Genomic DNA, 228,105 nt, shown 5'->3' with positions numbered 1-228,105 from the left:
ATGCCGGCCAGGGCGGTCGGTGAGGGGTCGCCGTTCATGACATGGGTGCCGCTCGCGCCGTGCAGCCAGCGGTCCCAGACGCCGCCGTTCTGCCGGGCCAGCTCGTACAGCGACTGGGCGACGTCCGAGCCGGTGCCCGGGTCGAGCAGGGTCAGCAGCTGCACCTGGTCGCGGTACTGGTCCCAGCCGGAGAAGGTGCCGTACTGCGCCTGGTGGCCGCGGCCCACGGTGTGCACCTTGTCGTCGCTTCCGCGGTATCTGCGGTCGGCGTCACTGATGACATTGGGGTGCAGCAGGGCGTGGTAGAGCGCGGTGTAGAAGGTGGTGCGCTCCTCGTCGGTGCCGCCGCCGACCCGGATCGCGCCCAGTCGGTCCCGCCAGGCGCGGCGGGCCGCTTCCTTGACCGAGTCGAAGGAGCGCTTGGGCGGGTTCTCCGCGGCCAGGTTCGCCTCGGCGCCGGCCCGGCTGACGTAGGAGATGCCGACCTTGACGCCGACCGGTCCGGTGCCGGGCGCGAACTCCACATATCCGCCGGCTCCCTTGCCCTTCACGGGCCGGCCGCCGTCGGAGAAGCCTCCGGCGCCGCCGGTCGCCGAGGTCGAGCCCGGGCTCAGCTTGTCGTCCTGCCAGGTGCCGGTCGCCTTGAAGGGCCGGTCGAAGCGGGCGGTGAAGTACAGGGTGTAGTAGGCGCGCCGGCCCTCGGGGTCGAGGTAGCCGCAGAAGTTTCCGGAGGTGACGGAGCCGGAGACGGTCCGCGCGGCCGGGTCGATGGTGATCGACGAATCGGTGGAGCCCACCTCGGAGTCGGCGGTGCGGATCAGCAGGGAGGCGGGTGTGCCGCCCGGGTAGGTGAAGCGGGCCGAGCCGGTGCGCGCCGTCGCCGTGAGGTCGGCGGTGACTCCGGAGGCGAGGCCCACCCGGTAGTGGCCGGGCTCGGCGGTCTCGTCGGAGTGCTTGAAGTCGGCGGCGTAGACGGCGTTCTTGGTGTCGGCGGCCGGTGAGGAGGTGACCTCACCGGCGTACGGGAAGAACGGGATGTCGCCGCTGCCGCCCGCGCAGCCGGTGCCGGACATATGGGTGAGGCTGAAGCCGCGGATGCGGGTGGCGTCGTACTGATAGCCGCCGGGCGCGGCCGTCCTCGTGGCGTCGCCGGTGGTGTTCTCCGGGCTGAAGGAGAGCATGCCGGACGGGACGACGGCGCCCGGGAAGACATTGCCGCCGTTCTTGGTGCCGATCAGCGGGTCGACGTACGCGGCCGGGTCCTTGACCAGGACGGGCGGGGGGCTGGGTGGTGCGGCGGTCGCCGCGAGGGCGGGGGTGGCGCCGACCGCGAGCAGGGCGGCCGACAGCAGGGACACGGGACGGAAACGCATGACGCGGCCCCTCCTCCTTCGGACGGGTCGCGCACCACAGGTCGCACAAGCCGCAGGGACAGTAGCGTGCGCCGGTGGTACCACGGAAGAGTGCGTACCGATGCGGGGCGCGCCCGGGTCATCACCCGGCGCGACCTCGGTGCATGCCCATTGACATCGTTGTCGGTTCACGCGGTACAGTCATGTACAGACCAATACGACAACGTTGTCGCGCATCGTAGGGTCGTCACGAGCCAGCATCACCGAATGTCGCGGTCGACGTTGCCTTTTCCGACGTCGCCCAGCCGGACCCCGGCGCCGGGGTCCGGCACGGTCCCGGTCACGCCACGGGCGCGCCGAAAGCCCGTGCGGCGTCGAACATCGCTTCGAGGGCCCGCTCCACGCTGATCTGACTGTTGCCGGCCACGATGTGCAGTCCGTAGGCGTCCTCCAGCGCCACCAGGTTCAGGGCCGCCGTCGAGGTGTCCAGGGCGAGGTGGAAGACTCCGGTGCCGGCGCCGCGTTCCAGTACGGCCCGGTAGGCGGCCAGCTGCCGCTCGTACATCGACTCGACCAGCGTGCTGTGCAGCGGGGAGTTCTCCGCCAGCACGTCGAACTCGTACAGCAGGCGCATCAGTGCGTCGTCGGGCCCCGTGGGGAGCCCGGCGCGGATGGTCTCCCGCAGGAGTAGCGCCGGGTTCTCTATCGTGTCCCGCAGTGCGTCCCGACGGTCACAGAAGCGTTCCATGCCGGCGCGATAGGCCTCCCTCAGCAGCGCGTCGAGGTCGTCGTAGTAGTACAGGACGGCTCCTCGGGTCAGCCCCGCCTTGCGTGCCACATCCGCGAGCGAGAGGGAGCGCAACCCGGTCTCGGCGGTCGTGTCGATGACCGCCTGGATGAGGTGGGCGCGGCGTTCGTCCTGGTTTTTTGGGCGGGCCATGCCTTGACAGTAGCCGAGACGCTCATGACACTCGAACCATTCTTTGACGCCGATGGCAAAGAATGCGCGCACCGTCTCGGCGTCTCCCGGCCGTCCGTTCCCGGCACGGCCCAGAACCGAGGACAACCATGCTGGACACCCTGATCACCGGCGCACGTGTGCGCACCTTCGACGACGCCCGCCCCTGGGCCGGCGCCGTCGGCATCACCGGCGGGCGCATCGCCTTCGTCGGCGAGGAGGCCGAAGCCCCCGCGGCCCGGGAGCACCGCCGCCTGGACGGCGGCCTTCTCACTCCGGGCATCATCGACAGCCACAACCATCTGCTGCTCGGCTTCGACCCCGACGCCGTCAGCCTCGAGGGCGCCGAGACCCTCGAGGAGGTCCGCCGCCGCATCGCGGAACTCGCCGACGCGCGCCCGGACCTGACCTGGATCTGCGCCGAGAACGCCGTGTACTCGGTGGTCCACGGCCGCCGCCCCGCCGCCCGCGACCTGGCCGGCATCACCTCTCGCCCGGTCTTCGTCACCACCTACGACCAGCACTCGGTGTGGCTCAACGACGCCGCGATCCGCGCGCTGCGCCTGGACGACGGCGGAGACATCCCCTGGGGCCGCCCGGAGCGGGACGCAGACGGCCGCGCCACCGGCTGGGTCACCGACTTCTACACCAGCGCCATGACCACGGCGGGCCTGGCCGGCCTGCAGCGCGACATCCCGATGTACTCACCGGAGCGGCGCTACCGCAAGCTGCTGGGCAGCCTGGAGATGGCTACCGCCGCCGGCATCACCACCGTGGTGGAACCGCAGGTCCCGCTCGCCGAGATCGATCTGTTCCGGCGCGCCCGGGACGAGGGGCGGCTCAGCTCCCGTGTCATCGCCGCGCTCTTCCACCCCATGGGGTCCGACGGCGCGTTCCGGAAGCAGCTGCGTGCGGCGGCCGACGCCGCCCCGAGCGGTGACCGTTTGTCGTTCGGTCCCGTCAAGCTCTACGCCGACGATGTGATCGAGCCCCACAACGCCTGGATGCTCGAGGACTACGCCAACCGGCCCGGGCACCGCGGCCACCCCTCCGCGCCGCTGGGTGAACTCACCCGGGTCGTCACCGAACTGGACCGCCTCGGCTTCCAGACCCACACCCATGCGACGGGCGACGGCGGCATCCGCCTGGCCCTGGACGCGATCGAACACGCCGCGCGCACCAACGGCACCCGCGACCGCCGCCACGGGATCGTGCATGTCGAGTGCCTCGCCCCCACGGATCTGCCGCGCTTCGCCGAGCTGGGCGTCACCGCCGCCATGCAGCCGCGGCACTGCTCCCCGGACCTGGTGGCCGGCACCTGGATGGAGAACATCGGCGAGGCCCGCTGGGACCGGGCCTGGCGACTGCGCTCGCTGATGGCCTCCGGAGCGCATGTGGCCCTCTCCAGCGACTGGCAGGTGGGGGAGATGGACCCCCTGATCGGCCTCTACTCCGCCCTGACCCGAGCCGGACTCGACGGGGGGAACGCCTGGACGCCGGCGGAGCGCCTGGGGCTCGACGACGCGTTGCGCGGCTACACCGCCGAGGGCGCCTGGGCCTGGCACCGGGAGGGCGAGTACGGCATCATCCGTGAGGGTGCCGAGGCTGACCTCGTCGCCTGGTCCGAGGACCTCTACGCGCTCGAGCCCGACCCGGCGGCGCTGCTGCAGCAGCGGGCCGAGGTGACCTGGGTGGGTGGCGAGGTGGTCCATGAGGCCGCCACGGCGCGCGCCACCGCCGGCCACTACGGCGCGCTCACCTCCTGTTCAGCCCACGCCGAAGGCGGTCACGCCCATGTCTGAGAGATCTTCCGCCTCCCGCGCCGCCGAGCGCACCGCCCCGTCGCAGGGCCCGGCGGGCGGCGTGCCCGCCACACCGGGCCTCGGGCAGGACACCGTGACCGTCGCCGGCCCCGCCACGGACCGGCCCGAGGACTTCGCGGACGGCGCACGGCTGCGCCGCAGCCTGAAGCTGCGGCACATCGTCTTCCTCGGCCTGGCCTTCATGGCGCCGCTGGCGGTGTTCGACACCTTCGGTCTGGTCTCCGAGGCGACCGACGGCCATGTGCCGCTGGCCTATCTGGCCGTGCTGGTCGCGGTGGGGCTCACGGCGCTCAGCTATGCGCGGATGGCCCGCCGCATCACGTCCGCCGGATCGGTGTACACCTACGCCGGCAAGTCCCTCGGGGCGCCCGTCGGCTTCCTGGTGGGCTGGTCCGCCACGCTGGACTATGTGCTGCTGCCCATGCTCAACGCCCTGCTGGCCGCGATCTACATGGGTGCCGTACTGCCCGGCGTCCCGGCGTGGGTGTGGGTGCTCTCCACCGTGGTGGTCTGCACGGCGCTCAACCTGGTGGGCATACAACTGGCCGCCAAGGTGAACGTGGCGCTGGTGGTCGTCCAGGCCGGCGTGGCCATCGCCTTCCTGGTGTTCGCCGTGCGTGCCATCGCCACCCACGGCGAGTCCTTCGGGACCACCGGCTGGGACCCGGCCTCGGTGTCGCTGCCCGACCTGCTGAGCGGCGCCTCGTTGCTCGCCCTGTCCTTCCTGGGTTTCGACGCCGTCTCCACCCTCTCCGAGGAGGCCGAGCACCCGCGGCGGGACATACCGCGGGCCATCCTGCTCATCGTGGCCGCCGCCGGGGTGTTCTTCCTGGCCATCACCTACGCCATGCAGACGCTCTTCCCGGACGTCTCGGTCGTGGGCAACATCGTGGGCGCCTCGCCGGAGATCGCCAAGTACATCGGTGGTGCGGCGTTCCAGGCGGTGTTCGTGGGCGGCTATCTCACCGCCGTCCTCGGCTGCGGCCTCACCCAGCAGATGAGTGCGGCACGGTTGCTGTTCGCCATGGGCCGTGACGGCATGCTGCCGCGGGCGGTCTTCGGGCGAGTCGATCCACGCACCGGCGTCCCCGCCCTCAATGTGCTCGTGGTGGGCGTCATCGCGGCCTCCGCCGTCTTCCTGGACCTCGGCAGCGCCGCATCACTGATCAACTTCGGTGCCTATGTCGCCTTCGCCGCGGTGAACCTGGCGGTGATCGGGTTCTGGGTGCGCGATCGGCGCGCCGGCCGGCAGCAGGCCCGTGGGCCCCTGGCCCTGGTGCTGCAACTGCTGCTGCCCGCGCTCGGGTTCGTCGTGAACGTGGCCCTGTGGGTCAGTCTGGACACCCCGGCCAAGGTCGTGGGCGTGATCTGGGCACTGGTGGGCGTGGGGATCCTCGCTCTGCACACCGGCGGGTTCCGCCGACCGGTGCGGAGACCTTGACCCGTTCCACACCAAGGTCCCGAGGCGAGAGGGCGCTCGGATGCACAAGGGCGCACCAGGTCGGTCCCACCCCGCTCCACCCGCGCCCCTCTGTGTGACGCCGTCGGCCGCGGTCGGACGAGTGGCTCGTCAGCGCAGTGCGCGGAGTTCGATCGCCGGGCACCGGTCCATGACCATCTCGAGGCCGGCGGCGCGGGTGCGCTCGTACGCGGCCTCGTCCGTCACGCCGAGTTGGAACCAGACGGCCCTGGCGCCCTTGGCCACGGCTTCGTCGGCCACCGCGCCGGCGAGCTCGCTCCGGACGAAGACATCGACGACGTCCACGTCGAAGGGGATGGCGTCGAGGGAGGGGTAGCCCTGTTCCCCGTGCACCGTCTCGGCCCTCGGATGAACGGGGACGATCCGCTTGCCGTGGCGCTGGAGGACACCGGCGACTCCATGGGCGGCGCGGCGCTCGTCGGCGGAGAGGCCGACGATCGCCCAGGTGTCGCCGAGTTCGGTGAGGATCCTGCGGACTGTCTCCGTGTCGCTGTGCATACCGGCCTCCGCTGCGGTGGATGGTTCACCACGGCAACGACCGCCGGCGCTCCGCCATTCCCCCGCGGGCGGCCGTACCCGCCGGTGGTCAGCCGCGGGCGCGCAGGCTGGCCTCCTCCAGGTCGAGCTCGCGCTGGATCCGGCGCCGAGTGGCATTGCTGATCCTGTTCGCCCGGTAGAGGCTCTGCAGTTCGGCCGCCTCGATGGCGATGAGGGTGCGGCGTATCTCGCGGTAGGCGTCGGCGGGACGGGCGTCCGGGTCGTTGTACCGGGCGTCCTCCGTCTGGTGGATACGGGCCTCCAGATGGCGACGGACCTGCTTGAGGGCGGTCTCGGCGGCTGTGCCCAGACCGGCGAGCTGATCGAGGTCGCCGAGCTGTCTGAGCTCCGCGAGGGCCGCCTTGGCGATGTGCCGACGGGTCCGGGCCTCCTCGCGGGCGGTGTGCTCCGGCTCCAGAGCGATCCCGGAGCGGCGGACCACGGGGGCGAGGGTGAAGCCCTGGAAGACCAGGGTGAGCGCGATGGTCCCGGTGGTGAGCGTGAGGATCAGCGACCGGTGCGGCAGTGGCGCCCCTGCCTGGGTGGTCAGCGGGATGGAGAGGGCGGCGGCCAGCGGCATCACGCCCCGGGTGCCGGCCCAGGACAGGACGGCCGGCACACGCCAGGACAGACGGCCGTCGCCTTCCTTGCGCCGGAACTGGATCAGGGCGGACAACGGGAAGATCCACAGCAGCCGGATCGCCAGCACGGTGAAGGTGATCACCGGCACCCAGAGCGGCCAGCCGCGCTCGTCGTGCGCGAGATGACGGACGGCGGAGGGGATCTCCAGGCCGATGAGGGCGAAGACGACGCTCTCCAGGAGGAAGGTCAGGGTGTTGTAGACGGCGTGGACCTGGAGCCGGACGGGGGCGTTGCCGAGCCGGTGACCGGCGCTTCCGAGGACGACCCCGGACACGATGACGGCGGTCACCCCCGAGGTGTGCGACTGCTCCGCGATGACATAGGAGGCGTACGGGGTGACCAGTGCGATGACCGTCTCCAGCGTGGGGTCCTCGGTCCGCCTGCGGATCAGGGCCACCAGCGCGGCGACCACCGCGCCGATGAGGACCCCGCCGCCGGCGAGAACCAGGAACTGCTCGACGGTCCCTGACACGGTGACGACGCTGCCGGTGACCGCGGTGGCCACGGCGACCTTGTAGAGGACCAGGGACGTGGCGTCGTTGAACAGGCTCTCCGCCTGCACCATGGCCTGCACCCGCGCCGGGAGGGAAAGACGCCGGCCGAGCGCGGTCACGGCCACCGGGTCGGTGCTGGCCAGCACGGAACCGAGGATGAACGCGCCCGCGGCGGTGAGCGGGGTGATCGCCCGGGCGACGAAGCCGACGGCGACCGCCGAGGCGAGAACCAGACCGAAGACCAGCGCGGTCACGGGCCGCCACACGGTACGCAGATCGCGGACGGAGATCTCCCCGGCCGAGGCGAAGAGCAACGGTGGCAGCACCAGCACGCTGATCACATGAGGCGGCAGACGGACCTCGGGAACCCAGGGCATCAGCCCGACGATCAGACCGGCCACCACCAGCAGCGAGGGAGCGGGCAGACTCCAGCGCCGGGCACCCGTGGCCACGGCCGTGGCCAGGACCACAAGCAGCAGTATGACGATCAGGCCGGTCATGGAGCGTTCCCGGTGGGCTACGGCTTGTTACCACCCTCTGACCAGGTGCTTCACCAACCGTAACCGACCGGGCGCCCGTACGGCCCCTGGCGCGTCTGCCGCACGCGCCCACTGAATGCCGGGTATGCCGACCCCGTACCTCAGGTCCGGGAGCCGGCCGGCGGCGCGCCGGCCTTGCTCATCACCGGCGACCGGGTGCTCTCCGGCGAGGCGTCCTCGGCGTCGGTCGCGGTGTCGCGGCCGGGCAGCACATGGACGGCATCGGCGTGCTGGGCGAGGGCCTGGTCATGGGTGATCAGGATCGTGGTGCGTCCGGCCATCAGCCGGCGCAGCGGGTCGAAGACGTTCCGTGCCGCCCGGGCATCGAGTCCGGCGGTCGGTTCGTCGAGTATGAGGACCGGGGTCGCCCGCAGGAAGGCCCGGGCGATGGCGATCCGACGGCTCTGTCCTCCGGAGAGCTGAAGCCCGTTCTCACCGATGACGGTCTCGTACCCGTCCGGGAGCGCGGTGATGAACTGGTGGGCGTCGGCCTGCTCGGCCGCCTGGACGATCTCCGCCATGGTGGCCTTCGGGCGGCCGTAGGCGATGTTGTCGCGGACCGTCGCGTGGAAGAGCTGCGTCTGCTGGGACAGAAGGGTCACGGACTGCCGGACCGAGGCCGCGGTGACGTCACGGATGTCGGTGCCGTCGAGACGGAGCGTCCCGGCGGTCGGGTCCATGAACCGCACCATCAGCTTGGCCAGCGTCGACTTGCCCGAGCCGCTCGGGCCCATCACCGCGAGGACCTCACCGGGTGCCACCGCGAACGTCACCCCGCTCAGCACCGTCCGGCCGGGCCGGTTGGGATAGGCCGCGCCGAGGTCCTCGCATTCGACGAGGCCCCGCACCTCGGTGAGGTCCCTCGCGCCCGGCCGGTCACGGACCGGGGACCGCATCCCGAGCAGCTCGATGACACGCTCCGCACCGGCGCTCGCGGCGCCGAGCTCGGTCACCAGACCGGAGAGCTGGTGAATCGGGCCGAAGAGCTGTGCCATGAAGGCGGCGAAGGCGAGAAGGCCGCCCAACGTCAGTGCGTTCCGGGTGAGTTCGTAGGCGCCCAGCCCGATGACCGCGAGGCCGCCCATGACCTCGACGACGTTCAGCAGGGCTGGGTACAGATACGCGACCCGGGCCGTGTGGAGTTCGGCGCGCACCAGCTCCTCGCCCTCGCGGCGGACCCGGGCGACCTCCCGGGCCTGCTGGTTGTAGGCGTGGGTCAGGGAGGAGTTGGCCAGACTCTCCTCGACCACGGCGGTGAGACTGCCCTCCCGGCGGCGCACCTCCCGGGACAGCGTCTGGATCCGATTGCTGAACAGGCGGGCGGCGACGGCGAAGACCGGCGCCGCGGCGAACGCCATCAGCGCGAGCGGCCAGCTCAGATAGAAGGCCGCCGCGGTGAAGAACACCAGCGAGATGGTGGCCGAGGCCGCCTCGATGACGCCGGAGGCGACCAGATGCTCGATCGCCGCGATGTCGGATGTCAGACGGGCCATCACATCGCCGTGTCTGCGGGCGCGCAGCGCGTCGGGCGGGATGGTGTGCAGATGCGCGACGACAGAGGTGCGCAGGCGCTGCAGAAAGCGCTCCGCGACCCAGGTCGCCGTGTATCCGCCCGCGAAGGCGATCAGCGCGGCGACCAGGGCCATCCCCACGATGAGCCCGGCCAGCGGCCAGAACGCCGCGAAGTGCCGCGGCGCCAGCACTTCGTCGATCAGGTTCTTGAAGAGCCACACCGATGCGACTTCGCCGGCCGTGCCGATGATCAGCAGAAAACCGGCGAACAGCAGCCAGCGCGCGTCGGGGCGCACCCAGGGCCAGAAACGGCGGATGGCCGCGGCAGGCGTCACGACAGGCGCCAGCGCCACGGACGAGGTCTCTACGGACAAGCGGTCCGATGCGTACACCTGACAGTCACCTTTGCATGCGGGGGCCGGGTCACGATTCGATCAACGGGGGCCGGCAGATGCCGGCCCCCGCGATGAGGATCCTTAGGAGGTCAGCCGATCAGTAGCCGCCGCCGCCGAAGCCGCTGCCGCCGCCGAAGCCGCCGCCGCCGAAGCCGCCACGACCGCCGCCGAAGCCGCCACGACCACGGCCGCCGAAGCCGCCGAAGCCGAAGCTCACGAAGTGGTAGAAGCGGCGGTAGTGGCCACCGCCACCACGGGAGTAGCCCTCGTTGGAGCGGTCGGTGGTGCCAAGTCCGTTGCCGGAGCCTGCGATAGCGCTCATGATGTTTTTTCCTCTTCCTTCTGTGACTCGGAGTGCCGAGCGGGCGAGGTTCCCGTAGGACACCTCCGCACCGGCACAGGGACCCCTTCATGCAGGGTGGACAGGATCACGACCTGCGTCTGCAATCCGGGTAGATATGGGCAATCCGTGCGGATCGCTTCATCTGTTCCGAAAGTACACATACATCTCCGGCGGGGGCGCGTCGGACTTCTGCGCGGACCCCGGGCTGCCGCTCGGCGAACCCGCCCCGATACGGACGACGGGGCCCCGCCCCCGGTGAGGGCGACACCGCCCGCCGGACGGTCGCCGAGACCCGCCGCCCGGCTCGCCCTCTTCACTTCGCTGAGCCTGAGGAGGAGTCAACCGGCATGAGAGACAAGTGATCTGATGCCTCGTCAGCAGAGTGGACGGATCGATGTCACCTGAGCGTCGCAGCAGGGTGTCCGGCGATCCCCGTGCGGCCGGGTGCCTGCCTCGCGAGCACAGTGGCCAAGATCATCGGCCTCCGGCGCGACTTACTGCATTGGGGTGGGGCGCCGAGCGCGATCGGAGAGCCTCCTTGATTCAGGCGGCTTCCGGGCCCTCTGATCAGTTGCGCACTGGTGATCGATTTCAGTGTCAGCCGAGGCACCGTCAGGTGCCGGCGGCTCGGCGTCCTGCCGGAGTTCACGCCCCTCGGCATCCGCCGTTCGGCCCACATGCTCGGGTACGGCGGCCAGTTCTCCACCGAGCCGCGCCCGGGCCGAGTGCGCTTCGGTGGCTGCCGCGGCACCGGGGACGACTAGGCGATCTCGAGGACCTCGGACACGGGTCGACGCGGCGTCGGGTGGCCCTCGGGTCCGTAGCCCAGGCGGATGACCATCTGCACATGGCCCATGGCCGACGTCGGGTCACGTACCGCCCAGCGGAGTTCGGGCCATTCGAGGGCCTGTGAGGTCAGGGAGGTGACGAGGCCGTCCGCGGTGGCCTGGAGGAGCACCCGCTCCAGCGCCTGGCCCGCCCGGAGCCAGTCCACCCGCCGGTCCTCGGCCGTGCCGAGCAGAGCGATATGGGGGTTCTTCTCGAACGGGGCCCAGCCGCGTCCGGGCACCGAGCGGCCGGCGGCGAAGTCCCGCACGGGGGAGTCGGCCCCCCACCGGCCGGGGCCGAACGCCTCCGCGGGGATCCCGTCGGAGGCCGGGGTCCCGCCGGCGGGCTCGGTACGGGCCCAGCGCGCCGTCTCGCCACGCACGCCCGGGTCCCGTGCCTCGCGGCCCTCCGCGTCCTGCACAAGATCCAGCACAGAGCGCACATGCCAGGCGTCGGGGAAGGCCAGATGCGCGTCTTCCCGGCGGGCCGCACCGCACAGGCCGTCCCGGAGCGCGTCCGGGATCTCCTCCTCCGAGAAGGGGAGACGGCTGGTGTGGCGCCGGCCGATCGCCGGGTGGAGAAGGGCGAGGTCGTCGTCGGCTTCCACGGTCCCGGTGAGATCCACCTCGGCCAGCAGCGCGGGGTCGGCGGGGTCGGGCAGCAGCCGGACGGCGGCCTCCCGGCCCGCCGCGGCGGCGGCCACCCGCAGATTGAACAGTGCGGCACCGCAGCCCAGATACAGATTCCGTCGGTCCGGATCGGTCTGCGGGAGCGCCCGGTCGAGGTCGGCGCGGAGCTGCAGCACGCCGCTCTCGCGCAGGAAGCGGAATCTCCAGGGCTGGACGTTGTGCTGCGACGGAGCCGCGGTGGCGTCCCCGACCAGGGCGGTGACGGCGGTGGTGTCCAGGGGCGGTGCGATCACGGGAAGCTCCCTTCGGGACGGCCCACGGTCTGCCTCGGCCGCCTCGTCGGGACGAGACGGTTGATCACTACCAGGCTGGAGGCGTGCGGCCGGGCGGGGGAAGGGCCGCCCGGACCTCCTTGGGGGCCGAACGGTCCGCCCGGGGTCAGAAGCCGAACGGTCCGCCTGGGGTCAGAAGAGGTCGTCGGGCCCGCCGGGACCCGTCACCCCGAGGTGCTCCGGACGGAACTGCCATTCGAGTTCCCCGCGCACCCGCGACGTCAGATCGTCCAGCGCCCGCGACAGCACCGGGAGCCAGGGCTCCGGGCGGTCGATTCTGCGGGCGCCCGCGGGAAGAGCGGCGACGTCATGGGCGCAGCGTGCCCGCGCGTACTCCCAGCGGTCGTGCGGACCGGTGCGCCGGCCGTCCCGCATGACCGTGCGCAGCAGCCGCTGCGCCGATCCCGGCGGGTCCTCCCCGCGCAGGGCGATGACATCGGGCCGGCCCGGCCGGCGGAAGACCTGTTTGCGGCCCGGGGTCGTCATCTTCGCCGACGACAGCTTCATGACCGGGCGGCCGTCGTACTCCACGAGTTTGTACGCCGCGTCCAGAGCGGGCGCGTCCGCGGCGACGCCCACCTTCGTCCCCACGGCGTACACATCGATCGGGGCCCCGCCGCGGACCAGCCCCGACACGGCGTACTCGTCGAGCCCGCCGCTCGCGACGATGCGTACGTCGGGCAGGCCGGCCGCGTCCAGCAGGGACCGCGCCCGCCGCGCCAGCTTCCCCAGATCGCCGCTGTCCAGACGGATGGCACAGCCCGGCCCCCGCCCGATCTCGCGCAGCACACGCGCGGCGGTCAGGACCCCTCGCTCGGTGTCGTAGGTGTCGACGAGGAAGGTGACCGGCCCGGGATGGGCGCGCGCGAAGGCACGGAACGCCTCCTCCTCACCGGGGAACGCCTCCACATAGGAGTGGGCCATGGTGCCCGAGGCCGGGATGCCCAGCAGCCCCGCCGCGGCCACATTGCTGGTGGCCGCGAAGCCCACCAGCGCCCCGACCCGCGCCGCCTGCCACCCCGCCCAGGGGCCGTGGCTGCGGCGCAGCGCGAAGTCCACCACGGGATGTCCGGCCGCCGCCAGGACACAGCGGGCCGCCTTGGACGCCACCGCCGTCTGGTGGCACAGCTGGTTGAGCAGACAGGTCTCCACGAGCTGGGCCTGCGGCAGCGGAGCGGTCACCTCCAGCAGCGGCTCACCGGCGAGGACCACATGGCCCTCCGGGACGGCGCGCACCTCGCCGTCGAAGGTCAGCCCCCGCAATGGCTCCAGGTCCTCGGGGGGCCGGTGCAGAGCCGCCGCGAAGTCCCGGACGTCCTCGTCCGTCACCCGGTAGCCGGCCAGCAGGTCCAGGGCCGGTTCCAGTCCCGCGGCGACCAGGAAACCCCGGCCGGGCGGCAGATCACGGACGAAGAGACTGAAGGTGGCCGGGGCCCGCATGCCCTCCCGCAGATACGTCAGGGCCATGGTCACTTCATACAGATCCGTGGTGGTGACATCGGACATGGCGACCGCCGCTGGTGGGCTGGGTGGGAGCCGGCGCCGAGGCGCGTCCTCGCCTCCGGTCCCGGCGAACCCTCGCGTGAGGACAGGGGCCGACCGGCCCTGCCGGTGCGGTCCTGCCCTTGTCATTCCCCCCGGGTCGTCACCGGACGCATGGTCCGATGTGCAGAGAAAAGGTGACGAAGGGGCCGAAGGGGACCCGGGTAGGGGCTGTTCGGCCTCAGCGGCGGCCCGGTGCGCGCGGTGCACTGGAGGTGTCCACAGAACCGCAGTCCTGGAGATACGGTCATGGCCACACTCACACGCAGGCAGAGGTTTCCGTTCCCGGAGATTCCCGAGTGGTTCGAGTCCTTCCCCGCACGCTTCACGATGCCCACGATGGGCGACCTGTCCGCGGTGCGGATCGAGGACTACACCGAGGGTGACCGGTACGTCATGCGGGCGGAGCTCTCCGGTGTCTCGCCCGAGGACATCGACGTCGTCATCAGCGAAGGCATGCTGACCATCAGGGCCGAGCGCACCGAACGCGACGTGGAGAAGAACCGGAGCGAGATCCGCTACGGCTCCCTGAGCCGCAGCGTGACCCTGCCGCCCGGAGCCAACGAGGACGATGTCCGGGCCGACTGCACCAACGGCATGCTCACCGTCAGCGTGGGCCTCGGACGGGGGAAGGAAGAGGCCAAGCACATCGAGGTCAAGCACGGCACCTGAGCCCGGCCGCCCACGGTCCCGGACGGACGCCGGCCGACGACGCCCGTCCGGGCCATCGGCGCGCGCGTCGTCCGGGCCCACCGGCCGGCGCGCCGGTGAGCACCACCCGTGCGCGGTCCGCGTGTCCGGAACGGGACCCGCCTCCCGGCGTCGGCGCCCCCGGCCGCCTACGCTCGCCCCGTGCTCCGTATCGTCGACGCCCGCAGCGGCGAGCCCCTCGATGTCCGCCCGGGTCTGATCCGGGTCCACGCCCATGTGACCGGCTCCGGCCCCTCGGCCCTGCGGGTGCTGCTGGTGGCCGACGTACTGGCCCGGGCCCTGGAACTGGGCGGCACCCCCGTCAGCACGGTCGCCGCACTGCCCGCCGGACTGCGGGCACGGGCCGGAGAGCTCGGGATCCGGCCCCCGGAGCCGGACGCCCCGGGCGTCGGACGGGTCCTGCATGTCCTCGGCGCCGGGAGCGGCGCCCCCGAGGGAGTGCGGGTGGAGGTCGGCCCGGTCACCGGACCCGACGACCCCACCGCCCCGCCGTCGGCCCTGCGCCTGGCGCTGCTTGCCCGGCCCCGACGGCAGCCCGTGGAGCTCGGTCCGGCCGCCCTGACCGAGGCACAGGACACCCTCGGGCGCTGGCGCGGGGCGGTGGCCCACTGGGCGACACGGCCCTCCAGAGCCGTCCCCGAGCCGGTACGGGAGGCATTGCGCGCCGCCTGGGAGGACGATCTCGACGTCCCCGCCGTCCTGGAGGAACTGCGACGGGTGGAGAGCGCCGAGGACCTGCCGGACGGGGCGCGTTTCGAGACATACGCCTACGCCGACCGGCTGCTCGGACTGGAACTCACCCGTGAGATCGGAGCCGGGACATGAGCGCCGGTGCGGGCCCGCTGCACCGACTGGTGGTGCTGCGGCACGCCAAGTCCGCCTGGCCTCCCGGTGTCCCCGACCATGAACGGCCGCTCGCGCCCCGGGGCCGCCGGGACGCCCCGGCCGCGGGGCGCGCCCTCGCCGACAACGACTGTCTGCCGGACCTCGCCCTGTGCTCGACCGCCGTCCGCACCCGCCGGACCTGGGAGCTGGCCTCGGCCCAGTGGGGCACCCCGCCACCGGTGCGCCTCGAACCCCGGCTGTATGCGGCCGATGGCTCCGAGCTGCTCCAGGTCGTCCGCGAAGTGCCCACCCCGGTACGGACCTTGCTGCTGATCGGCCATGATCCGGGCCTGCCGGAGCTGATCCTCGGCCTTGCCGGGGACGGGCTCGACGACACCCTGGACCGCGTCCGGGTCAAGTTCCCCACCTCGGCGATCGCCGTCCTCGCCTGGCACGGCGCCACCTGGGACTCCCTCGCCCCTGGCGCGGCGCTGCTGACGGACGTCATCGTGCCGAGGGGCCGGAAGACCTAGCCCGCCCCCCTCCGGGCCCGCGTGCGGCGCCCGTGCGGGTGCCGCATAGGCTGGACCGATGCAGGACGAGTACCGCACAGTCGCCCGCGCGGGCGTGCATGAGACCGAGATCAACCGTTCGCGTTTTCTGTGCGCCCTCGCCCCGGCCGCCACCGAGCAGGAGGCCCAGGACTTCGTCGCCGCGGTCCGCAAGGAGTACGCCGACGCCACCCACAACTGCTACGCGTATGTCATCGGCGCGGACGCCGCGATCCAGAAGGCGAGCGACGACGGCGAACCGGGCGGCACCGCGGGTGTCCCCATGCTCCAGATGCTGATGCGCCGCGACATGCGGTACGTCGTCGCCGTCGTCACCCGCTACTACGGCGGGGTCAAGCTGGGGGCGGGCGGGCTGATCAGGGCGTACGGGGGAGCGGTGGGCGAGGCCCTGGACACGCTCGGCACGCTCACCCGCCGCCGCTTCCGGCTCGCCACGGTGACGGTCGACCACCAGCGCGCGGGCAAGGTGCAGAACGATCTGCGCTCGACCGGCCGCGAGGTGCGGGACGTCCGCTACGACGAGGCCGTCACCATCGAGATCGGGTTGCCGGACGCCGACGTGGAGGCCTTCCGGGCATGGCTCGCAGACGCCACCGCGGGCACGGCCGGATTCGAACTGGGCGGAGAGGCGTACGGGGACGCCTGAGCGCCCGGGCGACATCCGGTGGACGGCCGCCCGCTCCGGCCCGTCCTGCTCCTACGGCACTCGGTACGTCTCGCCGGAGACCTTCCACACCAGGGGCGTCGCGAGTTTCAGATTGCCGTCGTACAGCCACTGCCGCTGGGCCGTGTCGATGCGGGTCGTGTCCCGGTCCGCCTTCTTCGTCACCATCGCCTCGCGCCGGATGTCGAGGAATATGTCCAGATAGGTCTTCTCGTCGCCGCCCCCGGACGGGGTGTCCGCCTCCTTCAGGGCGCGTTCGCGCAGCCCGTAGAAGCCGTTCGGACCGGTGTCGGGGCCGTGGTGGACCATCGCGTCGTAGTAGATGAACTGGCCGAGGGTGCCGAGGCCGTCGAGCTTGGCGAGACGGACCGCCGGGTCGAAGTAGACGCGGTCGCGCTCCTCCTCCTGCGCCTCGCGGAACGCCGGGACCTCCGCCTCGGCCTTCCATGCCGCCGGGAAACCGGGGTCCAGACCCTCGTGCGAGTCGGTGCCGTCCACGGTGCGCAGCGCGGGCAGATAGCGGGCCAGACCGTTGTCGGGGTGGTCCTTGGTGTACCGCTCGACCAGGACGAGCAGATCGTGGGTGCCGGTGCAGAAGCCGATGATGCCCGCGGTGTAGCCGTCGCCGTCGCCGGAGTCCTCGACGGTGCCGTAGGTGCTGCGCCAGTCGAGGGTGGAGTTCTCGGAGCTGGCCACGATCTGTTGCGCCAACTCCTTCTGGGCGGGGGCGGCGAGGCCCGGCGGCAGGTGGGCGATCGCCTTGTCGTCCGCGGCCCGCTCGGCGCGCGCCTTGGCTTCCTCACCGGACGCCCGGGAGACGGAGGTGGGCCGTTCGGTCCCCGAATCGTCCGACCGGGCGACGGTGAAGACATAGACCGCCGCCGTGGCGAGGACGGGAAGGGCCGCGAACAGGAGGCAACCGGCTCGTTTCATGCCACACAGGGTACGGCCGTGGCCAAACCTCCAGGGGCGGGTCTGCGTCCGGCTGCTCGTCGGCGGGGCGGGAGCCCGGGCGACGGCCGGGGCGTGGACGGTGGGAGGGAGAGGTCCCTGCGGGAGCAGATGACCGGAGGCGTTAGCGTGGTCGCTGCCGACGGGGTATCGGGCCTGTGCCGGGCCGGATCCGGATCCGGGACCGCGGCCAGGCGCATAGTAAGGGGGAGATATGCAGGGCGGAGCGGTTTCTTGAGAATTCTGCACACCTCCGATTGGCATCTGGGCCGGTCGTTCCACCGGGTGAACATGCTCGGCGCCCAGTCCGCGTTCATCGACCACCTGGTGGCGGTCGTGCGGGAGCGCGGCGTGCAGGCGGTGGTCGTGTCGGGCGATGTGTACGACCGGGCGGTGCCCGCGCTGGCCGCGGTGGAGCTGTTCGACGACGCCCTGCACCGCCTCGCCGACCTGGGCGTCCCCACGGTGATGATCTCCGGCAACCATGACTCGGCGCGCCGCCTGGGGGTGGGCGCGGGGCTCATCGGCCGCGCCGGCATCCATCTGCGCACCGCACCCACGGCCTGCGGGACCCCGGTCGTGCTGACCGACGCCCACGGCGAGGTGGCCTTCTACGGTCTGCCCTATCTCGAACCGGCCCTCGTCAAGGACGAGTTCGGGGTGGAGAAGGCGGGCCATGAGGCGGTGCTCGCGGCCGCCATGGACCGGGTCCGCGCCGATCTCGCCGGCCGTCCGCCGGGCACCCGCTCCGTGGTGCTCGCCCATGCGTTCGTCACCGGGGGTCGTCCCAGCGACAGCGAACGGGACATCACGGTAGGCGGGGTCGCCTCCGTGCCCGCCGGTGTCTTCGACGGGGCGGACTATGTGGCGCTGGGCCATCTGCACGGCAGCCAGACCCTCACCGAGCGCGTGCGGTACTCCGGTTCTCCGCTGCCGTACTCCTTCTCTGAGGCGGCCCACCGCAAGAGCATGTGGCTCCTCGACCTGGGCGGCGACGGCTCGGTCACCGCGGAACGCGTCGACTGCCCGGTGCCCCGGCCCCTCGCCCGCATCCGGGGGCGGCTGGAGGAACTGCTCGTGGACCCCGCGCTGATGCGGCACGAGGAGGCATGGGTGGAGGCCACCCTCACCGACCCAGTGCGCCCGGCCGAACCCATGGCCCGGCTCACCGAACGCTTCCCGCACACCCTCAGCCTCGTCTTCGACCCCGAGCGCGCCCCGGAGGCGTCCGGCATGTCCTATGCGCGGCGGCTGGCGGGCCGCTCCGACCGGCAGATCGCGGAGGACTTCGTGGCCCATGTGCGCGGCACGGGACCCGACGACCGGGAACGGACCGTGCTCCAGGACGCCTTCGACGCCGTACGCGCCGACGAGGCGGTCCGGGAGGTCGCCCGGTGATCCCACATGTCCGGGAGGGGGAGGGAACACGATGAGGCTGCACCAACTCGACATCACCGCCTTCGGCCCCTTCGGCGACACCCAGCAGGTCGACTTCGACGAACTGTCCGCCGCCGGGCTGTTCCTGCTGCACGGGCCGACGGGAGCCGGCAAGACATCCGTCCTGGACGCCGTGTGCTACGCGCTGTACGGGGCCGTGCCCGGCGCCCGGCAGAGCGGTCAGGGCCAGAGCCTGCGCAGCGACCACGCCGCACCCCGGATCCGCACCGAGGTCCGGCTCCGGCTCAGCGTCGCCGGACGCCGCCTTGAGATCACCCGGCAGCCGCCGTGGCAGCGCCCCAAGAAGAACGGGCGGCCGGGCACCACCGTCGACAAGGCACAGAGCTTCCTGCGCGAGTACGACGGCGCGACCGGCAGCTGGAAGGACCTCAGCCGCTCGCACCAGGAGATCGGCGAGGAGATCACCCAGCTGCTCGGCATGAGCCGTGAGCAGTTCTGCCAGGTGGTACTGCTGCCGCAGGGCGACTTCGCCCGCTTTCTGCGCGCCGACGCCGAGGCCCGCGGCAAGCTGCTGGGCCGGCTCTTCGACACCCAGCGCTTCGCCGAGGCCGAGAAGCGCCTCGCCGAGCGGCGCCGGGCCACCGAGGCCCAGGTGCGCGAGGGGGACGCCGAGTTGCTGGCCGACGCCCACCGGATGCAGCAGGCGGCCGGGGACGGGCCGCCGCCCCTGCCGGAGCTCGCCCCCGGCGACCCCGGGCTCGCCGAGTCCGTGCTGACCTGGGCGGCCGTCGCCCGCAGCACGGCCCGAGAACGGCTCACCGTCGCGCACTGTGCGCGCACCGCCGCCGGGTCGGCACGCACCACCGCCGAGCGCCGGCTCGACGAGGTACGCGAACGGGCCCGGCTCCAGCGCAGGTTCACCGAGGCCCGGGAGCGGGCGGCGTTGCTCCAGGAGCGGGCCGGGGCCCACCGGGAGGCGCAGGCGCGGATGGAGCGCGCCCGCAAGGCCGAGACCGTCGCGCCCGCCCTCGAACTGCGCGCGTCCGCCGAGGCCGAGCACCGGAGCGCCGCCACCGCCGAGGCCCGCGCGCGGACCCGGCTTCCGGAGGCCTGCGCGGACGCCGGGGCCGCCGGGCTGGCGGTCGCCGCGCGCCGGGCCGCCGAGGAGCTCGGCGGCCTGAAGTCGGCCCGCCGCGCCGAGCGGCGACTGGCCGAACTCACCGCGGAGCGGACCGGCCTGGACCGCGAGGAGCGTGCCGACGACGCGGTCCGCCGGGACGCCGAGGACTGGCTCGCCGCCTGGGAGGAGACCCGGGCGGACCTCCAGGGCCGGATCGACGCCGCGCAGCAGGACGCCGGCCGGGCCGAGCAGTTCGCGGCCCGGCGCGAGCCCGCGCACCAGCGGCTGGAGGCGGCGCACCGGCGCGACGACCTCGCCCGGGACACCGAGGCCGCCCGGGAGCGCGCCCTCGCCTCCCGGGACCGTGCGACGACCGCCCGGGAACACTGGCTGGACCTCAAGGAACAACGCCTGAAGGGCATCGCCGCGGAGCTCGCCGCCGGGCTCGCCGACGGGGAACCCTGCGCCGTCTGCGGCGCCGTCGAACACCCCGCGCCCGCACGCAAGGTCGCCGGGCACGTCGACCGGGAGACCGAGGAACGGGCGCTGGCCACCCATCGGGAGGCCGAACAGGAGCACACCGAGGACGAACGGACGCTCGGCCGGCTGCGCGAGGCACTGGCCGCCGCCACCGCCGCGGCGGGTGACACCCCGACCGGGCAACTGGCCGAGGAAGCCCAGGAGCTGGACCGTCTCCACCGCGCGGCACGGGAGGGCGCCGGACGACTGCACGCCGCACAGGAGGAGCTGAGAGCGGCCGAGCAGGAGCGGGAGCGGCGGGTCGCGGCCCGGCAGCAGGCGGCCCTGCGCACGGCGGCCCGGGTCTCAGGACGGGACGCTCTGGACCGCGAACGCACGGCCGCCGAAGCGGAGTTGACCCGCTCCCTGGACGGCTTCCCGAGCGTCTCCGAGCGCGCGGCGCACCTGGAGCGGCGGGCCGCGCTGCTCACCGGGGCCGCCGAGGCCGCACGCGCCGCCGAGGACGCCGCCGGGCGGCTCAAGGACGCCGACGCACGCCTCGCCGACGCCGCCTTCCGCGCCGGGTTCGACACCCCGGAGGCCGTGGCCGCCGCCCTTCTGGACGACACGGCCCACCGGCAGCTGCAACGGCGACTTGACGCCTGGCAGCAGGAGGACGCCGCGGTGCGTGCGATGCTCGCCGAACCCGACACGGCCGCCGCCGCGCAGCAGCCGCCCGCCGACCCCGAAGGAGCGGAACGGGCCGCCGGGGCCGCCGCCCGCCGCCTCCAGGAGGCGGTCTCCGCCCACGACGCGGAGGCCCGCCGCTGCGCCGAGCTCGACCGGCTCTCCGCGCGCGCCACCGCCTCCGCACGGCGGCTGGCACCGCTGCGCGAGGAACACGACCGGGTGGCCCGGATGGCGTCACTCACGGCGGGCACCTCCGCCGACAACGACCGCCGGATGCGTCTGGAGTCGTATGTGCTGGCCGCCCGGCTGGAGCAGGTGGCGGCGGCCGCGACCGTACGACTGCAGCGGATGTCCGCGGGCCGCTACACCCTGGTCCACTCCGACGACCGATCCGGACGTGGCCGCAGCGGCCTGGGGCTGCATGTCGTCGACGCCTGGACCGGGCGCGAGCGGGACACCGCGACCCTCTCCGGCGGGGAGACCTTCTTCGCCTCCCTGGCGCTCGCCCTCGGCCTCGCCGATGTCGTCACCGACGAGGCGGGCGGGGTCCGTCTGGACACCCTCTTCATCGACGAGGGCTTCGGCAGCCTCGACGACCAGACCCTCGACGAGGTCCTCGATGTGCTCGACTCGCTGCGGGAACGGGACCGCAGCGTGGGCATCGTCAGCCATGTCGCCGACCTGCGACGGCGCGTCCACGCCCAGGTGGAGGTCGTGAAGGGCAGAACGGGGTCGCTGGTACGGCAGCGGGGAGCGGGCTGAGCGCCACGAGACCCGGCGGGCGCCGCTCCGGCTGGCGCGTCGCTGCGGCGGGGCGCACGCTGGTGGCGGCGGCCGAGAACGCGGAAGGGCAGCCGTGCGGTGTACCGGTCCGGCGGATGCTGCTCGTGGCGGGCAGCGAACTCGGGCGGATCGCCGCGGCTCAGCTCGCGATCCCGGGCGAAGCTGCCTCCATACGTCGAGCAGCGTGTGGACGCTGCTCCGGGTCGGGCACCGGCGGGCACCGTCGGGGACCGTCGGCAGTGCCGTCCGAGCCATGAGATCACCGTGAGGCGGGTCGGAGCGGCTGCTCACCTCGCGGTCGCCGGGCGAACGACCGCCGACACCGTGCTCCGCGGGGCGATCTGCTCCTTCCTCCCCCGGCATCGACGGTGCACGGCTCCGGGCGGTCGTGCCGACGGTCCGTGACGACGAGCGAAGGTGGTCTCGTGACTGGGGCAAGGAGCAGGGTGGCGCTGGTGACAGGGGCCGGCAGCGGAATCGGTGCGGCCACCGCGCGCCTTCTGGCCGCCCGGGGGATGCGCGTGGTGGTCAACTACCTCCGCAGCCGCGCGGCGGCCGAGGAGGTCGTGGCCGGCATCGAGGCCGCAGGCGGCCAGGCCATGGCCGTGCAGGCCGATGTGCGCGAGGCAGCGGCGGTCGAGAGCATGATCGAGCAGGTCCGGGCGGCATGGGGCGGCATCGACGTGCTCGTGCACAACGCGCTCACCCCCTATGCGATCAAGCCGTTCCAGGACATGACATGGGAGGAACTGGGCGGCAAGCTCGACGACGAGATGCGTGCGGCGTTCGCGGTCACCAAGGCCGTCCTGCCCGCCATGTCCGAACAGGGCTGGGGACGCGTCATCTATCTCGGCACCGGCCTCAGCCGCCGTCCCCGGGAGGGCATGATCGCACTGGGCACCGCCAAGGCCGCACTGGCGCAGTTCGCCCGGTACCTCGCCCAGGAACTGGGCCCGCGGGGCATCACGGTCAACGTCGTCGAGCCCGGTCCGGTGGAGGACACCCGCATGGCGCATGTGCTCGACGAAGAACTCAAGCAACGGCAAGTGGCCGCCACCCCTTTGGGCCGCCTGGCACACCCGGGCGACGTCGCCCAGGCGGTCGCCTTCTACGCCGGCGAGGCCAACGCTTTCATGACCGGTACCACGGCCGCGGTCAACGGTGGGATGTCCATGTACTGACGTCCACCCACGGGCGCACGGCGGTGACACGACCGAGGGAAACGCTCATGTACACGCTCGATCTCGCCTACGTCGGGCGGGGCCTGCACGAGGAACTGGTCGCCTACATCGCCGACCAGCACGGCTACTACGCCGACGAGGGCGTCCACGTCGCGCTGCACGACGGCTGCTCCTGGAACGAGGAGCGGCTGCGCAACGGCGCCACCATCGGGCTCGGCCGGGCACTGCTGTCCCGACTGGCCGACGGCATCCCCTGGGTCGCACTCCATGTCAACACCCACCGCCCGCTGTTCTGGTTCCTCGCCCGCCCCGGCCTGACCTCCCTGGCCGACCTGGCCGGCCGACGGCTGGCGGTCCACGCCCCCCGCACCGCACCCGGGTGCTTCGCCCGGATCGTGCTGCGCCGGGTCGGCCTCGACCCCGACCGCGACATCCACACCGTGGTCCGCCCGCCCGGCGACTACGGCATGGACCTGCGCCGACTGCACGAGGGCAGGATCGACGCCGCCCTGGTCGGCAGCACCGTGGCACCGGAGGCGATAGCCGCCGAGCGCGGCTGGCAGGTGCTGGCCTGGGTCGGCGACCACTTCCAGATCCCCACCGTGGGCATGGCCGTCGACCCCACCCGCGTCCACCCGGACGACCCCGCGGTCCAGGCCGCCGTACGAGCCCACCGGCGGGCCCTGCAAGTGATCCACGACGAACCCGACACCACGGTGCGGCACATCCAGACGTTCCTCGGCCGACACACCGCAGACGAAGCCCGAGTCCACTACGAGACGTTCATCGCACCGCATTTCACCACCACCGGCCAAGCCGACCTCACCGTCGGCGCCACCGCGATCACTGCGGTCGCCGCCGAACTCGGTGTCCCCGCCGGCCTCACCGCAGCCGAGTTCTGTCTCACGGTGTCCCGGTGATCCCGCGGTACGCACCCACACGGGCGGGACGCCGGCTCGATGCCGCTCGGTGAGGGGCGTGGGCAGTCTGCGCATGCCGTGGAAGACGGTGGTGCCGGGGTCTTCGAGCCGTCCGGCCGGGGTGGGTCCGCCGACGGGGCCGAAGACGCGCGTGCCGGCTGCGCGGGCGGTCCGCGCAGCCGGGCGGGCCGTCGGCACATGGGGCCGCCGCCGACGCCGAGGGCCGGGTCAGGGACGTCGTCCCTGACCCGGCCGTCTTCAGGTGGTCAGAGGCGGGACAGCTCGTCCACCAGGTCGTCCAGGCCGAGCGAGCCCTGGGAGAGCGCCGCCATGTGCCAGGCCTTGGCGTCGAACGCCTCGCCATGACGCTGCTTCGCGTTCTCCCGGCCCTGCAGCCAGGCGCGCTCGCCGAGCTTGTAGCCGATCGCCTGGCCGGGCATCGAGAGATAGCGGACCAGCTCGCTCTCCACGAAGTCCGCCGGCCGGCTGCTGTGGGAGCCGAAGAACTCCTGCGCCAGCTCCGGGGTCCAGCGCTCGCCCGGGTGGAACGGCGAGTCCTGCGGGATCTCCAGTTCCAGATGCATGCCGATGTCGATGATGACCCGCACCGCCCGCATCATCTGCGCGTCCAGATAGCCGAGCCGCCGTTCCGGATCGGTGAGGAAGCCCAGCTCGTCCATCAGGCGTTCCGCGTACAGGGCCCAGCCCTCGGCGTTGGCGCTGACGCCGCCCACCGTGGCCTGGTAGTGCGAGAGGTCGTCGGCCACATGGGCCCACTGGGCCAGCTGGAGGTGGTGGCCGGGCACGCCCTCGTGGTACCAGGTCGAGACCAGGTCGTACACCGGGAAACGGGTCTGCCCCATCGTCGGCAGCCAGGTCCGCCCCGGACGGGAGAAGTCGGCGGACGGCGCCGTGTAGTACGGAGCCGCGGCGCTGCCGGGCGGCGCGATGCAGGACTCCACCTTCCGCACCCGCTCGGCGAGTTCGAAGTGGGTGCCGTCCAGCGCCTCGATCGCCTCGTCCATCAGGTCCTGGAGCCAGACGCGGACCTCGTCGACGCCCTCGATGTGGGTGCCGTGCTCGTCGAGGTGCGCGAGCGCGACCCACGGGGTCGCCGCACCGGGAAGGACCTTCTCGGCCTCCGTCTTCATCTCGCCCAGCAGACGGTGGTACTCGGACCAGCCGTAGGCGTACGCCTCGTCCAGGTCCAGGTCCGTGCCGTTGAAGTAGCGCGCCCAGCGGGCGTAGCGCTCACGGCCGACCGTGTTCGGCGTGCCCTCGACGGTGGGCGCGTACACCTCGCGCAGCCAGTCCCGCAGCTCGACGACGGCCGCGGTCGCCGCGCGGGCGGCCTCGTCCAGCCCCGGGCGCAGCGAGTCGGGGCCCTTGGACGCGAACTCCTCGAACCAGCCGTGGCCCCGGCCGTCCGTGTCGGCCCACTCGGTGAGCTGCTCGACGAAGGTCGCGGTGGCACGCGGGCCCGCGTACAGCTTGCGCTCCAGACCGAGGGCGAGGGAGTCGCGGTAGCCGCGCAGGGCCGTCGGCACCGCGCGCAGCCGCTCGGTGATCGCCGCCCAGTCCTCCTCCGTCCCGGCGGGAGTGATGGTGAAGACCTCCCGCACGGAGTGGACGGAGGTGTGCATATTGCCCACCGTGCGCAGGCCCTCGTCGGCCTCGTGCACGGCGAGTTCGGCGGTGAGCCGCTCGCGCAGCAGACGTGCGCAGCGGCGTTCGATGTCGCTGTCGGCGCCGGGTCGGCGCTCCGCCTCGTCGAGCCGGGCGAGGGTCTCCCGCGCCAGCTCGGCGAGTGCCTCCTGACCCGCGGGCGAGGTGTCGGGCAGGCTGCTCGAACTCTCCTTCACACCGAGATAGGTGCCGGTGACCGGGTCGAGGGCGACGAGGGCGTCGACATAGGCGTCGGCGACCTCCCGTGGCAGAGGACTCTTGGTGGTGTCTGACATGCGGGCAATCCTGGTACGCGGACGGGGCCCGCGTCACGCCGTTTCGCGCTCGGCTCAGAGCCGCTCAGCGGTTTTCCGACGGGGCGTGCCCGGGTGGCAGCAGCGGACCGCAGTCCCACTGCTGGAAGATCAGCCGGGTCTCCACCCGGGCCACTTCGCGGCGCGCCGTGAACTCGTCCAGCACCAGCCGCTGGAGGTCCGCCATGTCGGCGACCGCGACATGCACCAGGTAGTCGTCGGGGCCGGTGAGGTGGAAGACCGTACGGGACTCGGGCAGCGCACGGATCCGTTCCACGAAGGGCCCCACCAACTCCCTGCGGTGCGGCCTGACCTGCACCGACAGCAGCGCCTCCAGACCACGGCCCAGCTTCGCCGGGTCGAGCCGCAGCTGATGGCCGAGAATCACACCCGAGCGGCGCAGCCTGGTCACCCGGTCCAGACAGGTCGAGGGCGCGACCCCCACTCGGGCGGCCAGATCCCGGTACGTGGTCCGGGCGTCGTTCTGCAACAGCCGCAGCAGATGCAGATCCACCGGGTCCAGTACGACGGATGCGGTCATCTGCCGAACGTAGCACGGGGAACGCCGCCGGACGCCCGGCCGGTGTTCAGTCTGCGGTCCATGGATTCCCGTACTCAGGGCGCGTACGACGCGCAGGACGGATGCGCGGGGGCCCCTGCCGCCCGCCGGGCACTGGCCACCGAGGCCGTGCACGCCGGACGCGAGGACCTCGTCGGACTGGGGCTGCACGCCCCGCCCCTCGACCTCTCCACCACCTACCCCTCCCCGGACAGCCGTGGCGAGGCCGCCCGGCTCGACGCCTTCGCCGCCGAGGGCGCCGAACTCATGGGACCGCCCGTCTACGGGCGGCTCGGCAACCCCACCGTCGCGCGTTTCGAGACCGCGCTCGCCCGGCTGGAGGGCACCGAGAGCGCGGTCGCCTTCGCCACCGGCATGGCCGCGCTGAGCGCCGTGCTGCTCGCACGGCATGCGCTCGGCCTGCGCCATGTCGTCGCCGTACGGCCGCTGTACGGATGCAGCGACCATCTGCTGACCGCCGGGCTGCTGGGCACCGAGGTGACCTGGACGGATCCGGCGGGCATCGAGGCGGCGCTGCGCCCCGACACCGGGCTCGTGATGGTCGAGTCCCCGGCCAACCCCACGCTCGCCGAAGTCGATCTGCGGGCGGTCGCCCATGCCTGCGGTTCGGTGCCGCTGCTGGTGGACAACACCTTCGCCACCCCCGTGCTGCAGCGCCCCGCCGAGCAGGGGGCGCGACTGGTGCTGCACAGCGCCACCAAGTATCTCGGCGGGCACGGCGATGTGATGGGCGGGGTGGTGGCCTGCGACGAGGAACTGGCGCGCCGGCTGCGCCAGGTGCGCTTCGCCACGGGCGGGGTCCTCCATCCCCTCGCCGGGTATCTGCTGCTGCGCGGTCTGGCGACGCTTCCGGTACGGGTCCGGGCCGCGTCCTCGACCGCCGCCGAGCTGGCCCGCCGGCTGGCCGCCGATCCTCGGGTGGCGCGTGTCCACTACCCGCGGACGGGCGGCGCCATGATCGCCTTCGAGGTGCACGGCGATCCGCACGCGGTGATCGCCGGGGTCCGTCTGATCACCCCCGCGGTCAGCCTCGGCAGTGTGGACACCCTCATCCAGCACCCGGCGTCCATCAGCCACCGCATCGTCGAGGAGACGGACCGCCGGGGCGCCGGGGTGAGCGACCGGCTGCTGCGGATGTCGGTGGGCCTGGAGGACGTCGAGGATCTGTGGACCGATCTGGACGGGGCGTTGGACGCCGAGCGGGGCGCGGGGCTGCCGGGCCGGGAGGAGGCCGCGGGGCGGATGACCGGGTGATCCGGTGCGGGCCCCGGGCGCCTGCCGCCCCGGCGACCGGCGGCTCGTCTCCGCCGCCCACGTCGGACGGTCCGGCAGGGTTCCGCCGGGCCGTCCGGCCATGGGGTGTCCGGCCATGGGGCGTCCCACCATGGGCCGTCCGGCCATGGGGCGTCCCACCATGGGCCGTCCGGCCACGGGGCGTACGGCCCGGCGGCGCGGGTCAGTCCCGCGTGTTCCGGGTGCCGTGGGGCTCCCGGGTGCGGCCGTACGGCAGGCGCGGATCCACCGGAGGCGCGTCGAGGCGGGCGCTGATCACCAGGGTGCCCTCCTCGACCTGGTAGTCCAGGGGCAGTCCGAGGCCGCGCATGGTGGCGACCATGCCGGTGTCGGACGCCTGGGTGACCGCGTACACGCTGGTGCTGCCCGCCTCGACCGCCATGGCCACCAGACGGCCGAGGAGTTCACCGCCGATGCCGCGCCGCTGCCACTCGTCCTCGACGAGCAGCGCGACCTCCGTCTCGTCACCGTCCCACAGCAGGTGCCCGAGGCCCACGACGCGGCCCGAGGCCGTCCGCGCCGCCAGGGTCCGGCCGAACCGGGCGCCGAGCAGATGGTCGAGATAGCGGTCCGCGTCGTCCACGGGCCCGTGGTAGCGCAGGCCCAGGGTGCGCGCCGAGCAGCGGGAGTGCATCTCCTTCGCGGCCTGGAGGTCGGAGGTGTCGGCCCGCCGTACGGTGATCGCAGGGCCCTCCGGGGGCCTCGGCACGGCCTGGCCGCCCGGGACCCGGGGGCCGAGCCGGGCGTCCAGCTCCACCAGCGCCCGCGCCCGCGCGAACTCCGCCGGTGTGAACGGAAGATACGGCCGCTCCACGACGATCACCCCGCCTTCCGGAGCCCGCAGTCGCATCGCCGTGCCCTCCAGCACCCCCTCGACCGGAGCGTCGCCCTCCGCCGTCCGGCCGGCGGACGGGGAGCCCGCGGGCAGCGAGCGGATGGTGCACCGGCCGAGCAACTGCCGCAGGGCGAGGGGAAGTTCCGCCGGGTCCAGCGCGGTGCGGATGGCCAGGCCCAGCACCCGGGCCGGGGCGTCCACCAGATCGTGCGCATCGGCCCGCTCGATCCAGGTCTCGGTGCCGCCGGCCGACGAGACGGCCCGGGTGATGGCGGTGCCCTCCAGCCGGGCCGGGGCCCGCAACAGGAACTCGTCGACCGTGCCCCGCGCCAGCGGGTGGGTCCCCAGGCTCAGGATGTCGATCCCCAGCCCGGCCAGTGCCGCGCACAGCCCGGCCAGCGAGCCCGGCTCGTCCCGCACGGTGGTCCGCATGTGCCACAGCGTGCTGCCCGCGTTCCCCGGGCCTGACTCCCGGGGCCCGGCCCGGGACCCCTCGGGGAGCGGCCGGGCGCCGGTATCGCGAGGGGGCGGTGCATGACCGTGGCGGCGTTCCCACCATGTGTGGAAACCGGCCGTCGCCAGCAGCGCCACCGCCGACAGCCCGAGCAGTGCGGGAACGTCGGGTCCGTCACCGGTCAGATCGGTCGCCGCATCGGCCACCGCGACCGCGGTGAACAGCGCGGCCAGTTCGATCACACCCCGCCGCCAGTGGCGTACCGGGCGGCCGTGTCTGGCGCGCGTCACATCGGATATGTGTGGAGTCATGCACCCACGGTGAAGGACGGGTGTTGCGTGATCACGAACGGCGTGTAACTGCACGGTAAACGGCGGATCCGCGCCTTTTGCCCCCTTGTTCTCTTTTGGTGGCTGTTTTCTTTCGATGGCCTTGTCCGCCCGGGTGTTTTCCGCGCGGGACCTCAGCGGCTGCCGTCCAGGATGACGCGGGCGACCAGTGCCGGGTCGTCGTTCATCGGGACATGCCCACAGCCGGGCAGTCGCACCAGCCGCGCCCTGGGGATGATCTGCTTGGCACGGACGCCCTGACGGCGCACCAGGATCCGGTCCCGGGTGCCCCATGCCACGGTGACCGGCAGTCCGGGCACGTCCTCGGTGAACCGGACGGTCGTTCCCGCCCGCAGCGTCTCGGTGAACCCCGCGGCGCGGGCCAGCGCCACGGTCTCGGCGACCACGGCCTCGGGCGAACGGCGGCCCGGATGGGCGTAGATGGTGCTGGTGAGCATCGTGCGCCCGGCCGCCGTGCGGGACATCCGCTCGACCACTGGCAGGGGCATCCTCCGTGCGGTGTTGCGCATGGCGAGCAGCACCGCGAACGCATACCGCCGCTCGGCCCCGGTCCAGAAACCGGCCGGCGACAGTGCGGTGACGGACCGTACGAGCTTCTCGCGGCCCAGCTCCAGGGCGATCAGACCACCCAGGGAGTTGCCCGCCACATGCGGGCGGTCGATCTCCAGGGCCTCGCAGAGGGAGCCCAGCGCGGGCACCACGGTCGACAGGTCATAGGGGAGCCCGTCCGGCAGGGCCGGGGACGCGCCGAAACCGGGGAGGTCGACCGCGATCACATCGCGTTCGGTGGCCAGGATGTCCACGACCGGGTCCCAGGCCTGCCGGTGGTGGCCGATGCCGTGCAGCAGCAGAAGCGGTTCGCCGGCGCCCGTGCGCTCGTAGGAGACGGTCACGGTCCGGGGGCCGTGCGATGAGGGGACGCTGAAGGAGACCGTGGCTGCCATGCTGCTGCTCCTCGTCTGGGGACACGCTGCGGTGAACGGTGATGGACGCTGTGTGGTAGACAGCTTGTCAGTAACCGCTACTCACGGGTAGCCCCCGGATGTCGTCAACCGTGCGCGTGTCATCGCCGTGCCAGGGGCCTCGCCGCGCGCCCGCGTCACCGTGCGTCTGCCGTCCGCGGGTCCTTCACGAACGCCGTGTGAACGCTGCGCGGTACGGCTTCTCCGCGGTCCCCGGGGGTTCGAGGATTGGTCTTGACCAAGGGTGGGGGCCGTTTTATCGTCGCAGAGAAGTGCAACAACCTTTCATAAACAAGGCGCTGAAACGCCGCCGGGTCACGGCGATTGCGGAGGACAGGGTGGGGACCACGCAGCTGGAATCGGTGCCGGAGCCGAAGTACTGGCATCTCAAGACCGTGCTCACGGAAGCACTCGACTCCGAGTTCTCCGTGGGCCAGGTGCTGCCGAACGAACGGGATCTCGCGGCCCGCTTCGGCGTCGCCCGGGCCACGCTCCGTCAGGCACTCGAACAGCTCGAACTGGAGGGCCGGCTGCAGCGCCGCCGAGGGGTGGGCACCACGGTCGCCCCGCCGCGCATGGGCGTGGCCGTCGACTCCGAGCAGTATGCCTGGCCGGGCGCGCCCGGCGATGCCTGGCAGCCCGTGGACTGCACCTCCGCGGTGCCGTCCGCGGCGGTGGCCGGGCTGCTGGGGATCGACCGGGACACCCGGGTGTTCACGGTGCGCCGCTCCCGTGTGACGCATGGGCAGCCCGTCGCCGCCGAGCTGCTCCACATCCCGGACGCCTCGGTGCCCGAGCTGTCGGCAATAGACGCACCCTCGGGGGCCGCTCGTGCGCGTGCCGTGCTGCGTGAGCTCCAGCGGCTGCCCATCGAGGGCCGGGAGCAGGCCGTCGAGCTGGGCTCGGCCGGCGCCGAGGACGCCAGGGAGCTCGACCGGCTGCCCGGATCGCCGGTCTTGGTCGTCACCACTCGCTTCTGCGCGGAGGGGCGCACCGCCGCCGTCTCCGTCGCCACCTACCGTGCCGACACCTGCCGTCTGACCTTCGGCGCCTCCGGCGGCGTCGAGATCCACCATGAGCCGGGGGCCCGCGCCTCCTGACCAGGCCTTTCGCGTGGGTCGCTGGGCCTGCCTGAACCTGCCTGGGCCGCCGGAGTTGCCTGGGCTGCTGGGCCTGCCTGGGCCGCTGGACTTGCCGGGTCCTGCTGGACCCCGTGCCCCCACAAGGTCCCGCCGGACCCCGTGGGGGCACGGGGGTGATCGGGCCGCGTCGCGGTCCATCGGCAAGCCCCGGAAGAACACCCGTCGCGCCCCGGACCGACTGGTCCGGGGCGCGGTGCGCATCCTGCCCGTTTCCGGTCACCCGTCCGGTCCCTGAGTCCGGCGTCCGCGTCCGGCGCCCGGCTCTCGGTTCCGGCTTCCGCTCTTGGTCATCCGTCCGGCCCCCGGCTTCCGTTCCGGTCGTGGACCGCCGTCAGCCCCGGGCCGTCACCGTGCTCTCCACCGCGAACAGCTGCTCCTCCACATGGCCCAGCGCCAGCCGCAGCGCCCCCGTCGCCACCACGGTCTCGCCCAGCTGGGACAGGGCCACCTTCGGGGGGCGCAGACAGTAGCGGGCCAGCTCATGGCGGAGCGGTTCGAGGACGCCGTCCAGGCCCGCCGCCCAGCCGCCGATCACGACCAGCTCGGGGTCCAGGGCCAGGACGAGAGCCGCCACGTCGTGGACCAGCCGCCGGAGGAAGCGGTCCACGGCCGCGCGGGCCCGCTGGTCGCCCTCGCGGGCGAGCGCGAACACATCGGCGACCTGCTGCTCGTCCAGCGGGTGCAGGGGCTCGTCCGTGGTCGACAGCAGCGTCTCCGGGCTCGCTTCACGGCCCAGCAGATGCAGCGCGCCGATCTCCCCGGCCGCCCCGCCGTAGCCCCGGTGCAGCCGTCCGCCGATCAGCGAACCGGCGCCCGGGCTCAGCCCGGCCAGTACGAACACGATGTCGTCGGACTCGGTGGCCACGCCCTTCCAGTGCTCCGCCACGGCCGCCGCGTTGGCGTCGTTCTCCACCAGCACCGGGCACTTGAAGGAGCGGCTGAGCCGTTCGCCGAGGTTGAGGCCCGTCCAGCCGGGCAGGGCCGTGCCCAGGCGCACGGTGCCGTCCGCCTCCACGATCCCGGGGCTGCCCGCACCGACCGCGCGCAGCGAACCGCGGGTCACCCCCGACCGGCGCAGCAGCTCGGCGACGGTGCTCCGCAACCGGTCCAGGCGCTCGTCGGCCGACGCCGTCTCCGAGACGGGCTTGGAGAGGCTGCCCAGCTCCCGGCCGTCGAGGTCGGCGAGGAGCGCGGTCACCCGGTGCGCGCCGACGTCCAGGCCCAGCAGATGCCCCGCCTCGGCCCGGAACCGGAACCTCCGTGCGGGCCGCCCCTGCCGCCGGGCGGCGCCCTCCTCGGCCGCCTGCTCCGCCACCAGCCCGGCCTCGATCAGCCCCTCGACCACACCCTCGACGGTCGGCCGGGACAGCCCGGTCACCCGGGTGATCTCGGTGAGCGTCGCACAGTCCGTGTCGCGCAGCGCATGCAGCACCACCGCCGAGTTGATCCTTCTCAGCAGAGAGGGGTCCCCGCCGGTCAGCCGCCCCAACGTCCGTCCTCCCAGCTCGCGCGTGATGGCCGGATCGTACTCGGCACCGCGCGCCCCCGCGAGGCCCGGGCGTCGCCCTCCGCCCTACGAACCGGTGGAGGGGGCCCCGCCCGGGAGGCCTGACGCCCCGCCAAGTGTCAGTGGCGACTGGTCTACTGGAGCCATGACCATCGAGCAGCACCTGGCGACGATCGATCTGCTGTGCGCGCGGGCGTTCCCCGCGCGGCGCGGTGGGGTCGGTGTGGACGGCGGAGGCCCCGGCTTCCATGTCGTCGCCCTGGTGTCGAGCCTCGGTCTCGGCACGGGTGACGGCGCGGAGCGGGAGCGTGCGGCGGAGGACCTCGACGCCTGGAGGGAGGCCGTCTCCCGTCGGCTGGACGACCGTTGGGGGCCCCGGCAGCACTACGGGCCGCTGACCGCCCAGGTGCGCAGGGCACGGGGTGAGGAGATACCGGAGCCCTGGGCGACGCTCGGCGACCTGGTGCACGAGCTGTCTCTGTGGCAGGCGGACAGCAGCGGCCGATGGGTCGCGCTCGGTGTGGCGGAGCGCGACGACACCGACGAGATACGGCTCCTCGCGGCCGTCACGGACCGGGATCCGCCCTGACCGCTCAGAGCCCCGCGGCCTCTCGCAGCCGCCCGTACTCCTGCGCCATCGTGGCCGCCGTCCAGTGCGCGTTGAGACCGCTGGGGTTGGGCAGCACCCACACCCGGCAGGAGCCGATCGTCCGCTTCTGCGGACCCACGGCGGCCTTCCGTTCGTCGAAGGCCGCCCGGTACGCGGTCACCCCGACCACCGCCAGCCACCGGGGCCGCAGCCGCTCCACCTTGGCGGCGAGGATCCGCCCGCCCTCCCGGTACTCCTCGGCGGCCAGCTCGTCGGCCCGCGCCGTCGCCCGCGCCACCACATTGGTGATGCCCAGCCCGTACGACAGCAGCTCGTCCTGCTCCGCCGGCCGGAACAGCCGCGGGGTGAACCCGGACAGATGCAGCACGGGCCAGAAGCGGTTGCCCGGGCGGGCGAAGTGGTGGCCGGTCGCCGCCGTCATCAGGCCCGGGTTGATACCGCAGAAAAGGACCCCCAGGCCGTCCGCGATCACGTCCGGTACCAGACGGTCGCGGGCGGCCTCGAGCTCCGCCGGGGTGAACCGGGTCAGAGGATCGCCCCCGGGGTGTAGCCGGCGGCCTCGGGGTGCTGCTTCACGATCTCCTCGACGCGGCCGACGACCGTGCCCACCTGGTCGGCGGCGGCGCCCGTGAAGGAGAGCCGGTCCGCCATCAGCGACTGAAGCTGTTCGCGGTCCAGCGGGATGCGCTCGTCGGCGGCCAGCCGGTCCAGCAGCTCATTGCGCTCGGCGCCCTGCTCGCGCATCGCGAGGGCACAGGCGACGGCGTTCTCCTTGATGGCCTCGTGGGCGACCTCGCGGCCGACCCCCGCGCGCACCGAGGCCATCAGCACCTTGGTCGTGGCGAGGAACGGCAGATAGCGGTCCAGCTCACGCGCCACGACCGCCGGGAAGGCGCCGAACTCGTCGAGCACCGTCAGGAAGGTCTCGAGCAGGCCGTCCAGCGCGAAGAACGCGTCAGGCAGGGCGACCCGGCGCACCACCGAGCAGGACACATCGCCCTCGTTCCACTGGTCGCCCGCCAGCTCGCCGGTCATCGAGGCATAGCCGCGCAGGACGACCGTCAGGCCGTTGACGCGCTCGCAGGAGCGAGTGTTCATCTTGTGCGGCATCGCGGAGGAGCCGACCTGGCCGGGCTTGAAGCCCTCGGTCACCAGCTCGTGTCCGGCCATCAGCCGGATCGTCCTGGCCAGCGAGGACGGCGCCGCCGCCAGCTGCACCAGCGCGGTGACGACCTCGTAGTCCAGCGAGCGCGGATAGACCTGGCCGACGGAGGTGAAGGCCTGCGAGAAGCCCAGGTGCCCGGCGATCCGGCGCTCCAGATCGGCGAGCTTGCCCGCGTCGCCGCCGAGCAGGTCGAGCATGTCCTGCGCCGTGCCGACGGGGCCCTTGACGCCGCGCAGCGGGTAGCGGCCGAGGAGCTCCTCGACCCGGCCGAACGCGACCAGCAGCTCGTCGGCGGCGGTGGCGAAGCGCTTGCCGAGGGTGGTGGCCTGCGCCGCCACATTGTGGGAGCGGCCGGCCATGACCAGCTCGCGGTACTCGGCCGCGAGCTTGCCCAGGCGCGCCAGCACGGCCACCGTACGGTCCCGCATCAGCTCCAGCGAGAGCCGGATCTGCAGCTGCTCGACGTTCTCGGTCAGGTCGCGGGAGGTCATGCCCTTGTGTACCTGCTCGTGCCCGGCGAGCGCGTTGAACTCCTCGATCCGGGCCTTCACATCGTGCCGTGTGACCTTCTCGCGCTCCGCGATCGAGGCCAGGTCCACCTGGTCGAGGACACGCTCGTAGTCGGCGATCGCCTCGTCCGGAACCTCGATCCCCAGGTCCTTCTGGGCCCGCAGCACGGCGAGCCAGAGCTGCCGCTCCAGTTTCACCTTGTGCTCGGGGGACCAGAGCGTGGCGAGCTCGGCGGAGGCATAGCGTCCGGCGAGGACGTTCGGGATTCGGGGCTTTGCGGGCGCAGCAGTCACGTGTACGGAGCATACCGGCACTCCAGAAGGCATCCATGACCTTCATGACCGCGATCCGTGGCGACGGCCCGGGTCGCCCGCGGCTCGCCGGTCCCGCCGACCCGGTCCCTGGGACCTGGATCTTTGTTCAGCGCGCCCCGGCCCGCAACTCCATGATCACCTCCATGCCGTCGCTCGTCGCGGCCACGGTGGGCGGTGGCGGTCGGGGAAACGGCCCGTGGTCGTAGTGTGTGAGTCAGGCGTACGGGTCGCGGATAACAACATGGACACATTGCGACGCAAAACGCGCGTCAACGTGCATGGTGTGGCCACCACTTGGCTACCCGAGGAGCTCCCGTGCGTCGCAACGCCCTTGTCATCTGCGTCATTTCCGTGCTCACCCTCGTCGGATGCTCCAACGCCGACTCAGGCGGTGAAGGGCCTCCGACGACCCCGGACGCCACGGCGAGCACCTTGTCCGAAGCCGCGCGCGCCAGACTGATCGCCGCGTGCACGGACGCGCTGAGAGCCAGCAAGGGCGACAGCGCCGACGGCGGCGCTCCGGAGTGCGAGGAGCTGCCGGCGGAGGACTATCTGCAGGCCATCAAGGAAGCCAGCAAGCAGAAGTAGTCGGCTGTCGTCGCCGCTTCGTACGTCTCACCTTGGGCGGCCGATACGCCGATCACAGCGTGCCCCCAGCAGCCCCCACCAGGGTCCCTCGCCACCTGACCGCAGTACGTCGGAGACCCCGCCACTGCCGTCAGGGAACTCCTCGGTCCTTCCGCGCCGGGCGCGACCGCCCGTTCCGCAGCTTCAGATGGTGGGTGAGCTGTTGGAACGTGGTCCAGGCCTGAGGGACGGTTCCGTCCCCCAAGGGGTAGTGGAGGGCAGGTTCGGCCGGGCGGCCGAGGCGGGTGCCAACCGCCCAGCCCGCATCCGTGGTTCACTCGGGCGAACCGCCCCGCAATCCGGCCCATGGCCACCTCGCAGGCCCACCATTCGTCCCCGCACGAGAACTGACGGAAGGACGCGACATGCTCCCGATGGTCCAGATCCGGGCGCTCCTGAGAGAGCACGACGACCCCCGCCACCTGGAACGCCCCGCGGACTTCGACAAGGAGCCCGCGCTGGACTGTTACACCCGCTTGGTGAGCGCCCTTGAGGAACACTTCGGGCCGTCCTGCTCAAGTGGCCTGGGCCAGGACGCCAGTTTCTGCGGTGTCATCCATGTCCCAGTGGACGCGACGGGCCTCGGCCTGCCCATGGGCGTCGCGATGAGCAACTTCGGTAACTACTTCGTCACCGCATACATGAGAGTCGGTGTGGGTGTCCCCAGAGGAGAGGAATGCCCGCCCGAGGAGTTCGTGACGTGGCTCGACGGTGTCTGTACGGCCATGGGGTGCACCTTCGTCCCGACCGAGCTGCTTCGTGAGCCGTACGACGGGCCGGTTCCGTTGGCGGCAGAGGACCTGGAGCTGGCGGCGGCGCTCGTGGCCGCAGGCTTGGCCGAGGCCGATGACAACGACGAGGAGTTGGTCACGCCGGACTGGCACGACCGGTACTTCGAGTACATGTGAGATACCTGAGGCTCCGTCGGTCACCGGCGATACTGCCTGTGGCAGCCTTCGCGCTCACTCCGTCCACGTCCTGACGAGCAAGGAGGACGGCTTCGCGTACGGCTTCGTAGAGAGCGCCCTGACGTCGAACCCGGTTCTCGCGCTGCTGGCGGGCCGAGATCGAGCGGACCTGGGCCTGCTGGTCCAGCACGGCTCCTTTGGCCCCGCCCGGCTCAGCGCCGGGGTTCGACCCGCACGAACCAGCCCGTCCCATCAGCCCCTCCTCGCCCGAGCTGTGGGCTCCGGAGCCTGGACGAGTAGTTCCGAATGCCCAGGCGAGTGATCCTTTACGACACGCTGTACGAGGTCAGAGGGCCGGCAGGATGCGTAGCATGTTCAACGTGCCTGCTCGCGCCATTGCGCGAAGCCGCCCTGGACCTCGGCGATGCCGGGGTGGCGGACGGCGTCCAGCCCGGCATCGCCGAGAAGGTCGGCGATCAGGGCCGGAGGACCGAAGACCTCGGTCGCGCTCAGGTCCCAGTCGGTCAGGACGAACCAGGAGCCCTCCACGGGCCACCAGTGCGCGGGAAACCGGGTGTGTACGGTTCGGGCGGGCCTTGCGCAGGCATCGTGGTGAGCAAGTGCCTCCTCCAGCCGGCCCCGGCGGGCCGGGATCGGGCGGCCCGCGTCCTCGATCCCCGCCTGGGCCCAGTAGCAGTCCGTCCGCGGCCCGTCAGGGCTGTGGCGGGCGAGAACCTCGACCAGGCAGGCCAGGCTGTCGCGGTCGATTTCGCCCAGGTTCGGGCCTTCGAGGTCCTCGGGCAGGTCCAGCCCAAACGCCAGCATGGCGGCGCGCGCGTGCTGGACGCTCTTCTCCCGGGGCAAGTGGTCTGAGCTCACCCATGACGTCCCGCAACAACAATCGCGGCCGACGGCAGGAAGGGAGGCGGCGCCGCGTTTGATCGGCACATGGCACCGGGCGGGGCTCCGGGTCAGGGCTCCATCCGTCGCCAGTCCGTCACAGGGCCGGGGTTTGTGTGGTCCGCAGGGGTGACCCAGAAGGGTTTGTCCAGCTCAGCGCTGAAGTGGGCGCCTGTCCGGCCGTCGCCCGAGGAACGGCCGGTGAGCCGGCGTCCTATCCAGGGCAGCAGATGCTGCCGGGTGAAGCGGATGTCCTCGTTCCGGCGGGCCAGCCAGTCCGGTCGCGCGGAAGGGGGCAGCGGTGTGCGCCACTCCGTGTCCTCGGCCTCGTACCCCAGCGTCTGCCAGACCGCCTCCGCCACCCGGCGATGCCCCTCGGCCGTCAGATGCAGCCGGTCCACGTCCCACATGCGCGGGTCGGAGAGCGAGGGGGCCCCGTACAGGTCGACCACCAGCGCGCCATGCTGCTCGGCGAGCTCGTCGATACAGGCGAACAGCTCCTCCATACGGGGGCGGAAGCGTTCGAGGACCGGCCCCTGGCGGCCGGGGCTGCGCATCAGGATCAGCTGCTCGCACGACGGGGCGAGGCGCTCCACGGCCTCCGTCAGCAGACCCCGTACGCGCCCCATGTCGCACTTGGGCCGCAGGGTGTCGTTGAGCCCGCCCACCAGTGTGATCACATCGGGCCGCATCGCGACGGCGCGACCGACCTGCTCATTGACGATCTGCCCGATCAGCTTGCCGCGCACGGCGAGGTTGGCATAGCGGAATCCGGGTGTCCGCGCGGCCATCCGGCCGGCCAGGACATCGGCCCAGCCGCGGTAGGAGCCGTCCGGCAGCAGGTCCGACATGCCCTCGGTGAAGGAGTCGCCGAGGGCGACCAGGCTGGTGTGCGTGGGATTCGTCTGCATGGCGTCGCCGATGGTATCCCGTCGGCATACCCACTGGTCGGTGACCCCGTACGCCCCCTCCGGCGGTCTTCGGACACCGGGTCCGGCCGGGCCGGCGGCGCCCCTCACGCCGTGGGTTGCCCCAGCAGCTCCCGCAGGACGTCCTCCATCGTCACCAGCCCCGCCAGTCGGCCGTCCTCGCCCAGGACCGCCGCCAGATGGGCCCGGTTGCGGCGCATCGAGGTGAGGACGTCGTCGAGCGGGGTGCTCTCGCGTACCCGGGGGATGGCACGTATGTCCCGCAACCGGAACGGCCCGTCCCGCGGCGTGGCGTCGAGCGCGTCCTTGACATGCAGAAAACCGACGATCCTCCGGTTCTCGTCCACGACCGGGAAGCGGGAGAGGCCGGACTCGGCCGACAGCTGCTCCAACTGCTCCGGGGTGATCCCCACATGGGCGTAGACCACACGCTCCAGCGGGACCACCACATCGCGTACGGGTCTGCGGCCCAGCTCCAGAGCGTCGTGCAGCCGCTCCTGGGCGCGGTCGTCGATGAGCCCGGCGGCGGTGGAGTCCTTGACCAGCCGTGCCAGTTCGTCGTCCGAGAAGGTGGCCGTGACCTCGCTTCTGGTCTCCACGCGCAACAGGGCGAGCAGGGTGTTCGCAAAGGTGTTCACGGTGAAGATCACCGGACGCAGGGCCCGGGCCAGGCCGACCAGCGGCGGGCCGAGCAGCAGGGCCAGGCGTACCGGCTCCGCGAGCGCGATGTTCTTCGGCACCATCTCACCGAACAGCATGTGCAGATAGGTCGCCAGGGCCAGCGCGATCACAAAGGACACCACATGGCCGACGCCCGCCGGGACGCCCACCGCATGGAACACGGGCTCCAACAGGTGTTCGATGGCAGGCTCGGCGACCACACCGAGGACCAGGGTGCACAGGGTGATGCCGAGCTGTGACGCGGCCAGCAGCGCCGACACATGCTCCAGGCCCCACAGCACCGTGCGTGCGCGCCGGTCGCCCTCCTCGGCATGGGGCTCGATCTGGCTGCGGCGTACGGAGATCAGGGCGAACTCGCCGCCCACGAAGAAGGCGTTCGCCACCAGGGTCAGCAGGCCGATCAGCAGCTGGAGGACCGTCACCGCTCCTCCTGCCCCTGCCCCGGCGCTGCGGGCGGAGCGTGCATCAGCAGGCGCGCGGCCCGGTGCCCCGACGCGTCCATCACCTCCAGGCGCCAGCCGGCGAACTCGACGCTGTCACCCGTGACCGGTATACGGCCGAGCGCATGGGCGACCAGGCCGGCGAGCGTCTCGTAGGGACCGTCGGACACCCGCAGCCCGACGCGTGCCAGCTGGTCGACCCGAGCCGATCCGTCGGCCCAGTACAGTGCCCGGCCGGTGTCGTCCGAGCCGGCCGGGGCCAGATCGGGCGTCTCGAGCGGATCGTGCTCGTCCCGCACCTCGCCGACGACCTCCTCCACGATGTCCTCCAGTGTGACGACCCCGGCGGTGCCGCCGTACTCGTCGATGACGACGGCCATGGTGTTCCGGCCGGAGAGCCGGTCGAGGAGCCGGTCGACGGTGAGGGAGGCCGGCACGAACAGCGGCTCCCGCAGCACCTGTGAGACCGAACAGCTGTGCCGTTGGTCCGCGGGCACGGCCAGCACGTCCTTGATGTGCGCCACGCCGGTCACCGAGTCGAGGCTGCCGCGGTAGACGGGGAAGCGGGACAGCCCCGTGGCGCGCGTCGCGTTCATCACGTCCTGGCAGGTCGCCTGGACGTCCAGGGCGATCACCTGGATCCGCGGGGTCATCACGTTCTCCGCGCTCAGGCCGGCCAGGTTGAGGGTGCGGACGAACAGCTCGGCGGTGTCCGCCTCCAGGGCGCCCTCCTTCGCGGAGTGCCGGGCGAGCGCCACCAGTTCCTGGGGGCCGCGGGCGGAGGCCAGTTCCTCGGCCGGTTCGATGCCGAAGCGGCGTACGACATGGTTGGCCGTGTTGTTCAGATGGGTGATGAAGGGGCGGAAGGCGGTGCTGAACCAGCGCTGTGGCGTGCCCACCCGCTTGACCACGGTCAGGGGCGAGGAGATCGCCCAGTTCTTGGGCACCAGCTCGCCGACCACCATCAGAAACATGGTGGACAGCCCCGTGCCGATGACCAGGGCGACGGTGGTGGCCGTCGAACGCGACAGGCCCAGCGCGCCCAGCGGCCCGGCGATCAGCTTGGCGATCGACGGCTCGGAGAGCATGCCGACCACCAGATTGGTGACCGTGATCCCCAGCTGGGCGCCGGAGAGCTGGAACGTCAGGTTCCGTACGGCCTTGAGGGCGCCCGTAGCGCCGCGCTCACCTCGTCGTGCGGCCTGCTCCAGGGCACTGCGCTCGACCGTGGTGAGGGAGAACTCCGCCGCGACGAACGCGCCACAGGCCAGCGAGAGAAGGACGGCCACCAGCAGGAGGAGCACTTCGGTCATCGGGTCACCTCTGTCCCAGGATCGGTCAGGGACGCGGCGACCGCGCGAGGTCGGGCACGGCGGGGTTCGTCCATCGGCGGATGCTCACACCTTCCATGGTCGGGACGAGATGCCCCGGCGGACGGCCTGACCTCTCCATGGTAAAGGACAAGCAAAGTCGCGAGGAGGTCGTCGCGCTCGGCAAGAGGGCAGGGCGCGGTGCGGCCGTCATCAGCCGCACTGCCAGGTGAACATCGCCCGCTCGAAGCGCTGCTCGGCCAGGTCCTCCGGGCGGATCAGCCAGTACAGTGCTCCGGCATCGCCCCACATCATGTCGGCGGCGACCTCGCTGTCGAACTGGGCCAGAAGCACCCAGCGGCCCGCCTCCTCGGACAGCCGTGCGTCGCCCCAGGACACCTCGCCGTCCAGGACCGCCTCCGCGATCTCGATCTCCACCGGGCTCTGCACCGAGTGCGCATGGCCGCCGACCTGGTGCCCCACCTCGTGGTCGAACCCCCACAGCGCGTCCAGGAACTCCTGTGAGCAGACGGGGTGGTCGTACCGGTTCCTCAGGCGCACCTGTAGCGAAGGCCTCCCGTATGCAAGGACGGGAGGCCGCCGAGCCGACCGACGCCATCGTCAGGGCCGGCCGATGCCTCCAGACGCACAGCGGGGCGAAGCAGACCGACCCACCTCTCGGCAAGCTCCGGTGAAAGATGCTGCAAGGCGAGAGCCCGAAGGGCATCTCGGGAACCGTGTGTCATGAGCCCGATCATCCACGGCGCCACCGACAGAGACCTCGGCAGCGCTCTCGCGGCCCGCTCACCGGCCCAGCCCACGGTCGTGGACCTCGAGGCGACGGCCACACACCCTCCCTCCCCGTACCACCGCTACGTGACCTTGCCGAGTAGCTGCTGGCCGCTGAGAAGATCACCCCTATGACCGTCCCGTTCCGCATCGACCGAATCCTCGGTGACCGTCCCTTCGCCGAGGTCGGTGATCCCGTCCTCGCCGCCGTCGACGACGAGGGCCGTGGCCTGCTGGCAGTGGCAGGCACGCATGTAGCGGTGGCGGGCCTGCACGAGTTCGGCAGTACTGCGCCGGTCGGTGTCTACGGCACCGATGATCTGGCCTGCCGAGCCCTTCTCCATGCTCGCTATCCCGTACACGCGATGGCTTTCCACCCCAGGTTCCCCCTCCTTGCAGTCGGCTCCGGCGACTACGACGGCGGCTACTTCTTCGAAGGGGAACTGCTCCTGCTGGACCTGGAGACGGGCAGCGCCACGTCGCTCATCGAACACGAGCTCGGCCGCCAGGTGCTGGGCCTGGAATGGCTCAGCGAACAGGAACTACGCGTGCTGATGGCACCGCCTGACGACTGGCAGGACAAAGGCGCGTGGAGCGAAGGGCACGTCGCGGTGGTGCATCGGCCTGACTGGAGGGGCGTACCCTCCCGGTCGATCACCGGATACGACCTGGCCGGTCCACGGGTAGCGGCCCCGCGAACCGACCATCGAGAGCGTGCCCGCCGGACGGTCTCCGGTCTGAGCACGAACGGGGACCCACGACGCAACGTCCGCGCGGTCGAGGAGCTGTCCGACGGCAGGATCGTGGCGACGCTCGAGGGGGTCCAGCTGGAGTCCTGGCTGCCCTCGGGGCGACGGCAGTGGGCCGTCCGGGACGAGGACGGTGGCGGCCGTGACATGGTCATCGCCGCAGACGAGCGATCGGCCTGGGTCGGTCTGGTGCGGCCTCCGGGGGAGGAGCGTGCTCAGGCCGTAGTCCGACTCGCGCTCCAGGACGGGGCGCAGCTCGACCATCTCACTCCCTCCGGCTCCGTGTCCTTGGTGCGATGTGCTGACGGCCTGCCCGCCCTCGCACCAGCTGGGCGGAACGGGGAGCGGAGCAGGTTGCGTATCCGGCGTGGCAGCCGGAACTACTTTCTGGAAACCATTTCTGCGAAGGGCGGGCAGCGGCGTGGAACAGGTGAAGTCTGGCTGGCCGCAGCGGATCTGGGGTCCGTACCGGATGCCGAACGTCTGCGTGAGCCGAGGGGAACGGAGGTCAGTCGGTTGTTCCCCTACTCATGGGAACCAGGTGAGACACACTTCGCCGGCCCCGGCGTGGAGACCGCCGACGGTGACCTGATTTATGGCGGCACCGTGTATCACGGCCACGGGTTGCAGCCCGGTGGCTCATTCGTCGTACGGCGCGCGGTGGCCGGTGAGGAGCCGACTTGGGTCTTTCGGACAGACCGGAAGGCCACGGACCTCGACCACGACACGGAGACCGCCTATGTCACGTACGACGACGGCGAGATCATCGGACTCGATCTCCGTGACGGCAACGTCCGCTGGCGCCGGCACCTGACCGTTGCCGGCGTACCCGTCGTGGCGACCGCGCTGACCGTCCCCGAACCTGGCCGGCTGCTCATCGGTACCACTGACGGGCGGATCCTGGACTGCTCGACCGGCTAGGAGCTGCCCGTGCTGTCCAGGCACACTGGTGTCTCACCTGCCAGGAGAACAACATCGTGCGAGAGGGCCAGTTCGTCTGCGTCTTCTGCAACGCGGACCTACCCCAGCGATGGAACATCGATCCGGACTTCACCGCCTACAGCGGTTTGACCCAGCGCCGCCAGTGATTCTCACGGTGGTAGCCGGTGGCGGCCCACGCGTGGTGGGCCTGTTCGTTGGCTTCCAGGACCATGGCGTCGACGCGTCGCCCGCCGAGGGCGGCGAAGCGTTGTTCGGCGGCTTCCAGCAGGGCGGTGGCGATGCCTTGGCGGCGGTGGTCGGGGTGTACGGCCAGTCGGTAGGCGGAGCATCGCCATCCGTCGAAGCCGGCTATGACGGTTCCGGCGAGGACGCCGTCGCGCTCGGCGAGGAGCAGGGCCTCGGGGTCTCGTGCGATGAGTCGGGCCACTCCGTCGTGGTCGTCGCTGATGCTCGTTCCTTCCGCTGCGTCGCGCCAGAACCGCAGCACGGTGTCGATGTCCGAGAGGGCGGCGTGGCGGATGCGGAGATCGCTCATGGGGGGGAGCCAAGCAGAGCGCTCGCCTGTCTGGCCAACAGGTTTTCCGCCGGACGGGGCGCACGGCGACGCCGTTGTCAGTCCCTCCCATCAGAATGCCGCAGACAGGGACAGAGACAGCGAACGCAGGAGCGACGTATGGGTACCTGGGATGGCGGTCCCTTTGACAACGACACCGCGGCGGACTTCTCCGGCGACCTTGATGAGGCAGCCGCAGGCGAACGTGAGGGCATCATCCGCGGCGCCCTCATATGTGTGATCGACACCGCTGACTACCTCGAAGCACCCGAATCCGAGGAGGCCGTGGCTGCGGCCGCCCTCGTCGCCGCGCAGTGCCCCGGAGGTGAGGCGCTTGATTCTGTCTATGGGCCGGAAGAGCCCCTCCCTGATCTCACCGGCCTGCGCGATCTCGCCCTCCAGGCCCTCGACCGCGTCATGACCGAGCCTTCCGAGCTGATGGACCTTTGGGCCGGGTCGGACGGCGGCTCCTGGCGTGCGAACATCCGCAGCCTGCAGACGTGCTCCTGCCACAGCCTCCGGGAGAACACAGCTCAGCTCCATCAGGTGGGGCTCGGGAGGACGTCCCCGGAGTCATCACGGCTCCAGGCCAGGACCGCGTCGCCTTCGGCCGTGGCGGAGACCCGGTCGAGCAGGCGGGTGGCGGCGTCGGTCACGGAGTCCTGGAGGCCGGTCGCCTGTCCGCCTCGCGGTGACCGGATTCATGGCCCGCCGCCTCACCGGCGAGAACGCCATCTCCTGACGCGACCCCACAAAGCCACACCGATCGAAGTCTCCAGGATGACGTAACGGGAGAGGGTGACCCTCGGACGGAACGGCGGCGCCAGGTGGAAACGGCATGTCGCGCAGCGGGCAGTCCCTTTCAGGAGCCTCGGCTCGGCGTCGGTCCGGGGTGGGGCCCGGCTGCTGCGCGAGCTGTTCGGTGCGGGGCCGTTGGTGCGTTCGAGGGCGATCATGGCGGCGTCGTCGGACAGGTGTCCGCCGACGTGGGCGAGCAAGTCGGTGCGCAGATGGTGGATCAGTGCCTGGGGGCTGTCACGCACCCGGGAGCCGGCCCGCTCGGCCAGCGGGTAGAAGGCACCGCGCGGGTCGCGGGCCTCGATGACGCCGTCGGTGTACATCAGCAGCAGGTCACCGGGCTCGAGCGGGAAGGTGTCGACGTGGTAGTCGGGGGAGGTGAGTTCGCCCAGCCCCAGGGGAGGCGCGGGACGTGTCGCGCGCAGCGTGCTGATCTGCCGCTCGTGCAACAGCAAGGGAGGCGGGTGTCCACAGGTGACCATGTGCATCTGCGGTGTTGCGTCGGGGATGTCGATGACGGCTGCGGTGATGAAGCACTCCGCGGCCTGGTCCGCTTCCGTGGGTTCGGCCAGGTTCCAGCAGACGCTGTGCTCCAGATAGGCCATCAGGTCGGGCAGGGCGGCCTGGCGGTGCGCGGCCTCCCGGAAAGCGCCGAGCAGCAGCGCGGCGTCACCGATCGCGGTCAGGCCCTTGCCCATCACATCCCCGATGATCAGCCGGGTGCCGGTCGAGGTGCGGATGGCCGCGTACAGGTCGCCGCCGATCAGGGCCTGCTCCTGTGCCGCCAGGTACACCGAGGCGACCCGCAACGGTCCGATCCGTCGCGGTAACGGTCGCAGCACCACCCGCTGGGTGGCCTCGGACACCGCCCGCACCTGCGTCAGTTCACGCCAATGCCGCTCCCGCAGACGTCGGCACACGGTGACGATGACCGCAACCGCAACCAGGGCGACGACCTCCGTATCGAAGAACATCGACCCCAGGAGGTGGTGCAGCAGGCCGGTTTCGGCCATTCCAGCTACGTCGATGGCACCGATGATTCCCGTGATGAGACTGTTGGCGAAGGATGCGGTGATCGCGGGCGCCGCGATCAACAGCGGGTCCAGCGGGAGCACCACATCGCTCGGGCTCAGCGAGTCGACCAGCATGACGGTGGCGATCAGCCCGAGAGGAAGGGCCAACAGGGCATCTCTGGGCTTCCATGAGCGATGCCCATGGGGAAGCCGTGGTTCCAAGGGCATACTTCCGTCCTACACCAGCCACTGCCGCAGGGCAGCCTCAGCAGGTCAACGGCTGATGGGCCTGCGCCGCCGCCGGAACTCGGAGTTTTTCCCCCGATGTTTCATCCCGAACAGGTATTTGATTGTGCGGTGTCGGGTATACCTGGAGATGGTGCGCCGGTGAAGGACAGAGCGCCTGGCAGCCGCTGCGTACGTCTGGGGACACATGGGTATCGGGGCATCGCGCTCGGTCGGTCTGCTTGCTGCGATCGCCTGGTCCGTCGTCGGCTTGGCGGCTGTCTCTGGTTGTGGCGGTCAGAAGGCAGTGGCCGACGGTGGCACAGATGTCCTCGCAGACCGTGCCCGGAAGGTCGCTGCGGCTTGGGACGGCTCAGCCGCTGCTGCGGCGTGGAGCGTCGGCTACCACCCCGTGGGAGAACCGGTCCAGCTGCCGAAGGGCGGCCTGCGCGGCCAGGCTGACAGGCAGGCCCACGAGAACCAGAACTTCGTCCTGAGAGGCGAGTTGCCCGACGTCGGACCCAAGGACGGCCAGGTCAGGTGGCCCGGGGGCGATTCGCTCACCCGGCCGCTGGTGGGGGCGGACCAGTCGTACAGGACCTTGGCCGGCACCCACGACGTCGGAGCGCCGCACCTCACGGTGACCGGGGCGAAGCTGGGCACGATGACGATGGTCACCAGCCGTGGGCCGGCGACGGTCCCGGCCTGGCTCTTCTCCCTGGACGGCTACGCCACGCCCCTCAAACAGGCTGCGGCCGTCCCGTCGAAACCTCCTCCGTCGCCGATCGAGGCGGCCCATGACATCCCGGGCCGTCCGATCGACCGACTCATCAGGATCACCGACGACGGGCGTTCGGTGACCGTGGTCGCCCTCCATGGCGTCTGCGACGACGGGGCCGGGGTGGACGCGCTGGAGACGGGTGGAAGCGTCGTACTGTCGGCCGCGGTCAAGGGCCATGAGGGCGGTGGCATCTGCACCAAGCAGTCACGGTTGCAGCAGGTGACGGTGAAACTGGAACGCCCCGTGGGTGACCGCGTCCTGCTCGACGCGCTCACCGGCCGGCCCGTTCCTCATAAGGGGTTGCGCGGGGTCTCGCCGTCGCCGAGTGCGAGTTGACCGAGCGCAGCAGGCCCTTCTCCCTCACTCGTGCGCGATCGCCGTCAGCACATTCATCCGCGAGGCCCGCAGGGCGGGGAGCAGTGCCGCGACCACGCCCACGACCGCCGCGCCCGCCATCACGGCGACGATCACGGTCCAGGGGACGACCAGCGCCTTCAGGCCCCGCAGGGCGAGCACCCGCTGGGCGCACACCCCCCAGACCAGCCCCAGTACCAGCCCGAGCACGGCCCCGAACACCGCGATCACCACCGACTCCAGCCGGATCATCCGGCGCAGCTGCCGCCGGGAGAGCCCGATCGCGCGCAGCAGGCCGATCTCACGGGTGCGCTCCACGACCGACAGGGTCAGGGTGTTGACCACCCCGAGCACCGCGATGAGGATGGCCAGCCCGAGCAGCGCGTACACCAGATAGAGCAGCACCGCGATCTGGTCGTGCACCAGCTTCTTGTAGTCGGCCTGGTCGCGGACCTGGACCTGGGGAAATGCGGCGAGCGCCTTTTCGAGACGGGACCGCAGCACGGTCTTCGGGGTGCCGGGGGCGGCGTTCACATACAGCCCGGAGTCCTCTCCGCCCGGCACATACCTCTGGAGCGTCGCCAGCCCGAGGAACAGCTGGCCCTGGGTGCCGAAACCGTCCACGCCGCCCTGGTCGGTGAGCGCGCCGACCCTCAGCTCGGTGCGGCGTCCGTCCGCGAACCGGACCGGGATCCGGCTGCCGACCCGGACGCCATGACTCCGGGCGAACTTCACGTCCATCGCCAGGGCACCGTCCGCGAGCGCGGCGGCCGTGTCGCCCCGGGCGTAGTTGATGTGCGCGACCTCGTCGAGCCGCGGTTCGTAGCCCGCGGCGGTCGTCTCGACCAGCTTGCCGTCGGGCAGCCGTAGGGCGAGGGGCGCGAACCGCTGGCGTACGACGACCCCGACGCCGCGCGTGCCGCGGACCCGGTCGGTGATCTCCCGGGGGAACGGCTGGAAGCGGGCGTTCTGCACCACGAAGTCGGCGCCCAGCGTCTTGTCGATCTGCTGGTCGAAGGAGGCGGACATGGACGCGCTCGCCACCGACATGCCGCCCACCAGGGCGAGCCCCACCATCAGCGCGGACGCGGTGGCGCCGGTGCGGCGCGGATTGCGCAGGGCATTGCGCCGGCTCATCCGCCCGATCGCGCCGAAGAGGGCCGGGAAACCGGCGCCCAGCACCCGGATCACCGGCCGGACCAGCAGCGGGCCCGCGAGTACGGTCGCCACGAGCGTGAGGACCACGCCGGCGCCGAGCAGCGAGACCGCCGGCGCCGTCCTCGTCGCCGCGGCGCATCCCGCCAGCGCGGCCGCACCGAGCGCGCCGACGGCCGCGCCCGCCACCGCGCGCACCCTCAACGGCCGTCCGACACCGGCGATCTCCGCGTCCGAGAGCGCCGCCATGGGGGAGACGCCGGCCGCGCGTCGCGCCGGGAAGTAGGCGGCGACAAAGGTGACCCCGACTCCGACCAGATAGGCGGCGACGGGTGTCGGCGGGCCGATCACCATCTCGGCGGACCTGAGGTTCATACCGAAGACGCCCATGAGCCGGATGAGGCCGGCCGCCAGCCCGATGCCCGCGGCGAGGCCGAGCGTCGAGCCGATCAGACCGAGCAGCAGCGCCTCCGTCAGCACGGAGCGGCGCACCTGCCGCCGGTCGGCGCCCAGGGCGCGCAGCAGTCCCAGTTCCCGGGTGCGCTGGGAGATCAGCATCGAGAAGGTGTTGACGATGAGGAACACCCCGACGAGCACGGCGATACCGGCGAACCCCAGCATCACGTACTTGATCACGTCGAGGACCGTGCCGAGCCGGTCGGTGGCGGATCTGGCCTGTTCGCCCGCGGTCCTCAGCTCATAGGCGGAGGAATGGAGCGCGGCGGCGATCCGCTGCTTGAGCAGGGTGTCGCCGACGCCGTGTGCCGCGTCGGCCTGGACGGCGGTGGCCAGGTCCGGGCTGCCCAGCAGCCGGGTCTGGGCGGTCGGGGTGTCCAGGAGGACCAGGGCGGCGCCCGGGTTGGTCGTGGTGAAGGTGGCGATGCCGACGACCCGCACCTCGAAGGAGCCGGGCCGGGCCAGCACCGTCAGCGGGTCGCCGATGCGCACCTGCCTGTGGTGCGCGGTGTCCGCGTCCAGCACGGCCTCGCCGGGGCCGTGCGGCGCGTGTCCGGACGTCAGCCGCACCGGGCTGTGCCCGGTGATGTACCAGTTCCTGGCGATGGTGGGTGCGCCGGTGGTCGGTCCCACCGGCAGACGGTGCCGGTCCACGACCGTGACGTTGTCGACGGTGACGTCGACACGGGCCGCGGCGACTCCGGGGACCGCGGCGACCCGTGCCCCCAGGGAGGCGGGGACGGTCGGGGTCACCCCGGAGGAGAGCGGTGAGGTGAGGTCCTCCCGGGGGCTCACCGTCACATCGGCCGCCGTGGAGGCGAACAACTGGTCGAAGGTCCGGGTGACCGTGTCCGAGAAGATCAGGCTGCCCGCGACGAACGCCACGGACAGGACGACGGCCAGGGCCGAGAGCGCGAGCCGCCCTTTGTGTGCGAGGAAGCTGCGCAGAGTCGCCTTGAGCACGGCTCATGCCTCGGGACCGGAGGGGCTGTCGGAGGTTCCCGGCACGGCGTCCGGACCCGGGGCCGCGGGCAGCCCCTCGGCGAAGAGGCGCATGCGCTCCAGCACCGCATCCGCCGTCGGCCGGGCCATCTCGTCCACGATCCGCCCGTCCACCAGGAACAGCGCCAGATCGGAGTGGGAGGCCGCGTGGGGGTCGTGGGTGACCATCACGACGGTCTGTCCCAGCTCGTCCACCGCCTCGCGCAGAAAGGCCAGCACCTCCAGCCCCGACCGGGAGTCGAGGTTGCCCGTCGGCTCGTCCGCGAAGATCAGCTCGGGGCGGGAGGCCAGCGCCCGGGCGCAGGCGACACGCTGCTGCTGTCCGCCGGACAACTGCGCCGGCCGGTGCCGCAGCCGGTCCCGCAGCCCGAGGGTGTCGATCACCTGGTCCAGCCATGCCGGGTCGGGTCTCCGGCCCGCGATGTCCAGGGGAAGCGTGATGTTCTCGAGCGCGGTCAGCGTCGGGATCAGATTGAACGACTGGAACATGAACCCGACCCGATCCCGCCGCAGCCGGGTCAGCTCCCGGTCCTTCAGCCCGGTGATCTCGGTGTCGCCGAGCCACACCTGGCCGGCCGACACGGTGTCCAGGCCCGCCAGGCAGTGCATCAGCGTGGACTTCCCGGAACCCGACGGCCCCATGACCGCGGTGAAGCGGCCGCGTGCGATGTCCACGTCGACCGCGTCGAGGGCGAGCACCCTCGTCTCGCCCGAGCCGTACGCCTTCGTCAGGCTCCTGGCGCGGGCGGCCGCCCCGTCCGCCTCCGCCCGGCCCGGGACGTGCTCGGCAGCAGCAGTGGACAAGGCCGCCTCCTCGGTCGTGGGACGCCCCGGCGTTCCGGTGGTTCGGTGGTCCGGCACCCGGAAGCCCCGCTCTACCCGTCCCGGCCGAGGGTAATGTGATGCGCCCCACAGCCGGAATCCCCCGGAGGTCCAGGCGCGTCTCCTACGCACGTCCGGCTCGCCGTCCCCCTCCCCTTGCCGGTGCTAGCACCCCGGCGCTAGCGTCGAGACATGGCGAAGACCCAGCTGAACGTGAGGGTGGACGAGAACACCGCCCGAGCCGCCCGTGAGCGGGCCCTGGAGCGCGGCATGAGCGTCAACCGCTATATCGAGGAACTGGTCCGGCAGGACACCGGGGAGGCCGGACACACCTTCGTCGAGGCGGCCGCCGACTTCATGAAGCAGTACGAGTCCGTCTTCGCCGAGGAGTTCGGCACCGCCCGTGAGGGCCGGGTCGAGCCCGCGGGCGAGGGCCGGGACGAAGGTCGTCACTGATCCGTTGAGCCACCTCAGAGTCGACCTCGCCTGGCTGCTGATGGTCGCCGAACACAAGACACCCGGAGATCCCCAGGTCACCGACTGGGGAGCGCTCGTCGCCGCGGTCAGCCGCCACGAGGCGGAGATATTCGGTGTCGCCGTCTACGACACCCCGCAGGACCGCGCCGCCGCGCTGCTCCAACTCCTGCTGCACGTGCCCGCGCTGGAGCGCTCCAACGCGCTGTTCGCCTCGGCGGTGGCCTACGGCTATCTGGTCGCCGGCGGTGTCAAGGTCGTCACCTCGGCGGAACAGGTGCGCGATCTGGCGCGACTGGTCAAGGGCGGCGAGGCCTCGGTGGGCGACATCGCGCGGGAGCTGCGGCAGTGGAGTCTGTGACTACCGCTCCGGACCGGGGCGCCGAGCGCTGCCCAGCACACAGTAGGAGGAGGGCGTCCGGAGCCCCCTGGGCGGCACCAGGACCCGGCGGCAGGGCCCGAGTTCGAAGCCGGCCGAGCTGATCGCGGCGACCGGGTCCCGGTCGACATGGCAGCCGCCGAACAGAAGCGGCCACACGGTGCGGTCCACCATCCGCTGGGTGAACCTCATCGCCCGCCCGCCGCCCCTGCCGTGCTCGAAGAACCGCAGCTCACCGCCGTGGCGCAGCACACGCCGCAGCTCCGACAGGGCGCGCGGGACGTCCCGCACACTGCACAGCACCAGCGACACCACCGCGCCGTCGAAGGCATCGCTCTTCACCGGCAGCGCCTCCGCCACGCCCGGCACCACATCCACGGGCACACCGGAGCGCCGGGCCGCGGTCATCGCGAGCTGCCGCAGGGCGCGCTCGGGCTCGACGGCGACGACCTCGGCCACCGTGTCCGGATAGTGCGTGAAGTTCAGCCCGTTGCCCGCGCCGATCTCGATCACCCGCCCCGACAGGCCGGACAGGAGTGTGTCCCGGTGCGGCCCCAGCATGCCCTCGGCGGCCACGCTGGACCGCGCGTAGTAGCGGGCGAACCGGGGGTGGTGGACGACGTCCTCGGTGGCGCGGTCCGGCATCGAGGACCTCCCGGAGACGGAGGGCGGGCGATTAGGGCCATCCTCCCCCGAACCGCCCCCGGGCATGCCCGCTTCGGCGACGGCGGGAGCCACGGGCGGCACCGGAGACCGGTGCGCGGACCACCCGCGCCCCGGCTCGGCCGAGCCGCCTACGCGGCGAACGCCGAGGTGAACGCCGCGCCGTCCCAGGTCCCGCCCAGCCGAGGTGCCAGCCAGCCGGGCGCCGCGGCCCGGAAGCCGGCCGGCGCGTACGCCCCGGCTCCCGCGGGCAGCGCACCGAGCAGCGGCGCCCCGGAAACCACCGGAAGGTCCGCGAGATTGCACCGTGAGGCCAGGTCGGCCGGGGTCGGCCAACTGCCGACCACGACTCCCGTCAGGTCCAGCCCGCGGCGCCGCAGTTCGCGTGCCGTCAGCTCCGTGGCGTTCAGCGTGCCGAGGCCCGCCGGGGCGACCACCAGCACCGGCGCCTCCAGCAGCCGTGCCGCGTCCGCCAGGGTGCCGCCCTCGTCGTCGAACCGGACCAGCAGCCCGCCCGCCCCCTCGACGAGGACGAGGTCGTGCTCGACGGCCAGTTTGGCGGCGGCCTCCGCCACCTCCTGCGGCCGCACGGGCGCCATCCCGGCCCGCCGGGCCGCCGTCGCCGGCGCCAACGGCTCCGGATAGCGGCCGAGTTCCCACGCGGTCACGGCGCCCGAGAGCCGGGCCACCACATCGGCGTCCCCGTCCTCGTCGCGCCCCACGCCCGTCTGCGCGGGCTTGAGGACGGCCACGGAGCGGCCACCGGCCACCGCCACCGCCGCGACGGCGGCGGTGGTCACCGTCTTGCCGACCTCCGTGCCGGTCCCCGTGATCACCAATATCGCCATCTCAGCCCTCCCGTGCCGCCGCGCAGACCGCGCGTGTGATTCGCGCCAGGTCCGCCTCGCCGGTCACATACGGCGGCATGGTGTAGACGAGATCACGGAAGGGGCGCAGCCATACGCCCTCGCGCACCGCGGCCCGGGTCGCCGCGGCCATGTCCACCTCATGATCGAGCTGCACGACCCCGATGGCGCCGAGCACCCGCACCTCGCGCACCCCCGGCACGGACGCCGCCGGGGCGAGCCCTTCCCGCAGGCCCGTCTCGATCCGCTTGACCTCTGCCTGCCAGTCCTGTCCGAGCAGCAGCTCCACCGAGGCGCAGGCCACGGCGGCCGCCAGCGGATTGCCCATGAAGGTGGGCCCGTGGGCGAGCACCGGCACCTCGCCCCGGGAGATCCCCTCGGCCACCCGCGGGGTGCACAACGTCGCCGCCATCGTCATATAGCCGCCGGTCAGCGCCTTGCCCACGCACATCACATCGGGCGTCACCGCGGCATGATCCGCGGCGAACAGCGCCCCCGTACGGCCGAACCCGGTGGCGATCTCGTCGAACACCAGCAGCACATCGTGCGCGTCGCACACCTCGCGCAGCACCCGCAGATACGCGGGGGAGTGGAACCGCATCCCGCCCGCGCCCTGCACCACCGGCTCCACGATCACCGCGGCCAGTTCGTCGGCGTGCCGTTCCACCGCGGCGCGCAACTGCTCGGCGTACGACTCCTCGTAGGCGGCCGGAGGCGCCTCGGTGAACACCTGCCGGGGCAGCACACCCTGCCACAGCTCGTGCATCCCGCCCTCGGGGTCGCACACCGACATCGGCTGCCAGGTGTCCCCGTGGTAGCCGCCGCGCCAGGTCAGCAGCCGCCGCTTGGCGGGACGGCCGAGCGAACGCCAGTACTGCAGGCACATCTTGACCGCGACCTCGACCGAGACCGAGCCGGAGTCCGCGAGGAAGACATGCTCCAGACCGTCGGGCGCGATGTCCACGAGAAGCTTCGCCAGCCGGACGGCGGGCTCATGGGTGAGCCCGCCGAACATCACATGGCTCATCCGCGCCAGCTGCTCGTGCGCGGCCTCGTTGAGCACCGGGTGGTTGTAGCCGTGGATGGCCGACCACCAGGACGACATGCCGTCGACCAGTTCGCCGGAGCCGTCGGCCAGCCGCAGCCGCACCCCGCTCGCCGACTCCACGACCAGCGGCTCCTGCCGGCCGGGCATGGGACCGTACGGATGCCAGACGTGCTGCCGGTCAAGCGCCAGCAGCGCGTCCACGGACAGCTCAGGCATTGGGCGCGAGATCCGTTCCCGCGCCCCGGCGGCGTACGGCGACCAGGTCCGTACGGGGCTCGCCGGAGGCCGGTGCGGAAGCGGACCCGCAGACGCCGGGGCCCTCGTGCGAACCGCAACCACCGCTCCCGTGCGAGCCGCACCCGGCTTCCTGGTGGGAGCCACACCCGGCTTCCTGGTGCGAGCCGCAGCCGCCCGCGACGCGATGCCCGGGCAGCGTCACCTGGTCCGTGCCCTCCACCTCGAACCCGGCGTCCGCGATCATCTCCAGATCGGCCCGGCCCGCCTGTCCCTCGCTCGTCAGATAGTCGCCGAGGAAGAGGGAGTTGGCCAGATGCAGCGCCAGCGGCTGAAGGGTGCGCAGATGGACCTCGCGGCCGCCCGCGATCCGTACCTCCGCGTCCGGGCACACGAACCGCACCATCGCCAGGATCCGCAGACACCGCTGCGGGGTCAGGTTCCACTCCTTGGCGAGCGGGGTGCCCTCGAAGGGGATCAGGAAGTTGACGGGCACCGAGTCCGGGTCCAGCTCCCGCAGCGAGAAGACGACGTCGACCAGGTCCTCGTCGCTCTCGCCCATGCCCGCGATCAGCCCGGAGCAGGCCGACAGACCGGCGGCGTGCGCCTTCTGCACGGTGTCGACGCGGTCGGCGTAGGTGTGGGTGGTGGTGATGTCCCCGTAGGTGGCCTCGGAGGTGTTGAGGTTGTGGTTGTAGGCGTCGGCGCCCGCCGCCCGCAACTGCTCGGCCTGGCCCTCGGAGAGCAGACCGAGGCAGGCGCACACCTCGACGCCCTCGTTCTGCTCCTTGATGGTCCTGATGGTGTCCGAGACCCGGTCCACGTCCCGGTCGGTGGGCCCGCGGCCGCTGGCGACCAGACAGACCCGCTTGGCCCCGCCCGCCACTCCGGCCGCCGCGGCCTGCGAGGCCTGGTCCGGCTTGAGCCAGGTGTACTTGAGGATCTCCGCCTTGGAGCCGAGGCGCTGAGAACAGTAGGAACAGTCCTCGGGGCACAGGCCGGACTTGAGGTTGACCAGATAGTTGAGTTTCACCCGTCGGCCGAACCAGTGGCGGCGCACCTTGCCGGCCGCCGCCACCACATCGAGCACATCGTCGTCGGAAGTGGCGAGGACGGCCAGCGCTTCCTCGCGGGTCGGCGGTTCGCGCCGCAGCCCCTTGTCCACCAGCGTGTTCAGCAGGTCCATGAGAGCCGATCCTTTCCTACGGCACCGCTCGGGGCCAAGGAGAGATCGCACAACAGACACGGTGCGACGTGTGGGTATGGCCACATACGGCGCGGCCGATTGTCTAGCTAAGGTCTGTGCACTGCCTACAAAGACCCGGAGGAGCCATGGCGTTCGGCTGGATCGACGAGCAGGCGCGGGCGCGCCGCCGGGCCGGACTCGTCCGCACCCTGCGCCCCCGCCCCGCCGGCTCCCCGCTGCTGGACCTCGCGAGCAACGACTATCTGGGCCTGGCCCGCCATCCCGAGATCGTCGAGGGCGCGGCGGAGGCGGCCCGGCGCTGGGGCGGCGGTTCGACCGGCTCCCGCCTGGTGACCGGCACCACCGAACTCCACGCCGAACTGGAGCGCGAACTGGCCGACTTCTGCGGCTTCGAGGCGGCCCTGGTCTTCTCCTCCGGGTACGCGGCCAACCTCGCGGCGGTCACCGCGCTGGCGCCGCACGGTTCCCTGATCGTCTCCGACGCGGGCAACCATGCCTCCCTGATCGACGGCTGCCGGCTGGCGCGCGGCACCACCCAGGTGGTCGAGCACGCCGAGCCCGAAGCCGTGCGCAAGGCGCTGAGCGCCCGTCCGGGGCCCGCCGTCGTGGTCTCCGACACGGTCTTCTCGGTGGACGGCGACGCCGCACCGTTGGCCGAACTGGCCTTCGTCTGCCGGGAGTTCGGGGCCGGTCTGATCGTCGACGACGCCCATGGGCTCGGGGTCCTCGGGACCGGTGGACGGGGGGCCGCGCAGGCGGCGCGGCTCGCGGGCGCGCCGGACACAGTGGTGACGGTGACGCTCTCCAAGTCGCTCGGCAGCCAGGGCGGCGCCGTCCTCGGCCCGGCAGGGGTCATCGACCATCTGGTCAACACCGCCCGGACGTTCATCTTCGACACCGGGCTCGCCCCGGCCGCGGCGGGCGCCGCACTCGCGGCGCTGCGTCTGCTGCGCCGCGAGCCGGAGCGCGCCGCACGGGCCCGCGCGGTGGCGACGGCGCTGTACGACCGCCTCACGGCCGAGGGCCATGAGGCGGTGCGGCCCGACGCCGCCGTGGTCTCCGTGCGGGCACCCTCCGCCGACCGGGCCGTGCGGTGGGCGGCCGACTGCCGGGCGGCCGGGGTCGCCGTGGGCTGCTTCCGCCCGCCGTCGGTGCCCGACGGCATCTCGCGGCTGCGTCTGACCGCCCGTGCCGACCTCACCGACGAGCAGATCGGCCGTGCCGTGCGGGTGATCGGCGAGACCCGGCCGTGAGCCGCCGGGGCGGTACGGCCGGGCCGGGACCGATCAGCTCAGCCCGGTCAGGAACTTCTCCCAGGTGTCACGGCTGAACAGCAGGGCGGGTCCGGTCACGTTCTTGGAGTCGCGCACGGCCACCAGCCCGGACCCGTGCCCGGGGCCCGGACGGGCCGTCTCGACGCAGTTGTTCATTCCCGTGCTGCGGCTGCTGCGCACCCAGCGCACACCGTGCAGGGAGGTACTGGAGGGGATGGGGCGAGGCAGAGCTGACATGGTGCCTCCTCAGACGGCGCCGGTCATCGCGGCGATGTAGTCGAATGAGTCCTCGGGGGAGAGAGCGTGGACCTGGAGGGCGCTGAAGGCCTCGATGTAGGCCCAGAGGTCTTCTTTCCGCTCGAGGTAGAGGCTACTCGTCAAATGGTCGAGTACTACCACATCCAGATCGGATCTGCTCGGAAATGAGAAGATAACGAAAGGTCCGGTGAGGCCGATATGCGCTCCCGCGGAGAACGGCAGTACCTGGAGCCGTACCTGGGGAAGCCGGGCCGCCTCCAGGATCCGTCGTAACTGGTGTGCCATGACCTCGGGACCGCCGACCTCGCGGCGCAGCACCGCCTCGTCCAGGACCGCGTTCAGCCTCAGCGGGGGGTCCGCGCGCAGCACGTCCTGGCGGGCCAGCCGCACCTCGACCAGGGTGTCCAGCGCGGCGTCCTCCAGGGTGCCGACGGCGGCCCTGGTCACGGCCCTGGCATAGGCGGGGGTCTGCAGCAGACCGGGCACCACGGAGGTCTCCACGGTGCGTATCCCGCTCGCCTGTGACTCCAGGCTGATGAAGTCACGGTAGGCCGGGGGCAGCACCCCGCGATAGGCGTGCCACCAGTTCTGCCGCCCGCCCCCGTCCTCCGAGCCCGCCAACACCAGTAGCAGGTCCCGCAGTTCGCTGTCCTGGACCTCATAGGCGTCGAGCAGCAGGCCCACATCGGCCGGTTTGACGCCGCTGGCGCCGGTCTCGATCCGGCTCACCTTCGACTGGTGCCAGCCGACGAGGACGGCCGCCTGTCCGCTGGTGAGTCCGGCCCGGGCGCGCAGCGCGCGCAATTCCGCGCCGAGTCTGCGGCGGCGCACCGCTGGTCCGTATTGCATGGCCGGCTCCTCTCCGCACGGCACGCGTTCTTCGGGACCGCTAGAGGATGCTCCTGAAGGCCGCGTAAATACGGTCGGTCGTCGGAGAGTTCACCGCTTCGGGCGACAGATATATGCATATCTCGGGGGATCGCTCCCCATGGGGCCCCGGTGATGGCAATCTGGCGCGCAGCACCAAGTCCGGGACCGTTACTCGAAACCAACCGCTCCGTGTCGGACTTCGGTCCCGTGGGAAAGGGACGGCATCGCCATGGCAGACCATCAGGAAGCGTCCGTCACTCTGCCGAGCGATCCCGCCTCGGTCTCGGCCGCCCGTACCTATGTCTCGGGTGTCCTCGCCGAATGGGGCCTGCCGGGCGACGCGGACGTCGTCGACACCGTGCGCCTGATCGTGTCCGAGCTCGCCACCAACGCCGTGCAGCACACCCTCGGGCTGTCCCCCACCTTCAGGGTCGACGTCGCGCTCGACCGGGACGAGTTACTGCGTATCGGGGTCACCGACAGCCATCCGCGTTTCCCCAGACGCCTGCCCGCGGCCGTGCAGCAGGACAACGGCCGCGGCATGGTGATCATCCGCTGGCTGGCCGCGGAGTACGGCGGCAGCCTGAGCGTCCGGCGCACCCGCGAGGGTGGCAAGACCGTCGCCATCGAACTGCCGTGGGTCGCCCCGGTGCGGCCGGTCACGGCGGGCGGACAACAGGGGGCCTGAAGCGGCACCCGGTTCATGTCGTACGTCCCGTGCGGCAGGAGTCAGTCCCGTATGGCAGGGGTCACCGGCGGTCGGTGGTCCGACGGGTCGTCGACCGGCTGTTCCCGGCCCGCAGCACGCTCCGGCGGCGGGGTGGCGGCGCGCCGGGCCGCCACCCCGCCGGACGGATCAGCTGACCCGTCCGTACCACACGCTCTTGGTCCAGATCTTCTGGAGCCTGACCACGTCCCCGGTCTTCGGGGAGTGCCAGATCTTGCCCTTCCCGGCATAGATGCCGACGTGGTAGACGCTGCGGCCCGAGTGGAAGAACACCAGGTCACCGGCCTTGCGCTTGGAGGCGGAGACATGGTGCGTCTTGTTGTACTGGGCCGCGGCCGTACGGGGCAGGTGCTTGCCCGCCTTCTTGTAGGCGTACAGCGTGAGCCCCGAGCAGTCGAAGCGGCGGGGTCCGGTGGCACCGTACTGGTAGGGCGCCCCCTTCTTGGACGCCGCGATCCGCAGTGCCTTCGCCGCCATGGGCGCGGCGGCGGCGTCGGTGGCGAGACCGGGTACCGCGATGCTGCCGCCGACGGCGGCGAGGGTGAGGGCCGAGGCGGTGCCGGCCCGGGTCAGCAGCGACGGGACACGATTGAGCGCAGTCATGCGCAACCCTTCGTCAGCCGCCTGTGAAGGATGACCTGTCGGATTCGGGCTGGCGAAGTAGCCCGGCCGCTCGCGCGGCTTCACCCCAAGGACCGGCCGGATCTCTCCGGCGGCCCGACTTGCTGGGTCCTCCACTCCTGCCGATCCACTCCTGTCGACCTGTCATCCGGGTGGCGGCAGGACTCGGCGTCCGCCCGGACCGCCCCGCCGCGGTGGCGGGGGCTTGTCGTCAGCAACGGATCTTCACCCATGGCTGTGGGAAAATCACAATGGAATCGGTGGTTTGTGGTGTTCCTCACCACCCACCCGTTCGGCTGGACAGGCCTCCGTTCGGGGGGTTTTGAGGGGGTGCATGAGCCCCGGACCTGCGCGGGAGCGTCGGTTCCTGATCGGGTCCTGGCGTGCTGCGCGGCGTTTCCCGCACCTCGGACGGAGGAACCGCTACGCCGACCGTGGGTAGCCCGTTTGGTCCGTTTCGGCCGGGGCGGGCGGTCGTCGCCCGATCTCCGGCGTGGCCCGGCCGGTTCACGGCAACGGACGGACCCCGGCGGAACCACGACTTCCCGTCAGTCCGGCCCCGGAGGCACCCTCACGCGGGACGAGCGGCGCTCGCCGTCGAGGACCCGGAGGGCTCGGGCGAGGGTGGCGCCGTGCAGTTCGTTCTCCCCGCGCCGGTGCATCAGGGTCAGCGCCTCGCGCAGCTCCGTCGCCCTGCTGACCAGGGCCTGGGCGGCTCGCAGTCCGCGGTAGGTGTCCCCCGAGTGCACGGGGTTGATCCGGCCGAGCAGGTCCACCACCTCCAGATAGCGGTCGATCAGCTCGCCCTCCGCGCGCGTCAACGCCGGCAGCGGGGGTGGTTCCGGTGGCAGCATCGGCGGCTCACCTCGCGCCGGGTGCGGTGTTGGACGCCTTGCGGCTCGGGATGATGCCGTCGATCAGCCCGTACCTCACCGCCGCCGGTGCGTCCAGGATGGTGTCCCGCTCGATGTCGGCGGCGATCCGCTCGGGGCTCTGCCCGGTGTGCCGGACGAGCATCTCCTCCAGGTTCTCCCGGGTCCGGGCCAACTCCGCCGCCTGGATGGCCAGATCGCTGGCCTGCCCCTGGACGGGTTCCGTCAGGGCCGGCTGGCGGATCAGCACCCGTGCCCCCGGCAGCGCGAACCGCTTGCCCGGTGTGCCCCCGGCGAGCAGCACCGCCGCGGTGGACGCGGCCTGGCCGAGGCAGACCGTCTCCACGTCGCAGCCGACGTAGCGCATGGTGTCGTAGACGGCGGTCATGGCGCTGAAGGAGCCGCCGGGGGAGTTGATGTACAGCGAGATGTCCCGGTCCGGGGCCAGATATTCCAGGTGCATGAACTGTGCCATCACATCGTTCGCCGAGGTGTCGTCGACGGGTGTCCCCAGGAACACGATCCGCTCGTCCAGCAGCTTGGAGTACGGGTCGAGGGTCCGCTGCCCGTAGCCGGTGTGTTCGGTGAGCTCGGGCAGGACATGGCGGGCGGACGGTCGATTCATGGCATGCGCCTCCTTGGGAATCGCTCCTATAAAAAATGTACAGGATGTACGTTCCATTGGCGCGGGGAACCGCCGGTCTAAGCTGGAGCACATGGCCTACGAGATTTCGGTGACGCACGCCAGGGCTGAGCTCGCCGACCTGATCAACCGCGTGGTGTACGGCGGCGAGCGGGTCGTCGTGACGCGGCACGGCAAGCCCCTCGTCGCCCTGGTCTCCGCCGCGGACCTCGAGCGGCTCGCCGAGCTGGACGCCGCCCAGGAGCAGGTGATCAGCTCGGTCTCCGGCGTCCATGAGGCCCCTTCGGTCCAGCCCGGGCGACACCGCTTCGGTATCGCGGCCGAGCATCGGGGGCCCGACGCGTCCTGACGGGCTCGCGTCCGATCCGACCGGTTCGGGGCACGTGTTGATCGCTGTGAAGTCGGCTGATGCTGCACTATGCCTGATGCGTTTATAGGACTATTTGTGCTGAATGAGGAATCCGTCGGCATTTCGTAACAGGCGGTGCTTTTCGGGGATTTGGGGGCGTCGAAGGGGGAGGATCGACGTGTCCCCGGGCAAACCGGTCCGGGAAGTGACGGGGCGAAAGTCCCGGCTCGTACGGAAAGGCCTGAACGTGATCAACGGATTGAAGAGGGCTGCGGCCCTGGGCGCGGCGACGGTGGCCCTGGCCGCGGGTGCGGTCGTCGGCACGGTCGGCACCGCCTCGGCCGCGCCGCACGACCACCATGTGCCGGCGGCGTCGCAGCACCACCGTGCACCGGCGGGGTCGCAGTACCACCACGCGCCGGCGGGGTCGCGGTACCACCACGCTCCGGTGGGGCGCCAGTACCACCACACGCCGGTGCCGCGTCGCTGCACATGGGTGCCGGGCCGTTGGGACCGTCAGTGGCACCCGGAGTACCGGGACCGGAACCACCACAGGCACGCCGGTTACTGGACCCGCGTCTGGCGCCCGGCCCACCAGGAGTGCCGCCGCTGACCCCGAAGCCGCCGCCGGCGTCCGCCGGTTGGAGCGGCGACGATCCGACCGGGCCCCGGTACGTCTTTTCCAGGCGTGCCGGGGCTCGGTCGTGACGGCGAATCGGAGCGCCTGACGCTCGGGGAGCCACCACACGGCACGTGCACCACTGCGCAGAACATCGGTACAGCCGGAAGACGATCGAGGTGTCGGAAAAGGTGCGCCGTACCTGCCCCGCTCAACGGGCAGGGGTGTACCGGTTATCGGATTGGCAAAGAAAGTCAAGTTCCCCCTGTTCTCAGGGACCTCACAGCCGCAAGGATCCCCGTACCAATCGCAACGATGTACGGGGAGGTCCCTCTTGAGGGGAATCAGACCGACGCGACGGACGACCGCGCTCGGCGCCGCGGGGGTGCTGGTCACGGCGACCCTGATAGCCGGCGCCGTGGCGGCGCCGTCGGCCACCGCCGACTCGGGCCAGGGCAAGAACCAGGAGGCCCGCGGTGTGGCGGTCGCCGCGGAACGGGCCGCCAAGAAGGGGATCGACTGGCAGGACTGCCCGGCCGACTGGGGGCTGGTGAAGCCCATCCAGTGCGGCTGGGTCAGCGTCCCGCTCGACTACGCGCACCCGGACGGCAAGCAGCTCAAGCTGGCCGTCGACCGCATCGGGAACACGGGAACCAAGCAGGAGCGCCAGGGCGCCCTCGTCTACAACCCGGGTGGCCCCGGCGGCTCCGGCCTCCGCTTCCCGACCCGGGTCACCAACAAGAGCGCGGTCTGGGCCAACGTGGCGAAGGCGTACGAGTTCGTCGGCTTCGACCCGCGCGGTGTCGGCCACTCGGCGCCCATCTCCTGCCAGGACCCGCAGGAGTTCGTGCAGGCGCCCAAGGCGGACCCGGTCCCGGGTTCCGAGGCCGACAAGCTCGCCCAGCGCAAGCTCGCCCGTGCCTACGCGGAGGGCTGCGCCCGGCGCACCGGCCGGGCGATGCTGGAGCAGATGACCACGCCGAACACCGCGCGGGACCTGGACGTCATCCGTGCCGCCCTCGGCGAGAAGAAGATCAACTACCTGGGCGTCTCGTACGGCACCTACCTCGGCGCCGTCTACGGCACCCTCTTCCCGGACCACGTCCGCCGCATGGTCGTCGACAGCGTCGTCAACCCGTCGCGGGACAAGATCTGGTACCAGGCCAACCTCGACCAGGACGTCGCCTTCGACGGCCGCTGGAAGGACTGGGAGGACTGGGTCGCCGCCAACGACGCCACCTTCCACCTGGGCACCACCCGGGCCGCGGTGGAGGCCAAGTGGCTCGAACTGCGCGCCGCCGCGAAGAAGAAGCCGCTCGGTGGAGTGGTCGGCCCGAACGAGCTGATCGGGTTCTTCCAGAGCGCCCCGTACTACGACTCCTCCTGGGCGCCGGTCGCCACCGTCTTCAGCCGGTACGTCGCCGGGGACACCCAGGCGCTGATCGACGCGGCCTCCCCCGACCCGTCGGACACGGCGGGCAACATCTCCGAGGAGAACGGCAACGCCGTCTACACGGCCGTCGAGTGCACCGACGCCAAGTGGCCCACGAACTGGCAGACCTGGGACCGGGACAACACCCGACTCCACAAGGACTACCCGTTCATGACCTGGGCCAACGCATGGATGAACCTGCCGTGCGCCACCTGGCCGGTCAAGCAGGGGACGCCGCTGAACGTCAAGACCGGCAAGGGCCTGCCCGCCGTACTGATCGTGCAGTCCACGCGTGACGCCGCGACGCCCTTCCCCGGCGCGGTCGAACTGCACAAGCGCTTCAAGGGCTCCCGCCTGATCATCGAGAAGGACGCCGGCTCCCACGGTGTGACCAGCCTGGTCAACCCCTGCATCAACGACCGGGTGGACACCTATCTGCTGACCGGCAGGACGGACGCGGCCGATGTGACGTGCGCACCGCACGCCACGCCCAAGCCGTAGCCACCGATCCACAGCACCACAGGGGCGGCCGGATGCCCGGCCGCCCCTGTCGTCGTCCGTCTCAACTCAACGGCAGGCGGGGGAGTCTGCGGGCCCTGTCGGTCTGCTGCCCGGCCTCCTCCGCCTTGACGTCCGCCGCATACCGGTCGACGTACTCCTGCCCGGAGAGCGACAGCACGGCGTACATGATCTCGTCGGTGACCGCGCGCAGCACGGCCTTCTCCTTCTCCATGCCGGCGTAGCGGGAGAACTCCAGGGGCTCGCCGAAGCGGATGACCACCGGGCGGACCCGGGGGAGTACCTGGCCCGGCGGCTGGGCCTCGAAGGTGCCGATCATCGCGCAGGGGATCACCGGGACCCCGGCCTCGAGCGCCAGCACCGCGACGCCCACCTTGCCCCTGTAGAGGCGGCCGTCGGGGGAGCGGGTGCCCTCCGGATAGATCCCGAGCAGTTCGCCTTTGCGCAGTACGCCGAGGCCCTCGCGGATCGCGGCCTGTCCGGCGTCCTTGCTGGAGCGGTCCACCGGGATCTGGCCGGCGTTGCGGAAGAACGCGGCGGTGAGACGGCCCTTGAGGCCCGGCCCGGTGAAGTACTCGGCCTTGGCGAGGAAGGTGATGCGCCGCTTGAGGATCGCGGGCATCAGAAAGTGGTCCGCGAAGGAGAGATGGTTGCCGGCGATGATCGCCGGTCCGTGCGCGGGTACCCGCGCGAGGCCTTCGATGCGCGGCCGGAAGACCAGTCTCAGCCAGGGGCCGAGCACGATGTGCTTGAGCAGCTGGTAGAACAAGGCGCTCCTCACTCCGACGGATCGGCCGGGCCGCCGCGTTCCGCTGCCGCGGCAGTACGTCTGGCGGAGTGTCAGGGAGGCCTGGTGCGCAAAGCGCCGTGTGCGGTCCGCGGGGGTGGACCGCACACGGCGAGGCGAAGCGGTTCTGCGGAAGCGGTGCTCACAGGTAGTCGTCGTCTCCCTGCTCGGGTGCGGTCTCGTCGTCCGCCCGGCGGCCGCCCCGCTGCTGCTCCTGTCGACGCAGACGGTCCTGGCGCTCCTGTTCCTCGGCACCGAGGGTTTCCTCTGTCATGTCCCTGAGGTGGCCTGATGCATCCGCATACGGGTCACGTCCCCGGTCGGTCATATCGGCTCACTCCTCGACGGTGAGAGAGGCGAAGCTCCCCTCTCGATCAGCGTGGCACGAGTCGCATTCCCCTGCATATCGGAACGCCCGGAGGTCGCAGTGGTGATCCGGGGGCCGGTGGCCGGCGATGTCGTACGAAGGCCCCGGCGAGGCCGACCCCTGGTGTTTCCCCTGGTGCGGTACCCTCCGCGCCGGAGGTGGCCAGGCATGGCGGTACAGGTGGCGGTGTGCGGACCGGCTCGGTGCGGTGAGCCGGAGCGGGCTCTCGCCCATGAGCTGGGCCGATTGCTCGCGGAGCGGGGAGCCGTGGTGATCTGCGGCGGGCACGGCGGGGTGATGGCCGCGGTGGCGGCGGGCGCCCGTTCCCGCGGCGGGCTGGTCGTCGGGGTGCTGCCGGGGCCCGACCGCTCCGGTGCCGGGCCGGATCTCAGCGTGGCGATCGCCACCGGGCTCGGACAGGCGCGCAACAGTGTGATCGTCCACAGCGGGGACGCCGTCATCGTGGTCGGCGGCTCCTGGGGCACGCTGTCGGAACTGGCCCTCGCGGTGCGCCGGGGCGGTGTGCCGGTGGTCCGGCTCGGCGACGGCTGGCGGCCCGTGGACGCCCGCGGCCAGGAGCCGCCGGGGATCCTCCATGCGCTCACCCCCACCGAGGCCCTGGACCTCACGGGCCTGTGGCCGTCGACCCCGACCGGAACCACCGCACCGGACCCGAGCTGACCGGGGACGCGCACGATCCGGGACGGGCGGTCCCCGGGGTGTCGTCGGCCGGGTGAGGCTGTGCGGGCGGGGCCACCGTATCGGGGGTGGTGTGGCCGGGGATTCCCGTGATCCGGGACGGCTGGGCTCCACGGGGTGTCGCCCGGCGGTGACGGCCGGGCCCGTCGCGGGGCGGGCCCGGCCCCGTCGCAGTTCGTCGGAGCGGGGCCCGGTCCCCGGCCGGGAGTGGCCGGGGACCGGGCCCCGGCCGGTCAGGCCGTCAGGGTCTTCTCCAGTGCGCCCAGTGCCGAGCGGAGCTCCTCCTCCGTGATCGTCAGCGGCGGGGCCAGCCGGATCGTCGAGCCGTGGGTGTCCTTGACCAGGACCCCCTCCCGCATCAGCCGCTCACTGATCTCGCGGCCCGTGCCGATCTCGGGGTCCACATCCACGCCCGCCCACAGCCCGCGCGAGCGGAAGCCCAGCACGCCCCGGCCGAGGAGCGCCGTGAGCCCCTCCCGCAGCACCACGCCCAGCTCGGCGGCCCTGCGCTGGAACTCGCCCGTCTCCAGCAGCTCCACCACCGCCGAACCGACCGCCGCGGCCAGCGGGTTGCCGCCGAACGTCGAGCCGTGCTCGCCGGGCCGCAGCACACCGAGGACCTCCCGGCGCGCGACCACCGCGGACACCGGTACGATCCCGCCGCCCAGCGCCTTGCCGAGCAGCAGGACGTCCGGCACGACCTCCTCGTGCTCCACGGCCAGGGTGCGGCCGGTGCGGCCCAGGCCCGACTGGATCTCGTCCGCGATGAACAGGCATCCCGCACGACGGGTGAGGTCGCGGACCCCGCCGAGATAGCCCTCGTCCGGGATGACCACACCGGCCTCGCCCTGGATGGGCTCGATCAGCACGGCCGCGGTGGTCTCGTCGACCGCCGCTTCCAGCGCGGCCAGATCGTTGTACGGGACCACCCGGAAGCCCGGGGTGAACGGGCCGAAGCCCGAGCGGGCCGTCTCGTCGGTGGAGAAGCTGACGATCGTCGTCGTACGGCCGTGGAAGTTGCCGTCGGCCACCACGATCGTCGCCCGGTCGGCCGGGACGCCCTTGACCTCGTAGGCCCATTTGCGGGCCACCTTGACGGCGCTCTCCACCGCCTCCGCGCCCGTGTTCATCGGCAGCACCATGTCCAGGCCCGTCAGGGCGGCCAGGGACTCGGCGAACCGGGCCAGCCGGTCGTTGTGGAAGGCGCGGGAGGTCAGGGTCAGCCGGTCCAGCTGGCGGTGGGCCGCCTCGATCAGCACCGGGTTGCGGTGCCCGAAGTTGAGGGCGGAGTAGCCGGCGAGCATATCGAGGTACCGGCGGCCCTCGACGTCCTCCACCCAGGTGCCCTCGGCCCGGGCGACCACCACGGGCAGCGGATGGTAGTTGTGCGCGAGGACCGGCTCCTCGGCACGGATCAGTTCGTCGGACGAACGCGCAAGGGCGGGTGAGGTCATGAACGGATCTCCTGGGTGCAGCACTTGATGCCTCCGCCTGCCTTGTGGAACTCGGAGAGGTCGACGGGGACGGGAACATATCCGCGGTGGGCGAGCTGTTCGGTGAGCGCGGTCGCGCCCGGCGCGACGAAGACATGCCGTCCGTCGGAGACGGAGTTGAGGCCGAAGGCCAGGGCGTCCGCGCGGGTGGCGAGCACGGCGTCCGGGTACAGCCGCGCCAGCACCTCACGGCTGCCCGGCGAGAACGCCTCCGGGTAGTACGCGACGGTGTCCTCGTCGAGCACGAACAGCGCGGTGTCCAGATGGTAGAAGTACGGGTCGACCAGCTGGAGGCCGATCACCGGGACGCCGAAGAACTCCTGCACCTCGCGGTGCGCCTGGGGCGTCGTACGGAATCCGGTGCCGGCCAGGACGTACCGTCCCGTCGGGACCAGGTCGCCCTCGCCCTCGCACACCGACTCGGGGCGGTACACATCGAAGCCCGCCGTCTTGAACCAGGTGTCGTAGGCGGTGGACTCGGGGCGGCGCTGCTCGGCGTGGAAGAGCGAGCCGAAGACACGGCCCTCCAGGACCAGCGCGGAGTTGGCCGCGAAGACCATGTCCGGAAGTCCGGCCACGGGCTCCACGCTCTCCACGGTGTGACCATGGGAACGATAGGCCTCGATCAGGGTTCGCCACTGATCGCGGGCGAGATCGACATCGACCTGTGTGTCGGGATGCATCCAGGGGTTGATCGCATACTGCACGGCGAAGTGTCTGGGTTCGCAGACAAGGAATCGCCGGGCTCGCGGTACACGGCGCTCAGGCACAGAGAGGGTCCTCCGCTTCCTGCGATGTGTCGCTAGGGGTGACACAACGGTAGGAAGACAGGGAGACCTCCGACAAGCGACAAAAGCTGCGCGTGTGCGCAGGATCGTTGCGTTGTGAGGCCGCTCAGCGCATGTCCGGTGCGTGACCCGGAGTGTCCTTGGGTGCGGGCTGGCTGGCGCCCGCTTCCGGACTTTCCGGGAGAAGATGGGACAGCACCATATAGCTGATCGTCTTCCGGATGAACGGCTCGGTGCGGATGCGCTCCAGCACCTCCTCGAAGTGCTCCACATCCGTCGCCCGCACATGCAGCAGCGCGTCCGCGCCCCCGGTGACCGTCATCGCCGCGCTGATCTCCGGATGGTTGCGCACCACCTCCGCCAGCCGCCGGGGCGGCGCCGCGCCGTCGCAGTACACCTCCACATACGCCTCCGTGCGCCAGCCGAGCGCCGACGGCTTCACCGTGGCCGTGAACCCGGTGATCACCCCCGCCTCGCGCAGCCGGTCCACCCGGCGCTTCACCGCGGTCGCCGACAGCCCGATCGCCGCGCCGATCTCCGCGAAACTGCTCCGCGCGTTCGCCGTGAGCGCCGTGATGATCTTACGGTCGAGTCCGTCGAACACGGGCGGCCTGCTGCTCATGGGGGCACTGTATGCCCAGAGCGGGGCGCCCGCCGTGCTCAGCGCGTACGTCCGGCTGCGCGCATGTCCGTCGCACGCACAGGACACCGCTCCTTCACCCGCGCTCATGTGTCGGACACCCCCTAGACTCCACGTTCATGCTGCGTGCCCTCGCCGTCGACGACGAACGCCCTTCCCTCGAAGAGCTTCTGTACCTGCTCAACGCGGACCCCCGCATCGGCAGTGTGGAGGGCGCGGGCGACGCGACCGAGGCGCTGCGCCGCATCAACCGCGCCCTGGAGTCCGGGCCGGACGGCCCCGACGCCGTCGACGTCGTCTTCCTCGACATCCATATGCCCGGACTCGACGGCCTGGAGATGGCCCGGCTGCTGACCGGCTTCGCCCGGCCGCCGCTCGTCGTGTTCGTCACCGCCCACGAGGGCTTCGCCGTACAGGCCTTCGACCTCAAGGCCGTCGACTACGTCCTCAAACCGGTACGGCGGGAGAGGCTCGCGGAGGCCGTGCGGCGCGCCGCCCAACTGCGGGAGAGCGCGGCGCGGATACCCGTGCACGAACCCGACCCCGGCCACATCACCGTCGAACTCGGCGGTGTGACACGGTTCGTGCCCGTCGAGGACATCACCCATGTGGAGGCGCAGGGCGACTACGCCCGGATGCACACCGCCCAGGGCAGCCATCTCGTCCGGATCCCGCTGTCCACCCTGGAGGAACGCTGGCGCTCGCGCGGGTTCGTCCGTATCCACCGTCGCCATCTCGTCGCCCTGCGCCATATCGACGAACTCCGCCTGGACGCGGGCTCGGTGAGCGTCCTCGTCGGCCCCGTCGAACTCCAGGTCAGCCGGCGGCACGCCCGTGAGCTGCGGGACCTGTTGATGCACCGGACCACGGGCCGGTGAGGTCGGCGTGCCTCAGGACCCCGCCGAACGCCGTGTCGTCGTCACCGGGCCGCCCCGCCGGGTCCGCCGCACCTCCGGCTACTACCGGCCGCGCACGGAGATAGAGGAGCAGACCACCCTGGGCCACACCTATGTCCGCTCCCTGATGCGCAGTCAGCTGAGGGCGGCGCTGCTGGTGTTCACGGTGCTGGTGCTGCTGGTGGGCCCCCTGCCCCTGGTCTTCGCCACCACGAGTGACGCCGGACTGAAGTGGGCCGTGCTGGGCTTCGGCGTCTACCCGCCGCTGGTTCTCCTCGCCCGCTGGTACGTACGCCGCGCCGAGCGCAACGAGAAGGACTTCGTCCGTCTCGTCGAGGACCGCTGAGGCGCCGCCGTGAACCCGAACTACGCCGTTCCCGCGGTCGCCCTCGTCGTCCTGGCGACCGTCCTGGTGGGCGCCTTCGGGCTGCGGATCTCCCGCACCACCTCCGACTTCTATGTCGCCTCCCGCACCGTGGGCCCCCGCCTCAACGCGGCCGCGATCAGCGGCGAATACCTCTCCGCAGCCTCCTTCCTGGGTATCGCGGGACTCGTCCTGGTCCAGGGTCCCGACATGCTCTGGTACCCGGTCGGCTACACCGCCGGCTATCTGGTGCTGCTGCTGTTCGTCGCCGCACCCCTGCGCCGCTCCGGCGCCTACACCCTCCCCGACTTCGCCGAGGCCCGGCTCGCCTCGCAGCAGGTGCGCAGGCTCGCCGGCACCTTCGTCGTCGGGGTCGGCTGGCTGTATCTGCTGCCCCAGCTCCAGGGCGCCGGGCTCACCCTGGCCGTGCTGACCGGTGCGCCCGCCGCGCTCGGCGGGGTCATCGTGGCGGTCGTGGTGGTCGCCACCGTCGCCGCCGGCGGCATGCGCAGCATCACCTTCGTCCAGGCCTTCCAGTACTGGCTCAAACTCACCGCCCTGCTGGTGCCCGCGCTCTTCCTGGTCCTGGCCTGGCAGGGCGACGGCGCACCCCGCGCCCCCCTCTCGGAACCGCCGGCCTTCCGTGACCACCGTGTCGTACGGATCGGCGACAGCGTCGATCTGCGACTGTCCCGGCCGCTCGAGGTGACGGTCACCGGCACGGTCGACGGCAGACACCACTCGGGGCAGCGGCTGGACCTCGCCCCCGGCGTCCACCATGTCGAGCACGGCACCCGGCTGACCTTCGACCAGGGCGCCCCCGTGCCCGTCGCCGATCGCGGCAGCAACGGCGGCATGTCCACCTCGCTGGCCTCCGGGCGCGCCGAACGCCCGCTGTACGCCACCTACGGGCTGATCCTCGCCACCTTCCTCGGCACCATGGGGCTGCCGCATGTCGTCGTCCGCTTCTACACCAGCCCCCATGGCGTCGCGGCCCGCCGCACCACCGTCGCCGTGCTCGGGCTGATCGGCGCCTTCTATCTGCTGCCGCCCGTCTACGGGGCGCTGGGCCGGCTCTACGCCCCCGAACTCACCCTCACCGGGGACGCCGACGCCGCCGTGCTGCTGCTGCCCGACCGCATGATCGGCGGTGTCGGCGGGGACCTGCTGGGCGCGCTGGTGGCGGGCGGGGCCTTCGCCGCGTTCCTGTCCACGGCCTCCGGGGTGACCATGGCGGTGGCCGGGGTGCTCACCCAGGACGTGCTGCCGTCGCGGGGCGTACGGCACTTCCGGCTCGGCACCCTGCTCGCCATGGTGGTGCCGCTGGCGGCCAGCGTCCTGGTGGGCGGGCTCCCGGTGGCCGACGCGGTGGGCCTGGCGTTCGCCGTGTCCGCCTCCTCCTTCTGCCCGCTGCTGGTGCTGGGCATCTGGTGGCGGCGGCTGACCCCGCCCGGAGCGGCCGCGGGCATGCTCACCGGGGGCGGTTCGGCGTTCGGCGCCGTGGCGGCGACCATGGCCGGCTACCCCGGCACCGGCACCCTGCACGCCCTGCTCGCCTGGCCCGCCCTCTGGTCGGTGCCGCTGGGCTTCCTCACCATGGTGCTGGTGTCCCTGGCCACCCCGCGGCGGGTGCCGGCCGGCACGGCGGCGATCCTCGCCCGGTTCCATCTGCCCGAGGAACTGCGGACGGAGACGACGGCATGAGCGGCTTCCTGGCGGGCCTGTGCGTGGCCGTGCTCCCCCTGCTGGCCGCCGGGTTCTGGATCGGCCGGCGCACCGCGCGCCCGGAGAACCTCGGCGGTCTCGGCACCCCGGTCGAACACGCCACCTTCCAGACCCTGCACACCGCCTCCCTGGCCGCGCCACCGCTGCGCGCCGGGCTCACCGGGGAGACGGCCCGCAGGTCGGCACGGAGGCTGCGCAGTCTGCTGGGCACCGACGCGCTCTGTCTGACCGACCGGGAGACCGTGCTGGCCTGGGACGGGGCGGGGGAGCACCACCGCGCGGAGGTGCTGGAACGGCTCGCCGGGCCCCTGGAGACCGGCCGGGGCGAGGCCTTCCGGCTGCGGTGCGAGGAGCCGGACTGTCCGCTGCGCTGGGCCGTCGTCGCCCCGCTCACCGTCGACGACCGGGTGCACGGGGCCCTGGTGGCCTGCGCGCCCCGCGAGTCCGCCGTGCTGGTCCGGGCCGCCGGTGAGGTGGCTCGCTGGGTCTCCGTGCAGCTGGAGCTGGCGGACCTCGACCAGTCCCGCACCCGGCTGATCGAGGCCGAGATCAAGGCGCTGCGCGCCCAGATCTCCCCGCACTTCATCTTCAACTCGCTCGCCGTGATCGCCTCGTTCGTGCGGACCGACCCCGAGCGGGCCCGTGAACTCCTCCTGGAGTTCGCCGACTTCACCCGCTACTCGTTCCGCAGACACGGCGACTTCACCACGCTCGCCGACGAACTCCACGCCATCGACCACTATCTGGCCCTGGTCCGGGCCCGCTTCGGCGACCGGCTCTCCGTCACCCTGCAGATAGCACCCGAGGTGCTGCCGGTCGCCCTGCCCTTCCTCTGCCTCCAGCCGCTCGTGGAGAACGCCGTCAAACACGGACTGGAGGGCACCGCCGACAAGCGCCACATCAGCATCACCGCCCAGGACGCGGGGGCCGAGGCGCTGGTCGTCATCGAGGACGACGGCGCGGGCATGGACCCCGGGCTGCTGCGCCGGATCCTCGCCGGAGAGGTCAGCCCGTCGGGCGGCATCGGGCTGTCCAATGTGGACGACCGGCTCCGCCAGGTCTACGGCGACGACCACGGCCTGGTCATCGAGACCGCGGTCGGCGCCGGCATGAAGATCACCGCCCGGCTGCCGAAGTACCAGCCAGGGGTGCACTCGGCGGGACGGCTGTCCTAGGGGCTGGTCTCAGTGGTCCCGGGTGAGCACCATGGCGAGCGTGAGCAGGCCGAGCACGACCCAGCCGAACCACAGCCAGCCGCTGCTGCCCAGCGCCACCGTGTAGGCCGTCACCGCGACGAGCCCACCCACGGTGAGCACCCCCATCGTCTTCGTGGAACCCGGCATCGCGACACCCTCCTCGTGGCTCGTCCTCCCAGGTCCCGTGCACCTCCCGGGCGCGGACCGCGTCCGACGGGCAGGGCCTTCGTCCCGACGAGGGTAGTGTCCGGGAGCGGCCCCGTGAACAGGGCCGCCACCGGCCGGGTGTCCCCGTGGTGCGCCAGGATTCAGTTGCTGCGGGCGTTGAGCGAGGCCAGATAGGCGTTGTACGCCTCCAGCTCCTTGTCGCCGTCCCGGTCGGCGGCACGGTCCTTCCGCTTGGCCTGCCGCTGCTCGGAGCCGTGCCACTGGAAGAGCAGCGCCAGCAGCACCAGCACGGACGGGATCTCACTGAACGCCCAGGCGATGCCGCCCGCCGCGGACTGGTCCGTCAGGGGGTCGACGCCGAGCGAGGCCGGCGGGTGCAGATAGGTGCCGATCATCGGTGTGGACGCCATCATCAGCGCGATACCGAAGAAGGCGTGGAAGGGCATGCCCGCGAACAGCTCCAGCATCCGCATCAGATGACCGGGGCGGTGCGGTCCCGGGTCCACGCCCATGATCGGCCAGAAGAACGACAGGCCGACGGCGAGGAAGTGCACCATCATCACGATGTGCCCGGTCCTGGACTCCATCAGGAAGTCGAACAGCGGGGTGAAGTAGAGACCGTAGAGGCTCGCGATGAACATCGGGATGGTGAACACCGGGTGGGTGATCACCTGCATATAGCGGCTGTGCAGCAGCATCAGCAGCAGTTCCCGCGGCCCCCGGCGGCCGCGGCCCGCGGTCGGCAGCGCACGCAGCGCCAGGGTGATCGGCGCGCCGAGCAGGATCAGGATCGGCGACAGCATGCTGATCACCATGTGCTGCACCATGTGCACGCTGAACATGACCATGCCGTAGTCGTTCAGCTTGGTGCACATCACCAGCATCACCGTGAGCACACCGATGACATAGGCGACCGTGCGGCCCACCGGCCACTTGTCGCCGCGGCGCACCAGCCGGGCGACCCCCCATCCGTACAGGACCAGTCCGGCCACGCAGGCCACGAGGAAGAAGGGGTCCGTGGACCATTCGAGACCCCGCCCCAGCGTGAACGGCGGCAGATCCATGGTCATGCCGTGCCCGCTGTGATCCATCCGCCGGCTCCTGTTTCATGGGGGTTGTGCGCCGTCTGTCCGGACCAGACTAGAACCGCCCCCGGTCGCGTCTGCGACCGGGGGCGGCTGCTTCGTCCGGTGTCGGACCGGTCCCGTGTCACAGGACGCAGTCGGCCTCGGCGTACCGCTCCGGGGGCACCGTCTTCAGCGTCTGCACCGCGTCCGCCAGCGGAACCGTCACGATGTCGGTGCCGCGCAGCGCGGTCATCCGGCCGAACTCGCCGCGGTGCACGGCCTCCACGGCGTGCCAGCCGAAGCGGGTGGCCAGCACCCGGTCGTACGCCGTCGGGGTGCCGCCGCGCTGGACGTGCCCGAGGATCACCGGACGCGCCTCCTTGCCGAGCCGCCGTTCCAGTTCCAGGGAGAGCTGGCGGGCGATGCCGGCGAAGCGCTCGTGGCCGTAGATGTCCTTGCCGCCCTCGTCGAAGTCCATGGTGCCCGGCCTGGGCTTGGCACCCTCGGCGGCCACGACGATCGCGAACCGCTTCCCGGCGGAGAACCGCTCGCCGACCCGCGCCGCCAACTCCTCGATGTCGAAGGGGCGTTCCGGCACCACGATGGCATGGGCGCCGGCGGCCGTGCCGGAGTGCAGCGCGATCCAGCCGGTGTGGCGGCCCATGACCTCCACGATCAGCACCCGCTGGTGGGACTCGGCGGTCGTCTTGAGCCGGTCCAGCGCCTCGGTGGCCACGCCCACGGCCGTGTCGAAGCCGAAGGTGACGTCGGTGACGGCGATGTCGTTGTCGATGGTCTTGGGCACGCCGACGATCGGCAGGCCGTGGTCCGCCAGCAGTCGGGCCGCCTTGAGCGTGCCCTCACCGCCGATCGGGATGATGCCGTCGAGACCGAGCTCCTCGACATGGCCCCGGGCCCGCTCCACGCCGTCCCGCAGATGCTCGGGACGGACCCGGGACGAGCCGAGGACGGTGCCGCCGCGAGCCAGGATGCCGCTCACCGCGTCGAGGTCGAGCTTGAGGTAGTCGCACTCCAGGAGGCCCTTCCAGCCGTCCCGGAAGCCGATGACCTCGTCGCCGTGGTCGGCGACGGCACGGTGTACGACGGACCGGATGACGGCGTTCAGGCCGGGGCAGTCGCCGCCGGACGTGAGGACACCAATGCGCATAGCCCGAGATACCTTCTTGACGTGGGCCGGGGACCGGACCGCGCTGTCCGGCTCGATCACTGCCACCCTACCGGCGACCGGGGGTGGTGCCACACCGCGCGTCCGCCTGCTGGACGCCCCCGCTCAGCTGTGCGCAGGGCCCGTCAGACGGGCCCAGCGGCGCCCCGGGCGGCCGACCGGAGCACCGGCCGGCCGCCCGGGGCGCCACAGTACTAAGAGGGCTGCTGGGCGGACGCGATGCGCTCGGTGCGCAGCGCCTCGTACCACTGGTCGTCGGTCGGCGGAAGCGCGTTCACATCGAGCGCCAGCTTCAGCAGCAGATCGGCGATCAGCGGGTTGCGGGCGAGCACGGGCCCGTGCATGTAGGTGCCGAACACCGTGTCGTTGTACGCGCCCTCGGTGCCGTCGCCCGTGCCGTTGCCCCGGCCGAGCTTCACCTGGGCGAAGGGGCGGGCGGACGGGCCCAGGTGGGTCACGCCCTGGTGGTTCTCGAAGCCGGTGAGCGCGGGCAGGCCCAGGCGCGCGTCGATGTCCGCGAGGACGTCGCCGACGCAACGCTCGCCCTCACCGCGCACCGAGACCACATCGAGCAGTCCGAGGCCGGGCTCGCGCTCACCGAGGTCGTTGACGAACTCATGGCCCAGGATCTGGTAGCCGGCGCAGACCGAGAAGACGATCGCACCGTTCTCGACGGCCCGGTGCAGACCGCCGTCACGGCGCAGCCGCTCGGCCGCGAGCCGCTGCGGACGGTCCTCGCCGCCGCCGATCAGATAGATGTCGCCGGAGGTGGGGATCGGCTGGTCGCTGCGGACGTCCAGGCGGGCCACGTCGAGGCCGCGCTGGCGGGCCCGGCGCTCCACGACCAGCGCATTGCCCTGGTCGCCGTAGGTGCTCAGCAGGTCCGGGTAGATCCACACCAGCCGCAGGCTGTTGTCACTCATCGATGATCGTCCTTCGGGGTCAGTTGCCGACGCGGCGGCGCAGGTCCTGGAACGCGGTGTAGTTCGCGATGACCTCGATCCGGCCCGGCGGGGCGAGCTGGACGGCCTCGTCGAGGGTCTCGCAGACCTGGAAGGACTGGTTGGCGACCTCCAGACGCACGGCGAGGTCCAGCTTCCGGTCGCCGAGGACGAAGATCGGGTGCCCGGTCAGCCGCGTGTAGTCGACGTCCCACAGCCAGGAGGTGTCGGTGCCGTCCGCGCCGCGCGCGTTCACCGAGAGGATCACCGGGGTCGGCGGCGGGTCGATCAGCGAGAACGTCTCCAGCCAGCCGGCCGGGTTCTTCGCCAGCAGCAGACGCAGGTCGCGCTCCTTGAACTGGACCACGTCATAGCGTCCCGCCACGGCCTGCACCTGGTACATCCGCTCCAGGGCCACCTGCGGGGGCACCCCGAACACGGCGGCGACCGCGGCCGAGCTGGCGGCGTTGGCCTTGTTGGCGCGGCCCGGCAGCTGGAGGTGGATGGGCCAGGCGGAGCCGTGCGGGTCCAGGACATGGTCGCCGGAGAGCGCCCATGACGGGGTCGGCCGGCGGAATCCGCACTCGCCGCAGAACCAGTCGTCGCCGGGGCGCTGCATCACACCGCCGCAGGACGGGCACGACCAGGCGTCGTCCTTCCACATCTGCCCGGCTGCGACCCAGATCACATTGGGCGAGGAGGACGCGGCCCACACCACCAGCGGGTCGTCCGCGTTGGCCACGATCACGGCCTTGGTGCCGGACAGACCCTCACGCCAGTTCTCGGCGAGCATCCGGGTCTCGGCGGCGCGGTCGAGCTGGTCGCGGGAGAGGTTGAGCAGCGCGATGCACTTCGGGTCGGTGTCCCGGGCGACGCCGGCGAGGTACTTCTCGTCCACCTCGATCACACCGAACTTGGCCTCGGAGCCGCCGGCCAGCGCCGAGGTGATGCCGGCGGGCATATTGGCGCCGAGCGCGTTGGACACCACCGGGCCCGCGGCGCCCAGCGCCTCGGCGATCAGCCGGGTGGTCGTGGTCTTTCCGTTGGTCGCCGAGACCAGGGTCACGTCCAGGTTCTGGGCGAGCCGGGCGAGCAGATCGGGGTCGAGTTTGAGTGCCACCCGGCCGCCGATCACTGATCCGCTGCCGCGTCCCGCGGCCCGTGATGCCGCAGCGACCGCCTTGCCCGCGGTCACGGCCAGCTTGGCCCGTGGCGTCAGCGGGTCCGAGTTGCCTGCCATCAGTTCTCGATCCTCCTTGCGTACGGCGCCGCGCCCTGTCCCGGCAACGTGTGGACCTCAGCCTATCGAGATCCGCTCAGCTGCCCGAATCGTGTCACCACTGCGGTGCTTGCGCGGCATGGAGGACCGTACCCTTGCCACCATGCGAAGAGCCTCCATCCCGGGCACCCGAGGGCGCGTCCGGCCTGTCACCCTGCTCGGCGAGAGCGTGCTGCAGACGCCGTGTGCGCAGGTCACCGACTTCGGTCCCGAACTGGCCCGGCTGGTGGAGGACATGTTCGCCACCATGTACGCCGCCCGGGGCGTGGGGCTGGCGGCGAACCAGATCGGTGAGCCGCTGCGGGTGTTCGTGTACGACTGCCCGGACGACGAGGAGGTCCGCCATCTGGGGCATGTGGTGAACCCACGGCTGGTGGCGGCGGACGGTGTGGTGCTGCGCGGCCCCGAGGGATGCCTCTCCCTACCGGGCCTGGAGGCGGGGACGGAACGGTACGACCGCGCGGTCGTCGAGGGGTTCACGGTGGACGGCGAGCCGGTGACGGTGGAGGGCACCGGGTGGTTCGCCCGGTGTCTGCAGCACGAGTGCGACCACCTCGACGGGGGTCTGTACGTGGACCGGCTCAGCGGCCGGCGGCAGCGCCGGGTGATGCGGCGGTGGAGCCGCAGAAAGCCCTGAACCGGGGCGTGGCGACGGGACGTCGCCCCCCGGGCCGGTCCGGCCGCGGCAGGACGGCCGGACACGACGTACGCTCTCAGAACCCGGGGCTCCCCACCCGGTCCCCGGCGACGGCCAGCCGCCCCCACAGCAGGTCCGCCAGGCTCCGCACCAACTCCGCCCGTGAGCAGGGCCGGTCGCCCAGCCACCAGTCGCCGGCCGCGTGCATCATGCCGACGATGCCATGTCCCCACACCCGGGCGAGCTGATGGCTGCCCGGGCCGAGCTCCAGCCGGTCCTCGATGACCTGAGCCAGTTCCTCGCCCATCCGGCGCAGCAGCGGGATGGCGTGCCGGCCCGTGTCGAAGCCCTGGTCGTGCTGTGAACCGCCCTCGGCCGGATGCATCAGGAAGCGATAGACCTGGGGCCGTGCCTCGATCGCCGCGAGGTAGGTGTCCAGGGTGGACTCGACCCGCTGCCGGCGCTCGGCCGGGGCGTCCAGCGCCGCCCGCAGCGAGTCGAGCAGCGCGTCGGTGTGGCGCTTGGCGAGCGCGGCGTACAGACCGCCCTTGTCGCCGAAGTGACGGTAGAGGATCGGCTTGGTGATGCCGGCCTCGGCGGCGATGGCGTTCATCGAGGCCCCGGGGCCGTCGCGCAGCACCACTCGGTCGGCGGCCTCCAGCAGCTCTCGCCGGCGGCGGTCGGCGGACCGCTGCTGATCGGTCCGCTGTGTGGTGTCCATGTGTTCTCCCACCCCTGCTCTGTCGGTGACGCCTGCGCAAACTAACACTGAAGGTCGGGCCGGTATCGAACGAGCTGCCGACCTCTGCCGCGCCGATCAGGGAGTTGACTTTCCGGCTTGCGGTGACGGACCGTGTTACCGCAAGTAACATCATAGTGCGGTGCTGGAGGGGACATGGCCGAGTTCACCATGGAGCTCAACGACGAACAGAAGGAGGTCCGCGACTGGCTGCACGGTTTCGCCGCCGATGTGATCCGCCCCGCGGCCGCCGAATGGGACGAGCGTGAGGAGACTCCCTGGCCGGTCATCCAGGAGGCCGCGAAGCTCGGCATCTACTCCCTGGACTTCTACGCCCAGCAGTACTTCGACCCCACCGGGCTCGGAATACCCCTGACCATGGAGGAGTTGTTCTGGGGCGACGCGGGCATCGCGCTGTCCATCGTCGGAACCGGGCTCGCCGCCGTCGGCGTCCTCGCCAACGGCACCGACGAGCAGATCGGCACCTGGATCCCCCAGATGTACGGCGACCCCCAGGACGTCAAGGTGGCCGCCTTCTGCTCCTCCGAACCCGACGCCGGTTCCGATGTGGCCGCCCTGCGCACCCGCGCCGTGTACGACGAGGCCGGGGACGAGTGGATGATCAACGGCACCAAGACCTGGGCGACCAACGGCGGCATCGCGGGCGTCCATGTCGTGGTGGCCGCCGTGGACCCCGAGCTCGGCCCCAGGGGCCATGCCTCCTTCATCGTCCCCCCGAACACCCCGGGCCTGTCCCAGGGGCAGAAGTTCCGCAAGCACGGCATCCGCGCCTCGCACACCGCCGAGGTGGTCCTCGACGACGTCCGGGTCCCCGGCTCCTGTCTGCTCGGCGGCAAGGAGAAGCTGGACGAACGGCTGGCCCGGGCCCGGGAGCGGGCGAGGACCGCCGGCCCGGGGGAGCGGGTGAAGAACGCGGCCATGGCCACCTTCGAGGCCTCCCGCCCGGCCGTGGGCGCGATGGCCGTGGGGACCGCCCGCGCCGCGTACGAGGTGGCCCTCGACTACGCCGGGACCCGGGAGCAGTTCGGACGACCGATCATCGACAACCAGGGCGTCGCCTTCCAGCTCGCGGACATGCGCACCCGGATCGACGCGGCGCGGCTGCTGGTGTGGCGGGCCTCCTGGATGGCGGTCAACGGCAGGCCGTTCACCGCGGCCGAGGGGTCGATGTCCAAGCTGTTCGCCAGCGAGACCGCCAAGGAGGTCACGGCCCAGGCGATACAGATCCTCGGGGGCAACGGCTACACCCGTGAGTACCCGGTGGAGCGGATGCACCGTGACGCGGCGATTTATACGATCTTCGAAGGCACCAGCGAGATCCAGCGGCTGGTGATCGCCCGTACGCTGTCGGGAATGCCCATCCGCTAGTGCCGCGAGGCAGCGCTCGTGGGAGGCGCCCGGGCCTTTCCGACGTCACGCAGATCCGTCGGAAAGGCCCGGGCGCCGCGCGGCACTACCGGTGCTTCAGCGGCGTCAGCTGCTCGATGTCGTACCGCCTGCGCAGCTCCTCGATCGCCGCGAGGTCCGGCGGGCCCCCGTTGCCCAGGATCTCCAGCAGTTCCTCGAAGTAGCGTTCGTGGTCCGGGGGCGGGGACGCCTGGAAGAACATCTTCGCCGGGGTCTCCGTCGGGTTGGCGAACGCGTGCGGGCAGCCGGGCGGTACGACGATGACCGTGCCCGGGGTCGCCCGCACCACCCGGGTGCCCGAGCGGGACTCCCACTTCTGCCAGTGGTCCGGGGTCCGGATGCGCGGCTCGAAGGCGAGCACGTCCAACTCGCCCTCCAGCACATAGAACAACTCCTCGCTGCGCGTGTGCACATGGGCGCCCACATCGAACCCCGGCGGTACCAGCACCTCGAAGGTGGACGCCATGCGCGAGTGGGAGCCGGTCACCTTGAACGTCACATGCTGGGCCGGGGTCTGAACCACCCGCCCGTGCCCCGGCGGGACGAACAGCCCTTCGACCGCCGTCCTTTCCTCGTCCGCCGCCCCGTCGGTCGCCGCCATGCCGTGAGCCGTCATCGGTCGCTCACCACATCACGGGCAGGGCTTCGGGCCCGCGGATCAACGCGCCCTTCCGGAAGGGAACCTGGTCCGGCTCCACGGACAGACGCAGCCCGGGCACCCGGTCGAGGAGGGCGTCCACCATCAGCTCGGACTCCAGCCGCGCCAGCATCCCGCCCGGGCAGTAGTGCGGGCCGAAACCGAACGCCACATGGGAGTTCGGGTAGCGCTCGACGTCGATCGTCTCCGGGTCGGGGAAGACCCCCGGGTCACGGTTGGCGGCCAGATACGACACATAGACCGCGTCGCCCGCCCGGATCCGCACCCCCTGGATCTCGACGTCCTCCAGGGCGATCCTGGACAGCCCCACCGCGTTGCGGTGCGGGAGGTAGCGCAGCAGCTCGTCGATGGCCTGCCGCCGGATCTCCGGCTCGGCCCGCAGCCGCTCGGCCAGCTCCGGGCGGGTCAGCAGGAGGTAGAACATCTGCCCGCTGTTGTTGGTGACCGCCTCCCCGCCGATCTGCAGCAGCACGGCGAGCCCCACCGCCTCGTCGAGCGTCACCTCGCCCAGGCCCAGCGCCCCGCCGAGCAGCGAGGTGACGTCCTCTCCCGCGCTGCCCTCGCGGCGGCCGATGAGGTCGGCGAAGTACGCGCCCATCTCGTCCTTGGCCTCCTCGGAGACCTTCGCCCCGTGCGAGGAGGACAGGATCAGCTGGGTCCAGGCGTGCATCTTCTGCCGGTCGGTGGCCGGGACCCCCATCAGCTCGCAGATCACGGCGATGGGGAAGGGGCTGAGCACCGAGGCGACCAGGTCCGCGGGCGGCCCGTCCTGGAGGAGTTCGTCGACGAGTTCGTCGAGCATCCGCCGCGCCCGGTCGCGCACCCGCTCCACGCCGCGTGCCGTGAAGGCCGTCGCGACCGCGCGACGCAGCCGGGTGTGGTCGGGCGGGTCCAGGAAGCCGACCGCGCCGGGCTGCGGGATGAAGTGCGGAGCGAGCCGGGTGACCTGCTGCTCCATGACCGCCGCACGGCTGAAGCGGGGGTCGTTCGCGACCGTCCGCACATCGTCGTGGCGGGTCACCAGCCAGGCCCAGCCCTCACCGTTGGGCAGCTTGATCCGGGTGACCGGGCCCTCGCGCATCAACTGCGCGAGGAACGGGTCGAAGTCCACGCCGGCCAGGTCCGTGACCGGCCATTCGCGCACCGGCGGCATGCAGTCGGTGATCGTTTCCTCGGCCATCTCACACCGCCTCACGGTCCGTGTCGGTGGTCATCGCTTGCTTCCGTTCCCGGATATCTGCCAGCGCCCCAGGGACATCTCCGCCGTGATGCCCGGCCCGAAGCCGGCCAGCATCCCGCGCGCCTCGTGCTCGGCGCCGCCCGCCTCGAACAGCCGGCGCAGCGCGTCCAGGACGACGGCGCTCGCGATGTTGCCGTACTCGGTGAGCGTGGCCCGGCTGAACCGGAAGGCCTCCGGCGGCACCCGCAGAAACTTGCTCAGATCGTCCAGGATCCGTGGGCCGCCCGCGTGGATGATGTAGAAGTCCAGCTCGGAGGCGTCCCATCGGTGCTGCCGTGCCAGCTCCTGGAGGGCCGGGGCGAGCGGCTCCATCGTGGCCGGCACCCGCTTGTCCAGCAGGAAGTGGAATCCGGTGGCCCGGACGTCGTAGGCGATCCACTCCTCGGTCTTGGGGATCAGATACGAGCCGTTGCGTTCCAGCTTGACGCCGGTGCCGCCCCGGCCGCGGACGACCGCCGCCGCCACCCCGTCGCCGAACAGGCCGTTGGACAGCAGCGAGCCGACGCCCAGGTCGGTGGGCTGGTAGCACAGCGAGCAGAACTCACAGGCCACGATCAGCGCGTTGGCGTCCGGGTAGGCCGTGCAGAAGTCGTGCGCCCGGTTGATGGCCGCACCGCCCGCCGCGCAGCCCAGCTGGGCGATGGGCAGCTGCCGGGTGTCGGTCTCGAAGTCCATGGTGTTGATCAGCCACGCGGTCAGCGAGGGCATCATGAACCCGGTGCACGACACATAGATGATCACGTCGATGTCGGTGCTGAGCAGCTCGGCGTCGTCCAGCGCCTGCTGTACGACCGCGGGGACACGGGCCTTCGCCTCGGCCTCGTAGAGGTCGTTGCGCTCCTCGAAGCCGGGGTGCTTCAGGGTCTCCTCGATGGGCTGCACGATGTGCCGGGTGCGGACCCCGGTGTTCTCGATCAGTCGCAGGGCCAGCGGGAGTTGAGGGTGATCCGGGTGGCGGGAGCGCGCCAGTTCGAGCGTGTCCTCCATCGTGATCACATGTTCGGGGACGTGGACCGCGGGTCTGCACAGAGTCGCCATGGAGCGCGCCTTCTTTCGCCTTGGCTCAGGACCGTCGGTCCCCCGGCGGAAGGGGGGTCACCCGTATGCGGGGTGCTCACCCACGATCACCCCGCGGCGCGCCGATATCGCGTCGGATTACTCCGCTCCAGCGATGAGCGGAGAGTGATGGGCGGCCTCGTCAGGCCGTCGTCCCCGGTGGACGCGCCGGTCCCGCTCCCCGCTCAGCGGCGCGAGCTGTGCGCGATGCAGGCCACGTCGATCCGGTCCGCGAGCTTGGCGAGTTCGATGGTGAGCGTCGCCACCGTGTCCTCGTCGAGACCGTCCTCGCCGGCCTCCACCAGACGCAGCCACCGGCCGCCGAGGGTGCGCAGCAGCTTGCTGACATCCGCGGCCGCCACCTGCAATGTGCCGTGGTCGTCGACGATCAGAGGCAGGGTCACTTCACGGTTCACAAGGGGATCGTAGTCGCGGAACGCTCATGCCCCGTGCCATACCGTGGTGATGTTGCAGAACTCGCGGATCCCGTGCCCCGACAGCTCGCGCCCGTACCCGGAGCGCTTGACGCCGCCGAACGGGAAGGCCGGGTGCGAGGCCGTCATCCCGTTGATGAACACTCCGCCGGCCTCCAGGTCCTGGACGAAGCGGTCGACCTCGGTGCCGTTGTGCGTCCAGACGTCGGAACCCAGCCCGAAGGGGGAGTCGTTGGCGATGGCCACCGCCTCGTCCAGATCGGCGGCCCGGTAGAGGGTGGCGACGGGCCCGAACGCCTCCTCGTGGTGGATGCGCATCCGCGGGGTGATGCCGGTGAGCACCGTCGGCGGGTAGTACCAGCCGGGCCCGTCGGGGCGGGTGCCGCCGCACAGCACCGTCGCGCCGGCGCCCACCGCGTCGTCGACCAGTTCCGCCAGATCGGCGCGGCCCCGTTCGCTGGAGAGCGGTCCGACCTCGGTCTCCTCAGCCATCGGATCGCCGACCCGCAGCGCCTTCATACCGGCCGTGAACCGCTCGGCGAAGGCGTCGAAGACGTCCGTGTGCACGATGAACCGCTTGGCGGCGATGCAGGACTGCCCGTTGTTCTGCACCCGGGCCGTCACGGCGGTCTCGGCGGCCCGGTCCAGCTCCGCGGACGGCATCACGATGTACGGGTCGCTGCCGCCCAGCTCCAGCACCGTCTTCTTGATCTCGTCCCCGGCGATCGAGGCGACGGAGCGGCCCGCCGGCTCGCTGCCGGTGAGGGTGGCGGCCCTGACCCGCGGATCGCGCAGCACCCTCTCGACCGCGCCCGAGCCGATCAGCAGGGTCTGGAAACAGCCCTCCGCGAAGCCCGCACGGCGGAACAGATCCTCCAGGAAGAGCGCGGTCCCCGGCACGTTCGAGGCGTGCTTGAGCAGCCCCACATTGCCCGCCATCAGCGCGGGCGCGGCGAACCGCACCACCTGCCACAGCGGGAAGTTCCACGGCATCACCGCGAGCACCGGACCGAGCGGCCGGTAGCGCACGATCACCCAGGAGGCGCCCGAGTCCTTCACATCCCGTGCGTCGGGCTCCTCGTCGGCCAGCAGTTCCTCGGCGTGGTCGGCGTACCAGCGCATCGCCTTGGCGCACTTCGCGGCCTCGGCGCGGGCCTGGGTGATGGGCTTGCCCATCTCGGTGGTCATCACCCGGGCGATGTCCTGGCACTCCGCGTCGAGCAGATCGGCGGCCTTGTGCATGCGCAGCGCCCGTTCGGCGAAGGTGGTGGTGCGATGGGTGCGGAACGCGGTGTCGGCGGCGGCGAGCCTGCGCTCGATCTCCTCCTCGCCCAGGGCGTCGTACGTCCTGAGCGTCTCGCCGGTCGCCGGGTTCACCGTGGCGATGGGCATGCTGACCTCCTGGAACAGCTCTGTCTCGACCTTCCCGCGCGGCGGTGGGCGCCGCAACGCGGGTGCCGTCTCAGCCCGAGTGCTCAGCGAGCCGGTCCAGAAACGCCGTCTGCGCCCGCACGATCACCTCCCGGGCCCGGTCGAGGGCGAACCACCCCACCCGGTCCAGTTCGGGGAACTCCTGGGTGCGCCCCGACCGCGGCGGCCACTGAAGGGTGAAGGTGCCCGGTGCGATCGCCGCCGGATCGAGGTCGGCCTCGACCGCCCACACCGTGACGACCTTGCCGCCGGCCTGCCGCACCTCGCCGAGCGGTACGGCCTCCCCGTCCGGCGGCGGCAGCCCCAGCTCCTCCCGGAACTCGCGGCGGGCGGCATCGAGGGGCGGCTCCCCGGCCTCGTACTCGCCCTTGGGCACGGTCCACGCCCCGGCGTCGCGACGGGAGTAGAAGGGGCCGCCCATATGGCCCAGCAGGACCTCGGGACCATGAGCGGTGCGCCGGAACAGCAGCAGGCCCGCGCTGCGCCGCCCCCGCCCGCTCACGGCACCACCCGCGGATGGGCCGCCAGCAGGGTCCCCACGGTGTCGGCCTCCTCCGGCCGCTTGTCCTCCCGGTGGCGCACCACCCGCGCGAACCGCAGGGTGACACCCGCCGGGTAACGGGGGGAGCGCTGCAACCCGTCGTAGGCGATCTCGACCACGAGTTCGGGGCGTACGGTCACCACCCGGCCGTCGTCGGCGACCGCCAGCTCCCCGAGCCGCTCGGTCTGCCACCTGAGCATCGCGTCCGTGAGGCCCTTGAAGGTCTTGCCCAGCATGACGAAGGAACCGTCCGGGGCGCGGGCCCCCAGATGCAGATTGGAGAGCTTTCCGGTGCGGCGGCCATGGCCCCACTCGGCGGCCAGCACCACCAGGTCCACGGTGTGCACGGGCTTGACCTTGAGCCAGGCGGCACCGCGGCGGCCCGCGCCGTACGGGGCGTCCAGGGCCTTGACCATGACCCCCTCATGGCCCCGTGCCAGGGTCTCGGCGAGGAAGTCCTCCGCGACGGCCACCTCCTCGCTGCCCCGCACCAGCGCGCGCCGCACCCGCATCGGCTCCGGCACCAGCCGGGCCAGCTCCGCATGGCGGTCGGCGAACGGCAGGTCCAGCAGGTCACGGTCCGCCATGGACAGCACGTCGAAGAAGACGGGGGAGACCGGGACGGCCGCGGCGGCCGTGGCCACGTCGAGACGGGAGCCGACCCGCCCGGCGGTCTCCTGGAAGGACCGCGGCCGCCCCGCCTCGTCCAGGGCGATCACCTCGCCGTCCAGGACGAACCGTTCGCCCGCGAGCCCCAGGGCGGCCGAGGTCACCTCCGGCAGCCGGTCGGTGATGTCGTCCAGGGTGCGGGTGTGGACCCGTACCTCGCCGCCGTCCCGGTGGACCTGGACCCGGATGCCGTCGAGCTTCTCCTCGACGGCGCAGGCGCCCAGTCGCCCGACCGCCTCGGCCACCGAGGAGGCGCTCTGCGCCAGCATCGGGAGGACCGGGCGGCCCACCGTGAGCCGGAAGGTGCCGAGGGCCGCCGGACCCCCGGAGAGCAGGGCCTCCGCCACGGCCCGGAGCGATCCGGCGAGCATCACGGCCCGCCGTACGTCCGCCGGAGCGGCCCCCGTCGCCTCGGCCAGTCCCTCGGCCGCGAGGGCGTCCAGTGCGCCCTGCCGCACCTCCCCGGTGAGCAGCCCGGTCAGGAACCGCTGCTCCTCCTCGGTGGCCGCGGCCAGCAGCTCGCCGAGCAGCCGGCCGCGCTCGGACTGCGACCCGGCGCCGGTGACCGCGCCGATCCGGGTCAGCCGGGAGTCCACCTCCCGCACCGTGAGCGTGGACTCCGCGGCCGGCGGAACCGGGCGGCCGAGCAGCTTCCAGCCGATGCCGAGCCGTCCCTGCGGCAGCCGCCCGGCCAGATACGGGATCACCACCGGCACGTCCTCGGCGTCGGCGGCCCGGAACAGCTCGCCGAGCAACGCGATCTTCCGGGACCGCGCCGAGGTGGCGGCGACCTCCCGGGACACCCGGGCCAGCCGGCTCAGCAGCATGCAGCCATGGTGCACCGGCGGCGCCCGGGCTACATCCCCAGGGCAGCGTCCAGATCGGTCATCAGCAGCTCCCCGTTGATCGCGGCTCCCGCCCGGTACCCGCGGCTGGCCGCGTTCACGACCTGCTCCGCGAAGCCGGAGGCGTTGCCCGCCGCCCACAGCCCGGGCACGCTGGTCAGGCCCCGCTCGTCGATCTCGGGATAGGTGCCGAACGGGGTCTCGTGCAGCGTGGCGCCCAGCCGCTCGAACAGGCCGACGTTCGGGACGGCCCGGGGCGCGACGAACAGCACGGAGCGGTCATGGACGGTGCCGTCCGCGAGCCGCACCCCGGTGAGCCGGTCGTCGTCCACCACCAGCCCCGCCACCTCGCCGGGCACCACGGCCACCCCGGCCGCCGCGAGCCTGCGCAGGTCCTCGTCCGTGAGCTCCTCCTCGGCGACCGTGTGCAGGAACAGGGTCACGTCCTTCGACCACTGGGAGACCATCAGCGCCTGGTGCACGCTCATCGGGGTCGAGGCGAGCACCCCGAAGGCCCGGTCGCGCACCTCCCAGCCGTGGCAGTAGGGGCAGTGCAGCACATCACGCCCGAAGCGCTCGGCGACCCCGGGCAGAGCGGGCAGCTCGTCCCGCAGACCGGTCGCCACCACCAGGCGCCGGGCGTGCACCGCGCGTCCCTCCGCGAGCGTCACCTCGAACTCCCCGTCCGCGTCCCGGACGGCGTCCACCGCCCGGTCCCGGACGAGCGTCACGCCGTACCGGGCGATCTCCTCCCGCCCCACGGCGAGGAAATCGGCCGGCGGCATGCCGTCGCGCGACAGAAAGCCGTGCATATGGGCCGCGGGCGCGTTGCGCGGCTCACCCGCGTCGACGACGAGTGTGCGGCGCCGCGCCCGCCCCAGGACCAGGGCCGCAGACAGCCCGGCCGCGCCGCCCCCGACGACGACCACCTCGTACCGCTCGGTCCCGTCGTTCTTCCCGTTCTTCTCGGTCATGGTGACCACCTCCACCGAGACGGTCGCCCGGGGCCCACGGGATTGACAAACATGTTTGCCGGAACTGCAATACAGAACATGAGCACGGACGAAGTACTGGCGGGCGTGGGCGACCGGCTGCGGCGGATCCGTAAGGAGCGGGAGGTGACCCTGGCGGGACTGTCCGAGGCGACCGGCATCTCCGTCAGCACCCTCTCGCGCCTGGAGTCGGGCCTGCGCAGACCCAGCCTCGAACTGCTGCTGCCGATCGCGCGGGCCCACAGCCTGCCGCTGGACGAACTGGTCGGCGCCCCGCCGGTCGGCGATCCGCGGGTGCGCGCCGAGCCGGTCGTGCGGTACGGCCGCACCCACTGGCCGCTCACCCGCCAGCCGGGCGGACTCCAGGCGTTCAAGGTGCTCGAACCCCGGCGCACCGTCGAACCGGACCCGAGGACGCACGAGGGCTATGAGTGGCTGTACGTCCTGTCCGGGCGGCTGCGGCTGGTGCTGGGCGAGCACGATGTGGTGCTGACCGCGGGGGAGGCCGCCGAGTTCGACACCCGCGTGCCCCACTGGTTCGGTTCGACGGGGGAGGGGCCGGTGGAGTTCCTCAGCCTGTTCGGGCCCCAGGGGGAGCGGATGCATGTGCGGGCGCGACCCGGGCGTTCATGACCTCATGCCCCGGTGCGCTGACGTGCGCCGTACCCGACCCCCGCCCGGCGGTCCGAGAACCACTCGTTCGGAGGACATGTCTGCCGCACGGATGAACCCCTCGCTGCGCCACACTTGCGGCCGAAAGCCGCGAAGTGGGCGTGGCGAAAGGGGTTGAGGATGGCTGTTTCCATCTCTGTGGTGCTGCTGTTTCTGTTCATTGCGGTGCTGTTCCTGCGCAATGGGGGGCTGAAGATGTCGCACGCCCTGGTCTGCATGCTGCTCGGTTTCTTCCTGGCCAGTTCGAGCATGGCTCCGACCATCCATCAGGGGCTGGCGGCGACGGCGGAGATCGTCGGCGGCCTGCACCCCTGATCGCCGCCGGTCGCCGTCGGTCGCCGCTGTCGTTTCCGGTCGTCCCGGTCGTCCCGATCGCCCCGGCCGTCCCCGGCCCTCAACGGCGGGAGAAGACGCCGATCCCGTCCGCGACCGGGCGTTCGGCACCCCCGCTGGGATGGTTGCGCACGGTGACCCGGTGCGCGCCCGGCAGCCGGGTGACCAGCGTCGTGGAGGTGCCGCCGTCCAGGTTGAAACCGTCCGTGGCGCCCAACGTCCGCAGGACGGAAGCGAGTTCGAAGAGGGTGAGACCACCGTGGCGGGCGTCCGAGCCGTCGAGCGCGAGAAGCAGCAGACGGTGGCCGCCGTCCGCGACACCCGCCGCGGTGCGCACCGCGGTCGTGGCGGCGTCGAGGCCGGACAGCGCGGTGCCGTGCCGCAGCAGCGGGAAACCGCCGACGGCGAAGCGGTACGGGACGCCGGACGAGCCCGCCACCAGCCGGTGCTGCACCTGGACCTGCCGGCCCCGGACCAGCGTGCGCAGCCGGTGCGCCCCCGCCTCACGGCCGACCAGCACCGTGGTGCCCCGCGGGATGGGGCCCCGGCCGGGCCTGGCGGCCCTGGCGACGACCCGGCCGCCCCTGACCGTCACCTCGAAGGTGTCGCGGCTGCAGGGGGCGCCCCGGTGGCTGTCGGTGCCGCAGGTGGGCCGTACCCGGGAGGCGCTGCCCCAGGCGGAGGTGTACGCCCCGATCGAACCCTGGCGCAGCGCGTACTGGTTGAGTCCGCCGAGCGGCAGTCTCCCCGCCTCGGTGGTCACCGAGCCGGTGAGGTGCAGCCGGTCGAGCCGCGCCCTGCGGTCGGTGCCCACCCCCAGCACCTCCTCGGTGCCGGCACCGGGCGGTAGCGCGGGGCCGAAGCGCTGTCCCCGCGGTACGGCGGACTTGAGGGCACGCCCGTTCGCGACGGCCGGGCCGACGGCCGCGCCGGTCGCCTCGACCCCGGGGTGCTGGGTCTCGGCGACATTGAAGAAGTCGCCGTTGACCCCCGCCAGCGCGCCCTGTGCGTCGGCGAGCCGGGACACGGTGGCCCGCGCGGCCACGGCCCGCGGGTGCAGCAGATCGACCCCCACCCGTGGATCGCGCAGGTCGACGGTGAGGAGATGCGCGTGCATCACCCCGCGGGCCGTCCGGATGTCGAGCGTGCTGTAGCGGACCCCCGGAGTGATCGCCCGGGTCTTCGACGCGGCGCCGGCCGGTACCGCCCCCACCAGGGCCGCGCCGGTCAGCGCGCTCCATGCCACGAGTACCGTCAGTGCCGTCCTGAACCGTCTGCTGCGACGCGTCATCGCTCCCCCTGATGTCCGGTCGACTTCCTCGGGATTCAGGGGAAGTGCACCAGACGGGGGCCTGCGGTGGGCCGTTCAGGGCTCGATGACGCGGGAACGGATGAGAAAACGCACTCCTTCGGGTGCTTCCAGGGAGAATCCGCTGCCGCGGCCGGCCACGACATCCACGATCAGCCGGGTGTGGCTCCACACCTCGTACTGGTTACGGGACATCCAGAAGCCGACCGGCTCGTCGACCCCCTCGACCGCCAGCTCCGCGAGCAGCACATCGGAGTTCCCGGTGCGGAACTCGCCGGCCGGGTAGCACATCGGGGAACTGCCGTCGCAGCAGCCGCCTGACTGGTGGAACATCAGCGGCCCGTGGATCTCCCGGAGCCGCCGCACCAGTTCGGCGGCCGCGGGGGTGAGCTCCACGCGCGGGATCAGGTCCATGGTCACGCAGGCCATTCCAACGCGGCACAGGTTGCGACGACGTTGCACGACACGGGCGGTGCCGACGGCAGGGGTGCGTGGTCACCGCGGGCGGAACCCTCGTCCCGCCCGCGGTGCCGGTCAGGCTCGGTGGTACTGGACCGGGACGGCGACCTCGCCCCCGAGCCGGTCGGCGGCCTGGCGGGCCCAGTACGGGTTGCGCAGGAGCTCACGGCCCAGCAGCACGGCGTCCGCCCGGCCGGAGCCGATGATCTCCTGGGCCTGGGCCGGTTCCGTGATCAGGCCGACGGCCGCCACGGGCATCCCGGCCTCGGTGCGGATCCGCTCGGCGAAGGGCACCTGATAGCCGGGGCCGGACTCGATCCGGGCGTCGGGGGCGATGCCACCGGAGGAGACGTCCATCAGGTCCACACCGCGTGCCTGGAGCTCCTTGGCGAAACGGACGCTGTCGTCGGTGGTCCAGCCCTCCCGGTCGTCCGCCGGGTTCTCCGTGAGCCAGTCGGTGGCGGAGATCCGGAAGAAGACCGGCAGTTCCTGCGGCCACACGGCGCGGACCGCCTCGACGACCTCCAGGGCGAACCGGGTCCGGCCCTCGAACGAGCCGCCGTAGCGGTCGGTGCGCCGGTTGCTGTGCGGGGAGAGGAACTGGTGGATCAGATAGCCGTGCGCGCCATGGATCTCGGCGACCTCGAACCCCGCCGCCAGGGCACGGCGGGCGCCGTCGGCGAACTGCCGGACGATCTCCGCGATCTGCTCCTCGCCCAGCTCGTCGGGCGTCGTCGACGACTCGCTGAAGGGGACGGCGCTGGGGCCGACCGGCTGCCAGCCGTAGGGCTCGTCGGGGCTGATCTGACGGCCGCGGTCGACCCAGGTGCGCTCGGTCGACGCCTTGCGCCCGGCGTGGGCCAGCTGAATACCCGGGACGGTGCCCTGCGTCTTCAGGAACGCGGTGATGCGCCGGAAGGCGTCGACCTGGGTGTCGTTCCAGATGCCGAGGTCGTAGGGGCTGATCCGGCCTTCGGGGCTGACGGCCGTGGCCTCCGTGATGATCAACCCGATGCCGCCGGTGGCGCGGGCGGCGAGATGCGCGAAGTGCCAGTCCGTGGGGGCGCCGACCGTCTCCCCCTCGGGCGCCGCGCTGTACTGGCACATCGCCGCCATCCAGATGCGGTTGGGAATGGTGAGCGACCTGACGGTGTGGGGGGTGAAGAGGGTGCTCAAAACCGACTCCTTGTCAGCGGCCTCACGGTCCGCGATGAGCGCCGGACCGGGTCGACGGCCGTCGACCCGGTCCGGCCGGGCACCGAGTCAATTGCGTCCGCCGCTATTTTATTCCCGCCGCATATATGCGCACGCAATCAAAGGTACGGGTGGGCGGTGCGGGGAAAAGGCCGTCGCCGTGCGGCGGTAGCACCACGCCCTGGTTCCCGGCCCGGCGCCTCGCGGACCTGCCCGTGCCACCCGAAACGGCGGTGCGGTCCGGCACTTCGAGGGGTAGCGTCGCCGTTCATGACCCCCACCCTGCGGACCGCACGCCTGCTCCTGGAGCCCTATGTCCACAAGGACGAGGACGCCTTCGTCGCTCTGTTCCAGGACATCAGGGTGTCCCGGTGGATGGGTGAGGGCCCGCTCTCCGAGGCGGCCGCCCGTGCCCTCTTCGGGCGGATCTTCACCAAGGTCTACGCGCGGGACCTGTTCGACGTCTGGGCGGTCCGCCGGGACGGGCTCCTGATCGGGCACGCCGAGATCAAACCGACCGACGAGTCGGGCGGCCACGAGATCATCTACGCCCTGACCCCCACGGTCTGGGGGAGCGGCCTGGGGACCGAGCTGGCGGAGGGAATCGTCGCGCACGGCTTCGGCGCGCTCGGGCTGACGGAGGTGCACGCCACCGTGGCCGCGCCGAACCGGGCCTCGCTGGCGCTGCTGGCCAGGATCGGTTTCGAGCACGTCCGGGACATCGAGGAGGCCGACGGCGCCCTCACCCGCGTGCTGACCCGCCGTCTCACCGCGACGGACCGGAGTTCCCTCGCCCGCTGAAGCCCTCCGAAGCCCGCCGGCGGTGATCCCGGCACGGCGTACCCGTAGCACGGCCCGGGCGCGGGACCATGGGAAGAGCGGGACGCCGTCGAGGACGAGGAGCCGGCATGAGCACGGACGCCACCGAGACCACGGTCACCGATCAGGCCGTCGCCGGCCTGCGGGCAGCAGCGGATCCACGGCTGCGGGAACTGCTCGGCGGCCTGATCCGCCATCTGCACGACTTCGTGCGCGAGACGCGGCTCACCCAGGACGAGTGGGAGAGCGCCGTCGCGTTCCTCACGGCGACCGGACAGGCCTGCACGGACACCCGGCAGGAGTTCATCCTGCTGTCGGACGTCCTCGGCATCTCCACGCTCGTCGAGACCGTCAACGGCAACCACGCCCCGGGCACCACCGAGTCCACCGTCCTCGGCCCCTTCCATATGACGGAGTCCCCGGTCCGTGAACTCGGTGACGACATCGACCTGGTGGGCGGCGGCGAGCCCTGCGTGGTGAGCGGGCGAGTGCTCTCCGGGGACGGGACGCCGCTGCCCGGCGCCGTCCTCGACGTCTGGCAGGCGGACGCCGAGGGCCACTACGACGTGCAGCGGCCGGACAGCCTGCCCTCGGGCAACGGACGCGGAGTGTTCACCGCCGGTACCGAGGGCCGCTACTGGTTCCGCAGCTGTGTGCCGGCCTCCTACCCGATCCCCACCGACGGCCCGGTCGGCGGACTGCTGCGGGCCGCGGGCCGCAGCGCCCGCCGGCCCGCGCACATCCACTTCATCGCCGGCGCCGAGAACCACGCGCCCCTCACCACGCACCTCTTCGTGGGCGGCGACGAGCACCTGGACTCCGATGCCGTGTTCGCGGTGCGCAAGAGCCTGGTGCGGGACTTCACCCTGACCGACGACCCCTCCCTGGCTCGTGAGTTCGGCGTACCGAACCCCTTCCGGCACGCTCGCTTCGACCTGGTGCTGGAGCGTGCGACATGACCCCGTACGCCGACTTCTCCTATGAGACCCGGCCCGTGCGGGTCGTCTTCCGGCCCGGGGCGTCCGTGACCGCCACCCCGGAGGAGGCCGAACGCCTCGGGCTGCGGCGCCTGCTCGTCCTCAGCGGCAGCCGCGGCGAGTCCGGGGCACGGGCCGTCGCGGGCGGACTGGGCGACCGGTGTGTCGCGGTGCACCCCGGGGCCCGTATGCATGTGCCCGCGGAGGCCGCCGACCACGCCGTGGCGGCGGCCCGCGCGGCCGGGGCCGACGGATGCGTCGCCATCGGCGGCGGCTCCGCCATCGGCCTCGGCAAGATGATCGCGCTGCGCACCCGGCTGCCGCTGATCGCCGTCCCCTCGACCTACTCGGGTTCGGAGATGACCCCGGTGTGGGGACTGACCGAACACGGCGTGAAACGCACCGGCCGCGACCCGCTGGTCCAGCCCCGCAGTGTGGTCTACGACCCCGAGCTCACCCTCTCCCTGCCCCTTCCGCTCACCGCGACCAGCGGCGTCAACGCGCTCGCCCACGCCGTCGAGGCGCTCTACGCCCCCGACACCTCACCCCTGGTCGCGCTGATGGCGGAGGAGGGCGTCCGGGCGATGGCCGGGGCCCTGCGTTCGCTGGCCGCCGGGCCGGAGGACCTGGACGCCCGCTGCCGGGCCCTGTACGGGGCGTGGCTGTGCGGCGCCGCCCTCGGTGCGACCACCATGGGCCTGCACCACAAGCTCTGCCATGTGCTGGGCGGCACCTTCGGGCTGCCGCACGCGGAGACCCACACCGTGCTGCTCCCGTATGTCCTCGCCCTCAACGCCCCCGCGGCACCGGAGGCGGTGGCCGCGCTGCGCCGGGCGCTGGACACGGACGACGTCCCGCGGGCGCTGCGGGAGCTGGCCGGGAGCCTGGGCGCACCACGGTCGCTCGCCGAGCTCGGTCTGGAGCAGGACGACTTGGCGGCGGCGGCCGCTGAGGTGACGGGCCAGCCGTACCCCAACCCCCGCCCGGTGACGGCGGACGCGGTGCTGGGCGTCCTCACGGCCGCGTACGAGGGGCGGGAACCGGAGACCTCTGGCGCGGGTCACCCTCGGACCGTGAAGGAGAGCGGATCATGACGGCATTCCCCCGAGGACCGGTCGGCACGTCGGGCGTCCGGACCACCCCCGAGGGCCTTCGCTGGGAGCCCAGTGAGCGCTGGGTGCGCGGGCGCCGGGGCGAGACCACCGTCGTCGACAGCCGGCATCCCGTCCTCGTCTGGGAGCCGGACCTGCCTGTGCCGCTCTACGCCTTCCCGCGCGAAGAGGTCCGCGAGGACCTGCTCCGCCCGGCGGCGGCCCCTCCGTCCGGCGCGCACGCAGGGGCGCGGGACTTCTACGACCTGGTCGTCGACGGGGACGTGCGTCAGAACGCCGCCTGGATCCCCCCGTCCGCCGATCTGGCCGGTCATATCACCTTCGAGTGGTTCCAGCGCCGCGGCACGGGGCTCGACCGCTGGTACGAGGAGGAGGAAGAGATCTTCGTCCACCCCCGCGACCCGCACAAACGGGTGGACGCCCTGCCGAGCAGCCGCCATGTGCGGATCGAGATCGGCGGCACGGTCGTCGCGGACACCCGGCGGCCGGTGCTGCTCTTCGAGACGGGACTGCCGGTGCGGTACTACCTTCCGCCCGAGGACGTCCGCCTCGACCTGTTCACCCCCACGGACCACCGCACCGGATGCCCGTACAAGGGCACGGCCCGGTACTGGACCTTCACGGGTGACGCCGGTGTCCCGCCGGACATCGCCTGGAGCTACCCGGATCCGCTGCCCGCGGTCGCCGCCGTCAGGGGGCTCGTCGCCTTCTACAACGAGGCGGTCGGCATCACGGTGGACGGTGAACGCGTGGAACGTCCGGTGACCCCGTTCAGCGGGCAGCTGTCGGGACGGCCGCCGGCCCGGCACCCGCACGAGTGAGGAACCGGGCCGGCGGCGTCCCTCAGGACAGACAGCCCACGTGGGCCAGGGCCTGCTTGAGCAGCACGGCCTGACCGCCCGGCATGTCGTCCAGCACCACGGCCGAGGCGGCCTCCTGCGGACTGAACCATTCGAGGTCCAGGGCGTCCTGCCGGGGCCGGCAGTCGCCGGAGACCGGGACGATGTAGGCGAGGGACACCGCGTGCTGGCGCGGGTCGTGGAACGGCGTGATCCCCAGGGTCGGGAAGTACTCGGCGACGGTGAAGGGCTGCAGGGAGGCCGGGACGCGGGGGAGCGCCACCGGCCCGAGGTCCTTCTCCAGATGGCGCAACAGGGCGTCCCGGACCCGTTCGTGGTGCAGAACCCGTCCGGAGACGAGGGTGCGGCTTACGATCCCGTCGGGTCCGATCCGCAACAGCAGTCCGATACTGGTGACTTCGCCGCTTTCGTCGACGCGCACGGGCACGGCTTCCACATACAGGATCGGCATGCGGGCACGCACCAGCTGGAGCTCGTCGGAGCTCAGCCAGCCGGGCGTGGATTCGGTCGTGTCAGGCATTGACCGATCGTACGGTCAATGCCGCGCGTTGTCCGCGTGTCCCTCCAGGTCAGCCCTACTCGAACACGGACGGAAGCACCCGTTTGCCCAAGGGGTTTGACGCGCCGTCATCCTACCGCCGCCGCAGTTCGTCCGGTCCTCGGTGCAGACGGGGCCGTCGACGGCGCAGACGTGTGAGCCTGCTGGACCGGCCGCGGAGTCTCCGTGGCCGGATCATGACCCTCGCCCGGAGACGCCCGCCGCGGGGCCGCACCCCGATGCCGGGGCGAGCAGGCCGCGGCCGGGGCCGTCGAACGCGCCCTCGCCGGGCAGGGGTCCCGGCGCCGCCGACGGGGGGAACCGGGTTACCCGGCTATCCCCGCCCCTCCTCGGCCGGGACACCGGCCGGGCGGCGGCGGGCGGCCCGGTGCTCGGTGGTCCAGTACAACAGGGCCAGGGCCGGCAGGGCCGCGCCGAGGACCGCGACCGCGCCCCAGCCTCCGGTGCGGTAGGCGAGGGAGCCGACCTGTGATCCCAGGGCGCCGCCGATGAAGAAGGTCGCGATGAAGGCGGAGTTGAGGCGTGCCCGGGCATGCGGGTCGAGCTGGTAGATGGTGTGCTGGCCCAGGATGAGCGTGGACTGGACGGCCATGTCGAGGACCACGGCGGCCGACGCGATCAGTACGACGGAGTGCCGTCCGAACCCCGCGAGCGCGAAGGCCAGCGCGGCGACGGCGAGCGCGGCCCCGGTCATGGGCCGGGCGAGCCCCCGGTCGGCCCAGTGCCCGGCGAGCGGTGCCACGGCCGCGCCGGTCGCTCCCACCAGGGCGAAGACGCCGACGCCGACCGCGGAGTAGTGGAACGGCGGTCCGGTGAGGGCATAGGAGACGGTGGTCCAGAAGGCGCTGAAGGCACCGAACATCGCCGCCTGGTAGAGGCCGCGGCGCAGCAGCGCGGGGTGGGTGCGCATCAGGGTGACCGTGGAGCGCAGCACCTGGCCGTAGGGAACGTCCGTGGTGGGCGCCTGCCGGGGCAGTGCCAGGCGCAGCGCCACGGCCAGCAGCACCATCAGTGCCGCGGACCCCAGATAGACGACGCGCCACCCGGCGACTCCGGAGACCAGGCTGCTGACGGTCCGGGAGAGAAGGATGCCGGTGAGCAGGCCGCTCATCACCCGGCCCACGATCCGGCCGCGCGCATGGTCGGGGGCCAGGCTCGCGGCGAAGGGGACCAGGATCTGGGCGACGACCGAGGTGGCGCCGCTGACCAGGGAGGCGCCCAGCAGCATGGGGAAGCCGGTGGCGAGGCCCGCCGCCAGCAGGGCCAGGGTGGTGATCACCAGCAGGACGGTGACCAGCCCGCGTTTCTCCAGGCGGTCGCCGAGCGGGACCAGGAAGAGCATGCCGAGCACATAGCCGATCTGGGTGAGGGTGATCAGCAGACCCGCGGCCTCGGTGCTCACATGGAAGGCGTCGCGCAGCGAGAAGAGCAGGGGCTGCGCGTAGTACAGATTGGCGACCGTCATGCCGCAGGCGACGGCCAGCAGTGCGATCAGCCGGCCCGGTACGCCGTGGACGGCGCGCACATCGGCCGGCGAACCGTGGAGATCGGGTGTCTGGGGCACGGGACCTTCTTCGGGGAGGGGGCCGGACGGCGCGGGAGCGGGAGCCGGACGGCTCCGGGCGGACCTCCCACACTGTGCCCAGCGCCGGGTGGCCGCCGCTGCTTCCTCATCCGCGGTGATGGTTCTTGATGACGGCCATCACTTTCGGAGATGGACGCCCGGACTCCACGGGCCCACGGGGCTAGTGGAGTCCGCCGGGTGAGCCCGTGGACCCCGCCCGGGTGGTCTCCGTCCGGGCGGGGCGGCGCGTCGGGCCGCCTCAGGGGAGGGTCACGGCGGGCCTCGCGGGGCGCACCGGGTGCTTGCTCATGATCGAGACCCGGTTGAACGCGTTGATGGTGATCGCCACCCAGATCACCGCGGAGATCTGGTCGTCGGTGAGCGTCGGACGGGCCGCGTCGTACGCGCGCTCCTGCGCACCGGCGTCGGCCGGGTCGGTGACCGCCTCAGCCAGGGCGAGGGCCGCGCGCTCCGCGGGCGTGAACAGTCGGGTGTCCCGCCAGGCCGCCAGGACCCCCAGCCGCTGAGTGGTCTCGCCCGCGCGCAGCGCGGCCCTGGTGTGGACGTCCAGGCAGTAGGCACAGCCGTTGAGCTGCGAGACCCGGAGGTTGACCAGTTCCACCAGGGTGCGGTCGAGCCCCGCGCCGGCGGCGACGGCGCGGACCGCCTCGGAGGTCTGTACCAGGGCGCGATAGGCCTCCGGGCTCTGCTTGTCGATGAAGATCCGCCCGGTGTCGACCCGTGCGTCGGCGGAATCTGTCGTGGGGGTGGTCACCCTGGGGCTCCTTCGGAATTCGTCCGGGCACGTCGTCCTCGGGTCGCGCCGTGTGTCTGGCCGTGCGCCTGTCTCGTTGTGCCCCTATGCTCTCGTGATAGTTGTTGAAAGTAAAACCATCTTGCGGCAGGGAGGAGCGGTTCCTCATGAGCGACGTCGAGGCGGAACACGTCGGAGCGGTCCATGGAGCGGGTCCGGACGGCCGACGGGAGTCCGGGCCGCCGGAGGTCGAGGTGTTCACCCCGCGTGATGTGCCGCTCGGCGGTCCGCGGGCGATGACCGTGCGGCGCACCCTGCCGCAACGGGCCAGGACCCTGATCGGCGCCTGGTGCTTCGCCGATCACTACGGCCCCGACGACGTCGGCAGGACTGGCGGCATGGATGTCGCCCCGCATCCGCACACCGGGCTGCAGACGGTGAGCTGGCTGTTCAGCGGGGAGATCGAGCACCGGGACAGCCTGGGCAGCCACGCCTATGTGCGGCCCGGCGAACTCAACCTCATGACGGGCGGGTACGGCATCAGCCACTCGGAGGTCTCCACCCCGCGGACCACGATCCTGCACGGCGTCCAGCTGTGGGTGGCGCTGCCCGGGGAACACCGCGACACCGCACGGGACTTCCAGCACCACACCCCCGAGCCCGTCCGGCTCGACGGAGCCGAACTCAGGGTCTTCCTGGGCTCCCTCGCCGGACACGAATCCCCGGTGCGGACCTTCACCCCGCTGCTCGGCGCCGAGATCCTCCTCGAGCCGGGAGCGGCGGTCACGCTGGACGTGGACCCCGCCTTCGAGCACGGACTGCTCGTAGACCACGGGGACGTCCGGATGGCCGGAACCCTGCTGCGCCCGGCGGAACTGGGCTTCATTCCCACCGGGGCCGACGCCCTCACGCTGGCCAACGAGTCGCGGGAGACGGCTCGGGCCGTATTGCTCGGCGGAACACCGTTCGAAGAGGAGATTGTCATCTGGTGGAATTTTATTGGTCGTGATCATGACGCCATCGTCCGGGCGCGCGAGGAGTGGCAGAATTCCGCCGATCGTTTCGGCGTGGTCGAGGGGTATCCAGGGGGTCGTCTTCCCGCTCCTGCCTTGCCGAATGCCGTGATCATGCCGCGTCGGAACCCGAGGCGGCGCTGACCCGTCTTCCGTCCGAAAGGCACACCATGAGCCAGTCGTCAGCACCTCCGGTCGTCCGCCATGCCGACGCCAAACATCGCTACGAGATCCTGGCCGACGGTGTGCGCGCCGGACTGACCGTGTACCGCGACCGCGGAGATCAGCGCGTCTTCTTCCACACGGAGATCGACGACGCCTTCGCCGGCCGGGGTCTGGCCTCACAGCTGGTCCAGGAGGCGCTGGCCGATGTGCGGGAGTCCGGCAGACGGATCGTGCCGGTCTGCCCCTATGTCGCCAAGTTCCTGAAGAGACACGAGGAGTTCGCCGACATCACCGACCCGGTCACCCCCGAGGTCCTGAAGTGGCTGGAGCTGGAACTGGGCTGAGTCCCCTGCCGTTCGGCGCGCCGTACCACCGGCGCGCCGCCGTGTCCGAACGTGCGCCGTCCCCGAGGGGCGGCGCACGCGCTTTCGGGTGACGGTGCCCTCCACCGCCCCCTGCGGCAGTCCGCGCGGCGTCTCGCCGGGTGCCGGCCATTTCCGCTCTCCGCCCACAACGGACGGTGGCCGAAGCGGTGTTGAGGTCGTTGACACCTGATGTGACTCCCGACACACTTGCCTGCCGTCGACCCATTGGGAGCGCTCCCACACCCCTGTAAGGAGCTGAGACGTGTTCAGACGCCGAACGAGCGCCCTCGCCGTGCTGATCCTGGCGACGGCGACACTGACGGCCTTGCCCGTCGCCCCCGCGGGCGCGGACGAGGTCGAGCAGGTGCGGAACGGCACCTTCGACAACGGAACCGCCCCCTGGTGGACCACCGGCAATCTCACCGCCGCCGTCACCGGCGGACAGCTGTGCACGGATGTGCCGGGCGGCACGGCCGACGCCTGGGACGCCATCGTCGGACAGAACGACATCACCCTGGCGAAGGGGGAGACCTACCGGTTCTCCTTCACCGCGTCCGGTTCGCCGGCAGGGCATGCGCCGCGGGCCGTCGTCGGCCTGTCGGTGGACCCGTACGACACCTGGTTCGAGGCCAGGCCGACGCTCACCGGCGGCGACGGCACCTACAGCTACACCTTCACCTCGCCCGTCGACACCGCCCAGGGCCAGGTCGCCTTCCAGGTCGGCGGCGCCACGGACGCCTGGCGCTTCTGCATGGACGACATCTCGCTCCTCGGGGGCGTCGCGCCCGTGCCCTACGAGCCCGACACCGGCCCGCGGGTCCGCGTCAACCAGGTCGCCTATCTGCCCGCCGGACCCAAGAACGCCACCCTGGTCACCGCCTCGACCGGGCGGCTGGCCTGGGAGCTGAAGAACGCCCGCGGCAGCACCGTCGCCCGCGGCCGCACCGTGCCGCGCGGAGTGGACGCGTCCTCCGGGCAGAACGTCCAGACGATCGACTTCGGCGCCTACCGGGGCAAGGGCAAGGGCTTCACCCTGGTCGCCGACGGAGAGACGAGCCGCCCCTTCGACATCGACAAGGGCGCCTACGAACAACTGCGGACCGACGCGCTGAAGTACTACTACACCCAGCGCAGCGGCATCGAGATCCGTGACTCCCTGCGCCCCGGCTACGGCCGCGCCGCGGGCCATCTGGACGTCGCCCCGAACACCGGTGACTCCAAGGTCCCCTGTCAGCCGGGCCGGTGCGACTACACGCTGGACGTCACCGGCGGCTGGTACGACGCGGGCGACCACGGCAAGTACGTGGTCAACGGCGGCATCACGGCCTGGGGGCTGCTGAGCGAGTACGAGCGTTCGCTGTACGCCCGCACCGGGCAGCCGCGCACCCTCGGCGACGGCACTCTGAACATCCCGGAGAGCCGCAACAAGGTGCCGGACATCCTGGACGAGGCCCGCTGGGAGCTGGAGTTCCTGCTGAAGATGCAGGTGCCGGCGGGCAAGCCGCTCGCGGGCATGGCGCACCACAAGATCCATGACGCGCAGTGGACCGGACTTCCGCTGCTGCCGAGCAAGGACCCGCAGCAGCGCGAACTGCACCCGCCCACCACCCAGGCCACCCTCAACCTCGCCGCCACCGCCGCCCAGGCGGCCCGGCTCTACCGCCCCTACGACCGCGCCTTCGCGGACCGGGCGCTGAAGGCCGCGCGGACGGCATGGGCGGCCGCCGAGGCCCACCCCACGATGTACGCGGACCCGGGTGACGGGGAGGGCGGCGGAACGTACGACGACACCAACGCCACCGACGAGTTCTACTGGGCGGCGGCCGAGCTGTATCTCACCACCGGTGAGAAGAAGTTCGCCGACTACGTGCAGCACTCCCCGCTGCACACGGCCGACATCTTCGGCAATGTCGCCTTCGACTGGGCCTCCACCGCGGTGCCCGCCCGGCTCGACCTCGCGACCGTCCCGAGCCGGCTGCCCGGCCGTGACGCGGTCCGCCGCTCGGTGGCCAAGGCCGCCGACTCCTATCTGGCCACCCTGACGGCACACCCGTACGGCCTGCCCTACGCACCGGCCGGCAACCGGTACGACTGGGGCTCCAACAGTCAGATCCTCAACAACGCCGTGGTCGTCGCGGTGGCCTACGACATCACCGGGAAGTCCCGGTACCGCGACGGCGCCGTCCAGAGCATGGACTACATTCTGGGCCGCAACGCCCTCAACCAGTCCTATGTCACCGGGTACGGCTCGGTCTCCTCGCAGAACCAGCACAGCCGCTGGTACGCCCATGAACTGGACCCCGCGCTGCCGAACCCGCCGCACGGCACCCTGGCCGGCGGCGCCAACTCCGCACTGCAGGACCCGTTCGCCCAGTCCAAACTCACGGGCTGTGTCGGCCAGTTCTGCTACATCGACGACATCGAGTCCTGGTCCACCAACGAGACCGCGATCAACTGGAACGCGGCGCTGGCCTGGATGGCGTCCTTCGTCGCCGACCAGGGCTGACCGCTGAAGGTGCGCCGACACGACCGCCCCGGCCGGATCGGATCCGGCCGGGGCGGCTGTCGTACCGGCTCACTCAGGCGAGGGAGGCCAGCGCCTCGTTCCAGGTGGCCGACGGGCGCATGACCGCGGCGGCCTTGGCCGGGTCGGGCTGGTAGTAGCCGCCGAGGTCGGTCGGCTCGCCCTGGACGGCGTTCAGCTCGTCGACGATCGTCTGCTCGGCCGCGGCGAGCGTCTCGGCGAGCGGGGCGAACGCCTTGGCCAGCTCCGCGTCGTCGGTCTGCTTGGCCAGCTCCTGCGCCCAGAACAGGGACAGATAGAAGTGGCTGCCGCGGTTGTCGATGCCGCCGACGCGACGGGTCGGGGACTTGTCCTCGTTGAGGAATGTCGCCGTGGCGCGGTCGAGGGTGTCGGCGAGGACCTGGGCGCGCTGGTTGCCGGTGGTCTTCGCGTACTGCTCGAAGGCCGGGACCAGCGCGAAGAACTCACCGAGCGAGTCCCAGCGCAGGTAGTTCTCCTTGACCAGCTGCTGGACGTGCTTGGGGGCGGAGCCGCCGGCGCCCGTCTCGAACAGGCCGCCGCCCGCCATCAGCGGGACGACCGACAGCATCTTGGCGCTGGTGCCCAGCTCCAGGATCGGGAACAGGTCCGTCAGGTAGTCACGCAGGACGTTGCCGGTGACGGAGATGGTGTTCTCGCCGCGGCGGATGCGCTCCACGGACAGCTTGGTGGCCTCGACCGGGGACAGGACGCGGATGTCCAGGCCCTCGGTGTCGTGCTCCGCCAGATACTGCTCGACCTTGACGAGCAGGCTGGCGTCGTGGGCGCGGTGCGCGTCCAGCCAGAACACCGCCGGGTCGCCGGTGGCGCGGGCACGGGTGACGGCCAGCTTCACCCAGTCCTTGATCGGGGCGTCCTTGGTCTGGCAGGCGCGGAAGATGTCACCGGCGGAGACGGTCTGCTCCAGGACGACCGCGCCGTCCTGGTCGACGAGGCGGACGGTGCCCGTGACCGGGATCTCGAAGGTCTTGTCGTGGCTGCCGTACTCCTCGGCCTTCTGCGCCATGAGGCCCACATTGGGGACCGAGCCCATGGTGGACGGGTCGTAGGCGCCGTGGGCACGGCAGTCGTCGATCACGGCCTGGTAGACACCGGAGTAGCTGGAGTCCGGCAGGACCGCGAGGGTGTCGTGCTCCTGGCCGTCCGCGCCCCACATGTGGCCGGAGGTGCGGATCATGGCCGGCATCGAGGCGTCGACGATGACATCGGAGGGGACGTGCAGGTTGGTGATGCCCTTGTCGGAGTCGACCATCGCCAGCGCCGGGCCCTCGGCCAGCTCGGCCTCGAAGGAGGCCTTGATCTCCGCGCCCTCCGGCAGGCCCTCCAGGCCCTTGAGAATGCCGCCCAGACCGTCGTTCGGGGTCAGACCGGCCGCGGCGAAGGCCTCGCCGTACTGCGCGAACGTCTTCGGGAAGAACGCGCGCACCACATGACCGAAGATGATCGGGTCGGAGACCTTCATCATGGTGGCCTTCAGATGCACGGAGAAGAGCACGCCCTCCTCCTTGGCGCGGGCGACCTGAGCGGTCAGGAACTCGCGCAGGGCGGCGACCCGCATCACCGAGGCGTCGACGACCTCGCCCTCGAGGACCGGCACCGACTCACGCAGCACGGTGGTGGAGCCGTCGTCGCCCTTGAGCTCGATGCGCAGCGAACCGGCCTCGGAGATCACCGTGGACTTCTCGGTGGAGCAGAAGTCGTCCGCGTCCATCGTCGCCACATTGGTCTCGGACTCGGAGCTCCAGGCGCCCATGCGGTGCGGGTGGGTCTTGGCGTAGTTCTTGACCGAGGCGGGGGCGCGGCGGTCGGAGTTGCCCTCGCGCAGCACCGGGTTCACGGCGGAGCCCTTGACCTTGTCGTAACGGGCGCGGATCTCCCGCTCCTCGTCGGTCTTCGGCTCGTCCGGGTAGTCCGGCAGGGCGTAGCCCTTGGCCTGCAGCTCGGCGACGGCCGCCTTCAGCTGCGGTACGGACGCCGAGACGTTCGGCAGCTTGACGATGTTGGCCGCGGGGGTCTTGGCCAGCTCGCCCAGCTCCGCGAGGTCGTCGTTGATCCGCCGGTCCTCGTCCAGGTACTCGGGGAAGACCGCGAGAAGACGCCCCGCCAGCGAGATGTCGCGGGTCTCCACAGCGACACCGGCCTGGGAGGCGTACGCCTTGACCACCGGCAGGAAGGAATACGTCGCCAGGGCCGGGGCCTCGTCAGTGTGGGTGTAAATGATGGTCGAGTCAGTCACCGGGTGCTCCGCTCCACGTCTGCAACATTGCTCGACATCAAGATATCTCGTGAGGGCGCCGCGTTCGACAGTGGCCTGGGACGGGGACGCCCGTCCCGCCGTGCCGAGCCGGGCGTCTTCCCGCCCACCGAAACCGGACGGCTCCCGGCGGGGCCCGGGCGTCGTGTTCCGTCGGGTTCCGGGTGTCATGCCCCACCAGGTCCCGGGCGAGGACCCGCCCTCCTGGGCGAGGACCCGCCCGACCGTGTCACGGGCCGGCCGTTCCGCACCGGCAGGGCCCGGGTGCCCGGCACGGTGTGCTGGGGGCGGACCGGAGGTCCGGCGGTGCGGCCGTGCGGCCGTGCGGCGGTGCGGCGGTGCGGCGGTGCGGCGGTGCGGCCTGGCTCGGTCCGTCCGGCCCGGGACCGTCACCCGTCCGTGAACGACCCATGGCGCCCCGCCCCACCCGCGAAGCGGGCCGCGCCCTCCAGGCTCTCCGTCAGGACCTCCATGCCGTACCGGAGTTCGCCCCGCATCGCCTCCGGCTCCGGCATCCCCTCCTGATCGAGGACCCCGGCGCGGTCGGCGCGCAGACAGGCCTGCGGGAAGCGGGCGACCTCGGCGGCCAGCGCCTCGGCCTCGGCACGCGCCCGGCCCGTCGGCACCACGCGGTTGGCCAGCCCCATCGTGTACGCCTCGGCGGCCGGCACCGGACGGCCGGTGAGGACCATGTCCATCGCCCGGCCGGCGCCGATCAGCCGCGGCAGCCGCACCGTGCCGCCGTCGATCAGCGGAACGCCCCAGCGGCGGCAGAAGACCCCGAACACCGCGTCCTCCTCGGCGACCCGCAGATCGCACCAGAGCGCCAGCTCCAGACCGCCGGCCACCGCATGACCGGCGACCGCCGCGATCACCGGCTTGGACAGCCGCAGCCGGGTCGGGCCCATGGGACCGTCGCCCCCCTCCGCGACCCGGTTGCCGCGCCCGGTCCCGATCGCCTTCAGATCGGCGCCCGCGCAGAACGTCCCGCCCTCGCCCCACAGCACCGCCACCCGGGCCACGGGGTCCGCCTCGAACGCCCGGAACGCGTCGGCGAGCGCGGCGGCGGTCGGCCCGTCCACCGCGTTGCGTGCCTCGGGCCGGGAGAGCACGACGGTGGTGACATATCCCTGACGTTCGATCCTGACCGGCATCGGCTGTCCCCTTCGGGTGGTGGCCGCCTCCGCGGGGTCGCGCGGGCGGGCACCACCGAGGTTACTCGCGAGTAAGCGCGGGGTCGGTGCGGGACCGTACCGGCTTCAGATCACCTTCAGCCGTACCAGGGCCCCCAGCGTGAGCGCACCCGGCAGCAGCGGCAGCCACACCGTGATGATCCGGTACGCCAGCACCACCGCCGTCGCCACGGCCACCGGGCCGCCCGCCGCCACCAGGGTCACCACCAGCGCCGCCTCGACCGTGCCGATGCCGCCCGGGGTGGGCACCGCGGCGACCGCGAGCGTCCCCGCCAGATACGCGACCACCATGTGCGCGGGCGGCACCGGGAGGGCAAGCGCCTCCCCCACCGCGGCCAGCCCGGCCCCCTGGAGCGCGGGGAAGGCCAGCGAGCCGCCCCACAGGGCGAGCGCACGGGCCGGGCGGGTGTGCACCGAGCGGGCCTCACCCAGCGCCGTGCGCAGAAAGGTGAACACCGCGGTACGCAGCCGCCGTACCAGAAGCACGACCGCCACCGCGGCACACACCGCCAGGACCACCCCGAGCAGCAGCGGGCCGCCCATCGAGGCGGGCACCAGGGAACCGGGGCGCAGGGCGTGGGGGAAGGCGATCAGCAGGGCCAGCAGCAGCGCGGTCCGGGTGATCGACTCGGCGAGCATATACAGCGCGAGCGCCGCCGAGGAGCGCGCCAGCGGCACCCCGCACACCGTCATGAACCGCAGATTGACGGCGCTGGCACCGAGCCCGGTCGGCAGCAGATGATTGGCCGCGCCCGCCGCGAACTGGGTGGCCAGCAGCCGACGCGCGGGCAGCCGCTGCACCAGCGCTCCCTGCCGGGTGACGGCCGCAGCGACCCAGGTCAGACAGGTCGCACCGACGGCCACCAGCAGCCAGGGCCACTGGGCCGCCCGGAGATGGCCGAAGCCCGCCACGAGCACCGAGCGGTGCTGCAGCGCGACCACGATCACCAGCACCATCGGGATCAGACACAGGATCTGGCGGACCGGAACGCGTCCGGTGAGCCGCCGCGCGCGTCCGGGCGTTCGCGGGACACGTCGGGGGAACCGTGGGGGGAGACGGACGTCAGTCACATCACCACAGGCTTTCCGCGCCGCACCAACACGAGGTTGCGTACGCGGAGACGGCGTCTGACGCGCCGGGCAAGGGTGCGCCCGGGCCGCCGTCCCTCGGGCCGGGCGCACCCCGCACGCCGCGAGGGCCTCGGACATCCCGTTGACCTCAACCTCGGTCGAGGTCCTAACGTCGTTCTCATGAGCATGGAAACCACCGCCTGGCAGCAGATGCACAGTGTCATGACCGCGCAGCAGGAGCGCCGCCCCTTCGACCGGGCCACGCTGCGACGCATCGGTGCCTTCGCCCGACCGCACCGCCGCCGTATCGCACAGTTCGTCGTGATCAGTGTGGTGACCGCGCTGCTGGCCGTCGCCACACCCCTGCTCGCCGGGCGTGTCGTCGACGCCATCGTGTCGCACGGCGCGCGCGGGACCGTCGTACGGCTGTCGTTGCTGATCGCCCTCATCGCACTCGCCGAGGCGGCACTCGGGCTGCTCGCCCGCCGGCTGTCGGCCACTCTCGGGGAAGGCCTGATCCTCGATCTGCGGACGGCCGTCTTCGACCATGTGCAGCGCATGCCGGTCGCGTTCTTCACCCGCACCCGCACGGGCGCGCTGGTCAGCCGGCTCAACAACGACGTCATCGGCGCCCAGCGGGCCTTCAGCAACACCCTGTCGGGAGTCGTCGGCAATCTGGTCACCCTGCTGCTCACGCTCGTGGTGATGCTCAGCCTGTCCTGGCAGATCACCCTGCTCGCGCTGGTGCTGCTGCCGGTCTTCGTGGTCCCCGCCCGCCGGATGGGCCGCCGCATGGCACGGCTCCAGCGGGAGGCCGCCGACCTCAACGCGGCGATGGGCACCCGGATGACCGAGCGGTTCTCCGCACCCGGCGCCACGCTGGTGAAGCTCTTCGGACGGCCCGAGGAGGAGTCCGCCGAGTTCGCGGCCAGGGCCCGGCGGGTGCGGGACATCGGCGTGCGTACGGCGATGGCGCAGTCGGCGTTCCTCACCGCCCTCACCCTGGTGTCGGCCCTGGCGCTCGCCCTGGTCTACGGGCTCGGCGGCTGGTTCGCCCTGCGCGGCAGCCTGGAAGCGGGCGCCGTGGTCTCGCTCGCCCTGCTGCTGACCCGGCTCTACGCCCCGCTCACCTCGCTGGCGGGCGCCCGGGTCGAGGTCATGAGCGCCCTGGTCAGCTTCGAGCGGGTCTTCGAGGTCCTCGACCTGAAGCCGCTGATCGAGGAGCGGCCCGAGGCGCAAGAGGTCCCCGAGGGGCCGGTGGCGGTGGAGTTCGACAACGTCCGCTTCGGCTACCCCGCCGCCGACAAGGTCTCCCTCGCCTCGCTGGAGGAGGTGGCGGCGCTGGACACCCGCGGCGGCGACCAGGTCCTGCACGGCGTCTCCTTCCGCGCCGAACCCGGACAGACCATCGCGCTGGTGGGCTCCTCCGGCGCGGGCAAGTCCACCATCGCCTCCCTGCTGCCGCGGCTGTACGACGTCGACGAGGGCACCGTCCGGGTGGGCGGCACGGATGTACGCGAGCTGAGCGCCTCCTCGCTGCGCGGCACCCTCGGCATGGTCACCCAGGACGGCCACCTCTTCCACGACACGGTGCGGGCCAACCTGCTGCTGGCCCGCCCGGACGCCGCCGAGGACGAACTCTGGGACGTCCTGCGCCGGGCCCGCCTCGACGATCTGGTGCGCTCCCTGCCCGACGGGCTCGACACGGTCGTCGGCGAGCGCGGCTACCGGCTCTCCGGTGGCGAGCGCCAGCGTCTGACCGTCGCCCGTCTGCTCCTGGCCCGCCAGCGCGTGGTGATCCTCGACGAGGCCACGGCCCATCTCGACAACACCTCGGAGGCGGCCGTCCAGGAGGCACTGACCGAGGCACTTCAGGGCCGCACCGCCGTCGTCATCGCCCACCGGCTGTCCACCGTGCGTGCCGCAGACGCCATCCTGGTCGTCGAGTCCGGCCGGATCGTGGAGCGCGGCACCCATGAGGAACTGCTGGCCGCGGAGGGGCGGTACGCGGAGCTGTACCGCACCCAGTTCGAGAAGGCGGGGGCCGGGCGACCGGAGCCGGAGCCGGAGGCTGTGGCGTAGCGCACGGCGCCGGGAACGGTGAGACGGGCTGTGACCAGGGTCTCCTGCCGGATCTGTCCGGAAATCTAGGAATTCCTGATAGGAAGGTCGAACAGTAGCCCGTATCCGTGCAGGAAAGCCCACTCATGGCCCACGAGAGCACCCCCGAGTACCACATATTCGAGATGGACCTCACCGCCGACGAGGCGCGCCGGCGCGCGGAGTTCTTCGCCGCGATGGGGCCCACCTGGGACCCGGTGGCGGCGATGCAGGGGGAGGACGAGGCCTACCGCATGCTCTACTCCGGCCTCGACGACCACCAGCAGCAGATCTACGACCGCCTGGTGGCCGCCGGAGTACTGCCTCCCGATCTCGGAGGCGCCTGTGCTTCCGATTGATCCCCACGCCGACAAGGCACGCCGGGCCTGGCTGCCCTGCCCGAAGTGCCGGGACCACGAGAACTGCGAGAACTGCCTGTCCGGCGAGACCTGCCGGGTCCACTGGCGCTACCTGCTGGCCAACGCCGGCCATGTGGTCCATCTCCAGTGCCCCAACTGCACCCACCTCTGGGTCCAGAACACGGCGGCCTGAGCCGTGTGGGCGGGTTCGGATCCTGCCGGGGTGTACCCTTCCCGTGATGCCCAAAGACCCCGTCGCCAGCGGAAACGCTGAGGCCGGGGTCTTCGTGTCTCCGCCCGGAGACGCGGCCTACCGGTAGAAGACGGCCACGCCACCGTGGTGCGAGCAGGCCCCCTGATGGTGAGCGGCGTACGAGTACGTACCGTCATTGCACAGAGCCGTCGCACCGCCCCCCGCGGAGTTCGAGCCACCCGACGAGCCGGACCCGCCGCCGGACGTCGAACTGCCGCCCGTTCCCGACCCCGCGGCAGCGGGGCGCGCGGTGACGGTCACCTTCACCTCGACCGTCTTCGTCACCGTCGGCGCGGGCTCCGGCTCCGCGGTCTCCGTCGCCGTGGCTGTCGCGGTGACGGTGGCCATCGCGGTGACCGTGGCCGTCGCCGTCGGCTGCGCCCTTTTGTCAGCCACCGCCTTCGTCGCGTTCTGACTGTCGGCCCCGGCGCTGCCCACACCGATGACGAACGCGAGGCCCAGGGCAGGCAGTACGAATCGCTTGCGGGCCCACTTGGGCGTGGGACGGGCGACCGGCGGTCCGAGCGGAGGCTGAAGCGGCGGCTGGGGCGGGTAATGGCTCACGGGATCCCCCTGCTTGAGTACGTGAGCGGCGAAGCTACCTACGCGGACACATCAGATGTGGGGAATCGGTAAAGAAGGTGACCTAGTTGTAATATCGCAATCTTCAACTCCCCCCGCACGCCTGGGTCATCACCCCGCCACTCGATCAACTCCGACTGGCGACAACCGCCAACTGCTTCGACGGCAACGACAGGGACTGTCTCTTGGATCCGCCCGTGAGATCGTCGTGCTCGTGATCGAGTCTTGGGTGATCAATGACGACAGCCTTGTCCCTGTGTCGTCCGAGGCGGTGCCGGAGGCTCTTCGGTCGAGGATCGGCAGCGGGCAGCTCGAGACGTGGCTGACCAGTTCGTCCGGACGGTTGCTGGCCTTTGTGACGAATACCGAGCGCGTGATGGTGATGCTGCTCGAAGACGAGGGCGATCCCGGCGAGCATGCCGTGGATCCCGGGGCTCAGGGGTCGAGCGACGGGTTCGTCCTCTCCAACGGGCAGGACGACGAGTATCCGGACGAGGACACCGTTCCCATCGGTGAGGCGTTCGGGCTCGTGAAGCAGATCGTCGGCACGGGCTCTTGGCCTGCGGACGCGCGTTGGGTCGTCGATCGCTGAACGGGCTTCCGTCGGGCCCGTGGAGGGGATCTTGAAGCATTGCCGCAGGTGAGACTGCGGATCCAGTGAGGCCCTGGACGGGATGCCAGGCGTCCTGCGTGCGGCTGAGTGATCAGGCTGGGATCTCGCGAACCATGAAACCGTCTTTGTCGTAGAGCTCCAGGGAGTACTCGAGTCCCCACCGGTCGAGCAGCCCGGCAAGTTTGTCTACGCGCGACGGGTCGACGATCCCGTTCAACAGAACGTCTGCCCCCTCAATGGGCTCGATCTCCATCTGACACCAACTGGTCTCCACCTCGTAGGCGTGCCAGGAGGACGGCCTCGACGACCAGCCGACCCGGACGAAACGCTCAGCAAGAGCCGAAGCATCGCGGCAAGCGTGCAATGTGCCGCATATGTTGTTGCCGATTTCTGCCCACTGAGGGGCGAGCCTTTGGCCGTCGTTGGACAGATCCACGCGGCAAGTATGCGGGCCCGTATCACGCGTCATCTGAGTTCGTTCCGCTTCGGCGGACACGATTGGTGCGGTGGCCAGGCCGCTGGGACGGCTTTGTACTCGGCGGGACTGCGGTGGGCGAGCCTGCTGCGCAGCTTCCGCAAGTACTGGCCACTCTCGTCGCCGCCGACGGGTGCGCCGTCCTCGTACGTTGTCAGAGGCTGCTGAGCAGTGCCAGGCGCTCGGCGCTGGTGGAGTCCTGGTCGGCGTAGTAGATGATGACCAGCTGGCGCGCCTGTGGGCGCAGCATCTTCTCGTAGTGCAGGTCCAGTTCGCCGACGAGCGGGTGGTTCAGGCGGGTGAGGCCGGTGTCGCGGCGGCGGACCTCGCGGCGGGTCCACAGAGTGCTGAACCGCTTGCTGGCGACGGTGAGTTCGCCGATGGTCTCCAGTAGCTCCGGGTCGGCGTCGTCGATGTTGAGCATGGCGCGCAGGCCGGAGACGGCCTTGGCGGTCATGTCGTCCCACTGCGGGTAGAGGCTGCGCATCTCGGGTTCGAGGAAGGCGGCCCGTAGCGGGTTGTGGCCCACGGCGAAGAAGGGGCACAGCAGCACGGCCAGCCGGTTCGCCGCGACGACGCGTCCGCCGGCCCCCTGGGCGTAGGCGGGGGTCTGCGGCCAGCTGTCCAGGAGCGTCTGGAGATCGTCCGGGGTCGTGCGGGTGCGGGTGCGCGGCCTGCGGGCGGGCGGGGCGGGGTGGGCGAGGCGGTGCAGGTAGGCGACCGCGTCCTCGTCGAGCCGCAGCGCGCCGGCCAGAGCGGCCAGGATCTGGTCGGAGGGGTTGAGATTGCGGCCCTGTTCCAGGCGCAGGTAGTACTCGGGGCTGATGCCTGCGAGCTGGGCGACCTCCTCGCGCCGCAGTCCGGGTACCCGGCGCCGCGCACCGGCGGGCAGCCCGACCTGTTCGGGGCTGACCTGCCCGCGTCGCGCCCGCAGGAACTCGCCCAGGGTGTCGGCCGTCTCGTGCACCATGCTCTCGACGCTAACCGCTCAGCAGTCCGAGGCGGACCAGGCTCTCCGCGGTGGCCACCACGGCGTCCTCGTTGGAACGCGGGGACCAGTCCAGCTCCTTACGGGCCTTCGTGTTGGAGGCGCGGCGCACGACACCCAGCTGCGGCACCGTCTCGCGCAGCGCCGGGTTGATCACGGCCAGCAGGCGCAGCAGCCAGGCCGGCGCCGACCCGGTGGGGGCCTGGGCGGCGGCCTCGCCGAGCCGCGCGCGCAACACGAGCGCGATGTGCTGGAAGGAGATCGGCTCGCCCGCAAGCGCCAGATACCGTTGTCCCGCCGCCTGGGGTGCCGTCATGGCCCGCAGATGCAACTCGGCCGTGTCGCGCACGTCGACCGTGTTGGTCCAGATCGGCGGTGCGGCCCGCATCCCGCCGGTCAGCATCGCGTGGATGATACGGATCGACGCGGAGTAGTCAGGTCCGAGGACCGGCCCGAAGATCCCCACGGGGTTGACCACCGTCAGCTCCAGCCCGTCGCCCTCGCTCTCGACGAAGTTCCAGGCGGCCCGTTCGGCAACCGCCTTGGACTTGATGTACGCGGACACGCCCGGCCCCTCGGTCTCCGTCCAGTCGTCCTCGCTGAACGTCCGTCCGGTGCGGCCGTGACCGTAACCCACCGCCGCGAAGGAGGAGGTCAACACCGTGCGCCGGACGCCCGCGTGCCGGGCGGCGCGAAGGACCCGCAGAGTCCCGTCACGGGCCGGGACGATCAGTTCGTCCGCGTTCTTCGGCTGCGCTCCGGGGAACGGCGAGGCCATGTGCAGCACGTAGTCCGCACCCGCCACGGCCTGGTCCCAGCCGCGGTCAGAGGTCAGATCTGCCTCCACATAGGAGACGTCGTCCGTGTGCGCGGCTCCGGCCACGGTCAGCATCCGCTCGACGTCGGACTGCCGGGTCAGGGATCGCACCGTGGTCGTGACGGTGTGCCCGGCGGTCAGGAGCTGCGCGATCGTATGGGAACCCAGAAACCCGGTTCCGCCCGTGACGAGTACATGTGCCATGCCTTCATGGTCGGCGGCCGGACGGTCGTGTTCCAGATCTCGCCGATACCAGTACTCCGAGGGACAGGCTCAGCGCGACGCCGACCACTCCCTCACATGGCCCGGACCGACCGGCCGACAGGCCGTCTCCTTACGAGGGCCGCGTGCGTTCGCTCTTCCCGGTGAATCGACCGAGTTTCAAGATCACCCTGCATGCGGGCTGTTGGATCATGAAAGTGAACGATCCGGTGTATTCGGGATGAAGCTGCCGGATTCGGTGAAACCGACGAAGACGGAGAAAGTCATGTCTGGCTCGAAGATGAAGCGTGCCCTCACCCTCGGCGGAGCGGGCGTCGCCCTCGCCGGAGCGAGCCTTCTGGCCGCATCGCCCGCCCTCGCCGCGACGACGGTGGTCGCCTGGACCCACGCCGACGTCCACGCCGGCCCCGCGCGCGGCGAGCGGGTCGTCAGCTACGTCAACGCCAACTACTCCTACGCGGGCCTGTGTTGGCTTGAGGGCGACCTGGTCAACGACAAGGGCATCAGCAACCGCAACTGGGTCCGCCTTCAGCTCAACAGCGGCGGCATCGGCTACGTCAGCGCCGTCTATCTGAAGGGCGACGACAAGGGCAACGTCCGCAACCACTGCTGACCGTCACCGGCGGCGGGCACCGGACGCACGGCACCGGACCCGCCGCCGGTGCTTCGCTCTATTCCGCGGCGAGCGCCACGAAGGCCGCCCATTGGTCCCGGCCGACCCGCAGCACCGGTCCGTGCCGTGTGGCCTTGGAGTCCCGCACGTACACGGCGCCCGACTCGACGGCCACCTCCACGCAGTCGCCACCGCTCGTTCCGCTGTAGCTGCTCTTGAACCAATCCAGTTCAGCGGGCTCAATGCTGTACCGATCGGTGCTCATAGCTCCCCTGCCATGCGCTCGATGGGACGAGAGGACTCCTCGGTGTTGAGGGCCTGCGTGCGCAGCATCCCATACCGCAGCCAGAACTCGCTGACCTCATCTTCGTCGGACCTTATGGTCACCACGTCTTGAGCTTCGACGTAGACGTGCCGTTTGCGGTCGGTCGACTCCAGCAACACCATGGGCCCGTTGAGCCCGCTGTGGGCACCTCGCGCGGTCGGCATGACCTGAAGCTCGACGTTGCGCATCTGCGCGCAGGTCAGCAGATGCTCCAACTGCTCACGCATGACGGCACGGCTGCCCACGACTCGTCGGAGTGCGTTTTCCTCCACGATGAACACGAAGACCACGGGCGGGTTTCCGCGGGACAGCAGGGCCTGACGCGCGAGTCGTGCCGCCACGCGTTGCTCGACGATCTCCTCGTCCAGGGGCGGGAAGTGTGCTTCGAGGAGCGCCTGCGCGTAGGCCTCGGTCTGCAACAGCCCGGGGATGAGCAGGGGATCGTACGAGAACCTGCTCAAGGCCTCCGCCTCCAGGAGCGCCACGTTCCGGAAGAACCGTGGCAACTTCGCCCGGTCCACCTCGTCCTGGAGCACCTCCAAGGATCCGTCCGCCTCCAGCACCCGGTCCGCCGCGGAGGTGAACGCCGCCTTCGCCGGCCGGCGCCCCTGCTCCACCGAGGCGACCTGCTCCAGCGAGTAGCCGATGGCATCACCGAGTTGCTGCTGGCTCAACCCGCGCCGCTTCCGCAGATGCTGCAACAGCATGCCGTACGCCGACCACACACCCGGCAGGTCGGGCCCCTCGTCCCTGGTCTTCGCCGCTCGACCGCCCCGTACCGCCTTCACGTTCCCACACCCTTCCGAACCTCTGAGTGCCCTCTCCACCGGGGCCTTGCCCAACGCGACCCGCACGGACGGGGGAACGGCGTGTGGCCGTGTCGCACCCGTACAAGCCCCGTACAACCAGGGCGTCAGCGCACCGCCCTCTCCGTACGACCGGTGCGACGTACGGCCGTCGTGCCTGGTCAGCGGCGCACGCGCTCGCCCACGCTGGCACCGTGACACAGCATCAGTTCCCTTACGAGACCGCACCACTCCGCATCCGCGCCCACCACGAGCGAACCCTTCGCCTCAGCAGCACCAGACGAGGCGCCCGGCTCGCGCGGCACCTCGCCACCCAGCAGTTCACCGACTGGACCGGCCTCCCGCACGATTCCGAACCCGCACGAACCGTCGCCCTCGTCACGGCCGAGCTGGCGTCCAACGCGATCCGCCACGGCAGCCTCCCCGGCCGCGATTTCTGGCTGGCCCTGCTCCTCCTGCCGCACGGCCTGCGGATCGAGGTGACGGACACCCGCCCCGAGTGCCTTCCCCAGGTATCTGTGCCCCCGCCCGCCGACGCGGCATCGGGCCGCGGACTGCTCCTCGTCCAGGCCTACGCGGATCGTTGGGGATGCACCGTCATCGACGAGTACACCAAGACCACCTGGGCGGAGGTTTCTCTCGGGAGCCTCTGAGAGCCACTGAGACCACGTGGCTTCAGGCATCCTGGTCGGTCATGAGCGAAGAGACGAGCGGAACGACTCCGGACCCTGAGATCACGGCGCTCCTCGGGTTTCTCGGCGAGCAGCGGCGTCACGTTCTAGGCATTCTTGACGGGCTGGGGGAGGAGCCGCTGCGGCGGCCCGTGCTGCCGTCCGGATGGCACTGTCTGGGGCTGGTGCAGCATCTCGCGCTCGATGTCGAACGGTTCTGGTTCCGTGCGGTCGTCGCCGGGGACGAGGAGGTCGTCCGAGGACTGGGGAGCGGGGACGACGCCTGGCGAGTGGGCCCTGAGGTGACTGCGGTGGAGGTCCTCGACCGGTACCGCCGGGAGGCGGAGCTTGCCGATGCCGTCATTGCCGCGACTCCCGCCGAGGCCGCGCCGGTCTGGTGGCCGCGTCAGCTGTTCGGTGAGCCGCATCTCCACACCCTGCGCGACGTCCTGCTGCACGTCATCACCGAGACCGCGTGCCATGCCGGGCATCTGGATGCGGCCCGGGAGCTCATCGACGGACGGCGGTGGCTGGTGCTGACCTGAGGGGGCAAAGGGCCGCCTCAGTCGGCGTGCCGTCGGCCGGGGGTTCCCGCAGGCCCGTTCAGGCCGTCGAGCAGGGCGCGTTCGGACGGTGTGAGCGGGGGGCCGTCGAGGGGTGGGCGGTGGGGGCCGAGGAGGGCGGTCAGGAGTACGCGGGGGTGGACGAGTGTGGTGGGCGGAGCCTGGAGGGCCAGTACGTCGGTCAGGGCCGTGGCGGCGTGGAAGGAGCCCGTCGCGGTGCGGGACAGGCGGCTGACATAGCGGTGCAGCAGGCGGTCGGCGAGGTTCGGGGTCCTGCCCTTGGTGGTGGGGAAGTGGATGTCCTGCCTGGTGGCAAGGGCCCACGCATGGTCGATGGGGCGGGCGATGGCGCGCTGGGCGTGGTGGGCCGGGCCGGTGGCGAGCGCCTCGCGCAGGGCGACGGCACCTTGCGCGGCCACCGAAATGCCCTGTGCGTACACGGGGTTGAAGGCCGCGACCGAGTCCCCGAGTGCCAGCAGGCCCTCCGGCCGGTGGGTGAGCCGCTCGTAGCGGTGACGCCGGTTGCCGGTGCTGTGGGTGACGCTGACGTCGGTGAGTGGTTCGGCGTGTGCCAGCAGGTCGGCCAGGAGGGGGTGGCGCAGGGTACGGGCGAAGGGCTCGAAGGCGTCCGGGTCCCGGGTGGGGTGGCCGCCGGGGGAGCCCATCAGGCTGACGTGCCAGCGGTCGCCCTCGATCGGCAGGATGGTGCCCGAGCTGCCCGGTCGGGGCAGACGCGGGTCGGCCTGCACACCGATCACGGGCCAGCCGCTGGTGGGGACGGGGGCCCGGTAGATCCGGCTGGCGTAGACCAGGCCGGAGTCGATGTGCTCCTCCGTGAGTCCGGTGACGCCCAGCCGGGCGAGCCACCCGGGTGCGCGTGTGGCCCGGCCGGAGGCGTCGACGACCAGGTCGGCGGGCAGTTCGGCTTCCACGCCGTCGGGGGTGCGGACCCGTACGCCCGTGACGGCGCGGTGGTCGCCGAGGAGCGCGACGACTTTGGTGTGTGTCCGCACACCGACCCGGGGGTCCTTGAGGACCTGTTCGCGGACGATGAAGTCGATCAGGTCCCGGCTTGCGCTGATCACCTGGTGGGTGGCGCGCTGCCAGCGGCGGTACCAGCCCTCGGGAGAGTAGATCACCATGTTTGTGGTGACCGGTATGCGGTGGGCGCCCGCGGTCAGCAGCCGGTCGACGGTGCCGGGAAGCAGACTCTCGATCGCCTCGGCGCCGCCGGTCTGAAGGAAGTGGGTGTGGGCGGCTTGGGGGACACCGGTGCGCGGCTCGGGCCCCTCGGGCAGCGCATGGGCCTCGACGATCTCGACGGAATCGACGTGGTCCTTGACGGCGGCCGCGGCGAGCATACCGGCGATGCCGCCCCCGACGACGACCACACGGGCGGGGGTGCGGCGTGAGGCTCTGGTCATGGCGGACTGCTTCCTTCCAGGGGCGCCGGGTGATGCAGACGGTCCGGGCGGGCACCGAGGCCGTGCGTCGCCTCTTCCCCCTGCCTGGACCGAGCAACTCCGATGGCTTCAAGCCCTGTTCACCGAGGGTGCGTTGATCACCCCTGCGCGCGTTGCACCTTACCGGCGCGCCTCCTTGATATCAGCCGTTTGCGGACGGCTCCCGCCGCCGTACGAGAGGGGCCGCTCTCCATGGGCTCGACCCCCGACTCACCATGCGGCGACGGGAGTTGTGGGCGGACGAGACATCAGGCCGAACTTGCTGCCGCTGCTCCGACCGAGGCCGGTTGTTCCTGCCCGCCGCCCGGGCCTGTCGATACGATGGCGGCCACAGCGAGTTCGGGGGAGTCCTGCGTGGAACCGTTGATGGACATGGTGCTCTCAGCTGTCGGCACGGTCGCTTCAGGAGCCCTGTCCGGCGCGGGCGGCGAGATGGGCAGGCGGACCTCGGAGCGGCTCTACCGACTGCTCGACCGAGCACCCGCCGAGCCCGGGAGCGCGGTCACCGGTGCGGCAGGAGACGGGCAGCGCCTCGTGCTGCCCGTCACGGACCAGGAGCGGACGGCGGCGGCGTCACGGCTCGTGGAACTCGCCCGTACCTCACCGGATTTCGCCCGTGAGTTGGGGGAGTGGGTCCGGGAGGCGTCATGGCTGGCACCGCGCGCGGTCCCCGCCGTGGCGCACGGGGCCTCCCGTCCGCAGATGCTGCCTCCCACCACGGCGGTGTTCACCGACCGGGAGGAGGTGGCCGACTGGATCAGGGCCCTGCTCGACGACGCGGACCGCCCGCCGGGCGCACCGACCGTCGCCGCCCTCACCGGGCCCGGCGGTATCGGCAAGACCGCCGCCGTCGTCCAGTGCGCTCACGAACTCCGTGAACGGTTCCCCGACGGGACCCTCTTCGTCGACCTGGCAGGCGCGTCCGCGGGCACGGCCCTGACGCCCTCCGATGTGCTTGCCCGCTTTTTGGAGCGGCTGGGGGTGCCGCCCGCCATGGTGCCGGGCGACGAGGCACGCCAGCGGGATCTGTTCCGGGACTGCACCGCCGACCGGCGCATGATCGTCGTACTCGACAACGCCCATGACGACGCTCAGGTGCTGCCGCTGCTCCCTGCCTCACCGGGGTGCCTGGTCCTGGTGACCAGCAGGCACCGGCTCAGCCGCCTCGTGGCCGAGCACGGGGCACACCCGTTCACGCTGCGGCCGCTGTCGACCGCGGACTCCGTCCTGCTGCTCAGGCGTATCGCCGGGCGCGAGCGGTCGGCTGCTCCGGACGAGGCCGTGCGGGCCGTAGCGGAGGGGACCGGCGGCATCCCCCTCGCCGTATGCACCACGGGTGCCGGCCTTGCCGTGCGGGAACACCTTTCCTGGGACCGTGTGGCACAACAGCTGTCCGACCGGATCCACGGCCGACGGCAGACAGGAGTCCCCATGGGGGAGCACCCTCGGGAAGACCCCGCCGATCCCGTGCGGCTCGCACAGGAGATGACGTATGGCGAACTCACCCCCGAGTGCGCCGCCTTCTACCGCGCCCTGGCGGTCTGGTCCTGGCCGACGGTGACTGTGCTGTGCGCCGCACACGCCGCGGGCGTCGACGAGGACGAGGCCCGGGAACTGCTGGAGCAGTTGGCCCGGGTCCATCTGCTGGAGGAGGTCGGGGAGGAGCGCTACCGGTTCCACGACCTGGCCCGGGCGTATGCGCGCGAACGCGCGATCGCCGAGGACGGGCCCGGAGTCATGGCCGCCGCGGTCCGCCGGGTCGCGGTCGGGTATCTGCGTTTCGCGGCGGGCGCGGACTTCCGCGTGCTGCCCCTACGGTGGCGCCTCGGCCCCGCCTATACGGGACTCACCTTGCCGGACCGTCGCGACCCGGCCGACGGCAGACTCGCTCTGGCGGAACTGCGTCGCGAGCGGGAGAACCTCGCCGCCGTCGTCCAGGCGGCCGAGCATCACGGCTTCGACGAGCTCGTATGGCAGTTGTGCGAGGCCATGTGGGGTCTCCACCTCATGCTCGGTTTCCATGCGCAGTGGGTCGACACCCATCTGCGCGGGGTCGAGGCCGCCCGGCGCTGTGCCGCGGAATTCGGCGACCGGCGCGCGGTGGGCCGCATGCTGGTGCAACTCGCCTTCGGGTACATCGGACTCGGCCAGGCCCATGACGCCGAGGAAGCCCTTGAACAGGCCGTCTCCGCGGACCGGGACTGCGGTCATCGTCGCGGGGAGGCGAGCGCGGTGGAGGCCCTGGGACTCCTCCGCCTGAAACTCTGGCGTCACGGAGAGGCCCAGCGCGGCTTCGAGGAGGCCCGGGAGATCCTGCGGCGGATCCGCGAAGGCGACGACGGCTGGCGGGACGTGCCCCGGGCGACGGCCCTGCTGGAGCACCACATCGGCCGAGCACAGGCCCGGCAGCGGAACTTCACGGCGGCCTTCGCCCAGCTGAACGACGCGCTGGCACGCTTTCGCCGGCTGCCCGGTGGGGGCGATACCTACAACGAAGGCCGTGTCTACATGAGTCTGGGCGAGGCCCATCTGGACGCGGGAGACCCGGACCTCGCACGGGTGTGCCTGGACAAGGCCGTGGAGACGATGGAGACCGAAGGCGCGGCCCTCCAACATGCCGACGCCCTGGAACTGAGGGCCAGGTGCCATCGCCTGTCGCACCGCCCGGCGGAGGAGACGGAGGACCTCCGCACCGCTGCCGCGTACTACGAGGAGAACGGCGACCGGGCCGGGGCCGACCGCGTACGGGCGAGGCTGGCCGAACTGGAGGAGGCAGCGGGCCGTCCCGTCTAGACGGAGGACGGCGAGAGCAGTTCGACCGTGACCCGGTGCGCGGTGTCACCGGTGCGTACGGTGATCTCCGGAGCGGCCCCTGCCACGCTCCTGCCGCTCGTGATCCAGGCGTAGAACGCGGAGGCGTAGGCCGCGGGATCACACAGGTCGGGCCGTCCGTCCGGGCCCGCGGCGGCGGTCAACCGTACGAGCTCTCCCCGACGGGTCCGTACGACACAACGGTCCAGCCCGTCGACATAGGCGACCAAGCCGCAGTACGGGTACCGCGCGAGTGCCTCCGACGTCCAGACACCGGGCGGGCCGAGGCGCGGGTCGTGCTCGGCCGCGTGGCGCAGGACGACGTCCGCGATGCGCAGCCGACTGGTCTCCCGTGTTTCCTCGTCCACCACCGTGTGCGCGGTGTCGGCCCATGCCGCCCGTCCCTCGTACTCCGCCGGCTCGGGGCTGTCGCCGACGACGGCGTGACGGACGACGGAGATCTCCGGCTGATCCGTGTCGGCGACCCGGGCGAACACCCGGACGGGGGCGGTCCGGCGGGCGGGTTCAAAGGGCGGCAGGGGCAGTGGGTCGAGCAGCGCGGGGGTGCCTTCGGGCTCCGGGACGGCCATGAGGCGGTAGAAGAGGCGGCGCAGAAGCGTGGCCGATTCTCCTGGGGAGGAACTGGCCTGCTCCGCCAGTTCCGCATAGCGCCCTGGTGCGTGGGACGCGATCACCCGGTCGATCTGTGCGCGCAGACCTTCCCGGCGTGACAGACGAGGAGCCATGCGTCCGAGTGCGGCCACCGGGGAGCGTGGGTCGAGGGCTTCGTGCGGAAACGCCCCGAGGAGGACGGGGACGCCGATGGACGCGGCGTAGTAGGTGACGCTGGAGTGGTCCCCCAGCACACAGTCGGCCGCGATCAGGGCCTGCCGCCATCCGTCGAGAGGCGGGACAGCGTCGAGACCGGCCCGCCGGGCGTTCTCCAGCCACGCTCTGACCTGCCCGGAACCGTGTCCGTACCAGATGTTGGGGTGCAGGACGGCGGTCGTCCGGTACTCGTCGGCCGGCAGTTCCGCGGACAGGCGCGACAGCAGCCAGGGAAGCAGGTCCTCCGCGCTCGGCACCGCACCCTCGCCACCCGCGGCGGTGGAGCCGAAGAGGGAACGCGACGACCAGGTCGAACTGACGACGATCAGCTTCTGGCCCGGTGCCACGCCGAGGGCACGACGGAAGCGCTCGCGCTGGGGGAGAGCCGCGAGGATACGGTCGTAACACGGGTCTCCCGCGAGAACCGCGGTGGGCGCGGCCTCCGGACAGGACTCGCGCAGCCTCTCCAACTGCTCGGGATGCGACAGCACGGTGGCGGTGGCGATCGGACGCCCCTCATCCAGGAGCCACTCCCGCGACAACCCGAAGACCGGTGTCCGGTGTCCGGTGTCCGGTGTCCGGTGTCCGGTGTCCGGTGTCCGGTGTCCGGTGTCCGGTGTTGCGAGCTTTTTATTATAACCCACACCATGTGACAGGACGGCCAAATCACCCCGGATCGCGCCCAGTTCACCGCCGTAGCTCGCTGACACGGCAAGGTCGAACGACGTCTCCTTCGCCTGCTCCCAAGAAAGCACCGGCAGCCCCATCTGCGCGAACAGCTCCGGTATTCCTGCGAGGAACGGCGATGAACCCGTGCAGGTGACGAACAGTTGCAGGCGGACGTCACCGTCGAACAGGGGGAGTATGTCCAGCAGCCGGGTCGCGGACGTGACGTTGTGCACGACGAGCAGCACGCGACGACAGCCCGCACGGGTGGCCCAGCGCTCCGCGTCCGTGCCCACCGGCACGCGCAGCCTCGCCGCCCGTGCCGCCCCACCTGTCATCACTTGCGCGTTTTCCCGTTCCGGCCCGACCGACTGGTTTCCTCCGCTGCCCGGCTCGATGCTACCGAGCCGCCCTGCCGCGGCCCGCGGCGTGACCCGTCGCAGTAGGAGAAGTTGCGCCAGGGCCGTGACTCATGAACACAGCTTCGACCCGCAGGACCCGCTTGCCGCACTCAACCCCCGGCGCAGCACAGGACACCGAGGCATTGAGGGCCGGGGGGAAGGCCGCGATACTGGCGCCCGGCCCACGGGGATCAAGGGAGGACATGATGAACCAGGTCGTCACCGGGACCATGGTGCGCGTCGAGAAGGTTCACAAGTCGTACGGCCGGGGAGCCGCCGCCGTCCGTGCGCTGCGCGGCGTCTCCCTGGACATCCCCCGCGGTGAGCTCGTTGCGCTCAAGGGCCGCTCGGGCTCGGGGAAGACCACCCTGCTGAACATCGTCGGAGGGCTCGACGCACCGGACCAGGGCCGGGTCACCGTGGACGGCATGGACCTGTCGGAGCTCGGCGAGGACGGCCTGCTGGCGCTGCGCCGGGACCGGATCGGTTTCGTCTTCCAGTCCTTCGGTCTCATCCCGGTCCTGACGGCCGCGGAGAACGTGGGTGTGCCGATGCGCATGCGCCGGGCCGGCGTACGGGAGCGCGAGGAGCGAGTCGAGCTGCTGCTGTCGCTGGTGGGCCTCGCCGATCATGCGGCCCAGCGGCCCGGCGAGCTCTCCGGCGGCCAGCAGCAGCGGGTCGCCATCGCCCGTGCCCTGGCCAACAACCCCTCGTTGCTGATCGCCGACGAGCCCACCGGTCAGCTCGACGCGGAGACCGGCCACGCCGTGATGGAACTGCTACGGGCGGTCGTGCGCAGCGAACAGGTCACCGCCCTGGTGGCCACCCATGACGCGACGCTGCTCGACCTGGCCGACCGGGTGCTGGAACTGCGTGACGGGGAGATCCGGGACGAGACCGGGGAGTAAGCCGAGCCTGGCCGGCGATCAGGTGTGTCCGATGTCGTCCGGCCATACGGTGATGTGGTCCTCCTCCAGATCCAGCGCCACCCGGTCGCGCATGCCCAGCGCGCTGGTGTACTCGGCGGGCAGCTGGAGGCGGCCCGCGCGGTCGAGCATCGCGTACTCGCGGGCCACCAGCGTTTCGTGGCCGGTGGTCTCGTCGACCTCGCTGCGGCGCAGGACCTCCGTGGAGGTGCGCCCGTCGCGGATGGCGACCGTGCGGCGGACCTCGGTGGCCACGGCGCGGTCATGGGTGACGATGACGATGGTGGTGCCCAGTTCCTCGTTCGCCGTGCGGAAGGCGGCGAAGATCTGCTGGGCGGTGTGGGAGTCGAGCTCTCCGGTGGGTTCGTCGGCGAGCAGCACCGCCGGGTCGCAGGCGAGGGCCACGGCGATGGCGACCCGCTGCTGCTGACCGCCGGACATCTGATGCGGGCGGCGGTCCCGGCAGTCGGCGACCTCGAGCAACTCCAGGAGTTCCAGGGCTCGTTCGGTGCGGGCTCGGGAGCGGCGTCGCTCGCCCGCCAGCTGGAGGGGCAGGGTGATGTTCTGGGCCGCGGTGAGATACGGCAGGAGATTGCGGGAGGTCTGCTGCCAGATGAAGCCGACCACCTTGCGCCGGTAGTGCAGCCGGTCCTTCGCGGTCATGGTCAGCAGGTCGTGCCCGGCCACCCGGGCCGCCCCGGCGGTGGGGGTGTCCAGGCCGGCCAGGATGTTCATCAGGGTGGACTTGCCGCTGCCCGAGGCGCCCACCAGGGCCATGAGTTCACCCTCCCGGACGAGCAGGTCGAGGCCCTGGAGGGCCTGCACCTCCACGTCGTCCGCCGAGAAGATACGGACCAGACGGTCGCAGGTGATGAGGGCGTCGTGGCCGTAGGCGGGCCGGGTGCGGGTGGCGGTCGCCTTGCCGGTCAGTTCGGCGAGGGTGGGATCGGTCGTCATCGCGCTCCTTGGTCGACGAGGGGCCGCAGCCGGCCGGGTTCAGGGGCCGGAATCGCCGGAACCCCGGTCCGGTGCCATGACCGGAGCCCCCGGGGCCGGGCGCCGAGGTGCGCTGCCCCACTCACCTCGCGTCACCCGCTCTCAACTCCCGCACCGCACCTCTCCGCCCTGCCCACCACGCCTGTACGCAGGCGATTCCCACCGTCACCGCCACCACGGCCAGCGCCGGCACCGCCAGCGACCAGGCGTCGGTGTGCAGCGGGGCCCGCCCCGGGGGAGCGACCGAGGGCGGCAGAGCCACTGCCGTCAGGTCCACGCCGGGGGAGAGCACGAGGGTCGCGGCCCAGCCGGTCAGGATCCCGCCCGCCGCGGCGAGCACGGCCTGGGGCAGGGACTCCAGGACCAGCAGCCGGCGGCCCTGCGGGCGGGTGAGGCCCATGGTGCGCAGGCGGGCGAGCAGCGCGATGCGCTCGGGAGCGGCACGCAGCAGTGACAGGAGGAGCGCGAGCACGGCGTAGCCGGCGCCTGCCGCGACCGCCACCGTGTAGAGGTCCTCCACACCGGACTGGAGGGGGGAGTCGACGTACCGGGCTCTCTCGTCGGCGCGGAGGCTGACCGACACCGTGTCCCCGGCCGCCTCGCGCAGGGCACGGCCGTTCGCTTGCGGGCCCGTCACCAGCAGCGCCGTCGGCTTGGCCGCCGTGGCGCTGAGGCCGGCGCGGTCCACCACCAGGAAGTCGGCGCCGGTCACCGCCGGAGTGACGTCCCGGACGAGGACGATACGTACGGTCACACTGCTGCCGTCCTCCATGCTGACGGGGAACGCAGCCGAGCCATGAGCGTTCGCCACGCTCGGGGAGGCCACGGCGGGCAGCACGGCGCCGGCCCCCGGGCCACCCCGGCTCTTCTTCAACACTCCTTCGGAGAAGGCACCGAGCCCCGTCCGCCTCGTCAGCTCCGCGTAGCCGCCGGGATCCACGCCCACCACCGGCACCGAGCGGAGCCCGTCGTTCGGCTTCGCCCGGTACGCGACACTCACCGCCGCCACGTCCCGCACGCCGGAGACCCGGCGCACCCGGTCGGTCAGCCCCGCGGGCAGGGAATCCCCCGCCGGTTCCAGCCGGGCGTCGGCCCCGACGGCGAGCAGCGCCGAGTGGTCCCGGGCCTCGCTGATGCCCGCCAGGACCGAGCCGCCGAACGAGGCCGTGGTGAGAGCGGTGAGCAGGGCCAGCAGCGGCAGCACGGCGGAGGCGGAACTGCGGCCGGCCCGGGCCAGGGACAGATGGCTCACCACACCGCGCAGCCGCCCCGTCGGGCCGGCCAGGCCACGCAGGGGAAGGGGGTAGAGGCGGACCAGCAGCAGCGCGGCGATCACCCCCACCAGCACGGGCGCCGCCGAGACCAGCTGATCGCCGGACCCGCCGGACGTGCCCTGTCGGCGCAGGGTCACCACTGCGCCGACGGTCACCGTCACCAGCGTCAGCTCCGCGACCGTACGTCGCCGGGACGGTCGTACGGACGTCACGTCCTGGCGGAGCGCGAAGACGCGGACGAGCCGGTGGGCGGCCGCTGCGCGCAGCGGGAGGACGACGCAGGCGACCACCGTGACCGCGAGGGCGGCCAGTACGGCGGGCAGGGCCCGGGCACCGGGGAGGGCCCGCACCGCCACGGCCAGGCCGAGCGCCCCGGCCGGGACGGCGACCACCGCCGTCTCCGCGAGCAGCCGGGCGGCGAGGCCCGGCAGCGAGGCACCGCGGGCGCGCAGCAGGGCCAGTTCGGTGCGGCGGCGGTCGGCGGCCAGGCCGCCCGCCATCGCCAGGACGACGGCGGCGACCGTACCGCTGCCGATCGCCGCGACCGAGATCAGCACGGAGACACCGGAGCGCAGGCGGGAGTAGGAGGCGAGCACCTCGTCGAGCTCGGTGCCGGCGTTCGTGAGGGGGTCGGTGGCTGTGCGCACCTGCTGGAGGCCGGGGCCCGACACCAGGGCGGCGAGCGCGGACTTGAGGGCGCTCAGGTCACGGTGGTGCAGGGTGTCCGGGTCGGGGGCCAGCCGCCAGTAGCGGTAGGGCCGCCCCTCGGTGCCCAGGAGCGCGGGGGCGGCCTCGGACGGCAGCAGCAGGGAGCCGAGCCAGTATCGGGGCGAGTCCGGGTCGACGGGCGTCACCCGCGTCAGCACGGGCGTGCGCAGCAGGGTGTCCGTCGCCCAGTAGGCGCCGTCCCGGTCGCGCGGGGCGACGATGCCGGTGACCCGGACGGCGAGCGCGTCCCGACCCGCACCGGGGACGTGCAGGACCGACCCCACCTTGATACGCAGGGCCTTGGCGGTGTCCGCGCTGACCGCCGCCTCCACCTCGGGCGTCGTCGCGGTGACCGTGCCGGACGCGCGCGGCAGACGGCCTTCGACCGGCCGTGCGTGGTCGGCCAGGCCCGCCTGCGCGACGAGGGCGACCCGGGCGGGCAGCCCGCTCGGCCGGGGCAGCCAGCGGTCGGGCACCTCCTGGTTGACGGACGTGGCCACGCCGTACGACGACTGGCCGCGGTCGGGGACGAAGGGGCGCCGTACCGTGCCGAGGACGCTGTCGTACTGGCGCTTCACGGTGGCGGGCCGCAGCGCGTGCTCGCGCTGGTCCTGCGGCAGGTTCGGCGGGGGCGCCGGGGCGTACAGACCGACGACGCTCCGGAAGTGGGGCACCTGTTCGACCGAGTGGCGCAGGCCCTCGTCCTCGTATCGCTCCAGCGCGCGCGGGAACGCGGCGGCCAGGCAGGCGGTCACCGCCACCAGCAGCGCGAGGGCGAGAGCGGCACCGGGGGCCGACCGCAGACGGGTACGGACCCAGGGGGCAGCGGTACGTTCCGCACGCCTGGACTGGATCACCATGTCACTCCCCCTCCCGCAGCACCTGGACCGGATCGGCCTGTCGCACTGCCGACAGCGCCACCACGACGACCGGGACGGCGGCCACGGCCGCCAGCAGGGCGGCCACCCGCAGTGGCGGCAGTACCACCAGCAGATCCGGCACCGGGCGGGCGGCCTCGCCGGTCAGGACGATGAGCGGCAGCACCGCGCGGGTCAGGGCGATGCCCAGGCCCGTGCCCACGGCCAGCGCCAGCGCGACCAGGACGCCGTGCTCGGCGGCGACGGCTCGGGCCAGCCGGCGGCGTGGGGCGCCCAGGGCACGCAGGATCGCGAACTCGGCGTTCCGCTCCCGCAGCGCCCCGGCCGTGCTCACCGAGAACCCGAGCGCGGCCAGCACCGCCGCCGCCCCGGCCGCCGCGGTGAGCGCGGTCTCCGGGCCCGCCCCGAACGGGTCGTCGCGCAGTTCGGCGGCGATCTCGTCGCGCACGACGATCTGCCCGGGATCGAGGTCGGGCCGGGAGCGCAGAGCGGTGGCGACGCCCGCGCCGTCCGAGGGCGAGTCCGGCCGCAGCCACCACTCGGTGGGCGCGAGGGCGGCACCGTAGCGCGCCTGGAGGACCCGGTTCACGGCGTGCAGATCGACGAGCACGGCGCCGCCGTCGCCCACCCCCTCCCCGCCCCGGGCCGTCGGCAGCTGCCGTACAGCACGCACGATCCGCACGGGCAGGTTCTGCCCCTCGAAGGCGATGTCCATCGTCTGACCGGGTCGGGCGCCGGCGGATGCGAGGAAGCGGTCGGTGGCGAGCGCGGCCACCTCGGTGGTCCTGGGCTGTGTCACCTGCATGCGCAGGTTCAGTGACGCCTTGAGCCGGGGCTGGTCGGACGGGACGTAGCCCGTGCCGTACACCACGGCCGGGTGCGCGGCGGCGCGGACGCGCGGGCGGGTCGGCGAGGCTCCGGGGTCGGCCGAGCCCCGCTCGGCGGTGTCGGAGGCCGCCGTCCAGGACGCCGGCAGGGGCACCTGCTGTGCCGTGCCGGCGACGGTCGTCACGGTCAGGGCGTCGAGGGTCAGGGTGTGCTGTTCCGCGTGGCCGGACGGCACGGGCAGCACGAGCTGCACCCCGGTGAACGTCAACGGGCCGTGGTTGCCCGGCAGTTCGGCAGTCAACGTGTGCGGGCGCCCGTCGGCGGGGAGGCGACCGGACGGCAACGGGTAGGGGACGCCGTGGTCGTCCTCCAGCGTCTGGGTCACGGTCGCCACGGTCTCCGTGCCCCGCACCGAACCGAGCAGGGTCGCCGTCAGCGTCAGCCGGGTCGCCCCCGCGGGCACGCGCGCACCCGCCGACTCACCCGACGGGCCCAGCCCCGCCAGCAGCCGATCGGCCGGGGCGGGCGCCAGGTCGGGGCGCAGCAGGACGGTGTCCGCCGCGTGCGCGGTGTCCAGCGCCAGCACCGTCGCCGTGCGGTCGCCGGACAGCGGCACGGTCGTCCGCACGGCGGGGGCGGCCTCGCGCACATGGGGCACGGCCGCGTAGTCCTGCGTACGGCCGAGCTCGCTCTCGCCGGCGCCCAGGACCCGCACCGATGCGCCCGCCGCGAAGTCGGCCTGGTCGCTCTGCGAGCGTTCCCAGGACGAGCCCTGGCCGATCGCCAGTACGCCGAGCGCGACGGCCAGGACGAGCAGCAGCAGGGCACCCGCACCGCGCCCCGGGCGGCGGCTGAGCTGCCAGCCGGCCAGCGCCGCGGTCAGCCCCCGCCCGCCCGTCGCCCGGCGCTCGGCGAGCCGGGCGGCCCACGGCAGCAGACGCAATGTCAGGACCGCGCCGGCCAGCAGCGCGAGGGCGGGCGCGGCGACCAGCAGCGGGTCGATGCCCAGGGCGCCGGCCGTGTCCGCGCTCACCGCGCCCGAGGTGCGGCGGTCGAGCTGCCAGTAGGCGACCCCGGCCACCGCCGACAGCCCCAGGTCCGCCCCGGCCCGCAGCGGAGCGGGCAGGGCGCGGGCGCGGGAGCTGCGGAACCCGGTCGGCGCGACCGCCGGCAGGGTCACCGCCAGCGCGCACCCCAGCGCCACGCCGGCCGCCGTCAGCCACACCCCGAGCCGTCCGCCGGCAGGCACCTCCAGCTCCAGTCCGAGCCGGGCCAGCGCCCCCCGCGCTGCCAGCAGGCGGATCAGCGGGCCTGCAAGCAGCGGGGCGATCAGCAGCGCGGGGCCGGCCAGCAGCAGCGCCTCCCGGGCGGCGAGGCCGGCGAGGGCGGTGCGGGAAGCGCCACGGGCGCGCAGCAGCCGGGTCTCGCCGGTACGTTCGGCGGCGAGCAGCCGGGCCACGAGCAGCAGCGCGCAGGCCGCGAGCAGGGCGAGCTGGAGGGCGACGACCAGGAGGGTGGAGCGGGAGACGAGCAGGGAGCGCTCGACCCGGTCGAGGACCTCGGGGAGAGCGGTGCTCGCGGTCGTCCCGCCCTCGCTGCCGTCCCCGGTGGGCAGCTTGAGCAGGGCGGCCGGTCCGGTGCGCGCGGAGGTGCGCAGGGCGTCGATGCGGTCGGCGGTGAGGCGGGCGAAGTCGGCGGAGGCGAGCCACGCCGACGGTCCCTCGCTCACCCGGCCGCCGGTGACGACGGAGGGCGCCGTCAGCAGGGGGCCGTAGGTGGTGAAGGAGGACGTCTGTACGCCCCGTCCGCCCAGATCGTCCAGCAGCCAGTAGGGGGAGGCCGGTTCGGTGGGCCGGTACACGCCGGTGACGAGGATCCGCACGGGCGGCCCGTCGAGCCGGTCGGTGACGGTGAGCCGGGCGCCCGGCGCCAGCCGCAGCCGCCGCGCGGCGGTCTCGGGTATCGCCACCTCGACGTTCGGCGTGCCCGCGCGGGGCAGACGTCCCTCACTGAGCCGCACCTGCGTGGAGTCGAGCGCCGCGAAGTGCGTGAGGTCGGGCTTGTCGCCGGGCCGGGCGGTTCCGGCCCGGCTGGTCGCGGGCAGGGCGTACGGGCCGGAGCGCACCAGCGTCCGCACGGTCACCGGCAGCCCGTCGAAGGTACGGCGCGCTCCGTCGCGTACGGCGGTGTCGGCGGCCCGGCGACGATCGGCCGCCACTTCGGCCTTGACGACCAGCGCGGCATCGCCGGCGTTGCGCCGCTGGGCCAGCGAGTGGCGCAGGGCCGCGTCGCCGAGCGCGGTCGAGTACGCGGCCAGGGCCGCCAGCACGGTCGTGGTCAGCAGGACGGTGACGAGCGCGGCGGTGATCAGCGGGCGATGCGCCCGCGCCCTCGCCAGGACGAGCGTGGCACGCCCCGAACGCAGCCCGAAACGCCCCCCGTACGTCGTCACCCGGCTTCCCCCAAGCCTCCGCTGTCACTCTTGCCCCGACCTCCCGGTGATGTTGTCAGACCGGGTGCAGTGGGGGTAAGCGAGGGAGAAGCGGGCTTGACCGGATTGTGACCGGAAACCGACGCTCCCTGACGGCCACCCGCACCCCGTTCGAGACAGCGCCGACCGCTCCGGTCGGGCGGGCGAGGTGTCCCGGGGAGGGGCTCGGTCCGGCCGGGGAGGGGTCGGCGCTGTCAGCCGCCCGCGGACCGACGCCCTCGCGCTTCCTGGCGCCGCGCGCCGTCCATGGCGGGTGCCCGCGTTCTTCAGGCGTGTCACCGGAGTCCGGACTCCGGAGGGCCGGCGGACGTATGTCGTATCGGCCAGGGGAAAATAGGTAAACGTCCCGGATGTGGATAACCCGTGTACGTCGTCAACGCATTGAGTTCTGGCGACGGGTCAGTGCCCCGTATGCGCTGTGACTATGACGGACAATGCCGCCCCTTCGGTCGGCCCCCTTGTCACCGCTTCTGAGATCGCCCGGCTGGCCGGAGTGACTCGGGCGGCTGTGTCCAATTGGCGTCGGCGCTACGAAGACTTCCCCGCGCCCGCGGCAGGTGCCGCGAACAGTCCGCTTTACGCGCTTGCCGAGGTCCAGGAGTGGCTGGACAAGCAGCGCAAAGGCCAGGAAGTGTCGCCGGAGGTCGAATTGTGGCAGGCCATGCGGGCCGCGTATGGCGAACAGATGATCGCGGGACTTGCCGCGGTGGCCGCGGTGCTGGCAGGAGAAGCCGGGCCAGGACTGGCGGATGACGTCTCCCTCCGGATGCAGGAACTCACCCGAACCGAAGAGCCGGTCGACCTCGTGAACGGACTGACGGAACGGTTCATGGACTCCGCCCGGCGGGCGGGATCGGATCAGGTGACACCCGAGCGCGTGGTGCGCGCGGTCTGCCACTTCGCCCCTGAGCTGCCGGCCGACGCCACGGTCTTCGATCCCGCCTGCGGGACAGGGGTGCTGCTCCTGTCCGTCGCCTCCGAAGCGGGGACGCATTGCCGTGGCCAGGAGACGGATGCCGGCAGCGCCCGTTTCGCGCAACTCCGCGCCGGCCTCCTGGGCCGGTCCGATGTACGCATCGTGGCAGGTGATTCACTGCGGGCGGACGCATGGCCGGATCTCAAGGCCGATCTGGTCGTCTGCGACCCACCGGCAGGTGTGACCGAGTGGGGACGAGAGGAACTGCTGCTGGACCCGCGCTGGGAACTCGGCGTTCCGTCCAAGGCCGAGGGGGAGCTCGCGTGGCTCCAGCACGCCTACGCGCACACCAAGCCCGGCGGCCAGGTCTTCATGGCCATGCCGGCCTCGGCCGCTTACCGCAAGGCCGGCCGCCGCATTCGCTCAGAACTTGTACGCCGAGGCATCCTGCGCCACATGGTCGCCCTCCCGCCAGGGACGGCGACCTCTCACGCCCTGCCCGTCCATCTCTGGTGTCTGCGGCGCCCCGAGAACACGGCGGGCACGGACACGAACCACACCGTTCGCATGGTCGACCTGACCGGCAACAATCCCGAGGGCAGCCTGGAACCACGACCCGACCAGGTCGCCGACGTACCCCTGATCGAGCTCCTCGACGACACCGTCGATCTGACCCCTGGCAGTCACCTGCGATCCCGCCACCGCGACTATCCCGGCGAGTACGCCGCTCTGCGCAAGGAGCTCGAGGACCAGATCCGCCGGCTTACCGCACTCGTGCCCGAACTCGTGGCCGGCGGCGGAACGGGTTCACTGGACGCCGCCACCATCAGCGTCGCGGATCTCGCTCGCGCCGGACTCGTCGCGTACGAGGGGCCGGAGCCGGTCTCCGCCAGCGAGCAGCTCGACACCGACTATCTGCAGGGATTCCTGCACAGCTCCGTCAACGCACGCCGCTCCACGAGCGCCAGCGGGACCTACCGCCTCGACGGCAGAGGTTCACGCATCCCCCGTATGGGCATCGACGACCAGCGCCGGTACGGCTCCGTCTTCCGGGCGCTTGCTACGTTTGAGGAGGGCATGCGCAAGGTCGACGAGCTGAGCCGGCAGCTCACCGAGATCGCCCGGGACGGCCTCGCCACCGGGGCCCTGGCGCCGCATGAGTGAAGGCCGGGCGGCCGGTCAGGCCGGGTCCGGCAGAAAGGGGCTCGGAGTCCCGCTCCACGTCACGCTCAGTGCTTCGCGAGCGCGCGTGCAGGCGACGAAGAGCAGACAGCGTTCCCGGAGCAGATCGGCGTGGTGCTGCAACGGGTCCGCCTCACGCGGCGTGATCTCACGCGCGAACGGGATCGTGCCCTCGCCTGCACCGAGAACGGACACCGCGCGGAACTCCAGCCCCTTCATCGCATGCATCGTCGCCAGTCGTATCCCCTCGGGGCGCTGTGCGACCTGCCCCTTGACCCGCAGCACCGGGATGCCGCCGGCCCTCAGTTTCTCCTCGGCCGCGTCGCCAGTCTCCGACCCGTGAGGCAGATCGACTCCCGTCTCATCCAGACCGCGGTCATCGGGGGCCGCGACTCGGACCAGGCGGTCATCCTTCCTGAACAGCCGTACAACCTGGACGAGTTCCTCCGCCAGTTCGGGAGGGACGACTTCTGGTGCGGCACGCTTCTCGGCGGCTGCGGAGAACCGCTGCGCCCCGAGCGGTACGTGACCGGAACTCGAGTCCCATCGGGCCATGGAGGCTCCACGGCTGCGGCAGCTCTGGCTTACCGGCGGTTGGCGGGTCGTGGTACCGGCGTCCGTGGCGGGGTGGGGGGCGAAGCCGTGTACGTCACGCATCGATTCGAGGGGTTGCAGGGGTGGGTGCAGATGCGGTGACGGCGCGACTGCGGCTACGGGCATGCGATGAAGCCGGCCCGGTTCCGAGACGGTCCGATGTGTGGCGAGTGACGTTTGGGCGCTGCGATCCGAGAGGACGAGGATCCACCGTTCTCGTCGGATATCAGCCGTAGGCTGTTGTGGGAAAACTAGGGGAGACCATGATTGACTACCGCAAGGCAACCGTTCCGGTGTGGACGCTGGCAACCGGTGACGTCCAGGTGCCCGCATTGGCCGGAGACGGGCCGATGACGGCTGAACGCTTGGCTGAACTGCGCAGCGTGCTGGCCGCCCTGGCCGACGAGGCGATCGCCACACTTGAGGTGCATCCGCTGCCCGACCAGCTCGACCGCAGCCGCGGTATCCCGCTCGATGCCGCGAGCCCCTTGGCGCAGAACCTGTCGCAGCTCATCACGCAGTCAGCGCGGAGTTCCTCCACGGCGGCCAAGGCGACCGCTGCCGGCGAAGGCCTGTATCGCATGGTGGTTCCGGCGAAGGTCGCTGCGCAGTTCGGTCAGGGCATTGTTTGTTCGATGGGGGCGAAGGGGTCTGCCGGTGGCATCCGCGGTGCACTCGTGAACTCGACGACGGGCCGCATCGTCGCCGGCGCGACGTTCGAGCCGGTCGGCAAAGCGGCAGCAGCGGGCGCAGTCGGTGGAGCCGGTGCGACAGCCGGTGTCGCGTTCGCCGGCAGCGCGGCGCTCACCGTGGCCGCGCCGCTCGTGCTCATGGCCGTGGCGGTGGGGGTGAGCGCGAACGCCGACTCCAAGCGCCAGCAGGCCATCGAGCACATCACAGAACTGCTGGAGCAACTGCAGGAACAGGAGCTGGAGAAGGAGTACAGCGAACTCGACGGCTGCCGCGACGCCATCGCCAAAGCCACCGCCGTTCTGCTCGACCAGGGCAAGCTCGGTGTCTCGCTGGGACTGGACTCGGCAGTGCATGCCATCAACACGGTGCTGGGCGCCGCCGACCGCCGCCTCGCCCGGTGGCAGAACGCACTCGACAAACTGCCCGACGGCAAGGCCGTCGAGATCGGCACGCTGACCAAGTCGTTCCCCGGCGTCGACGAGGACGGCGGCACGTTCCGCGCCCACCTCGAACTCGCCGCCCTGGCCATTGCGCTGAAGCGGCGGGTCAACGTCCTGCAGGCCGTCGAGCACGCCCAGAGCGACCCCGGCAACCCGTTCGAGAACTTCGTCCGCGCGCTCAAGGTCGACCAGCAGCGCCTCGACACACTGGAGTCGGGCATCGCCGGTGTCCTGCAACGCCTGTCGGCGCTGGAGCTGGCACGTCCGCAAGGTCTGCGACCCGTCTTCACGACCAGTGAAGTCGATCGCCTCATGCGCACGGCGAACCGGATCCACAAGCTGGGCGACGGCGTCATGGTCGACAGCCGCACGCCGGACGTGGCGATCGAGATCGCCCGCGACAAGGACGGCTCGGTGGTCGTGCTTCCCGCGTTGGCCGCGTAGGCGCGGGCGCGCCCGCACTCACTTGGTCTGTGGTGCGGGACTGCCCGAAACCTGGAACGCGGTTGTGGCAACGCGAGCACGACGTGCCCGATGTCTGCGGCCGTGCGCGGCCGAGCACGAGGCGACGCCCGCGCCGGCCAGGGGCCCTTGTCGCAGCTTTCCCAAGGCTCCGCTCGCTCTCACACGGAACAAGCGGGGCGAACCGGTGTCAGTCGGTCGAGGAGCCGGGTACTCCTGGGCTCTGGCTGGGGATTCCGGTCTGCTCCGGGCTCTGGGCGGGTGCGGGGATCCGGTCCGTGGCGGAGGGCGCGGCGAAGACCTCGTCGAGGGTGGTCGCGTCGATCGCGCGGTCGAACCAGAGATCCAGGACCGGCATGTCCGTACAGGTGGTGACGCGCTGTCGGGTCTCTTCCGTCAATGCCTCGCCCATCACCGTCAGTGTGCCCTCGATGTCCGGGTCGTTGCTGTGGATCCACAGGACGTCCTCCTCTGAACCTGTTCCCACTCAAGACCCCTCCCGAAGAGAGCTCCCCTCAGGTGTCAACGGCGACAACCGCCTCCAGCAACAAGCCCGGGCGGCGTGCCGCGCTGGCCTCGCTGCGGGGGAACCGGCCTTTCCAACGACTGTGGTTCTCCAATGTGTCCTTCTTCGGGGGCGTGTGGACGCAGACCCTGGTGCTCGGTTGGCTCGCGTTCGAGACGACGCACTCCGAGTTCCTCGTCGCGGTGTTCACTGCCGCGCGCCTGGCTCCGATGCTCCTCGGACCGGTGGCCGGTGCGGTCGCCGACCGGCACAACCGTGTTCGGCTGTTGACCATCGCCTGTGCGTGGGCCATGGGCGCCGTCGCAGTGGTGGCGGCACTGGCGACGGTCGGCCTGCTGCCGTACTGGGGCCTGGTCGTCGGCGGGCTGGCCATCGGCCTTGCCCAGTCACCCTCGCAACCGGCCCGGGCCTCGCTGGTTCTCGAGCTCGTGGGCCGGGAGCACCTCTCCAACGCCAACGCGCTCAACGCCATGGCGCTGAACATGACGCAGGTGATCGGCCCCGGGCTCGGCGGTGCGATGGTCGCGGTGATCGGTGCCCCTGCCGCCCTGTGGGTCTCGGCCGCTTGGTACGGCGCCTCGCTCGTACTTCTCCTGCCCCTGCGCGGGTACGGGAAGGTCGTCCACGACGAGGCCCAGTCCGTCCTGGCGATGGTGGCCGGCGGCTTCCGGAGTGTCGGACGCAACCCGCTCGCGGTGGCGGTACTCCTGGTCACGCTGGCGGCGAACACACTGCTGTGGCCGGTGTACCAGTCCTTCATGCCGGTCTTCGCCGAGGAGTCCCTCGGGCTCGACGCCGCAGGTCTCGGCGCCCTTCTGACCTGCTGCGGCATCGGGGGTCTCGTCGGCTCGCTCGTCATCGCCGGACTGGGCGACTTTCGCGGCAAGGGTGCCCTGTTCGTGGTCGGCACCGCGGTCTGGGCCGTTCTCTGGGCCCTGTTCGCCCTGTCCCACACGGTGTCGCTGTCGCTCGTGCTGATGTGCGTGATCGGCCTGAGCAGTGCGGCCTTCGGCGTGCTGCAGACCACGCTGCTGCTCTTGACGACCGACCCGGCCGTCCACGGCCGGGCCCTCGGCCTGCAGGAGCTAGCCATCGGCATCATGCCGGTCGCCACCCTCGTCCTCGGGCTGATCGCGGAACGGATCGGGGTGGCCCGTACCACCTTCGGTGCCGGCCTCGTCCTCGTCGCCGTACTCGGGCTCGTGGCTCTGCGGGTACCGGCGCTGCTGAAGTTCAGCGGCCGGAGTCCCGTTTGACCGCCCGGCCGGACGCTCGGCGTATGCGGTCGGCTTGCCCTGTGCTGCCGCCCCGGTTCCTGTCACCCACATCGGTGACCGGGACGGGCATCGTGCCCGGGTCACTGCATGGGAAGGGCGTCGATCAGGAGCGGGCCGACGCCCTCCGGCGCCTCGTGGAGGGCCTGTTCGGTCCAGATGATCTTGCCGCTGCGGGTGTAGCGGGTTCCCCAGCGCTGGGTGAGTTGGGCCACGAGGAACAGGCCACGTCCACCCTCGTCGGTGATCGCGGCCCTGCGCAGGTGGGGAGAGGTGTTGCTGCCGTCGGCAACCTCGCAGATCAGGGTGCGGTCCCGCAGCAGGCGCAGGCGGATCGGCTCGGCCCCGTAGCGGATCGCGTTTGTGATCAGCTCGCTGACGATCAGCTCGGTGATGAAGCCGATCTCCTCCAGACCCCACACCTCGAGCTGGCGGCTGGCATCGGCGCGGATGCGGGCGACGGCCGAGGGGTCCCGGGGTACGTTCCAGGTGGCGACCTGGGCGGGGTCGAGCAGGCGGGTGCGGGCTACGAGCAGGGCGATGTCGTCGCGGGGGTGGGCCGGTTGCAGGGCGTCGAAGACTGCCTGGCAGGTCTGCTCCGGATCGCGGGGCGGGGAGTGCGGGGGTTCGGTGAGGGCCTGCCGTAGCAGGGCGAGGCCGGTGTCGATGTCCCGGTCGCGGGTCTCGATCAGGCCGTCGGTGAACAGAACCAGGCTGGATCCTTCCGGCAGCAGCAGTTCCGCGGACTCGAAGGGCAGGCTGCCGCCCAGGCCCAGGGGTGGGGAGCCGGGAACGTCGGGGAGGACGACCGTGCCGTCCGGATGGACCAGGGCGGGTCCCGGATGGCCGGCCCTGGCCAGGGTGACCTGTCCGGCCACCGGGTCGTAGATGGCGTAGAGGCACGTAGCCCCGGTGATGTCCTGTTCCCCCTCTGCCACATCCTGGTCGATCCGGGTGACCAGCTCGTCGAGGTGGCCGAGGAGTTCGTCCGGGGGCAGGTCGAGGGTGGAGAAGTTGAGGATGGCGGTGCGCAGGCGTCCCATGGTCGCGGCGGCGTGCAGGCCGTGGCCGACGACGTCGCCGACCACCAGGGCTACGCGGGCTCCGGGCAGCGGGTGGACGTCGAACCAGTCGCCGCCCACCCCGGCCTGGGCGGGAAGGTAGCGGTGGGCGATCTCCAGCGCGTTCTGCTGGGGCAGGGTGCGGGGGAGCAGGCTGTGCTGCAAGGTGACGGCCATGGAGTGTTCGCGGGTGTAGCGGCGGGCGTTGTCGATGCACACCCCGGCGCGGGCGGCCAGCTCCTCGGTGACGGGCAGATCCTCTTCCTCGAACGGGCCGCTGTGTTCAGAGCGCCAGAAGGTGACCAGGCCCAGAACCATGCCCCGGGCCTGGAGCGGCACGCTGATCAGCGAACGGATCCCCAGGTCGGGCACCAGGCGGGCCAGCTCCGGTACCCGCGCAAGCCAACTGGGGGAGACGGTCAGATCCCGCTCCAGCACCGCGTGTCCGCCGGTCAGGGCCATCGCCATCGGAGTGGACGCGTCCCAGACGACGCGCTCGCCGGTCGGGGCGAACTGAGCATCTTGCCTCACGCCGCGCCAGGCGGTGCGGAGCAGAATCGCCGAGTCCTGCAGCTCGGCGCCGTGCAGCACAGGCTCCAGCAGCTCGACGGTGGCGTAGTCGGCGAAACGGGAAATGGCGACCTCGGTCAGTTCCTCCGCGGTGCGCGTCACGTCCAGGGTGGTGCCTACCCGCATGCCCGCTTCGTACAGCAGCCGCAGTCGCCGCTGGGCCCGCTCGGCCCTGCCTGCGAGCGCCCGCAGTTCGGTGGAGTCCCGCAGGGTCACCGCACAGCCCGCCTGTCCCCCGGAGAAAGGGGTGGGCCTTACGTTGACGGCCAGCAGCCGCTCCCCGGCGAAGTGCACCTGGTCGGTGACCGGCCGGTCCGCCGTCAGCAGGTCGACCATCTCCGGATCCAGTCCCAGGTCGGTGATGTGGCGCTGCTCCGCGTCCGGGGGAAGATCCAGCAGTCGCCGGGCCTCGTCGTTGGCCAGCATCAGCCGCCCGTCTCCCGTGGTGATCAGAACGCCTTCCCGGACGGCGTGCAGCACGGCGTCGTGGTGCTCGTACATGAGGGTCATCTCGGCCGGTCCGAGGCCGTGGGTCTGCTGGCGCAGCCGTCGGCTCACCAGCGCGGATCCGCCCGTGCCCAGGGCGAGCGCGACGGCGGCAGCCCCCAGCACCATCGGCACCTGCCGGTTCACCATCACGTTCACGCGCTGGACGGTGATCGCGACGGACACGGCACCGACGATCTTCCCGTCCGCCCGGATGACGGGCACGCCCGAGTCGACAGCCGGGCCGCGGGAGGTGGTGAAGGTTCTCGTGACGGTGCGGCCCTCGACCGTTTGCTGCTGGTACGGGCCGATGACGCGTTTCCCGATCAAGGAGGGGTTGGGGTGGGTGACACGGATCCCGTCGTGATTGAAGACGACGACGAAGGCGACACCGGTCTGCTTGCGGACCTGCTCGGCGCGCGGCTGCAGGATTGCGGTGGGATTGCGGGCGGTCAGTGCCTGCGCCGTCCCAGGGTCGCTCGCGAATGCCTGGGCCACCGCCAGTGTGCGTACGCGGGCGTCCTGCAGGCTGGCGCGCCGGGCCTGCAGTATCAGGGCCGCCACCGCTGCGATGACCAGGACGACCACGACCGCCGCCTGCAGCACAAACACCTGGCCTGCAACGCTGTGCCAAAGCCCCCGGACGCGCGGCCACCGGGGCGGTGCACGGCCAGGAGGCACCTGGAGTGGCTCGTGATGGGCGGGTTTGCGTCTGGGGGCTGAGGAACGCGCGCGCGGAGGGAGCGGCCAAGGCCACGAGGCTGGCGATCGCCACGAAAATCCCATCATGTTCCTTTTCTAGCATTACGTGGCTTCGGAGGTGACTTCTGGCCGGCGCGGGGAAAGATGCGCTCCGGGCCGCGGGTCTCGTCGCCCGTCGGCCCGAGTTCTCCCGCCCGATGAATCCGAAGTCGGCGAGTGCGAACGTCAGCCCGTGGCCCCACTCCGCACTCTCCCGAGCGAGCTGCAGGATCAGCTTCTTGAGTGCTGCCTTGACCGGTGGCCGACCGGTGCGGGCGCACCGGTCATGCGCTCGTTGTAGGGTGTCGAAACAGCCCTTGACCTGCAGAAAGCTGGCAGGGAGCCGTTCTCTAGGAGTCCACAATGCTGCGCACCATGTTTAAATCCAAGATCCACCGCGCCACCGTCACCCAGGCCGACCTGCACTATGTGGGATCGGTGACCATCGACGCCGATCTGATGGACGCCGCCGATCTGCTGCCCGGGGAGCTGGTCCATATCGTGGATGTCAGCAACGGTGCCCGGCTGGAGACGTATGTCATCGAGGGCGAGCGGGGTTCCGGGGTTGTCGGGATCAATGGGGCCGCGGCCCATCTGGTCCATGTCGGCGACCTGGTGATCCTGATCAGCTACGCCCAGGTGACCGATGCCGAGGCGCGGGCCCTGCGGCCGCGGGTGGTGCATGTGGACGGGGACAACCGGGTCGTGGAGCTGGGCGCCGATCCGTCCGCTCCGGTGCCGGGGTCGGAGCAGGAGCGCAGCCCGCACGCCGTCACGGTCTGACCCGTCGGCCCGCCGGGGGAGTGGCCGCCGGGCGGCCGGGTACCCGGGGAGCAGCCCATGGCCGAGGTGATCCATGGCTCATGGCTGGAGGACATGATGACGCGCCCGCTCCCCGATCCCGCACAGCCGGGACCGCCCCCCGGTCCGGGACCGACACCGGGGCCCGAGCCGGCACCCGAACCGGGCCCCGCACCGGAACCCGAACCTGAGCCTGAGCCCGTACCGCCGTCTCCCCCACCGCCCGGGCCGGGGCCGACGCCTCCGGGGCCGGGGCCGGACCGCCCGGAGCCCGGTCCGGAACCGGTGCCCGAGCCGGGGCCCGCTCCCGAGCCGCCGCCGTCGCCGGTTCCGGAGCCGCCGGGCCCGGAGCCCACTCCGGCACCCGAACCGGGCCCGCCTCTGATCTGAGGCTCCCCCCCGGCGTGGCCGGGGGAGCGACTGTGCCCGGGGGAAACCCTCCGGGCACCCGTGCACAAAGAGCGCAGCGCTACGCCCCGATCTCCGACCGGTCCCCGCCCCACAGCGTGTGGAAGGAGCCCTCCCGGTCCGTGCGCCGGTAGGTGTGGGCGCCGAAGAAGTCCCGCAGCCCCTGGGTGAGCGCGGCGGGCAGCCGTTCGGCCCGCAGGGCGTCGTAGTAGGCGAGGGCCGCGGAGAAACCGGGGGTGGGTACGCCCTGGCGGGTCGCGGTGGCCAGCACCTTGCGCCAGTCGTCCTGCGCCTGCGCGATCTCCCGGGCGAAGGCCTCGTCGGACAGCAGGCTCGGCAGGTCCGGGCGGGCGTCGTAGGCGGAGCGGATGCGGTCGAGGAAGACCGCGCGGATGATGCAGCCGCCGCGCCAGATGGCGGCCACCTCGCCGAGATCGATGTCCCAGTCGTACTCCTCGCTGCCCGCGGCGATCTCATGGAAGCCCTGGGTGTACGACACGATCTTCGAGGCGTAGAGCGCCTGTTCCACACGGTCCGCGAAGGCCGCCGCCTCGGCCTCGCCCAGCGGTGCGGGCTTCGGTCCGGCCAGGCCTCGGGAGGCGTCGCGCAGCGCGGTGTGCCCGGACAGCGAGCGGGCGAACACCGCCTCCGCGATGCCCGACACCGGTACCCCGAGGTCCAGTGCGATCTGCACGGTCCAGCGGCCGGTGCCCTTCTGTTCCGCCTGGTCCTGGATCACGTCCACGAACGGCTTGCCCGTCGCGGCGTCCGCATGGGCCAGCACCTCCGCCGTGATCTCGATGAGGTACGAGTCCAGCCGTCCGGTGTTCCAGGTGCGGAAGATCTCCGCGATCTGTGCGGGCCGGTAGCCGCCGACGTCCCTCAGCAGCTGGTACGCCTCTCCGATGAGCTGCATATCGGCGTACTCGATGCCGTTGTGGACCATCTTCACGAAGTGCCCGGCGCCGTCGGGACCGATGTGCGTCACACACGGCGCCCCGTCCGGTGCCTTGGCGGAGATCTTCTCCAGCATCGGGCCGAGAGAGGCGTACGACTCCGTCGAGCCGCCAGGCATGATGCTCGGGCCGTGCAGCGCGCCCTCCTCACCGCCGGAGATACCGGTGCCGACGAAGTGGATGCCCTGCTCACGCAGCTGCTTCTCGCGGCGGCGGGTGTCGGCGAAGTGCGCGTTGCCACCGTCGATGATCATGTCGCCGGGCTCCAGGAGCGGGGCGAACTCCTGGATCACCGCATCGGTGGGATCGCCCGCCTTGACCATGATCATCAGGCGTCGGGGTCGCTCCAGCGCCGCCACGAAGTCCTTCGCGGTCTCGGTTGCGACGAAGTCGCCCTCGTGCCCGAAGTCCTTCACGAGATCATGGGTCCGTGACGCCGTACGGTTGTGCAGGGCGACCGTATAGCCGTTGCGCGCGAAATTGCGGGCGAGATTGCGGCCCATGACCGCGAGACCCGTGACGCCGATCTGGGCTGAAGTGCTCATGACGGTTGGCTCCTAAGGGGTCCTGGAACGGGCGGTGCCTGGTTCGGTCCTGAGACATCTCGGTGGGGCTGATGCCGATCGTGCTCGTCAGTATCGCCGGACGACCATCCTGACGCGCCGATGCGACCGCCGCACATCCGCACAACCGCACATCCGTGTGTCCCGGCGAGCGGGGAGCAGGCGGACGGCAGGCGGACGGCAGATGGGCAGTCGATGGGCAGCAGGCCGCTATTCATGGCCAGTTGACGCTGTGGAGCGGCTGATTGCCGTCTTGTCATGGCCTGTTTGCGGCGTTTACTTTTGCCCCTCCTGACGCATGTCGAGGGGGTCCCCATGGCCGTACGCGGCCGGCACCGCCGGTATCAGCCGACAAGGATCAACCGCGCCTCGCTCACCGTCACGGCGGGCGGCGCGGGCATGGCGCTCCCCCTCATCGGCGTCGGCGTCGCGCACGCGGCCGATGCGGGCACCTGGAACAAGGTCGCCGCCTGTGAGTCCAGCGGTAACTGGAGCATCAACACGGGCAACGGCTATTACGGCGGACTGCAGTTCACCCAGTCGACCTGGCAGGCCTACGGCGGTACGGCGTACGCCGGGCGCGCGGACCTCGCCACCAGGAGCCAGCAGATCGCCGTGGCCGAGAAGGTGCTGGGGGGCCAGGGGCCGGGCGCCTGGCCGGCCTGCTCCCCGCGCGCCGGTCTCACCCGGGCTCACTCCGAGCCCCGATCCGGCGGGGGAGGCGCCGATCCGGGCACCACACAGGCCGGCGCGAAGTCCACCGACAAGCGGTCCGTCCGTGAGGTGGCACCGGAGACCACACCCCAGTCGCAGGCGGGCACCGTCGAGATGTACACGGTGGTGCACGGCGACACGCTCTCGGGCATCGCCGACACCCATCATGTCGACGGCGGCTGGCAGCGGTTGTACGGCGCCAACCGCGCCACGGTCGGCGCGGACCCGGATCTGATCCTGCCCGGCCAGCACCTGGACCTGAGGGCCGAGGCCCCGGCGCCCGCCAAGCCTGCGGCCACCCGGCACGCGCCCACCCGGCCCCCTCGGTCCACCACCGGCAAGACCACGTCCGGGAAGACCACATCCGGAACGAACAAGGCCGGAACGAACAAGGCCGGAACGCAGACCCCGTCCCGGAAGAGCACGTCCGACCGGAGCGCCGCCTCCCACTCCGCCGGCAGCCATGCCCTGGTCGCCCCGGTGAACGCCGACACCGGCACCCCGTACCACGCCGCGGGCTCGTCGTGGTCGAAGGGCTATCACACGGGTGTCGACTTCCCCGTGCCCACCGGCACCTCGGTCCGGGCGGTGACGGCCGGGCAGGTGGTGAGCGCGGGATGGGGCGGTTCCTTCGGCTATCAGATCGTGGTCCGGCACGCCGACGGCCGCTATACGCAGTACGCCCATCTGTCGGCGATCTCCGTGAAGGAGGGGCAGACCGTGGGGGCCGGCCAGCGCATCGGCCGCTCCGGCTCCACGGGCAACAGCACGGGCCCGCATCTGCACTTCGAGGTGCGGACGGGGCCCGGATTCGGCAGCGACATCGATCCGGTCGCCTATCTCAGAGCGGGAGGCGTCAGCCTCTGAGCTGACGGTCAGGATCTCTACGCTCCGAGCTGACGGTCAGGACCTCAAACGGGTGCGGTGCCGGTCGAGGGCGGGCACCGGGACGAACGAGCCGTCGTGGAAGGGGCCGTACCGGCAGGACGGTCCCCCGCCGGGGCGGGGCAGCGCGTCCAGATCGCCGTACGAGGGTGCCGCGTTCGGGGCGGACGCCTGTGCGGGCAGCGGGATCAGCGGCTCACGCAGCGGCTCCGTACCGGTGACGCACCCGGGGACCGCCCCCTGGACGGCCCCCGCGAGCCGCGGAACCGTTCCCGCGACGGCCCCCGGAACCGCCTCCGGTACCGCCTCCGTGGCCCCCACCGTGTCCTGCCCGTCGCCGAGCCGTTCCGTCGTCAGCAGGATCAGTCCGCCCGCGGCGACCACGGCGCACCCCAGGGCGAGCACCGTGCCCGTGGTGCCGTGGCGGAAGCTCTCCCCGAACAGGGTGAGGCCCACGGCGGCCGCCACCACCGGATTCACCACCGTCAGGGTGGCCAGGGGCGCCGCGAGGCCCGCGCCTCGGTAGGCGGCCTGGGACAGCAGGATGCCGGCCGTGGCGAACACACCTATCACCGTCAGGCTCGGCACCTCGGTGAGGGCGATCCCGCTCGTCCAGTCCACCGCGACCGTCTTGGTGAACACCGAGGACATACCGAACGCGGCGCCGGACCCCACGGCCAGCAGCACACTGCGCACCGCCGGATGCCGTCGCGCCGCGCGCCCCGCGATCATCAGCGCCACCACGCCGCCGGCGGTCGCCAGGGCCACCAGCAGCCGCTCGGCATCGTTCAGGGAGCGGGCGTCGGAGGCGCCGACCAGGGACAGCAGACCCGCGAGCCCCACGGTCGCCATGACGGCGCCCCGCCAGGCGGTCGCCCCGGCCCTGCGGCCCACGAACAGGGCCGCCATCGGCAGGGCGAACACAATGGTCAGCGCGCCCAGCGGCTGCACCAGGCTGAGCGGACCGTAGGCGAGCGCCACCACATGCAGCAGTCCGCCCAGACCGTTCAGCACCACGGCGGCCCACCAGGCGGGGCGGCGCAGCGGCGCATAGGTCCGGTCGGGACTGGACACGGCGACCTGCTCCTGCACGATCGCCCCGCCGGCATAGGCCACGGCGGAGACGAACGACAGCAGCACGGACAACGCGAGGGCGCTCATCAGCGACTCCTCTGCGTGGGACCGGGGCGTGGGGCCCGGTACGACGAACGCTCGGCTCTCATGACGAACACGATGCCGTGCGCGGCTCTTCCCGTCGTCCTTCCTGAGCGGTCATCGGGTCATACTGCCGATGGAGTACGAGTGCCCCGCGCTCCTCCCCAAGAGGGGTGACCGTACCCATGTCGCCCTGACGGCCATCGCTCTCGGGGCATGGGGTACTACTGACGTTCGTGGATCTCGACCCCGGACTCGCCGCGCTGGGCGCCCTCGGCGGCTTCTTCGTCCTGCGCACCGGAGCACCGCCGAGCATGCCGGGCCGCCCGCTGCCGACCCTGGCCCAGGCCTACGCCCCCGCCGCGCCCGACCCCCTCGGCGGAGTGCACGGGGATCCGCTGGCCTTTCGCGTCCGCAAGGTCGCCCGGAGCCTGCACGCGCCGGAGATCCGGGTCGCGGCCTCCCTCACCCACCAGGGACTGGCGGCCCGGCTCTGGTCGGTCGCCCTCGGCTGTGCCGTGCTCTACGGGCGGGTGCCCGATCTGGACCCCCGGCTGCTGCACTGGGACCCGGACGGCACCATGCCGGACGAACTCTGGTTGAGCGAGGTCCGCCCGCTGCCCGTCGGGTCGCTCGACGCCGTGGTGCGCGAGGCGCATCTGGTGCCGCTCACGGCCGCCCTGAACTCCCGGTACGGCGTCTCCCGTCGGCTGCTGTGGGGCAACGCGGGTTCCGCCCTCGCGGGCAGTGTGCGCATGTTCGGCGACTGGGCGCGGGCGGGCGGCCGTACCGAGGTGGCCGAGCGGGCGCGTGCACTGGCCGCCGAGTCGTTCGGGCACCCCGGTCTGTCCGGCACCCTCGACCCCGTCACCGGCCGCCGCCGCAGCTGCTGTCTCTACTACCGGCTGCCCGGCGGCGGACTGTGCGGCGACTGCTGCTTCGACCGCCCGCCCGGCCGGGGCTGAGACCCGCAGGACTCCGCTCCCGGGGTCACCCGCGGCGGCGCGCACCGGGCGCCGATCCGCGACGCGTCCCGGAACAACCCCTTCGGGTCCCCGGGAAACTGACGCTCCGCCAGCACCATGTGGGCAACGACGTCGATCCTCCGGAGGACTTCCGAGATGAGATGGACCCGGTGCCCGCGCCTCGCCGTGGGCGTGGTGGCGGCCTCGGCCCTGTGGTTCCCGCCGCCCGCCCAGGCCGCCCCGCCGCCCGACGGGGGCCTCACCGACCTGGTCAACCCGTTCATCGGCACCCAGAACGAGGGCAACACCTTCCCCGGCGCCTCCGTGCCCTTCGGCATGGTGCAGCTCTCACCGGACACCGGACACCGAACCGGCTACGACTACACCGGCAACCGGATCCGCGGCTTCTCCCTGGTGCATCTCTCCGGCGTCGGCTGTGCCATCGGGGGCGACCTGCCGGTGCTGCCCACGACCGGAGACGTCACCGAGACGGACTACGCCAAGTACGCCACCACGTTCAGCCACGCCCATGAGCAGGCGAGCCCCGGTTACTACCGGGTCGGGCTCGACAACGGCGTCCGGGCCGAACTGACGGCCACCGAGCGCACCGGTGTGCAGCGCTACACCTTCCCGGCCACCGGCAAGGCGAACGTCCTGCTCAACGCGGGCCAGTCGCTGCACAGGAACGTCTCCTCCACGGTGGAGATCCTCGACGACCGCACCGTGCGCACCACGATCACCGGCAGCGGCTTCTGCCGCTCCACCCGGCCGTACACGGTGCACACCCTGACCCGCTTCGACCGCCCCTTCACCGCGCACGGCACCTGGTACCAGGACTCCCTCACCCCGGGGGCGCGCAGGTCCTCGGGGCCGGGTCGCAACGGCGCCTATGTCACCTTCGACACCACCAAGGACCGCACCGTGGAGGCGACCACCGCGCTGTCGTACGTCGACGCGCGCGGCGCCGAGGTCAACCTCGCGGCCGCGCACGCCGGTTCGTTCGCACAGGCCCGGGAGGCCGCCCGGCGTGCCTGGGAGGACCGGCTGGGCACCGTACGGGTGCAGGGCGGCAGCGCCACCCGGCGTGCCGCCTTCTACTCCTCCCTGTACCGGTCCTTCCTGGCGCCGAACATCGGCAGCGACGCGGACGGCCGCTACACCGGCTGGGACCAGCGGATCCACCGGGAGAGCGGCTTCCGCTACTACCAGAACTGGTCCCTGTGGGACACCTATCGCACCCAGTCCCAGCTGCTGTCCCTGCTCGCGCCGCGGGAGGCGCGGGACATGGCGATCTCCGTGCTCAAGGTCAACAAGGAGGGCGGCTGGCTGCCCAAGTGGGGCTACGGGCCCGTCGAGACCAACATCATGAGCGGCGACCCGGTCACCCCCTACCTCACCAACGCCTATCAGCAGGGACTGCTCAAGGGCTACGAGGAACGGGCCTACCGTGCGCTGAAGAAGAACGCGGACGGCGTGCCGCCCGCCGACACCATGTACACGGGCCGGGAGGCCAACCGGGAGTACCTCGCCCATGGCTTCGCGCCGTACGTCAAGGGTCGCCCGTACGCCAAGACCGGTGACTCCGACTACCATCACGGCGGCTCGGTGACCCTGGAGTACGCGCTCTCGGACGCGATGCTCGCCCAGATGGCGCGGGGCCTCGGCCATCAGGCGGACGCGGCGCGCTATGCCGCCCGGTCGCGGAACTACCGCAATGTCTTCGACCCCTCGACCGGCTTCTTCCGCGCCCGGGACACCTCCGGCGCCTTCGCCGGACCGGCCGACCCGGCCAGGAGCGAGGGCTTCCACGAGGGCACGGCCTGGCAGTACCAGTGGCTCGTGCCGCAGGACCTGCGCGGGATGATCGGCCTCATCGGCGGCGAGAAGGCGGCCGGCGACCGGCTCGACGCCTTCTTCGCCTACGACCGCCTGATGAAGGACCCGGTGAAGACCACCCGCGAGGTGTGGGTGCACGGGCCCTACGCCTACTACAACGCGGACAAGTACAACCCGCAGAACGAACCCGACCTGATCGCCCCCTACACCTATCTGTCGACGGGGCAGCCGTGGAAGACGACCGATGTGGTGCACGCCGCGCTGACCCTGTTCACCGACGGGCCGACCGGGATGACCGGCAACGACGACCTCGGCACCATGTCCGCCTGGCATGTGCTGTCCTCGATCGGGATCTTCCCGGTGCAGCCCGGCTACCGCACCTGGGGACTGACCACGCCCGTCTTCGAGCGGGTCGACCTGACCCTGGACAAGGCGTACTACCCGGGCGGCCGGCTGACCGTCACGGCGCCGGGCACCTCCGACGGCCGGCGCTACATCCAGGGCGTGCACATCGGCGGACGGTCCTATGAGCGGACGTTCGTCACCACCGACACATTGCGCCGCTCGGGAAGGGTGGACTTCACGGTTGGCGCGCGGCCGTCCGGGTGGGGTACGGCGCCCGACGCGGCGCCCCCCGTGCTGCGGTGACCGGTGTGCCACCCGGGTCCCGCCCCCCTTCGAGGGGCGGGACGTCATCCGAATTTAACTGAGCGTAGCGTGATCGTACTTGACCGTAATCGTCCTTCGGGGGTTGACTTCTTGGGCACCCGTCGTCGATGTGAGGCAAGCCCGTGACTTCCGACCTGCTCGCACCGCTCGACCTGGCGTTCTGGAACATCGAGTCCGCCCGGCACCCGATGCATCTCGGCGCCCTCGGGGTGTTCTCCTGCCACTCGCCCGCCGCGGGCGCCCATGCCGCCGATCTGCTGGCGGCCCGGGCCGCCGCGGTGCCCGGACTGCGGATGCGCATCCGTGACGTCTGGCTGCCGGACGTACGACTGCGGCGGGACCTCGCCGCCGGGCGCCTCCCGCTCGCCCTCGGGGGTGCCGCCCGCGAAGCCGCTCCCGACTTCGACCCGCTCGACCATGTGCGGCTGCACGCCCCCACCGACGACTTCCACGCCGTCGCCGGGGGGCTCATGGAGCGCCCGCTGGAGCGCGGCAAGCCGCCGTGGGAGGCCCATGTGCTGCCGGGGAAGTCCGGCACGTCCTTCGCCGTGCTCTTCAAGTTCCACCATGCGCTGGCCGACGGACTGCGGGCCCTGACGCTCGCCGCCGCCATCATGGACCCGATGGATCTGCCGGAGCCCCGGCCGCGCCCCCAGCAGCCCGCCCGGGGCTTCCTGCCGGATGTGCGCAAGCTGCCGGACATCCTGCGCGGCGCGCTCGCCGATGTGGGCCGCGCCCTCGACATCGGCGCCTCCGTGGCGCTGTCCACCCTCGGGATGCGCTCGTCGTCCGCCTTCACCTCCGAGCCCAGCGGCACCCGGCTGACGGCCGGTGTCGCCGTCGACCTCGACGATGTGCACCGGGTACGCAAGTCGGCGGGCGGCACCGTCAACGACGTCCTCATCGCCGTGGTCGCGGGCGCGCTGCGCCGCTGGCTGGACGAACGCGGCGACGGCAGCGCGGGCGTCGAACCCCGGGCCCTGATCCCCGTCTCCAACCGCCGCCCGCGCACCGCGCACCCGCAGGGCAACCGGCTCTCCGGCTATCTGATACGGCTCCCGGTCGCCGACCCGGACCCGCTGGAGCGGCTGCGCAGCGTGCGCACCGCCATGGACCGCAACAAGGACGCCGGACCCAACCGGGGCGCCGGCGCCGTCGCACTGCTCGCCGACCATGTCCCGGCCCTGGGGCACCGGCTGGGCGGACCGCTGGTCAGCCAGGCCGCCCGGCTCTGGTTCGACATCCTGGTCACCAGCGTGCCGCTGCCCAGCCTCGGTCTGAAGCTCGGCGGCAGCCCGCTCGACGAGATCTACCCGCTCGCCCCGCTGGCCCGCGGCCAGTCCCTGGCGGTGGCGATCTCCACCTATCGCGGGCGCGTCCACTACGGACTGGTCGCCGACGCCAGGGCGGTTCCTGACCTGGAGCGGCTGGCCTGTGCGGTGCCCGACGAGGTGGCGACCCTGCTGACGGCCTGCCGCACCTGAGCGGCCGGTCACGGCCCCGAGCGGGCGGTCCGTACACCCGTACGGGCCGCCCGCTCCGTCCGTCCCGCCGCTTAATGATCACCACGCGTTTGGAGACCCGGCCGGGCGCTCCGTAACATTCCCTGTTCGAAAGCGAGCGCGGTCGGAGCGCTGCGCGGGTGAGCGAGGAACGGCAGCGCGATGACGGTGACACAGGACGGCCCGGTGGGCGGCGATCCGGCGGTGGTGGACGAGGAGTCCCACGGACCCGGCATCGACCCGGAGCGGCTCGCCGTCTGCCTCGGCGTGCTGGAGGAACTCGACACCATCGATGTGGACCACCCCGACGCGATCAAGGTGCGCCGGGCCACCTCGCACATCTACCGCACGGTCAAGCAGCGCCGCCGCCAGGAGCGCCGCGCCGCCAAGACCGCCCATGACAAGGCGGTCACCGAGGCCACCGCGACCGGCTCCGCGCAGCGCATCGACGACGAGACCGAGGGCATCCTGCCGTCGTCGGCCACCGAGGCCGGCCGGGTCGCCGGGATACTCCGGCGCCCGCGCTCCTGCTATGTCTGCAAGAGCCGCTATGTCGAGGTCGACTACTTCTATCACCAGCTCTGCCCCCGGTGCGCGACCGAGAACCGGGACCGCCGTGACGCCCGCACCGACCTCACCGGCAGGCGCGCCCTGCTCACCGGCGGCCGCGCCAAGATCGGCATGTATATCGCCCTGCGGCTGCTCCGGGACGGCGCCCACACCACGATCACCACCCGCTTCCCCAACGACGCGATCCGCCGCTTCAAGGCCCAGCCCGACAGCGACGAGTGGATCCACCGGCTGAAGATCGTCGGCATCGACCTGCGCGACCCGGCCCAGGTGGTGGCGCTGGCCGACTCGGTGGCCGCGGAGGGCCCGCTGGACATCCTGATCAACAACGCGGCGCAGACCGTACGCCGCTCCCCGGCGGCCTACAGCGAGCTGGTGGCCGCCGAGTCCGCGCCGCTTCCCGCGGGCGAGCTGCCCTCCGCCGAGGTCATCGGGACCTTCGGCTCCGGGGCCGTGGCGGCGCTGCCGGTGGCCGCCGGCGGCGCGCTGACCGCGCAGGACGTCACCGACCTCGCCCTGGTGTCGGGATCGGCCTCGCTGGAGCGGATCGCGGCCGGTACGGCGATCGACGCGGGCGGACTCGTCCCCGATCTGCACCACACCAACAGCTGGATCCAGGCCGTGGAGGAGGTCACCCCGGTCGAACTGCTGGAGGTGCAGCTGTGCAACTCCACGGCGCCCTTCATCCTGATCAGCCGACTGCGGGCCGCACTGAGCGCCGCACAGGCCCGGCGCACCTACATCGTGAACGTCTCGGCGATGGAGGGCGTCTTCGAGCGCGGCTACAAGGGCGCGGGCCATCCGCACACCAATATGGCCAAGGCCGCCCTGAACATGCTGACCCGCACCAGCGCCCAGGAGATGTTCGAGAAGGACGGCATCCTGATGACGGCCGTCGACACCGGCTGGATCACCGATGAGCGCCCGCACCCGGACAAGGTGCGCCTTGCGGACGCGGGCTTCCACGCTCCGCTGGACCTCGTCGACGGAGCGGCCCGGGTATACGATCCGATTGTGCGCGGCGAGCAGGGCGAGGACCTGTACGGCGTCTTCCTGAAGGACTACGCGCCCGGGAAGTGGTGAGCCCGGCAGCGGTCCGAAGGACGGTGACGCGCCCCCTGTGACGTGTGGCCCGGCGCCGACCGGGAACTCGGACTCCGACGAGCACCGCGCTAGGAGTTCATATGACCTCTCCACACGAGATCGACCCGCACGAGATCGACGGTGTCGATCCACGCGCCGCCGGCGATCCGCGCAATGTCTACCCGAGCGACGAGCGGTTCTATGGCTCCGACCGTCCGGTGAACCCCCTCATCCCGGAGGACCGGCCACGTGGGGGCCGCCGCCCTCCGGCCCCGATGAAGCACCGCGGGACCTGGGGCACCGTCGCGCTGATCGCCTGCATCATTCTGCTGATCCTGGTCGGGATCGCACTCTTCCCGTGAGGGAGTGAACCGGACTGAGTCCCGTGAGGGAGTGAAACGGACTGAGTCCCGTGAGGGAGCGAACCGGACGGAGTCCCGAGAGGGAGTGATGCCTGACCGCGAGCGGTCGGGGACGGTACGTCCCGGAGGCGCAGTCTCCGGGACGCCGCCTTGCCCGGGGGCGGATCAGCGCCGGATGCGAGGTGCTTCCAGGGGCCGTGAGTCGGCCGCAGGCTCCCGGGACGGTGCCGTGCCCGGGCCGGCTGCGACGGCGAGAAGCGTCAGCACGGCACAGGCGGCGTAGACCGTGCCGGGCCAGGCCAGGAGCGCCGGGTACGGGTCGGGGTGCGCCAGACCGTCCTCCAGCCGGATCAGGAGCGGGACCAGCCGGGACACCGTGGCGACGGTCCAGACCGCCAGCGTGACCCGGTGCAACAGCCGCCGCCGGCCGGGGCCGTGAGCCAGCCAGATCATGGCCGGAAGGCACCAGACCCAGTGGTGGCTCCAGGAGATGGGGGACACCAGCAGCCCGTACAGCCCGGCGGTCACCAGGATGCCGAGCCGGTCCCGGCGCCGTGCGGCGCTCCACAGCGCGTACCCGGTGAGGAGGGTGGCCGGCGCCAGCGCCGTCCACCAGGCCGGGGAGGCGAGGGCGCCCTGGCCGAGGAGCCTGCCGACGGCGCCGCGCAGGGACTGGTTGCGCACCGACCAGAAGGGGCCGATGCGCTGAGTCTGAGTCACCAGGCCGAACCAGTAACGCGCCGACTCCCCGGGAGCGACGGCCCAGGCCAGCGCGGTGGCCCCGGCCGCGGCGAGGACCGCCCAGGCCGCTGCCCGCCACTGCCGGGTGGCCAGCAGATACAGGCCGCCGAAGGCCGGGGTCAGCTTCACCGCGGACGCCAGACCGAGGGCCGCCCCCCGGATCTGAGGCGTGTGCGGCGCGGCCAGTGCCGCCAGCACCGGGGCGAGCAGCAGCAGATTGACCTGCCCCTGGTCCAGCGTGTGGCGCACCGGCTCCAGCCAGAGTCCGCCCGCCGTCCAGAGCATGACACGGGACCGGGAAGGACCGCCGCGGCCGCCGCGCAGCAGTCGCTCGGCGCCGGAGCAGATCACGGCGAGCGCCGCCACGGAGGCCGCCTGCCACAGCACCACCGCGACGGTCCGGGGCAGCCAGGACAGCGGCAGGAACACCAGGGCGGCGAACGGCGGGTAGGTGAAGGGGAGTTCGGGGATCGGCGGGGCGGTGTGCAGCCGGTAGTCGTACAACTCGCCGGAGAGCAGCAGGGGAGCGGCCTCACGGTAGACGCGCAGGTCCAACGGCGACGGCGAGAAGAAGACGGCGGCAAGGGTGTGGAGGACCAGGGACGCGGCCAGGAACCACCCGGCACGGCGGGCCGCCCACCGTCCGAACGCACGGGCCCGGGGCGCGGCGGATCCGGGTCGGCGGCACATCAGGGAGAGTCTGGCGCGGCCCGAGGAGCCGACGGGCCCATTACTCCGGTGGCAGCGTGTCGCGCCCCGCCGGGCGGACCCGCCTCGTGCGGGCGTCGGCCCCGGCGGCCTCAGTCCAGGGCTCCCAGCCGGGACTGCCGGGCCGCCACCAGTTCGAGGACCGTCCGCCAGTCCTCCAGCACCCCGGCGTCCAGACAGTCCACCGTCGCCGCCTCGTCCGCCTGCCGCAGGGTGACCGCGTCACCGGCCAGCGGATCGCGTTCGAAGGCGGCGGCCTCCGAGGGGGTCATCGGCCCGTCCTGGCGGGCGGGGACCGGAGCGCCCGGTGCGGACGGCCCGCGCCCCGGCGGGAACGCGCCCAGATAGCGCCGCGCGGCCCCGTGCAGGCCCACCAGCCGGGAGACCCGCTCGCCGAGCAGCGGCCGTATCGCCCGGGCCGCGCGTTGTGCCCGGTCGGTGTGATTGGTGTCGTCGCCGGGCCGCAGCAGCCGGCCGATGCCGTGCACCAGCCCCGCCACCTGAAGTTCCTTGTCCGCGGGGTGACTTCGGCGCAGCAGTGCGGCCGTCCGCAGGGCGTGGTCATAGGGATCGACCGGATCGCCGCTGCCGCCCGCGGTGTTCCGCGCGCCCCGGGGCGCGTGCAGCAGATCCATCAGCTCCTCGACGCTGCGCAGCTCCATGCGTCAGTCCTCCCGCGAGAAAAGCCGTTACCGTCCGTCAGCACAGCATGGCGAGCTTGCGGGGCGGCCAACGGGACTTGAACTGAGCACGGTACGCACCCTCCCGTACACCTGCTGTACTGGTGAAAAGCGCGAAGGTTAAGCCGATCGAGTGACTCTTAAAAGGGGTGATTCAGTTCAAAATGGCTGATAATCAAGGTGAAGTGAGGTCCGGGGACATAAGACCGTTACCCGGTTGTTTCGGCCCCATCGAGCGGGCCGCCGCTCATTTGGTTACTCTGGTCGATGCGGACAAACTCGGGGTCCACCCACACCCACGGTCCGTCCCGGGACAGGCCGGTCACCACGGCTCGACTCCCGTACGAGTTGCCGGCGCCACCGCGTCCGAATCGGTTCTTGACTCAGCCCCGAGCGGACGTCGAGGTCACAGCGGCAGACTGGGCCGGTACGTCCCGAGGGTTACCCGACACATAAGGAGTGCGCGGTGACACCGGAGAAGACACATCACGAACAGAGCCCCACGGAAAGCCTGGAGCGCGGAGGCCTCCGGGCCGAGAAGAAGCTCGGCAGTCTGGAAGTCTGGGCCCGATCCGCCCCCATCCGTCTGGCCGGTTACGAGGACGACCTCGCCGAGCCCCATATCCTGCCGAGCGTCGACTGAGTTCACGGGGACCTGTTCGTGATCCCCTGACGGCATGGGCGTGCGGAGTCGCGCCCATGCTGATTCAGAGAAACCGCGGCCGGCTCGCTACCGCAGGCCGATGTGGACCGGGCCGCCGGTGGGGGAGACCCCGTCGAGCAGGCCCGAGGGGACGCGGAAGACGCGTCCGGGGGCGGCGGGCCAGGCGAGCGTACGGCGGCTGACGACCCGTCCGTCCTGGCGCACGGTCACCTTGGGGAAGCGGACGAACTCGTCGGTCCACAGCAGCAGTCGGCCCCGGGCGGGCGCCGGGTCCTGCGGCCGCAGCAACTGCGGGGCGACCCAGCGGAAGGGCGCGTCCGCGATCAGACGGACCCCCTGGTCGGAGGGGCGCTCGCCGTTCAGATAGCGGACGACCTGCTCGGCGACATGCTTGCCGTCGAGGGCGGCGACATCCGCGGTGTCGACGGGATGCAGCAGATTGCCGGCCGCGAAGACGCCCGGCAGGCTGGTGCGCAGCGCGGTGTCCGTCAGGGGGCCGAGCGTGCCGGTGTCCAGGGTGATGCCGGCGGCACGCGCCAGTTCGTGGTCGGGGATCCAGTCACCGGTGAAGACGACGGTGTCACAGGCGACCGTACGACGCCGGCCCGTGTCCAGATGCTCGATCTCCACGGCCTCGCAGCGGCCCTTGCCGATGATCCGGGTGACCCGGCTCCGCGTCGCGACGGGCACGCGCAGCACGGTGCGTCCGGCCGCGTTGAAGGCGCCGTAGGACTCCGCCTTCGGATACTGGCTGATCATGAGGGCGGGGGTGCAGCCCGCCTCACGCAGGGTGACGGCCGCTGACCAGCTCACCAGTTCACCGCCGACGATGACGGCACGCTTGCCGACCGGCCGGTGATGGAGATGGACGAGGTTCTGCAACTGGCCGGTGGTGTAGACACCGTGCGGGCGGTCACCGGGGACCCGGCGCGCGGTACGGGGGCGTTCCCGGGCACCGGTGGCCAGCACCAGGGCCCTGGGACGGATCCGGTAGCGGCCTTCGGGGCTGGTGACGTCGAGGGTGTCCGCGTCGGCCCAGCCGGTGACCATGGTGCTGGTGCGGATCTCCGCCCCGGCCGCCGTGGCCGCCTGGAGCAGATGGCGGGCGTAGGCGGGCCCGGACATGACGCGGTGCAGGTCGCGCAGGCCGTAGCCGGTGTGGTCGCTGTGGCGGGGGATGCCGCCCGCGTCCTGTTCGCGGTCGACGACCAGGATCTTCCCGGCGCGGCGGCCCGCCAGCTCGGCGGCGGCGGTCAGGCCCGCGGGTCCGCCACCGATGATGAGGACGTCGGGGGTGATCAGGCGCGGCTGGTGGGTCATCGGTTGTCCTTGTGCTGGCTGCGGCAGCCGTCGTCGGTCTGGTGCTGTTCGAGCAGGGCGGTGACGGCCGCGCCGCAGAAGAAGCCCTGGCAGCGGCCGTTCATGACGCGGGTGCGGCGGCGCAGCCCCTCGAGGGTGCGGGCGGGCAGCGGGGCATGGCAGGCGTCCCGGATCTCGCCCTCGGTCACCCGCTCGCAGAAGCAGACCACGGTGCCGTAGGCGGGGTCGCGGTCGATGAGGTCGCCGTCCTGGTAGGGGCGGAGCGTGGCCTCGCCGATGTTGGGCATCCGGGGCGGGGGCGGCAGCTCCTCGCGGGTGCGCAGCGGCAGGCCCGCCTTCTCCAGCAGGCCGCGGACATGCTCGGCGATGGCGATGCCCGCGGTCAGCCCGGTGGAGCGGATGCCGCCGACCAGGAGATAGCGCTGCTCGGGAGAGGCCTCGATCAGATAGTCGGAGCGGTCGATGGCGGCCCGCAGCCCGGCGTAGCTGGCGGTGACCTCCTCGGCCAGCAGCCTCGGCATCAGCCGCTCGCCCTTGGAGAGGAGGAAGGCGTAGCCGTCCTCCGAGGTGGCCGTGTCCGTGCGGTCGGTGAGGTCCTCGGCGGTGGGGCCGAGCATCACATTGCCGTAGATGGTCGGGGAGATCAGCACGCCCTTGCCCCGGGAGGTCGGCACCGGGAGCACGATCTTGTTCACCAGGGGGCGGGTGAGCTTGTCGAAGACGAAGAGCTCACCGCGCCGGGGGGTGACGGTGAAGCGGTCGTGGCCGAAGAGCCGGTCGATGTGGTCGGCGCCCAGGCCCGCGGCGTTGACCACCCAGCGTGCCCGCACCTCACCGGCCGCGGTGTGCAGGGTGGTCGCCTCGGTGCCCTCCTCGACACCGGTGACGGCGTGCTTCAGCAGGATCGTGGTGCCGCGCTGCCGGGCGTCGGTGGCGAGCGCGAGATTGGTGGTCCAGGTGCAGATGATGGACTCGTCGGGCACGGTCAGCCCGCCGAGCACGCCCTCACCGAGGTCGGGCAGGGCGGCGTAGACCTCGTCGGCGTCGACGATCCGGCACCGGGTGTAGCCGTTGGCCTCGGCCTTCTCCTTGAGGCCGGGCAGCGCCTCGAGCTCCTCCTCGTTCCAGGCCACCAGCACCGCGCCGGTGTGCTCGACGGGGATGCCGGTGGCTTCGGCATAGGCGCTCAGCAGGTGATAGCCGCGGGCCACCAGCCTGGACTCCAGGGTGCCGGGCTTGGCGTCGAAACCGGTGTGCAGGATCGCCGTGTTGGCCTTGCTTGTTCCGTCGCCCACGTCGTCGCGGGCCTCGAGCAGTGCGACCGAGACATCGCATCCGGACAGTTCGCGCGCGATCGCCGCGCCGACGATACCGCCGCCGATCACCGCGACGTCGTAGACGCCGTCGTGGGGGGAGCGGGGGGTGGCGGTCATGAGTGATCTCCCTTGGTGGCGCCGGCCGTCGCGGCCCGCGCCCATGTGCTGCGGAACTCCTCGGCCCGGTCCGCGGACCAGCGGGGTTCATAGACGGTGGTCGGCTTCCAGTCGCCGACGGCCTCGGCGAGGCCGAGCGAAGGATCGAGGGCGCAGCGGGCCAGGGCGGCCGCGCCCAGCGGGGTGGCGTGGGCGTGGGGGTAGATGTCGACGGGGATCTGGGCGATGTCGGCCTGCGCCTGCATCAGGACGGCCGAGTTGGTCAGTCCGCCGTCCGCGCGCAGCCGGGTCAGCGGCTCGCCGAGGTCGGCCGCGACCAGTCCGCACAACCCGGCGACCTGCGCGGCGATCCCCTGAAGCAGGGCCAGGACGAGATGCTCGCGACGGGTGGCCAGCGTCATCCCGGTGAAGGAGGCGGTGGCGTCCGGCGCCCACCAGGGGGCGGCGAGCCCGGCGAACGCGGGCACGCACAGCACGCCCTCGGCGTCGGACGCGGCCAGCTCGTCCAGCTCGGTCGCCGACCGGATGAGGCCGAGGTCCTGGAGCCACCGCACCGCGGAGGCGACGGTGTAGACCTGTCCGTCCACGCAGTACGGGGTGCGCCCGGCCGCCCGCCAGGCCACCGAGGTGGTCAGCCCGGCGCTGGAACGCACCGGGTGCAGTCCGGTGTTGGCCAGCAGGAACGCCCCGGTCCCATAGGTGCACTTGGCGGTGCCCTCGTCCAGACAGGCCTCGGCGACCAGGGCCGCCTGCTGGTCGACGATCAGGCCGGCCACCGGCACCTCGGAGCCGAAGGCCCGGGTGGTGCCGACGATCTCGTCGCAGGCGACGATGCGGGGCAGCCGCTCCTCGCCCAGGCCGAACAGCCCGGCGAGCTCGCCGTCCCAGGAGGCGCTGTCCAGATCGAGGATCAGCGAACGGCTGGCGGTGGCGGCGTCGGTGACGAACTCGCCCGTCAGATGGTGCACCAGCCAGGTGTCGGTGGTGGTCACCACACCCTCGCGGGTGAGGTTGCGGCGCAGCCAGGCCATCTTGGGCGCGGAGAAGTACGGGTCGAGGACGAGCCCGGTGCGCCGGGCGATGTCCTCGGCGTGCCCGGACAGCTCGGCGCAGATGCCCTCCGCCCGGCGGTCCTGCCACACGATGGCCGGCGACAGCGGTGCTCCGGTGGCCGGGTCCCAGGCCAGGACCGTCTCCCCCTGGTTGGCCAGGGCCACACAGTCGACCGGGCGGCCGGCCGCGCTCACCGCGCGGCGGCCGGCGTTGAGGACGGAGTCGAGCAGTTCGTGCGGGTTCTGCTCGACCCCGCCGCCCGGGAGATAGGTGGGACGGACGGTCTCCTCGGCGATGGCGACCACGCCTCCCGTCGCGGCGTCGACGACGACTGCCTTGGTGCCCGAGGTGCCCTGGTCGATGGCGAGGACGGCGGTCATCGTACGGTCCCTCCCGCGGCGTCGGCCGCGAGCGGTTCGGTGGCGTCGAGCGCGCGGTCCACATCGGCCATGTCGGGCATGGTCAGCCCGGAGCGGCCGCGTCGGACCAGCAGGCCCGCGAAGTAGACGGCACCGATCGCGAACAGCACCAGCACATAGGTCCAGGGGGCGCGGAAGGAGCTGTCCCGGAAGATCAGCAGCTCGTACACCAGCCAGACGCCGGCCACCACCAGCACCGGGATCTCCCAGCGGCCCAGGGCGAAGCCCTTGGACGGCGGCAGCGAGCGGCGCTTGATCGCGTACATCAGGACCGTCCCCGCGTAGATGATGGCGGGCAGCAGCGTACCGGCGGAGAACAGCTGGAACAGGGCGTCCGTGGAGCGGGAGAAGACCGCGAGGATGATCTGGGCGATCAGCATCATGAACACCGAGGCGTTCAGCGGGGTCGAGGTGCGCCGGTCGATGCGCCGGAGCAGCTGCCAGCCGGGGAAGCGCTCGTCCCGGGACATCGCGTACACCAGCCGGGTGCCGCTGAGGGTGATCACCAGTCCGCAGGAGAAGATCGAGACCACGACGAGGACCAGCAGGATCTTTCCGACGACCGAGCCGAGCACTGCGGTGATCACGGTGGCCACCGGGGTCGCCGAGTCGCCGACCCCGTCGATCCGGCCCGCCGCGGCGGTGACCGCGATCAGGAACAGGAAGCCCAGCACACCCAGCGAGAGCACGGCCTGCACCATCGCCTTGGGGATCACCCGGGCCGGGTTCTTGGTCTCCTCGGCCAGGTTGGCCGCCGACTCGAAACCGACGATGGTGAACGCGCCCAGCAGGAAGGCCAGGGCGAACGGTCCGGCGTGGGTGCCTCCGCCCAGGCCGTAGTAGCCGCTGGCGGGGACCGTGCCGGTGTCGAAGAGATGGGCGAAGTCCAGCTTGCCGGTGAAGGCGCCCACGGCGAACAGCAGCACGGTCAGCGCGATCATGCCGATCAGCTGCACCGTCACCGCGACATTGTTGACCCGGTGGGTGGTGCGCGTGGAGGCGGCCACCAGCACGGACTGGAGCAGCACCACACCGGCCGTGATCACCCAGGCGTTCTCGGTGGTGCCGACATAGCGGAACAGCTCGGGAAGGATCGTGGAGGCGATGGTGTAGTCCACCGCGATCAGGACCACCCCGAGGAAGGCGAACGAGATCCAGCCCATGATCCAGCCCCATACCGGGCCGACGATCCGGGACACCCACTGGTAGGAGTAGCCGCTGATCGGGATGCGGGCCGCGAGGGCGCCGAAGACCAGGGCGATGGACAGCTGGCCGATCACCGAGATCGGCCAGGCCCAGATGCCCCGCGGGCCGGAGGTGGCGAGCACCGATCCATAGGTGGTGAAGATGCCGGTCGCGATGGACACGAAGCCGAAGGCCACCGAGAACGAGGCGTACCAGCCCAGCTCCCGCGCCATCTGCGGCTTGTGCTCACCGCTGCCCTGACCGTCCGGTCTCGGTCCCAGCGGGCCTGCGTCTGCGTGTGCCATGTCTCGTTTCCCTGTCTCAGGGTGCCCCGCGGTGGGCGCGGGAGCCGGTGGATGGGGAGCAACCGAACGTGGTCGGCTCCTGGACGTGTCCCGGGGCGGGGTCTGCCCGGGGCCTGTCCGTCGGGGCGGCACGGTCATGGCGGTGCGCCGACCGTGGCCGCTGTCGGGCCCGAGATGGTCGTTCCGGGTCGGACGCCCGTGTCTGACCGTTTCTGTGGATACCTGACCGTCGGTTGCTGAAAGTGTGGACCTCTGCCTGGGTGGCGTCAAGGGTTCGTTTTTCTGCGACCTGCCGGTCAGGGCCCGGACCGCTCTCCGGGGGCGCGCGCAGTGGGCGCATCCGACGGGGCCCGGCCCCGTACGGGCGGGGAAGTGCGCGACGCCCCGATCGAGGTTACTCCCGACGTAGAATGCAGTCAGTTATCCACAAGAGCGGTCAGCAAACCCAAAGGAAGTGAGCCGTGCTCGCTGCCGAGCGCCATCGCAGAATCGTCGCCGAGATCGGCCGGCTGAAGTTCGTCACCACCGACGACCTCACCACACTGCTGGGCGTCTCCCATGAGACGGTGCGCCGGGATCTGGCCCTGCTCGAGCGGCGCGGAGAGCTCTCCCGGGTGCACGGCGGTGCCACCAGCCCGCAGGCGCCGGTCGGTGAGGAGGCGCCCTTCAGCGAGCGCAGCGGCACCCTCGCCCTGGAGAAGGAGGCCATCGGCCGTGCGGCGGCGGCCCTGATCGAGCCGAACCAGACCGTGGTCATCGACGTCGGCACCACCGCGCTGGAGGTGGCCCGCGCGCTGCCCGCCGACCATGTCGGAGTGGTCGCCACGCCCTCCCTGCTGGTGGCCGCGGAACTCAGCACCCGCCCCCGGGTGGAGGTCCTGGTCAGCGGCGGCCGGCTGCGGGCCGGTGATCTGGCCTGCTCCAGCGCACAGGCCGTGGAGTTCTTCGGTGATCTGCGCGCGGACGCCGTCTTCGTGGGGTCCGGCGGCATAGCCCCCTACGGACTGACCGACTTCCATCTGGACGAGGTCGCCACCAAGCGGGCCATGCTCGCCAACGCCTCCCACCGGTACGTCCTGGCCGACTCCAGCAAGTTCGGCCGTACGGCCGCGCACCGGGTGTGCGAACTGGACGGCTTCGACGCCGTGATCAGCGACAAGCCGTGCCCGGCCGAACTGCGCACCGCCCTCAACCGGGCCGGCAGCAGACTCATCGTGGCCTGAGGCCCGGCGGTGCGCCGGCTCCCGAGCCCCGCGCGGCGGTACGGGTCCGGTGGGTGCCGGCCGCTCAGTCCTCACCCCTGACGATGTTCGACTCCGGTCCACGGCGCGTCCCGGGGGCGGTCCGGTCCTCGACGGCCGGAACACAGGTGCGCAGGCTCTTCTCCCGGGGGACACGGGACTGGGCCCAGCCCGTCTCGGGCGGGTGGACGACGGGGTTGTCGCTCGACTGTGCGGTCACGACGTCTCAACTTCCTTCTGCATCCGAAGGCCGCGGGACCTCGGCGTTCCGGCCTCACGGCACCTGCCCGCCGAGTTCCCGTCGACGGGCCGGGAAAACGGCCGCCGGGCCCGGCGGCCTCGCGCCGCGACCGGGAAAGGTCCGCGGTTCGCGAGGCCCGGCACGGCCGGCGACGGGGCGCGGCCTGTCACCGGTGGGCGGCTTTCCTGCGCGGAGCCGTCGCGGTTTCCGCAGCGTGGTCCAGCGGGATCGCCGCGAGCCCTTCGCGGGTCACGCGCTCGGTGCCGCTCCCGGCCCGTCACCGGGCGTCCCCGCGCCCTCGGGCGGGCGGCTCCGTCCGGGGGCGCCGGTCAGGCGGGGGCCTCGGGGCAGCCGCCCCGCGCCGGCCCCGTGCTCTCCCGTTCGATCAGCCGGGGCACCGGAACCCGCACCGTACGCGCCGGGCCGCCGTCCAGCAGCGCGGTCAGCTCCCGGGCCGCGGTCACCCCGAACGCCACGGTGTCGCGGGAGAGCGCGGACAGCCACGGCTTGACCATCCGGCACAACGCCGAGTCCTCCCAGGCGACCACCGAGACATCGGCCGGCACCGAGAAGCCCAGCTCACCCGCGGCGGCGACCCCGGCCACGGCCATCACATCGTTGTCGTAGACCAGCGCGGTCGGGGGAGTGTCCCCGGTCAGGACGCTGCGGGTGACGGCGGCGCCCTCCGCGTCCGAGTAGTCCGTGGTCACCGACCGCACCTCGGCCGGTCCCCGCCGCTCGGCCTCGGCGCGCAGCGTACGGATGCGGCGCTCGGTGTGCTCAAGGCCCGGCAGACCCGCGATATGCACGATCCTGCGGTGCCCCAGTGCGTACAGCTGGTCGACCAGCGCCGCCATCGCGCCCGCGTCGTCCGCCCAGACCGTCGACAGGCCCGGATGGTGCGCGTCCGGCACACCGCCGATGACCACCGCGGGCAGGCCCAGCTCGTCCAGCAGGCCGGGACGCGGATCGTCCGTGCGCGGATCCACCACCAGCACGCCGTCCACCCGGTGCTCGGCCCACCAGCGCCGGTAGACGGCGCACTCGTCGGCCACGCTCTCCACCACCTGGAACAGCAGGCCCAGATGGCGTTCCGCCAGCACCTCCTGGATGCCGGAGATCAGCTGGAGGAAGAAGGAGTCCACGCCCAGCGTCTCCGCCGGGCGGGCCAGCACGAAGCCCACCGTCGCCGCGCCCTCGCCGGAGAGCTGGCGCGCCGCCGTGCTCGGTCGCCAGCCCAGTTGCTCGGCCACCCGGCGCACCCGGTCACGGGTGACCTCGGAGACCCCGGGCCGCCCGTTGAGCGCGAAGGAGACGGCGCTCTCGGAGACACCGGCGCGGCGCGCGATGTCCTTCATCGTGGGTCTGCGTGCGGGGGACCGCTTGGCCGGCACGTTGCTCCGCCTCTTTCCCGGGAGGATCACTAATGCGCTTGAGCGCAAGGAGCCTAAAGCGCATTAGTCGATGTTGGCAAGTTTTAACTCGCACCGCTCTGACCTGTACTAATGCCCCTTGGATTTCTTTAGCTCGGGTGAATCCATTGACTTTTCCCCGACGCGCCGGGCAAGGTCGCTGCCGCAGCCAGCAGCCGACGCCGCAAGGGAGCCGTGTCACCGTGCCCATGTCCCGCAGAGCACTCGCCGTCGCCGTCGTCTCCGCCCTCGTCCTGCCGCTGAGCGCCTGCGGCTCCTCGGACGACGGCGGCGGCTCGACGGACGCCTCCGGCGCGATCGAGGGCGACATCACCTTCCAGACCTGGAATCTGCGCGCCAACTTCAAGTCCTACTTCGACGGGCTGATCGCAGACTTCGAGAAGGAACACCCCGGCACCCACGTCAAGTGGATCGACCAGCCCGCCGAGGGCTACCCCGACAAGCTCAGCGCGGACGCGGCTGGCGGAACCCTGCCCGACGTCGTCAATGTCTCGCCCGATCTGCTCGCCCCGCTCGCCAAGGCCGGGCTCGCCCTCGACCTCGACAAGGCGGCGGCGAAGTACCGGTCCGAGTACCTCGACGGGGCCTGGACGGGACAGCGGATACCGGGCATGACCGGCACCTACGCCTTCCCCTGGTATCTGAACACCGGCCCGCTGTTCTACAACAAGGACCTCTTCCGCAAGGCCGGGCTCGACCCGGACAGCCCCCCGAAGACCTACGACGAACTCTTCACCGACGCCCTCCAGTTGGCGAAGAAGAGCGACGGCGAGGTGGCCACCCTCGCCAATGTGCCCACCATCGAGGACTTCGGCCGCTACGGCGTCGAGCTGATGAACAAGCAGGGCACCGGCTTCGCCTTCAACGAGGCCAGGGGCGTCGAACTCCTCACCAGATACAAGGAGTTGTACGACGCCAAGGCACTCGACCCGCAGGCCCTGACCGCGACCCCCGAGTCCTCCGGCAAGAAGTTCCTCACCGGGGCCGTCGCCATGAACCCGGGCAGCGCGCTGGACCTGGAGAACTTCAAGAAGCAGGCGCCCGGCCTGTACAAGAACATCGGGATCACCGACCAGATCACCAGCACCGGCCACGTCAACATGTATGTGATGGGCGTGATGGTCAACTCCCGCACCAAGCACACCCCGGCCGCGGTCGCCTTCGCGCACTACGTCACCGACGCACAGAACCAGATGTCGTTCGCGAAGAAGGTGGCCATCTTCCCGAGCACCGCCGGCTCGCTCGACGACCCGTACTTCACCAAGGAGGACGGCACGGACGAGACGCGGGTGCGGATCGCCGCCGCCAAGTCCCTGAAGAATGCGGTGAACTACACGCCCGTGCTGTTCAGCGACCAGATGAAGACCGCGCTGCGCAACGAGGTCGCCAAGGCGCTGCAGGGCAGGCAGAGCCCCCGGGCGGCGCTCGACAACGCTGTCAAGGCCTGCGACCGGCTTCTGACGCAGCAGGGCTGAACCGTCATGGCCCTTTCCCCCGTGTCGCGGGTGCGGCGCCAACTGCCCGTCAGTCCCTGGCTGTTCGCCGCCCCGGGACTGCTGGTCGTCGGTGCGTTCGTCCTGTATCCCTTCGTCTCCACCGTGGTGAACTCCTTCACCGACCGCCGCACCCTGATCCCCGGCCGCTTCGTGGGGCTCGCCAACTTCCGCGAACTGCTCCACGACGAGATGTTCTGGATCGCCCTGCGCAACAGCGTGCTCTACGTCCTCGGGGTCGTTCCGGCGCTCGTCGTGCTGCCGCTGCTGCTGGCCCTGCTGGTGCAGAAGAACATCCCCGGCATCGCCTTCTTCCGTTCGGCCTTCTACACCCCGGTGGTCGCCTCCATCGTCGTGGTGGGCCTGATCTGGGTGTGGCTGCTGGACGAGCGCGGCCTGGTGAACTCGCTGCTCGAGACGGTCGGGGTGGGCCGGGTCGGCTTCCTCAGCGACCAGTGGCTGCTCCTGCTGAGCGCCATGGCCGTCACGGTCTGGAAGGGCCTCGGCTACTACATGATCATCTACTTGGCCGCGCTCGCCAGTGTGCCGCGTGAACTGCACGAGGCCGCGGCGGTGGACGGCGCGGGCGCCGTACGCCGTTTTCTGACGGTCACCGTGCCCGCCGTCCGCTCCACCATGGTGCTGGTCGCCGCGCTCGCCTCGGTCGCCGCCTTCAAGGTGTTCTCCGAGGTGTATCTGCTGGCGGGCCCGACGGGCGGTCCGGCCGGCGAGGACACCACCCTCGTCATGCTGGTGCAGCGCACCGGCACCGGTCTGACCGGCCGGGTCGGCTATGCCTCCGCGCTCTCGCTCGTCGTCTTCGTCGTCACCGTGGCGCTGATGCTGCTGGTCCTGCGCGCGGACCGGAGGGAGGACGCATGAGCACCCCGGAGAAGGCACCGCCGGCCCCCGAGCGGGTCACCCGGCGCCGGGGACGGCTCACCGACGAGCACGGCCGCCGCGTCGGCGCGGGGGAGCTGGTCCTGAGATACGCACTGCTCCTGGTGGTGCTGGTGCTGACGGTCGGCCCCTTCCTGTGGCAGCTGTCCACCTCGCTCAAGGGCCCGACCGAGAACATCTTCAGCTCCCCGCCCTCGTTCCTGCCCGCGCATCCGACGCTGCACAACTACGCGCGCGTCGCGGACACCATCCCCGTATGGGACTACGCCCTCAACTCGCTGACGGTGGCCGGCGCCAGTGTCGTCACCAACTGCGTCGGAGCGGCCCTCGCGGGCTATGCGCTGGCCCGGTTGCGCTACCGGGGCCGCAGGGGCACCGCCCTCGTCTTCATCCTGGCGATGCTGGTTCCCGCCGAGGGCATCATCATCGCCCAGTTCACCACCATGCGGGACCTCGGCCTCAACAACACCCTGATCGGTGTCCTGCTGCCCGGCAGCGTCAACGCGATGAATGTGCTGCTGCTGCGCAACGCCTTCCTCCAACTGCCCCACGAGGTGGAGGAGGCCGCCTTCGTGGACGGCGCCAACGTCTGGCAGCGGTTCTTCAGGATCGCGCTTCCCTCGGTGAAGGGCACCCTGGCCGTCGTCGCGATCTTCGCCTTCATGTTCTCCTGGGACGACTTCCTGTGGCCGCTGATCGTGCTGAGCGACCCCTCGAAGTTCACCCTGACCATCGGGCTCAACTATCTGCACGGCACCTTCGCCAACGACGAACGCCTCGTGGCCGCCGGCACCGTCATCGCGGTGGCCCCGCTGATGCTCCTCTTCGCCTGTCTCCAGCGGTACTTCTTCCGCGGCGTCGGCGAGGGCGCCGTCAAGGGCTGAACCTCCGTACCCGCACCACCGTCCGAAGGAACCCGTATGCCCTCAGCCGTGCGCTTCGGCGTCAACTACACCCCCAGCGAGGGGTGGTTCCACCACTGGCTCGACTTCGACCCCGACTCCGTACGCGCCGACCTGGACTCGATCGCCGCGCTGGGCCTGGACCACATCCGGGTCTTCCCGCTGTGGCCCTACTTCCAGCCCAACCGCACCCTGATCCGCCCCCGCGCCGTCGAGCAGCTCGTCGCGCTCGCCGACGCGGCGGCCGAACGCGGGCTCGACGTCAATGTGGACGGGCTCCAGGGCCATCTGTCGAGCTTCGACTTCCTGCCCGCCTGGACGGGGACCTGGCACCGGCGCAACATCTTCACCGACCCGGAGGTGGTCGAGGGGGAGGAGACCTATCTGCGGACCCTCGCCGCCGCGCTCGCCGACCGGCCCAACTTCATCGGCATGACCATCGGCAACGAGGTCAACCAGTTCGCCGCGGGACCGCACCCCGACCCGGACCGCATCACCCCCGAACAGGCCGGGCGGTGGCTCACCCGGCTGCTCGCCGCCTGCGCCGAGGGCGCCCCCGGCAAGCTGCATCTGCACGCCTCCTACGACGCCGCCTGGTACCAGGACGACCAGCCCTTCACCCCCGAGCACTCGGCGCGCCTCGGCGACCTCACCGCCGTGCACTCCTGGGTGTTCAACGGCACAGCCCAGCGCCACGGCCGCACCGGCACCGCCACCGAGCACCATGCGGCCTACCTGGTCGAACTGTCCAAGGCCTGGGCCGAGGACCCGCACCGCCCCGTCTGGCTCCAGGAGGTCGGAGCCCCCGCGCCGCTGATCCCCGCCGAGCACGCCGCCGCCTTCACCGAGGCGACCGTGGACAACGTCCTGGACTGTCCCGATCTGTGGGGCGTGACCTGGTGGTGCTCGCACGACGTCAGCCGCGACCTCGCCGACTTCCCCGAACTGGAGTACGGCCTCGGCCTGTTGACCAACGAGCGGCGCCCCAAGCCCGCCGCCGAGGCACTCGCCCGGGTCGTCCAGGAACGGCGGACACACCGGCCCGCTCCCCGCACCACCGCGCTGGTGGTCGACACCGCGGCCGGCCGTTCGGTCTGCGCCCCCGGCGGCGCGGTCTTCGAGGCGTTCGCCCGGCTGACCGCCGACGGGGCCCGCCCCACCACCGTCCTCGAGAGCCGCGCCGACGACAAGGACCATCTCGCGGCCCGCGGCATCACCGAGGTCGTCACCCCCGAACAGGTCACCCAGTAGCCCGTACCCCACCGTCCACGACGAAACGGAGCACACTGTGAACCTCAGCCGACGCACGGTCCTGCTCGCCGGAGCGGCAGCCGCGCTCACCCCCGCGCTGCCCCTGCCCGCAGCCTCGGCCGCCGCCCGCGACCTCCAGCCGTACGCCTCCTACTGGTACCCCGACTCGCTGCCCTCGGGCACCCCGGGGGCGGGCATCACCTGGCGCAGCCTGAAGAGCTGGCGCGCCGCCGACGACACGGACCTGGCCTTCAACGCGGCCTCCGTGCCGCTCGCCGCCCGTTTCACCCCGACCCCGGCCAACACCACCGCACGCTCCGGACAGGCCCGTGTCCAGTCCCTGGTCTCCTTCGGACCCACCTCCGCCAACCCCTCCCAAGGCGCCCCCACCGCCGACTACTACGCCCTCACCCACTGGGCCTACCTCGACGAACTGGTCTTCTGGGGCGGCTCGTCGGGCGAGGGACTGATCCTCGCGCCGAACGCCCCGATCGTGGACGCGGCCCACCGGCACGGTGTCCCCGTGCTCGGCAACATCTTCCTGCCGCCCGTCGCCTACGGCGGACAGCTCCAGTGGACGCGTGACCTCGTCCAGAAGGACGGCGCCGGGCGCTTTCCGCTCGCCGCGCAACTCGTCGCCGTCGCCGAGGCGTACGGCTTCGACGGCTGGTTCGTCAACGCCGAGACCGGCGGCGGGAACAGCGCGCTCGGCGCCGACATGCTCGGCTTCGTCAAGGAGCTGAAGGCGCTGAGCGCGGCGAAGGGGCTGCGCGTCACCTGGTACGACGCGATGACGGTGAACGGCACGGTGTCCTGGCAGGGCGCCCTGGACAGCCAGAACCAGGAGTTCTTCCGCGCCGCCGACTCCCTGTTCGTCGACTTCCGCTGGTCGAGGGCCTCGCTGGCCTCCTCCGGCGCGCTGGCCGAACAGCTCGGGCGCAGCCGCCACGAGCTGTGGGCGGGCGTCGACGTGGAGTCGGGCGGCACCAACACCTCGGTGGACTGGGACGCGATCGTGCCGACCACAGCGGCACACGTCACCTCCATCGGCTACTACCGGCCGGAGTGGACCCGCAACCATCTGCCCGCGAGCCGCACGCCCGGCGACTTCCACACGGCCGACGACCTCTTCTGGACGGGCTCCTCCCTGGACCCGTCCGCCCCGGACACCACGGCGAGGTGGCGGGCCCCCGCGGTGTCGGTCGCGGACCGCTCGACCGTCGACGCGCTGCCCTTCGCCTCCGTCTTCAACACCGGGCACGGACTGCGGTGGTACGAGGACGGCCGGGTCGGCTCGGACACCCCCTGGAACCACCTCGGACTCCAGGACCGGCTGCCCTCCCGCCGCTGGGCCGTCCGTACCGACGGGACGCGCCCCACCGTCGCCTTCGACTTCGAGGACGCCTGGCGCGGCGGCAGCAGTGTGCTGGTCTCCGGAGCTCTGGACGCGCCGGCCACGCTGGAGCTGTATGCGACCCGGCTGCCGATCGGTCCCGGGACGGTCGTCGAACTGACCCACCGGGCCGACGCGGGCGATGTCCGGATCGAGCTGGCCGTGGCCACCACCGAGCCCGGTACCCCTGGGCAGGCCCCCTCGTACACCTACTTCCCGGTGACCGGCGGCGACGGCTGGCGGACCGCGACCGTGCCGCTGACCGGCCTGTCCGGCACGGTGCGCAGGCTGGCCGTACGCCTCACCGGCGGGGGCGGCCAGGTGCGCTGGCGGCTCGGCGGCATCGCGGTGCGCGACACGGCCGTCACCCCGGCCGCGCCCGTCCGGCCGCGGATCACCGACGCCGACGGCGGCAGTCTGCGGTTCGCCTGGGAGGCCGCCCCCGCGGCGGGGCCCGCTCCCCGCCACTACGAGCTGCACCGGATCCTGCCCGACGGCCGGCGCCGCTTCCTCGGCGGCACCTGCCAGCGCGCCTTCCATGTCGGCGGGCTCGGCCCGGAGCCGGGCGAGAGCGTCGCGCGATTCGAACTGCGCGCGGTCGGGGAGCTCTACAACGTCTCGCCCCCCGCCCGCCTCACCCACCGCTGGTAGAACCCGGCGGCCCACACCCTCACCCCACGGAGCCATCCCATGCATGACGACCGCACTCTGGTCGAAGCCCGTCTCAAGCGCGTCCTCGACGAGCGCGTCCGCCCCGCCGTGTACCCCGAGTCCGTACCGCTCACCGTCGAGGTGTGGCACGCGCCCGGTGAGCCCGTGCCGGTGGCCGAGGGACTGGCGGCCTTGGTCGAACCGATCGAGGTGGGCGCCCGCTGGGGCGCTCCGTGGGGAACCAGCTGGTTCCGGGTGACCGGCACCGTGCCCGAGGCCTGGGCGGGCCGGACGGTCGAGGCGCTGCTCGACCTCGGCTTCGACGAGAACATGCCGGGCTTCCAGTGCGAGGGACTGGTCTACCGCCCCGACGGCAGCCCGGTGAAGGGCCTCAACCCGCGCAACCAGTGGGTGCGGATCGGCTCCCCCGCGGCGGGCGGCGAGCGGGTCGAGCTGCGTATCGAGGCGGCCTCCAACCCCGTCATCCTCGACTACCACCCCTTCCTGCCCACCCGGCTGGGCGACAAGGAGACCGCGGGCAGCGCCCCGCAGTACCGGCTGGAGCGCATGGATCTCGCGGTCTTCGACGAGACCGTGTGGCAGCTGGTCCTCGACCTGGAGGTGCTCGGTGAGCTGATGGCCGAGCTGCCCCTGGACTCGGGGCGGCGGCGGGAGATCCTGCGCGCGGTCGAGCGGGCGCTGGACGAGGTCGACCTCCAGGACGTGAACGGCACCGCGGCGGCGGCCCGGGCACGGCTCACCGATGTCCTGGCGGCGCCCGCCGCGGCCTCCGCGCATCGCATCAGCGCGGTCGGCCATGCGCACATCGACTCGGCCTGGCTGTGGCCGCTGCGCGAGACGGTGCGCAAGGTGGCCCGTACCACCTCCAACATGACCGCGCTCCTGGAGGACGAACCGGAGTTCGTCTTCGCCATGTCGCAGGCACAGCAGTGGGCCTGGGTGAAGGAGCACCGGCCCGAGGTGTGGGAGCGGGTGAAGGAGGCCGTGGCGGGGGGCCGGTTCGTGCCGGCGGGCGGCATGTGGGTGGAGTCGGACACCAATATGCCCGGCTCGGAGGCGATGGCCCGTCAGTTCGTGCACGGCAAGCGGTTCTTCCTGGACGAGTTCGGCATCGAGAACGACGAGGCCTGGCTGCCCGACACCTTCGGGTTCGCGGCCGGGCTGCCGCAGATCATCAAGGCGGCCGGTTCCAAGTGGCTGCTCACCCAGAAGATCTCCTGGTCGCAGACGAACTCGTTCCCTCACCACACCTTCCTGTGGGAGGGCATCGACGGCACCCGGATCTTCACCCACTTCCCGCCCGTCGACACCTACAACTGCTCGATGAAGGGCAGCGAGATCGCCCACGCGGCGAGGAACTTCAAGGACAAGGGGGTGGCCCGGCACTCGCTGGCGCCGACCGGCTGGGGCGACGGCGGTGGCGGCACCACCCGGGAGATGGTCGCGAAGGCGGCCCGGCTGCGGAACCTCGAGGGCTCGGCGACCGTGGAGTGGGACACCCCGGAGGCGTTCTTCAGGAAGGCGGAGGAGGAGTACCCGCACCCGCCCGTCTGGGTGGGCGAGCTCTATCTGGAACTGCACCGTGCCACGCTGACCAGCCAGGCGAGGACCAAGCAGGGCAACCGGCGCAGCGAACACCTGCTGAAGGAGGCCGAGTTGTGGGCGGCCACGGCCGCCGTACGGGCCGGATCCGCCTACCCGTACGAGGACCTGGACCGCATCTGGAAGACGGTGCTGCTGCACCAGTTCCACGACATCCTGCCGGGTTCCTCGATCGCCTGGGTGCACCGGGAGGCACGGGCGACCTATGAGCGGATCGCCGGGGAGCTGACCGGGATCATCGAGGCGGCGCAGCGCGCGCTGGCGGGGGAAGGCGCCCTGCCGCTGGTGTTCAACGGCGCGCCGCACACCCGGGACGGGATCCCGGCGGGCGGCGCGGGCACCCCGGCCGCCGCGGCCGAGGTCTCCAGGACCCCGCGTCCGGGCGGCGGTTTCGTGCTGGACAACGGGCTGCTGCGGGTGGAGATCGACGCGCGGGGTCTGGTGGTCTCCGCGTACGACATCGAGGCGGACCGCGAGGCGGTCGCCCCGGGACGCGCCGCGAACCTGCTCCAGCTCCACCCCGACTTCCCCAACATGTGGGACGCCTGGGACGTGGACGCGTTCTACCGCAACACGGTCGTCGACCTGGTGGAGGCGGAGCAGGTCGCGCCCGGTGCGGACGGGGGCTCGGTCCGTGTCGTACGGTCCTTCGGCGCCTCGCGGGTCGTCCAGGTGCTGTCGCTGGTGCCGGGGGAGCGGCGGCTGGAGATCGACACGGAGGCCGACTGGCATGAGACGGAGAAGTTCCTGAAGCTGGCGTTCCCCCTGGACGTGCACGCCGAACGGTACGCCTCCGAGACCCAGTTCGGGCACTTCCACCGGCCGACGCACACCAACACCTCCTGGGAGGCGGCCAAGTTCGAGGCGTGCAACCACCGCTTCGTGCACCTGGAGGAACCGGGCTGGGGCGTGGCGCTGGTGAACGACTCGACCTACGGCCACGATGTGACCCGCACGGTGCGGGAGGCGGACTCCGGTACGACCACGACGGTCCGGGTCTCCCTGCTGAGGGCCCCGCGCTTCCCGGACCCGGAGACCGACCAGGGCGTCCACCGCTTCCGGCACGCCTTGGTGCCGGGCGCGGCGATCGGGGACGCGGTGTGTGAGGGCTGGCGGATCAACCTGCCCGAGCGGCGGCTGACCGGTGCGCGGGAGGTGACACCGCTGGTGACCGTGGCGGAGGACGCGGTCGTGGTGACCGCGGTCAAGCTGGCCGACGACGGCAGCGGGGACGTCGTGGTCCGCTTCCACGAGTCCCGCGGCGGCCGTACGACCGCCACGCTCACCGCGGGCTTCGAGGCGGCGGCGGTGACGGCGACGGACCTGCTGGAACGCCCGCTGGCCGACGCGGCGGCACCGCAGCTGGAGGGCGACCGGGTCACGCTGCGGCTGCGCCCGTTCGAACTGGTGACGCTGCGCTGGAAGCGCCGGGGCTGACACCGCGGGGCCGGCCCGGCGCGGAGGGAACACGCCCACCGCGCCGGGCCGGCGTCGCGCGCCCCGGCCCGGCCGTGGACCGGGACGTCGATCATGTGGATCATCGTGCAGGAGCACTTCCCGGTCCGGTGGTGAGCAGAGAGGCTCCCCACCGGCCCCGACGCGAGAGAGGCCGTGCGGCATGAGCGACTTCGAGGGCCGAGAGGCCCGGGTGACCCGGTCCACCGGCGGACCGCTCATGGCCGCCGGGGAGGGACGATGAGCACCCTGGGGCGAAGCGGTGTCCCGATCAGCGCGCTGGCCTTCGGCGCCGCGGGCATCGGCAGTCTCTACACCGAGGTCGGCGAGGAACAGGCGTACGAGGCCGTGGGGGCCGCCTGGGACAGCGGGATCCGCGCCTTCGACACCGCCCCGCACTACGGCCTCGGCCTCTCCGAGCGCCGCCTCGGCGCGGCCCTGCGCGAGCGTCCCCGCACGGCCTACACGGTGTCCACCAAGGTGGGCCGGCTGCTGGAGCCCAGGGACGCGGACGACGGAGCCCTGGACCTGGACAACGGCTTCGCCGTACCGGCCACGCACCGCCGGGTCTGGGACTTCAGCGCGGACGGCGTACGGCGCAGTCTGGCGGAGAGCCTCGAGCGGCTCGGCCTGGACCGCGTGGACGTGGTCTACCTCCATGACCCCGACGACCATGCCGAGCAGGCCTTCCGGGAGGGCTACCCGGCGCTGGAGCGGCTCCGGGCGGAGGGCGTGGTGGGTGCGATCGGCGCGGGCATGAACCAGGCGGAGATGCTGACCCGGTTCGTCCGCGAGACGGACGTGGACGTGGTGCTGTGCGCGGGCCGCTACACCCTGCTCGACCAGAGCGCCCTGACCGAGTTGCTGCCCGCGGCGGCCGGGCGCGGTGTGTCGGTCGTCATCGGCGGCGCCTTCAACTCCGGTCTGCTGGCCGACCCGCGGCCGGGCGCCACCTACAACTACGCGGAAGCACCACCGGAGTTGCTGGACCGCGCCCAGCGGATCGCGGAGGCCGCGGCACGGCACGGCACCACGGTGCGCGCCGCCGCACTGGCCTTCTGCCGCGCCCACCCGGCCGTGGCGGGCGTGCTGGTGGGCGCGCGCTCGGCAGCCGAGGTCCGCGACTGCGCCGAGCAGTTCGCGGCGACCGTACCGGCCGCGCTGTGGCGGGAGCTGAAGGACCTCGGCCTGCTGCCGGCCCATGCCCCCGTGCCCGCCGAGGAACCGCCGGGGCACTGACCCGGGGCTCGGCGACGACGGGCCTGGGACGACGGGCCTGGGACGACGGGCGCGGGCGGATTCCGGAGGGCACCGCCGCCCGCGGCTACCGGCTCCGTACCACCGGGTCGGCCAGCCGGGTCGGCGGCAGGAACTCGCGTACATACACCCGTTCCCAGCAGGCCCCCGTCTCGCGCAGCTCACGCCAGGTGGTGAACCGGTAGCGGAACAGCCGGGCCCGCACATAGCGCGGTGGCGCATGCGCGGGGAACGGGCAGCGGCGCAGCAGCCGCAGGGTGTCCCGGTCGTTCTCCAGGAGGCGTTCGACCAGGGCGCCGAACCAGGGGGCCGCGTATCCGGGGGAGAGCGCCGCGAACCACATCAGCCAGTCCAGCCGCAGATGGTACGGGGCGTACTGGCGCGGCCAGCGCCGTGGATCGCCCGGCTTGCCCTTGAACTCGTACTCCCGCCAGTCGGCGTCCCGGCGCGGCACCTCCTGCGCCGTCCCCTCGATCACCACCTCGTAGCGGGTGCGGCTGACCGTGCCGAAGGCCCCGTAGGTGTTGACGAGGTGCAGCGGGTCGAAGGAGCGGTTCATGATCTGGCCACGGGAGATCATGTTGCGCACCGGCTGACGGCTGAGGGCGACCAGGCCCACGGCCACCGCCAGGACCACCACCTCGTACCACAGGGGCGCCCCGGCCGTCCGGGGCGCGTGGGCGGGGAACCGGACCGCGGACAGGGCCAGCACGACGGTGAGCCAGTTCAGCCAGGCGAAGTTGCCGGACAGCACCAGCCACAGCTGGGTCACGATCATCAGCGCGGCCGCGGCCGTCGCGACCGGCTGCGGGGTGAACAGCAGCACCGGGACGATCAGCTGGGTGACATGGTTGGCCGCCACCTCGACCCGGTGCAGCGGCTTCGGCAGCCGGTGGAAGAACCAGCTCAGCGGGCCCGGCATGGGCTGCGTCTCATGGTGGTAGTCCAGACAGGTCAGCTTCCGCCAGCAGGCGTCCCCGCGCAGCTTGATGAGCCCGGCGCCGAACTCCACGCGGAAGAGGATCCAGCGCAGCAGGAACAGCACCACGATCGGCGGGGCCACCGTGCCGTTGCCCAGGAACACGGCCACGAAGCCGACTTCCAGCAGCAGTGACTCCCAGCCGAACGAGTACCAGGTCTGGCCGACGTTGACGATCGACAGATACAGCGCCCACGGCAGCAGCCAGAGCAGCATCCCCGCCCAGAGCGGCACCCGGGAGTCGACCCCGGCGGCCAGGGCCACCGACACCGCGCACCCCGCCCACGCCCAGAGGGCGAAGAAGCGGTCCGAGTAGTGCAGGTGGAAGACGCTGGGGGCCTCCCGGAAGGGCACCCGGGCGACCAGATGCGGCACCGGCAGCATGCCGCGCCGCCCGATCAGCGCACGGAACTGCAGCGCCGCGGTCAGAAAGGCGAAGAGATACACCACCGCGAGGGCCCGCTGGAAGACCAGCCGGCTCAGCCAGTACTCCGGTGCGACGAACCACTCCACGGCGCCCGCTCCTCTCCGTCCAGTGTGACCCCGCATCCCGCGCCGCTCCGCACCTCCGTCACTCCGTGTGGCCGTCCTTCCGTTTGCGTAACCATGATGCCCCGTACAGACAATGGTGACGAACTGCCCGGGATGAAGCGGGAGAACGCGTGAAGACCAGCTCGCCCAAGACCGCCGTCGGAACGCCCAGGAAACGTGGAGGGGCGGCCCCGGTGTTCGCCCGGGCCCCGGCGGCGGTCTGTGCCCTGTCCGCAGGGGTCCTGCTCTGCACCGGCTGCGGCGGGACGGTGCCCATATCCGGCGCCCCGACCGGCGGGGAGCTCTTCCTCCAGCCGGCCGGGTCCCGTGGGCCCGACCCCTTCACGGACTCGACGGTCAGATCCAGCTCCGCTCCCCGGCCCGCCGCTCCACCGCAGTCGGCCGGCGGCGCCGCCTCCTGGGCCCCGCGTGCGGTCTCCGGCGCCACGCCCGGCCTGTACGGGGGCACCCGGTCCAGGGCCAGCTGCGACATCGAACGGCAGATCGCCCTGCTGGCCGCCGACCGGACCAAGGCCCGCGCCTTCGCCCGGGCAGCCGGTGTCGACCAGGCGTCCGTGGCCGCCCATCTGCGCGGTCTGACCTCCGTCGTGCTGCGCACCGACACCCGGGTCACCGACCACGGCTTCCGCGCCGGCCGGGTCACCAACCGCCAGTCCGTCCTGGAGACGGGCACCGCCGTCCTCGTCGACAACCGCGGAGTGCCCCGGGTCCGCTGCGCCTCCGGCAATCCGATCGACGCACCCGCGTCCCTGAACGGCACCCCGGCGGTCCTCGGCCGGCCCTGGTCCGGCTACCGGCGGGCGCAGGTGGTCGTCGTGACCCCCGCCCCGCGGACCATCGCCAACATCACGATCGTCAGCATCGAGAACACCAGCACCTGGATCGAACGCCGGATCGGTGACGACGGCCGGCGGGATGTGCTCGTCCGGCCGCTGGTGGCCCGTTCGGAGCCGCCCCAGGTCGATGTGCGCCCGCCGCGCGCCGCCGTGGAGCCGCCGGGCTACGGCCCCCATGACGCGGAGAGCCCCCCGCCGGAACGGTCCGGGAGCCTCTCGGAGGAGCGGGGGAAGGACCCGGCCGAGAACGGCGATCCGCCGCACGAACAGGACCATGCGCGGACCGCCGGGGACGACTGCGAGACACCCGGCACGGCCGTCACCGCCGCGCCGCTGGCACGCACCGAGCCGCCCCCGTCCGGGAGCGCCGGCGCCCGGGACACGGCCCCGCGGCGGGACCGGACCGGGGACCCGCCCCCACGCCCCGGCTGCCCGGCCAGCGCCGAGCCCTCCGGCACGACCCCGCCACCCGACCCGGCGCCGACGACGCCTCGGTGACGGCGGCCCGGCAGCCCGAGCCCCTGCGCGCCCCGACGCCACTCCTGGCCGCAAGGCCCGGGGGACCCGACGGGCAGAGGTCGAAGATTCGACGAAACCCTGGCAAGGTGGCCCCATGGCTGAACGGGAGGCGAGGGTCCTGTCCCTCCCGGACGACTGGCCCGCTCACCCGGACTCGATCCTTGCGCTCAACCGCATGGGCGGTTTCGACTGGGACCTGGACACCGGACTCCTCCGCCTGGACGCCCGGGCGCACGAGGTCTTCGACGTACGCCCCGGTGAGTTCGACGGACACCCCGAGAGCCTGGGGCCGCGGATCCCCACGGTCGAGGCCCGGCGCCTGGACACCCTGATCTCCCGGGCGGTCAAGGAGGGCCGGGAGCACTACGGCACCTATCTCCGCCTCCGCGGGCGCGACGGCAGCCCGCGCTGGATCCGCGTCCAGGGGTGCATACGGCGCGACGAGAAGGGCCGGCCACGCCATGTCGTGGGCGTGGTCCGCGACGCCGAGGAGGAGCTGAGCGAGAGCGCCGAGCGCGGCGGCCGGGTGGACCGGCAGGAGGCGCTGCGCCACCAGACGAACGTCGTCCAGATCACCGCCGCGGCGCTCGCCCACGCCCGCACCGTCCAGGACGTCATCGACGTCCTCAAGGACAGCCACGGCCTCACCCACCTCGGCGCGGCCGGCCTGGTCATGGGGCTGGTGGAGGCCGGTCGCATCCGGATCGTCGCCGAGGGTCCCGAGGAACGCTCCGTGCCCGGCATCGCGGTCACCCGTGTCGACGAGCCGTACCCGATGAGCGAGGCGGTGCGGACCCTCAGCCCGCAGTTCGTGGAGTCCTCCCAGGAGTTCGCCCGGCGCTATCCGATCCTGTGGCCGCACCTGACCGACCTGCACATCACCTCGGCGGCCTATCTGCCGCTGATCGTGGAGGCCCGCCCCATCGGCGCCCTCGGCCTGCTCTACGACGACCGGAACGGCTTCACCCCCGAGGAGCGCAACGTCCTGGTCGCGCTCGGCGGCAGCATCGCCCAGAGCCTTCAGCGCGCCATGTTCTACGAACAGGAGAAGGACCTCGCCCAGAGCCTTCAGCAGGCGATGCTGCCGCGCTCCATCCCCAGCGTGCCCGGCGCCGACATCGCCGTCCGCTACCGGTCCGCCGCGCTCGGCCGGGACATCGGCGGCGACTGGTACGACCTGATCCCGCTGCCCCGTGGCCGGGTGGGCGCCGTCATCGGCGACGTCCAGGGCCACGACACCCATGCGGCGGCCGTCATGGGCCAGCTGCGGATCGTGCTGCGCGCCTACGCGGCCGAGGGCCACACCCCGGCCACCGTGATGGCCCGCGCCTCGGTGTTCCTCAAGGAGCTGGACACCGAACGCTTCGCGACCTGCCTGTACGCCGAGGCCGACCTGTCCACCGGGGTGGTGCAGCTGGTCCGCGCCGGCCATATCGACCCGCTGCTGCGGCCGGCCGAGGGCAGCTGCCGGCGCCTGTCCGTCGAGGGCGGGCTGCCGCTCGGTCTCTCCGCCGAGTTCGACCGCCTCGAATACCCCGTCACCACCCTCGAACTGGACCCCGGCCAGACCCTGCTGCTGTGCACCGACGGCCTGATCGAAGAGCCCGGCACCGACCTCGACGACGGCACCCAGGTCCTGTGCGAACTGCTCTGCACGGGTCCGGGCGATGTGGACGAACTCGCCGACCGGCTCATCGAAGTGGCCGAGGCGCGGGGCGGCGACGACGATGTGGCCCTGCTGCTCCTGAGGCGCCGGGGGCTGAGCCGGCGGACCGGCTCCCGCCTCCAGCGGATCATCGGGCCCGGTGACCCCGAGGGGCTCGCCGACACCCGCCGCTCGATCCGCGCCGCGGTCCGCGCCTGGGGCGTCGGCGAGCGTTCCCATGAGATCGAACTGGTCGCCGACGAGCTGGTCACCAATGCCCTGGTGCACACCGAGGGACCGGCGGTGCTCACCCTCCAGGTCCTCACCGGACACGACCGCAGGCTCCGGATGGAGGCCGAGGACTCCTCCAGCGCCCTGCCCCGCCGCCGGGACGCGGGCGCGACGGACGTCACGGGCCGCGGGCTGCTGCTCGTGGACCGGCTCACGGATGTGTGGGGCGTGGAGGCACGCGGCGGCGGCAAGGTGGTGTGGTGCGAGTTCATGGTTCCGCGCCGCGGCGGCGACGGGACCTGAACGCGACGGTCCGCGGCCGGGTGGTGCGGCACTTCCCCGGCGGGCGCGGACGGCACCCGGCCGTCACCGGGAAAGCGACCGGTGGCGGTGTCGGTGGCGGGTGGCACCCTGGTATCCATGCCGGAACTGCCCGAGGTCGAAGCGCTCAAGGACTTCCTGACCGGCCGTCTCGTCGGCCATGAGCTGGTGCGGGTGCTGCCCGTGGCGATCAGCGTGCTCAAGACGTACGACCCGCCGGTCACCGCCCTCGAGGGCCGCGAGGTCACCGCCGTGCACCGGTACGGCAAGTTCCTCGATCTGGAGGCCGGCGCGCTGCACCTGGTGACGCATCTGGCGCGTGCGGGCTGGCTCCAGTGGAAGGACCGGCTGCCCGACGGTGCGCCCCGCCCCGGCAAGGGCCCGCTCGCCCTGCGGGTCGCGCTGGAGACGGGGGAGGGCTTCGACCTGACGGAGGCCGGCACCCAGAAGCGGCTCGCGGTGTACGTCGTGAGGGATCCCCGGGAGGTCCCCGGCATCGCCCGTCTCGGCCCCGACCCGCTGGCCGCCGACTTCGACGAGCCGCGCCTGGCGCGGCTTCTCGAGGGCGAGCGCCGGCAGATCAAGGGCGCGCTGCGCGACCAGAGCCTGATCGCGGGCGTCGGCAACGCCTACAGCGACGAGATCCTGCACGCCGCGCGGATGTCCCCGTTCAAGCTCGCCGCCTCGCTGTCGCCGCAGGAGACACACCGCCTGTACGAGGCGCTGCGGGCGACGCTCACCGAGGCGGTGGGGCGCGCGCACGGTCTGGCCGCCGGGCATCTCAAGGCGGAGAAGAAGAGCGGGCTGCGGGTCCACGGCCGTACCGGGGAGCCCTGCCCGGTGTGCGGTGACACGATCCGCGAGGTGTCCTTCAGCGACTCCTCGCTGCAGTACTGCCCGACCTGCCAGACGGGCGGCAGGCCGCTGGCGGACCGCAGACTCTCACGGCTGCTGAAGTAGACGCGGCGCCCGCGACGAGGAGCGCGCCGGGGGCGGGACGGTGTGCGGAACCCGGACGGGCGAGGGGCCGGGGTGCGTTCCCTCCGGTGCCCGGTCAGCGGGACTTCAGCGTGACCAGGCGCTGTCCGTCCCCGGTGCGCACCTCGAAGCGGTCGATCTCCCCGGAAGGCATCGCCGCCCCGCCCTGCACCGTGGTCGCCGCGCCGTCGTCCGCGGGGGCCGTCCAGTTCGTCACCGTCTGCTCCGAGCCGTCCCTGCCGACCAGCACGAGCCGGCAGATGTGCGGACCGGAGGCGTCCTTGACCGTCACATCGATCTGACTGCCCCACTCCCGGTCCCGGGTCACGACCTGCGCCCACACCCCGGTGTCCGGGTCCGTGGCGCTCAGCGTCGTGCTGGCCGGAGCCGAGCCGTGGGCGGAGACGACCGCGACCGTCGGTCCGCCGATCGCGAGCACCACGGAGGCCGCGACCGCGTACAGCAGCCGCCTGCTCCGGCCGCGCCGCCTGACCGCCACCTCGTCGAGCAGCCGCTCCAGCAGCCGGGGCCCGGGGGCGGCGAAGGGGTGCACGGACCGCGGGGTCGCCCCCCGGTACAGCATCAGCTCCCGAGCGGCCGGGCGGAACTCGGACACCTGCGCCGTGCACCTCGGGCATTCCATGAGGTGGTCCTCGAAGCGGAAGGCTTCCGCCTCGTCCAGCACGCCGAGCGCATAGGCGCCGACGTCGCGATGGCGTTCCAGGGACCTCATACCAAATCCTCATGCCGGTGAGCGGGGTGGGGGGTGGTGCCGTTGTCGCTCACCGGTACGGACCGGACGACCGAATCACTCAAGGCCGTTACCGAATCGCGGCCTGGGCGCACCGGGCCGATGGACCGCCGGACCGGTCCGGATGCGGTGAACCGGTCCGGACTCAGAAGAGATGGATGGCGAGATGGCCCAATGGGAGCCCCAGTTGCCAGGCCGGTGTCCAGACCTGGGGGCCGTCCTCCTCGCCGCTCACCGGGCCACCGGGCACCGCGTCGAGATCGGGCGCGAGCAACTCGGTCTCCTCGAGCCAGCGCCAGGCCGCCGAGGCGAGCTCCAGATCCGGGGCCGGGCCGCCGGAACGGGCCCGCTCGGCCGTCAGCTGGTCCATACGCTCACCCACCCAGTCCTGCCAGGGCTGGTCGTAGGCCGTCAGGGAGAGCCAGGTCTCCAGCTGGGAGATCACCCGGACGCCGGGGAGCTCACCGCCGGTGTCGGACAGGAAGATGGTCAGTGCCAGGGCGTCGCGCCCGGCGCGGAACTCGAAGGACGTGGGCGGCATGAGATCGCCGGTCCGCAGCAGTTCGTCCGCGATGTACTCGGCGTACAACCACGCCATGGGGACGGCCAGTTCACCGCCGTCGGTGCCGTCCGTGCTCTCCTGATCCCTGTACAGCATCCCTTCCTGCCTTCCTCCGGTAGGTGCGCGTCGCCCGAATCCGGGCCTCCGGTCCGGAACACGGATGAGGCAAGCTGATTGCTCAACCATGGTCCTCGGCAAGGCGCTTTACGGAGGTTTGACCCGGCCCTCGGTTTCATCGCAGGTCGGGTGCGTATCCCGGCAGAACCCTGCGCAGCGCCCGCAGGGCGTAGTAGGCGCGGGACTTCACCGTACCGGGCGGGATGCCCAGGGCCTCGGCGGCCTCCGCCACACTGGCCCCGCGGAAATACACCTGCACCAGGACGTCCCGGTGCTCGGGGGTGAGAGTCTTCACAGCCTTGCGCACATCCAGCGTCGCGGCGGACCGTTCCGCGTGGTCGGCGATCACCGGGGCGTTCTCCAGCACCGCGTCGCCGACCTCGGCGGGGCGTGCCTGGCGGGCCCGCCGTGCGTCGATGGCGAGCCGCCGGGCGACGGTGAGCAGCCAGGGGCGCACGGAGGCGAAGTCATGTGCGCGGAGCGCCTCGGGGTGCTGCCAGGCGCGTACGAGCGTCTCCTGCACCAGGTCCTCGGCGCGCTGGCGGTCGCCGTCGGAGAGCCTGAGCAGCAGGGCGAACAGGGGGCGGCCGTGCTCGCGCTGCAGCTCGGCCAGCTCGCGCTCGGCGGTCGTCCCGGGGGCAGTGGTGGTTCCGGCCGTCATGGCCGTATGCCAACCCGCCGGGCGCCGTGGGGACAGGGCCCCGACCGGGCCGTGCGGTGGGCGGTCGCTGTTCGTCGCCGAACGGTGCGGCGAGCGGTCGACCGGGCGCGACCGGAGGCGTCCCGGTCCGCCCCCGGCCGGGTTCCGGTCACCGGCTTCCGGTGTCCCGGGCCAGCTCGGAGCGCTTGTAGGAGTATCCGAAGTACACGATCTGGCCGATCGCGAACCACACCGCGAACCGCACCCAGGTCTGCCACTGCAGAAAGGTGATCAGCCAGAGCGAGAAGACCACACCCAGCGCCGGCACGAACGGCATCCACGGGGTGCGGAAGGTGCGCGGCAGGTCCGGCCGCCGGTAGCGCAGCACCACCACCGCCGTGCACACCACCACGAACGCCAGCAGGATCCCGATGTTGGTCAGCTCGGCCGCCTCACCGATCGGCAGGAACCCCGCGATCAGGGCGGAGGCGATCCCCACGATCCAGGTGACGCGCGTCGGGACGTGCCGGGTGGGATGGGTTTTGGCGAACCACCGGGGCAGCAGTCCGTCGCGGGACATCGAGAACCACACCCGGGTGACCCCCAGCATGAAGGTGAACATCACGGTGAGGATGCCGATGATCGCGCCGACCGCGATCACATCCGCGAGCCCCCCTAGCCCCACCGCCTTGAACGCGCTGGAGAAGCCGCTCTCCTTGTCGATGTCCTTGTAGTCCTGCATGCCCGTCAGCACCAGACACGCCGCCACATACAGCACCATCGCGATCGCCAGCGAGTACAGGATCGCCTTGGGCATATGGCGCTGGGCGTCCTTGGACTCCTCGGCCGCGGTCGACATGGCGTCGTACCCGAACACCGCGAAGAAGACGGTCGCCGCACCGGTGAACGCGCCGCTGACGCCGTACGGGAAGAAGGGGTGGTAGTGGGCGGTGTCGATATGGAAGATCCCGACCGCGATCACCACCAGGACGACCAGCACCTTCAGCGCCACCACCGCGGTCTCGAAACGGGCCGCGTTGCGGATGCCGAGGTTCAGCAGCCAGGCGATCAGCAGACAGAGCAGCACCGCGAACAGATCGATCCGGTGGCCGGGACCCGTGCCCGGCGCGCCCAGCATCCATTGCGGCAGCTGGGCGCCCAGGTCGCCGATGAGGAAGCCGAAGTAGCCGGAGATGCCGATCGCGACCACCGCCACGATCGCGGTGTACTCCAGCAGCAGGTCCCAGCCGATGAACCAGCCGGCGTACTCGCCGAGCACCGCATAGCCGTAGGTGTACGCCGAGCCCGCCTTCGGGATGAGTCCCGCGAACTCGGCGTACGACAGCGCGGCCGCCGCGCTGGCCAGGCCCGCGATCAGGAACGACACCAGGACGGCGGGTCCGGCCGTGCCGTTGGCCACGGTCCCGGCGAGGGTGAAGATGCCGGCGCCGATGATCCCGCCGACCCCGATCGCGGTCAGCTGCCACAGACCGAGCGAGCGTTGCAGCCCCGTACCGTCATGGACTTCCGTGTCCTCGATGTGCTCGATGGGTTTGCGCCGGAGAATCCCCTCACCCATCCTGAGCCGGGCCATGAGCCTCACCCCTTCGCAGACGGCAATGGGCTGACGGCGGATCATCATGGCGCAGGGCCGGGAGGGACGGAAGACCGCGCACCGCTGCCACCGTCCGGTCCCGCACCGGTCGCCTCATGGGCATCTGCCGGCGGACCGGCGAAGGGCGGTGTCCCTACGGTACGACCGTGACCGGCCAGCGGCCCGCCTTCACCAGCCGCACGGCCACCGAGCCCACGATCCGGTGCCCGGCCTGCTCGGAGGCGCCCACCACCACCGCGTCCGCCTTCAGCTCGTCGGCCGCGGTGAGCAGGCCCTTGTAGGGGTCGCCGTGGAAGGTGTGGAACTCCCAGCGCACCTCGAATATGTCCCGGACGCGTTCGGCGGCGTCCCGGATGTAGGCGACCAGGTCCGCCGCGATCGCGTCGGTGGTCTCGGCCACCGGTGCCCCGAGCGCGGCGCCCGCCGCCATCACCGGCTGCACATACACGACGGCGAGCAGCGCCCGCTGCCGCCGGGCCAGCCCGCCGGCATAGGCCGCCGCCCGGAGGGAGGACTCCGAGCCGTCCACCCCGACGACGATGACCTTGGGCCCGTCCGTGCCCCGCTCGAACTGGTGCGCGTGCTTTTCCATCACGGCCCGAGGCTATCGGAACCCCCGGGTCCGGTCCCGGTGGGCGCACATCTCCCGGCCCGGCGGCCCTGCCTGTGCCGCGCTCCGCTCAGCGCACCTCGACCAGGCGGGCGAACACCACCACGTTCCCCTGGTATCCGTGCTCCTCGGAGAATCCTCCTCCGCAGGTGATGATGCGCAGCTCCGGGGCCCCCTTGTTGCCGTAGACGCGGTCGCCGGGGAACTTCGCCTTGTCGAAGACCTCGTTGCCGTAGACCTGGAAGACGGCGGTCCTGCCGTCCTGGCGCCGGACCTCGATGCGGCTGCCCTGCCGCACCGCGCCCAGTCCGTAGAAGACGGCCGGTCCCACCTGGTTGTCGACATGGCCCACGATCACCGAGGTGCCCTTCTCACCGGGGGAGACGGCGCCGGTGAACCAGCCCGCGAGATTGGGGTCGTCGGGCGGTGGCGCGTTCACCCAGCCGTTGGCGTCCAGGCCCACCGGAACGACGGGGGCGTCGACCTGGATCGCCGGGATCCGGATACGGCTGACCGTGGAGTACGGCAGGGCGCCGGGGGTGCCGGCGGGGCCCACCGAGGCGCTGGTGCCCGGGGCCGCCGCGGAGGCGGGCTGCGGCGGTCCGGTGTGGAGCTCTCCCGAACCGTTGCGGACGAGGGCGAGGCCCGTCAGCAGGACGATCGCCATCACGCCCCACGGGGCGTGATGGCGCTGCCGCCCTCCCTCTCCGGCCGGCTCGCTCGCGGACATGTGGCACACCCCTCTCGACGCGGCTCTCACCACGTCCGTCGATCACACCCGAAGGCCGGGAATCCTTTCGGCTCCTCTCCGACGAGATCCCACGGGAGCACCGAGAACCCACCGGGATCCCGTGGAGATCCCACGAGAGCACGAACGGCGATCGGCGGCGGCCGTCGTCAGCCGTGGAGTGCTCCGGTGGCGCGGCCGGTCGGAGGACGACGGCTGACCTCGCCCGGACCGTGTCCGTGCCGCGCCGTCCGCCGGGCGCACCCCGGATTCCGAAGGGACGGACCCCGGGGTGCCGGACATGCCGGTCCGTCAGGCTCAGCGAGCCGCGCGCCGGTGCGCCATGTGCCAGGCGGTGCCGATCGTGCCCGCGATGAGCAGCGCGCCGAGACCGACCTTCTTCGGGTCGAAGCCGCCCGAGGTGCCGCCGACGCCGGCTCTGACGCCGTGCTGCTCGTAGCCGTTGCCCCCGCCGCCTCCGCCACCCCCGCCCCCGTTCCCGCCGTACCCCCCGATGCTGTTGCCCCCGCCGCCCCCGCCTCCGCCGAACCCGCCGAGGTTGGTCCCGCCGTATCCCCCGTTCCCGTTCCCGTTCCCGTTCCCGTTTCCGTTTCCGCCGTAGCCCCCGCCTCCGTTGCCTCCGCCACCCCCGCCCCCGTTGCCGTTTCCGTTGCCGTTCCCGCCGTAGCCCCCGCCTTCGCTGTCGCGGGGTCCGGCGTTCCCCTCGCGTTCGCTCCGCGCCCCCGTGATGGCGAGCTTCTTGTGGCCGTACTCCTCACCGCACCGGAACGTCACGTCGTAGGTGGTGCCGATCTTGGCGTCCCGGTCGATCGTGGCCGTGGCCGAGGCGCGGCCCTCGGGGATGGTGACCGTGTCGAACACACCCGAGAACACCGTGGCGTTGCCCTTGCAGTTCTCCACCGGCAGGGCGATCCGGCCGCCCGGGTTCACCGTCTCCGGGTCCAGCTTGTAGCCGAAGGTCGAGCGGCCGTTGCCGCCGTCGCCTGCCGAGGTGCATGCGGGCAGGGCCAGGGCGCCGACGCCCAGCAGTGCGGCCGAAAGTGCGCGTATCGCGCGCATGAAAGCCTCCAGGTCCCCGAGGAGCTGTGCTGCGGACCTCTTCCGCCTGCGTCGGACATGCACCTCGATGTCCGAAACGCTAAGAAGGCGGGTCCGGTGGCGCGATCTCAGTCGCGCGAATGGGGCACGCGCATGCGCCGCACAGGGGACACGGGGGCCGGTGGGAGGGCCCGGCGCGGAGCCGGAGGAGACCGGGGCGGGCGGGGGCGGCACCCGTCCCCGCCCGCCCCCGGCCGGAGCTGATCCCCTTTCACCCGTGCAGCTGAGGGAACAGCGCCAGGAACGGCTCCGTGGACTCCGTCAGTCCCCGGCCGTAGGGGGCGTCGAAGTCCCAGATCAGGAAGAGCAGGAAGGCGATCAGCGCGGAGAAGAGCCCGGCGAGGATCAGCTCGCGGGCGGTACGCCGGATCTGGAGCGCGAACACCATGCCGATGGTGACCACCGCACCGCCGATCAGCCCGAACCACACCACCGTCGGCATGGTCGAGCCCGTCGCGTCGGCCCGGTTGGAGCGTGCCGCGTCGGCGACGGCCACCTGGTCGAGGAGCGGCTGGTACGACTGCGCCTCGAAGTCCGACGCCGGTTTGTGGTCGGTGACGTCCTGACGGATCCGCTGGAGCAGTTCCCCGCCGCGGGTGGTCACCTCGCCGTGCTCGGTCATGGACGTCCACTCGGTGGTCGTCACATGGCGCACATAGGCGTCGATGTCGGAACGCACACGGTCACGGACATCGGCCGGATAGACGCGGACCCGCTCCGAGATCTCGTGCAGCGCCTGCGCCTCGGCCTGGACATGGTCCTGGGCGGCGCTGCGGGCCTCCCAGACCCCGGCGATGGCCAGACCGAGCACGATGGCGTACACCACGCCGATCCACATCGTCATGTACTCGATCACATCCGGGGTGTCGGAGGGATCGTCGTCCTCGGCGGCCGTGCGGTGCCGCAGCAGGGTGACCACGACCACGACCACACAGGCGGCCAGCATCGCGAGGGTGAGAACAAGCCATTCCGGCAAGATGTGCCTCCAGGGGTCAGCGCGGACGCAGCGCGGCGACGGCGAACACCGCGGGTGCGGCGATGAGCAGGGTGAACGTGAGCGGCGACGGACTGTCGCGCGGCGGCCGGGGGCGGGACGCCGGGTGGTAGGCCGGGTAGTGCACCGGGCGGGCAGGCGTGGGGTGCGGGCTCGGCCGCGGCGAGGGCGTCGGAGTGGGGGCGGGCACGGTGAACGCTCTCGGCGCCGGGCGGGGCGGCGGCGCCACGGTGTGCGGGGGCGGGGCCGGCGGCACGCGCCTCGGCGTCGGGCGCGGCTTCGGCGGCGGCGTGACCTCCGGGGTCGGGGTCGGAGTCGGTTCCGGGGTGGGGGGCGGGGGCGGTGTCGGGGTGGGCGTCGGCGTGGGCGTCGGTGTCGGCGAGAAGCACGGGGGAAGGGGCCGAGGGGCGCCGCCCGCGACCGCCACCGCGTCCGTGCCGTCCGGGCCCGTCGAGGCGTACGCACACGCGTCGGCCGAGGCCGTGCCGACGGGCGCGCCCGCCAGGATCCAGACCAGCGTCACCAGGGCCAACACCCGTGTCACGAGGGTGGATCGAGTCCGTTCGGGTCGTTGCACGACCGAGATCATCGGCGCGTCCGGGGCTGCCTACGCCCGGGTCCGGGAGGAATTGCCCCGAAGAGGGGAGATCCTTCCGCGCCCGGTTTGGTCGACCGGGTCCGCACCGCCAGGAGTTGGGCACGCATGAGCGAAGGGTCGGGGAGGGGGAGTGCCCGGGCCGTCGAAGTCCGGGACGGCGGCCACAGAAAAAAATCTGCCGCCGGATTGAACACTGCGGGCCGTCCGCTGCGTATTCATGGCCATGCGCGGTGCCGAGACGAAGCCGCAACACCCAAGCAATCAGCGGGAGTTGACAATGAGGACATCCTGGCGGAGCACCAGTTTCGTGGCGACAGCCGCGGCCGTGCTGGCGCTCACGACGGCATGCGGTCAGGAGAGCGGCAGCCCGTCGACCAACACCCAGAACGCGGGAGCCAGTGTGGCTCCCGGTGCCTATGGTTCCGGTGGGTCGGGTCTCGGCTACGGCACCGACTCCAGCGCCTCGCCGGACGCCGAAGGGGAGTCGGCGGGTGTGCTGGCCGTGACCGAGAACGCCGTGCTCGGGAAGATCGTCACCGACAGCGCCGGCTTCACCCTCTACCGCTTCGACAAGGACACGGCCCAGCCGCCGAACTCCTCCTGCAACGGGGACTGCGCCGAGACCTGGCCGCCGGTCCCCGCCGAGGGCGCCTCGGTCTCCTCCGGCGTCGACAAGTCCCTGCTCGGCGAGGTCACCCGCGACGACGGCAGCAAGCAGCTGACCATCGCCGGCTGGCCGATGTACCGCTTCGCCAAGGACACCGAGGCCGGTGACACCAAGGGCCAGGGCGTCAAGGGCACCTGGTTCGCCACCGCGCCCACCGGCAAGAAGGCCGGTGCCACCGGGCCCGGACTGTCCGTGCGCAACGACCCCGAACTCGGCCAGATCGTCGTCGACAAGAACGGTATGACGGTCTACCGCTTCATGAAGGACCAGGCCTGGCCGAAGTCGGTGTCGAACTGCACCGGAGCGTGCCTGGACAAGTGGCCCGTGGTCGCCCCCGTCAAGGAGAGCGACACCAAGGGCATCACCAAGAAGGGCCTCATGCCCTTCACCCGCCCGGACGGGGCCCAGCAGATGACCATCAACTGCTGGCCGCTCTACACCTTCTCCGGCGACAAGGCCCCCGGAGACGCCAACGGTCAGGGCGTGGGCGGCACCTGGTACGCCGTCTCCCCCGACGGCAAGCCGGTCGGCGCTCCCTAGCAGGGATCACCTCCCCGGCAGGGACATCACCTCTCCGACAGAGATCACCTCCCCGGTTGATCGACCCTCACCGATCGCACGTCGGCCGCCTCACCGGGCAGCCCGTAGAACGCAGAAGGAGCTGACGCGGAAGAACGAGTGCCGGACGGAAGAACGCAGGCGCGTACGGTCGGTCCGCCCCCTCCGCAGCACAGGGAGGGGGCGGACCGCTGCCCGTGTGCGGGCCCGGCGACGGGCCCGGGCGCCTGGCACGTGCCGGAGGCAGTGGCGGGGAACGGACGGTCAATTTCCGTTTTCACTCGCTCCGTTGGCGGTCGATCAGTACCCTCTGCTCGAACGCCGGATCGGCCCGACTGTCGCCTACGCCGTGGAGAGCCATATGGAGCGTCCCGCTTGGGCTCCGAGGAGCGTCGACATCTCCCGGCCGAGCGTGTCCCGTATGTACGACTTCTATCTGGGCGGTTCGCACAACTTCGAGGTCGACCGGCAGGCGGCGCGCAGGGCGCTGGAGTTCATGCCGGAGCTGCCCAAGATCATGCAGGCCAACCGGGCGTTCATGCGCCGCGCGGTGCGGTTCGCCGTCGAGGAGGGCATCACCCAGTTCCTCGACATCGGCTCCGGCATTCCGGCCTTCGGTACCGTCCATGAAGTGGCACGAGGGGCCCACCCCGGGGCGCGCGTGGTGTACGTGGACCACGACCCGGTGGCGGTCGCGCACAGCCGGGCCGTGCTCGAGGGAGACGACGGCACGGACGTCGTCGCCGCGGATCTCCGCAAGCCCCGGGAGATCCTGTCGAGCCCTCAGATGACACGGCTGATCGACCCGAACCGGCCGGTCGCCCTCCTTCTCGTTGCCATACTGCACTTCGTGGAGGACACGGACGACCCGTACGGTGCGGTGGCCGAGCTGCGTGACGCACTCGCGCCGGGCAGCCTGCTGGTCGTCACACACGCCTCCTACGAGGGAAATCCGCTGCCGCAGGAGCGGGCCGAGGCCGTGGTCGATGTGTACGAGAACATCCGTAATCCGCTGATCATGCGTTCGCGCGACGCGATCGCGCGGTTCTTCGAGGGGTACGACATGGTGGAACCCGGGCTGGTGCCGATGCCGCAGTGGCGGCCCGACACGGCGTCCGAGGACGAGGATCCCTCTTCCTTCGCGGGATTCGCCGGCGTGGGGCGCTCGGCGTGAGCGCGGAGCCGGGAGGGCCGGAGGACAGACTGCGCAGATTCGCGACGATCTGGAGCCGGGCCGTCTTCCCGGCCACCTCGACGTCGCTGACCCGCGCGGAGTTCGAGGAGCGGCTGCTGCCGCTGGCCCGAAGACTGAGCGAGGCGCTGCGCACCAGGGTGTTCGACGCGGCGGCGGCCAGGGGGATCGGAGCGGCGCTCATCGAGGCCCACTGCACGGACCCGGAGGCGCTCAGCCGCACCCTGGACTGCGTCGACGCCTATCTGGTGCTCTACTGCGGCGACAGCGACGCCTCCCCGGACACCCAGGAGGCGCTGCGCAGCCGCTGCTCTCGGCTGCAGCACGCGATGGCCGCGGGGTTCGCCGAGGCCCTCAGACAGCGCACCCTGGCCGAGCAGGAGGCCATCTCGCAGGCCGCCCTGCGCGCCCAGGGTGTGGTGGCACAGGCCCTGCACGCCAGCGAGGCCCGCTTCCGGGCGGTCTTCGAGGGCGCGGCCATAGGGATCGGCATCGCGGACCTCGACGGCACGGTCCTCCAGGTCAATGGCGCGCTGCTGCGGATGTTCGGCGGTTCCGAACAGCTGGTGCGCGGCCGCAATGTGGCCACCTGGACCCACCCCGACGACGCGCCGCAGGTCCCCCGCCTGCACGACGAACTCGTCCGCGGCGAGCGCGAGCACTACCACGTCGAAAAAGCCTTCTACCGGCCCGACGGCACGGTCCTGTGGACCAACCTCACGGTGTCCCTGCTGCGGGACGCGGACGGGCGCCCGCAGTACCAGCTCGCGCTCATGGAGGACACCACCGAGCGGCGTCTGCTGAATCTGCGGCTGCGCTACGAGGCCACCCATGACGCGCTCACCGGGCTGCCCAACCGCACCCTGTTCTTCGAACGCCTGGAGAAGGCCCTCGCGGCGGGCGAGGGGCGGCGGTTCGGCCTGTGCTACCTGGACCTCGACGGCTTCAAGACCGTCAACGACAGCCTCGGGCACGCGGCCGGCGACCGGCTGCTGGTCGAGGTCGCCGACCGGCTGCAGGCCTGTGCGACCGCGCCCGGGGAGATGGTCGCACGCCTGGGCGGCGACGAGTTCGTGGCGCTGACCACCGGCCCCGGCACCGAGCGCGGGGTCGTGGAACTCGCCGGACGCATCATGAACGCGCTGGTCTCCCCGGTCAGCGTGCACGGCCGTGAGCTGACGGTGCGCGGCAGCATCGGCATCGTGGAGGGGCCGGTGGGGGAGCGCGGCCCGGCGGAGGTGCTGCGCAGCGCCGACATCACCATGTACCGGGCCAAGTCGGCGGGCGGCAACCGCTTCGAGTTCGCCGACCCGGAGTCCGACGCCCGCGCCATCACCCGGCACGGGCTGACCACGGCGCTGCCCACGGCCCTGGACCGGGGCGAGTTCTTCATCGAGTACCAGCCGCTGGTGCACCTCGAAGACGGCCGGGTGCACGGTGCCGAGGCGCTGGTGCGCTGGCTGCATCCGCAGCACGGAGTGCTGGGCCCCGACCGCTTCATCCCGCTCGCCGAACACACCGGGCTGATCGTGCCGCTGGGCCGCTGGGTCCTGGAGGAATCGGTACAGCAGGCCCGGGCCTGGCAGGAGAAGCACGACCGGACGGGCCCGCTGCGCATCAACGTCAATCTGTCTCCCTGCCAGCTCACCCATCCGGGTCTGGTCTCCGACACCGTCGAGATCCTGGCCGAGGCCGGTCTCGAACCGGACGCGCTCTGCCTCGAGGTCACCGAGTCGGCGCTCATCGGCGCGGACGACGCCCTGCTCAAACCGCTGCGGCGGCTGGCCGAGATGGGCGTGGACATCGCCCTGGACGACTTCGGCACCGGCTACTCCAACCTCGCCAATCTGCGCCGGCTGCCGGTGCGGACCCTCAAGCTGGACCGTTCCTTCACCCAGAGCATGCAGCGGTTCCCCGCGGACCCCGTCGACCTCAAGATCGTCGAAGGGATCGTGTCCCTCGCCCACAGCCTGGATCTCGCGGTCACGGTCGAGGGCGTGGAGACCGGCGCCCAGGCCGAACAGCTGCGGATCCTGGGCTGCGACACCGCCCAGGGCTGGTACTACGCCCGCCCGGGCCCCCCGGACCGCCTCCACGAACTGGCACTGATGGACGCGACGGGCTGACGGCCGCGGGGCAGCCGACGCCTCGGGCGGAACCCGAGGCGTGCAAGCCCCTCGGAGCGGAGCCCCGGGCGCGGCACACTGGACGTCACCCTCCCGGTGGCCGCGGTGCCCGCCCGCGGTCCCGGCCGCCACCGCCCGTGCCGTCGGGCGGCCCCGGCCGGCGAGCCTGACCGCCCTGCGGCGCGACCGACGTCCGTCCGGGCATCTGAGCGGGGCCGTCCCGCCGGTACGCCGGAAGGCGCCTGTGCACGGGAGTGGCCCGTGCGGCTGGGGCGCCGGTCCCGCCGCCGGACGGCGAGGAGCCGCAGCGCCGTTCCGGCGGCAGCCGCCGCGGCTTTCCCCACGCGGGGCGACGGCACGATGCCGACATGCCGGGACACCGGGATACCGGGATACCGGGAGTCTCTCGGGCGTGCCGGGCGACGGGAGGCGGCAGACGCACCCCACGGGCCCCACCCACGGCCCGTCGGGGCCCGCCCCGGCGCCGTCGGTCAGCGTTCCAGCAGCATGCGCTGCAGTTCCCGGGCCGCGCGGGGCGGATCCACATCGCTGCGGTGGGCCAGGGCGATCGTGCGGTGCAGCGCCGGCCGGGCCAGCGGGGTCACCCGCAGCCCGCGTCCGGTCCGGGTCGCGACCATGCGCGGGACCACGGCCACGCCGAGCCCCGCCCGTACGAAGCCCAGGACCGCGTCCATCTCCCCGCCCTCGACCGCGAAGTCCGGTTCGAAGCCCTCCGCACGACACGCGGCCACGGTCAGCTCCCGCAGGTCGTAGCCGTGGCGGAACATCACCAGACGTTCCCGTTCCAGGTCCGCGACCCGGACCGTGCGCCGGCCGCCGCCGGGCCGTGGGGCGTCCGGGGAGGACACCACCACCAGGTCCTCGCGCAGCAGCTCCACCGTGGACAGCGCGGGGGAGGGGGTGGGCAGGGGGAGGACGACCAGGGCGAGATCCAGGGCGCCGCGCGCCAGCCCCCGGACCAGGTCGTGCGAGCCGCCCTCCTCGATCAGCAGCCGGATCCCGGGGTAGCGGTCGTGGAAGGCGCGCAGCACGTCCGGCAGCAGGCCCGTACACAGGCTCGGCGTCGCGCCGAGACGGACCCGGCCCCGGCGCAGCTGCACCAGCTCCTGCACCTCGTGCCGGGCGGTGTCCGTGTCGGCGAGGATCCGGCGGGCCAGCGGCAGCAGCGCCTCACCGGCGTCCGTGAGGGTGATGTTGCCCCGCGCCCGCAGGAACAGGTCCGCGCCCAGTTCCCGCTCCAGCGCCTTGATCTGCTGCGACAGGGAGGGCTGGGCGACATGGACCAGATCCGCGGCCCGGGTGAAGTGCCGGGCCTCGGCGACCGCCACAAAATACTGGAGCTGCTGGAACTGCATACAGGGAGCATAGGCCAGGCCTATCGAAACAAGCCGGACCATGTCTTGGACCGATGGGGACCTTCGGCCCTAGCGTTCGGAACATGGCTCTGGCAACGCGGACGGACCGACGGCCGTCCATGGCGCACACCGTGTGGGACAGCACCGTCGGCAAGAAGACAGTGATGGCGGTCAGCGGACTGATCATGCTGCTGTATCTGGTCGTCCATATGATCGGAAACCTGAAGATCTTCTTCGGGGCGGGCGAGTTCAACCACTACGCCCACTGGCTGCGCACCGTCGGCGAGCCGTTCATGCACTACGAGTGGACGCTCTGGCTGGTCCGGATCGTGCTCGTGGTCGCCGTCGTGGCCCACGCCGTGTCCGCGTACCAGCTCAGCCGCCGCGACATCAGGGCGCGCCCCAGCAAGTACGTGCACAAGAAGCCGCGGGCGAGCTACGCCACCCGCACCATGCGCTGGGGCGGGATCATCCTCGGCCTGTTCATCGTCTGGCACATCCTGGACCTGACCACCGGCACCGTGCACTCCGGAGGCTTCCAGCCGGGCCACCCCTACCAGAACGTCGTCGACACCTTCTCCACCTGGTACGGCAACGTCATCTACATCGTCGCGATGCTCGCCCTCGGCCTGCACGTCCGGCACGGCTTCTGGAGCGCCGCCCAGACCCTCGGCGCCGGCAGCCGCACCAGGGACCGCGCCCTGAAGACCGTCGCCCATGTCCTTGCGCTGCTGCTCACGGCCGGCTTCATCGCCGTCCCCGTGGGCGTGATGACCGGAGTGGTGAGCTGATATGACTGCCCCCGCCGACTACACGGACTACACGACCGGGGAGCCGGTCGCCGACACCAAGGCCCCGGCCGGCCCCGTCGAGAAGCGCTGGGACACGCGCCGCTTCGAGGCCAAGCTGGTCAACCCGGCCAACCGCCGCAAGCACACGGTGATCGTCGTCGGCACCGGCCTGGCCGGCGGCTCCGCGGGCGCCACCCTCGCCGAACAGGGCTACCACGTCGTCCAGTTCTGCTACCAGGACTCCCCGCGCCGCGCCCACTCCATCGCCGCCCAGGGCGGCATCAACGCCGCGAAGAACTACCGCAACGACGGCGACTCCGTCCACCGCCTGTTCTACGACACCGTCAAGGGCGGGGACTTCCGCGCCCGGGAGTCCAACGTCCACCGGCTCGCCCAGATCTCGGTGGAGATCATCGACCAGTGCGTGGCCCAGGGCGTGCCCTTCGCCCGCGAGTACGGCGGCCTCCTCGACACCCGCTCCTTCGGCGGTGTCCAGGTCTCCCGCACCTTCTACGCCCGCGGCCAGACCGGCCAGCAGCTCCTCCTCGGCGCGTACCAGGCGCTGTCCCGGCAGATCGCGGCGGGCAATGTGGAGATGCACCCGCGCACCGAGATGCTCGACCTGATCGTCGTCGACGGACGCGCCCGGGGCATCGTCGCCCGGGACCTGATCACCGGGAAGGTCGAGACCTACTTCGGGGACGCGGTCGTCCTGGCCAGCGGCGGATACGGCAACGTCTTCTATCTGTCGACGAACGCCATGAACTCCAACGCCACCGCGATCTGGCGGGCGCACCGGCGCGGCGCGTACTTCGCCAACCCCTGCTTCACCCAGATCCACCCCACCTGCATCCCGCGCACCGGCGACCACCAGTCCAAGCTCACCCTGATGAGCGAGTCGCTGCGCAACGACGGCCGGATCTGGGTGCCGAAGGCGAAGGGCGACGACCGGCCGCCGAACGAGATCCCCGAGGACGAGCGCGACTACTACCTGGAGCGCATCTACCCGTCCTTCGGCAACCTGGTGCCCCGGGACATCGCCTCCCGCGCCGCCAAGAACGTCTGCGACGAGGGCCGTGGCGTCGGCCCCGGCGGCCAGGGCGTCTACCTCGACTTCGCCGACGCCATCCGGCGCATGGGCCGCACGAAGGTCGAGGAGAAGTACGGCAACCTCTTCGACATGTACGAGCGGATCACCGCGGAGAACCCCTACGAGGTGCCGATGCGGATCTACCCCGCCGTGCACTACACGATGGGCGGACTGTGGGTCGACTACGACCTCCAGACCACGGTCCCGGGCCTGTTCGCGATCGGCGAGGCGAACTTCTCCGACCACGGGGCCAACCGCCTCGGCGCCTCGGCCCTCATGCAGGGCCTCGCCGACGGCTACTTCGTGCTGCCGTCCACCATCAACGACTATCTGGCCCGCAACCCGCACCACGACGAGGTCAGCGCCGAACACCCCGTCGTCCAGGAGGTCCTGGCCGACACGGAGGACCGGCTGAACACCCTGCTCGCCGTCGACGGCGACCGCACGCCCGACTCCTTCCACCGCGAACTCGGCGAACTCATGTGGGAGTACTGCGGAATGGCGCGAACCGACGACGGTCTGCGCAAGGCCCTGGCGCGCATCCCGCAGATCCGTGAGGAGTTCTGGCGGCGCATCAAGGTCCCCGGCACCGGCGAGGAGTTCAACCAGTCGCTGGAGAAGGCCAACCGCATCGTCGACTATCTGGAACTCGCCGAGCTGATGTGCCTGGACGCGCTGCACCGCGCCGAGTCCTGCGGCGGTCACTTCCGCGAGGAGTCCCAGACCCCCGACGGCGAGGCCGCCCGCAGGGACGAGGAGTTCTCCTACGCCGCCGCCTGGGAGTTCACCGACACCGGCACGGCACCCGTCCTGCACAAGGAAGACCTGGTCTTCGAGTACGTCCATCCCACTCAGCGGAGCTACGCATGAAGCTCACCCTGCGCGTCTGGCGGCAGAAGAACGCCGACAGCGAAGGCGCCATGTCCACCTACGAGGTGGACGGAATCTCGTCCGACATGTCCTTCCTGGAGATGCTGGACACCCTCAACGAGGAGCTCATCCTCAAGGGTGAGGAGCCGGTCGCCTTCGACCACGACTGCCGTGAGGGCATCTGCGGCGCCTGCTCGCTCGTGATCAACGGCGACGCACACGGCCCGGAGCGCACCACCACCTGCCAGCTGCACATGCGGTCCTTCCAGGACGGCGACACGATCGACATCGAGCCCTGGCGCGCCGCGGCCTTCCCGGTGATCAAGGACCTGGTGGTCGACCGCTCCGCCTTCGACCGCATCATCCAGGCCGGCGGCTATGTCTCCGCCCCCACCGGCTCCGCGCCCGAGGCCCATGCCACGCCCGTCCCCAAGGCGGACGCGGACTTCGCCTTCGAGCACGCCGAGTGCATCGGCTGCGGCGCCTGCGTGGCCGCCTGCCCCAACGGTGCGGCGATGCTGTTCACCTCGGCGAAGATCAACCATCTGAATGTGCTGCCGCAGGGCGCACCCGAGCGGGAGACCCGGGTGCTGGACATGGTGGCGCAGATGGACCAGGAGGGCTTCGGCGGCTGCACGCTCGCCGGCGAGTGCGCGACCGCCTGCCCCAAGGGCATCCCGCTGGTCTCCATCACCGGCATGAACAAGGAGTGGCTGCGCGCGACCCGTAAGGCGGGCCGCCGCTAGCGACGCCACAGACGGGCCGGCGCCGCGGGGACGGCGGCGCCGGCCAGGGACGTTCGCCGACAGGGTGCGGACGGGCGGGACCGGGCGTGGTGCTCAACCCCGGTCCCGCCAAGCACCTCAGGGCCGCCGGCCGACCGACGGTGACGGCCGGCCCGGCCCCGGACCGGCCGGGCGCCCCCCAGACGGCACATCAGGCGTGGAACTGACCGTTGCGGTACTCCTCGTGTGGCAGCGAGTCCCATTCGGTATTCGCGCCGTCGCGCGTCACCATGAACAAGGGACGCGATCGGAGGACCTGCCCGACGAATTGCGCGCGCATGACGACCCCGGGATCATCCGGTCCTGCGTAGCCCTCGGGCGTGTAGCGAAAGTGCCCGTCCACTGCCTGGGCATGCGCGATCGCGTCGCGCTCCAGCTCCGACAGGTCTCTCCCGACCAGCGAGAGTCCGTCGTACACGACCTGGGGACCGTGCACGGCGTCGGCAGCAACGCAGAACAGCCCCGCAGCTTGGCTCACATAGACCGTGACGGCAGGCGGAGAAGGAGCAGCGCCGCGACGGTGGACCTCGATCCTCCACGTCGGCGAGAAGATCGCGTGGTCCCGCGCACTCTCGCTGACCTTCGTCCGGCCGAGCATCTCAGCCGCCTCGACCACTTCGCCGACGGGCATACCGAACCGGAGCGGTCCGACCCCGACAGCCGGCGAATAGGACCACTCCTCCCGTTCGGCGACTCCGACATCGGCTTCGGTCTTGAACGGCATGGTCGCCCCTCTGGAGACAGCTGAGACTCGCGCTGATTGAACAGGCACGGAACGAAAGGATCAAGGCGCCGTCGCATCCACTCCTTCTCGCGCCCCCATGTGTCAGACACCCCTTAGAGTGCTTGCGGTGCGAGAACCTCCCGGGGATCCTGCGCCGGACCCGCCGGTCCGCCCTCACTTCCGTGCTCGCGCCCGCGCTCACCTGCGCGTTCGCGCCCACCGGGGTACCGGCCACCGGGCACCGACCCCGGGCATTCAACATCCCCACATCCCTTCTCCTGGCCACGGTCACGCGCACGCCAACCGGCATCGGAAGAACAGGAGCGCACGGACCGCAACCGATCCGGTCCGCTGCCGCACCGCCGAACCGGCCCGTGACCAGGAGTGAGCCATGACCGGCGTAACCGCCCTCGCCAGCCCCCCACAGCCCGTGGCACCGACCCGCTACACCGTCACCCTCGCCCGTGACGAGGCCGACGTCCGGGCCGCCCAGCGGCTGCGCCACGATGTCTTCGCCGGAGAGATGGGCGCCCTGCTGTCCACCCCCCAGCCCGGCCTCGACATCGACCCCTTCGACGCCTACTGCGACCATCTGCTGGTCCGGGACACGGTGACCGACGAGGTCGTGGGCACCTACCGGCTGCTGCCGCCGGAGCGGGCCGTGATCGCCGGACGGCTCTACTCCGAGGGGGAGTTCGACCTCGGGCCGCTCGACGGGATCCGCTCCGGGCTCGTCGAGGTCGGCCGCTCCTGTGTCCACCCCGACCACCGTGACGGCGCGGTCATCGGGCTGATCTGGGCGGGGATAGCCCGCTATATGGTCGACGGCGGCCATGAGTGGCTGGCCGGCTGCTGCTCCCTGCCGCTCGCCGACGGCGGCGCCCTCGCCGCGGGCACCTGGGAGCGGGTGCGGACCAAGCATCTGGCCCCCGAGGAGTACCGGGTGCGGCCGCTGCTCCCCTGGCGTCCCGGCACCGAGGCCCCGGCCGGGCGCACCGAACTGCCCCCGCTGCTGCGCGGCTACCTCCGCCTGGGCGCCTGGGTCTGCGGGGAGCCCGCCCACGACCCGGACTTCGGCGTCGCCGACCTCTATGTCCTGCTGTCGATGCGCCGGGTCAACTCGCGCTATCTGCGGCACTTCCTCTCGCTGGTCCCGGCATGAGCGTCATGGGCACCTCCCGGATCGGGGTACCGGACACCGTCCGTCCCGTGCCGGCACCGCGTGTGCGCCGTGGCACCGCGGTGCCGGGCGCGAGGGCGACGGAGCTCCCGGCGGGCCCGGAGGCGGGCGAGGCCCCTGGCACCACCGGGTCCGGCCCGGTCGCCTCCGTCTGGCTGCCCAGCGCCCCGTGCTCGCCCGAGGCCTGCGTGGCGGCCACCGAGCCGACGGCGGCCGTACCGCACGCGGTGCTCCGGCTCACGGCCGTGCTGCTCCTGGTGGTCGCCGGGACGGTGCTCCTCCCGGTGGTCCGTCTGCTTCCCGCGGCCCCGCGCGAGCGGACCATCAGGGCCTGGTGCCGTGCGGTGGTGCGCGTCGTGGGCGTCAAGGTGAGGATCACCGGGGCCGCTCCCCGGCACGGCGGACTGCTGATGGTCGCCAACCACATCTCCTGGCTGGACATCCCGCTGCTCGCCGCCGTCCGTCCCGGCCGGATGCTCGCCAAGACCGAGATCCGGCAGTGGCCGGTGGCCGGCGCGCTGACCGCGCGCAGCGGTGCGCTGTTCATCGACCGCGACCGGCTGAGGGCGCTGCCCGCCACGGTCGCCCGGATCGCGGACGGACTGCGCGCCGGGTCGGCGGTCGTGGTCTTCCCCGAGGGGAGCACCTGGTGCGGACGGGCCCAGGGGTACTTCAGGCGGGCCGCCTTCCAGGCGGCGCTGGACGCGGACGTCCCCGTGCAGCCGGTCCGTCTCCACTACCGGTACGACGGGGGCCCCACGAGCACCGCGCCCGCGTTCGTGGGGAGCGACTCGCTGCTGACCTCCCTGTGGCGGGTGGCCTCGGCCCGCCGGCTGGTGGCGGAGGTCCGGGTCACCCCGGTGCTCACGGGGGAGACCGGCACCGACCGGCGCGCCCTCGCGCTGGCCGCCCAGCAGGCGCTGGACCTCCCGCACGACCCCCATCCGGACCACCCCGCTCACCCCTGAGGGGAGCCGTGACCGCGGGTACCCGTACCGGCCGGGTCCCCCTGCCCGAGAATGACCGTTCTCATACGGTGGCCGCCGGCGGAGCACGCACGTCCTCCGCGGGGCCGTACGGAACGGAGACCACATGACGGACGCAGCACGCCCCCCGTTCCCTCCCTTCACCCGGGAGAGCGCCCTCGAGAAGGTGCGGCTGGCGGAGGACGCCTGGAACACCCGCGACCCGGGGAAGGTGGCCCTCGGCTACACGGTGGACTCCCACTGGCGCAATCGCGCGGAGTTCATCGACGGCCGAGAGGCGGTCGTCGCCTTCCTCACCCGCAAGTGGCGGCGGGAGCTGGAGTACCGGCTGATCAAGGAGCTGTGGTCCTTCGACGGCCGCCGCATCGCGGTGCGTTTCGCCTACGAGTGCCATGACGACTCCGGCACCTGGTTCCGTTCCTACGGCAACGAGAACTGGGAGTTCGACGACAACGGTCTGATGCTGCGGCGCCACGCCTGCATCAACGACCTGCCCATCGAGGAGTCGGAGCGCCTCTACCACTGGCCGCTGGGCCGCCGCCCCGACGACCACCCGGGCCTGAGCGATCTGGGGCTGTGACCCCTCACCCGCCGGACGGCCGCGTCGGCGGCGGACCTACCGCATCCCGGAGACCTTGAACACCGCCAGCGCGGTCTCGCGGTCGATCCGTTCCTGGACCCGGTGCAGGGCCCCGGCCCCGCACAGCAGGGTGCCCCCGTCCGCCGACTTCCGGGCGTCCTCGGACAGCCGGTACCACAGGCCGGGGTTGTCCGTCAGCACCTGGGGATCGAGCTCCACCCGTCCGCCGAGGGCGTCCCGCAGCACCAGGCGCCGTGCCACACCGTCCAGGAACCGCACCGACACCAGAAGGTCGGTACGGACCCGGTGGGTGCCCAGCGGCCCACGGGAGGCCAGCCAGCCTTTGCCCGCGGACACCCGGCGCGGGCACAGCAGCACAAAGAGCAGCGCCGACAGTCCGCACCACAGGACCGCACGCCAGGCAGTGCCGTCCCCTGAACCCCAGTCGAGCAGGAACAGTGCGGCGAGGAGCGCGAGCGCCCAGCGGACGGCGCTGTGCAGCTCCGCGGCCCAGTGACGGTCGTACACCGTCCGGTCGGGCCGGAGTGCGGGCGCACCCGTGGCTCCGGGTCGTACGTCGCGGCCTTCCACACCACCGACGGTAGGCGCCCACGGCGGGGCGGGACCGGGCACAGGGCCGGTGTTGACGCGACTCTGACGTGTCCGCGGCGCTTCTTGACGCCGTCGCAGTGCCCGGTCCCCGCGGCCCTCACGCCCCCCGCCGATCCCGGTGGTCGCGGCTGTTCCGGCGAAAACCCGTACCGCGCGGTCGCGCCTGGCAACGGGCCGCCGCCGGGTCCGTAAGAGTCCCGTCAAAGACGTCGACAGCCTCGTAAGGGACCCGTCAACGGAAGCCGAATCCCTGGGGAAAGGCGGTTCCCTCGAACCGTCCTTGCTCGATCCGCACCTCATTCCAGGAGTTCACGATGGCCGATCTGGCCTTCGTCGTCACCACGATCGCGGTGTTCGCGCTGGTGGCGCTCGTCGCCAGAGGGGTGGCGAAGCTGTGACCGCCGAGAACATCGTCGGCCTGGTCGTGGCCGTCGCCCTGCTGGGTTATCTCGTCCTCGCCCTGCTCTTCCCGGAGAGGTTCTGACCGTGACATCAGCTGTCCGGGCAGCGGGCGACATGAGTCCCGTCCTCGCCGGCGCACTTCAGGCGCTCGCGCTGATAGCGGCACTGGCACTCGTCCACGCCCCCTTCGGCACCTATATGGCCAGGGTCTACTCCTCCGGCAGGCACGGCCGCGTCGAGAAGTGGATCTACAAGGGCATCGGTGTCAACCCCGACACCCAGATGCGCTGGCCCTCGTATCTGCGCGGGGTGCTCGCCTTCTCCGCCGCGGGTGTCCTCTTCCTCTATCTGCTCCAGCGGATCCAGGGTGTGCTTCCCGGGTCGCTCGGCTTCTCCTCGATCGACCCGGCGCAGTCGTTCAACACGGCCGTGTCCTTCGTGACCAACACCAACTGGCAGTCCTACGCCGGTGAGCAGGCCATGGGCCATGTGGTGCAGACCGCGGGGCTGGCCGTGCAGAACTTCGTCTCGGCGGCCGTCGGCATGTGCGTCGCCCTGGCGCTGGTCCGCGGCTTCGCGCGCTCTCGCACCGGAGAACTGGGCAACTTCTGGTCCGATCTGGTCCGCGGTGTGGTGCGCATCCTGCTGCCGGCCGCGGCGATCGCCGCGGTCGTCCTGGTGGCGTGCGGCGCGATCCAGAACTTCTCCGGTGTCCATGAGGTCGGGCAGTTCATGGGCGGGACGCAGCAGTGGCGCGGCGGCGCGGTCGCGTCCCAGGAGGCCGTCAAGGAGCTGGGCACCAACGGCGGCGGCTACTTCAACGCCAACAGCGCCCACCCGTTCGAGAACCCCACCCCGTTCAGCAATCTCTTCGAGATCTTCCTGCTGCTGGTGATCCCCGTCTCGCTGACCCGTACCTTCGGCGTCCTGGTCGGCTCGGTGAAGCAGGGCTACGCGATCCTCGCCACCATGGCCACCATCTGGGTCGGCTTCGTGGCCCTGATGATGTGGACCGAGTTCGCCCATCACGAGGGGGCGCTGCGGCTCGCGGGCGGTGCGCTGGAGGGCAAGGAGCTCCGCTTCGGCGTCGGCGCCTCGTCGCTCTTCGCGGTGTCCACGACCCTCACCTCGACCGGCGCGGTGGACTCCTTCCACTCCTCGTTCACCGGGCTGGGGGGCGGTATCACCCTGCTCGGCATGATGCTGGGCGAGATCGCGCCCGGCGGCACCGGGTCCGGTCTCTACGGCATCCTGATCATGGCGGTCATCGCGGTGTTCATCGCCGGTCTGATGGTCGGCCGCACGCCCGAGTACCTGGGCAAGAAGATCGGCTCCCGCGAGATCAAGCTGGCGGCCGTCTACATCCTGATCACCCCGGCGCTGGTGCTGGTGTTCAGCGCGTTCTCCATGGCTCTGCCCACCCCGCGGCACTCGATGCTCAACACCGGGGCGCACGGGTTCTCCGAGATCCTGTACGCCTTCACCTCCGCGGCGAACAACAACGGCTCGGCCTTCGCGGGGCTGAACGCGAACACGGACTGGTTCAACACCATGACCGGGCTCGCGATGCTGCTCGGCCGCTTTCTGCCGATGGTGTTCGTGCTGGCCCTGGCCGGCTCGCTGGCCGAGCAGAAGCCGGTGCCGGTCACCGCGGGCACCCTGCGCACCGAACGGCCGCTGTTCACCGGCCTGCTGGTGGGCGTGATCCTGATCATCACCGGTCTGACCTATTTCCCGGCGCTGGCGCTGGGCCCGCTGGCCGAGGGGCTGGCGTCATGACCGTCCGCAGCGGAAACCGGAACCACGAGGGCCCCATGTCCACACCCACCCCGACCCGGGCGCCGCACAGCGACGTACCCACCGGGCACAAGGCCGCCGAGGGCCGTGTCGGCGCGGGCCTGTTCGAACCGAGGCAGCTGGTCACCTCGCTGCCGGACGCCGTCCGCAAGCTGGACCCGCGGGTGATGGTCACATCGCCCGTGATGTTCGTGGTGTGGATCGGCTCGGTGCTGACCACGATCTTCTCGATCAAGAACCCCGGTGACTGGTTCGGCTGGGCGATCAGCGTCTGGCTCTGGCTCACCGTGCTCTTCGCCAATCTGGCGGAGGCCGTGGCGGAGGGCCGCGGCAAGGCCCAGGCCGACACCCTGCGCCGGGCCAGGACGGACACCGTCGCCCGGCGCCTGACGGACGGGAGCGAGGAGGCGGTGCCGGGCACCGATCTGCGGGTGGGCGATCTGGTGGTCTGCGAGGCGGGCGACGTCATCCCCGGCGACGGTGATGTCGTCGAGGGCGTCGCCTCCGTCGACGAGTCGGCGATCACCGGTGAGTCGGCGCCGGTCATCCGTGAGTCCGGCGGCGACCGGTCCGCGGTCACCGGCGGGACCAAGGTGCTGTCCGACCGCATCGTCATCAAGATCACCACCCGGCCCGGTGAGACCTTCATCGACCGGATGATCGGCCTGGTCGAGGGCGCGGCCCGGCAGAAGACGCCGAACGAGATCGCGCTGAACATCCTGCTGGCCGCGCTGACCATCGTCTTTCTGCTCGCCTGCGCCACCCTGCCGCCGTTCGCCGACTACGCGGGCACCCGTCTGACGATGGTGGTGCTGGTGGCCCTGCTGGTCTGTCTCATCCCCACCACCATCGGTGCCCTGCTGTCCGCGATCGGTATCGCCGGCATGGACCGGCTGGTGCAGCGCAATGTGCTGGCCATGTCGGGCCGGGCGGTCGAGGCCGCGGGCGATGTCTCGACCCTGCTGCTCGACAAGACCGGCACCATCACCCTCGGCAACCGCCAGGCCGCGGAGTTCCTGCCCGTGCAGGGGGTCACCGCCGCCGAGGTCGCCGACGCCGCCCAGCTGTCCTCGCTGGCCGACGAGACGCCCGAGGGCCGGTCCGTCGTGGTGCTGGCGAAGGAGAGGTACGGGCTGCGCGAGCGGCACCAGGGCGAGCTGGCCGGGGCCGAGTGGATCGCCTTCACCGCCCAGACCCGAATGTCGGGCGTGGACGTCGACGGGCGCAGGATCCGCAAGGGCGCGACCGGTTCGGTCATCCGCTGGGTACGGGAGCAGGGCGGGGAGGCCGCCGAGGACGCGGACGGCATCGCCGACCGGATCTCCGCGGCGGGCGGCACACCCCTGCTGGTCGCGCTGAAGGACGAGGACGGCGCCCGGGTGCTCGGCGTGATCCACCTCAAGGACGTCGTCAAGGACGGCATGCGGGAACGTTTCGACGAACTGCGCCGCATGGGCATCAAAACCGTGATGATCACCGGGGACAACCCGCTGACCGCCAAGGCGATCGCCGAGGAGGCGGGTGTCGACGACTTCCTCGCGGAGGCCACCCCCGAGGACAAGATGGCGCTGATCAAACGGGAGCAGGCGGGCGGCAAGCTGGTCGCGATGACCGGTGACGGCACCAATGACGCGCCCGCGCTGGCCCAGGCGGACGTGGGCGTGGCCATGAACACCGGAACCTCGGCCGCCAAGGAGGCCGGCAACATGGTCGACCTTGACTCCAACCCGACCAAGCTGATCGAGGTCGTCGAGATCGGCAAACAACTGCTCATCACCCGGGGCGCGTTGACGACGTTCTCCATCGCCAACGACGTCGCCAAGTACTTCGCGATCATCCCGGCGCTGTTCGCCGCGGTCTACCCGGGCCTGGACAAGCTGAACATCATGGCGCTGTCCTCGCCGGACTCCGCGATCCTGTCCGCGGTCGTCTTCAACGCGCTGGTCATCGTGGCGCTGGTGCCGCTCGCCCTGCGCGGAGTGCGGTACACCCCGATGAGCGCCGACCGGATGCTCCGCCGCAATCTCGCGATCTACGGCATCGGCGGCCTGATCGCCCCGTTCATCGGCATCAAGATCATCGACCTGCTCCTCTCCCTCATCCCCGGAATCGGCTGATCGGCATGAACCAGACGGTCACGAACATCGCCCGGCTGCTCGGGGCGGGCCTGCGCGCCCTCCTGGTGCTGACCCTGGTGACAGGCGTCATCTACCCGCTGGTCGTCACGGGCGTCGCCCAGGCGCTCTTCCCTCACAAGGCCGACGGATCGGAGGTCGACGCGCGAGGCAAGGTCGTCGGCTCCTCCTTGATCGGACAGCCCTATGACCTTCCGTCGGCGAAGGGCGGGACCCCTCGGCCCGACCTGCGATGGTTCCAGGGCCGCCCGGCGCACGGCCTCGGCACCAACAGCGTGAACACCCGCTATCGCCTGCTGGTCTCCGGCGCCACCAACCTCGCCGCCGACAGCAAGGTCCTTCTCCGGCAGGTCGAGGCCGCCAGGGCCGCGGTCGTCAGGGACAACTCGGTGCCCGGCCACCCGGTCAGGCCCTCCGACGTGCCCGCCGACGCGGTCACCTCCTCCGGCTCGGGCCTGGACCCGGACATCTCCCCGCAGTACGCGGACCTCCAGGTCCACCGGGTCGCCGAGCGCAACGGACTGTCCGTCAGCCGGGTGCAGAATCTCGTCGACGAGCACATCCAGGGCCGCACCCTCGGCTTCCTGGGCGAGCCCCGGGTGAACGTCCTGGCCCTCAACACCGCGCTCGGGGAGCTGACGGGCGGACACTGACCGTCCGGCGCGCCCGGTCGCTCACCTGCCGCAGCCCCGGGCGCGCGGGCGGACGGGCCAGGGGACACTGTTGCCGACCGTCCGCCCAGCCCCGATGAGGTCCCGATGGCGTATGGCCTGGCACGACGTGAGCTCCGTCCCAGAGTGCCGCTGCGTCCGGGCGAGGGCGAGAAGGACCACCTCACCAGCCTGGAGGGCCTGGCCGCGCTGTCGCTGGACGCTCTCAGCTCGGTGGCGTACGGCCCCGAGGCGATCGTGCTGGCCCTGGTGGCAGCCGGCACCGGGGCGCTGACCGCGACCCTCCCCATCACGCTGGTGATCACCTTCCTGCTCGCGGTGCTCGTGGTGTCGTACGGCCAGGTGATCGCCGTGCACCCGGACGGGGGCGGGGCCTACGCCGTCTCCAAACGGGACCTGGGTCCCACCGTGAGTCTGCTCGCGGCGGCCAGCCTGGTCGTGGACTATGTGCTCACCGTCGCCGTCAGCCTCGCCGCGGGCTCCGACGCGCTTGCGTCCGCCTTCCCCTCCCTCGCCCATGACAAGCTCGTCATCTGCCTCATCGGACTGGCCCTGCTGACGGCCGTGAACCTACGGGGCATCACCGCCGGCGCCCGGGTGCTGATGCTGCCGACCGCGCTGTTCGTGGTGTCGGTGCTCGGCGTCGTCGTCCTAGGGCTGGCCCGCTCGCACCCGGCGGCCGTCGTGGGCACCCCGCAACCCCTCCACGCGCAGGAGACGCTGGGGATCCTGCTGATCCTCAAGGCGTTCTCCTCCGGCTGCTCGGCGCTGACCGGGGTGGAGGCCATCGCCAACGCCGTACCGACCTTCCGCGCCCCCCGGGTCAAGCGCGCCCAGCGCACCGAACTGATGCTGGGCGCGCTCCTCGCGCTGATGCTGATCGGCCTGGCGGTGCTCATCCGCCGTGACCATGTCGCCCCGCGCGGGAACGTCACGGTGCTGGCCCAGCTCACGGCCGGTGCCTTCGGCACCGGTTGGGCCTACTACGCCACCAACCTCGTCGTCACCCTGGCCCTGCTCCTCGCCGCCAACACCAGCTTCGGCGGACTGCCGGTGCTGATGAGCCTGCTCGCCCGGGACAACCGGCTGCCCCATCTGTTCGGGCTGCGCGCCGAACGCCCCGTCTACCGCCATGGCGTGGTGGCCCTGGGGCTGCTGGCCGCGGCGCTGCTGATCGCGGTCGACGCCGGCACGCACCGGCTGATCCCCTCTTCGCGATCGGTGTGTTCATCGGATTCACACTCAGTCAGCTGGGCCTGGTACGGCACTGGGCGACCGAGCGGCCGGGGCGATGGAGACACCGGGCACTGATCAACGGCATCGGGGCGCTGCTCACCGCCCTCGCCGCCGTCATCCTGCTGACCACGAAGTTCCTCCAGGGCGCCTGGGTGGTCGTGATCGCCGTCCCGCTGATGATGCTGCTGTTCGCCCGCATCGAGCGGTACTACGGCGAGGTCGGCGAGGAATTGGGCCTGGGCCGGATCCCGGGCCCGCCGGCCCCGCCCCCCGGGAGCCTGGTGATCGTCCCGCTGGGCGAGGTCAGCAAGCTCGCCCAGCGCGCCGTGAGCGCCGCCGTCGCCCTGGGCGGGGAGGTGGTCGTGGTGGCCGTCCAGTCGGACCCGGGCAGGGCCCGCGCCCTCCAGGAGGCCTGGGACCGCTGGAACCCGGGCGTACGGCTCGATGTCATCGACAGCCCCCACCGCTCCCTGGTCCAGCCGATCGTCGCGTATGTGGAGCGGGCGGCCGGGGACGGACGCCAGGTCTTCGTGCTGATCCCCGAGGTCGAACCGCGTCGCCGCCGTTACGAGATCCTCCAGAACCAGCGCGGTCTGCTGCTCGCCGCCGTACTGCGGGCCCGTACCGACGTCGTGGTGTGCATGCTGCCGTACCGGCTGAGCGTGTGAGACCACCCCGGGGCAGGATTGACCGTGTCCAGTCAATCTCACGTCCCGGTTACGGAACCCACAACCTCTGGTGTCGGTGCAGTAAGGGGACGACGATGGGTGCATGACTCTGGCCCAGCGCGCCTTGGAGCGGCTCGACGCCTGGCCCGACCTCACGGCGGGTCCGGCCAGTTGCGGCACGGGGCGGGCACTTCGCTCGCCGCACAGCGAGATCGTCCACTTCCACAGTGGTCATGAGGCGGACCTCCATCTCACCAGCCGGGCCATCCAGCGCATCTCCCGGGACCTCGCGGTGTCGACCGCGATCCGGATGGTGCCCGGCTCGCGGTGGGTGACCGTGCACCTGGACTGCGACGCCGATGTGGACCTGCTGCTGAGCCTGGTCAGCGTCGCCCTCCAGGCACACCAGATGCGGCCGGTGCCCTCGGGCCCGGCCGCGGGATGCAACTACCGCCGGGTGACGGTCCTGCCACGCGGCCGCCAGGGCGTCTACGGCTGAGCGGACCGGGGGCGGCCCGGCCCGATCCGGACGCACGACCCTACGCGGGCGGCGGCTCGTGCGGCTGCCCGGCCGGGGAGGAGCGCCGCAGATGCGGAAGGTGCAGATGAGGGGTACGGCGCCGGTGGACTGCGCGCTCGGCGGCGTGGGCCCGGGCGGCCAGGTCGGGCGAGAGCACATGCACCTTGTGCCCCTCGCAGCTGGGACAGACCGTATGGTCCAGCGGTGATCTGAGCACCCGTCCCCGCTCGTCGACGTACACCCGGGAGGGACGACCGCTCGGGTCGGTGAAGAGCGTGATCCGGAAGGAAGCGTCCCAGACGCGTCCGCAGTCTCCGCACACAAAGGTGTACGTCGTCGAGGCGGACGTGGAATCGGCCGTCATGACGCTGCTCCTTTCTCGGCCGCCCCTTTCCCGGTCGGCCCTGTGCTGCTCCCCCGCCCCGTTCAGATGGGCGCGTGGCCCACGCCGCCCCGGGACCGTCGGTCCCCGGCGGCGCGCTCGCGGGACCTCTCGATCTCGCCGTACGCCGGCTCCCGGCCCTCCCAGTGGGACCCCTCGACCGACTTGCCGGGCTCCAGGTCCTTGTAGACCTCGAAGAAGTGGGTGATCTCCAGCCGGTCGAAGGCGGGGACGTCGTCGATGTCCTGGAGGGCCGCGTACCTCGGGTCGTGCGCCGGCACACAGAGGATCTTCTCGTCCGGGCCCTTCTCGTCCCTCATGACGTACATGCCCACGGCACGGCACTCGATGACACAGCCGGGGAAGGTGGGCTCCCCGACCAGGACGAGGGCGTCGAGCGGGTCGCCGTCGCGGCCGAGCGTGTGGTCGATATAGCCGTAGTCCGCCGGGTAGCGGGTGGAGGTGAACAGCATCCGGTCCAGCCGCATCCGATGCCGCTCGTGATCCATCTCGTACTTGTTGCGCGAACCCTGGGGGATCTCCACGATCACGTCGAATTCCACGACACCCTCCTTGCCCGGTCGGCCGTCGGGGGCTCCTGGTCCGGACGGCCGGGCGGCTGCCGGGAGGTGGACAGGCGGTCCACGGGTGCGCCCGCCGCGAACGGATGTGCCCTTCCAGTGTGCGCCCCGTCCCCCCGCCCCGGCCGGGAAACGGTGTGAGGGGCCGGGCTCCGGGTACCCGTCCGCGCCGGAGGAGCAACGGGAGGGGACCGACGGATCGCCGGATCCACCGGCCCGGGCGGCCCGCAGGACCCGCAGGAGGAGACCCGAGGAGGAGCGACAGTGCCGCGGATGACTCGGGACGAGGCGCGCCGGTGCTTCGCCGGGGCCAGGGTCGCACGGCTCGCGACGGTGGATCCCGAGGGGCGCCCCCATCTGGTGCCGATGGTCTTCGCCCGGCACGGCGAGGACGGGATCGTGACGGCCGTGGACCGCAAGCCGAAGAGCTCCCCGCGGCTGAAGCGGCTGCGCAATGTCGCCGTCACTCCGGCCGTGTCCCTGCTGGTGGACGTGTACGACGAGGACTGGGAACGGCTGTGGTGGGCGCGGGCCGACGGGGGCGCCCGCACCGTGTGGCCGGACGCGGCCGACGAGCAGGACCGCGACGCCCGCCGGACCGCTCTTGCGCTGCTCGCACGGAAATACCCCCAGTACCGGGACGTCCCGCCGGACGGACCGGTGGTTCTGATCACCGTCCACCGCTGGAGCGGCTGGCGCGCCTCCGGCGAACCCCGCACGACGGGGTGACGGGTCTGCGCCGGGCCGCCCGGCGTCACCGGCCGCGGGGACCGGTGTGCCGGGCGGCGGTGTCCGGCTCGTTCATCTCATCGGCCCCGGTCCCACGTGCGCCGCGTGCCGCGGAGTCCGGTGCCGGTGACGTCGGTGCAGCATCCCGATCATCGCCGTGGCCAGGCCCAGCGTGAAGATCAGCGCCAGGGCGAGGCCCGCCGCGAAGATGGCGAGGGCGCTCATGGTGGCGATCACATGGTGCAGCACCGACACGGTGTAGTGGGGGCCGCCGGCCAGATTGCCGATGATCGCCAGCACGGTGAAGGCGGCGGTTGCCGCGAGGAGGAACAGTCCGATGAGCAGCATCCGAGTCATCTCCCCAGAGAGTGCCGACGCCTCCCCGGGTACCCGCATCGCCGCGGGCCAGACAGCGGGGCGGTCCTGCGGCCCCGGGGGGACCGCGGCCGGGGCGACGGCGGCTCACAGCGGGGTGTGGCCGCCCGTCATGAGATAGGTCCCGTAGGCCACGGACGTCAGGGCCAGGGCCCCGCCCGGCAGCAGGACGTTCCGGGGGCGCACCCGCCAGCTGCGGCCGCAGGCGAGCGCGAGCGGGAGCAGCAACGGGAAGGCAGGCACCAGGAAGCGGGGTTTGGACGCATAGGGCCCGGAGCCGCAGATCGTGATCAGCAGGAGTATCCCGGCGTAGACCACCAGGGGCAGGGGCGCGCGGTCCGCGCAGAGCAGACAGAACAGCACCACCGCCGTGGCGACGACGACCAGGGCCAGCGGGTAGACGATCCGCCCGCCGTGCAGCAGCAGCGACTTGAGGAAGTGCAGCGAACCGGCGCCGAAGTCGAAGCGGGAGTCCCAGGCCCGCTGCACCGTGAAGTAGCCGCCCAGCAGATCGCCCGTACGGTCCCCGACCCACAGGACGAACCCCACCCAGCCCAGCGGGGCGATGACGGCCCCCCACCACAGCCCGGACGGAACGCGGCCGCGTCTGCCGGCGATCTCCCATCCGGCCGCCGCGCACACCGCCCCGGCCACCGCGAACCCGGTGGGCCGGGACAGGCCCGCGAGCGCGGCCAGCACACCGGCCCACAGCCAGCGGTCCCTCAGCACGGCATACAGGGACCAGGCGGCCAGCGCGGTGAGCAGCGGTTCGGTGTAGGCGATGCCCAGGACGACGGAGTGCGGCAGACAGGCCCACAGACCGACGAGCGCGGTGGCCACGGCTCGTCCGTACAGCAGTCGGCCGATCGCGTAGATGCCGTACGCGGCCACGCCCGCCGCGCTCCATGCGATCAGCAGGGCGGCCGCGCCCGGAGAGAGCGGCAGCACGGTGGACAGGGCGCGGATGAGTCCCGGGTAGAGCGGGAAGAACGCCCAGTCCCGCTGAACGGCACCGGTGGAGGCGAGGACATGGGCACGGGTGCCGTAGCCGAACTCGGCGATGTGCAGATACCAGCGGGAGTCCCAGGAGTGGGCCAGGCTCCTGAGCGCCGGCCGGCCGGAGAGGTGGTTCGCCAGCACGATCGCGGCGATCCCGGCCAGCCGTACACCGGCGAACAGGGCGAGTGCCGTCGCCGCGCCGGGCAGCAGCCGGTTACGCAGGGGAAGGCGTACGCCACGGGCGCCCCCGGCATGTTTCTCGACGGGGGTGGGCGAGAGTGCGCTCACCACTCGACCCTGCGGCACCGGCGTACCGTCCGCAACGTGAGGTTTGACCATGGTCGGGTCGTATATCAGCGCCGTACGAGAATTCGGCGTGACCCGGTCCTGAGCCCGGTGAACGACGTTGCGCCGTACGGGTGAAGGGCCCGCGCCCGGCAACCCCCGCCGAGTTCCCCTACTCGCCGTCCTCCAGACGGAAGCCCACCTTCAGGCCGACCTGGTAGTGCTCGATCCGGCCGTCCTCGATCCGGCCCCTGACCTGCGTGACCTCGAACCAGTCCAGTTTGCGCAGGGTGTGTGAGGCGCGGGTGACGGCATTGCGGATCGCCTGATCGATCCCCTCGGGCGAGCTGCCGACGATTTCCGTGACCCGATAGGTGTGGTCCGACATGGGGCTGCTCCTCTCCGCGCGGCGCCTGCGGCACACGTCAACTCCACGGTGCCGTAGGGCAGCGGGGACCGCGAGAGAGGGCACCACCCCTTGACCTCCGTATTGGTCCATACCAAAATCCAGGACACCCGTACGAGCGCTGAGCTCGTCCCCCACGTCGGGCCCCTTCTCTTGTCCGCAAGGCTGAACAGGACCCTCCGTGCGAAGACGTTTGCTTGCCCTGATATGTGTGTGCGCCTGCCTCCTCACCGCGTGCGGAGTTCTGTCCGACGCCGGGAGCGGGAGGCGGACCGTGACGGTCTGGCTGATGAAGGGCAGCGCCTCCGACGCGTTCCTCGCCCGGTTCACCCGCGACTTCGAGCGGACCCACGACGATCTGCGGCTCGATGTCCGCATCCAGGAATGGACCGGGATCGGCGCGAAGGTCCAGGAAGCGCTCGGGCGGCCCGACGGCGACGGCCCCGATGTCATCGAGGTGGGCAACACCCAGGTCGCCCAGTACGTCGACGGCGGCGGACTGATCGATCTGACCCTGGAGTCGATGCGGGACTGGGACATGGACCACTGGCTGCCGGGCCTCGCCGAGCCGGGCAGGTTCTCCGGACACCAGTACGGCGTCCCCTGGTACGCCGCCAACCGCGTCGTCATCTACCGCAAGGACCTGTTCGCGCAGGCCGGCATCACCGAGCCGCCGAAGACGCGCGACCGCTGGCTCGCCGACACCACGAAGCTCGACACCGGTGGCGTACAGGGCATCTATCTGTCCGGACAGGACTGGTACACCCTCTCCGGATTCATCTGGGACGAGGGCGGCGACCTGGCCCGGCAGACCTCGGCCGGCCGGTGGGAGGGCACCCTGCAAACGCCCGCCGCGCTGCGCGGCATGGATTTCTACCGGCAGCTCCAGGCACTGGGCGCCGGACCGGTCGACGCCGACGAGGAACACCCCCCGCAGGGCGAGGTGTTCGCGCGAGAAGAAGTCGCACAGATCGTGGCGGTGCCGGGGCTCGCCCAGCAGATCGAGCAGACCAACCCCGAACTGAAGGGAAAACTCGGGTACTTCCCCGTCCCGGGCCGCACGGCCGCCCGGCCCGGGGCCGTCTTCACCGGCGGTTCCGACCTGGTGATCCCCAAGAACACGGACGACCGCGCCGGCGCCACCGCCGTCGTCGCGGCCCTGGCGGGCACCACCTGGCAGACCGACCTGGCCCGCACGATGAACTATGTGCCCAACAAGACCTCCCTCGCCTCGGCGGTCGCCGGTGAGGAAGGCGTCGCGGCGATGGCGGCCGGAGCCGCCCGGGGCCGGGCCACTCCTGCCGCACCCACCTGGGCGGCCGTCGAGGCCGAGAACCCCATCAAGACCTATATGACCAAGGTGCTCCAGGGCGCGGACCCGGCGACCGAAGCGGACCGCGCCTCGCGCCGCATCACCCGGACACTCTCCGCCGGGTGACCGCGTCCCGCCCGGCGGGACCGTGGTGAGCCCGCCGGACGGGGGCGCGCGAGGACGGCGCGGGGGCGGGCCCTCGCCCTCGGAGCGAAGACGCCGCCGGTCAGCGCACCCTGCTCAACGACAGGGCGAACCTTCCCTCCTCGTCCGTCCACCAGTGCGTCAGATCCAGTCCGGCCGCAGCCAGTTCGCGCCGCACACCGCTCTCACGGAACTTCGCCGACACCTCGGTGCGCAGCTCCTCGCCGGCCGCGAAGTCGACCGCCAGATCGAGCGCGGGGATCTTCACGGTCTGTGCGGTGAGCGCCCGCAGCCGCATCTCGATCCACTCGTTCCCGGTGTCCCACAGGGCCACATGGGCGAACGCGTCCAGGTCGAAGTCGGCGCCCAGCTCGCGGTTGACGACGGCCAGGACGTTCTTGTCGAACTCGGCCGTCACCCCGGCCGCGTCGTCGTACGCGGCCACCAGCACCGACGGCTCCTTCACCAGGTCGGTGCCGAGCAGCAGCGCGTCCCCGGGCGTCAGCAGCGACCGCACCGAGGCGAGGAAGACCTCCCGCTCGGCGGGCACCAGATTGCCGATGGTGCCGCCGAGGAACGCGACCAGCCGTGGCCCGGGGGTCTCGGGAAGGGTGAGACCGGCGGTGAAGTCGGCGATGAGCGCATGGACCTCAAGACCGGGCCGCTCGGCGAGCAGCGCCTGCCCCGCCCCGGTGAGCGCGCTCTCGCTCACGTCCACCGGCACATAGGTGCGCAGCCCGGTCAGCGCGTCCAGCAGATGGCGGGTCTTCTCGGAGGAGCCGGAGCCCAGCTCGACCAGGGTGCGCGCGCGGGTGGCGGACGCGATCTCACCGGCCCGGGCGACCAGGATCTCCCGCTCGGCGCGCGTCGGGTAGTACTCGGGCAGTTCGGTGATCTTCTCGAACAGTTCGCTGCCGCGCGCGTCGTAGAACCACTTCGGCGGCAGCGTCTTGAGCAGGGGCGTCCCCGTGGGGAAGGCGGGGCCGAGGTCCTGGGGACGGGTGAGGCCGAGCAGCACATCGGCGCGCAGCGCGGCGTCCGTGGCGTCCTCGGGCAGGGTGCGGGTGACATGGAACGGGCTCACGTGCGGGGCTCCTCGGGGGGTGCGGATGCCGGGCAGAGATCCTTGAGGGGGGTCAGCAGGACATCGGTGCGCGTGGCCACGAGCAGCGTACGATCGGGCACCTCCTGCCAGCGCGGGTCGTCGTCATAGGGTTCCGAGGCCACCACGACGGAGGTGCCCGCCGGCTGTGGGGGTCCCCCCGGTGCCTGCGCGAGGCCGAGGGAGCGGGACGAGCCGGGAGCGGGGGAGGCGCCCGGCTCGGCGAGGTACCAGAGCGTGTCGCCCCAGGCGCTCGCCACGATCGTCTCCCCGTTGGTGAGCAGCAGATTGAGCCGGGATCCCGGGGCCGCCGCGGCGACCTCCAGCACCGTGTCGGCCAGCGCCTGCCCCGCCTCGTCACCGGCGCGCAATCGGCCCAGCACCAGGGCCCAGACGATCGCCGAGTCGCTGCGTGCCTCCAGCGACAGCAGCTCGGCCGGCGGCAGGGTCCCGGCCGGTCCGGCGACCGAACGGGGCCATCCGGCCACGGCCCCGTTGTGGCTGAACAGCCACCGGCCCGCGGCGAACGGCGCCGTGGCGGTCTCCCCGGGCGCACTGCCCTCGGTCGCGTCCCGCACGGCGGCCAGCAACGCGCCCGAGCGCACCACCCGCGCCAGATCGGCGAAGGAGGCGTCGCCCCAGATCGGACCGGCCCGTCGGTAACGGGCCGGCACCGGATCCCCCGGCGCGTACCAACCCACGCCGAAACCATCGGCGTTGACCGTGCCATGGCGCTGCATCCGCGGCGCCCACGACTGCCGGAGGAGACTGTGCCGGGGCTCCACCAGGAGCCGGCCGAGCGGCTCCTCGGGCCCCAGATAGGCGAGCTGACGGCACATCAGGCGTCCCTCGCGGTGCGGAACCCGGAGAAGATCTGCCGCCGGACCGGATAGTCCCAGTTGCGGAAGGTACCCCGGCATGCCACCGGGTCCACGGCGAACGAACCGCCGCGCAGCACCTTGTACTCCGGACCGAAGAACACCTCCGAGTACTCCTTGTACGGGAACGCGTTGAACCCCGGGTACGGCAGCAGATCGCTCGCCGTCCACTCCCAGACGTCGCCGATCAGCTGACGCACCCCGAGCGGCGAGGCCCCCGCCGGGTAACTGCCGGCCGGCGCGGGACGCAGATGCCGCTGGCCCAGGTTGGCGTGCTCGGGCGCCGGGTCGGCGTCACCCCAGGGATAGCGCCGGGAGCGGCCGGTCGCCGGGTCGTGCCGGGCCGCCTTCTCCCACTCGGCCTCCGTGGGCAGCCGGCGCCCCGCCCAGCGGGCATAGGCGTCCGCCTCGTACCAGCTCACATGCAGCACGGGCTCGTCGGGCGGCACGGCCTCGGTGACACCGAAGCGCCGCCGCAGCCACTCGCCGCCCTCCCGGCGCCAGTACAGCGGGGCGTCCAGGCCGTGGGTGCGGATATGGGCCCAGCCCTGCGGGGTCCACCAGCGCTCCTCGTCATAGCCCCCGTCCTCGATGAAGGCCCGATAGGCGGCGTTGGTCACCGGGGTGGTGTCGATATGGAAGGCGGGCACCGTCCGCACATGGGCGGGCCGTTCGTTGTCCAGCGCCCAGGGCTCGGTGGAGGTGCCCATGGTGAACGGGCCCCCGGGCACGAGAACCTCGGACGGCCCGGAGTACGGCGCCACCGGCTCCGGATCCGGAGCGGTGAGCGCCCGCGGCCCCCTGCGCAGCTGATGGGTGATCAGCATGGTCTCGTCGTGCTGCTGCTCATGCTGGGCGATCATGCCGAAGGCGAAGCCCGCCTCGGTCAGCCGCCGCCCCTCGAACGGGGTGTTCTCCAGCACGTCCAGGGCCCGGCCGCGCACCTCGGCGGCATAGCGGCGGGCCTCGTCGGGCGGCAGCAGCGGCAGCGAGGGCCGCTCGGCGCGCGGGTGCTCGAAGGCGTCGTACAGCCCGTCGATCTCGGGCCGCATGGCCTCCCGTCCCGCGACCGTGCGCAGCAGCCACAGCTCCTCCTGGTTGCCTATGTGCGCCAGGTCCCAGACCAGCGGCGACATCAGCGGGGAGTGCTGGGCGACGAGGTCGGGGCCGTCGACACAGGTGGTCAGGAGCGCGGTCCGGTCGCGGGCCGTGGTCAGCGCCCGGAGCGCGCGCTCCCGGAGCCGCTCGGGGCCGATCGCCGGCGGTTCGTCGGTCATGTGCGGATGTCCTTCCCGTGGAACCGGATGTCCTCCCCGCCGAACCGGGCGTCCTCCTCGCCCGGACGGATGTCCCTCCCTTGGAAGCGGAGCAGCAGATCGTCGGCGGGGCAGCGGCCCCTGGCCACATAGCGTTCGAAGAACCGCGCCACGGCACGCCGGACCTCGGCGGTGGCGCCGAGCCGGGGCAGGGCCTCGGCCGCGGCCGTGAAACAGACCGTGGCGGCATCGCGCAGCTCGGGATCGCTCAGCCCGTCCCGGGCGGCGGCGACCCACAGCGGATTGCACGGGGCGGGCAGCGAACCCGCCCGTTCGGAGAGGGGTTTCACCGCCCGGTACGCGGTCTCGGCGGCCTCCGGGTCGTCGAAGAGCGCGGTCGTCACGGCGAGCGGCACGATCCATCCGTCGTCACCCGGCTGGGCGTCGATCATGCGGAGTTCGAGATGGCCGCGGGGCCGTATCGGAGGGAACAGGGTCGAGAGGTGATAGTCGAGGTCGCCGCGGTCCGGGGGCTCGGCCGACCGGGTCCAGGCCCGGAAGCTCATGCCGTCCGGCACCCGCCAGGGACCGGTCTCGGCCCGCACGCACATCACGGGCGCGTCCATCACATGCCGGGCCCAGGTCATGCGCGGGTCGCCGCCCAGGGGCGGAGCGCCGCTGCGCCCCGGATCCATCGCGGCCCACAGGGACTGCCGCGTGGAGCGCCAGCCCGTGGGCCGGCCCAGGGCCAGCGGCGAGTGCGCGAACGCGGCGACCAGCACCGCGCCCAACTGGTGCGCCAGCCACCAGCGCCGTCCGTGCCCGAGGGGGCCCGGCTCCTCGTAACCGGCGTCCAGGCACACCTGGACGGAGGCGGAGCAGCACATCATTCTCCGCCCTTCGGGGCCGGCGCGGTCGAGGTAGTTCTCCATGGCGTCATAGCGCGGCTCATGGAGATAGCGACGCGGGGGGTTCCACGGGTCATGGCCGTAGCCGCTGAGTCCGATGCCCGCCTCGCCCAGCGACGCGCGGACCGCGTCGAGGTCGGCGGACACGGCCCGTATGCACTCCATCAGGGAGGCGGCGGGAGCGGAACTGAGCTCCAGCTGGCCGCCGGGTTCGACGGTGAGCGCCGAACTGAGGGGCAGGGACCGTAGCGCGGCATAGGCCGCCCGGAGACGTTCGGGTGGTACGGGGAGCCACGGTTTCCGCAGCTCGTGGACGAGCCATTCGAGCTCGACACCGAGGGAACGGGGCGGGCCGGTCTTGAAGCAGATGCCGCGGACCAGCGCCTCCACCTCGGCGTCCGTGACGGCGGAGCGGGACTCCGGACCGTCACTCACCGGATCGGACATGTCGGGATCCTCCTGGGGGTTCCACCATGTCACCGGCCCGGGGCCGGACGGGGCCCGGGCCGGTGTCGCTCGTCCCACCCAAGACCCTCGCGGGGGAATCGCACAAGGGTGCACAGTGGTGTGTTTCGGACTGCTCGCTTTCCGTTCCCGCACCCGGGAGCAGGTGTTTTCGGTACCGGGAAACTCCGTTGCGGCGTAGCACCAGCATCGCTCACCATGCGTTCATGAGCACGACGGGGGAGACCGGCCGTGGGCCGGAAGAGGCCGTGCGCGACGCGCTCACGGCGCCCACGGGGGTGGCGCCGTGAGCGCGCGCCTGCGCGGGATCGCGCAACGGACCCAGGAGATCGTCGAGGCGGGCGTCTACCGCGCCGACGACGGACGTACGGTGACCATCGCCGCGGCGGTCGAGGCCGCCCGGGCCGGCACCCGGCTGTTCGGACCCGACCCGGTGGGGACACCGGAAGTGGCCCGTGCCGTCACGCTCTTCGAGGTCACCGGGGAGAGCAGCCTGGAAGCGGCCCGGCGCCTGGTCGGCCGTTCGGGTGATCCCGTGGCCGTCCTCACCTTCGCCTCGGCGCGGAACCCGGGCGGCGGCTTCCTCAACGGCGCACAGGCCCAGGAGGAGGCCCTGTGCCGGGCCTCCGCGCTGTACGCCTGCGTGCGCGAGGCGAGGGAGTTCTACGACCACCACCGGGCGCACCGCGACCCGTTCTACACGGACCGCGTCATCCATTCACCCGCCGTGCCCGTCTTCCGCGACGACCGCGGACGCCTGCTCGGCACACCGTACGAGGCGGGCTTCCTGACGGCCGCGGCGCCGAACGCCGGTGTGGTGCTGCGCAGCACGCCGGAGCGCGCGGACGCCCTGCCGGGTGCCCTGGTGGCCCGGGCCGAGCGGGTCCTGGAGACCGCGGCCGCCTGCGGCTACCGGCGCCTGGTGCTGGGCGCATGGGGCTGCGGGGTGTTCCGGAACGCCCCGGCGCAGGTGGCCGGGGCGTTCCATGAACTGCTGGTCGAGGGGCGTTTCCAGGGGTACTTCGAGGAGGTCGTCTTCGCCGTCCTCGACCGCACTGAGGACGCGGCCACCCGGGGCGCGTTCCTGAGCGCCTTCGGGGAGGTGTGCGCCCGCTGACCCGGGCGCTCAGGACCAGCCGTACCGCTCCTGGAGATGGTGCACCACCAGATTGAACCGGCCACGGTCCAGCGCGCACGCCTCCCGGCGCATACCGGCGTCGTGCAACCGCATGACGCGCTCTATGTACACCCAGGAGTCGCGCTCCGACCGGTCCCAGGGGCCGTGGCCGATCGGCACCCAGTGGCGCGGATCCCCGTGGGCGTGTGTGCCGTCGTGCCGCTTGCTGGTCAGTTGCACGGCGAGCAGCGTCCCGGCCGCCTCCCGGGCCACCACGAGCACCGGGCGGTCCTTGCCGCGGCCGTCGTTCTCCTCGAACGGCACCCAGGTCCAGACGATCTCGCCGGGGTCCGGGTCGCCGTCGTGCGCGGGCGCGTACTCGGTCCGCACCGGCCCCACGTCATGGGGATCGGCCTCGGTGGTCGCGGAGGGGCCGTAGCGGCCGGGAACGTCTTCGTCGGTGAAGTCGGTAAAGGCAGTCACCCGGATCACGTTAGAACGTCACCGCCGGCGCCCGCCGAGCGGGTCGGGACGGGGTGAGACCGCGTCAACTGCCCCCTTTGTCCCCGGCGTTACGGCTGGGGCGGGTTGTCCCGGTCCTGCTGGCTCCGCATCTGCTCCCGGAGCGCGTCCGGGCCCTTGTCGACCCGACCGCCCTGGTCGCCCTGGGGCCTGTCCTGGACACCCTGGGGTGTCTGTTCCTCGTGGCCCTTCAGCATCCGCTTGAGCTTGTCCATCATGGACATCGTGGCCTCCTTGCGGGTCTGGTCCCTCTTCCAGGATCGGCGCCCCACGCCGCTGCTGCATCCCCAGCGGCCCTGGTGACGCGATCCCGGCGGCGAGGCGGATCCGGACCCCGCACACCGCCGGGGCCGTGCCGCGGTCCGTGGGACGGCTCCTGTGCGGCACGGGCGTGCACCGCCGGGTCCGGCGCATCGTCGTCGGAGGATCTGGAGGATCTGGGGATCTGGACGGTCCGGAGGGTCCGGAGGGTCCGGAGAGCCGCCCGGATCGAGGACGGGCCCTCTTTCCGCCGTGCGGCCCGGCCCGTGTCCGGCCGGTCGGGAGCGCCTCGGCCGTCCGCGGGGGCGGTCCCGTCAGCGCTTGTACAGGTCGTCGTCCGGCAGCCAGGCGTCCCCGGCGTTGATGCCGAGGTCGCCGACCCCCGCGGCCAGGGCGTCGACGACGGCCCGTACCGCGGTGCGTCCGTCGTCGCCCCGCCAGACCGCGGACCAGGTCCAATAGGCCTTGGGTGCGATCAGGGGGCGGCGTACCAGGCCGGGCGGGAGGGGAGCGGTCCGGTCCTCGGGGCAGCCGACGACCGGACGGCGGCTGCGGCGGACCTGGTCGAGGAACGCGGCATCGGTGACGCCGCCGTCCGGGACACGGACCGCGCGGGCGCCGGTGTCCTCGGACAGCCTGCGGGCGAAGGCGTTCCAGGACGCCCGGGAGACGGTGTCCTCGTAGAGGAGCACCGCGCAGTCCCGGGCCGGTATGCCGCCGTCCTCAAGACCGCCGTCGGTGCGCTCGCGGGACACGGCGTGGAGCCGGTCGGCGCCGATGAGCCGGGCCCCCAGGTCCTGGCGCGCCAGGTCCCCGGTGCGTATCCAGCACACGGCGACATCGAGGCTGCCGTCCGCGACCCGGGCCGCCTGGGCGTGGGAGGGCGCGACCCTGGCGTCGACATGCAGTTGGGCCGCCACGGCGGTGCGTGCGGTCAGGTCCGGGGGCAGCCAGTTGACATGGCCGAGCCGCACCGGCTCGGACCGGGCGAGCCGGCCGGCCCGCAGCCGGAGATCGTCGGCCCGTTCCACCAGGGCGCGGACCTGGGGGAGCAGGGCCGCACCGGCGGGGGAGAGGGACATCGAACGGTGGTCGCGATCGAACAGTCGTACGTCGAGATCGCGTTCGAGAGTCTTGAGCTGCTGTGCCAGGAAAGGGCCGGTGACCAGCAGGTGCTCGGCGGCCCGGCCGATGTCCAGCTCTTCGGCAACCGCGAGGAAGTACCGCAACTGGCGCAGTTCCACGCTTGTCATGCTACGTCGGTGGGGGGCCACCTCCACCGGCGAGTGACCCTGTCGGACCGTACGCGGTCGCGCTACCGTCGGGTCCCCGGGGGCGAGGGGGGAGACCGCTCGGTGATGTCGCTCCCCCGAGTACCGGCACGAAGCCTCAGACCTGGAGCCGCACATGACCACCGCACGGGACCTGCTGATCGTCGCTCTGGACGCCGGCCCGGGCCGGCGTGCCGAACCGGGCGATCTGTCCCTCGCGCTCGCCGGAGCCGAACTGCTCGACCTCAGGGACGCCCGGGCCCTGACCCTGGACGGAGACCTCCTGGTGCCGGGCGACCCGCCCGCGACGGACGACCGGCTGCTGCGCGAGGCCGCCTCCGCACTCGTCCGGCAGACGCCCCGTGAGCCGGTCGAGGACTGGCTGTGGCGCCGAGGGCGCGATCTCGCCTCCGCCTATCTGGCCGCCTTCGAGGAGGAGGGCCGTTTCACCCGTCAGCGCCGCCGCTGGCTGCCGTCCTGGACCGGTGAGGCGGCGCTGGTCGATTCCCCCGCCCGGCAGCAGGCCACGGACCGGTCGGCGGCAGACGAACCGGTGCTCGCCACCCTCACCTCGACCATCGGGATCCGCGAGGCGCCCGCGGCGGGGCTGCCGGACGAGACCGACACGGAGGTGGTGACGATCCTGACGGCCGTCGACGACGCCGTGACGGAGCTGACGGCGGTACGGCAGCGGCGCGCCATCGAGAAGGCGGCCTTCGACAACATCTGGCGGGGCCCCTGAGGACATCCCCGGCGAGGTCGGCGCCGCCGGCCGGTTCCGGTCACGGCGCCGGCGGCCGCCCCAGGGCCGCCTTGACCTCTCTGGTGCGGTCGTCGGCGAGGACCTCGCCCCGGCCTTCGGCGAGCGCGCGCATGGTCTGCTCGGCGACCTCCGCGGCTGTGATCTTCGGTGCGTCCGTCCAGGCGCTCAGCTCCGTGTCCACGAAACCGGCGTGCACCGCGACCACCAGGGTGCCCTGCTCCCGCAGTCCTTCGCGCAGTGCGTTGGTCAACGACCACTCGGCCGCCTTGGAGGCCGCGTAGCCGGCCCAGCCGGGCCGGGCGGCCCAGGACGCCACCGAGAGCATGTTCACCAGGGCGCCGCCGCCGTTGCGTGCCAGGACGGGGGCGAAGGCGCGGGAGACGGCCCAGGTGCCGAAGAAGTTGACCTCCATCGCCTGCCGGGCGCCGTCCAGGTCGCCTTCGAGGAGCGTGGTGCCCCAGCCGCCCACCCCGGCGTTGTTGATCACCACGGTGACGTCGTCCGCCGCGGCGACGGCCGCCGCGATCTCCCCGGGGTCGGTGACGTCCAGGCGCAACGGGGTGACGCCGGCGTCGGCCACGCTCTCCGGGTCGCGCGCGGCGGCGTAGACCTTGGCCGCGCCGTGGTCGAGCAGCGCCCGGGCGAAGGCCCTGCCGATACCGCGGTTCGCGCCCGTCACCAGGGCCACCGATCCAGTGATGTCCATCGCGCTTCCTTCGCCGTAGTGGGAGACGCCGACTCCCGGACTCCGTAGGGGCGTTCGGAGGTGGGCCGAGTCCGGGCCGCCGCCTCCCGGCCGCGGGCGACCGTACCGTGGCCGTCCGTCCCCCCTTCACCATCACGCGCGACACGGCCGATCGCACCCCCGAAACGGCTTCGGGCGTACGGGATCCCCCTCCCGTACGCCCGACGTCCCACGCCCCGGCCGTCCGGTACCCGAGGGTCAGCTCTCGTCCTCCTCCACCTCGATCCGCTCCGGCCGCCGTGAGGGGACCACGTCGGGGCCGGCCGCCCCGGTGCCCGTCGCCCCGTTCCCGTTCTTGTTCATCGACGACAGCAGGTGACGCGCGAGACCCAGACCGGTACCGCCCATCGTCAGGGCCTTGGTGAAGGTCTCGGCCATGCCGTCGGCGCCGTTGAGCAGCACCATGTTGTCGACACTGCCGAAGGCGGACGCGCCCGCCTGCACGATCTCCGGCCACTTCTCGGCGAGTTGCTGGGCGATCACGGCCTCCTGGTTCTCCGCGAGCGCCCCGGCGCGGGCCTTGATGGCCTCCGCCTCCGCGAGACCCCCGGCCCGGGCCGCCTCGGCGGTGGCCAGACCCCTCGCCCGAGCCGCGGCGGCCTCCGCCTCACCGGTGGCCCGGGTCGCCGCCGCGGTCGCCTCACCCCGCGTCCTGGTCGCCTCCGCCTCCGCGCCCGCGGCCGTCTTGACCCGGGTCGCCTCGGCCACAGCCGCCAGCTCGGTCTCCCTGGCGGTGGCCTGCGCCGCCGAGATCCGCGCATCCCGCTCGGCCTCGGCCAGGGTGCGCCTCTCGTAGGCCGCCGCGTCCGCGGGCTTGCGGACGTCCGCCTGGAGCTGCTGCTCACGACGGTGCGCCTCGAGCTCCGCGACGCGGGTCTCCTGCACCACGACCTCCTGACGGGCCGCCGCGTCCGCGAGTGGACCGGCCTGGCGCGCCTTCGCACCCGCCTTGTCGCGCTCCGCCTGATAGCCGGCCTGGAGGATCTCGCTGTCCCGGGTCGCCTCCGCCATCCGTGCGAACGACTGCTGCTCCGCCTCGGTGGCGAGACGATTGGCCTCCGCCTGCGCGATGCGCGCGTCCCGCTGCACCGCCGCGGCGTGCGGTGCGGCCAGGTTCTGGATGTAACCCGTCGGGTCCTCGATCTCATGGATCTGCAGGGAGTCAACGATCAGGCCGAGCTTCTCCATCTCGGTGCCGCAGGCGGCCCGGGTCTGCCCGGTGAGCTTCTCCCGGTCCCGGATCATGTCCTCGACCGTCAGACCGCCCACGATGGAGCGGAGATGACCCGCGAACACATTGTGGACCCGCTCCGCCATCAGCTTCTGCTGGTCGAGGAAGCGCCGTGCGGCATTGGCGATCGACACCAGGTCGTCGCCCACCTTGAAGATGACCACGCCCCGCACCTTCAGCGGAATGCCCTGGTGGGTCACGCAGTCCACCTGCAGTTCGGTCTCGTTGAGATCGAGGGACAGCTTGCGCACCGCCTGCACACCGGGCAGCACCAGCGTGCCGCGCCCGGTGACGATGCGGAAACCCATGCCCTCCTCGAGGCCTTCGGTCCGGTGTGCCGAACCGGAGATGATCAGTGCCTCGTTGGGCTCAGCGACGCGCCACATCAGCTTGAAGATCCCGACGAGCAGGATCAGCGCGAGAACTGCCGCCCCCGCGACGACGCCCATGACCATCGGTCCACGCCCCCTCCGCCTGGTGCCGGGTCGGCACCGAACGAGGGGAGTGTGCGCCCGCGGAGGCCCGAGGTGAAGACGTCGCGGGCGTCTTGTCACCGTCCTGATGGGTCCGGCCTCGGGCCGCCCGGCGGCGGGCTCAACCGTCGTACACCGTCTCCACATACACGGTCCGCGGCGGAAGGTACTCCACCACCATGATCAGCGTGCCCGGCTCGATACGGCCCGTGCCGTGCGCGGGGTGGGCCAGGAAGTGCTCGGCGCCGCCACGCACCCGGACGATCACCTCGCCGACCAGACCGGGCCCGACGGCACCGGTGACACGCCCCAGCAGACCGACCATCGACGCATCGCCCATGGTCACAGCGTACGGCCCCAACGGCCTTGTGCCGCCCGGGCGTCGGCGGCGGATTCCGGTGACGGACCACCCCGGGCCGCACGCGTCCTCGGGGCGGCGACGCGCCGGGGCCCGGTGCCCGTGACCCCGGGCGTTCTGCCAAGATGCGTACGTCATGGTGCATTTACCGGAACAGCCCGTACCTTCGTCGCCCGCACCCACCGCCGTGCCGACGAGTGCCGATGTGGCACGCCTGGCCGGAGTCTCGCGCGCGACCGTCTCGTACGTCCTGAACAACACCAGCGCCGTACGCATCAGCGAAGCCACGCGCCGCCGTGTCCACGAGGCCGCCGAGGAGTTGGGGTACGTCCCGCACGCCGCCGCCCGCAGTCTGCGCGCCGGGCACAGCCGTATGGTGCTCATGCCCGCGCCTCGGGTCCCGGTGGGCCCGCTGCACAGCCAGTTCTTCAACGATCTCCAGTGGGCCCTCGGCCGTTTCGACTACACCGTGGTGCAGTACGGCGGCATCGGCCTGAACGGCGACGAGGCCGCCCGCGCCTGGGCCGAACTGCGCCCGGTCGCGGTGGTGGTGCCCGACGGCGGACTGGGCCCCCGGGGAGTGCACATCCTCAAGCGCTCCGGAGCGCGTGCCGTCGTCACCCTGGGCCCCGAACGCGTCGAGGGCGCCCATGCGCTGCTGCTGGACCATGTCGGGGTCGGACACAGCGCCGGGGCGCATCTGCTGGCCCGGGGACGCCGTCGCATCGGGGTCGTCGTCCCGGGCGAACCCGGACTTGAGCACTTCTCCAGGCCCCGCCTCGCGGGGGTGCGGCGCGCCCTGGAGGGCACCGGCGCGACCGTCACCGAGCTTCCGCTGACCTACGAGGAGGAGGCCGCCGCCCGGCTCGCCGGGCGCTGGCGCTCCCTGGGCCTGGACGCCGTCTTCGCCTACAACGACGAGTACGCGATGCTGCTGATGCGCGCCCTGCTGGACGCCGGCGTGGACATCCCGGCGGGAACGGCCGTGGTCGGTGCCGACGACCTGATGCTGGGGCGGCTGCTGCGGCCCCGGCTGAGCACCGTCCACATCGAACTGCCGTCCGGACGCGATCTGGCCGAGCTGGTCGACCGTGTGGTGCGCGACCCCGGCGGCGTACCGGAGGTGCACCAGGTGCTCGGAGCGCGCGTCGTCCACCGGGAATCGAGCTGAGCGGCCGGCGAGCCGGACGTCAGTGACCGTTCTGCTCGGCCTTGGACTGCTGCTCGGCGACCGCCTGGCGGACCTCGTCCATGTCCAGCTTCCGCGCCTGCCCGATGACGTCGTCGAGAGCGGACTGCGGCAGTGCACCCGGCTGGGCGAAGACCGCCACCCGGTCCCGGACGATCATCAGCGTCGGGATCGACTGGATACCGAAGGCCGCCGCCAGCTCGGGCTGCGCCTCGGTGTCCACCTTGCCGAACACCAGGTCCGGGTTCTCCGCCGCGGCCTTCTCGTACACGGGGGCGAACTGACGGCACGGCCCACACCAGGACGCCCAGAAGTCGATCAGGACGAATTCGTTGTCCTGGACCGTCTGGTCGAAGTTCTCCTTGGTGAGCTCCACGGTGCTGCTCATGTCGTTGTCCCTCTTTCTGGTGGCGTTCTGGTGTCCGGTCCGAGCCGCTGTCCACAACGGCGGCACAGCGGCATGTATTCCACACGTGTTCCGCGCGCGTACCCGTGTGGCCACCGCGCACACCACCCACCAGACTGGCCCTATGACGGAAACCGAATCCATCGCCTACGACGTCGTGGTGCTCGGCGCCGGGCCCGTGGGGGAGAACGTCGCCGACCGCACCCGAGCAGCCGGCCTCGCCACCGCGATCGTGGAGAGAGAACTGGTCGGCGGCGAGTGCTCGTACTGGGCGTGCATCCCCAGCAAGGCGCTGCTGCGCCCGGTGATCGCCCGCGCCGACGCCCGCCGGGTCCCCGGGGTCGACGGTGTGGCGGGACCCCTCGACGCGCCCGCGGTCCTGGCCCACCGCGACCA

General features: G+C 71.9%; 206 protein-coding genes, 5 pseudogenes and 1 riboswitch (2 of these 212 cut by a window edge). Of the genes and pseudogenes, 94 read left to right on the top strand and 117 right to left on the bottom strand.

The window, feature by feature from the left end; translation table 11 throughout:
* Positions 1-1,373, bottom strand: the 5' end (the start) of a protein-coding gene (locus CP978_RS06155; RefSeq protein WP_043438240.1) for a GH92 family glycosyl hydrolase. Its footprint begins 1,909 nt before the window's first position; only the first 1,373 of its 3,282 coding nucleotides appear in the window; its start codon is at positions 1,371-1,373; the stop codon falls past the left edge of the window.
* Between the two features lie 319 nt (positions 1,374-1,692).
* Positions 1,693-2,292, bottom strand: coding sequence for a TetR/AcrR family transcriptional regulator (locus CP978_RS06150; RefSeq protein ID WP_043438239.1), 600 nt, complete (start codon positions 2,290-2,292; stop codon positions 1,693-1,695).
* Between the two features lie 128 nt (positions 2,293-2,420).
* Between CP978_RS06150 and CP978_RS06145 the strand changes: the two genes are divergently transcribed.
* The gene (locus CP978_RS06145) at positions 2,421-4,112 is read left to right on the top strand and encodes an amidohydrolase (protein ID WP_043438238.1); all 1,692 of its coding nucleotides are present in this window, start codon (positions 2,421-2,423) and stop codon (positions 4,110-4,112) included.
* Positions 4,105-5,574 carry an APC family permease gene (locus tag CP978_RS06140; protein ID WP_043438236.1) on the top strand — a complete coding sequence of 490 codons (1,470 nt, stop codon included), beginning with the start codon at positions 4,105-4,107 and terminating at the stop codon, positions 5,572-5,574. Before CP978_RS06145 ends, CP978_RS06140 begins: the two co-directional genes overlap by 8 nt.
* Before the next feature lie 129 nt (positions 5,575-5,703).
* Here the strand turns inward: CP978_RS06140 and CP978_RS06135 are convergent, their stop codons facing one another.
* From CP978_RS06135 to CP978_RS06105, 6 genes are all read right to left on the bottom strand, one after another.
* Positions 5,704-6,111, bottom strand: a complete 408-nt coding sequence (locus tag CP978_RS06135; RefSeq protein WP_043438235.1) for a CoA-binding protein — start codon at positions 6,109-6,111, stop codon at positions 5,704-5,706.
* Between the two features lie 88 nt (positions 6,112-6,199).
* Positions 6,200-7,786 (bottom strand): Na+/H+ antiporter, encoded by a 1,587-nt coding sequence (locus CP978_RS06130; RefSeq protein ID WP_043438234.1) that lies wholly within the window; start codon positions 7,784-7,786, stop codon positions 6,200-6,202.
* A gap of 140 nt (positions 7,787-7,926) precedes the next feature.
* Positions 7,927-9,729 carry an ABC transporter ATP-binding protein gene (locus CP978_RS06125; protein WP_052454041.1) on the bottom strand — a complete coding sequence of 601 codons (1,803 nt, stop codon included), beginning with the start codon at positions 9,727-9,729 and terminating at the stop codon, positions 7,927-7,929.
* Between the two features lie 100 nt (positions 9,730-9,829).
* Positions 9,830-10,054: a hypothetical protein gene (locus CP978_RS06120; protein ID WP_043438233.1), complete on the bottom strand. Its 225-nt coding sequence runs from the start codon at positions 10,052-10,054 to the stop codon at positions 9,830-9,832.
* 781 nt (positions 10,055-10,835) lie between these two features.
* Complete coding sequence (locus CP978_RS06110) at positions 10,836-11,825, bottom strand: Acg family FMN-binding oxidoreductase (protein WP_043438231.1); 990 nt, start codon at positions 11,823-11,825, stop codon at positions 10,836-10,838.
* 171 nt (positions 11,826-11,996) lie between these two features.
* Positions 11,997-13,370: a nicotinate phosphoribosyltransferase gene (locus tag CP978_RS06105; RefSeq protein ID WP_052454040.1), complete on the bottom strand. Its 1,374-nt coding sequence runs from the start codon at positions 13,368-13,370 to the stop codon at positions 11,997-11,999.
* Positions 13,371-13,655: 285 nt separating this feature from the next.
* Here CP978_RS06105 and CP978_RS06100 point away from each other — a divergent pair, with 285 nt between their 5' ends.
* The 4 genes from CP978_RS06100 (at position 13,656) to CP978_RS06085 (ending at position 16,160) form a co-directional block, all read left to right on the top strand.
* Positions 13,656-14,078: an Hsp20/alpha crystallin family protein gene (locus tag CP978_RS06100; protein ID WP_043438230.1), complete on the top strand. Its 423-nt coding sequence runs from the start codon at positions 13,656-13,658 to the stop codon at positions 14,076-14,078.
* 180 nt (positions 14,079-14,258) lie between these two features.
* Positions 14,259-14,942 (top strand): hypothetical protein, encoded by a 684-nt coding sequence (locus tag CP978_RS06095; RefSeq protein ID WP_043448235.1) that lies wholly within the window; start codon positions 14,259-14,261, stop codon positions 14,940-14,942.
* Positions 14,939-15,475 carry a SixA phosphatase family protein gene (locus CP978_RS06090; RefSeq protein WP_043438229.1) on the top strand — a complete coding sequence of 179 codons (537 nt, stop codon included), beginning with the start codon at positions 14,939-14,941 and terminating at the stop codon, positions 15,473-15,475. The genes CP978_RS06095 and CP978_RS06090 overlap by 4 nt, the downstream gene beginning before the upstream one ends.
* A gap of 58 nt (positions 15,476-15,533) precedes the next feature.
* Positions 15,534-16,160 carry a YigZ family protein gene (locus tag CP978_RS06085; RefSeq protein ID WP_043438227.1) on the top strand — a complete coding sequence of 209 codons (627 nt, stop codon included), beginning with the start codon at positions 15,534-15,536 and terminating at the stop codon, positions 16,158-16,160.
* A gap of 51 nt (positions 16,161-16,211) precedes the next feature.
* On the opposite strand, the gene CP978_RS06080 is transcribed toward CP978_RS06085, so the two are convergent.
* On the bottom strand, positions 16,212-17,111 hold the full coding sequence (locus CP978_RS06080) for a chitosanase (protein ID WP_043438225.1): 900 nt from the start codon (positions 17,109-17,111) through the stop codon (positions 16,212-16,214).
* Positions 17,112-17,363: 252 nt separating this feature from the next.
* Between CP978_RS06080 and CP978_RS06075 the strand changes: the two genes are divergently transcribed.
* The 4 genes from CP978_RS06075 (at position 17,364) to CP978_RS06060 (ending at position 23,680) form a co-directional block, all read left to right on the top strand.
* Positions 17,364-18,527 (top strand): exonuclease SbcCD subunit D, encoded by a 1,164-nt coding sequence (locus tag CP978_RS06075; RefSeq protein WP_043438221.1) that lies wholly within the window; start codon positions 17,364-17,366, stop codon positions 18,525-18,527.
* A gap of 31 nt (positions 18,528-18,558) precedes the next feature.
* The gene (locus tag CP978_RS06070; protein ID WP_150478151.1) at positions 18,559-21,558 is read left to right on the top strand and encodes an AAA family ATPase; all 3,000 of its coding nucleotides are present in this window, start codon (positions 18,559-18,561) and stop codon (positions 21,556-21,558) included.
* A gap of 446 nt (positions 21,559-22,004) precedes the next feature.
* Positions 22,005-22,760, top strand: coding sequence for an SDR family NAD(P)-dependent oxidoreductase (locus CP978_RS06065; protein WP_043438213.1), 756 nt, complete (start codon positions 22,005-22,007; stop codon positions 22,758-22,760).
* A 47-nt stretch (positions 22,761-22,807) separates the two neighbouring features.
* Positions 22,808-23,680: an ABC transporter substrate-binding protein gene (locus tag CP978_RS06060; protein ID WP_043438210.1), complete on the top strand. Its 873-nt coding sequence runs from the start codon at positions 22,808-22,810 to the stop codon at positions 23,678-23,680.
* A gap of 266 nt (positions 23,681-23,946) precedes the next feature.
* On the opposite strand, the gene CP978_RS06055 is transcribed toward CP978_RS06060, so the two are convergent.
* Together CP978_RS06055 and CP978_RS06050 are read right to left on the bottom strand one after the other, a co-directional pair.
* Positions 23,947-25,641, bottom strand: a complete 1,695-nt coding sequence (locus CP978_RS06055; RefSeq protein ID WP_043438207.1) for a DUF885 domain-containing protein — start codon at positions 25,639-25,641, stop codon at positions 23,947-23,949.
* 64 nt (positions 25,642-25,705) lie between these two features.
* Positions 25,706-26,200 carry an Lrp/AsnC family transcriptional regulator gene (locus tag CP978_RS06050; RefSeq protein WP_043438204.1) on the bottom strand — a complete coding sequence of 165 codons (495 nt, stop codon included), beginning with the start codon at positions 26,198-26,200 and terminating at the stop codon, positions 25,706-25,708.
* Between the two features lie 60 nt (positions 26,201-26,260).
* On the opposite strand from CP978_RS06050, the gene CP978_RS06045 reads away from it, so the two are divergent.
* The gene (locus CP978_RS06045; protein WP_079162494.1) at positions 26,261-27,493 is read left to right on the top strand and encodes a trans-sulfuration enzyme family protein; all 1,233 of its coding nucleotides are present in this window, start codon (positions 26,261-26,263) and stop codon (positions 27,491-27,493) included.
* 202 nt (positions 27,494-27,695) lie between these two features.
* On the opposite strand, the gene CP978_RS06035 is transcribed toward CP978_RS06045, so the two are convergent.
* Positions 27,696-29,132 (bottom strand): GNAT family N-acetyltransferase, encoded by a 1,437-nt coding sequence (locus CP978_RS06035; protein WP_052454039.1) that lies wholly within the window; start codon positions 29,130-29,132, stop codon positions 27,696-27,698.
* 152 nt (positions 29,133-29,284) lie between these two features.
* On the bottom strand, positions 29,285-30,115 hold the full coding sequence (locus tag CP978_RS06030) for an alpha/beta fold hydrolase (protein WP_043438198.1): 831 nt from the start codon (positions 30,113-30,115) through the stop codon (positions 29,285-29,287).
* Positions 30,116-30,471: 356 nt separating this feature from the next.
* On the opposite strand from CP978_RS06030, the gene CP978_RS06025 reads away from it, so the two are divergent.
* The gene (locus tag CP978_RS06025) at positions 30,472-31,233 is read left to right on the top strand and encodes a GntR family transcriptional regulator (protein WP_043438196.1); all 762 of its coding nucleotides are present in this window, start codon (positions 30,472-30,474) and stop codon (positions 31,231-31,233) included.
* Positions 31,234-31,606: 373 nt separating this feature from the next.
* Here CP978_RS06025 and CP978_RS06020 read toward each other — a convergent pair whose 3' ends face one another.
* Positions 31,607-32,764: an ROK family transcriptional regulator gene (locus tag CP978_RS06020; protein ID WP_043438193.1), complete on the bottom strand. Its 1,158-nt coding sequence runs from the start codon at positions 32,762-32,764 to the stop codon at positions 31,607-31,609.
* 163 nt (positions 32,765-32,927) lie between these two features.
* Between CP978_RS06020 and CP978_RS06015 the strand changes: the two genes are divergently transcribed.
* Positions 32,928-33,371, top strand: coding sequence for a hypothetical protein (locus tag CP978_RS06015; protein WP_043438190.1), 444 nt, complete (start codon positions 32,928-32,930; stop codon positions 33,369-33,371).
* A 4-nt stretch (positions 33,372-33,375) separates the two neighbouring features.
* Here CP978_RS06015 and mug read toward each other — a convergent pair whose 3' ends face one another.
* Together mug and purB are read right to left on the bottom strand one after the other, a co-directional pair.
* A complete protein-coding gene (gene mug / locus CP978_RS06010; protein ID WP_079162031.1) occupies positions 33,376-33,921 on the bottom strand; it encodes a G/U mismatch-specific DNA glycosylase in 546 nt (181 codons plus the stop codon).
* Positions 33,918-35,360, bottom strand: coding sequence for an adenylosuccinate lyase (gene purB, locus CP978_RS06005; protein ID WP_043438184.1), 1,443 nt, complete (start codon positions 35,358-35,360; stop codon positions 33,918-33,920). Before purB ends, mug begins: the two co-directional genes overlap by 4 nt.
* Positions 35,361-35,696: 336 nt before the next feature.
* Here purB and CP978_RS06000 point away from each other — a divergent pair, with 336 nt between their 5' ends.
* Entirely contained in the window at positions 35,697-35,969 is a 273-nt protein-coding gene (locus CP978_RS06000) for a hypothetical protein (RefSeq protein ID WP_043438179.1), read from the top strand.
* 130 nt (positions 35,970-36,099) lie between these two features.
* Here the strand turns inward: CP978_RS06000 and CP978_RS35550 are convergent.
* Positions 36,100-36,246, bottom strand: a pseudogene (locus CP978_RS35550) (DUF6177 family protein); the annotation flags it as partial.
* 127 nt (positions 36,247-36,373) lie between these two features.
* On the opposite strand from CP978_RS35550, the gene CP978_RS05995 reads away from it, so the two are divergent.
* Positions 36,374-36,916: a hypothetical protein gene (locus CP978_RS05995; RefSeq protein WP_052454038.1), complete on the top strand. Its 543-nt coding sequence runs from the start codon at positions 36,374-36,376 to the stop codon at positions 36,914-36,916.
* Between the two features lie 375 nt (positions 36,917-37,291).
* On the opposite strand, the gene CP978_RS05990 is transcribed toward CP978_RS05995, so the two are convergent.
* From CP978_RS05990 to CP978_RS05965, 6 genes are all read right to left on the bottom strand, one after another.
* A complete protein-coding gene (locus CP978_RS05990) occupies positions 37,292-37,795 on the bottom strand; it encodes a hypothetical protein (protein WP_052454037.1) in 504 nt (167 codons plus the stop codon).
* 92 nt (positions 37,796-37,887) lie between these two features.
* Positions 37,888-38,727: an SGNH/GDSL hydrolase family protein gene (locus CP978_RS05985; RefSeq protein WP_043448231.1), complete on the bottom strand. Its 840-nt coding sequence runs from the start codon at positions 38,725-38,727 to the stop codon at positions 37,888-37,890.
* A 104-nt stretch (positions 38,728-38,831) separates the two neighbouring features.
* Positions 38,832-39,848 carry a hemolysin family protein gene (locus CP978_RS05980; RefSeq protein WP_043438176.1) on the bottom strand — a complete coding sequence of 339 codons (1,017 nt, stop codon included), beginning with the start codon at positions 39,846-39,848 and terminating at the stop codon, positions 38,832-38,834.
* The gene (locus tag CP978_RS05975; RefSeq protein WP_043438174.1) at positions 39,845-41,179 is read right to left on the bottom strand and encodes a hemolysin family protein; all 1,335 of its coding nucleotides are present in this window, start codon (positions 41,177-41,179) and stop codon (positions 39,845-39,847) included. Before CP978_RS05975 ends, CP978_RS05980 begins: the two co-directional genes overlap by 4 nt.
* Positions 41,180-41,389: 210 nt before the next feature.
* Positions 41,390-41,737 (bottom strand): DUF1963 domain-containing protein, encoded by a 348-nt coding sequence (locus CP978_RS05970; protein ID WP_052454036.1) that lies wholly within the window; start codon positions 41,735-41,737, stop codon positions 41,390-41,392.
* Positions 41,738-42,048: 311 nt separating this feature from the next.
* The gene (locus tag CP978_RS05965; protein ID WP_144401435.1) at positions 42,049-42,342 is read right to left on the bottom strand and encodes a hypothetical protein; all 294 of its coding nucleotides are present in this window, start codon (positions 42,340-42,342) and stop codon (positions 42,049-42,051) included.
* Here CP978_RS05965 and CP978_RS05960 point away from each other — a divergent pair.
* Positions 42,331-43,635 (top strand): hypothetical protein, encoded by a 1,305-nt coding sequence (locus CP978_RS05960; protein ID WP_052454034.1) that lies wholly within the window; start codon positions 42,331-42,333, stop codon positions 43,633-43,635. The genes CP978_RS05965 and CP978_RS05960 overlap by 12 nt on opposite strands.
* Positions 43,636-43,771: 136 nt before the next feature.
* Here CP978_RS05960 and CP978_RS05955 read toward each other — a convergent pair whose 3' ends face one another.
* Complete coding sequence (locus CP978_RS05955; protein WP_043438168.1) at positions 43,772-44,191, bottom strand: GNAT family N-acetyltransferase; 420 nt, start codon at positions 44,189-44,191, stop codon at positions 43,772-43,774.
* A gap of 138 nt (positions 44,192-44,329) precedes the next feature.
* Here CP978_RS05955 and CP978_RS05950 point away from each other — a divergent pair.
* Positions 44,330-44,736, top strand: a pseudogene (locus CP978_RS05950) (DUF4259 domain-containing protein); the annotation flags it as partial.
* A 189-nt stretch (positions 44,737-44,925) separates the two neighbouring features.
* On the opposite strand, the gene CP978_RS05945 reads toward CP978_RS05950, so the two are convergent.
* Positions 44,926-46,188 carry a PP2C family protein-serine/threonine phosphatase gene (locus tag CP978_RS05945; RefSeq protein ID WP_063839043.1) on the bottom strand — a complete coding sequence of 421 codons (1,263 nt, stop codon included), beginning with the start codon at positions 46,186-46,188 and terminating at the stop codon, positions 44,926-44,928.
* Positions 46,189-46,657: 469 nt separating this feature from the next.
* Between CP978_RS05945 and CP978_RS05940 the strand changes: the two genes are divergently transcribed.
* Positions 46,658-47,362: a hypothetical protein gene (locus tag CP978_RS05940; protein ID WP_311775008.1), complete on the top strand. Its 705-nt coding sequence runs from the start codon at positions 46,658-46,660 to the stop codon at positions 47,360-47,362.
* A gap of 24 nt (positions 47,363-47,386) precedes the next feature.
* Here CP978_RS05940 and CP978_RS05935 read toward each other — a convergent pair whose 3' ends face one another.
* Complete coding sequence (locus CP978_RS05935; RefSeq protein ID WP_043438161.1) at positions 47,387-49,954, bottom strand: ABC transporter permease; 2,568 nt, start codon at positions 49,952-49,954, stop codon at positions 47,387-47,389.
* 3 nt (positions 49,955-49,957) lie between these two features.
* Entirely contained in the window at positions 49,958-50,797 is an 840-nt protein-coding gene (locus CP978_RS05930) for an ABC transporter ATP-binding protein (RefSeq protein WP_052454033.1), read from the bottom strand.
* Between the two features lie 210 nt (positions 50,798-51,007).
* Here CP978_RS05930 and CP978_RS05925 point away from each other — a divergent pair, with 210 nt between their 5' ends.
* Positions 51,008-51,271, top strand: coding sequence for a hypothetical protein (locus CP978_RS05925; RefSeq protein WP_043438158.1), 264 nt, complete (start codon positions 51,008-51,010; stop codon positions 51,269-51,271).
* A gap of 4 nt (positions 51,272-51,275) precedes the next feature.
* The gene (locus CP978_RS05920) at positions 51,276-51,650 is read left to right on the top strand and encodes a hypothetical protein (protein ID WP_043438156.1); all 375 of its coding nucleotides are present in this window, start codon (positions 51,276-51,278) and stop codon (positions 51,648-51,650) included.
* Here the strand turns inward: CP978_RS05920 and CP978_RS05915 are convergent, their stop codons facing one another.
* The 4 genes from CP978_RS05915 to bioB all read right to left on the bottom strand — a co-directional run bounded on the left by CP978_RS05915 (position 51,651) and on the right by bioB (position 55,665).
* A complete protein-coding gene (locus CP978_RS05915; protein WP_043438154.1) occupies positions 51,651-52,313 on the bottom strand; it encodes a class I SAM-dependent methyltransferase in 663 nt (220 codons plus the stop codon).
* A 149-nt stretch (positions 52,314-52,462) separates the two neighbouring features.
* The gene (gene bioD / locus CP978_RS05910) at positions 52,463-53,179 is read right to left on the bottom strand and encodes a dethiobiotin synthase (RefSeq protein ID WP_043438152.1); all 717 of its coding nucleotides are present in this window, start codon (positions 53,177-53,179) and stop codon (positions 52,463-52,465) included.
* Between the two features lies 1 nt (position 53,180).
* Positions 53,181-54,461, bottom strand: coding sequence for an adenosylmethionine--8-amino-7-oxononanoate transaminase (locus CP978_RS05905; RefSeq protein ID WP_043438149.1), 1,281 nt, complete (start codon positions 54,459-54,461; stop codon positions 53,181-53,183).
* Complete coding sequence (gene bioB / locus CP978_RS05900; protein WP_043438147.1) at positions 54,454-55,665, bottom strand: biotin synthase BioB; 1,212 nt, start codon at positions 55,663-55,665, stop codon at positions 54,454-54,456. The genes CP978_RS05905 and bioB overlap by 8 nt, the downstream gene beginning before the upstream one ends.
* A gap of 146 nt (positions 55,666-55,811) precedes the next feature.
* Between bioB and CP978_RS05895 the strand changes: the two genes are divergently transcribed.
* Complete coding sequence (locus CP978_RS05895; protein ID WP_043438145.1) at positions 55,812-56,939, top strand: 8-amino-7-oxononanoate synthase; 1,128 nt, start codon at positions 55,812-55,814, stop codon at positions 56,937-56,939.
* Positions 56,940-56,972: 33 nt separating this feature from the next.
* On the opposite strand, the gene CP978_RS05890 is transcribed toward CP978_RS05895, so the two are convergent.
* Together CP978_RS05890 and CP978_RS05885 are read right to left on the bottom strand one after the other, a co-directional pair.
* On the bottom strand, positions 56,973-57,197 hold the full coding sequence (locus CP978_RS05890) for a DUF397 domain-containing protein (RefSeq protein WP_043438143.1): 225 nt from the start codon (positions 57,195-57,197) through the stop codon (positions 56,973-56,975).
* A gap of 9 nt (positions 57,198-57,206) precedes the next feature.
* Entirely contained in the window at positions 57,207-58,067 is an 861-nt protein-coding gene (locus CP978_RS05885; protein ID WP_043438141.1) for a helix-turn-helix domain-containing protein, read from the bottom strand.
* Between the two features lie 250 nt (positions 58,068-58,317).
* On the opposite strand from CP978_RS05885, the gene CP978_RS05880 reads away from it, so the two are divergent.
* Positions 58,318-58,776, top strand: coding sequence for an ATP-binding protein (locus tag CP978_RS05880; protein WP_043438139.1), 459 nt, complete (start codon positions 58,318-58,320; stop codon positions 58,774-58,776).
* 168 nt (positions 58,777-58,944) lie between these two features.
* Here CP978_RS05880 and CP978_RS05875 read toward each other — a convergent pair whose 3' ends face one another.
* From CP978_RS05875 to CP978_RS05865, 3 genes are all read right to left on the bottom strand, one after another.
* The gene (locus tag CP978_RS05875) at positions 58,945-59,418 is read right to left on the bottom strand and encodes a C40 family peptidase (RefSeq protein WP_043438136.1); all 474 of its coding nucleotides are present in this window, start codon (positions 59,416-59,418) and stop codon (positions 58,945-58,947) included.
* A gap of 3 nt (positions 59,419-59,421) precedes the next feature.
* A riboswitch (cyclic di-AMP (ydaO/yuaA leader) is annotated at positions 59,422-59,585 on the bottom strand.
* A 399-nt stretch (positions 59,586-59,984) separates the two neighbouring features.
* Positions 59,985-60,290, bottom strand: coding sequence for a hypothetical protein (locus CP978_RS05870; RefSeq protein ID WP_043438134.1), 306 nt, complete (start codon positions 60,288-60,290; stop codon positions 59,985-59,987).
* Positions 60,291-60,297: 7 nt separating this feature from the next.
* Positions 60,298-60,933 carry an ATP-dependent Clp protease proteolytic subunit gene (locus CP978_RS05865; protein ID WP_043438133.1) on the bottom strand — a complete coding sequence of 212 codons (636 nt, stop codon included), beginning with the start codon at positions 60,931-60,933 and terminating at the stop codon, positions 60,298-60,300.
* Positions 60,934-61,024: 91 nt separating this feature from the next.
* On the opposite strand from CP978_RS05865, the gene CP978_RS05860 reads away from it, so the two are divergent.
* The 3 genes from CP978_RS05860 to CP978_RS05850 all read left to right on the top strand — a co-directional run bounded on the left by CP978_RS05860 (position 61,025) and on the right by CP978_RS05850 (position 63,852).
* On the top strand, positions 61,025-61,300 hold the full coding sequence (locus tag CP978_RS05860) for a type II toxin-antitoxin system Phd/YefM family antitoxin (protein WP_043438131.1): 276 nt from the start codon (positions 61,025-61,027) through the stop codon (positions 61,298-61,300).
* A gap of 247 nt (positions 61,301-61,547) precedes the next feature.
* Entirely contained in the window at positions 61,548-61,913 is a 366-nt protein-coding gene (locus CP978_RS05855) for a hypothetical protein (RefSeq protein ID WP_043438129.1), read from the top strand.
* Positions 61,914-62,253: 340 nt separating this feature from the next.
* Positions 62,254-63,852: an alpha/beta hydrolase gene (locus tag CP978_RS05850; RefSeq protein ID WP_043438126.1), complete on the top strand. Its 1,599-nt coding sequence runs from the start codon at positions 62,254-62,256 to the stop codon at positions 63,850-63,852.
* A gap of 61 nt (positions 63,853-63,913) precedes the next feature.
* On the opposite strand, the gene CP978_RS05845 is transcribed toward CP978_RS05850, so the two are convergent.
* On the bottom strand, positions 63,914-64,639 hold the full coding sequence (locus CP978_RS05845; RefSeq protein ID WP_043438125.1) for a lysophospholipid acyltransferase family protein: 726 nt from the start codon (positions 64,637-64,639) through the stop codon (positions 63,914-63,916).
* A 160-nt stretch (positions 64,640-64,799) separates the two neighbouring features.
* Positions 64,800-64,931 (bottom strand): hypothetical protein, encoded by a 132-nt coding sequence (locus CP978_RS36075; RefSeq protein ID WP_260421114.1) that lies wholly within the window; start codon positions 64,929-64,931, stop codon positions 64,800-64,802.
* Positions 64,932-65,192: 261 nt separating this feature from the next.
* On the opposite strand from CP978_RS36075, the gene CP978_RS05840 reads away from it, so the two are divergent.
* Positions 65,193-65,705, top strand: coding sequence for a TIGR00725 family protein (locus CP978_RS05840; protein WP_079162029.1), 513 nt, complete (start codon positions 65,193-65,195; stop codon positions 65,703-65,705).
* A gap of 251 nt (positions 65,706-65,956) precedes the next feature.
* Here CP978_RS05840 and rocD read toward each other — a convergent pair whose 3' ends face one another.
* From rocD to CP978_RS05825, 3 genes are all read right to left on the bottom strand, one after another.
* Positions 65,957-67,177 carry an ornithine--oxo-acid transaminase gene (gene rocD / locus CP978_RS05835; protein ID WP_043438123.1) on the bottom strand — a complete coding sequence of 407 codons (1,221 nt, stop codon included), beginning with the start codon at positions 67,175-67,177 and terminating at the stop codon, positions 65,957-65,959.
* On the bottom strand, positions 67,174-67,986 hold the full coding sequence (ddaH, locus tag CP978_RS05830) for a dimethylargininase (RefSeq protein WP_043438122.1): 813 nt from the start codon (positions 67,984-67,986) through the stop codon (positions 67,174-67,176). Before ddaH ends, rocD begins: the two co-directional genes overlap by 4 nt.
* 124 nt (positions 67,987-68,110) lie before the next feature.
* A complete protein-coding gene (locus CP978_RS05825) occupies positions 68,111-68,626 on the bottom strand; it encodes an Lrp/AsnC family transcriptional regulator (protein ID WP_043448227.1) in 516 nt (171 codons plus the stop codon).
* 137 nt (positions 68,627-68,763) lie between these two features.
* On the opposite strand from CP978_RS05825, the gene CP978_RS05820 reads away from it, so the two are divergent.
* The 4 genes from CP978_RS05820 to CP978_RS05805 are packed head-to-tail and all read left to right on the top strand — an operon-like array spanning position 68,764 to position 72,804.
* Entirely contained in the window at positions 68,764-69,522 is a 759-nt protein-coding gene (locus tag CP978_RS05820) for a LytR/AlgR family response regulator transcription factor (RefSeq protein ID WP_043438121.1), read from the top strand.
* A gap of 7 nt (positions 69,523-69,529) precedes the next feature.
* The gene (locus CP978_RS05815; protein WP_043438120.1) at positions 69,530-69,886 is read left to right on the top strand and encodes a hypothetical protein; all 357 of its coding nucleotides are present in this window, start codon (positions 69,530-69,532) and stop codon (positions 69,884-69,886) included.
* A 9-nt stretch (positions 69,887-69,895) separates the two neighbouring features.
* Entirely contained in the window at positions 69,896-71,608 is a 1,713-nt protein-coding gene (locus CP978_RS05810) for a sodium/solute symporter (RefSeq protein WP_043438118.1), read from the top strand.
* A complete protein-coding gene (locus CP978_RS05805; RefSeq protein ID WP_043438117.1) occupies positions 71,605-72,804 on the top strand; it encodes a sensor histidine kinase in 1,200 nt (399 codons plus the stop codon). Before CP978_RS05810 ends, CP978_RS05805 begins: the two co-directional genes overlap by 4 nt.
* Before the next feature lie 9 nt (positions 72,805-72,813).
* On the opposite strand, the gene CP978_RS05800 is transcribed toward CP978_RS05805, so the two are convergent.
* From CP978_RS05800 to CP978_RS05780, 5 genes are all read right to left on the bottom strand, one after another.
* On the bottom strand, positions 72,814-72,972 hold the full coding sequence (locus CP978_RS05800; RefSeq protein ID WP_043438116.1) for a hypothetical protein: 159 nt from the start codon (positions 72,970-72,972) through the stop codon (positions 72,814-72,816).
* Between the two features lie 161 nt (positions 72,973-73,133).
* Positions 73,134-74,084, bottom strand: coding sequence for a cytochrome c oxidase assembly protein (locus tag CP978_RS05795; protein WP_043438114.1), 951 nt, complete (start codon positions 74,082-74,084; stop codon positions 73,134-73,136).
* A 118-nt stretch (positions 74,085-74,202) separates the two neighbouring features.
* On the bottom strand, positions 74,203-75,228 hold the full coding sequence (locus CP978_RS05790; RefSeq protein ID WP_043438112.1) for a 6-phosphofructokinase: 1,026 nt from the start codon (positions 75,226-75,228) through the stop codon (positions 74,203-74,205).
* A 212-nt stretch (positions 75,229-75,440) separates the two neighbouring features.
* A complete protein-coding gene (locus CP978_RS05785) occupies positions 75,441-76,169 on the bottom strand; it encodes a type 1 glutamine amidotransferase (RefSeq protein ID WP_043438110.1) in 729 nt (242 codons plus the stop codon).
* Between the two features lie 19 nt (positions 76,170-76,188).
* Positions 76,189-77,427 carry a Mur ligase family protein gene (locus CP978_RS05780; RefSeq protein ID WP_043438109.1) on the bottom strand — a complete coding sequence of 413 codons (1,239 nt, stop codon included), beginning with the start codon at positions 77,425-77,427 and terminating at the stop codon, positions 76,189-76,191.
* A 142-nt stretch (positions 77,428-77,569) separates the two neighbouring features.
* On the opposite strand from CP978_RS05780, the gene def reads away from it, so the two are divergent.
* Complete coding sequence (gene def / locus CP978_RS05775; protein ID WP_043438107.1) at positions 77,570-78,103, top strand: peptide deformylase; 534 nt, start codon at positions 77,570-77,572, stop codon at positions 78,101-78,103.
* Between the two features lie 76 nt (positions 78,104-78,179).
* Here the strand turns inward: def and CP978_RS05770 are convergent, their stop codons facing one another.
* Positions 78,180-78,824, bottom strand: a complete 645-nt coding sequence (locus CP978_RS05770) for a TetR/AcrR family transcriptional regulator (protein WP_043438103.1) — start codon at positions 78,822-78,824, stop codon at positions 78,180-78,182.
* A gap of 174 nt (positions 78,825-78,998) precedes the next feature.
* Between CP978_RS05770 and CP978_RS05765 the strand changes: the two genes are divergently transcribed.
* Positions 78,999-80,231 (top strand): acyl-CoA dehydrogenase family protein, encoded by a 1,233-nt coding sequence (locus CP978_RS05765; protein ID WP_043438100.1) that lies wholly within the window; start codon positions 78,999-79,001, stop codon positions 80,229-80,231.
* An 85-nt stretch (positions 80,232-80,316) separates the two neighbouring features.
* Here CP978_RS05765 and CP978_RS05760 read toward each other — a convergent pair whose 3' ends face one another.
* The 8 genes and pseudogenes from CP978_RS05760 to CP978_RS05725 all read right to left on the bottom strand — a co-directional run bounded on the left by CP978_RS05760 (position 80,317) and on the right by CP978_RS05725 (position 88,118).
* Positions 80,317-80,886 carry a cupin domain-containing protein gene (locus CP978_RS05760; protein ID WP_079162027.1) on the bottom strand — a complete coding sequence of 190 codons (570 nt, stop codon included), beginning with the start codon at positions 80,884-80,886 and terminating at the stop codon, positions 80,317-80,319.
* Between the two features lie 7 nt (positions 80,887-80,893).
* Positions 80,894-82,108 carry a cytochrome P450 gene (locus CP978_RS05755; RefSeq protein WP_043438098.1) on the bottom strand — a complete coding sequence of 405 codons (1,215 nt, stop codon included), beginning with the start codon at positions 82,106-82,108 and terminating at the stop codon, positions 80,894-80,896.
* A gap of 30 nt (positions 82,109-82,138) precedes the next feature.
* A pseudogene (locus CP978_RS05750) lies at positions 82,139-83,215 on the bottom strand (type III polyketide synthase); the annotation flags it as partial.
* Positions 83,216-83,409: 194 nt separating this feature from the next.
* Positions 83,410-83,640 carry a DUF6213 family protein gene (locus CP978_RS05745; protein ID WP_043438094.1) on the bottom strand — a complete coding sequence of 77 codons (231 nt, stop codon included), beginning with the start codon at positions 83,638-83,640 and terminating at the stop codon, positions 83,410-83,412.
* A 24-nt stretch (positions 83,641-83,664) separates the two neighbouring features.
* Complete coding sequence (locus tag CP978_RS05740) at positions 83,665-85,050, bottom strand: NADP-dependent succinic semialdehyde dehydrogenase (protein ID WP_043438091.1); 1,386 nt, start codon at positions 85,048-85,050, stop codon at positions 83,665-83,667.
* Positions 85,051-85,120: 70 nt separating this feature from the next.
* Entirely contained in the window at positions 85,121-85,591 is a 471-nt protein-coding gene (locus CP978_RS05735; protein ID WP_043438089.1) for an NUDIX hydrolase, read from the bottom strand.
* A complete protein-coding gene (locus CP978_RS05730; RefSeq protein WP_043438087.1) occupies positions 85,588-87,126 on the bottom strand; it encodes an ATP-dependent DNA ligase in 1,539 nt (512 codons plus the stop codon). Before CP978_RS05730 ends, CP978_RS05735 begins: the two co-directional genes overlap by 4 nt.
* 29 nt (positions 87,127-87,155) lie before the next feature.
* Positions 87,156-88,118 (bottom strand): NAD(P)/FAD-dependent oxidoreductase, encoded by a 963-nt coding sequence (locus CP978_RS05725; protein WP_043448225.1) that lies wholly within the window; start codon positions 88,116-88,118, stop codon positions 87,156-87,158.
* Positions 88,119-88,196: 78 nt separating this feature from the next.
* On the opposite strand from CP978_RS05725, the gene CP978_RS05720 reads away from it, so the two are divergent.
* Both CP978_RS05720 and CP978_RS05715 read left to right on the top strand, forming a co-directional pair.
* A complete protein-coding gene (locus CP978_RS05720; RefSeq protein ID WP_043438084.1) occupies positions 88,197-88,769 on the top strand; it encodes a helix-turn-helix domain-containing protein in 573 nt (190 codons plus the stop codon).
* A 159-nt stretch (positions 88,770-88,928) separates the two neighbouring features.
* Positions 88,929-89,123, top strand: coding sequence for a hypothetical protein (locus tag CP978_RS05715; RefSeq protein WP_043438082.1), 195 nt, complete (start codon positions 88,929-88,931; stop codon positions 89,121-89,123).
* 79 nt (positions 89,124-89,202) lie between these two features.
* On the opposite strand, the gene CP978_RS05710 is transcribed toward CP978_RS05715, so the two are convergent.
* The 3 genes from CP978_RS05710 to CP978_RS05700 all read right to left on the bottom strand — a co-directional run bounded on the left by CP978_RS05710 (position 89,203) and on the right by CP978_RS05700 (position 92,085).
* Entirely contained in the window at positions 89,203-90,432 is a 1,230-nt protein-coding gene (locus CP978_RS05710) for a phosphodiester glycosidase family protein (protein ID WP_043438079.1), read from the bottom strand.
* A gap of 75 nt (positions 90,433-90,507) precedes the next feature.
* Positions 90,508-90,864: a DUF779 domain-containing protein gene (locus CP978_RS05705; protein ID WP_043448224.1), complete on the bottom strand. Its 357-nt coding sequence runs from the start codon at positions 90,862-90,864 to the stop codon at positions 90,508-90,510.
* A gap of 120 nt (positions 90,865-90,984) precedes the next feature.
* The gene (locus tag CP978_RS05700; protein WP_043438077.1) at positions 90,985-92,085 is read right to left on the bottom strand and encodes an NADH:flavin oxidoreductase/NADH oxidase; all 1,101 of its coding nucleotides are present in this window, start codon (positions 92,083-92,085) and stop codon (positions 90,985-90,987) included.
* Between the two features lie 288 nt (positions 92,086-92,373).
* On the opposite strand from CP978_RS05700, the gene CP978_RS05695 reads away from it, so the two are divergent.
* The 4 genes from CP978_RS05695 to CP978_RS05680 all read left to right on the top strand — a co-directional run bounded on the left by CP978_RS05695 (position 92,374) and on the right by CP978_RS05680 (position 95,832).
* The gene (locus CP978_RS05695) at positions 92,374-92,904 is read left to right on the top strand and encodes a GNAT family N-acetyltransferase (RefSeq protein WP_043438075.1); all 531 of its coding nucleotides are present in this window, start codon (positions 92,374-92,376) and stop codon (positions 92,902-92,904) included.
* 107 nt (positions 92,905-93,011) lie between these two features.
* On the top strand, positions 93,012-93,881 hold the full coding sequence (locus CP978_RS05690) for a dioxygenase family protein (RefSeq protein WP_043438072.1): 870 nt from the start codon (positions 93,012-93,014) through the stop codon (positions 93,879-93,881).
* Positions 93,878-94,993 carry a maleylacetate reductase gene (locus CP978_RS05685; RefSeq protein ID WP_052454031.1) on the top strand — a complete coding sequence of 372 codons (1,116 nt, stop codon included), beginning with the start codon at positions 93,878-93,880 and terminating at the stop codon, positions 94,991-94,993. The genes CP978_RS05690 and CP978_RS05685 overlap by 4 nt, the downstream gene beginning before the upstream one ends.
* Entirely contained in the window at positions 94,990-95,832 is an 843-nt protein-coding gene (locus CP978_RS05680) for a DUF427 domain-containing protein (RefSeq protein ID WP_043438069.1), read from the top strand. The genes CP978_RS05685 and CP978_RS05680 overlap by 4 nt, the downstream gene beginning before the upstream one ends.
* A gap of 22 nt (positions 95,833-95,854) precedes the next feature.
* Here the strand turns inward: CP978_RS05680 and CP978_RS05675 are convergent, their stop codons facing one another.
* From CP978_RS05675 to CP978_RS05665, 3 genes are all read right to left on the bottom strand, one after another.
* Positions 95,855-96,391: an NUDIX hydrolase family protein gene (locus CP978_RS05675; RefSeq protein ID WP_043438066.1), complete on the bottom strand. Its 537-nt coding sequence runs from the start codon at positions 96,389-96,391 to the stop codon at positions 95,855-95,857.
* Between the two features lie 352 nt (positions 96,392-96,743).
* A complete protein-coding gene (locus tag CP978_RS05670; protein WP_079162026.1) occupies positions 96,744-97,994 on the bottom strand; it encodes an MFS transporter in 1,251 nt (416 codons plus the stop codon).
* Between the two features lie 259 nt (positions 97,995-98,253).
* On the bottom strand, positions 98,254-98,769 hold the full coding sequence (locus CP978_RS05665; protein WP_052454030.1) for a carboxymuconolactone decarboxylase family protein: 516 nt from the start codon (positions 98,767-98,769) through the stop codon (positions 98,254-98,256).
* A gap of 146 nt (positions 98,770-98,915) precedes the next feature.
* Between CP978_RS05665 and CP978_RS05660 the strand changes: the two genes are divergently transcribed.
* The 3 genes from CP978_RS05660 to CP978_RS05650 all read left to right on the top strand — a co-directional run bounded on the left by CP978_RS05660 (position 98,916) and on the right by CP978_RS05650 (position 102,797).
* On the top strand, positions 98,916-99,905 hold the full coding sequence (locus tag CP978_RS05660) for a pirin family protein (RefSeq protein ID WP_150478150.1): 990 nt from the start codon (positions 98,916-98,918) through the stop codon (positions 99,903-99,905).
* A gap of 26 nt (positions 99,906-99,931) precedes the next feature.
* Positions 99,932-100,270 carry a GNAT family N-acetyltransferase gene (locus CP978_RS05655; RefSeq protein WP_043438062.1) on the top strand — a complete coding sequence of 113 codons (339 nt, stop codon included), beginning with the start codon at positions 99,932-99,934 and terminating at the stop codon, positions 100,268-100,270.
* A gap of 283 nt (positions 100,271-100,553) precedes the next feature.
* Positions 100,554-102,797, top strand: coding sequence for a glycoside hydrolase family 9 protein (locus CP978_RS05650; protein WP_043438060.1), 2,244 nt, complete (start codon positions 100,554-100,556; stop codon positions 102,795-102,797).
* Positions 102,798-102,870: 73 nt separating this feature from the next.
* On the opposite strand, the gene CP978_RS05645 is transcribed toward CP978_RS05650, so the two are convergent.
* From CP978_RS05645 to CP978_RS05635, 3 genes are all read right to left on the bottom strand, one after another.
* Positions 102,871-105,090 (bottom strand): NADP-dependent isocitrate dehydrogenase, encoded by a 2,220-nt coding sequence (locus CP978_RS05645; RefSeq protein ID WP_043438058.1) that lies wholly within the window; start codon positions 105,088-105,090, stop codon positions 102,871-102,873.
* A 407-nt stretch (positions 105,091-105,497) separates the two neighbouring features.
* Entirely contained in the window at positions 105,498-106,262 is a 765-nt protein-coding gene (locus CP978_RS05640) for a crotonase/enoyl-CoA hydratase family protein (protein ID WP_043438056.1), read from the bottom strand.
* Positions 106,263-106,367: 105 nt separating this feature from the next.
* Positions 106,368-107,258: a lysylphosphatidylglycerol synthase transmembrane domain-containing protein gene (locus tag CP978_RS05635; RefSeq protein WP_079162025.1), complete on the bottom strand. Its 891-nt coding sequence runs from the start codon at positions 107,256-107,258 to the stop codon at positions 106,368-106,370.
* A gap of 300 nt (positions 107,259-107,558) precedes the next feature.
* Between CP978_RS05635 and CP978_RS05630 the strand changes: the two genes are divergently transcribed.
* From CP978_RS05630 to CP978_RS05620, 3 genes are all read left to right on the top strand, one after another.
* The gene (locus CP978_RS05630) at positions 107,559-109,454 is read left to right on the top strand and encodes an ABC transporter ATP-binding protein (protein ID WP_043438054.1); all 1,896 of its coding nucleotides are present in this window, start codon (positions 107,559-107,561) and stop codon (positions 109,452-109,454) included.
* A gap of 125 nt (positions 109,455-109,579) precedes the next feature.
* Positions 109,580-109,831, top strand: a complete 252-nt coding sequence (locus CP978_RS05625; RefSeq protein ID WP_043438051.1) for a DUF6400 family protein — start codon at positions 109,580-109,582, stop codon at positions 109,829-109,831.
* On the top strand, positions 109,818-110,024 hold the full coding sequence (locus CP978_RS05620; RefSeq protein WP_150478149.1) for a hypothetical protein: 207 nt from the start codon (positions 109,818-109,820) through the stop codon (positions 110,022-110,024). Before CP978_RS05625 ends, CP978_RS05620 begins: the two co-directional genes overlap by 14 nt.
* 117 nt (positions 110,025-110,141) lie before the next feature.
* Here CP978_RS05620 and CP978_RS35545 read toward each other — a convergent pair whose 3' ends face one another.
* Positions 110,142-110,228, bottom strand: coding sequence for a DUF3761 domain-containing protein (locus CP978_RS35545; protein ID WP_225075656.1), 87 nt, complete (start codon positions 110,226-110,228; stop codon positions 110,142-110,144).
* Here CP978_RS35545 and CP978_RS35540 point away from each other — a divergent pair.
* Entirely contained in the window at positions 110,221-110,499 is a 279-nt protein-coding gene (locus CP978_RS35540; protein WP_043438046.1) for a hypothetical protein, read from the top strand. The genes CP978_RS35545 and CP978_RS35540 overlap by 8 nt on opposite strands.
* 375 nt (positions 110,500-110,874) lie before the next feature.
* On the top strand, positions 110,875-111,258 hold the full coding sequence (locus CP978_RS05610) for a hypothetical protein (protein ID WP_207312926.1): 384 nt from the start codon (positions 110,875-110,877) through the stop codon (positions 111,256-111,258).
* A 112-nt stretch (positions 111,259-111,370) separates the two neighbouring features.
* On the opposite strand, the gene CP978_RS05605 is transcribed toward CP978_RS05610, so the two are convergent.
* The 3 genes from CP978_RS05605 to CP978_RS05595 all read right to left on the bottom strand — a co-directional run bounded on the left by CP978_RS05605 (position 111,371) and on the right by CP978_RS05595 (position 113,763).
* Positions 111,371-111,715 (bottom strand): hypothetical protein, encoded by a 345-nt coding sequence (locus CP978_RS05605; RefSeq protein ID WP_144401434.1) that lies wholly within the window; start codon positions 111,713-111,715, stop codon positions 111,371-111,373.
* A 193-nt stretch (positions 111,716-111,908) separates the two neighbouring features.
* On the bottom strand, positions 111,909-112,724 hold the full coding sequence (locus CP978_RS05600; protein WP_043438043.1) for a helix-turn-helix domain-containing protein: 816 nt from the start codon (positions 112,722-112,724) through the stop codon (positions 111,909-111,911).
* Between the two features lie 10 nt (positions 112,725-112,734).
* Positions 112,735-113,763: an SDR family oxidoreductase gene (locus tag CP978_RS05595; protein WP_043438042.1), complete on the bottom strand. Its 1,029-nt coding sequence runs from the start codon at positions 113,761-113,763 to the stop codon at positions 112,735-112,737.
* A 283-nt stretch (positions 113,764-114,046) separates the two neighbouring features.
* Between CP978_RS05595 and CP978_RS05590 the strand changes: the two genes are divergently transcribed.
* A complete protein-coding gene (locus CP978_RS05590; RefSeq protein WP_043448218.1) occupies positions 114,047-114,394 on the top strand; it encodes an SH3 domain-containing protein in 348 nt (115 codons plus the stop codon).
* Between the two features lie 58 nt (positions 114,395-114,452).
* Here CP978_RS05590 and CP978_RS05585 read toward each other — a convergent pair whose 3' ends face one another.
* Complete coding sequence (locus CP978_RS05585) at positions 114,453-114,659, bottom strand: DUF397 domain-containing protein (RefSeq protein ID WP_079162023.1); 207 nt, start codon at positions 114,657-114,659, stop codon at positions 114,453-114,455.
* A complete protein-coding gene (locus CP978_RS05580; protein WP_043438040.1) occupies positions 114,656-115,507 on the bottom strand; it encodes a helix-turn-helix domain-containing protein in 852 nt (283 codons plus the stop codon). The genes CP978_RS05585 and CP978_RS05580 overlap by 4 nt, the downstream gene beginning before the upstream one ends.
* A gap of 212 nt (positions 115,508-115,719) precedes the next feature.
* Between CP978_RS05580 and CP978_RS05575 the strand changes: the two genes are divergently transcribed.
* Positions 115,720-116,178, top strand: a complete 459-nt coding sequence (locus CP978_RS05575) for an ATP-binding protein (RefSeq protein ID WP_227745330.1) — start codon at positions 115,720-115,722, stop codon at positions 116,176-116,178.
* 41 nt (positions 116,179-116,219) lie between these two features.
* Positions 116,220-116,741, top strand: a complete 522-nt coding sequence (locus CP978_RS05570) for a DinB family protein (protein ID WP_043438039.1) — start codon at positions 116,220-116,222, stop codon at positions 116,739-116,741.
* 17 nt (positions 116,742-116,758) lie between these two features.
* On the opposite strand, the gene CP978_RS05565 is transcribed toward CP978_RS05570, so the two are convergent.
* On the bottom strand, positions 116,759-118,183 hold the full coding sequence (locus tag CP978_RS05565) for an FAD-dependent oxidoreductase (RefSeq protein WP_043438037.1): 1,425 nt from the start codon (positions 118,181-118,183) through the stop codon (positions 116,759-116,761).
* A gap of 393 nt (positions 118,184-118,576) precedes the next feature.
* Here CP978_RS05565 and CP978_RS05560 point away from each other — a divergent pair, with 393 nt between their 5' ends.
* A complete protein-coding gene (locus CP978_RS05560) occupies positions 118,577-121,015 on the top strand; it encodes an ATP-binding protein (RefSeq protein WP_249044196.1) in 2,439 nt (812 codons plus the stop codon).
* Here CP978_RS05560 and CP978_RS05555 read toward each other — a convergent pair.
* On the bottom strand, positions 121,012-122,865 hold the full coding sequence (locus CP978_RS05555; protein WP_043438032.1) for a hypothetical protein: 1,854 nt from the start codon (positions 122,863-122,865) through the stop codon (positions 121,012-121,014). The genes CP978_RS05560 and CP978_RS05555 overlap by 4 nt on opposite strands.
* Before the next feature lie 269 nt (positions 122,866-123,134).
* Between CP978_RS05555 and CP978_RS05550 the strand changes: the two genes are divergently transcribed.
* The gene (locus tag CP978_RS05550; protein ID WP_043438030.1) at positions 123,135-123,836 is read left to right on the top strand and encodes an ABC transporter ATP-binding protein; all 702 of its coding nucleotides are present in this window, start codon (positions 123,135-123,137) and stop codon (positions 123,834-123,836) included.
* An 18-nt stretch (positions 123,837-123,854) separates the two neighbouring features.
* Here the strand turns inward: CP978_RS05550 and CP978_RS05545 are convergent, their stop codons facing one another.
* The 3 genes from CP978_RS05545 to CP978_RS05535 form a co-directional block, all read right to left on the bottom strand.
* Positions 123,855-124,811 (bottom strand): ABC transporter ATP-binding protein, encoded by a 957-nt coding sequence (locus CP978_RS05545; protein WP_043438028.1) that lies wholly within the window; start codon positions 124,809-124,811, stop codon positions 123,855-123,857.
* 121 nt (positions 124,812-124,932) lie between these two features.
* Positions 124,933-127,692 (bottom strand): FtsX-like permease family protein, encoded by a 2,760-nt coding sequence (locus tag CP978_RS05540; RefSeq protein ID WP_043438026.1) that lies wholly within the window; start codon positions 127,690-127,692, stop codon positions 124,933-124,935.
* Between the two features lies 1 nt (position 127,693).
* Positions 127,694-130,990 carry an FtsX-like permease family protein gene (locus tag CP978_RS05535; RefSeq protein WP_242647126.1) on the bottom strand — a complete coding sequence of 1,099 codons (3,297 nt, stop codon included), beginning with the start codon at positions 130,988-130,990 and terminating at the stop codon, positions 127,694-127,696.
* A gap of 463 nt (positions 130,991-131,453) precedes the next feature.
* Between CP978_RS05535 and CP978_RS05530 the strand changes: the two genes are divergently transcribed.
* Positions 131,454-133,109, top strand: coding sequence for an N-6 DNA methylase (locus CP978_RS05530; protein WP_043438022.1), 1,656 nt, complete (start codon positions 131,454-131,456; stop codon positions 133,107-133,109).
* A gap of 15 nt (positions 133,110-133,124) precedes the next feature.
* Here the strand turns inward: CP978_RS05530 and CP978_RS36355 are convergent.
* Positions 133,125-133,451 (bottom strand): annotated as a pseudogene (locus tag CP978_RS36355) (3'-5' exonuclease); the annotation flags it as partial.
* 533 nt (positions 133,452-133,984) lie between these two features.
* Between CP978_RS36355 and CP978_RS05520 the strand changes: the two are divergent.
* Complete coding sequence (locus CP978_RS05520) at positions 133,985-135,298, top strand: hypothetical protein (RefSeq protein WP_043438020.1); 1,314 nt, start codon at positions 133,985-133,987, stop codon at positions 135,296-135,298.
* Positions 135,299-135,506: 208 nt separating this feature from the next.
* Here CP978_RS05520 and CP978_RS05515 read toward each other — a convergent pair whose 3' ends face one another.
* The gene (locus CP978_RS05515) at positions 135,507-135,803 is read right to left on the bottom strand and encodes a hypothetical protein (RefSeq protein ID WP_043438017.1); all 297 of its coding nucleotides are present in this window, start codon (positions 135,801-135,803) and stop codon (positions 135,507-135,509) included.
* Between the two features lie 32 nt (positions 135,804-135,835).
* Between CP978_RS05515 and CP978_RS05510 the strand changes: the two genes are divergently transcribed.
* Positions 135,836-137,098 carry an MFS transporter gene (locus tag CP978_RS05510; protein ID WP_043438013.1) on the top strand — a complete coding sequence of 421 codons (1,263 nt, stop codon included), beginning with the start codon at positions 135,836-135,838 and terminating at the stop codon, positions 137,096-137,098.
* A 101-nt stretch (positions 137,099-137,199) separates the two neighbouring features.
* Here CP978_RS05510 and CP978_RS05505 read toward each other — a convergent pair whose 3' ends face one another.
* On the bottom strand, positions 137,200-139,845 hold the full coding sequence (locus tag CP978_RS05505; RefSeq protein WP_043438011.1) for a SpoIIE family protein phosphatase: 2,646 nt from the start codon (positions 139,843-139,845) through the stop codon (positions 137,200-137,202).
* A 492-nt stretch (positions 139,846-140,337) separates the two neighbouring features.
* Between CP978_RS05505 and panD the strand changes: the two genes are divergently transcribed.
* Positions 140,338-140,757: an aspartate 1-decarboxylase gene (gene panD, locus CP978_RS05500; RefSeq protein ID WP_043438009.1), complete on the top strand. Its 420-nt coding sequence runs from the start codon at positions 140,338-140,340 to the stop codon at positions 140,755-140,757.
* A gap of 487 nt (positions 140,758-141,244) precedes the next feature.
* Here the strand turns inward: panD and gndA are convergent, their stop codons facing one another.
* Complete coding sequence (gene gndA / locus CP978_RS05495) at positions 141,245-142,684, bottom strand: NADP-dependent phosphogluconate dehydrogenase (protein WP_043438008.1); 1,440 nt, start codon at positions 142,682-142,684, stop codon at positions 141,245-141,247.
* A 333-nt stretch (positions 142,685-143,017) separates the two neighbouring features.
* On the opposite strand from gndA, the gene CP978_RS05490 reads away from it, so the two are divergent.
* Positions 143,018-144,283 carry a transglycosylase family protein gene (locus tag CP978_RS05490; RefSeq protein WP_043438007.1) on the top strand — a complete coding sequence of 422 codons (1,266 nt, stop codon included), beginning with the start codon at positions 143,018-143,020 and terminating at the stop codon, positions 144,281-144,283.
* Positions 144,284-144,319: 36 nt separating this feature from the next.
* On the opposite strand, the gene CP978_RS05485 is transcribed toward CP978_RS05490, so the two are convergent.
* Complete coding sequence (locus tag CP978_RS05485) at positions 144,320-145,462, bottom strand: DMT family transporter (RefSeq protein ID WP_043438005.1); 1,143 nt, start codon at positions 145,460-145,462, stop codon at positions 144,320-144,322.
* A gap of 230 nt (positions 145,463-145,692) precedes the next feature.
* Between CP978_RS05485 and CP978_RS05480 the strand changes: the two genes are divergently transcribed.
* The 5 genes from CP978_RS05480 to CP978_RS05460 all read left to right on the top strand — a co-directional run bounded on the left by CP978_RS05480 (position 145,693) and on the right by CP978_RS05460 (position 152,443).
* Entirely contained in the window at positions 145,693-146,421 is a 729-nt protein-coding gene (locus CP978_RS05480; RefSeq protein ID WP_043438003.1) for a (2Fe-2S)-binding protein, read from the top strand.
* 156 nt (positions 146,422-146,577) lie between these two features.
* Positions 146,578-148,905 (top strand): GH92 family glycosyl hydrolase, encoded by a 2,328-nt coding sequence (locus CP978_RS05475; RefSeq protein ID WP_150478148.1) that lies wholly within the window; start codon positions 146,578-146,580, stop codon positions 148,903-148,905.
* Between the two features lie 143 nt (positions 148,906-149,048).
* Positions 149,049-150,410, top strand: coding sequence for a wax ester/triacylglycerol synthase family O-acyltransferase (locus CP978_RS05470; RefSeq protein ID WP_043438001.1), 1,362 nt, complete (start codon positions 149,049-149,051; stop codon positions 150,408-150,410).
* 180 nt (positions 150,411-150,590) lie between these two features.
* The gene (locus tag CP978_RS05465; RefSeq protein ID WP_043438000.1) at positions 150,591-152,081 is read left to right on the top strand and encodes an SDR family NAD(P)-dependent oxidoreductase; all 1,491 of its coding nucleotides are present in this window, start codon (positions 150,591-150,593) and stop codon (positions 152,079-152,081) included.
* 101 nt (positions 152,082-152,182) lie between these two features.
* Positions 152,183-152,443 carry a hypothetical protein gene (locus CP978_RS05460; RefSeq protein ID WP_052454027.1) on the top strand — a complete coding sequence of 87 codons (261 nt, stop codon included), beginning with the start codon at positions 152,183-152,185 and terminating at the stop codon, positions 152,441-152,443.
* A gap of 165 nt (positions 152,444-152,608) precedes the next feature.
* Here the strand turns inward: CP978_RS05460 and CP978_RS05455 are convergent, their stop codons facing one another.
* Positions 152,609-153,874, bottom strand: a complete 1,266-nt coding sequence (locus CP978_RS05455) for a glycosyltransferase 87 family protein (RefSeq protein WP_052454026.1) — start codon at positions 153,872-153,874, stop codon at positions 152,609-152,611.
* Between the two features lie 110 nt (positions 153,875-153,984).
* Positions 153,985-154,554, bottom strand: coding sequence for a metal-dependent phosphohydrolase (locus CP978_RS05450; RefSeq protein ID WP_043437999.1), 570 nt, complete (start codon positions 154,552-154,554; stop codon positions 153,985-153,987).
* A gap of 484 nt (positions 154,555-155,038) precedes the next feature.
* On the opposite strand from CP978_RS05450, the gene CP978_RS34785 reads away from it, so the two are divergent.
* Positions 155,039-155,215: a hypothetical protein gene (locus CP978_RS34785; RefSeq protein ID WP_167748004.1), complete on the top strand. Its 177-nt coding sequence runs from the start codon at positions 155,039-155,041 to the stop codon at positions 155,213-155,215.
* 87 nt (positions 155,216-155,302) lie between these two features.
* Here CP978_RS34785 and CP978_RS05445 read toward each other — a convergent pair whose 3' ends face one another.
* From CP978_RS05445 to CP978_RS05430, 4 genes are read right to left on the bottom strand one after another with little or no spacing between them, the layout of a single operon-like run.
* Positions 155,303-156,556 carry an NAD(P)/FAD-dependent oxidoreductase gene (locus CP978_RS05445; RefSeq protein ID WP_174498610.1) on the bottom strand — a complete coding sequence of 418 codons (1,254 nt, stop codon included), beginning with the start codon at positions 156,554-156,556 and terminating at the stop codon, positions 155,303-155,305.
* On the bottom strand, positions 156,553-157,989 hold the full coding sequence (locus tag CP978_RS05440; RefSeq protein ID WP_043437997.1) for an NAD(P)/FAD-dependent oxidoreductase: 1,437 nt from the start codon (positions 157,987-157,989) through the stop codon (positions 156,553-156,555). Before CP978_RS05440 ends, CP978_RS05445 begins: the two co-directional genes overlap by 4 nt.
* Positions 157,986-159,422: an FGGY family carbohydrate kinase gene (locus tag CP978_RS05435; protein ID WP_043437995.1), complete on the bottom strand. Its 1,437-nt coding sequence runs from the start codon at positions 159,420-159,422 to the stop codon at positions 157,986-157,988. Before CP978_RS05435 ends, CP978_RS05440 begins: the two co-directional genes overlap by 4 nt.
* Positions 159,419-160,951: an APC family permease gene (locus CP978_RS05430; RefSeq protein WP_043437994.1), complete on the bottom strand. Its 1,533-nt coding sequence runs from the start codon at positions 160,949-160,951 to the stop codon at positions 159,419-159,421. Before CP978_RS05430 ends, CP978_RS05435 begins: the two co-directional genes overlap by 4 nt.
* Positions 160,952-161,412: 461 nt before the next feature.
* Here CP978_RS05430 and CP978_RS05425 point away from each other — a divergent pair, with 461 nt between their 5' ends.
* Positions 161,413-162,174, top strand: a complete 762-nt coding sequence (locus CP978_RS05425; protein WP_043437991.1) for a DeoR/GlpR family DNA-binding transcription regulator — start codon at positions 161,413-161,415, stop codon at positions 162,172-162,174.
* 64 nt (positions 162,175-162,238) lie between these two features.
* Here CP978_RS05425 and CP978_RS34780 read toward each other — a convergent pair whose 3' ends face one another.
* Both CP978_RS34780 and CP978_RS05420 read right to left on the bottom strand, forming a co-directional pair.
* Positions 162,239-162,412 carry a hypothetical protein gene (locus tag CP978_RS34780; RefSeq protein ID WP_167748003.1) on the bottom strand — a complete coding sequence of 58 codons (174 nt, stop codon included), beginning with the start codon at positions 162,410-162,412 and terminating at the stop codon, positions 162,239-162,241.
* Between the two features lie 350 nt (positions 162,413-162,762).
* Positions 162,763-163,827: a LacI family DNA-binding transcriptional regulator gene (locus CP978_RS05420; RefSeq protein ID WP_043437989.1), complete on the bottom strand. Its 1,065-nt coding sequence runs from the start codon at positions 163,825-163,827 to the stop codon at positions 162,763-162,765.
* Positions 163,828-164,048: 221 nt separating this feature from the next.
* Between CP978_RS05420 and CP978_RS05415 the strand changes: the two genes are divergently transcribed.
* The 7 genes from CP978_RS05415 (at position 164,049) to CP978_RS05385 (ending at position 174,773) form a co-directional block, all read left to right on the top strand.
* Positions 164,049-165,341 carry an ABC transporter substrate-binding protein gene (locus CP978_RS05415; RefSeq protein ID WP_043437986.1) on the top strand — a complete coding sequence of 431 codons (1,293 nt, stop codon included), beginning with the start codon at positions 164,049-164,051 and terminating at the stop codon, positions 165,339-165,341.
* Positions 165,342-165,347: 6 nt separating this feature from the next.
* Positions 165,348-166,241, top strand: coding sequence for a carbohydrate ABC transporter permease (locus CP978_RS05410; protein WP_043437985.1), 894 nt, complete (start codon positions 165,348-165,350; stop codon positions 166,239-166,241).
* Positions 166,238-167,143, top strand: a complete 906-nt coding sequence (locus tag CP978_RS05405) for a carbohydrate ABC transporter permease (RefSeq protein WP_043437982.1) — start codon at positions 166,238-166,240, stop codon at positions 167,141-167,143. Before CP978_RS05410 ends, CP978_RS05405 begins: the two co-directional genes overlap by 4 nt.
* A 36-nt stretch (positions 167,144-167,179) precedes the next feature.
* Complete coding sequence (locus CP978_RS05400) at positions 167,180-168,412, top strand: glycoside hydrolase 5 family protein (protein ID WP_043437978.1); 1,233 nt, start codon at positions 167,180-167,182, stop codon at positions 168,410-168,412.
* Positions 168,413-168,449: 37 nt separating this feature from the next.
* Positions 168,450-170,456, top strand: coding sequence for an endo-beta-N-acetylglucosaminidase (locus CP978_RS05395; RefSeq protein ID WP_043437975.1), 2,007 nt, complete (start codon positions 168,450-168,452; stop codon positions 170,454-170,456).
* Positions 170,457-170,495: 39 nt separating this feature from the next.
* Entirely contained in the window at positions 170,496-173,516 is a 3,021-nt protein-coding gene (locus tag CP978_RS05390) for an alpha-mannosidase (RefSeq protein ID WP_043437973.1), read from the top strand.
* Between the two features lie 258 nt (positions 173,517-173,774).
* Positions 173,775-174,773: an aldo/keto reductase gene (locus CP978_RS05385; RefSeq protein WP_043437971.1), complete on the top strand. Its 999-nt coding sequence runs from the start codon at positions 173,775-173,777 to the stop codon at positions 174,771-174,773.
* Between the two features lie 85 nt (positions 174,774-174,858).
* On the opposite strand, the gene CP978_RS05380 is transcribed toward CP978_RS05385, so the two are convergent.
* Positions 174,859-176,283 (bottom strand): lipase maturation factor family protein, encoded by a 1,425-nt coding sequence (locus CP978_RS05380; RefSeq protein WP_043437969.1) that lies wholly within the window; start codon positions 176,281-176,283, stop codon positions 174,859-174,861.
* Positions 176,284-176,432: 149 nt separating this feature from the next.
* Between CP978_RS05380 and CP978_RS05375 the strand changes: the two genes are divergently transcribed.
* The 3 genes from CP978_RS05375 to CP978_RS05365 all read left to right on the top strand — a co-directional run bounded on the left by CP978_RS05375 (position 176,433) and on the right by CP978_RS05365 (position 180,834).
* Positions 176,433-177,656 (top strand): DUF6777 domain-containing protein, encoded by a 1,224-nt coding sequence (locus CP978_RS05375; protein ID WP_150478147.1) that lies wholly within the window; start codon positions 176,433-176,435, stop codon positions 177,654-177,656.
* A 115-nt stretch (positions 177,657-177,771) separates the two neighbouring features.
* Positions 177,772-179,856: a SpoIIE family protein phosphatase gene (locus tag CP978_RS05370; RefSeq protein ID WP_043437966.1), complete on the top strand. Its 2,085-nt coding sequence runs from the start codon at positions 177,772-177,774 to the stop codon at positions 179,854-179,856.
* Positions 179,857-179,973: 117 nt separating this feature from the next.
* Positions 179,974-180,834: an Fpg/Nei family DNA glycosylase gene (locus CP978_RS05365; RefSeq protein WP_043448204.1), complete on the top strand. Its 861-nt coding sequence runs from the start codon at positions 179,974-179,976 to the stop codon at positions 180,832-180,834.
* Between the two features lie 94 nt (positions 180,835-180,928).
* Here the strand turns inward: CP978_RS05365 and CP978_RS05360 are convergent, their stop codons facing one another.
* The 9 genes from CP978_RS05360 to CP978_RS05320 all read right to left on the bottom strand — a co-directional run bounded on the left by CP978_RS05360 (position 180,929) and on the right by CP978_RS05320 (position 188,531).
* Entirely contained in the window at positions 180,929-181,585 is a 657-nt protein-coding gene (locus CP978_RS05360; RefSeq protein WP_043437964.1) for a zf-HC2 domain-containing protein, read from the bottom strand.
* A gap of 163 nt (positions 181,586-181,748) precedes the next feature.
* Positions 181,749-182,261, bottom strand: coding sequence for a hypothetical protein (locus tag CP978_RS05355; RefSeq protein ID WP_043437963.1), 513 nt, complete (start codon positions 182,259-182,261; stop codon positions 181,749-181,751).
* Between the two features lie 136 nt (positions 182,262-182,397).
* Positions 182,398-182,943, bottom strand: coding sequence for a sigma-70 family RNA polymerase sigma factor (locus CP978_RS05350; protein WP_043437961.1), 546 nt, complete (start codon positions 182,941-182,943; stop codon positions 182,398-182,400).
* A gap of 148 nt (positions 182,944-183,091) precedes the next feature.
* Complete coding sequence (locus CP978_RS05345; protein WP_043437959.1) at positions 183,092-184,516, bottom strand: amino acid permease; 1,425 nt, start codon at positions 184,514-184,516, stop codon at positions 183,092-183,094.
* Positions 184,517-184,670: 154 nt separating this feature from the next.
* Complete coding sequence (locus CP978_RS05340) at positions 184,671-185,132, bottom strand: universal stress protein (protein ID WP_043437957.1); 462 nt, start codon at positions 185,130-185,132, stop codon at positions 184,671-184,673.
* Between the two features lie 85 nt (positions 185,133-185,217).
* Positions 185,218-185,877, bottom strand: a complete 660-nt coding sequence (locus CP978_RS05335; RefSeq protein WP_043437955.1) for a class F sortase — start codon at positions 185,875-185,877, stop codon at positions 185,218-185,220.
* A gap of 315 nt (positions 185,878-186,192) precedes the next feature.
* The gene (locus CP978_RS35195) at positions 186,193-186,954 is read right to left on the bottom strand and encodes a hypothetical protein (protein WP_184750519.1); all 762 of its coding nucleotides are present in this window, start codon (positions 186,952-186,954) and stop codon (positions 186,193-186,195) included.
* 250 nt (positions 186,955-187,204) lie between these two features.
* Entirely contained in the window at positions 187,205-187,969 is a 765-nt protein-coding gene (locus tag CP978_RS05325) for a bestrophin-like domain (RefSeq protein ID WP_079162020.1), read from the bottom strand.
* A gap of 16 nt (positions 187,970-187,985) precedes the next feature.
* On the bottom strand, positions 187,986-188,531 hold the full coding sequence (locus CP978_RS05320; protein WP_227745327.1) for a hypothetical protein: 546 nt from the start codon (positions 188,529-188,531) through the stop codon (positions 187,986-187,988).
* Between the two features lie 331 nt (positions 188,532-188,862).
* Between CP978_RS05320 and CP978_RS05315 the strand changes: the two genes are divergently transcribed.
* The 3 genes from CP978_RS05315 to CP978_RS05305 all read left to right on the top strand — a co-directional run bounded on the left by CP978_RS05315 (position 188,863) and on the right by CP978_RS05305 (position 193,128).
* The gene (locus CP978_RS05315) at positions 188,863-189,792 is read left to right on the top strand and encodes an SCO0930 family lipoprotein (protein ID WP_043437953.1); all 930 of its coding nucleotides are present in this window, start codon (positions 188,863-188,865) and stop codon (positions 189,790-189,792) included.
* 379 nt (positions 189,793-190,171) lie between these two features.
* Entirely contained in the window at positions 190,172-190,984 is an 813-nt protein-coding gene (locus tag CP978_RS05310) for an SAM-dependent methyltransferase (RefSeq protein WP_043448197.1), read from the top strand.
* Positions 190,981-193,128, top strand: coding sequence for a putative bifunctional diguanylate cyclase/phosphodiesterase (locus CP978_RS05305; protein ID WP_043437950.1), 2,148 nt, complete (start codon positions 190,981-190,983; stop codon positions 193,126-193,128). The genes CP978_RS05310 and CP978_RS05305 overlap by 4 nt, the downstream gene beginning before the upstream one ends.
* 491 nt (positions 193,129-193,619) lie before the next feature.
* Here CP978_RS05305 and CP978_RS05300 read toward each other — a convergent pair whose 3' ends face one another.
* Positions 193,620-194,504 carry a LysR family transcriptional regulator gene (locus CP978_RS05300; protein ID WP_150478146.1) on the bottom strand — a complete coding sequence of 295 codons (885 nt, stop codon included), beginning with the start codon at positions 194,502-194,504 and terminating at the stop codon, positions 193,620-193,622.
* 119 nt (positions 194,505-194,623) lie between these two features.
* On the opposite strand from CP978_RS05300, the gene CP978_RS05295 reads away from it, so the two are divergent.
* The 3 genes from CP978_RS05295 to CP978_RS05285 are packed head-to-tail and all read left to right on the top strand — an operon-like array spanning position 194,624 to position 198,001.
* Positions 194,624-195,295, top strand: coding sequence for a succinate dehydrogenase (locus tag CP978_RS05295; RefSeq protein ID WP_043437949.1), 672 nt, complete (start codon positions 194,624-194,626; stop codon positions 195,293-195,295).
* Position 195,296: 1 nt separating this feature from the next.
* Positions 195,297-197,255: a fumarate reductase/succinate dehydrogenase flavoprotein subunit gene (locus tag CP978_RS05290; RefSeq protein ID WP_043437948.1), complete on the top strand. Its 1,959-nt coding sequence runs from the start codon at positions 195,297-195,299 to the stop codon at positions 197,253-197,255.
* Entirely contained in the window at positions 197,252-198,001 is a 750-nt protein-coding gene (locus CP978_RS05285) for a succinate dehydrogenase/fumarate reductase iron-sulfur subunit (protein WP_043437946.1), read from the top strand. The genes CP978_RS05290 and CP978_RS05285 overlap by 4 nt, the downstream gene beginning before the upstream one ends.
* A 190-nt stretch (positions 198,002-198,191) precedes the next feature.
* Here CP978_RS05285 and CP978_RS05280 read toward each other — a convergent pair whose 3' ends face one another.
* Positions 198,192-198,764: a hypothetical protein gene (locus CP978_RS05280; protein WP_043437943.1), complete on the bottom strand. Its 573-nt coding sequence runs from the start codon at positions 198,762-198,764 to the stop codon at positions 198,192-198,194.
* 391 nt (positions 198,765-199,155) lie between these two features.
* On the opposite strand from CP978_RS05280, the gene CP978_RS05275 reads away from it, so the two are divergent.
* The 3 genes from CP978_RS05275 to CP978_RS05265 all read left to right on the top strand — a co-directional run bounded on the left by CP978_RS05275 (position 199,156) and on the right by CP978_RS05265 (position 201,510).
* Positions 199,156-199,926 carry a GNAT family N-acetyltransferase gene (locus CP978_RS05275; RefSeq protein WP_043437941.1) on the top strand — a complete coding sequence of 257 codons (771 nt, stop codon included), beginning with the start codon at positions 199,156-199,158 and terminating at the stop codon, positions 199,924-199,926.
* Positions 199,927-200,099: 173 nt separating this feature from the next.
* Positions 200,100-200,912, top strand: coding sequence for a lysophospholipid acyltransferase family protein (locus tag CP978_RS05270; protein WP_052454528.1), 813 nt, complete (start codon positions 200,100-200,102; stop codon positions 200,910-200,912).
* 124 nt (positions 200,913-201,036) lie between these two features.
* A complete protein-coding gene (locus CP978_RS05265) occupies positions 201,037-201,510 on the top strand; it encodes a nuclear transport factor 2 family protein (RefSeq protein WP_043437940.1) in 474 nt (157 codons plus the stop codon).
* A 36-nt stretch (positions 201,511-201,546) separates the two neighbouring features.
* Here the strand turns inward: CP978_RS05265 and CP978_RS05260 are convergent, their stop codons facing one another.
* Positions 201,547-202,101, bottom strand: coding sequence for a hypothetical protein (locus CP978_RS05260; protein ID WP_227745326.1), 555 nt, complete (start codon positions 202,099-202,101; stop codon positions 201,547-201,549).
* 415 nt (positions 202,102-202,516) lie between these two features.
* On the opposite strand from CP978_RS05260, the gene kdpF reads away from it, so the two are divergent.
* The 6 genes and pseudogenes from kdpF to CP978_RS05230 all read left to right on the top strand — a co-directional run bounded on the left by kdpF (position 202,517) and on the right by CP978_RS05230 (position 209,530).
* Positions 202,517-202,606, top strand: a complete 90-nt coding sequence (kdpF, locus tag CP978_RS05255; protein WP_037727062.1) for a K(+)-transporting ATPase subunit F — start codon at positions 202,517-202,519, stop codon at positions 202,604-202,606.
* 32 nt (positions 202,607-202,638) lie between these two features.
* Positions 202,639-204,303: a potassium-transporting ATPase subunit KdpA gene (gene kdpA / locus CP978_RS05250; RefSeq protein WP_043437933.1), complete on the top strand. Its 1,665-nt coding sequence runs from the start codon at positions 202,639-202,641 to the stop codon at positions 204,301-204,303.
* Between the two features lie 35 nt (positions 204,304-204,338).
* Positions 204,339-206,438, top strand: coding sequence for a potassium-transporting ATPase subunit KdpB (kdpB, locus tag CP978_RS05245; protein WP_043437932.1), 2,100 nt, complete (start codon positions 204,339-204,341; stop codon positions 206,436-206,438).
* A 5-nt stretch (positions 206,439-206,443) separates the two neighbouring features.
* Positions 206,444-207,109: a potassium-transporting ATPase subunit C gene (locus tag CP978_RS05240; RefSeq protein ID WP_043437930.1), complete on the top strand. Its 666-nt coding sequence runs from the start codon at positions 206,444-206,446 to the stop codon at positions 207,107-207,109.
* A gap of 105 nt (positions 207,110-207,214) precedes the next feature.
* Positions 207,215-209,031, top strand: a pseudogene (locus CP978_RS05235) (APC family permease).
* 103 nt (positions 209,032-209,134) lie between these two features.
* Positions 209,135-209,530, top strand: coding sequence for a luciferase domain-containing protein (locus CP978_RS05230; RefSeq protein WP_043437929.1), 396 nt, complete (start codon positions 209,135-209,137; stop codon positions 209,528-209,530).
* Between the two features lie 40 nt (positions 209,531-209,570).
* Here CP978_RS05230 and CP978_RS05225 read toward each other — a convergent pair whose 3' ends face one another.
* Both CP978_RS05225 and CP978_RS05220 read right to left on the bottom strand, forming a co-directional pair.
* Complete coding sequence (locus CP978_RS05225; RefSeq protein ID WP_043437928.1) at positions 209,571-209,915, bottom strand: hypothetical protein; 345 nt, start codon at positions 209,913-209,915, stop codon at positions 209,571-209,573.
* 62 nt (positions 209,916-209,977) lie between these two features.
* Positions 209,978-210,496 (bottom strand): inorganic diphosphatase, encoded by a 519-nt coding sequence (locus tag CP978_RS05220; RefSeq protein WP_052454024.1) that lies wholly within the window; start codon positions 210,494-210,496, stop codon positions 209,978-209,980.
* Between the two features lie 282 nt (positions 210,497-210,778).
* Between CP978_RS05220 and CP978_RS05215 the strand changes: the two genes are divergently transcribed.
* A complete protein-coding gene (locus CP978_RS05215) occupies positions 210,779-211,243 on the top strand; it encodes a TIGR03668 family PPOX class F420-dependent oxidoreductase (RefSeq protein WP_043437927.1) in 465 nt (154 codons plus the stop codon).
* A gap of 72 nt (positions 211,244-211,315) precedes the next feature.
* Here CP978_RS05215 and CP978_RS05210 read toward each other — a convergent pair whose 3' ends face one another.
* From CP978_RS05210 to CP978_RS05200, 3 genes are all read right to left on the bottom strand, one after another.
* On the bottom strand, positions 211,316-211,600 hold the full coding sequence (locus CP978_RS05210) for a hypothetical protein (protein WP_227745325.1): 285 nt from the start codon (positions 211,598-211,600) through the stop codon (positions 211,316-211,318).
* A 105-nt stretch (positions 211,601-211,705) separates the two neighbouring features.
* Positions 211,706-212,905 (bottom strand): hypothetical protein, encoded by a 1,200-nt coding sequence (locus CP978_RS05205; RefSeq protein ID WP_376697912.1) that lies wholly within the window; start codon positions 212,903-212,905, stop codon positions 211,706-211,708.
* A gap of 169 nt (positions 212,906-213,074) precedes the next feature.
* Complete coding sequence (locus tag CP978_RS05200; RefSeq protein ID WP_043437924.1) at positions 213,075-213,290, bottom strand: dodecin; 216 nt, start codon at positions 213,288-213,290, stop codon at positions 213,075-213,077.
* 199 nt (positions 213,291-213,489) lie between these two features.
* Between CP978_RS05200 and CP978_RS05195 the strand changes: the two genes are divergently transcribed.
* On the top strand, positions 213,490-214,746 hold the full coding sequence (locus CP978_RS05195) for an extracellular solute-binding protein (protein WP_043437922.1): 1,257 nt from the start codon (positions 213,490-213,492) through the stop codon (positions 214,744-214,746).
* A 100-nt stretch (positions 214,747-214,846) separates the two neighbouring features.
* Here the strand turns inward: CP978_RS05195 and egtD are convergent, their stop codons facing one another.
* Genes egtD through egtA form a run of 4 tightly spaced genes read right to left on the bottom strand, consistent with a single transcriptional unit; the run spans position 214,847 to position 219,355 of the window.
* A complete protein-coding gene (gene egtD / locus CP978_RS05190; protein ID WP_043437919.1) occupies positions 214,847-215,848 on the bottom strand; it encodes an L-histidine N(alpha)-methyltransferase in 1,002 nt (333 codons plus the stop codon).
* Positions 215,845-216,705, bottom strand: a complete 861-nt coding sequence (egtC, locus tag CP978_RS05185) for an ergothioneine biosynthesis protein EgtC (RefSeq protein WP_043437918.1) — start codon at positions 216,703-216,705, stop codon at positions 215,845-215,847. The genes egtD and egtC overlap by 4 nt, the downstream gene beginning before the upstream one ends.
* Positions 216,705-218,021, bottom strand: coding sequence for an ergothioneine biosynthesis protein EgtB (egtB, locus tag CP978_RS05180; RefSeq protein WP_043437916.1), 1,317 nt, complete (start codon positions 218,019-218,021; stop codon positions 216,705-216,707). Before egtB ends, egtC begins: the two co-directional genes overlap by 1 nt.
* Positions 218,018-219,355 (bottom strand): ergothioneine biosynthesis glutamate--cysteine ligase EgtA, encoded by a 1,338-nt coding sequence (gene egtA, locus CP978_RS05175; protein ID WP_079162017.1) that lies wholly within the window; start codon positions 219,353-219,355, stop codon positions 218,018-218,020. The genes egtB and egtA overlap by 4 nt, the downstream gene beginning before the upstream one ends.
* Before the next feature lie 304 nt (positions 219,356-219,659).
* On the opposite strand from egtA, the gene CP978_RS05170 reads away from it, so the two are divergent.
* Positions 219,660-220,490, top strand: a complete 831-nt coding sequence (locus tag CP978_RS05170) for a TIGR02452 family protein (protein WP_043437914.1) — start codon at positions 219,660-219,662, stop codon at positions 220,488-220,490.
* 9 nt (positions 220,491-220,499) lie between these two features.
* Here CP978_RS05170 and CP978_RS05165 read toward each other — a convergent pair whose 3' ends face one another.
* The 3 genes from CP978_RS05165 to CP978_RS05155 form a co-directional block, all read right to left on the bottom strand.
* Positions 220,500-220,973, bottom strand: coding sequence for a type II toxin-antitoxin system PemK/MazF family toxin (locus CP978_RS05165; RefSeq protein ID WP_043448191.1), 474 nt, complete (start codon positions 220,971-220,973; stop codon positions 220,500-220,502).
* 89 nt (positions 220,974-221,062) lie between these two features.
* Positions 221,063-221,236, bottom strand: a complete 174-nt coding sequence (locus tag CP978_RS05160) for an antitoxin (protein ID WP_107070349.1) — start codon at positions 221,234-221,236, stop codon at positions 221,063-221,065.
* 351 nt (positions 221,237-221,587) lie between these two features.
* Positions 221,588-222,526 carry a LysR family transcriptional regulator gene (locus CP978_RS05155; protein ID WP_043437912.1) on the bottom strand — a complete coding sequence of 313 codons (939 nt, stop codon included), beginning with the start codon at positions 222,524-222,526 and terminating at the stop codon, positions 221,588-221,590.
* A 154-nt stretch (positions 222,527-222,680) separates the two neighbouring features.
* On the opposite strand from CP978_RS05155, the gene CP978_RS05150 reads away from it, so the two are divergent.
* On the top strand, positions 222,681-223,286 hold the full coding sequence (locus CP978_RS05150; RefSeq protein WP_043437911.1) for a GOLPH3/VPS74 family protein: 606 nt from the start codon (positions 222,681-222,683) through the stop codon (positions 223,284-223,286).
* Between the two features lie 40 nt (positions 223,287-223,326).
* On the opposite strand, the gene CP978_RS05145 is transcribed toward CP978_RS05150, so the two are convergent.
* The 3 genes from CP978_RS05145 to CP978_RS05135 form a co-directional block, all read right to left on the bottom strand.
* Complete coding sequence (locus CP978_RS05145; RefSeq protein ID WP_043437909.1) at positions 223,327-224,013, bottom strand: SDR family oxidoreductase; 687 nt, start codon at positions 224,011-224,013, stop codon at positions 223,327-223,329.
* 237 nt (positions 224,014-224,250) lie between these two features.
* The gene (locus CP978_RS05140; protein WP_043437907.1) at positions 224,251-225,738 is read right to left on the bottom strand and encodes a flotillin family protein; all 1,488 of its coding nucleotides are present in this window, start codon (positions 225,736-225,738) and stop codon (positions 224,251-224,253) included.
* 139 nt (positions 225,739-225,877) lie between these two features.
* On the bottom strand, positions 225,878-226,096 hold the full coding sequence (locus tag CP978_RS05135) for a hypothetical protein (RefSeq protein WP_174498609.1): 219 nt from the start codon (positions 226,094-226,096) through the stop codon (positions 225,878-225,880).
* 154 nt (positions 226,097-226,250) lie between these two features.
* Between CP978_RS05135 and CP978_RS05130 the strand changes: the two genes are divergently transcribed.
* Positions 226,251-227,285: a LacI family DNA-binding transcriptional regulator gene (locus tag CP978_RS05130; protein WP_043437905.1), complete on the top strand. Its 1,035-nt coding sequence runs from the start codon at positions 226,251-226,253 to the stop codon at positions 227,283-227,285.
* Positions 227,286-227,304: 19 nt separating this feature from the next.
* On the opposite strand, the gene trxA is transcribed toward CP978_RS05130, so the two are convergent.
* On the bottom strand, positions 227,305-227,691 hold the full coding sequence (gene trxA / locus CP978_RS05125; protein WP_043437903.1) for a thioredoxin: 387 nt from the start codon (positions 227,689-227,691) through the stop codon (positions 227,305-227,307).
* 142 nt (positions 227,692-227,833) lie between these two features.
* Between trxA and CP978_RS05120 the strand changes: the two genes are divergently transcribed.
* A protein-coding gene (locus tag CP978_RS05120) for a dihydrolipoyl dehydrogenase family protein (RefSeq protein ID WP_043437898.1) crosses the window boundary here: on the top strand, positions 227,834-228,105 show its 5' portion. The gene runs 1,156 nt beyond the window's last position; 272 of the gene's 1,428 nt are visible here — the first part of the coding sequence; its start codon is at positions 227,834-227,836; its stop codon lies off the right edge, out of view.

This window comes from Streptomyces nodosus (assembly GCF_008704995.1).
In the GTDB taxonomy this organism is placed as follows: domain Bacteria; phylum Actinomycetota; class Actinomycetes; order Streptomycetales; family Streptomycetaceae; genus Streptomyces; species Streptomyces nodosus.
This window is presented reverse-complemented; position numbering and strand designations above follow the sequence as displayed.

Excerpts from the sequence above, each read along its gene's own strand:
- CP978_RS06150 (WP_043438239.1), bottom strand. The coding sequence starts at position 2,292 with ATGGCCCGCCCAAAAAACCAGGACGAACGCCGCGCCCACCTCATCCAG.
- CP978_RS06145 (WP_043438238.1), top strand. The coding sequence starts at position 2,421 with ATGCTGGACACCCTGATCACCGGCGCACGTGTGCGCACCTTCGACGAC.
- CP978_RS06140 (WP_043438236.1), top strand. The coding sequence starts at position 4,105 with ATGTCTGAGAGATCTTCCGCCTCCCGCGCCGCCGAGCGCACCGCCCCG.
- CP978_RS06135 (WP_043438235.1), bottom strand. The coding sequence starts at position 6,111 with ATGCACAGCGACACGGAGACAGTCCGCAGGATCCTCACCGAACTCGGC.
- CP978_RS06130 (WP_043438234.1), bottom strand. The coding sequence starts at position 7,786 with ATGACCGGCCTGATCGTCATACTGCTGCTTGTGGTCCTGGCCACGGCC.
- CP978_RS06120 (WP_043438233.1), bottom strand. The coding sequence starts at position 10,054 with ATGAGCGCTATCGCAGGCTCCGGCAACGGACTTGGCACCACCGACCGC.
- CP978_RS06105 (WP_052454040.1), bottom strand. The coding sequence starts at position 13,370 with ATGTCCGATGTCACCACCACGGATCTGTATGAAGTGACCATGGCCCTG.
- CP978_RS06100 (WP_043438230.1), top strand. The coding sequence starts at position 13,656 with ATGGCCACACTCACACGCAGGCAGAGGTTTCCGTTCCCGGAGATTCCC.
- CP978_RS06090 (WP_043438229.1), top strand. The coding sequence starts at position 14,939 with ATGAGCGCCGGTGCGGGCCCGCTGCACCGACTGGTGGTGCTGCGGCAC.
- CP978_RS06085 (WP_043438227.1), top strand. The coding sequence starts at position 15,534 with ATGCAGGACGAGTACCGCACAGTCGCCCGCGCGGGCGTGCATGAGACC.
- CP978_RS06080 (WP_043438225.1), bottom strand. The coding sequence starts at position 17,111 with ATGAAACGAGCCGGTTGCCTCCTGTTCGCGGCCCTTCCCGTCCTCGCC.
- CP978_RS06070 (WP_150478151.1), top strand. The coding sequence starts at position 18,559 with ATGAGGCTGCACCAACTCGACATCACCGCCTTCGGCCCCTTCGGCGAC.
- CP978_RS06060 (WP_043438210.1), top strand. The coding sequence starts at position 22,808 with ATGTACACGCTCGATCTCGCCTACGTCGGGCGGGGCCTGCACGAGGAA.
- CP978_RS06055 (WP_043438207.1), bottom strand. The coding sequence starts at position 25,641 with ATGTCAGACACCACCAAGAGTCCTCTGCCACGGGAGGTCGCCGACGCC.
- CP978_RS06050 (WP_043438204.1), bottom strand. The coding sequence starts at position 26,200 with ATGACCGCATCCGTCGTACTGGACCCGGTGGATCTGCATCTGCTGCGG.
- CP978_RS06045 (WP_079162494.1), top strand. The coding sequence starts at position 26,261 with ATGGATTCCCGTACTCAGGGCGCGTACGACGCGCAGGACGGATGCGCG.
- CP978_RS06035 (WP_052454039.1), bottom strand. The coding sequence starts at position 29,132 with ATGACTCCACACATATCCGATGTGACGCGCGCCAGACACGGCCGCCCG.
- CP978_RS06030 (WP_043438198.1), bottom strand. The coding sequence starts at position 30,115 with ATGGCAGCCACGGTCTCCTTCAGCGTCCCCTCATCGCACGGCCCCCGG.
- CP978_RS06015 (WP_043438190.1), top strand. The coding sequence starts at position 32,928 with ATGACCATCGAGCAGCACCTGGCGACGATCGATCTGCTGTGCGCGCGG.
- CP978_RS05995 (WP_052454038.1), top strand. The coding sequence starts at position 36,374 with ATGCTCCCGATGGTCCAGATCCGGGCGCTCCTGAGAGAGCACGACGAC.
- CP978_RS05985 (WP_043448231.1), bottom strand. The coding sequence starts at position 38,727 with ATGCAGACGAATCCCACGCACACCAGCCTGGTCGCCCTCGGCGACTCC.
- CP978_RS05975 (WP_043438174.1), bottom strand. The coding sequence starts at position 41,179 with ATGACCGAAGTGCTCCTCCTGCTGGTGGCCGTCCTTCTCTCGCTGGCC.
- CP978_RS05960 (WP_052454034.1), top strand. The coding sequence starts at position 42,331 with ATGGCTTTCCACCCCAGGTTCCCCCTCCTTGCAGTCGGCTCCGGCGAC.
- CP978_RS05955 (WP_043438168.1), bottom strand. The coding sequence starts at position 44,191 with ATGAGCGATCTCCGCATCCGCCACGCCGCCCTCTCGGACATCGACACC.
- CP978_RS05925 (WP_043438158.1), top strand. The coding sequence starts at position 51,008 with ATGGCGAAGACCCAGCTGAACGTGAGGGTGGACGAGAACACCGCCCGA.
- CP978_RS05915 (WP_043438154.1), bottom strand. The coding sequence starts at position 52,313 with ATGCCGGACCGCGCCACCGAGGACGTCGTCCACCACCCCCGGTTCGCC.
- bioD (WP_043438152.1), bottom strand. The coding sequence starts at position 53,179 with ATGGCGATATTGGTGATCACGGGGACCGGCACGGAGGTCGGCAAGACG.
- CP978_RS05905 (WP_043438149.1), bottom strand. The coding sequence starts at position 54,461 with ATGCCTGAGCTGTCCGTGGACGCGCTGCTGGCGCTTGACCGGCAGCAC.
- bioB (WP_043438147.1), bottom strand. The coding sequence starts at position 55,665 with ATGGACCTGCTGAACACGCTGGTGGACAAGGGGCTGCGGCGCGAACCG.
- CP978_RS05895 (WP_043438145.1), top strand. The coding sequence starts at position 55,812 with ATGGCGTTCGGCTGGATCGACGAGCAGGCGCGGGCGCGCCGCCGGGCC.
- CP978_RS05890 (WP_043438143.1), bottom strand. The coding sequence starts at position 57,197 with ATGTCAGCTCTGCCTCGCCCCATCCCCTCCAGTACCTCCCTGCACGGT.
- CP978_RS05885 (WP_043438141.1), bottom strand. The coding sequence starts at position 58,067 with ATGCAATACGGACCAGCGGTGCGCCGCCGCAGACTCGGCGCGGAATTG.
- CP978_RS05880 (WP_043438139.1), top strand. The coding sequence starts at position 58,318 with ATGGCAGACCATCAGGAAGCGTCCGTCACTCTGCCGAGCGATCCCGCC.
- CP978_RS05875 (WP_043438136.1), bottom strand. The coding sequence starts at position 59,418 with ATGACTGCGCTCAATCGTGTCCCGTCGCTGCTGACCCGGGCCGGCACC.
- CP978_RS05870 (WP_043438134.1), bottom strand. The coding sequence starts at position 60,290 with ATGCTGCCACCGGAACCACCCCCGCTGCCGGCGTTGACGCGCGCGGAG.
- CP978_RS05865 (WP_043438133.1), bottom strand. The coding sequence starts at position 60,933 with ATGAATCGACCGTCCGCCCGCCATGTCCTGCCCGAGCTCACCGAACAC.
- CP978_RS05860 (WP_043438131.1), top strand. The coding sequence starts at position 61,025 with ATGGCCTACGAGATTTCGGTGACGCACGCCAGGGCTGAGCTCGCCGAC.
- CP978_RS36075 (WP_260421114.1), bottom strand. The coding sequence starts at position 64,931 with ATGACAGAGGAAACCCTCGGTGCCGAGGAACAGGAGCGCCAGGACCGT.
- CP978_RS05840 (WP_079162029.1), top strand. The coding sequence starts at position 65,193 with ATGGCGGTACAGGTGGCGGTGTGCGGACCGGCTCGGTGCGGTGAGCCG.
- rocD (WP_043438123.1), bottom strand. The coding sequence starts at position 67,177 with ATGACCTCACCCGCCCTTGCGCGTTCGTCCGACGAACTGATCCGTGCC.
- CP978_RS05825 (WP_043448227.1), bottom strand. The coding sequence starts at position 68,626 with ATGAGCAGCAGGCCGCCCGTGTTCGACGGACTCGACCGTAAGATCATC.
- CP978_RS05820 (WP_043438121.1), top strand. The coding sequence starts at position 68,764 with ATGCTGCGTGCCCTCGCCGTCGACGACGAACGCCCTTCCCTCGAAGAG.
- CP978_RS05805 (WP_043438117.1), top strand. The coding sequence starts at position 71,605 with ATGAGCGGCTTCCTGGCGGGCCTGTGCGTGGCCGTGCTCCCCCTGCTG.
- CP978_RS05800 (WP_043438116.1), bottom strand. The coding sequence starts at position 72,972 with ATGCCGGGTTCCACGAAGACGATGGGGGTGCTCACCGTGGGTGGGCTC.
- CP978_RS05795 (WP_043438114.1), bottom strand. The coding sequence starts at position 74,084 with ATGGATCACAGCGGGCACGGCATGACCATGGATCTGCCGCCGTTCACG.
- CP978_RS05790 (WP_043438112.1), bottom strand. The coding sequence starts at position 75,228 with ATGCGCATTGGTGTCCTCACGTCCGGCGGCGACTGCCCCGGCCTGAAC.
- CP978_RS05785 (WP_043438110.1), bottom strand. The coding sequence starts at position 76,169 with ATGAGTGACAACAGCCTGCGGCTGGTGTGGATCTACCCGGACCTGCTG.
- CP978_RS05780 (WP_043438109.1), bottom strand. The coding sequence starts at position 77,427 with ATGGCAGGCAACTCGGACCCGCTGACGCCACGGGCCAAGCTGGCCGTG.
- def (WP_043438107.1), top strand. The coding sequence starts at position 77,570 with ATGCGAAGAGCCTCCATCCCGGGCACCCGAGGGCGCGTCCGGCCTGTC.
- CP978_RS05770 (WP_043438103.1), bottom strand. The coding sequence starts at position 78,824 with ATGGACACCACACAGCGGACCGATCAGCAGCGGTCCGCCGACCGCCGC.
- CP978_RS05765 (WP_043438100.1), top strand. The coding sequence starts at position 78,999 with ATGGCCGAGTTCACCATGGAGCTCAACGACGAACAGAAGGAGGTCCGC.
- CP978_RS05760 (WP_079162027.1), bottom strand. The coding sequence starts at position 80,886 with ATGACGGCTCACGGCATGGCGGCGACCGACGGGGCGGCGGACGAGGAA.
- CP978_RS05755 (WP_043438098.1), bottom strand. The coding sequence starts at position 82,108 with ATGGCCGAGGAAACGATCACCGACTGCATGCCGCCGGTGCGCGAATGG.
- CP978_RS05740 (WP_043438091.1), bottom strand. The coding sequence starts at position 85,050 with ATGCCCATCGCCACGGTGAACCCGGCGACCGGCGAGACGCTCAGGACG.
- CP978_RS05730 (WP_043438087.1), bottom strand. The coding sequence starts at position 87,126 with ATGCTGCTGAGCCGGCTGGCCCGGGTGTCCCGGGAGGTCGCCGCCACC.
- CP978_RS05725 (WP_043448225.1), bottom strand. The coding sequence starts at position 88,118 with ATGACCGAGAAGAACGGGAAGAACGACGGGACCGAGCGGTACGAGGTG.
- CP978_RS05720 (WP_043438084.1), top strand. The coding sequence starts at position 88,197 with ATGAGCACGGACGAAGTACTGGCGGGCGTGGGCGACCGGCTGCGGCGG.
- CP978_RS05715 (WP_043438082.1), top strand. The coding sequence starts at position 88,929 with ATGGCTGTTTCCATCTCTGTGGTGCTGCTGTTTCTGTTCATTGCGGTG.
- CP978_RS05710 (WP_043438079.1), bottom strand. The coding sequence starts at position 90,432 with ATGACGCGTCGCAGCAGACGGTTCAGGACGGCACTGACGGTACTCGTG.
- CP978_RS05705 (WP_043448224.1), bottom strand. The coding sequence starts at position 90,864 with ATGGACCTGATCCCGCGCGTGGAGCTCACCCCCGCGGCCGCCGAACTG.
- CP978_RS05695 (WP_043438075.1), top strand. The coding sequence starts at position 92,374 with ATGACCCCCACCCTGCGGACCGCACGCCTGCTCCTGGAGCCCTATGTC.
- CP978_RS05690 (WP_043438072.1), top strand. The coding sequence starts at position 93,012 with ATGAGCACGGACGCCACCGAGACCACGGTCACCGATCAGGCCGTCGCC.
- CP978_RS05685 (WP_052454031.1), top strand. The coding sequence starts at position 93,878 with ATGACCCCGTACGCCGACTTCTCCTATGAGACCCGGCCCGTGCGGGTC.
- CP978_RS05680 (WP_043438069.1), top strand. The coding sequence starts at position 94,990 with ATGACGGCATTCCCCCGAGGACCGGTCGGCACGTCGGGCGTCCGGACC.
- CP978_RS05675 (WP_043438066.1), bottom strand. The coding sequence starts at position 96,391 with ATGCCTGACACGACCGAATCCACGCCCGGCTGGCTGAGCTCCGACGAG.
- CP978_RS05660 (WP_150478150.1), top strand. The coding sequence starts at position 98,916 with ATGAGCGACGTCGAGGCGGAACACGTCGGAGCGGTCCATGGAGCGGGT.
- CP978_RS05655 (WP_043438062.1), top strand. The coding sequence starts at position 99,932 with ATGAGCCAGTCGTCAGCACCTCCGGTCGTCCGCCATGCCGACGCCAAA.
- CP978_RS05640 (WP_043438056.1), bottom strand. The coding sequence starts at position 106,262 with ATGCCGGTCAGGATCGAACGTCAGGGATATGTCACCACCGTCGTGCTC.
- CP978_RS05635 (WP_079162025.1), bottom strand. The coding sequence starts at position 107,258 with ATGGTGCTGGTGATCGTGGTCGCGCTGCAGCACCGCTCGGTGCTCGTG.
- CP978_RS05630 (WP_043438054.1), top strand. The coding sequence starts at position 107,559 with ATGGAAACCACCGCCTGGCAGCAGATGCACAGTGTCATGACCGCGCAG.
- CP978_RS05625 (WP_043438051.1), top strand. The coding sequence starts at position 109,580 with ATGGCCCACGAGAGCACCCCCGAGTACCACATATTCGAGATGGACCTC.
- CP978_RS05600 (WP_043438043.1), bottom strand. The coding sequence starts at position 112,724 with ATGGTGCACGAGACGGCCGACACCCTGGGCGAGTTCCTGCGGGCGCGA.
- CP978_RS05595 (WP_043438042.1), bottom strand. The coding sequence starts at position 113,763 with ATGGCACATGTACTCGTCACGGGCGGAACCGGGTTTCTGGGTTCCCAT.
- CP978_RS05590 (WP_043448218.1), top strand. The coding sequence starts at position 114,047 with ATGTCTGGCTCGAAGATGAAGCGTGCCCTCACCCTCGGCGGAGCGGGC.
- CP978_RS05585 (WP_079162023.1), bottom strand. The coding sequence starts at position 114,659 with ATGAGCACCGATCGGTACAGCATTGAGCCCGCTGAACTGGATTGGTTC.
- CP978_RS05570 (WP_043438039.1), top strand. The coding sequence starts at position 116,220 with ATGAGCGAAGAGACGAGCGGAACGACTCCGGACCCTGAGATCACGGCG.
- CP978_RS05565 (WP_043438037.1), bottom strand. The coding sequence starts at position 118,183 with ATGACCAGAGCCTCACGCCGCACCCCCGCCCGTGTGGTCGTCGTCGGG.
- CP978_RS05555 (WP_043438032.1), bottom strand. The coding sequence starts at position 122,865 with ATGACAGGTGGGGCGGCACGGGCGGCGAGGCTGCGCGTGCCGGTGGGC.
- CP978_RS05550 (WP_043438030.1), top strand. The coding sequence starts at position 123,135 with ATGAACCAGGTCGTCACCGGGACCATGGTGCGCGTCGAGAAGGTTCAC.
- CP978_RS05545 (WP_043438028.1), bottom strand. The coding sequence starts at position 124,811 with ATGACGACCGATCCCACCCTCGCCGAACTGACCGGCAAGGCGACCGCC.
- CP978_RS05540 (WP_043438026.1), bottom strand. The coding sequence starts at position 127,692 with ATGGTGATCCAGTCCAGGCGTGCGGAACGTACCGCTGCCCCCTGGGTC.
- CP978_RS05530 (WP_043438022.1), top strand. The coding sequence starts at position 131,454 with ATGACGGACAATGCCGCCCCTTCGGTCGGCCCCCTTGTCACCGCTTCT.
- CP978_RS05520 (WP_043438020.1), top strand. The coding sequence starts at position 133,985 with ATGATTGACTACCGCAAGGCAACCGTTCCGGTGTGGACGCTGGCAACC.
- panD (WP_043438009.1), top strand. The coding sequence starts at position 140,338 with ATGCTGCGCACCATGTTTAAATCCAAGATCCACCGCGCCACCGTCACC.
- gndA (WP_043438008.1), bottom strand. The coding sequence starts at position 142,684 with ATGAGCACTTCAGCCCAGATCGGCGTCACGGGTCTCGCGGTCATGGGC.
- CP978_RS05490 (WP_043438007.1), top strand. The coding sequence starts at position 143,018 with ATGGCCGTACGCGGCCGGCACCGCCGGTATCAGCCGACAAGGATCAAC.
- CP978_RS05485 (WP_043438005.1), bottom strand. The coding sequence starts at position 145,462 with ATGAGCGCCCTCGCGTTGTCCGTGCTGCTGTCGTTCGTCTCCGCCGTG.
- CP978_RS05475 (WP_150478148.1), top strand. The coding sequence starts at position 146,578 with ATGAGATGGACCCGGTGCCCGCGCCTCGCCGTGGGCGTGGTGGCGGCC.
- CP978_RS05465 (WP_043438000.1), top strand. The coding sequence starts at position 150,591 with ATGACGGTGACACAGGACGGCCCGGTGGGCGGCGATCCGGCGGTGGTG.
- CP978_RS05460 (WP_052454027.1), top strand. The coding sequence starts at position 152,183 with ATGACCTCTCCACACGAGATCGACCCGCACGAGATCGACGGTGTCGAT.
- CP978_RS05455 (WP_052454026.1), bottom strand. The coding sequence starts at position 153,874 with ATGTGCCGCCGACCCGGATCCGCCGCGCCCCGGGCCCGTGCGTTCGGA.
- CP978_RS05450 (WP_043437999.1), bottom strand. The coding sequence starts at position 154,554 with ATGGAGCTGCGCAGCGTCGAGGAGCTGATGGATCTGCTGCACGCGCCC.
- CP978_RS05445 (WP_174498610.1), bottom strand. The coding sequence starts at position 156,556 with ATGACCCACCAGCCGCGCCTGATCACCCCCGACGTCCTCATCATCGGT.
- CP978_RS05440 (WP_043437997.1), bottom strand. The coding sequence starts at position 157,989 with ATGACCGCCACCCCCCGCTCCCCCCACGACGGCGTCTACGACGTCGCG.
- CP978_RS05435 (WP_043437995.1), bottom strand. The coding sequence starts at position 159,422 with ATGACCGCCGTCCTCGCCATCGACCAGGGCACCTCGGGCACCAAGGCA.
- CP978_RS05430 (WP_043437994.1), bottom strand. The coding sequence starts at position 160,951 with ATGGCACACGCAGACGCAGGCCCGCTGGGACCGAGACCGGACGGTCAG.
- CP978_RS05410 (WP_043437985.1), top strand. The coding sequence starts at position 165,348 with ATGGCCCTTTCCCCCGTGTCGCGGGTGCGGCGCCAACTGCCCGTCAGT.
- CP978_RS05405 (WP_043437982.1), top strand. The coding sequence starts at position 166,238 with ATGAGCACCCCGGAGAAGGCACCGCCGGCCCCCGAGCGGGTCACCCGG.
- CP978_RS05400 (WP_043437978.1), top strand. The coding sequence starts at position 167,180 with ATGCCCTCAGCCGTGCGCTTCGGCGTCAACTACACCCCCAGCGAGGGG.
- CP978_RS05390 (WP_043437973.1), top strand. The coding sequence starts at position 170,496 with ATGCATGACGACCGCACTCTGGTCGAAGCCCGTCTCAAGCGCGTCCTC.
- CP978_RS05385 (WP_043437971.1), top strand. The coding sequence starts at position 173,775 with ATGAGCACCCTGGGGCGAAGCGGTGTCCCGATCAGCGCGCTGGCCTTC.
- CP978_RS05370 (WP_043437966.1), top strand. The coding sequence starts at position 177,772 with ATGGCTGAACGGGAGGCGAGGGTCCTGTCCCTCCCGGACGACTGGCCC.
- CP978_RS05365 (WP_043448204.1), top strand. The coding sequence starts at position 179,974 with ATGCCGGAACTGCCCGAGGTCGAAGCGCTCAAGGACTTCCTGACCGGC.
- CP978_RS05360 (WP_043437964.1), bottom strand. The coding sequence starts at position 181,585 with ATGAGGTCCCTGGAACGCCATCGCGACGTCGGCGCCTATGCGCTCGGC.
- CP978_RS05355 (WP_043437963.1), bottom strand. The coding sequence starts at position 182,261 with ATGCTGTACAGGGATCAGGAGAGCACGGACGGCACCGACGGCGGTGAA.
- CP978_RS05350 (WP_043437961.1), bottom strand. The coding sequence starts at position 182,943 with ATGACGGCCGGAACCACCACTGCCCCCGGGACGACCGCCGAGCGCGAG.
- CP978_RS05345 (WP_043437959.1), bottom strand. The coding sequence starts at position 184,516 with ATGGCCCGGCTCAGGATGGGTGAGGGGATTCTCCGGCGCAAACCCATC.
- CP978_RS05335 (WP_043437955.1), bottom strand. The coding sequence starts at position 185,877 with ATGTCCGCGAGCGAGCCGGCCGGAGAGGGAGGGCGGCAGCGCCATCAC.
- CP978_RS35195 (WP_184750519.1), bottom strand. The coding sequence starts at position 186,954 with ATGCGCGCGATACGCGCACTTTCGGCCGCACTGCTGGGCGTCGGCGCC.
- CP978_RS05315 (WP_043437953.1), top strand. The coding sequence starts at position 188,863 with ATGAGGACATCCTGGCGGAGCACCAGTTTCGTGGCGACAGCCGCGGCC.
- CP978_RS05310 (WP_043448197.1), top strand. The coding sequence starts at position 190,172 with ATGGAGCGTCCCGCTTGGGCTCCGAGGAGCGTCGACATCTCCCGGCCG.
- CP978_RS05300 (WP_150478146.1), bottom strand. The coding sequence starts at position 194,504 with ATGCAGTTCCAGCAGCTCCAGTATTTTGTGGCGGTCGCCGAGGCCCGG.
- CP978_RS05295 (WP_043437949.1), top strand. The coding sequence starts at position 194,624 with ATGGCGCACACCGTGTGGGACAGCACCGTCGGCAAGAAGACAGTGATG.
- CP978_RS05290 (WP_043437948.1), top strand. The coding sequence starts at position 195,297 with ATGACTGCCCCCGCCGACTACACGGACTACACGACCGGGGAGCCGGTC.
- CP978_RS05285 (WP_043437946.1), top strand. The coding sequence starts at position 197,252 with ATGAAGCTCACCCTGCGCGTCTGGCGGCAGAAGAACGCCGACAGCGAA.
- CP978_RS05280 (WP_043437943.1), bottom strand. The coding sequence starts at position 198,764 with ATGCCGTTCAAGACCGAAGCCGATGTCGGAGTCGCCGAACGGGAGGAG.
- CP978_RS05275 (WP_043437941.1), top strand. The coding sequence starts at position 199,156 with ATGACCGGCGTAACCGCCCTCGCCAGCCCCCCACAGCCCGTGGCACCG.
- CP978_RS05265 (WP_043437940.1), top strand. The coding sequence starts at position 201,037 with ATGACGGACGCAGCACGCCCCCCGTTCCCTCCCTTCACCCGGGAGAGC.
- kdpA (WP_043437933.1), top strand. The coding sequence starts at position 202,639 with ATGAGTCCCGTCCTCGCCGGCGCACTTCAGGCGCTCGCGCTGATAGCG.
- kdpB (WP_043437932.1), top strand. The coding sequence starts at position 204,339 with ATGTCCACACCCACCCCGACCCGGGCGCCGCACAGCGACGTACCCACC.
- CP978_RS05240 (WP_043437930.1), top strand. The coding sequence starts at position 206,444 with ATGAACCAGACGGTCACGAACATCGCCCGGCTGCTCGGGGCGGGCCTG.
- CP978_RS05230 (WP_043437929.1), top strand. The coding sequence starts at position 209,135 with ATGACTCTGGCCCAGCGCGCCTTGGAGCGGCTCGACGCCTGGCCCGAC.
- CP978_RS05225 (WP_043437928.1), bottom strand. The coding sequence starts at position 209,915 with ATGACGGCCGATTCCACGTCCGCCTCGACGACGTACACCTTTGTGTGC.
- CP978_RS05210 (WP_227745325.1), bottom strand. The coding sequence starts at position 211,600 with ATGACTCGGATGCTGCTCATCGGACTGTTCCTCCTCGCGGCAACCGCC.
- CP978_RS05200 (WP_043437924.1), bottom strand. The coding sequence starts at position 213,290 with ATGTCGGACCACACCTATCGGGTCACGGAAATCGTCGGCAGCTCGCCC.
- egtC (WP_043437918.1), bottom strand. The coding sequence starts at position 216,705 with ATGTGCCGTCAGCTCGCCTATCTGGGGCCCGAGGAGCCGCTCGGCCGG.
- egtB (WP_043437916.1), bottom strand. The coding sequence starts at position 218,021 with ATGACCGACGAACCGCCGGCGATCGGCCCCGAGCGGCTCCGGGAGCGC.
- egtA (WP_079162017.1), bottom strand. The coding sequence starts at position 219,355 with ATGTCCGATCCGGTGAGTGACGGTCCGGAGTCCCGCTCCGCCGTCACG.
- CP978_RS05160 (WP_107070349.1), bottom strand. The coding sequence starts at position 221,236 with ATGTCCATGATGGACAAGCTCAAGCGGATGCTGAAGGGCCACGAGGAA.
- CP978_RS05155 (WP_043437912.1), bottom strand. The coding sequence starts at position 222,526 with ATGACAAGCGTGGAACTGCGCCAGTTGCGGTACTTCCTCGCGGTTGCC.
- CP978_RS05150 (WP_043437911.1), top strand. The coding sequence starts at position 222,681 with ATGACCACCGCACGGGACCTGCTGATCGTCGCTCTGGACGCCGGCCCG.
- CP978_RS05145 (WP_043437909.1), bottom strand. The coding sequence starts at position 224,013 with ATGGACATCACTGGATCGGTGGCCCTGGTGACGGGCGCGAACCGCGGT.
- CP978_RS05140 (WP_043437907.1), bottom strand. The coding sequence starts at position 225,738 with ATGGTCATGGGCGTCGTCGCGGGGGCGGCAGTTCTCGCGCTGATCCTG.
- CP978_RS05135 (WP_174498609.1), bottom strand. The coding sequence starts at position 226,096 with ATGGGCGATGCGTCGATGGTCGGTCTGCTGGGGCGTGTCACCGGTGCC.
- CP978_RS05130 (WP_043437905.1), top strand. The coding sequence starts at position 226,251 with ATGGTGCATTTACCGGAACAGCCCGTACCTTCGTCGCCCGCACCCACC.
- trxA (WP_043437903.1), bottom strand. The coding sequence starts at position 227,691 with ATGAGCAGCACCGTGGAGCTCACCAAGGAGAACTTCGACCAGACGGTC.